Here is a 224602-nt window from a genome sequence, read left to right on the forward strand (position 1 = left end):
GCGAGAGGGTGGATTTGCCGGAACCGCTCTCACCGACCAAACCAAGGCTCTCCCCGGACTCAAGATGGAAAGAGACGTCGTTCACGGCGGTCGTACCACCGAATCGCTTCACCAGGTTGCGCACTGCCAACAGCCTTCCGCCGCGGGTGGCGGCAGGGGCAGGCAGCGGCGGGGCAGCCGGGATCTCGGTCTCCGTCTCGCCGACCAGGCTGGCGACAGTGGAGTCCCGGGTCGGCGAGGCGGCCACGAGGCGCTGCGTATAGGGGTGTTGCGGCGCGCCGAACAGGCGGCGGGGGGCGGCTTCCTCCACCACCTTGCCGCGCTCCATCACCGCGATCCGGCCGCAATATTGCGCGGCGAGGCCAAGATCATGGGTGATGAGGATCATCGCCATGCCGCGCCGGGCCGTGGTTTCGGCCAGCAGATCCATCACCGTCTTCTGGGTGGTGACGTCGAGGCCGGTGGTGGGCTCGTCAGCGATGAGCAGGGCAGGTTCGCAGGCGATCGCCATGGCAATCATCACCCGCTGGCACATGCCGCCGGAGAGCTCATGCGGATAGGCGTCGAGCCGGGCCCGCGGCTCCCGGATGCGGACTGCCTCCAGCAGGGCCAGGGCCCGGGCCCGGGCCTCCTGCGCCGAGAGCGGTTCATGCGCCCGCAGCACATCGGCGATCTGCAGCCCGACCGGGCGGATGGGGTTCAGCGCGGCGCGGGGATTCTGGAAGATCATGGACATCGCTGCGCCACGCAGCGGCTGCAGGATGCGGCGGGAGGCACGGGTGATGTCCTCGCCGCGGAAGGTGATGCGGCCCTTCGTGATCCGCCCGGCGCGGTCCAGCAGCCGCATCACGGCCAGCGAGGTCACGGACTTGCCGGAGCCGCTCTCGCCGACGATGCCAAGGGTCTCGCCGGCGGCGAGGGAGAGGGAGATGCCGCGGATTGCCTCCACCACGCCATGCCGCGTGGCGAAGCTGACATGCAGATCCTCGATGGAGAGCAGCGGCGCGGTCATGTGCGCATCCGCGGGTCGAGGATGTCCCGCAACCCGTCGCCCAGCAGGTTGAAGCAGAGCACGGCGAGCATCAGTGCAAGGCCGGGGAAGGTGACTAGCCACCATTTGCCGGTGGTGATGAAGCGCGCACCCTCCGCGACCAGGATGCCCCATTCCGGCGTCGGCGGTCGCACGCCGAGGCCAAGGAAGGACAGGCCGGCGGCATTCAGGATGGCCCAGCCGAGGTTGAGCGAGATCTGCACCGCCATGGCCGGCAGGATGTTCGGCAGCAGGAAGCGCAGCACCACCTGGGCGTGAGAATTGCCGGAGGCGCGGGCGGCTTCCACCCAGCCGATATTGCGGCGGACATTCACCTCTGCCCGGGCGAAGCGGATGTAGAAGGGCAAGTTGATCACCGCAGTGGCGATGACGATGTTCTCCACCTGGTTGCCGAAGGCGGCGACCATGGCCATGGCGAGCACGAAAAGGGGGAAGGCCATGAGCACATCGACCAGTCGCCCCACCCAGCGATCGAGCTGCCCGCCGACATAGCCGCAGAAGGCGCCGATGGTGGCGCCGGCGGCGAAGGAGAGGGAGACGGCCGATGCGGCGATCAGCAGGTCCAACCTCGTCGCGGCGATGACGCGGCTGAACACGTCCCGGCCGAGCTGGTCGGTGCCAAACCAGTACCGCGCGGATGGCGGCAGCAGCGCGTTCGGCACGTTGGAGGCGACGGGATCATGGGGCACCAGGGAGGGCCCGAAGATGGCGAGTACGATCAGCAGGCTGGCACCGAACCCGGCAACCAGCGTGACGGGATTGCCGCGCAGCACATAGCCAGCATGACGGAGCGTCGCGCTCATCCGACAGTCACCCGTGGATCGGCAAGGCCGTAGAGCACGTCGATGACGAGGTTCACCATGACGAAGATCATCGCCATCAGCAGCACGAAGCCCTGCACCGGCGCATAGTCCGAGGCGAGCAGAGCATCCAGCGCGTAGGAGGCGACGCCGGGCCAGGAGAAGACCTTCTCCACCAGCACATTGGCGCCGAGCATGGTGGAGAAGACGATGCCCATGATGGTGATGACCGGCAGCAACGCATTGCGCAGCGCATAGACCAGCACGACCCGGCGGCGGGAAAGGCCGAGCGCCTCCCCGGTGCGGATGAAATCGCTGGTCAGCACGGCGAGCATGGAGGCGCGCGTCATCCGCGCCAGCGGCGCCAGCACGAAGAGGGCCATGGTGGCGGCCGGCAGCCAGAGCTGAGAAGCGGCGGCTATCCAGGCTTCCCAATCGCCGACGAGCGCCGCGTCGACGAGCAGGAATCCGGTGACCTCCGGCGGGGTGGAGACAAAGACATCCAGCCGCCCCGTCGGGTCCGGAGCCCAGCCCAGCAGGTAGTAGAAGGCGAAGATCAGCAGCAGGCCGGAAACGAAGGTCGGCATGCAGACGCCGAGGGTGCAGAGCAGCCGGACGCCATGGTCGATGAGCGAGTTCGGCCGCAGCGCGGCGAGGATGCCGAGCGGCAGGGCAAGCGACAGCGCCAGGATCAGAGCGCAGAGCGTCAGCTCCAGCGAGGCCGGCAGCCGACGCTCCAGATCCGCTGCGACCGGCTGGCCGGTGGACATGGATCTGCCGAGATTGCCCTGTGCCAGGTCCGCCAGGTAGTTCACGAGCTGCACCGGGATGGGCTTGTCGAGGCCCATCTCCCGCCGGATCTGTTCGATCTCCTCCTGCCCGGCATTGGGGCCGGAGGCGAAGAACACCGCCGGGTCGCCCGGCAGCACCCGCATCAGCAGGAAGGTGAAGACAGCGACCCCGAACAGGGCCGGCAGCGAGGCCAGCAGCCGCTGCCAGAGCCGCCGCCCGATGCTGCGCAGCACTGCCATGCCGTCAGCTCCGGTAGAGGTCGCGGAAGTCGATCTGGCGATAGTACTGGTAGGTGTAGCCTTCGATCTTCGGCGTCATCACCGCCTCGTGATTCGGTTGCCAAAGGAAGATCTCCGGCACCTCGCGGCCGAGAATGCCAACCATCTTGCGGCACATCTCGGCGTATTTGGCCTGGTCCAGCTCGTACTGCGCCGCCTCGGTCAGCTCATTCACCTCCGTGTTGTTGAAGGCGCTGAAGTTCCAGCGCTGGTCGCGGGTGAAGTAGAGCTTGAGGTAGTAATCCGTCTCGGGCAGCCAAGCGGTGGCACCGTCGATAAACATCGGCATGCGCTTTTCGGCCTGGAAGGTGTTGAACTGCGCATCCGGCAGTTTCTGGATCTCGACGGTGATGCCGATCTTCGCCAGCGCTTCCTTCAGCAGCGCACCGACCGGTTCATTCGCCGCGGCCTGGCTGGCGGAGAGCGCAAAGGTGGTGTTGAAGCCGTTGGGGAAGCCGGCCTCCGTCAGCAGCTGCTTCGCCTTGGCCAGGTTAGTGTGCTGCGGCATCGGAATGGGGAAGTCCGCGGTCGGCGGCAGCTCCGTCCAATCGCCGCCATAAAGCCTGGCGCCGCGGCCGAAGATGGAGGCCTGGAACATGTCCTCATAGGGCAGGGCAGCGGCGATGGCCTGGCGGACCTTGACGTTGTCGAAGGGCGCCATCCTGGTGTTCATCGCTATGTGGGTGAAGCCGTTGGCGATGGGCGTGCCGAAGACCTTCACCCGCCCGCGCTGCTGCAGCGCCGGGATGTCGCTGGCCAGCAGGTCGATGGAGAGGTCGGCATCGCCGCGCTCGATCAGATTGGCCCGGGTGGCGGCTTCCGGCACGGTCTGGCTGATGATGCGTCGGAAATAGGGCAGCTTGCCATCCACCCCCTGCGTCCAATTGTCGTTCCGACGTAGCACCACCTGCTCGCCTGGTTTGAAGCTTTCCACCGTATAGGCGCCGCTGCCCGCGGTGTTCTCCTTCATCCAATTCTGAGCCCAAGGGTCGTCCGCCGTGGCGTGCTTCTTTGCCAGAGTGCTGTTGATGATGATGCAGTAGGGCACGCAAAGATTCATCAGGGCGCGGCGGTCGGGCTTCGGCAGCCGCACCTCGATCGTCATCGGGTCCAGCACGGCGAATTGGTCGGGGCTGGTGTAGCTACTGATCTGAAGCTGGCTCTTGGCCAGGGAGTTGGCGGTGACGTGGCGGTCGAGCGACCACTTCACATCCGCCGCCGTCACCGGGCTGCCATCGTGGAATTTGGCATTCCGGCGCAGCTTGAGGGTGATCTTCAGCCCGTCGGGAGAAACGGTGAAGCTCTCCGCCAGCTCGCCGCGGATATTGGTGTGATCGAAGACGAAGCCGCCGGGGACGGGCTTGCGGCCGAAAGCCACCAGCCGGTCATAGGTGTGCATCGCCAGGCCGAAGGATTCCCGGGTGGATCCCGGCATGGTCAGATCCAGCGTATTGATAGCATTGCCCGTCACCTGACGTAGAGTCTCGGCACGGCTCTGCGCCAGGGCAGGCGTGCCGGCAGCGGCAAGGGCGGCTCCGGCGGTGGTGGCGAACAGGTCCCGGCGGGTGAGATGCATGGTCGGCCTCCGTGTTGCGCTGCACCATGCAAGCTGCATGCCGAGCGCCAGGCGGCGGGCGGCGTGCCGGCCGGGCTGACGGCAAGCAGGATGCCGGTCGCGCAGGCTGCCCGCGGTCCGGAAGAGCTTCGCCGGTGGCGCCGCCTTGGGCAGGATGCCCAGGCGCTGCGAGCGGAAGCGGCAGGCTCAGGCGGCCAGCCAGCCGCCATCCACCACCAGCGTGGTGCCGGTGGTGAAACCGGCCGTCGCCAGATGCAGCACCGCTTCGGCCACCTCCTCCGCCTGGCCGAAGCGCTTCATGGCGTGGCGGTTTCGGGACGTCTCCATCGCCGCCGCCGGGTCCGGCCGCCGTTCGAAGCTGCGGCGGAGCAGGGGCGTGTCAATTGCCCCGGGCACCACCGCATTCACCCGGATGCCATCGGCGGCGAAATCCAGTGCCATGGTCCGCGTCAGGCCGAGAATGGCGCCTTTGGCAGCGATATAGGCGCTGTTGCCGGCGCCGCCGGCGAAGGCGAGCTGGGATGAGGTGGTGATGATCGCCCCGCCGCCTTGCCGCTGCATGGCCGGAATCACCGCCCGTGCCCAGAGCCAGGTGCCGCCGACATGCACGCGGAAGACGGCGTCCCAATCCTCGGGCGCGGTCGTCAGCACCGTGCCCCCGACGGAAAACCCCGCCGCAGCGTAGAGCAGGTCAATCCGCCCGAACCGCGCAAGAATCGCCGCCGCATCCACCGCCGCTGCGTCGGGCGCGCCGACATCGGAGCAGCGGGTCATCGCTTCGCCGCCCAAGGCGGCGATCTCGGCCGCCACCGCCTCGGCCGCCGCCGCGTCGCGGTCGACCAGCGCCAGTTTCGCGCCTTCCCGGGCGAAGAGCAGTGCTGTGGCGCGGCCGATGCCCGAGCCGCCGCCGGTGATCACCGCAACCTGTTCCTGCAGCTTCATCGCCCTCTCCTCGAGATGAGATCCTGCTCGAGCGATGCAAGAACGGGGCGAGAAAGGGTTGCAGCTTCTTGCGCCGCCTGGCGCCTACGCCCGCAGGAATTCCAGCAGCGCCGAGATGACTGCCGCAGGCTGTTCCTGCTGCACCCAATGCCCGGCGCCGGGGATCAGGGACACGCGCGCCATCCGCGTGCAGGCCTCACGCTGCATGCGCTCCAGCGCCCCGGGCGTCTGATGGATGCCCCAATCGTTGGCGCCGGCGATGAAGGTGGCGGGGATCTCGATCCGGCACCCGGCGAAAAGTTCGGTCTCGGCCTCAAAGAGGCGGCTGGTGCGGCAGCGATACCAGTTCAGCCCGCCCTGAAAGCCGGTGCGGCCATACTCCGTGGCATAGACCTGCAACTCCGCCTCCGGCAGCCAGGCACAGGCGGCGATCTCGGCCGCCGAGGGCATCTCCGGCGCCACCTGCGCCGCCATGCCGCAATCGAGGTCCATGACGTAATAGCGCGGCAGCTTCACCAGCTCCTCCGCGCTCCAGGCGGCGAGGGGGAAGGGCCGGTTTGGCGCCCAATCGGCGCTCTTCACATGGTAGTAGGCGCGCAGAAAGGCAGGCAGCCCCTGCGGCGCCTGCCACATCTCGGCATTGGCCGGACGAGTGGAATAGTACCATTGATAGTGCTTGCGTCCGAGCGCAGCGAGCGCCGCATGAACATCCGTCGCCGGGGGCGGCGGCGCCTCCCCCAGAGGTAAAGGCGGGATGCCGGTGAAGGGCGCGCTCATCAGCGCCACCCGGTGGAAGATGTCGGGCCGCAGCAGCGCGCACCAGGCCGCGACGGGGGAGCCGAAATCATGCCCGACCACCGCCGCGGCCTTCCGGTGGCCGAGGGCGGCGACCAGCCCCAACACGTCCCGCACCAGGCTGAAGATACGGAAGGGGGCGAGATCGGTGTCGTAATCGGCGCTCCAGCCCAGGGTGCGGCCATAGCCACGTTGGTCCGGCGCCACCACATGGTAGCCGGCCTCGGCCAGGGCCGGCATCACCTTGCGCCAGGAATAGGCCAGTTCCGGAAAGCCGTGCAGCAGCAGCAGAAGCGGGCGGCCGGGTTGCTCGTGCCCCGCTTCCAGCAGGTGCAGGGTCAGGCCGTTGATGCCGGCAATGTGCCGTGCACGGATGCCGGCCGGCAGCAATGCTGCTTCGAGCGGTGTGATCATGGCGTCCTCCTGGTCTCACCATGATGCCTGAGCGGGAAAGCGATGTCGCGGGGCGCGGTGGCCTCCAGGGGCAACCAGCCTTCCGGGCTGCGGCGGAACAGCGGCGTCGCGCAGGCGGCGACGATCGGCATTGCCAGCGGCCAGGTGGCGCGCCAGCGATCCCCCTGCGCCATGGCGACGCAGAAGGCCACCGGCATGCAGCCCGCGCGTGCCAATAGGGCCAGGGCGGCGAGGGCGGAGCGGCCGGTGGAGATCACGTCGTCCACCACCAGCACGCGACGCCCGGCCAATCTCGGCAGAAGGCGCGGGTCGAGCCACATCCGCCGCTCGCCCGGGCTGGTGGAGGAGGCAAGCGGGACGGAGAGCGCCTCCTCATACCACAGCTTGCGGGAATAGCCGGGGGCGACCCAATTCCGGTGGCCCAGCGTTTCCGCCACCAGCGAGCCGAAGACATGGCCGAGGGTGGGCAGCCCCACCACCACCTCCGGCGCGAAGGGCACCGTCGCCTCGGCCATCCATCGGGCCAATTGGCGGGCCACCGGGAAGCTCGCCTGGTTGGCGATGAGGCCGCCGACGGCGATCTCGCCGTAATCCCGCAGTGGCAGGCGCAGCGCGCGGCCGTCCGGCATCCTGGCCAGCATGTCCGCTTGGCGTGGCCCGTCCGGGGCAAGGGCTTCGAATCCCTGCCAGAATTCCATCAGCGGCGGAGGCGGAAGAACGGGGGCGTCGCAGGCATCGGATCGATTCCGTGAAGGCCGAGGCGGCCCGGGGTCATGACACTTTCATCACCTCGGCGGGGTTGGCGCGCGGGTCGCGCCGATCCCAGCGCCCGGCTTCGACCGTCGCGATGAACTCGGCGAGGAAGCGGTTGAAGAGCTCCGGCTCCTCGAGGTTCAAGGTATGGCCGGTTTTCGGGAAGACAGCGAGGCCGGCGCGCGGGACGACCCGCTTCAGATAAAGCGCGGGCTGCAGGCAGTGGTCATCCTCATCGCCGGTCATCACCAGGGTCGGCAAATCCATGGCCCGGAAGCCGGCTTCGAGGTCGTAGAGCGAGGGGCGGCGGGCCTGCACGCCGCGCATGGTGGCGGCTGAGCCGGCGCTGGAATGCTCGCCGAGCTGGGTCGCGAATTCCTGCCAGCCGCGCGGATCCTTGTTCTGGTATTGCACGCGGGAGGCGCCGATGGCGTAGGTCGGCGCAAAGGCCTCGGCGCCCTGGCTTTCGAAGCCCTCGGCGACGGCGAGCGAGACGCCGCGGAAATACTCTTCGAATTGCTTCTCCGCGCCGTAACCGGCGCCGGCCGCCACGATGGAAAGGGCGCGGTCCGCATGGGTCAGGCCGAAATGCAAGGCGCAGAAGCCGCCCATGGAGAGCCCGACGATATGCGCCCTGGCGACGCCGAGCGCGTCCAGCACGGCGAGCGCATCGGCGACGGCGATGGCCTGGCTGTAGCGCTCGATCTCCGCCGGGATATCGGATGGCGGGTAGCCGCGCGCGGCATAGGTGATGCAGCGATGGCGGCGGGCGAAGGCGCGGAGCTGCGGCTCCCAGCTTCGATGGTCGCCGCCGAATTCGTGGATGAAGAGGATCGGAGTGCCGCTGCCGGCTTCCTCGACCCAGAGTTTCACGCCGTCAGGCGCGGTGATGTGGGGCATGGTTGACCTTCAATTGGTGGCCCCGCGAAGGCGAGTGCGGGGTGCCAGGGATATTGCCGTGATGGATAGGATCGCGTCCGGGCGCGCCTAGGAGTGCACGGCAGCCGCCCCTGCACGCTCGATACGACGTCACATCGAGCCTGGCGCCATCGCGCATCTAGATGATGCTCCCGCGGGAGGCGATGCCGCCATCGATGGTGACGATGGTGCCGGTGATGTAGCCGGCACGCGGCGAAGCAAGGAAAAGAATGAGGTCCGCCACCTCCTCTGCCGTCGCCGGCCGCTTGCCCGGGTATTTGTCGAACAGCTCCTGCCAACGTCCTTCCTCGCCATACCAGTCGAGGGCACGCCGCTTCATCAACTTCACCATGCGATCGGTCGCCACAGGCCCGGGATTAACCCCCACCACCCGGACGCCATGGTCCAGTGAGACGGCGCCGAGCGCCTTGGTGAAAGCCATCAGGCTGGCATTACCGGCGGAGCCTGCAATGTAGCGCGCATCGAAATTCTCGCCGGAATTGCCGATATCGTTCACGATGACGCCGTGGCCACGTGTCACCATCCGGCCGTAGTAGACCCGGGTCAGGCTGATATAGCCGAACACCTTCAGATCCCAGCCGCGGCGCCAGGCGGCATCGTCCACCACATCGATAGGGCCGGCCGGGATATCGCCGGCATTGTTCACCAGGATCTCCACCTCGCCAACCGCGGCGGCCAGGGCCTGCATGGCGGCATCGTTCGAGAGATCCATGGCGTGGCAGGTGACGGCGACATCGTACTTCGCCCGGATCGCGCCGCGGGCCGCCTCCAGCAGCTCGGCGGAACGGGCGGCGAGGTGAAGGTGGCAGCCCTCGGCGGCAAAGGCCTCGGCGCAGGCAAGGCCGATGCCCTTGGAGGCGCCGGTGATCAGCACCGTGGCGCCGGCAAGCTTCATGTCCATGGTCGCAAGGTCCCGATCATCGCCAGAACACCACCCGTCGCTCCAGCACGCCGACCGCGCCGAAGAAGGCCAGGCTGAGCAGGGAGGCAAGCAGGATCGCTGCCCAGACGCGGAGGAAATCGATCTGCAACACCGCCTCGTAGATCGTCCAGCCGAGGCCGGACTGGCTGCCGAGCATCTCCGTCACGATCGCCACGATCATGCTGCGCACGGTGGAGACGCGGAGCCCGATCGCGATGTCGGGCAGTGCCGCGGGCAGTCGCAGCCGCCGCATCACGCCGAGCCGGGACGCGCCGAAGCTGCGCAGCAGGGCGATGCCGGCAGGATCCACCCGCAACAGCCCGTCCAGCGTGTTGAGGAAGACGGTGAAGCCGACGACGAAGGCGACCATCACGATCTTGGAGAGCGGCCCGGTGCCAAACCAAAGCAAAGCAAGCGGAGCATAGGCGGCGACCGGGACGGCGTTGACCGCGATGATCACCGGCAGCAGCAGCCGACGCAGCGGGGCTGCCAGCGCCAGCAGCATGGCGAGCAGGATGCCGAGCACGGCGCCGATGGCGTAGCCAGCCAGCGCCTCCTGCCCCGTGGCCAGCATGGCGGGCAGCAGGCTGGCGCGTGCCGCCCAGGTGGTGACGAGAATGCCGCTCGGCGGTGGCAGGATCCAGGGCGGCACGCCGAACAGCCGCACCACCCCCTCCCACAACAGCAGGAAGAGCGCGGCTCCGAGCAGCCCGTCGCGCAGCGCGCCGCTCACAACTCCTCCCGCCAGAAGACCAAAGCGCGCTCGGCCAGCGCCACCAAGGCGAAGAGGGCGCTGCCCACCGCCGCGGCGGCGAGGATAGCGGCCCAGATCGCCACCACCTGCTCGTTGAACAGCGCTGCCAGCAGCATGGCGCCCACCCCCTGGGTCGCGCCGAACCATTCACCGACGATGGCGCCGGCCAGCGCCAGTGGCGCGGACAGGCGGAGCGCGGTGAAGATGCGCGGCAGCGCAGCGGGCAGGCGGAGCTTCCACAGCAATTCGCGCGAGCCGGCGCCGAAGCTGCGCAGCAGCGCCACCTGGCGAGGATCTACCGCCTCGATGCCTGCCAGGGTGTTGACCGTGACGGGGAAGAAGGTGAGGTAGAAGGCGATCGCCGCCTTGGCCGCCAGGGTATTGCCGAACCACAGCACCACGATGGCGCCGAAGGCGATGACCGGCACGGTTTGTGAGACGACGAAGAGCGGCAGCACCATCCGCCGCAGCCGGGGCAGATGCGCAAAGGCGATGCCGCCGGCGATACCGACCAGCGCCCCCATGGCGAAGCCCGCGGTCGCCTCCGCCAAGGTCACCAGGAAAGCCGATTGATAGGCCGGCCAGAGCGCGGCGATGGCCCCCAGCACCTGGCGCAGCGGCGGCAGATAGAATGGGCTGATGCCGAAGCCGAGCACCGCCCCTTCCCAGAGGAGCGCGATCAGCAGCAGCGGCGCGGCCAGTCGGGGCAGGGTGCGCCAGCTCATGGGCCGTTCGCCGCAAAGGCCTTCAGGCTTTCCTCCTCCACCGCCTCCAGCAGCTCGCGCTTGAGGGCCATGAACTCCGGCGCGGTCAGCAGGCTGGGCTGGCGCGGGCGGGGCAGGGGGATAGTGCGGTCGAGCGTGATACGGCCGGGCCGCGCGCTCATCACCGTCACCCGGTCGCCGAGGAAGATCGCCTCGTCGATGTCATGGGTGATGAAGAGGATGGTGCGGCGGTAGCGCGACCAAAGGTCCAGCAGCCAGCGCTGCATCAGCGCCCTGGTCAGCGCGTCCAGCGCGCCGAAGGGCTCGTCCAGCAGCATCACCTCGCGGTCGAAGAGGAAGGTTCGCATCAGCGCCACGCGCTGCCGCATACCCCCGGAAAGCTGCTGCGGATAATGGTTCTCGAAGCCCTTCAGGCCGAATTCGGCGGCCATGCTCCGAGCCAGCTCACGCGCCTCGCGCTTCTTCTGCCCCTGGATCTCGGCGGCGAGGATGGCGTTGTCCAGCACAGTGCGCCAGGGCAGCAGCAGGTCGCGCTGCGGCATGAAGGCGATGCGGCCGAGCAGTGAGCCAGACGGGGCAGGCGCGCCGTCCAGCAGCAGGGTGCCACCTGGATCAGGCTCCAGCAGCCCGGCCAGAATGTTGAAGAGCGTGCTCTTGCCGCAGCCGGAGGGGCCGATGAGGGTAACGAACTCGCCCTCCGCGATGGACAAATCCACCCGGTCCAGCGCCCGCACCGCACCGAAGCTGCGGGCGACGCCATTGAGGCTGAGCTTCACCCGGCCGACGGGCGGCGCGGCGACTGTCAGTTGTGCGTCGAGCCGCTCCGCCGCCCCCGTCATGCAAGCCGCTCGGGCAGGGGGATGGCATCCAGATATTGCGGCTGGAAGGCGGCAGCGAGGTCGATCGGGCCGGCCAGCACCCTGTGCTCGACAAAGAAATCATGCGCCTTCTTCACCGCCGCCGGGTCGATGGCGAAGAGGCCGTGCCGCGCCGCGGCTCCGGCCTGCATAAGTCGCAGCGCTTCCGGCAGCATGGCCTCCTGATGCGCGCGGTCGATCGTCGGCGCGATCTTCATCACGGCTGCCACCGCTGCCTCCGGCTCGGCGGCCGAGGCCTTCCAGCCGCGGATGCTGGCGCGCAGGAAGGCTTCGACGGCACGTGGATTCTGCTGCGCGAAGGCGGTGTTCGCAATGACCGTGTCACGCGGCACGGTGATGCCGTAATCCTCGGCGACGAAGAGCTTCAGCTTCTCCACCCCGCCCAGCCGCGCCTTCAGCACGTTCAGCTCGTTGTACCAGGTGGCGGCGACGACATCGACCTCGCCATTGACGAAGGGCGTGACGGAGACCTGCTGCGGGGTGATGCTGAGCGCATCCCGCGGGATGCCGCGGCTGGCCAGCATGCCGTAGAGCACGAGATGCGCACCGGTGAACCAGGCCGTTGCCTTGCGGCCGCGGAAATCCTCCAACGTCTTCACCGGCCCATCCGCCTTGGCGACGAAAACGAAGGGCGTCACCTGATGCGCCACGCCGATGCAGAGGATGGGCAGCCCCTTCTCGCGTGCCGAGAAGACGCTGTCCATGCCGCCGGAGAGGCCGAATTGCTCATTGCCGGAGGCGACGAGATTCTCCGTCAGCAGGTTCGGCCCGCCCGGGTTGATGGTCAGGTCCAGCCCGGCCTCGCGGTAGTAGCCGCGCTCGGCGGCCAGGTAGAAGCCGGCAAATTGCGTCTGCGGCAGCCATTTCAGCCGCAGCGTCACCTTGGTCAGGCCCTGGGCCTGGCCGAGGCGAGGCAAAGCCAGGGCGGCGCCGGCGGTGGCGAGGAGGTGGCGGCGGGCAAGACGCATCTTGGTCTCCATCGGCTCAGGCCGCATCGGGCAGCATCACCGCCGGGACAGGCCTCTCTCCGGCCAGCGTCGTGCGGTGCATGATGCGGATGTATTTCGCGTCGTCGTAGGGCGTTGCCTGGTGCATGGTGTTGCGGTTGTCCCAGGCCACCAGATCGCCTTCCTGCCAGCGGTGCCGGTAGATGAATTCCGGCCGCACGGCGTGGCTGTTCAGCTCCTCCAGCAGCGCGGCGCTCTCCTCTGGCGGCAGGCCGAGAATCTCCTTCACCACCTCCCGCCCGACATAGAGGGCGCGGCGGCCATTGCCGGGATGCAGGCGGACCAGCGGGTGCACCACGTCCGGCGTTGCCGCCTGCTGCTCCGGCGTCAGCTTCGTGCGGTCGGCGAAGGCGCGGCCGTAATAGGTGGCGTAGCTGTGCACGGCATGCAGCGGCTCGATGCGCGCCTGCATCTCAGGCGAGAGCGCCTCATAGGCCAGGTGCATGCAGGCGAAGAGGGTATCGGCGCCCTCGGGCGGGCAGACGCGGCCATAGAGCAGGGAGCCGACCGCCGGCTCCGCCCGGTAGGACCAGTCGGAATGCCAGTTCAGCCCCTCCTTGTGGTTGCCGATCGGATGGCCGTCGCGGCTCGCATTGGAGAGGACGTAGATCTCGGGAAAGGACGTGGTCAGGAATTGCGTTAGCACATGGATCTGCAGCGGGCCGAAGCGGCGGCTGACAGCGACATGCCCGGCTTCGTCCAACCTTTGGCCGCGGAGGACGACGACGCCCTTGGTGTGGAAGGCGCGCAGCACCGCTTCCCACTCGGCCTCGCTGACCGGGCCGCTGAGGTCGAGCCCACGCACTTCCGTGCCGAAGCCCGAATGGAGGGGGTGGAATTCCAGCGCCATGGCTCCGCTCCGCGTCGTCCCAGGGGCGGAGCAAATGGCGTGCCGGGCAGGGGCCGGGCGATAGGCGGGTCAGGGCAGGACGAGCTGCCGCAAGGCGGCGCCATTCCTGCCCAAGCCTTGGGCAATCACCCCCCAATGCATTCCAGGCCGCGACGGGCAAAGGCCACCGACAATTCGCCCACCTGCGCCGCATCGGCGGCAGCGGCGGTGCCCGCCCGGGCCCGCGCCGCAATGCCTTCGAAGATCACCGCGAAGCGGAACATGGCGAAGGCCAGGTGGAAGGGCTGCAGGCGCGGCGCCGGGGTGCGGCGGCTGGCGTAGTAGTGCGCGACATACTCGTCCTCGGACGGGATGCCGAGGCCGGGCAGGTCCATCCCCCGCATGCCGCCATATTCCTCCGGCGTGCTGCGCCAGGGGATGACGCTGAAGGCAAGGTCAGCCAAAGGGTGACCGATGGTGGAAAGCTCCCAGTCCAGCACCGCCACCACCTGCGGCCCATCCGGGGCGAACAGCACATTGCCCGGCCGGTAATCGCCATGGACGATGGCGGTCTCGCCATCCTCCGGCGGGATATGCCCGCCGACCCATTGCGCCAACCGCGTCAGCTCCGGGATATCGCGGAAGCGCTGCGCCTCCCACTGCTTCGTCCAGCGTCCGACCTGGCGCTCGAAATAGCTGCCGGGGCGGCCGAAGCCGGTCAGCCCCGCCGCCGCCCAATCGACATCATGCAGCTTCGCCAGGGTCTCGGCGAAGGAGAGATACATGGCGCGCCGCTCAGCCTGGCTGGCCCCCGGCAGGTCGGCGCTGGCGAAGACGCGGCCTTCCACCCGTTCCATGACGTAGAAGGGCGTGCCGACCACGTCCGGCTCGGCGTGGAACAGCACCACGGGCGGCACCGGCACGGCGCTCGGCGCCAGGGCCTGCAGCACCCGTGCCTCGCGGTCCACCGCATGGGCGGAGGGCAGGACCTCGCCCGCCGGCTTCTTGCGCAGAACCAGGCGGCGATTGGCATAGGTCACGAAGAAGGTCGGGTTGGACTGGCCGCCGGAGATGCGCGCCAGCGTCATCGGACCCTGCAGCCCGGGGATGGCGGCGCGGAGGAAGACGTCCAGACCAGCCGTATCGAATTCCGCTGCTTCGCTCACCGGCCTCGCCCTTCCTTCCCGACGTCCTGGCGCCAAGATGGCTTCGGCCAGGAGCCACCGCAACAGCGGGGCGGCGAGCGGGCCTCCTCCCGGACAGCGCTCATCCCTCGACGAAGGCGAGAATCTCGGAGAAGAGGCGGTCCGGCGCATCGATCCGCATGGTGTGGCTGCTCTCCTCCAGGATAAGCAGGCGGGAATTGGGGATCAGCGCATGGATTTCCTCGGAGAATTCCGGCGGGCAGATCCAGTCATGCCGGCCGGCCAGGATCAGCGTCGGCGCGGCGATGCGGGACAGTTCCGGCCGCAGGTCGAAGCGGCGGAGGAAGCCATCGGGCCGGAAGGCCCGGTTGAGTGCTTCCGGTGAATGGATGGTGCGCGCGATGCCGGCCTCCGCCGCAGCCGCGTCAAAGCGCCGGGAATAGAGCGGCCCCACTACCCGATAATAGTGCTTCAGCTCGGCCTCATCGGCGAAGCCGCCCTCCCATACCTTCGCGCACAGCGCCTGCTGCTCCGGCGTACCGCGTTCCGCCAGGATCTGCTGCGCCCGTGGGATGAAGCCGCCATGCGCGGCGGTGACCACCAGGATCAGACGCGACAGCGCCTCCGGATAGCGCGCCGCATGCGCCATGGCCACCATGCCGCCATAGGAGGTGCCGATGGAGACTATGCGGCCGCAGCCGAGATGGCGGCGGAGCGCTTCCATATCCTCGACATTTTCATCGAGCGTCCAACGTGTGGGATCGCTGCGGGCGGAGCGGCCCTGGCCACGATGGTCGAAATAGACCACCTGCATTGCCGCGGTCAGGGCGGCGTAGCCCGGCTTGAAGCCGCTATGATCGGAGCCCGGCCCACCATGCACGGCGAAGGCGATGGGCCGTTCCCGCATCTGCGGCCCCTCCGGGATGAGGCCGGCGCCTTCGATGTCGAAATAGATCTCGGTGTGGCGGATCCGGGCATGCATGGGTGCGGCGAGTCCCTGGCAGAGAGCGGCCCTACAGGCCGAGCAGCCGCTTCGCATTGCCCCCGGCGAGCGCCGCCCGGGTCTCGGCGTCGAAGCTTTCCACCGAGCAGATATGGCCGATCGGGTCGCTGTCGGCCATGTCGAAGGGGAAGTCCGTGCCCATGACGATCTGCTCCACGCCATAGACCTTCACCAGGTATTCGAGCTGGTGCGGGGTGAAGACGATGGTGTCGAAATAGATCTTCCGCAGATAATGGCTCGGCGGCTGCGGCAGCTTGCCATGGCTGTCGCTGCGGGCGCCCCAGGCATGGTCGATGCGACCGGAATAGGCGGGCAGGTAACCGCCGCCATGCACCGCCAGAATCCTGAGGTTGGGGTAACGCTCCAGCACCCCGTCAAAGATCAGGTAATGCAGCGCCACCGTGGTATCCAGCGGATTGCCGATGACGTTGTTAAAGTAGTAGCGGGCGAGACGCCGGCCTTCGGTGAAGCCGTTGGGGTGGATCATCACCAGCGCGCCGAGCCGCTCCGCCGCTGCCCAGAAGGGCTCGAAGGCGGGGTCGGAGATCTCCTGGCCGAGGATGTTCGTCAGGATCTGCACGCCCTTAAAGCCGAGCGGGCCCATGCAGCGCTCCAGCTCCCGCACCGCCTCCGCGGCATCCTGCATCGGCACCGTGCCCATGCCGAGGAAGCGGTCCGGCTGCGCGGCGCAGAAGGCGGCGATGCCGTTATTCACCATGCGGTTGGCCACCACCGCATGCTCCAGGGGCAGGGCGTAATAGCTCTGCGGCGGCGCCGGGGCGCAGAGCTGCAGGTCGATCCCCATCGCATCCAGCTCCGCCAGGCGCGGGCCGTGCTGGGTGCCGACGATGCGCCGGTCCACCTCCTGCTTGCGGTTGATGGCCTGGGTGGCGGGGGTGGCGAAGAGGTTGAGCGGGATGGCCTGGGTGTTCAGGTGGGGCGCAGCATAGGCGCCGGCTTCGGGTACGAAGACGTGAGCGTGGATGTCGATGGTGAGGCTCGCCGGCCGGATTTCCCGGCCCGGCTTGCCCTGCGGCCGCGCTGCGGTTGCACCATAATGGTTCGAGTTCTCGGCCATGCCCACCCCCTCCTGCGTCGCGGGCAGGCTAACAGGCCGACGGGAAATGTCGCGCGGAATGGCATGGAGGCGCGTCGCGCCGCAGCCGGTGCCCTGCCCGGAGGTCACTCCGCCGTCGCGCCCGAGGCCCGGATGATCGGAATCCAGAGCGCCAGTTGCGTGTCCCAGAAGGAGGCCAGGACGTCGGCGCCCTCGCCACGGGGCTCAACGCCTGCCTCCTTCAGCCGGCGGCCCTGGCTGCGCACCGCGGCGATCCCGGCGGCCTCCAGTCGGGCGAGCAAGGCCGGGGGCGTGGCGCCGAGGGCGAAGAGGGCATGCCAATTATAGGTCTCGTAATCCTGTAGCCCCGCTTCCAGCGCTGTCGGCACTTCTGGCAGGGCCAAGCTGCGCTCCCGCGTGGTCACCGCGAGCGCCCGCACCTGGCCCGCCCTTATCGCGGGGATGATGCTGGCCATGGTGTCGACCATCATGTCGACCCGGCCGGCGACGAGGTCGGTGAAGGCGGGGCCAGAGCCGCGATAGGGCACATGGGTGGCGGTGGCACCGGCCCGCATCGCCAGCAGATGTGCCGATAGATGCGTGATGGTGCCGGCGCCGGAGGAGGCATAGGTAATCCGTCCCGGCTCCGCGCGCATCAGGGCGATAAGCTCCTGAAGGGTGCGGACGGGGAGGTTGGGGCTCACCATGACGATGTTCGGCAGGGTCCCGATCAGGACCAGTGGCGCGAAGGCGCGCCGCACCTCGAAGGAGAGGTTGCGGTAGAGGCCGGCATTCAGCACCGCCGAGGACAGGCTGTGGAACACGAAGGTGTAGCCGTCCGGTGCAGCGGCGAGGGCCGCCTCGGAGCCGATGACGCCGCCCGAGCCGCCGCGATTCTCCACCACTACCGGCTGGCGAAGCACCTCCTGCATCCCAAGGGCGGTGATCCGGGCGACGACATCGGCGGAGCCGCCCGGGGCGAAAGGGACCACCAGGCGCAATGGCCGGTTGGGGTAGTCGGCCTGGGCCTGGGCCTGGGCCTGGGCGATGCCGGGCATGGCCAGGCTCGCAAGGAAAGCGCGGCGGAACATGGACTGCTCCCTATGGGTCTTGCTGTTTCCCTAAACCGGATTCCCCGCACCGTGCATGGATGAAACAGCTCTGGCTCTTCGTCCGGACGCGTTTTCCGGATGGTGCGGCCTGGCGCCGGGGCGCGGAGTCCGGTCTTCGCCGCCAGGCCTGGGCGGGCCGTCCTGGTGCGGTACGGCTCCGCGGCGGCGGGGAAGCGAGGGGATCGGTCCCGAGGCATACAAACCCCTGTGTCAGGCCAAGGCAGTCGACTCGCCCCTGGGTGTCGCGGCCCCCAGATCGTCAGGCGGAAGCCGCTGGCGGGTTAGCCGAGACCGTTACGGCCATGACGGGACCGCGTCGCAGAGATCGCCCTGCCATCCGCATCCGGCCCGTTCATCGATAAGGCCCTGCTTTAGCTGGAAATTCCGGCCGATTGCCAATGAGTAGCCGGCATGTAGGGTGTTACAAGGGTGTCACGCTTGGGCGTTGAGGCGCTTCCCATCGCGACCGACGGTTTTGCGGCGGCAGCTTCGGCTGTATGAAGACCGTTCGAGGACGGAGACCTGGATGGGCGAGGCTGAGACCCGGCCTGCCGCGGGCGATATCGAAGCCAAATCCTTCGAGGACGCGTTGGCGGAGCTGGAAGAAATCGTGAAAGCGCTGGAGGGCGGGAAGGGCAGCCTCGCCGAAGCCATCGAGAGTTATGCGCGCGGCGACGCCCTGCGGCGGCATTGCGAGCGCCGCCTGGCGGAGGCCGAGGCGAAGCTGCAGGCGGTGGTGGATGCGCCGCCCGGGCTCAGCCTGCGGGATGTGGAGTAGCGCATGGTTGCCGCCACCCTGACGGCTGCCATGGCCCAGGCCGCCTATGAGATCGACGAGGCGCTGCAGATGCTGCTGCCGCCGGAGGAAGGACCGGAGGCACCCCTCTTCGCCGCCATGCGCTACGCCGCCATCGGCGGCGGCAAGCGGTTGCGGGGCTTCTTGGTGCTGGAAGGCGCGCGGCAATTCGGCGTCGCCCGCAGTGCCGCGCTGCGCGTGGCAGCGGCCATCGAGATGGTGCACGCCTATTCTCTGGTCCATGACGACCTGCCGGCGATGGACGATGACGATCTGCGCCGCGGCAAGCCGACGGTGCACAAGGCCTTCGACGAGGCGACCGCCATCCTCGCCGGCGACGCGTTGCAGAGCCATGCCTTCACCGTGCTGGCCGAGGAGGACACGCATAGCGACCCCGGGGTGCGGGCAGAGCTGGTGCGCTGCCTGTCCAAGGCGGCGGGGCCGCGGGGCATGTGCGGCGGGCAGATGCTCGACATGCTGGCGGAAGCCGCCGGCGCACCGCTGGACGAGGTGGCGATCGGCCGGCTGCAGACGCTGAAGACCGGCAAGCTCATCGAATTTTCCGCCGAGGCGGGAGCGGTACTCGGCAAGGCGCCGCTTGCCATGCGGCACGCGCTGCTGGGCTATGGCCGCGACCTGGGTGCCGCCTTCCAGATCGCCGACGACATTCTGGATGCAACGGTCTCGGCCGAGGAAGCTGGCAAGGCGACCGGCAAGGACGCCGCGGCGGGCAAGGCCACGCTCGTCGGCCTGCTGGGGCTGGAGCGTGCGCGGCTGCAGGCGGAGCGGCTGGTGATGCAGGCCAAGAGCCACCTTGACGGTTTCGGTGAGCGCGCCGACCTGTTGCGGATGCTGTCCGATTTCGTGATCGAGCGGAGGAGCTGATGTCCCCCCCACCCTCCACCCCGCTCCTCGACCGTGTGAAATATCCGGCCGATCTGCGCAATTTCTCGGCGGAGCAGCTCAAGCAGCTCGCCGGCGAGCTGCGGGCTGAAACGATCCATGCGGTGAGCCAGACCGGCGGCCATCTCGGTGCCTCTCTCGGTGTCGTCGAGCTGACAGTCGCCGTGCATGCGGTGTTCGATACGCCGAGGGATCGGCTGATCTGGGATGTCGGCCACCAGGCTTATCCGCACAAGATCCTGACCGGACGGCGTGACCGCATCCGTACCTTGCGTCAGGGCGGCGGCCTGTCCGGCTTCACCCGCCGCAGCGAGAGCGAGTACGACCCCTTCGGCGCGGCGCATTCCAGCACCTCCATCTCCGCTGGGCTCGGCATGGCCGTGGCCAGCGATTTGCTGGGGCGGCCGCGCAACGTCATCGCCGTCATCGGCGACGGCGCGATGAGCGCCGGCATGGCCTACGAGGCCATGAACAATGCCGGCGCCAACAAATCGCGGCTGCTGGTGGTGCTGAACGACAACGACATGTCGATCGCGCCGCCCGTCGGGGCGATGAGCGCCTATCTTTCGAAGGTCGTCTCTTCCCGTCCCTTCGTCTCCATCCGGGAGATCATGGCGAAACTCGCCCGCCTCTTCCCCGGGCCGCTGGAGCGGGCGGCAAAGCGGGCCGATGAATACGCCCGCGGCCTGCTGACCGGCGGTACGCTGTTCGAGGAGCTGGGCTTCTACTATGTCGGCCCGATCGACGGGCATGACCTTGACCACTTACTGCCGATCCTGCGCAATTTGCGCGACACGGAAATGCAGGGCCCGATCCTGCTGCATGTGGTGACGCAGAAGGGCAAGGGCTATGCCCCGGCCGAGGCCAGCGCCGACAAATACCATGGCGTGCAGCGCTTCAACGTCATCACCGGTGAGCAGGTGAAGGCGCCGCCCGGGCCGCCGAGCTATACCAAGGTCTTCGCCAATGCGCTGATCGCCGAGGCGGAGGCGGATGAGCGGATCGTCGCGGTCAATGCGGCGATGCCGTCCGGGACCGGGCTGGATGCTTTCGGCAAGCGTTTCCCGAAGCGCACCTTCGATGTCGGTATCGCGGAGCAGCATGCGGTCACCTTCGCGGCCGGCATGGCGACCGAGGGGCTGAAGCCCTTCTGCGCCATCTACTCCACCTTCCTGCAGCGGGCCTATGACCAGGTGGTGCATGACGTGGCGCTGCAATCCTTGCCGGTGCGCTTCGCCATGGACCGCGCCGGGCTGGTCGGCGCCGATGGCGCGACCCATGCCGGCAGCTTCGACATCGCCTATCTTGGCTGTCTGCCGAACATGGTGTTGATGGCCGCCGCGGATGAGGCGGAGCTGATGCATATGGTGGCGACCGCCGCCGCGATCGACGATCGCCCCTCCGGCTTCCGCTATCCGCGCGGCGAGGGCGAGGGCCTCGCCCTGCCGCAGCGCGGCGCGCCGCTCGAGATCGGCCGCGGCCGCATCGTGAAGGAAGGCACGACGGTGGCCATCCTCTCCTACGGCGCGCGGTTGCGCGAATGCCTGAAGGCGGCTGAGGAATTGGGCGCGCGCGGCCTTTCGACCACCGTTGCCGATGCGCGCTTTGCCAAGCCGCTGGACACTGCGCTGGTGGAGCGGCTGGCGCGAGAGCATGCGGTGCTGATCACCATCGAGGAAGGCTCGGTCGGCGGCTTCGGCAGCTTCGTGCTGCAGCACCTGGCCTGGACAGGTTTGCTGGACCGCGGGCTGAAGGTACGGCCGATGGTGCTGCCCGACCGCTACATCGACCACGACAGTCCGCGGAAGCAGTATGATGAGGCGGGGCTGAATGCCGCCAACATCGTCGCCGCTGCGGTCGCGGCGCTGGGCAGCGGGACGGCAGTTCGGCCTGTCCGCGCCTGAGGCTCGGGCCGCGCGCCATGCTTCCTCTTGGCAGCCCTTTCTGTTGAGGTGGCTGGCGGCGAGGGAGCCGGGCTGCAGGGAAGGCGGGACCGAGGGGCCTCACCTCCTTGGGCTTCTGCGTCCCAAGAGGAGGCAGGGCCGGCTGGCTGGGACCGGCGCGGTGCCGGCAGGGTGAACGACAATCACGCTCCTGGTCTCGCGGGACATGGTGCCAAAGGGCAGGACAGCCGGATGCCGAGGAACCGTGCGGACGCGCTGCTGGTGGAGCTTGGCCTGGCCGAGAGCCGGACGCGGGCGCAGGCGCTGATCCTCGCGGGCAAGGTCTATTCGGGCGAGCGGCGCATCGAGAAGCCGGGGCAACTCCTGGCCGAGGGGATGCCGCTCGAAATTCGCGGCCAGGACCATCCCTGGGTCTCACGCGGCGGAGTGAAGCTGGCGCATGGCCTGGCGCATTTCGGCCTCTCGCCGGCGGGCCGGATCTGCCTTGATATCGGGGCCTCCACCGGCGGCTTTACCGATGTCCTGCTGCAGCATGGCGCGGCGAAAGTCTACGCCGTGGATGTCGGCCATGGCCAGCTTGCCTGGAGGCTGCGCAACGATCCCCGGGTCGTGGTGCGGGAAAGGGTGAATGCACGCCATCTGGACGCTTCCCAGGTACCGGAGGCGCCGGGGGTGCTGGTCTGCGACGCCAGCTTCATCGGATTGCAGACCGTGCTTCCGGCGCCTCTCGGGCTTTGCGCCCCCGGCGCCTGGGCCATTGCACTGATCAAGCCGCAATTTGAGGTGGGGCCGGCCGTTGCGAAGGGGGGCGTGGTCCGCGACCCGGCGGTGCATCAGGCGGTGTGCGACCGTATTGCTGCCTGGTGGTCCGACCTGCCTGGCTGGCGCATGCTGGGCGTGGAACCCAGCCCCCTGCTAGGTCCGGAGGGCAACCGGGAGTTCCTGATTGCGGCGCAGCGGGCGGAATGACGCAGCGCAGCAACGCGGCTATATCAGCGGCATGACCGATATCTCGCCCCCCGAAGCCCGGTTTCCCGGGCTGCAGACCGCCACCGTCCCGCCGGCCCTGCAGGCCGAGGGCTGGAAGCCTGTCCCGGCGAAGGACTACCCGGCCATGATCGGCCCCTTCTTCGCCCGCCGTGCTGAGGAGAGCTGGGAGTACGCGTTCCTGCCGGAGCAGCGACATCTCAATATCGGTGGCGTCGTCCATGGCGGCATGTTGATGAGCTTTATGGACGATGTGCTCGGCATGACCGTATGGGAGGCCGTCGGGCGCAAGCCAGTGACGACCGTGCAGCTCAATCATCATTTCATCGCCCCAGGCAAATTGGACGAGCTGGTCATCGGCCGTGGCGAGGTTCTGCGCGTGACGCGGAGCATCGTCTTCATCCGGGGCACGCTGATGTCGGCCGGTCGCGTGCTGGTGCATGGCGATGGCGTATGGAAGATTCTTGGGAGCTGACTGCGCCAAGGATTGCCATGTGCGGTGCCGGCGTGGCAGGGCGTTCGAGGTTATCGCCAATTGTGACGGACGACGATCAACTTACGGTTGTATTGATTGTCGCTCTGTTCCATCAAAATGACGTTTGATTCGAAATTGCAGGCACGAAAGCGCCGTTAAATGACCAGCGATTCGATGTGCCTGAGTTCAATTTTTCGTGTGATTCGTAAAATGGCCTGAAGAGACAAAAAATTACGATGAACCGGATGGGGCGCCTTCTCGGTACGAATCAGAAACATTCGACTCGGACGGACTCCAGGCGGCGGGAGGCGTTACCCGGGAGCATACAGCGGGGGCGCCCCGTTGGCCGTCGGCCTCTGGCACCCTCTCAACATTGTCGGATGTCGCCTATCCCCGCCGCGTGGGGCTCAGACCTTGCCGTCAGCAGCATCGGCCTCCCTGGCGCCCGGGCCGCGCAGGCCGGGGTCGCCATAGCCGCCTCCCCCTGCTGTTTCGATAACGACGCGATCTCCCTTGTTCAACCGGGTGACGATCTTTGAGGGGATCACCTCCTGCTGGCCATCGGCCCGGTGAATGACGCTGACGGCCCGTGCGCCCTCCGCCCCCCCGAACAATCCTGGCGCTGCGCTGAAATGCCGTTCGCTCCGATGGGTGAAGGAGACATCATCCACCAGCGCCTCGTATTCCCGGATGGTGCCCAGGCCACCACGCCAGGTGCCGTCTCCACCGGAGCCCGGACGCAGGGCGACGCGGTTCAGGCGGATGGGCGTTTCCAGTTCGGCCGCCTCGGCCGGCAGATTCATGCAATTCGTCGCATCTGTCTCTATGACGTCCACGCCGTCGCTGCCGCGGGCGGCGCCGCTGCCGCCGGCGATCAGGTCGCCGGTGACGAAGGGCGTGCCATCCGGCTTCCGACCGCCGAAGGCGACGATCACCATCTGCCCGGCGGAAGGCGCCGGGATGCGGTCTGGCAGCACTTGCGCCAAGGCGCCGATTATTGTGCCCGTGATGCGCTTGATCGTCGAGGTCCGGGCATTCACCGGGGCCGGTTCTCGCGGGTTGACCAGCGTGCCTTCCGGCAGATGCAGGGTGATCGGCCGGAAGCAGCCGCCATTGGTCGGGATTTTCGGGTCGGTCAGCGCCCGCACGGCGAAGCAGGCGGCGGCAAGCGACCCCGAAGGCACGCAATTCAGCGGCCCCCGGACCTGGGCGGAGGTGCCGGCGAAGTCGATATGGACGGCATCGCCCGCGATGGTCACGGCCACTTCGATGCGGATCGGCTTCTTCAGCTCCACCCCATCATTGTCCAGCCAATCGACATGACGGTAGGTGCCGTCCGGAATAGCGGCGAGGGCCAGCCGCGTCATCCGCTCTGAGCGGTCGAGCAATTCGTGGAAGATGGTGGTGAGAGCATTGCCGCCCTGTTTCTCCGCCAGCTCCGCGACCCGCCTGGCGCCGACGGCGCAGGCCGAGACCTGGGCGTGCAGGTCGCCCATCACGGTGTCGGGGATGCGGACATTCTGCCGGATCATCGCTTCCAGCGTCGCATTCACCACGCCGCGGTCACGGAATTTCAGGGGCGGGATGCGCAGGCCTTCCTGGAAGATCTCGGTCGCGTTGGTGGGGACGGAGCCGGCCGATAGCCCGCCCATATCCTGGTGATGCGTCATGGCCGCAGCGAAGGCGATGATACGGCCCTGGACGAAGATCGGCTGAATGACGGCGATGTCCGGCAGATGCGTGCCGCCGCAATAGGGGTCGTTCAGCACATAGCTGTCATCCGGCTGCATCGTCGCCGGCGGGAATTGCTGCAGGATCCGGGCGACGGCCGGGATCAGTGTGGCCAGGTGGATCGGAATGGAGCAGCTCTGCGCCAAGGTCTGGCCATCCGCGGTGAACAGCCCCGCCGAGGCATCCAGACCTTCCTTGACGATGGGCGAGAAGGAGGAGCGCAGCAGGGTGGACTGCATCTCATTGGCGATGCCTTCCAGGCGATGCCGCGTCACCTCGACGGTGATGGGGTCGAGTCCGGCCGTGCTGAACCCATTCATGCCCGTGCCTCCTTGCGAATCAGCAGCGCACCGCCGGGGCCGAGCTGCGCCGTCCAGCCCGGCTCGACCAGTATCGTCGTATCCGGCTGCTCGATGATGGCCGGACCGGGGATGCGGTCCTCCGGCCGGATGGCCTCGCGCTGCCAGATCGCGGCGATAACGGGGGTAGCGGACTGCCGCACCCGGATCGGCCGGGTGCCCGGCGGCGCCGCTTCGCCCTGCCGCACGCCGATCCCGCCGGCCACGCTGCCGGCGCGGGAGCGGTGGACGCTGCGCAGATTGACGAATTTGGCCGGCAGCTCCGGCGCATGGCCATAGACCCGGCGGTGCGCGGCGAGGAAGGCCGCATAGGCCTCGCCGATCGGGTCGGCAGCCTCGAGGCGCAGCGGCACGTCCAGCCAGTAGGATTGGCCAATGTAGCAGAGATCGGCGGCATGGCTGATCTCCACCGCCTCCGCTGCGAGCCCTTCCGCTTCAGTCAGGCTGCGGCAGCGCGCATCCAGCCCCGCCAGGGCCGGGCGCAGCAGGGCGGGATCAAGCCCGGCGCAGGCATGCGGGAAGGCCGCGGCGACTTCATGCTCCACCGGCGCGCCGAGCAGCCCCGCAGCCGCCAGGACACCGGGATGCGGCGGGACGATGATGGTGGAAATGCCGAGATCCTCGGCCAGGGCGCAGCCATGCATCGGCCCGCCGCCGCCGAGCGGCAGCAGCGCATAGCCGCGCGGGTCGATCCCTCGCCCGATCGAGACCAGCCGGATCGCTTCCGCCATCTGCGCATTCAGCACGCGGTGGATGCCGAGCGCGGCATCTTCCAGGGCGAGCCTGAGCGGCCGGGCGACGGTGTCTTCCACCGCCTGCCGCGCCAGCTCCGGCTGCAGCCGCAGCATGCCGCCGGCGAAATGCTGCGGATCAACGTAGCCGAGTACGACGGAGGCATCCGTCACTGTCGCGCGCCTGCCGCCCCGGCCATAGCAGGCCGGCCCCGGTTCCGAGCCGGCCGATTCCGGGCCGACCCGGAGCGAGCCCGCCGCGTCGATCCAGGCCAGGCTGCCGCCGCCCGCGCCGATGGCAGTGACATCCACCATCGGCACCCGCACGGTGAAGCCGTCGATCAGGCCCTCCGCCCGGATCAGCGGCATGCCGTCCGAGATCAGCGCGATGTCGCAGGAGGTACCGCCGATATCGACGGTGATGAGGTCGCGGAAGCCGGCATTCAGCCCGACATCGAGGCCACCGACGACGCCGCCCGCCGGGCCGGAGAGGAAGAGCCGCACCGGCCGCTGCCGGGCGATGGCAGAGGACATCAGCCCGCCGCGCGATTGCATCACCTGCAACGTGGCCGGCACGCCGGAAGCGGCCAAGCCGGTTTCCATGTTTTCCAGGTAGTCGGCGACCAGGGGCTTCACATAGGCATCGAAGGCGGTGGCGCAGACACGCTCATATTCGCGGAAGGCGGGATCGACCTCGGAGGAGAGCGAGACGGGAAGGCCCGGCGCGATCGCGGCGATGATCTCCGCAATTCGGCGTTCATGCGCGGGATGCAGGAAGGCGAAGATCAGGCACACGGCAATCGCCTCGACGCCCTGCGCCAGCAGCTCCGTCACGGCCTGCCGGGCGCTCGCTTCGTCCAGCGGCACCAGGACCCGGCCTTGCGCATCCACCCGTTCCCGCACCTCCCGCCGAAAACGCCCTGGCGCGAGGAAGGCTGGCGTTTCCGTGTGCAGCACCAGATCGTACATCTGGTGCCGCATCTGCCTGCCGATCTCGATGACGTCCTTGAAGCCCTCCGTGGCGATCAGCCCGATGCGCGCCCCCTTGCGTTCCAGCACGGCGTTGGTGGCGACGGTGGTGCCATGGGTGAAGCGGCTGATCGCGCCGGCCGGCACCTGCCACTCCGCACCGGCGGTCTCGAGCGCTGCCAGCATGGCCTTGCTCGGATTGCCCCTAGTGGTCGGCACCTTGGTCAGCCGGATGCTGCCATCCGGGGCGCGGCAGACCACGTCGGTGAAGGTGCCGCCGATATCGATGCCGAATTCGTAGCTCGCCATGGCCTCCCCGCCGCCGCATCTGCCGGCGAAGCTAAGCAAGGATCGCGCCGGAGGGGAAATGCGCCGTGGCGGGGGCTTGACCCGGCCCCGCGCCGAGGGCGCAATCCGGCCGGGGGGAAGAGTCCATGGATGATACCGATTATCTTGTGATCGGCGCCGGGTCGGCCGGCTGTGTGGTGGCCAGCCGGCTGAGCGAGACCAAGGCCCGGGTGACTCTGCTGGAAGCGGGGCCGAGCGATTGGTACCCGTGGATCCACATCCCCGCCGGGATGCTGAAGCTGGTGCGCAACCCGCGCGTCAACTGGATGTACGCGACGGAGCCGGAGAAGGGCAGCAATGACCGGGCGATCCACTGGCCGCGCGGCCGCGTGCTCGGCGGCTCCTCCTCTATCAACGGCATGCTCTATGTCCGCGGCAACCCGGCGGATTTCGACCTCTGGGCGCAGATGGGCTGCCGCGGCTGGAGCTTCGACGATGTTCTGCCCTTCTTCCGGAAGTCCGAGCATTACGTGCAGGGCGGGGAGGCGGAGTATCGCGGCCAGGGCGGGAAACTGCGGGTGGAGGATTACCGCACCATCCTGCCGCTGACCCATCGCTTCGTCGAAGCGGCGCAGCAGGCCGGACATGTCTTCCGCAAGGATCTGAATGGGCGGGAGCAGGAGGGTGTCGGCTATTCGCAGATGACGCGGAATGGCCGGTTCCGCGGCTCCACGGCCCGTACCTTTCTGGCCGCGGCCAAGGGGCGGCCGAATCTGCGCATCGAGACCGGGGCGGTCGCCACGAAGCTGCTGTTCGAGGGGCGGCGCTGCATCGGGGCGCGGCTGCGCCAGGGCGGCGTGGAGCGCGATATCCGCACGGCGAAGGAGGTGATCCTTTCCGGCGGCGCGGTGAATTCGCCGCATCTGCTGCAGCTTTCCGGCCTGGGACCGGCAGAACACCTACGCGGGATCGGCGTGGAGGTGCTGCAGGACATGCCCGCAATCGGCGCCAATTTGCAGGACCATTACGTGACCAGGGTGCAGCATCGGGTGAAGGGCGAGATCTCCACCAACCAGCTCGCCCGCGGCTGGCGGCTGTTGCGGGAAGCGCTGCGCTATGCCGTGGATGGGCGCGGCGCCCTGACCTTCGGCGTGACGACCGCGCAGGTCTTCTGCCGGTCCCGCGAGGGGCTGGCGAGCCCCGACCTGCAATTGCTCTTCACCCCCGCGACCTATGAGCGGGATGTGGTCGGCACGCTGGAGAAGGAGCCGGGGATGACCGTCGCGGTCTGCCCGGTGCGGCCGGACAGCCGCGGCACCATCCTGGCCAGGTCGGCCGACCCGCTGGAGAAACCAGCCATCCGGCCGAATTACCTCGGCGCGCCCGGGGACCAGCAGGTAATGGCGGCGGGCATCCGGCTGTCCCGGCAGATCCTCGCCGCCCCGGCCATCGCCCGGCATAGCGCCTTCGAATTGATGCCAGGTCCGGAGGTGACGAGCGATGCCGATCTCCTCGCCTATATGCGGCAATACGGCAGCACCATCTACCACCCAGTGGGTACCTGCCGGATGGGTGAGGATCCGGCCAGCGTGGTGGATAGCCGGCTGCGGGTCCGTGGCGTCGGTGGCCTCCGGGTGATCGATGCTTCGGTGATGCCGACCCTGACCACGGGGAACACCAATGCGCCGACCATCATGATCGGCGAGAAGGGGGCGGCGATGATCCGGGAGGATATGGCCGCCTGAGCCGCCCCGCCCCCCCGGGGGGGGGACGACCACCCGCTTGCCCGGAGGCCCGATCCGCGCCACCCTCCACCCATGGAGCGGTCGTCCGACATCGCCGAGCTCAAGCGGCTGCTGGCCGGGGCGGAGCGTGCCGTGGTGTTCACCGGGGCCGGCATCAGCACCGAATCCGGCATTCCGGATTTCCGCAGCCCGGGCGGCATCTGGACCCAGATGAAGCCCATCATGTTCCAGGATTTCTGCGCCTCCGCCGAGGCGCGGCGAGAGACCTGGCGCCGCCGTTTCGCGTCGGATCCGGTGATGCGCGCCGCTGAGCCCAATCGCGGCCATCGCGCCGTGGCGCGACTGGTGCGGGAGGGCAAGGTTTCCGACGTCATCACCCAGAATATCGATGGGCTGCACCAGGCCTCCGGTATTCCGGACCGGCAGGTAATCGAGCTGCACGGCAATACCACCTATGCCACCTGCCTCGATTGCGCTGAGCGCTACGAGATCCCGGAACTCCGCCAGGCCTTCGAGCGCGACGGCGAGGTGCCGGACTGCCGGGCTTGCGGCGGCTTCGTGAAGCCCGCCACCATCAGCTTCGGCCAGGCCATGCCGGAAGCCGCGATGCTGCGGGCGGAGCAGGCGATGCGGGCGGCCGATCTCTGCCTCGTCCTCGGCTCCTCCCTCGTCGTCTATCCGGCGGCCGGCTTCCCGGAAATGGCGAAGCGCCGCGGGGCGAAGCTTGTCATCGTCAACCGGGAGGAAACGCCGCTCGACCCCTGGGCCGACCTCGTGATCCATGACGGGATCGGCGATGTGATGGGGGACGCCGTCGGGACCAATTAAGGGAGGCTGGACATGCGGTTGGGGGTGATGCTGCCGCTCTCCGATATCGGCGGCGAGCCGGAGGTGGTGCGGGATTTCGCCCTCGCCGCGGAGGAGATCGGCTTCACCAATCTCGGCCTGGCCGACCATGTGCTGGGGGTGAACGTCGCCTCCCGCCTGGATTGGGGGGACCGCAACACCTCCGCCGACCTGTTCCATGATCCTTTCGTCTGCTTCGGCTTTCTCGCCGCCTGCTGCCGGAAGACGACCGAATTCTCCACCCAGGTGCTGATCCTGGCGCAGCGCCAGGCGGCGCTGGTGGCGAAGCAGGCGGCCTGCCTGGATGTGCTGTGCGAGGGGCGCTTCCGCCTTGGCGTCGGGGTGGGCTGGAACCCGGTGGAATTCACCGCCCTGAACGAGAATTTCCACAATCGCGGCCGGCGCAGCGCGGAGCAGGTGCAGGTGATGCAGGCCCTCTGGGCGCAGCCGCATGTCACCTTCGAGGGGCGCTGGCACAGGGTCGAGGATGCCGGGATCAACCCGCTCCCCGTGCATCGCAAGGTGCCGGTCTGGTTCGGCGGCCATGTCGAGCAGACGCTGGAGCGCATCGCCACCCTGGGCGATGGCTGGATCATGAATGCCTACGGTCCGGGCGCCGAGATCGAGGCGGCCTGGGGCCAGATCCATCGCCAGGCGGAAGCAGCGGGCCGCGACCCGGGGCAGATCGGGCTGGAGGTCTGGATCTCCGGCGGTGGGGGTGACGAGACAAGCTGGGCCGAGGAGGCGCGCTACTGGAAGCGCCTCGGTGCCACGCATCTGACCCTGACGAATACCTACAACCGCCGCCGCCACAAGCGCATCCCGGGCCGCTCCGTGGCGGAGCATTTGGCGGCGATGCGCCGTTTCCATGCGGCTGTGGCGGGGTTGCTCTGACCATGGCCCGGCGCATCGCGATTGGCCTGGGGCTGATGGAGTTCCCGTTCTCCGGCGCCGCTGCCTTCTGGCGCTGGGTGGATCTCTGCGAACAAGGCGGGGTGGACAGCCTCTGGCAGACCGACCGGATCGTCAGCCGCCAGCCCATCCTGGAGTGCATGGCGACGCTCGCCGCCCTGGCCGGCCGCACGCGCCGGCTGAAATTCGGCGTCAATGTCGTCTCCCTGGCGATGCGGGAGCCGGTGCTGCTGGCCAAGCAATGCGCCACCATCGACATGCTCTCCGAGGGGCGGCTGTTGCCGGGCTTCGGTATCGGCAGCCCGCTGGCGCCGGAATGGGCGGCGCTGGGGCTGGAGCCGAAGGAGCGCGGCCGGCGGACCGACGAGGCGCTGGAGATCATTGCCCGCCTCTGGCGCGGCGAGACCGTGACCTATGAGGGCCGCCACAACCGGCTGCGCGAGGCGAGCATCTCGCCCCTGCCGGTGCAGCCCGATTTGCCGATGTGGATCGGCGGCGGCTCCGAGGCGGCGATCCGGCGGACGGCGCGCTACGGCACTGGCTGGCAGGGCGGGCCGGAGACGCCCGAGGAGGCCGGCGCGATCGTCACGGCCATCCGCGCGGCGCTGCGCGACACCGGGCGCGAGATCGACGAGGACCATTACGGCGCGGCCTTCGCCTTCCGCTTCGGCGGTGCCGATGACCCCGGCGTGGCCCGGTTCCGCGCGGCCTATGAGCGGCGGACCGGCAAGAGCGCGGATGGGCGGTTCGTCATCGGCGATGCGGCCGCCATCCTGGGGCGGATCGCCGCCTATGTGGAAATGGGCATTTCCAAATTCATCCTGCGCCCCGCGGCCGGGGACGACGCGGAGATGGAGTGGCAGACCCGGCGGTTGATCGAGGAGGTGCTGCCGGAGGTCGCCCGCCTTTGGCCTAGATCCGGCTGAACGACGCCGGTGATCCATCTCGCTCTGGTGCTTCTTCTGCTGGTCTGGCCGAGTGTGGCGCCAGGGGCTCCGGCGGCGAGCCGCACCGAGAACGCCGCCGGGCAAAGCCTGCTGGCGGCGCTGCGCGACGGCGGGCTGGTGCTGTTCTTCCGCCATGCCGATACGCGCGGCGAGCCCTGTGACCGCAGCTTCCGGCTCGGCGACCGCGCCGGGCAACGCAACCTGTCGCCGGCAGGACGCCGACAGGCGCAGGAGATCGGTGCCGGCCTGGCGGCGCTCGGCGTGCCCTTTCACGTCCCCATTCTCGCCGGACCGGTCTTCCGCGCGCGGGACACCGCGGAACTGGCCTTCGGGGCCGACCGGGTAGAGGTGACCGACAGCCTGCTCGCCGATGACTATGCGCGGGACCGGCTGCCCTGGGTGCTCGCCGAGCACCGACGCCTCTTCGCCGCGCCGGTGCCGCCCGGCGGCAACCGCGTGCTGGTCGGCCACCGGACCCCGGCGATCATGGTCGTCGGCGAGGAAATCGGCGGCACCGCCTTTCCGGAAGGGGCGGCGCTGGTGATCCGGCCGGGCGGGGAGGGCTTCACCCTGCTCGGCATCCTGGAACTCGTTCCCCTGCCGGGGGGCGGGTTCCACGGCTGCGGCTGAAGGGGCTTCAGCTATTGCCGATATGGATGTCGATGAGGTCCGTCATCTCGTCACGATAGCCGGGATGGCTCGGGTCCCGGGTCTCGCGGTGCAATCGCGCGCGGTCGATACCGGCGGCGACCAGGGCGTCCTCCACCATCTGCAGCCGCATCTGCAGCATGGCGGCCGGCATCGCCCCGCCGGCGGGATCCGCCTGGCCGATGAGCCGGAGCGGCGCTTCGGCCTGGGCCCTGGCCGCTTCTACGACCCGGGCGACGGATTTCTTCGCCTCATTGTCCAGCAGGGCGGACCAGGGGCTGAAGCTGACCACGATGCCGGTCCCGAGGCCCTGCAGGCGCCGCACGATATTCGGATGGATCGCCCAGGGATGGCTGAAATCCGCCTGGTCGCCGGCATGGTAGCGCCAGAGCGCGTCGACTTCCGCGGATTCCCGGCAGGTGACGATCTCGAAGCTGGTCTCAGGCGGCAGGGTATTGGCCAGCAGGTCGTCGAGGTGGTCCACACCGGCAACCAGCCAGGTGGTGCCTTCGAATTGGGCGAGGATGATGTCGGGCATGTCTCGATATCCTCAACGGGCCGCCGTGGGGACGCTTGCACGATCCTGGCGCGGCAGGAAAGGCCGACCATCTCCCGGCCATAGCCGGGCGGGCCAGGCAGCGCACTTCAGGCGGTGTGCTACTTGATCTTCTCGATCTCGTTGATCAGCCCCTGGGTCTCCTTGCCGAGCGCTTCCAGCTTGCCCCAGGCGGGCTCGATTTCGGGCGCGTTCGGCCATTTGGCGAGCCTGAAATCCGCGCGTCCGGCGCGGACCAAGGCGATCCAGCCATTGAGCAGGGCCTGGGTTTCGCTGATCACGCCCGAGATCTCGTCGATGCGCTTCGGATATTTCCCGAAGCAGTCGGCGAGCTTGTTCAGCGCCTCGCGCATCGCCTTCTGCGACGGGCTTTCCTTGGTGGCCGCCTTGGGGGGGTGGAGGCTGGGCGGCCGGGCCTTCATCCATTTCTGGATGTTCTTGAGGTCGCCGGTGAAGGTGGCGATCAGCTTCTCCGCCGGATCCTGGACCTTGATTGTCCACACCTCGTCCTTGCCACCCTTCTCGGGCAGCTTCGGGGCTTTCGGCCCGGCCAGGGAATCAGCTTCGAGCTTCAGGTCGAGCAATCCGCGGTCGAGCTCCTGGAACACCTTCAGGATCGCCTTGATCTTCGCCATGGTGTCCAGGAACTTCTTCGTCCCGCCTCCCTTCGGGTCGAAGGTCTCCGGCTGCTGCTGATCGGTCCCGCACAGATCGTCGATGGTGGCGTCCAGCAACTTGGTCAGTGTCCGCTTATAGGGCGCCAATTCCTTGTTGATCTGTGTCTGGGCCGGCTTCAGCGCCGAGGGCGGCACGTTGTTCTTCGAGGTGATCTTGTTTTCCTTCAGCACCTCATCGACCACATAGCTGATGGTGCCGAAGATGCCCTGGGCGGCCTTGTCGAAATCCTTTTCGATGTCCTTCAGCGTAATATGATCTTCATCGGTTTTTACCGATTTGTCGTAGGTGAAGGTCGGCAGGTCGAGGAAGCTTTTGACGAGCTGGGGGAATTTGCCTTGGTAGCGCTCAGCGTATTTAACGCTGATCTTGACCTTCAACTCCGCCATAGCCGCCCCCCACGCTCGGTCCGTCATTAACCCTAACCGAAATACACCCGGCTGCGTAGCGGTTCCGCTTCGTGCGGGGAGAATGTCGCGGTGTTACGCTGGTCACTTGCAATCTGCCGTGAGGCGAACGATCCTCCGGCCCGGTGGCCGGGGCGACGCTGCGCCTTTGTCACCTCAGGACAGCGAAAGGGTAGCTGCCATGTGCATGACCTGCCTCGCCACCTTTGTGCGCTGGCTTCGGACATGCCGCTGACCCTCAGCCTGGCCGGGGAGGGCCCGCTCGGTCCGGTGCAGGAAGTGCGATCGCTTGATCGCGGCAGCCTCTCCCTCGGCCGCGGGCCGCAGAATGACTGGGTACTGCAGGATGCCGCCGCGCAGCTTTCCAAGCTGCACTGCACGATTGCCTTCGTCGCCGGCAATTACGTCCTGACAGATGTCAGCACCAACGGCGTGTTCCTGAACGGCGCCCCAGAGCGGATGCCACGTGACAGCCAGGTGGTGCTGCAGGAGGGCGATGAGTTCCGCCTGGGCGACTATGTGGTGCGGGTTTCCACCCAGGGGCCGGGCCCGGCGGCCTTCGCGCCGGTGGCCTCCACGCCCGTTGCCGGCGATCCCTTCGCCGCGGATCTGCTGGAAGACCCGCTGGGCCCGCCGCCGCCCGGCTTCTCCCACCCGCAGCGGATCGAAACGCCGATGCCGCGGGGGATGGACCCCTTCGATATCGCGGAGGAGAGCAGGCCGACCGCGCCGGAGATCGACAAATTCCGCGGCAGGGAGGCCGATCCGTCCTGGAGCGGCGCGGCACAGCGTGACAATGCGGATATCGGCAACCACTTCTACGCCGCGCCGCGCGTGGTGGCGCAGCCGACGCTGAGCGATGCCGATCTGGACGCGCTGCTCGGCGACCTGCCGCTGGGCCCGGGGGCCGGCGGGGCGGCCGCGCCGCCGCCGCCCTTCAACCCGCCGCCCACCCCCTTCGGCGGGCCGCAGATGGGGGGGCTTGCCCCCGTCGCCGGGACGGTGCCGGCGGATATCGACTTCGACGAGTTGCTGGGCGACCTGACGCCCGGGCAAGGCTTCGCGCCGGTGCCGCAGCCGGCGCCGGTCGTGGTGGAGACCCCGGCGGCCCCGCCCGCCCCGGTGTTGCTTGCCCCGGTGGTGGTGGCGGAAGCACCCGCGCTCCTGCCGGTGGTTGTCCCGGCCGCGCCGCCGGTGGTGGCGGAACTGCCGGCGGTGGCGCCCGCGCTGGCCGCCCCCGCGATTGCCCTGGTTCCGTCGGACCCGGCCGCCCCGCCGGCGGGGCGGAGCGAGAATCCCTTCGATGAGCCGGATCGGCCCGGCGTGGCCCTGGCCCTGCCGCCGGCCACCCCGGCGATGGCAGCCGCGCCGCTCCCCGCCCCGCCGGCGCCGGTGCCGGCCGCCACGGCCACCACTTCCACCGCGGATGCAGCACGGCTGATGGCGGCGTTCCTGGAAGGCGCGGGGCAGCCGAAGGTGGATCTCGCCGGCCAGGATCCGGAAGCCTATTTCCGGCTGGTCGGCCAGCTCATGAAGGTCATGGTCGAGAATCTGCGTGACGTTCTGATGTCGCGCGCCGAGGTCAAGCGGGGCTTCGGTATCGAGCAGACCATGCTTCAGGCGCGGAACAACAACGTCCTGAAATTCTCGGTGACGTCGGAGGATGCGGTGGCGGCGATCCTCCAACCCGGACGGCCGGGCTACCTGCCGCCGCTGAAGGCGACCGAGGATGCGTTCCGCGACCTGCGGTCCCACCAATTGGCGGTCATGGCCGGGGTGCAGGCGGCGCTGGTGGCGCTGCTGAAGCGCTTCGACCCGGCGGCGATCGAGGCCCGTATCACCTCGGCCGGGCTGCTTGGCAACCTGCTGCCCGGCAGCCGCAAATCCCGCACCTGGGAGCTGTTCTGCAACACCTATGCGGACATCGCCCGCGAGGCGGAGGAGGATTTCCAGGCGGTCTTCGGGCGTGAATTCGCCCGGGCCTATCAGGACCAGGAAAAGAAGCTGTAGGGCGCCACGGCAGGCCGGCGCGCCCGGCGCCCACGAGCCTCGCCGCTTCACAACTCGCGGCAAGGTGAGATGCCATGGCGGCCGGACCGTTCCACCTCTGGGCGAAGCCGGCGGAGTTAGGATACACTCACGGTGCTGTGGGTGTGGCAACAGGGCGGGCCAAAGCCGCCGGCACCCGTGGTCGTCTTGGGGGATATGCATGGCGCATACGGTGCTTCGCTTTGCCTGGCTGATTGGGCTCCTGGCGGGACTCTCGGCCTGTGCGCCGCCGGCTCCGCCGCCGCCAACCGTGGTGAACCTGACCCTGAAGGCGACCGGGGATGTGAACCCGACGGAAGCCGGCGCGGCGGCGCCGGTGCAGTTGCGCGTCTATCAGCTCACCTCGACCGCCGCCTTCAGTGGGGCCGAGTTCTTCGCCCTGTTGGACCGCGAAGCAGCCACCCTCGGCGATCAGCTCGTGCGGCGGGAGGATTTTCTCCTGGCGCCCGGTGCCACCCTTACCAGCACCCTGAATCCCGAGGCTCGAGTGACGTCGCTCGGGATCTTCATTGGGGTTCGCAGCGTCGATGGCGTGACCTGGCGTGCCACCTGGGCGGTGCCGTCCAACAAGACGAGCGCCGTCACCGTCACCGCCGCCAGATCCGGCCTCACCGTGGCGCCGACCCCGTGACGCGGTGGCCGGCGGCAGCGCGACGGAGCGCCTGACATGGGCTGGGACAACAAGGTCATCTGGAGCGAGGGGCTGTTCCTGCAGCCGCAGCATCTGCAGCAGCAGGACCGCTATGTGGAGCGCCTGGTGCGGGCCAGCACGGCCGGGCTGCGCCCCTTCGCCTGGGGACTCACAACGCTCGACATCGACCGCGACCTACTGGCGCTGGGGAAATTCGCGACCCGTGCCATCTCTGGCATCCTGCCGGACGGCACGCCCTTCGCGGCCCCAGGGGACCTCGACCCGCCGCCGCCGATCGACCTGCCGGAAACGGCGCGCAACTCCATCATCTATCTGGTGCTGCCGGCCCGCCAGCCTGGGGTGACCGAGACGGCGCCGGCCGATGTGACCGAGACCGTGGCCCGCTATGCCGCCGCGGAGCATGAAGCGGTTGACACCAATGCCGGCTACCAGTCCAACGCTACCGTCCCGGTCGGCAAGCTGCGGCTGCGCTACGCGCTGGAGCATGAGGCCCGGCAGGGCATGGCGGAGATCGGGCTGGCCCGCATCGTCGAGGTCCGCTCCGACAAATCCGTGGTGCTGGACGAGAATTACATCCCGCCCGTGCTGCTGAGCAGCGCCTCCTCCGTCCTCGGCGGCTTCGTCACCCAGGTCCAGGGCCTGGTGCACCACCGGGCGGAGGCACTGGCCGGGCGCGTTTCCGAGACGGCCACGCGCGGCGCCGCCGAATTCGCCGATTTCCTGCTGCTGCAGCTTTGCAACCGCAATGAGCCGGTCTTGACGCATATGGCGGCGACGCTCGGCCAGCTCCATCCGGAGACCTTCTACCGCTACGCCGTCGGCCTAGCCGGCGAGCTGGCGACTTTCACCGAAAGCCGCAAGCGGCCGGCCGTCTTCCCGCCCTACCGGCATGAGGATCTGACCGCGACCTTCCGGCCGGTGATGGCGGCGATCCGGCAATCCCTCTCCGCGGTGCTGGAGCAGACCGCGGTGCCGATCCCGCTGCAGGAGCGGAAATTCGGCATCCGCGTAGCGCCGATCGCCGACCATTCGCTGGTCACCAACGCCACCTGGGTGCTGGTGGTCACGGCGCAGATGCCGGCCGAGACGCTGCGCCGGAACCTGCCGAACCAGATCAAGATCGGACCGGTGGAACAGATCCGCGAGCTGATCAACGTGGCGCTGCCGGGCATTGCGGTGCGAGCGCTGCCCGTCGCGCCGCGCCAACTGCCTTACTACTCCGGCGCCTCCTATTTCGAGCTGGACCGCAGCAGCCCCTACTGGGCCGCGCTGTCCCGCTCCGGCGGCGCGGCGCTGCATCTTTCGGGCGAGTTCCCGGGCATCAACATGGAATGCTGGGCGATCAGGGGGTGATGCGCGATGTCCGATGATCCCTTCGCCGAGCCCGAGGACACCGACCGCACGGTCATTCGTCCGCGCCCCGGCGGACGCGCGCCGGCGCCGCCGCCCATGGCGGCCCCGGTGCCCACCATGTCGGCGAGCGCGCCGATCGGGCCGATGATGGCACTGCCCGTCATCGGGGTGAATCCGCTGGCCGCGGCGGCGGCGCCGGTGATGGGCGCCGCCATCCGGCTGCTCGGCCGGTTCCAGCACCCGCAGCCGGACCAGCTCCGCCGCAGCATGGTGGAGGCGGTCCGCGAATTCGAGCGGCGGGCCCTGGCGACCGGCCTCGACACCCAGTCGCTGCGGGCAGCGCGCTACGCGCTCTGCGCCATGATCGACGACATGGTGCTCTCCACCCCCTGGGGCGCCAACAGCCCCTGGTCGCAGCAGAGCCTCACCAGCATCTTCCACAACGAGGTGGCGGGCGGCGAGCGCTTCTTCGAGATCCTGAAGCAGATGGAGGAGGATCCGGCGCGCCACGGCCAGGTGGTGGAGCTGATGTATCTCTGCCTCTCGCTCGGCTTCGTCGGCCGTTACCGGGTGCAGCAGCGGGGCGTCGCCTCGCTCACCGAATTCCGCGACGCGCTCTACCGCGTCATCCGGCAGCGGCGCGGGGAATTCGAGCGCGACCTCTCGGTGCGGTGGCAGGGCATCCCCGCCGGGCACCGGCCGCTGGCGCAGCGTGTGCCGCTCTGGCTGATCGGCACGCTCACCGTCTTCCTGCTGGCCTGCATCTATCTGGGCTTCAATTTCTCCCTGGCCGGCGATGCCGATGCGCTCGCGGCGCGGTACGCGCAACTGCCGCCCTCCGCCCCGCTGCTGCCGCCGCGCCCGCCCGGCGCGCCGCCGCCGCCACCGGCCCAGCCGGCGCCGCCACCGCCGCCTTCTTCCGCCCTGCCGCGGCTGCGTACCTTCCTGGCGCCGGAGATCCAGGCCCGGCTGGTGGATGTGCTGGAGGACAGCCAGACCATCACCATCCGGGTCGCGAACAACAACATGTTCGCCCTGGGTCAGGCGACGCTGAACGCCGGCTCCGTGCCCCTGCTGGAGCGCGTGGCGCGCGCGCTGAACGATGAGTCCGGCGCGATCCTGGTGACCGGCCATACCGACAGCTCGCCGATCCGTACGGCACGCTTCCCGTCGAACTGGCATCTCAGCCAGGCGCGGGCCGAGACCGTGGCCCGGCTGGTCGCCGGGAAGCTGGAGAATCCGAACCGGGTGCGGGCGGAGGGCAAGGCGGATACGCAGCCAGTCGCCTCCAACGACACACGGGAGGGCCAGCAGGCCAACCGGCGGACCGACATCATCCTGGTGAAGGCGGGGGATTCCCAGTGAACCGCTTCCTTTCCATGCTGTTCTCCCGCTGGGTGGTCACCTTCATCGGTGCCCTGCTGATCAGCCTGCTGATCTGGTTCTTCGGCGATCTGGTGGCGTTCGGCGAGTCGCGGCCGCTGGCGCCGGAATTCGCCCGTGTCATCGCGATCATCCTCATCTTCGTGCTGTGGCTGGCGAACAACCTGCTGCGCATGTACCGCCAGCAGAAGCGGGACAAGAAGCTGGTCGAGGAAGTCTCGGCGCCGCCCACTCAGGCGGAGCTGGACGCCGCGGCCACCGCCGATGAGGTGAACCTGCTGGCGACGCGCCTGAAGGAGGCGCAGCAGGCGTTGAAGAAGGCCGGCATGGCCGGGCGGTTCGGCACCGCGCTCTACCAGCAGCCCTGGTACATGTTCATCGGCCCACCCGGCTCGGGCAAGACCACGGCGCTGGTGAATTCCGGGCTGAACTTCCCGCTGGCCGACAAGGGCGCGGTGCACGGCGTCGGCGGCACGCGGAATTGCGACTGGTGGTTCACCGACCAGGCGGTGCTGATCGATACCGCCGGCCGCTATACGACTCAGGACAGCCAGGAAAGCATCGACAGCAAATCCTGGCTCGGCTTCCTCAGCCTGCTGAAGAAGCACCGGCCGCGTCAGCCGATCAACGGTGTCATCCTCGCCATCAGCCTCTCCGACCTCTCCGCCATGAAGGAGAGCGAACAGTCCGACCACGCGCGGACCATCCGCAACCGCATCCGGGAGCTGCATGACCAGCTCGGGGTGCGGATGCCGGTCTATGTCATGTTCACCAAGGCGGACCTCATCGCCGGCTTCGTCGAATTCTTCGACAATCTCGGCAAGGAGGAGCGCGAGCAGGTCTGGGGGATGACCTTCCCCCTGGACAATGGGAAGGACGCGGGCAACGCCGCGGTGACCAGGTTCGGCGCGGAATTCGACGCGCTGCTGCAGCGCCTGACGGACCGCATGCTGGAGCGGGTGCATCAGGAGCCGGACATGCAGCGCCGCGCCCTGATCTATGGCTTCCTGCAGCAGATGGCCTCGCTGCGCGAGACCGCGCAATCCTTCCTGACGGCGATCTTCCAGCCGAGCCGGCTCGAGCTTCCGGCCCTGCTCCGCGGCGTCTACTTCACCTCGGGCACCCAGAACGGCATGCCGATGGACCGGCTGCTGGGAGCCATGGCCAGCAATTTCGGCCTGCAGCGCCAGGCGGTGACGGCCTTCAGCGGCCAGGGGCGCAGCTACTTCCTTACCCGGCTGATGAAGGAGGTGGTGTTCCTTGAGAGCGGCTTGGTCAGCCTCGACCCGCGACTCGAGAAGCGCAACCGCCTGGTCTGGGGCGGCGCCTATGCGGCGGCGGCGGTGGCCCTGCTCGGGATGACCGGCATCTGGTTCTATAGCTGGCTCGGGAACCGGGACCTGATCGCCGCGGCGCAGCTCGGCGTGACCAATTACGAGGCGCAGCTCGCGATCCTGCGGCAGGATCCGGCGCCGGCCACCGATCTTCGGCCCGCCCTGCCGCCGCTGGCCACGCTGCGCACCCTGCCCGGCGGCTATGACCAGCGGGAGATGTCGACGCCGATCGGCCTCACCTTCGGCCTGTGGCAGGGGACGCGGCTGGGGACGCAGGCGCAGCAGGGCTACCGGCATGCACTGAGCATGCTGCTGCTGCCCCGCCTGCTGGCCCGGGTCGAAACGGGGATGCGGGAGAATATCGGCAACCTCGACTACCTCTACACCGCGCTGAAGGTGTACCTGATCCTCGGCCGGCGCGGGCCGCTCGACGCCGATCTTGTGACGAATTGGCTGACCGCCGATATCGACCGCGACCTGCAGGATGACGAGACGGCGCGCGGCGCGGTCCTCGACCACATCACCGCGCTACTCGAGGAGCCGGTGGAGGAGGTCCCGCTCGACAACGTCCTGATCGACCAGGTGCGCAACGTGCTGCGCCAGATGCCGCTGGCGCAGCGGAGCTATCAGCGCCTGCTGACCAGCCAGCAGGTGAAGGCGCTGCCGGATTGGCGGATCGGCGACGCGGCGGGGCCGGCGGCGAACCGGGTCTTCGTGCTGCGGTCCGGCCGGCCGCTCACCACCGGGGTGGACGGCATCTTCACCTATCGCGGCTATCACCGCACCTTCCTCTCGCTGCTGCCGGAAGTGCTGCAGGATGTCAGCGAAGCGAGCTGGGTGCTGGGCGGCCGGGACGAGATCCAGGTCACCGATCTGCGGCGCATTTCCCAGCTACGGCGCGACGTCCAGGCGCTGTACTTCGAGGACTATATTCGCCGTTGGGACGCCATCCTGGCGGATGTGCAGATGCGCCCCTTCCAGACCACTTCCGATGCGCTGGATGTGCTGAACACCTTGTCCGGGCCGGTCTCGCCCTTCCGCAACCTGCTGCAGGCGATCGCGACCGAGACGACCCTGACCAAGGCGGACGACATCGAGGCGGCAGGGGCGCGGGCGACGGATACGGCGAGAGTGGCGGCACAGCGCGAATTGCGCCTCAACCTCTCGGCCCGGCAACGGACGGCGGTGGCGGCCTTGCAGGCGGCCTTCCGCTCCGACGATGCCCGCGCCCCGAACCCGGCGCAGCGAGTGGATGACCATTTCAAGCGGCTGCAGGATTTCGTCGGCACGCCGCAGCGGCCTGGCGAGATGGAGCAGGTCATCGCCAAGATGCTGCAGCTCTACCAGGGCTTCAGCCAGGCGGCGGCAGGCGGCGGCGCCGGGCTGCTGGGCGCCGCGGCCGGAGGTGGCGGTGGCGGCAGTCTGCCATCCCAGCTCCAGACCCTGGCGCGCAGCCTGCCGGCGCCGATCGACAACATGGTGGCCGCGACGGCGCGCAGTAGCGCCAGCGTGACTGCCGCCGGCGCCCGGGCGCAGATCGCCGAGAATTGGCGATCCAACATCGCGCCTTTCTGCGCGACGGCGCTGAACAATCGCTATCCCTTCGTCGCCGGCAGCCCGATCGACGTGCCGATCGACGATTTCACCCGGCTGCTCGGGCCGGGCGGGATGATCGACGGCTTTTTTACCCAGAACCTCAAGGCCTTCGTCGACACGGCGACCAGGCCCTGGCGCTGGCAGGCGGTGGACCAGGCCCAGCTCGGCTTCTCGGCGGACAGCCTGGCGCAGTTCCAGCGCGCGGCGGACATCCGGGAAGGGCTCTTCACCGGCGGCCCGAACATGGTGGTGCGGTTCGAACTGCTGCCGGTCTCGCTCGATCCCTCCTTCGGCCAGGTGAGCATCGATCTCGATGGCCAGGTGCTGACCTATGCGCATGGGCCGCAGCAGCCGGTGCGCGTGCAATGGCCAGGGCCCAGCGGGCGCAACCAGGTGCGGCTGACCCTGACGCCGACCGCGGGCGTCCCGAGCATCACCGAGCGGACGGGACCCTGGGCCCTGTACCGGCTGCTCGATACGGCGCGGGTCGTCTCCGACGGTCAGCCGGACCGCTTCACGGTCACCTTCAACGCGGGTGGCCGCAACGCGGTGTTCCGGCTGACGGCCAGCAGCGTGATGAATCCTTTCACCATGACGGCGCTGCGGCAGTTCCGCTGCCCCGCCGGCCTCTAGGCCGGCGGACGCCCTACTCGGGATTTGGCAAGTATGGTCGATCTGCTCAACCGCCATGTCGAAATCGCGGTCAGCCCGGATCCGGGCTTCAAGCTGTTCTTCGACCGCCTAGTTGGGACGGAGGAATTGGGCCGACCCTTCCGCTATGAGGTGGATCTGGTCAGCACCTCGGTCACCAAGGCCGATCTGCTTGCCGTCATCGGCTCCAAGATGACGGTGAAGATCCTGCTGCCGGATGAAACGAATTACCGCTTCTTCAATGGGGTGATCACCCGCGCCGCCTATCTCGGCCAGGGCAGCGGCTATGACCGCTACCGCTTCGAGCTGCGGCCGATGTTCTGGCTGCTCTCGCAGCAGGTGAAGTGCGTCATCTACCAGCAGAAGACCCTGGTCGACATCATCAAGCAGGCGCTGTCCGATGCCGGGATGGGCGGTCAGTTCGAAACCGCGATCGTCGATGCGGCCTCGCTGCCGGTGCAAGAATTCGTGGTGCAGTACCGCGAGAGCACCTTCGACTTCGTCAGCCGGCTGATGGAAGAGGTCGGCATCTATTACTATCACAAGCACGCGGATGGTGCGCACACCCTGATGCTGACCGACGACGCCTCCTCCCACCAGCCGATTCCGGGCGCGGCGGAGATCGCCTTCTTCGAGCCGGACCACACCTATCGGCGCAAGGACGACCATATCTGGGACTGGCAGACGACGGCGAACATCACGCCGGCGCTCTACGTCCAGCGCGACTATAATTTCGAGACCTCGGGCACCGACCTCACCTCGCAGCTCCGTCTTGCGCCCTCCCACAGCGCCCATAATGCCTATGAGGTCTATGACTACCCGGGCAGCTACGCCACCACTGCGGAGGGCAGCAAGGTTGCGGCGATCCGCATGCAGGAACTGGCCGCGCCGCGCACGATCGCGCAGGGGGAGGGCAATATCCGCCCGCTCAGCACCGGCTATACCTTCACCCTGAAGGATTTCGCCGATGACACCCAGAACATCTCGCACCTGGTCATCGGCGCCAGCTATTTCATGACCGTGGAGGAGACGACCGGGGAGGGCGGGGAAACCCGCGACACCTTCCGGGCGGTCTTCCAGACAGTGCCAGCCACCACCCCCTGGCGGCCGCGGCGGCTGACGCGGCGGCCGGTCATCACCGGGCCGCAGACGGCCAAGGTGGTCGGCCCCGCCGGCAATGACGACATCTATACGGACAAGTACGGCCGGGTGAAGGTCCAGTTCCATTGGGACCGCATCGGCACCAATGACGAGAATTCCTCCTGCTGGATCCGCGTCTCCCAGCCCTGGGCAGGGCTCAGCTATGGTGGCATCATCCTGCCGCGCATCGGGCAGGAGGTGGTGGTCGAATTCCTGGAGGGCGATCCCGACCGGCCGATCATCACCGGCCGCGTCTACAATGATGCGCAGACCGTGCCCTACGCCCTGCCCGGCGAGAAGACCAAATCCACGCTGAAGAGCAAGTCATCGCCGAATGCCGATGGCTTCAACGAGATCCGCTTCGAGGACAAGGCGGGCTCGGAAGAGTTCTTCATGCATGCGCAGAAGGACATGAACATCATCGTCCTGAACGACCAGACCAGCACCATCACGAAGAACCGGACGGTTACCATCAACGATGTCGACGACACGCTGACGGTGAAGACCGGCAAGCGCACCGTCACGATCAAATCCGACCATACGGTGACGGTGCAGAGCGGCAACCAGGCCATCAATGTCGATACCGGCAACCAGACCACGACCATCAAGACCGGCAATCACGAGCTGAAGGTCAGCGCCGGCACCAGCAAGATCGATGCGGCGCAGAGCATCACCCTTGTCGTGGGCGGGACGAAGGCGGTGCTGGATACCAGCTCCATCACCTTGTCGATCGGCGGCAGCACGATGAAGATGGACGCCACGAGCATCAAGCTCACCGCAGGCGCGAGTTCGGTGGAGCTCGGCCCGGCCGGTGCCAAGATGAGCGGGGCGCCGAATGCCGAGGTCTCGGGTGCTGCCATGGCCAGCATTTCCGGCGCGATGGTGAAGATCAATTGATCTCCGCTGGCGGTCACGGGTGAGGGTGAGGCCTGCAACTGGCCCCTGAGCGGCGGTTGCGCGCTGCAGGAACGGTCTGCCGCAGACGGGTGGGTCAAGGGTCAGCGCCGCCGGCATAGGCTCGCAGGCGCGGGCGCCCTGGCCACTCCTGGCTGAATTGGATTCCCGACGTCCCGTCGCCTCGCGTCGTCAGGGGCGGCCTGCCGCATTCCGCGATGGCGTCGCGCGGCTCAGAAATCCGGCAGGACAAGGGAGGGGTTGGGCTGTCCCGGAATGGCGGGCGGCTTGACCGCAGGCGCATCCTTGCCGGGTAGCCCGTTCGGCACCAGGACCGGCCCCATATTCTGCAGCAGCGCCAGGGCATTGAGGCCGGGAATAGAATCCTGGATCGGCAGCTTGTCGGGAATCTTCCAATCGACCTTGGCGATCTCGGACAGGTCGGTGTTCATGATCTCCTCCACCGTTTCCGGCGTCGGCAGCGCCGGCGGCGTGTTAGCCAGGTTGGCGAATTGCTGCGGCCCGATGCAGGAGGGGATGGGCGGGACGTTCAGCCGCAGGATGGCCGCGATATGGGCACGGAAGACCGGCAGGTTCAGCGCGATATCGGCGATCGGCCAGATGGCGTTGATGCGTGCCAGCAGATAGAGATTCGGCAGCAGCGAGGGCATGACGGCCAGTATCGGCAGCCGGACCGAAAGCAGCATGCGGAGCTGCGCCGAGAAATAGGGAATAGTGCCCGGCAGCCGCAGATTGACACCCATCATCTCTGCGATGGAGAACAGCATGCGGACATTGAGCAGATACCGCAGGATGCCCATCAGGTTCGGCAGCATGTAGGGCGGCGGCAGGGGCACGCCGAAGGCCGGCAGGGCCTTCGGCAGATTCTCCTGGATCCGTAGGGTAGCATCGACCTGGGAGGGGCCGATGTTGAGGCGAACCCGGAGCAGGGCGCCGATATTCATCAGCATGTGCAGCCCGCTCAGCGGCCCCCAGGGCATGCGGGCGATCAGGGACAGCGCGCTGAGGTCGAGCTTTTCCATCAACGCCGCCAGAAGCTGCATGGAATGCGGGATGGGAAAGCCGAGCCGGACGGCCACCAGGAAGCGCAGATTGGCCAATACCCCCAGCATCGGCATGCCGTTCAGCAGGGGGATGGGCGGCAGCACCATAGACATCAGCCGCCGCAGCAGGTCGGGGGGCAGCGTCGGGTAGCACCCCGCTGGGACGCCCAGGGCCTGGCCGGAGGGGATCATGCCCAGGCGCTGCTCAAGCGCCGCCATATGCGGCGGGATCGGGGCGTGCAGGGTGGGCAATTGTGTCGCGAGTTTGGCGATATTGCTGATCGCCTGCTGGTCGATGCGGTAGTCCATGCGCGCAATCCGCCCGTTTCTATGCCGCCGTTCCGCAAGCATACTGTCGCGAGGTCGAGGAGTCAGGGCATTCGCCGGCTTTCCGGAACGGAAGCGGTCGGATTAGACTACACCGCTGCGTGAAAAGGAGGGGGCCATGCCGCCAGCGGCGCGAATCGGCGATATGGTGCTGCAGGATGGGCCGCACTGCCACGCCCCCATCCATCCGCCCGCGCCCGTTCCCACGCCCGTGCCGCACCCGCCGATGCCGCTTGCCATCACGGTCGGCGTGCCGACTGTGCTCATCGGCGGCGCACCGGCGGCGACCGTGACGAGCATCACTGCGCCCTGCACCCTGGCGGCCTGCGTTCCCGGCGGTCCGGGCATGGTGGCCATGGGCTCGGCGACTGTCCTGATCGGCGGGCTCCCCGCGGCCCGGGTGGGCGACATGACCTCGCATGCCGCCTGCGTTGCCGTGATCCCGATGCCCACGGGCAAGGTCCTCCCGCCCGGCTGTCCGACGGTGATGATCGGCGGCTGAGCCGGCATGCGCCGCCGCCATTTCGACGCTTTCCGCCCGCTGTGCCCGCATTGCCTGCGCAGCGGTGCGGGGGAGCAGGCCCTGCTGCTGGCCCATGTGGCGGCGGAGGAAAGCGGGGACATCCTCTCCGGCATCCTGCAATGCCCCAACCCCGCCTGCTTGCATGAATACCCGATCCTCGGTGGCGTGCCGCTGATCGTGCCGGAGCTGCGCCGGATGCTCGGCGAAAGGGCGGTGGAGCTGCTGCTGCGGGAGGATCTGGATCCGCTGCTGGAAAGTCTGCTGGGCGATGCGATCGGTCCCGATAGCTGGTTCGACAGCATCCGCCTCACCGCCTCCACCTATGGCTGGGACGGTTATGCCGATCTCGACCCGGCGGAGGAGGACGTACCGCACGGGCCGCGTCCGGGGGCCGTGCGGCGTTGCCTGGCGCGGCTGCTGGACCTCGCGCCGGGCGTCGGGGGCGGGCGGCTGATCGATGCTGGCTGCGGCGCCGGCCGGACCAGCTTCGACCTGGCGGCGCGGCATCCGGAGGCGCTGGTGCTCGGCTGCGACGTCAATCTCGGCGTGCTGCGCCTGGCGCGGCGGGCGTTAGAAGGTCGGATGCGCTATCCGCGTCGCCGCATCGGGTTGGTCTATGACCGGCGGGAATTCGCGTTGCGGCTGTCGGGCGCCGAGCGGGTGGATTTCTGGGCCTGCGATGCCGGCTGCCTGCCCTTTGCGCCCGGCGGGGCGGCGCTGGTGGCGGCGCTCAACCTGTTCGACTGCGTGCCGGATCCGCCGCAATTGCTGGCGGCCCTGGCGGCGCAATTGGCGCCGGGAGGCCATCTCCTGCTGGCCACGCCCTATGACTGGGCCACGCGGGCCACGCCAGTGACGTCCTGGGTCGGCGGCCATTCCCAGCGCGGCACCATGGCCGGCGCAGCCGAGCCGCTGCTGCGCAGCCTGGTCACGGCGCAGCCAGGGCTGGCGATTCAGGGCGAGGATCTGGCCTTCCCCTGGCAGACGCGGCTGCATGACCGTTCGGCCGTGGCCTATCGGGCACATCTCCTGGCGGCATCCAGGCAGGGCTGAGGCCGAGCCGCGACGCCGGCCAGCCGTTGCGGACCATGCGCGGCCGGCGACCGATCACGTGGCGCGGCTCCGGGCAGGCGGCTGCCCAGGAAAGGGGCAAGGTGTTGCGCCGCAGCGAGTCCGGCCTTGCCGGCCGCTGGCACGCCGATTGCGTCACCCGCCGCATGAGCGCACCCCTTCCTTTCCCTGAAGATCGCGGCGGCCCGGCCCAGCCGCTGCTGCGTCTCAACGGCCTGAAGAAGCATTTCCCCATCCGCGGCGGCATGTTCGGCGCCACGGTAGCAACGGTGCGCGCCGTGGACGGTGTTTCCTTCGCCGTCCGCAAGGGTGAGACGCTGGGCATCGTCGGGGAGAGCGGCTGTGGCAAATCCACCACCGCTCGCCTGCTGATGCGGCTGATGGACCCTGATGCCGGCGAGATGGTCTTCGACGGCGAGGGCGTGGGGCAGGACAGCCAGACCGGCGGCATCGCGCTGAAGGATTACCGTCGCCAGGTGCAGATGGTGTTCCAGGACAGCTACGCCTCGCTCAACCCCCGCCTGCCGATCGAGGACAGCATCGCCTTCGCCCCGAAGGTGCATGGTGTATCCGGGCCGGAGGCGCGGCAGCGGGCGCGGGAATTGCTGGCGGCGGTTGGCCTCTCCCCGGCGCAATTCGCCCGGCGCTACCCGCATGAGCTCTCCGGCGGCCAGCGCCAGCGGGTGAACATCGCCCGCGCCCTGGCGCTGCAGCCGCGCCTGGTGCTGCTGGATGAGCCGGTCTCCGCCCTCGACAAATCGGTCGAGGCGCAGGTGCTGAACCTGCTGATGGATCTGAAGGAGAAATTCGGCCTCACCTATGTCTTCATCAGCCATGACCTGAACGTCGTGCAGTACATCTCGGACCGAGTGCTGGTGATGTATCTCGGCCAGGTGGCGGAGCAGGGGCCGGTGGACGCCATCTATGACCGGCCGGCGCATCCCTATACCCAGGCGCTGCTGGCCAGCCGGCCGAGCATGGACCCGACGAAGCGCCGGACCGAGCCGCCCCTGACGGGCGACCCGCCCAACCCGATCAACCCGCCCTCCGGCTGCCGCTTCCGCACCCGCTGCCCCTATGCCGAGGCGGTCTGCGCCGAGCGGGCGCCGGTCGCGGCCGATCTCGGCGCCGGGCATGAGGCGGCCTGTCACATGGCGTTGCCCGGCAGCGGGCACAGCAAGGCCGGGAGGCTGGCGGCATGAGCGAGATACTGGAACGCCCGGTCGTGACCACCGCTGCGGCATCGCCGCTCATTACCATGCGCGACGTGCATGTGCGCTTCGTGACGCGCGACCGCACGGTGCATGCGGTGAATGGCGTGGATCTCGACCTCGCCGCCGGCGAGGTGCTCTGCATTCTCGGCGAAAGCGGCTCCGGCAAATCCGTTACCATGCGGGCGCTGATGAAGCTGCTGCCGCGGACGGCCAAGGTGTCCGGCCGCATCGAGGTGGCGGGCCGCGACGTGACGGCGATGAGCGAGGGCGAGCTGCAGGATTTCCGCGGCAGCGACGTGGCGATGATCTTCCAGGAGCCGATGACGGCGCTGGACCCGGTCTTCACCATCGGCAGGCAGATCGCCGAGACGGTGCAGCGGCATGAGGGGCTTTCCCGCGCCGCGGCCATGGCGCGGGCGTTGGAGCTGCTGGAGCTGGTGCAGATCCCCTCGGCCAGGCGCCGGCTGGAAGCCTATCCGCATGAGCTTTCCGGCGGCTTGCGGCAGCGCGCCATGATCGCCGTGGCGCTGGCCTGCAAGCCTAAGCTGCTGCTGGCGGATGAGCCGACCACGGCGCTGGACGCCACGGTACAGATCCAGGTGCTGTTGCTGCTGCGCAAGCTGCAGGAGCAACTTGGCATGGGCGTCGTCTTCGTCACCCATGATCTGGGCGTGGCGGGCGAGATCGCCGACCGGGTGGCGGTGATGTATGCCGGCAGGGTGGTGGAGGAGGGGCCGGTCGGCGCGCTGATGACCGGCCCGCTGCACCCCTATCCGCGCGGCTTGCTGGGGGCGACGGTGCATGGCGGCATGCGCGGCCAGCGGCTGACCACCATCCCCGGCGCGCCGCCGAGCCTGGAGACCGTGCCGGTGGGTTGCCCCTTCGCGCCGCGCTGCACCGAGGCCGAAGAGGTCTGCACGGTGGGCGAGATCGCGCCGCGGCGCCCGGTGCCGGGCCGTATGGCCCGCTGCGTGCACGTGCCGGCGGAATAGGGCGGCGCCCGGCCTGCCTGGACTCGCTGTGCGTTGGGGGCCGAGCCGGCAGGCAGGCGCCGGCGAGCCCGCCGTCTGGGTGAAGCTGCTTGGCCGGCTCCCGCCGGACTAACGTGCCGCCGGAGAGGCTGGCCGGTGAGGATCCCCCTTCAATTCCAACCCTCCTGCTCTGCTACGCTGCCTCCCAAAGCCAGGGAGGGAGTCCATGCAGGAGATCGGCAGCCGCGCGCGGCGCAACACCATCGGCGATGCCATCCGCCGTTCCGGCGCCCGCTTCGGCGAGCGGCCGGCGCTGCGCTTCGGCGACCGTGCCTGGTCCTTCCGCTCCCTGGACCAGGCGGCCGACCGCGTCGCCCGCTTCCTGCTGGCGCAGGGGCTGCGGCCGGGCGACCGCGTCTGCGCCTTCGGCCGCAATAGCGACGCCTATATCCTGCTGTGGCTGGGCTGCGCCCGGGCCGGGCTTGTCCATGTCCCGGTGAATTACGCCCTCACCACGGCGGAGCTCGACTACATCCTGCGCCAATCCGGCGCCGCGGCGCTCTTCACCCAGCCCGCGCTGGCCGGGACGGCGGAGGCCGCCGGCGGCCCCCTGCTGCGCGGCACGCTGGATGTGGGTGGAGGGGAGGCGGACATCCTCGCCGCCGCCCTCGACGCAGGCTGGGATGCCGGCCCTGCCCCGGGCGAGGCGGTGCGTGAGGAGGATCTGGTCCAGCTTCAATACACTTCCGGCACCACCGGCCTGCCGAAGGGCGCGATGATGACGCATCGCGCGCTGCTGGCGGAATATGCGAGCTGCATCATCGAGTTGGAGATGCGGCGCGACGACCGCTGCCTCGCCGCGCTGCCGCTGTACCACACGGCGCAGATGCATGCCTTCACCATGCCGTCGCTGCTGAACGGCGCCTTCACCCTGCTGATCGAGGCGCCGCACCCCGCCGAGGTGCTGGAGCTGATCGAGCGTGAGCGCATCACCACCTTCTTCGCCCCGCCCACCGTCTGGATCGGCCTGCTGCAGCACCCGGATTTCGCCACCCGCGACCTCTCCAGCCTGGAGAAGGTGCAGTACGGCGCCTCCATCATGCCGGTGCCGGTGCTGCAGGAGCTGCGGCGGCGCCTGCCCCAGGCGCGGCCCTTCAACTGCTACGGCCAGAGCGAGATCGCCCCGCTCGCCACCGTGCTGCGGCCGGAGGAGCATGAGGCCCGCCCCGGCTCGGTCGGCCGCCCGGTGCTGAATGTGGAGACCCGCGTGGTGGATGCCGAGATGCGCGACGTGGCGCCGGGCGAGCGGGGCGAGGTGGTGCATCGCTCGCCGCAGCTTCTCCTCGGCTACTGGAACATGCCGGAGGAGACGGCGAAGGCCTTCGAAGGCGGCTGGTTCCACAGCGGTGATGTCGCCACCATCGACGAGGAGGGCTATCTCGCCATCGTTGACCGTACCAAGGACCTCATCAACACCGGCGGCGTGCTGGTGGCGAGCCGGGAGGTGGAGGAGGCGCTGTTCACCCATCCGGCGGTGGCGGAGGTGGCCGTCATCGCCGTGCCCGATCCGAAGTGGATCGAGGCCGTGGCGGCGGTCGTCGTGCTGCGCGCCGATCCGCCGGCGGCGGTGGAGGCGGCACTGCTCGCCCATGCGCGGGACAGGCTGGCGCCCTACAAGGTGCCGAAGCGGATCATCATTGCGGAGTCCCTGCCGAAGAACACCGCGGGCAAGCTGCTGAAGCGGGAGTTGCGGCAGCTCTATGCCGGCACCACCAGCGGCGCGCTGGGGGCAGGCTGACGGGGCAGCTGAAACGACCTAGGTTCGCCGCGAGGAAAGGAGCCCGACGATGCCGACCAACCTGCCCCTGCCGGAAGCCGATCCCGCGACCAGCGCCACCATCAAGGCGTGGCTGGCCCGCTTCGCGGCCTGCGTACGGGAGGTGGATTACGCCAGCGCCTACCCCTTCTGGCACGACGCCATCGTCATCTTCGGCACCTACCAGGAGCTGGTGAAGAGCCGCCAGCGCTGGACCGACACGCAATGGGACAATGTCTGGCCGCGCACCGCCGACTTCACCTTCGACCTGGAGAACACGATGGTGCTGGCCTCCCCGGACGGTGCCATGGCGGTGGCGGTCACGCCCTGGACCAGCACCGGCTTCCAGCCGGACGGTACGCCCTTCGACCGGCCGGGCCGCGCGACCATCGTGCTGGCGAAGCAGCCGGATGGGCGCTGGGTTGGGGTGCACAGCCATATGTCGCTCGGTCGCGGCGTGCCGCAGGACAGCCATGGGAAGCGCCGGGTGAAGGCGCGGTAACCCAGGGTGGCCGCGGTATCGCCCGGCCGTCTGGCCTTACCCTTCCAGCTCGGTATCCCAGTAGAGATAGTCCCGCCAGCTCTCATGCAGGTAGTTCGGCGGGAAGGCCCGGCCATTCTCCTGCAGTTCCCAGCTCGTCGGCTGGCGCGGCGACTGGCGGGGATGCATGTTGATCTCCCGCGGCAGGCGGTTGCCCTTGCGCAGATTGCAGGGCCCGCAGGCGGTGCAGACATTGTCCCAGCTCGTCCGCCCGCCGCGGCTGCGGGGGATAACGTGGTCGAAGGTCAGATCATGGGTCGGCCGCCCCTCACCGCAATACTGGCATTCGAAGCGGTCGCGCAGGAACACGTTGAACCGGGTGAAGGCCGGGCGCCGCGCCGCCGGGATATATTCCTTCAGCGCGATTACGCTGGGCAGCCGCATGCAGAGCCGCGGCGAATGCACCTCGGCCTCATACTCGTTCAGCACGGAGACGCGGTCGAGGAACACCGCCTTCACCGCATCCTGCCAGGACCAGATGGAGAGCGGAAAATAGGAGAGCGGCCGGAAGTCAGCGTTCAGCACGAGCGCCGGAAAGCCCTGGCCACCGATGAAGCTACCGCCGTCAGGCAAGCACCGCTCCTTTTCCGGTGCGGGGCCAACCAGAAATGGGGCCTGTTCCGGCGAACAGGCCCCATATGCTGTGGCGCCGCCGAATCGTCACCGCATTCTTGCCAGCCCGGCCCAGGCGGCGCAACTGCGGGGTGGCGTGGTTTCACTCCGGTGTCACGCCGAAGGCACTACACAGGGCGGCCTTGCCGGCGGCAATGCCGGCCGCATCGATGCCATGGGCCAGGCCGGGGCGATACAGCGTCTCCACCGGAACGCCCGCGGCCAGCAGCGCCGTGGCAGCACTCCGCGTCGCGGCGACGGGCACGACATCATCGGCGTCTCCATGCACCAGCAGCACCGGGGGGCGGCAGGTGATCTCCGCCGCCAGGCTGGCAGGGGCGAGCAGCGCGCCGGAATAGCCCAGGATGGCGGCCGGGGCGGTGGCGCGCCGCAGCCCGCAGAACAGCGCCATCATGCAGCCCTGGCTGAAGCCGGCGAGGGCGAGGGCCGAGCCCGGCAGGCCGAGCCGGGCCAATTCGGCATCCAGGAAGCTCTGCAGCGCCGGGGCGGCGGCGCGGAGGCCCACCTCCATCCGGGCCGGGTTGCGGTCCTGCAGGCTGAACCATTGCCGTCCCCAGGGCGCCATGTCGCAGGGGGTCGGGGCATCCGGGGCGATGAAGGCGGCATGCGGCAGGGACTCGGCCCATTCCGGGGCGAGGCTGATCAGATCCTGCCCATCCGCGCCCAGCCCGTGCAGCAATACGACCAATTGCTGCGCTGCACCGCCGGCGCGGGGGCCGAGGCGGGGTCCATCCAGGGTGGCCATGCGGCTTGCTCCTCTGCTGCGGCCTCGCTACCCCGCACCTGGTCATGCCGGCAACCATCACCACCCGCTTCGCCCCCAGCCCGACCGGGCTGCTGCATCTGGGCCATGCCTACAGCGCGCTCCGCGCCTGGCGGGCGGCGCGGGAGGCGGGCGGGCGCTTCCTGTTGCGGCTCGAGGATATCGACGCCACACGCTGCCGGCCGGAATTCGCCGCGGCGATCCTGGAGGATCTGGCCTGGCTCGGCCTGGACTGGGACGGGCCGGTCCGGGTGCAATCCGAACATTGGGGGGAGTATCGCCGGGCCCTGGACCGGTTGGCGGCGCGCGGGCTGCTCTACCCCTGCTTCTGCACCCGGGCGGAGATTCTGCGGGAAGTGGCGCAGGCGGGGCAGGCGCCACATGGCCCGGATGGGCCGCTCTACCCGGGCACCTGCCGGCGCCTCAGCCCGCGGGAAAGGGAGGCAAGGCAGGCGGTGGGGGAACCCTTCGCGCTGCGCCTGGACATGGCGGCCGCCCTGGCAGCGATCTCATCCCCGCTTTTCTTTGAGGAAGTCGGCGAGGGACGGATCCGCTGCGACCCAGCGCAATTCGGCGATCCGGTGCTGGCGCGGAAGGAGATGCCGGGGAGCTACCATCTCTGCGTCACCCATGATGATGCGCTGCAGGGCGTGACCCTGGTGACGCGGGGCGAGGATCTGAAGCCGGCGACGCATCTGCACCGGCTGCTCCAGGTCCTGCTGGGCTGGCCGGCCCCCGCCTATGCGCATCATCCCCTGCTACGGGATGCCAGCGGGCGGCGCCTGGCGAAGCGGGACAGGGCGCCGACCCTGCGCGCCCTGCGCGAGGCGGGGCGGAGCTCGGAGGAAGTGCAGGCCCTGGCCGGCGAGGCGCATCCATGATCCGCAGCCGGTCCGACCCGCGCGGCCTGCTGCTGCTGGCTTTCGCCGTCATCGGTTGGGGCGCCAATTGGCCCCCGCTGAAGCTGCTGCTGCAGGAACTGCCCCCCATGGCCGCGCGCGCCTGGGCCGGGCTGGCGGCCGCCCTCATCCTGGCCGTGCTGGTGCGGGCGGCGGGCACGCCGCTCAGCGTCCCGCCGGCCCTCTGGCCGCGGCTCTGGCTGGCGGCGCTGCTCAATTTCAGCGGCTGGATGGGGCTCGCCACCCTCTCGCTGATCTGGCTGGAGGCGGGAGAGGCCTGCATCATCGCCTACACCATGCCGGTCTGGGCCGCCCTGCTCGCCTGGCCGGTGCTGGGCGAGGTGCCGACGCCCCGCCGGCTGGGCGCCCTGGCCTGCGGGCTGCTGGCGCTGCTGGTGGTGGTGGGCGGGAAGGGGATCGATCTCGGCCTGGCCAAGCTGCCGGGGGTGGCGCTGGCGCTGTCCGGCTCCATGCTTTTCGCCCTTGGCACCGTGGTGACCAAGCGCTGGCCGCTGCCCATGCCGGCGCCGGCGGCGGTGGTGTGGCAGGTGGGGCTCGGCTCCCTGCCGCTGGCCGCGGCGACGCTGCTGCTGGAACGGCCGGATTTCGCGGCGCTCTCGCCGCGCAGCTGGGCTTTCCTCGCCTTCATGGCCAGCTTTCCGCTTTGCCTCTGCTACCTCGCCTGGTTCGCGGCGCTACGGCGCCTGCCGGCTTCGCTGGCCACGGTTGGGACGCTGCTGGCGCCGGTCATCGGCGTCATCGGCTCGGCTCTGCTGATCGGCGAGGGCTTCGGGCTGCGGGAGGGGGCGGCGCTGGCGCTGACCCTGGGCGGCGTGCTGCTGGCGGTGCGGGGGTAGCAGTCCCGCGCCGCCGGCGGGCGGTTATTCCCGCTCGTAGATCAGCCGGGCCCGGATGGTGCCGGGCAAAGCGCGCAATTCGGCGAGGATGGCCTCCGCCTGGTCCCGCGCCTCGACGCTTTCCACCACCACGTAACCCAGCTCCGCCTGGGTCTGGTAATACTGCGAGGCGATGTTGAGCCCGCGCCGCCCGAAGGCTTCGTTGATGCGGGAGAGCACGCCAGGCGCGTCGCGATGCACATGGGTCCAGCGGGCGCCGGTGGGGCGGGGCGGGAGCTGGACCTGGGGGAAATTCACCGCGCCCAGGGTCGCGCCGGTATCGCTGTAATCCACCAGCTTGCGCGCCACCTCCTGGCCGATTCGGGCCTGCGCCTCCTCCGTGCTGCCGCCGATATGCGGGGTCAGGATCACGTTCGGCAGGCCCTGCACCGGGCTCTCGAAGCGCTCGCCATTCAGCGCCGGCTCCACCGGGAAGACATCGGCAGCGAAGCCGAGGAGCTGGCGGTCGCGCAGCGCCGCGGCCACCGCCTCCAGATCCACCAGCGTGCCGCGGGCATTGTTGATCAGGATGCTGCCCGGCTTCATCGTGGCGATCTCGGTCGCGCCGATCATGCCGATGGTCTCCGGCGTCTCCGGCACGTGCAGCGTGACGATATCCGCCTCCGCCAGCAGCTCCCCGAGCGAGGCGCAGGGGCGGGCATTGCCATGCGGCAGCTTGGTGGTGTGGTCGAAATAGATCACCCGCATGCCGAAGGCCTCGGCCAGGACCGAGAGCTGGCTGCCGATATTGCCGTAGCCGACGATGCCGAGGGTGCGGCCACGCACCTCGAAGCTGCCCTTGGCCGATTTGTCCCAGCCGCCCTGGTGCGCGGCGCGGGAGCGGTCCGGGATGCCGCGCAGCAGCATCACCACCTCGCCCATCACCAGCTCCGCCACCGAGCGGGTATTGGAGAAGGGCGCGTTGAACACCGGGATGCCACGCAGCCGCGCCGTCTCCAGATCGACCTGGTTGGTGCCGATGCAGAAGCAGCCGACGGTGATCAGCCGGTCGGCAGCCGCCAGCGCCGCAGCGGTGAGCTGGGTGCGGGAGCGGATGCCGAGGATGTGGACGCCTTGCAGCGCCTCCGCCAGCGCCGCGCCTTCCAGCGCCTTGGCGTGGCGGGTGACGGTCTCATAGCCGGCGGCCGCCAGCAGTTCCGCCGCGCTGTCGGCAATGCCTTCCAGCAGCAGGACGCGGATCCGGTCCTTGGGGAGCGAGATGCGATTGGCGTTCATATGACCTTCCGAGGCGGTCCCGCGGGCCGGCCCTGGATTGACGGAACCGGGCCGTTCCGGCCAATCCAGGGCTGGCTGCTCCGCATTGGATGCTGCCGGAGCACGATCCCCGCGCTGACCCGTTCCGGCAGCGCGGGGATCGTGCTCCGGGGCGGCGCTATCTGCGCCCACCGCCCGGCCTTGTCCACCTTGGGCATGCGGCAAGGGCGCCGCTTCACAGGCCCCGTCGGATGTGGCGCGGGTAGCCCTTGGCCATGTGCGTTGCAGTCAGGACGCGGGCGGCAGTGGGCGGAGGCAGGAGCTTCCTTCGCCTGCTGGCCGAAACCCTGTCCGAGCCCGTGCTCCATCTTCGAATGCGCCGCCATACTGGGCGGCGGGGCGCTTCATCCGGTGGCGGGTGGCGGCAGGTCCCTGGTCCGGTAGCGCGCCACCGTCTGGCCCGCCGGCACCTTCTGGAAGACCAGGAAATAGCTGTGGTTCTTCCGCGCATGCACCTGGCGCTTCAGCCGCGCCACGGCGGGGCGGTTGCTGCGCACCAGCACGAAGAGGTCGCGGGTGTAGAAGCCGATCGCCTCCAGCCCGACCACGATCTGTACATGGGTCAGCTCCTGGCGGTTGGCGCTGACCTCGTCCTGGCATTTCACCAGCAGCAGCCCGTGGTCGCGCAACACCCGCCGCGCCTCCCGGCCGGCCTCCAGATAGAGGTCCAGCACCGCCTGGTGCCAGCGCCCGCCACCTGGCGCCTTGCCCTCGCCGCCCGCGGCGTACCAGCCGCGCAGCCCGGCATGGCTGCCCTGGCCGCCCCTGGTCTCGGCCTTTTCCCGCAGCAGCCCCTCCATATAGGGCGGGTCCAGCACCAGCGCGTCCAGCGCGGCATCGGCATAGGGCAAGTCGCGGCAATCGGTACCGGTGGCGAGGTCACTCTTCAGCAGCCGGTAGCGGCCTTCCGGCACGAGGCGCCAGAACACCCCCTGGCCATAGGTGACATCCGCGATCAGCGCGCCCGGCGGCACATGCAGCTCAAGGATCCGCCGGAACAGCTCGGCATTGCCGCCGGCATGGGCGGAAAGCACCACCTCGCTGGTCGCCTTGCCGCCCTGCACGCGCTTGCGCGGTGGCGGCGGTGCTTCCGAGGTGTCGAGGCTCACGCGGCGGGCGGCCGCAGGGCGCGGATGGCGGCTTCGAGTTGCGCAGGCTCGGGGGCCGACAGCCAGCGCGCTGCGGCCAGGATGGCATTGGCCAGGCGCCGCTTGTAGTCGGCGCGGGGAATCTCATGCGCGCCGAATTGGCTGAGATGCTCGGTGAGGAATTGCGCATCCAGCAGCGAGAAGCCGCCGAGGCGCAGCCGTGCCACCAGATGCACCAGCGCGACCTTGGAGGCGTCGCGGGCGCGGCTGAACATGCTCTCTCCGAAAAAGGCGCCGCCCAGCACCACGCCGTAAAGGCCGCCGACCAGCTCCTCCCCCTGCCACACCTCCACCGAATGGGCATGGCCCTGATGGTGCAGGGAGAGGAAGAGATCCTCGATCTCCGGGTTGATCCAGGTGTCCTCCCGCCCTGGCGCCGGGGCGGCGCAGCCGGCGATGGCGCCGGCGAAGTCGAGATCGGCGGTGACGCGGTAGGGGCCGGAGAGCACGGTACGCAGCAGCCGCTTCGGCAAATGGAAGCCGCCATCCAGCGGGATGATGCCGCGCCGCTCCGGATCCAGCCAGTAGAGCCGGTCGCCACGCCGGCTCTCCGCCATGGGGAACAGCCCGGCGCGATAGGCCCGCAGCATCAGCTCCGGCGTGATGTCGATATGCCGGCGGCTCATGCCGGACTCCAGGTCCAGCGCAGTCGCACCGGCATGGAGCGGCGAGAGCTTCGGGTCAGGGCAGCCACCTGGAATTGCGACGCGCGGCGTCCATACCCTTCAGAATAGGCGCTGCGGCAGCCCAAATCCAGGATGTCACTTTGCGTAACGCGGGATTATCGAGCGTATCCGCAACGATTCCCGGTGCGGGCCAGGGGGCTCAGCCGCCGCGCCGGGCGGCCACGAAGCCTTCCAGCCAGTGGATGGTGTAGTCGCCCGCCTGGAATTCGGCATCCTCCATGATGGCGCGATGCAGGGGCAGCGTGGTCTCGATGCCGTCCACCACCATCTCGGCGAGGCTCCGCCGCAGCCGGGCGATCGCCTCCGCCCTTGTCGCGCCATGCACGATGAGCTTCGCCACCAGGCTGTCGTAATGCGGCGGCACCGAATAGCCCGAATAGAGCGCCGAATCGACCCGCACCCCGAGCCCGCCCGGAGCGTGGTAGGTGTGGACGCGGCCGGGGGAGGGGGCGAAACTCTCGGGATGCTCGGCGGTGATCCGGCATTCGATGGCATGGCCGTGGAAGCGGATCTCGGACTGGTCGTAGCCCAGCGCCTCCCCGGCGGCGATGCGGAGCTGCTCCTTCACCAGATCCACGCCGCAGACCATCTCCGTTACCGGATGCTCCACCTGCAGCCTCGTGTTCATCTCGATGAAGGCGAATTGCCCGTCCTGCCAGAGGAATTCCAGCGTGCCGGCATTGCGGTAGCCCAGCTCCCGCAGCGCCTTGGTCACCTGGGCGCCCAGCGCATCCCGCTCCGCCGCCGAGAGGACCGGCGAGCCGGCCTCCTCCACCAGCTTCTGATGGCGGCGCTGCAGGGAGCAGTCGCGCTCGCCGAAATGGACGACGTTGCCATGCGCGTCGGCCAGCACCTGCAGCTCGATATGCCGCGGCCGGTCGAGATATTTCTCCATATAGACGCTGTCATCGCCGAAGGCGGCCTTGGCTTCGGTGCGGGCGACGCGCCAGGCCTCCTCCAGCTCCGCCTCGCTGCGCGCCACCTTCATGCCGCGCCCGCCGCCGCCGGCGGCGGCCTTGATGAGGACGGGGTATTTCACCTCCGCGGCGACGGCGCGGGCTTCCTCCAGCGAGGCCAGCGCCCCGGGCGAGCCCGGCACCAGCGGTACGCCGAGCCGCCGCATCGCGTCCTTGGCCGCGATCTTGTCGCCCATCATGCGGATATGCTCGGGCCGCGGGCCGATGAAGGCGAGGCCATGCGCCTCCACCATTTCGGCGAAATTGGCGTTCTCCGAGAGGAAGCCATAGCCCGGATGCACCGCATCGGCGCCGGTGATGGCGGCGGCGGAGAGGATGGCGGCGACGTTCAGGTAGCTGTCCCGCGCCGGCGGCGGGCCGATGCACACGCTCTCATCCGCCAGCCGGACATGCATGGCGGTGGTGTCCGCGGTGGAATGGACGGCGACGGTGCGGATGCCCATTTCCTGGCAGGCACGATGGATGCGGAGCGCGATTTCCCCTCGATTCGCGATCAGCACCTTGCCGAAGGGCATGCGGCTACTCCAGCACCAGCAGCGGGGCGCCGTATTCCACCGGCTGGCCGTTCTCGATGAGGATGCGGGTGACGGTGCCGGCCTTCGGCGCGCGGATCTGGTTGAAGGTCTTCATCGCCTCGATCAGCAGCAGGGTCTGGCCCTGCGCCACTTTGGCGCCCACCGCGATGAAGGGCGGCTGGCCCGGCTCCGGGAACAGGTAGGCGACGCCGACCATGGGCGAGGAGACGAGGCCAGGATGCTTGAGGTCCGGCGGCGCCTCCGCCGCGGCCGGCGCGACGGCGGCCGGGGCCGGGGCAGCGGGCAGGGCGGCGGCGGGGGGCGCGGCCCAGGCGATGGGCGGCGGCGCCATCACCGCCGGCGCCTGGCGCGCCACGCGGATGCGGCTGTCCTTCTCCACCAGCTCGATTTCCGTCAGGTCAGTGTCCTTCAGGATCTGCGCCAAAGCGCGGATCGCCTCGGGATCGAATTGGATGCCGTTGCTCATGGCAGGTCTTCCGCCTCCGTCGGCGCGAGGAGCTGCGCCATGGCCCGGAGCGCCAGCGCATAGCCCTGCACGCCGAGCCCGGCGACGACCCCGGTCGCGGCCTTGGAGACATAGGAATTGTGGCGGAATTCCTCCCGCCGGTGGATGTTCGTGATGTGCACCTCGATCACCGGCAGCTCGACCGCGATGAGCGCGTCCAGCAGCCCGATGGAGGTGGTGGTGTAGCCGGCCGGGTTGATGATGATGCCGGCGGCGCGGCCGCGGCATTCCTGCACCCAGGTGATCAGCTCGCCTTCCCCGTTCGTCTGGCGGAAATCGATGGCGAGGCCCAGCTCCTCCGCCACCTCGGCGCAGAGCGACTCGACGTCGTCGAGCGTCGCGGTGCCGTATTTCGCCGGTTCGCGGATGCCGAGGAGGTTGAGGTTCGGGCCGTTCAGGACGGCGATCAGGGGCGGAGTCACGGCGGGCGGGGTCCGATCGCTGGCAGGCGGGCCGGCTAGCACGGGGGGGTGAGGGGGGCAAGCCGCGTCTCGCCCCCCGCTGGCGCGCCGGCGGCCCGGCTTCCCGCGGGCGTGAGGCAGGGGGCCACGATATTGACGCCCCCGCCCGACGGGCGCAGCATAGGCCGGACCAAGGGGTGCCCTTGCCACAGGGCTGAGACTCCGCGCCGGACGCGGGGAACCCTTAGAACCTGATCCGGGTCATGCCGGCGAAGGGATGGGTGCAAGGCATCGGCGCGACCCTTCCCTCCGAAACGACTCTAGGGATGAAGCGAGATGCCTGACACCTTGTCAGTGCCCCCCACCGTCATGCTGACCGTCAATGGCGAGGCGCGCAGCGTTCCCGAAGGCACCAGCGTCGCCGGGCTGCTGGCGCAGATCGGCCTGGCCGAGCGCAAGGTGGCGGTGGAGCGCAACCTCGAGATCGTGCCCCGCTCGCGCTATGCCGAGACGCTGCTGGCGGCCGGCGACGCTATCGAGATCGTCCATTTCATCGGAGGAGGCTGAGCCCATGGACGGCACCCCGAACCAGGCCGTGGCGGGCGACGATTCCTGGGAGGTGGCGGGGCTCCGCTTCCGCTCCCGCCTGATCGTCGGCACCGGGCGCTACAAGGACCTGGAGGAGACCGGGGCGGCCATCGCCGCCTCGGGGGCGGAGATCGTCACGGTTGCGGTGCGGCGGGTCAATCTCGGCGATCCCTCGGCGCCGATGCTGCAGGATTACGTAGACCCCAAGCGCTACACCTATTTGCCCAACACCGCCGGCTGCTTCACGGCCCAGGACGCCGTGCGCACCCTGCGCCTGGCGCGGGAGGCGGGGGGCTGGAACCTGGTGAAGCTGGAGGTGCTGGGCCCGCCGCCCTTTCTCTACCCCGATATGCGGGCGACCTTCGAGGCGCTGGAGGCGCTGCTGAAGGACGGCTTCCAGGTGATGGTCTATTGCTCGGACGATCCCATCGCGGCGAAGCGTCTGGAGGAGATGGGGGCGGTGGCGGTGATGCCGCTGGGGGCGCCCATCGGCAGTGGGCTCGGCATCCAGAACCCGGTGATGATCCGGGCCATCATCGAGAACGCCAAGGTGCCGGTGCTGGTCGATGCCGGCGTCGGCACGGCGAGCGACGCGAGCGAGGCGATGGAACTGGGCTGCGACGCGGTGCTGATGAACAGCGCCATCGCCCACGCGAAGAACCCGGTGCTGATGGCGCGTGCGATGAAGGCGGCGGTGGAGGCGGGGCGCCTCGCCTACCTCGCCGGCCGGATGCCGCGGCAATATGCGGCGGATCCGTCGAGCCCGCTGCAGGCAGGGCTGATCGGGCGCTGACGCGCCCGTCGTAACCCGTGCCGCCCGTTGTCCTTCCGCGGCTTTGCCGCGGAAGGCTGTCCGAAGACATCGGGCATTGGGCGATTCCGGGGCCCCCGACGGCGCGTCGCGCGATGTCGGGGGGCGTTCAATGCGCCGGCCCCGCGCCCGCGCCGCGCGGCTTGGCGAGCAGAAAGACCAGCGGCGCCACCAGCAGGAACAGCGCCGCCATCGCCATCAGCACGTCGTTATAGGCCAGCACCAGCGCCTGCTGCTGCACCAGCCCCACCATGCGCTTCAGCGCCGCCAGCTCCGCCTGCTCCGGCTGCATCAGCCGCGTGCCGAGCAGGTCCTGCATATTCTGCATCGCCGCCGTGGCGGAGGGCCGGCCGGAACTCACCCCTTCCGCCAGGTGCAGCCGGTGCGCCGCGCTGCGGTCCGTCGCCATGGTATTGATCATCGCCAGGCCGAAGGCGCCGCCCAGGTTGCGCATCAGGTTGTAGAGGCCGGAGGCGTTCTTCAGCCGCTGCGGCGGCAGGGTGCCGAGCGCCACCGTCGTCGTCGGGATCATGATGAACATCATCCCCACGCCGCGCAGCAGCAGCGGGAACCAGAGCTGCGGCGAGCCGGATTGCACCGTCAGCCCCGCCGTCAGCCATAGCGCGACGCCCGTGGTCGCCAGGCCGATGGCTACCAGCACCCGCAGATCCACCCGCCGCGAAAGCTGGCCGATGATCGGCGAGGCGACGAACATGCCGATGCCGGTCACGAACATCGTCTCGCCGATCTGCAGGCTGTTATAGCCCCGCACCCGGCCGAGGAAGAGCGGCACCAGATAGACCGAGCCATAGAGTCCGATACCCAGGATGAAGGCGAAGAGCGCGCCGATCGCGAAATTCCGGTCGGCATAGGCGCGCAGATCGACGATCGGCTCCGCCGCCGTCAGCACCCGCCAGAAGAAGCCGATCCCGGCCAGCGCCGCCACCACCGCGAAGGTCTTGATGGTGTCGTCCTCCAGCCACTGCCAGCGCGCGCCTTCCTCCAGCACGTAATCCATGCTGCCGAGGAAGACCGCCATCAGCAGCAGCCCCGGCAGGTCGAAGCGGCGCAGCAGGCTGCGGTCCGGCTTGTCGATATCCATGGTCAGCCAGACCGTCACCGCGATCAGCGCGCCGATCGGCACGTTGATGAGGAAGAGCCAGTGCCAGGAGAAGGTCTCGGTCAGCAGCCCGCCGACCGTGGGGCCGATGGTCGGCGCCAGGGTCGCGGTCAGGCCGATCAGCACCGTCGCCTTCACCCGCGCGGCGCCAGGGAAGAGCAGGAAGGAGGTGGCGAAGACGGTCGGGATCATCGCCCCGCCGAGGAAGCCCTGCAGCGTCCGCGCCGCGACCATGGCGGGCAGCGAGGTGGCGAAGGCGCAGGCCAGCGAGAATACCGTGAAGCCGGCGGCGGAGAGGGTGAACAGCACCCGGGTGGAGAGCAGGCGGGAGAGGTAGCCGGAGAGCGGGATCATGACGATCTCCGCGATCAGGTAGCTGGTCTGCACCCAGCTTGCCTCATCCGGGCTGGCGGCCAGCCCCGCCTGGATGTCGGCGATGGAGGCGGAGACGATCTGGATGTCCAGGATCGCCATGAACATGCCGAGCACCATGGCGGCGAAGCCCAGCAGGCGGCGGCCGCCGACCGCGCCCAGGCCGCCGGCGGCGGGGGCCGCGCCCGGCGCCGCCAGGCTCGCACTCATGGCCGCAGGCCGAGGGTCGCGGCCGCCACCGCCCAAACGCCGCGCGGGGCAGCGGGGTCGTCTCGCGTATCCACCTCCGCCACGGCGGAAAGGCCCGGGCGTAGCTGTGCCGCGGCCGCTTCCGGGTCATCGAAGCGGATCTTCACCGGCACGCGCTGCACGATGCGGGTGAAATTCCCCGTCGCATTCTCCGGCGGCAGCAGGCTGAACAGCGCCCCGGTGGCCGGCGAGAGCGAGTCGATATGGGCGTGCAGCTCCGCTCCCGTCACGTCCAGGGTGACGGTGACGGGCTGGCCCGGGCGCATGCGGGCGAGCTGGGTTTCCTTGAAATTCGCCACCAGCCAATGCTGTTCCGGCGGTCGCGCCACGGCGATCAGCGCCTGCCCCGGCCGCACATGCTGGCCGATCTGCGCCGCGCGATTGCCGACGACGCCGTCGAAAGGCGCGCGGATCTCGGTATAGGCGAGGCTGCTTTCGGCCAGCGCCAGCGCGGCCCGGGCGGCCGTCACCTGGGATTCGGCGCCGGCCGCCTGGGCCTCCAGCACCGGCAGGGCGGCACGGGCGGCGGTGAGGTTGGCCTGGGCCGCGGCCAGCGCTGCTTCCGCCTTGCGCTGATCGGCCAGGGCGCGCTCCGCCGCCTGCCGGGCGCCGACGCCGCCGACGGCCAGGGTGTCGTAGCGCACCGCATCCTGGGTGGCCCGCACCCGCTCCGCCTCGGCCTGGCGGATGCTGGCTTCCCCGGCGGCGATGGTGGCGAGCTGCTGCTGGCGCTGCGCCAGGATGGTGGTGTGGGTCGCCTCGGCGGCGGCCAGGCTGGCGGCGGCACTGTCGCGGCGGGCGCGCCAATCCTGCTGCTCCAGCCGGATCAGCACCTGGCCGGCCGTCACCTGCTGGTTATCCGCCACCAGGATCTCCGCGACGTCGCCCTCGATGCGGGCGGCCAGCGGGGCGATGTCGCCGGCGAGATAGGCGTTGTCCGTGCTCTCCTGGAAGCGCCCGACCTTCCACCACCATTCGCCGCCCAAGGCCGCGCCGGCCAGCAGCGCCAGCAGCAGCAGGGGGCGGAGGTGGCGAAGCAGGCGGCGGCGCAAGGGTGGCGGGGCGCCGGCGGGCTGCATCAGCGGGGGCGCGGCGGCGTGGGGGGTCTCGGCATTCATGGCGACTGAACCGTTCAGTTCACTGGCGGGAAGGATGGGAAAGGGTGTGCACTGCGTCAAGAGAAAACTGAACGGTTCAGTTCAGTCGGTGCTTGCAACCGGCCGCCTTCCGCCCCCAGATTGGCGCCATGTCAGAGCACGATGATCAGCCAGGCTGCGAGGCCGCACCGGAGGCCCGCAGCGCCAAGGCGCAAGCCATCATGGAAGCGGCCGCCGAGCTGTTCCTCGCCCAGGGCTATGCGGCGACCAGCATGGAGGCGGTGGCGCGCCGTGCCGGCGTTTCGAAGGCCACGCTCTATGCGCACTTCCCCGGCAAGGACACGCTCTTCCGGGCGGTGGTGGGCGAGCGCTGCAACCGCATGGCGATTGAGGCGGTTGGCGGGCGGAGCCATGACGAGCCCCTGCGGCCGACGCTGGAAAGGCTGGGCACCATCCTGCTGCGCTTCCTCATTGCCCCCGCCACACTGGCCATCTACCGCACCGTGAAGGTGGAGGCGCTGCGGGAGCCGGCGCTGGCGGAGATCTTCTACGCTGCCGGCCCCGCCATGGCCCGCACCCGCCTGGCGGCCTGGATCGCCGAGGCGCAGCGCCGCGGCCGGATCCGCGCCGATGCCGATCCCAGCCGGGCGGCGGTGGATTTCGGCTCCTTGCTGCGGGGCGATTTGTGGCTGCGGGCGACGCTCGGCCTGCCGCCCGCGCCGGATGAGGCGGCGATCGCGGCGGAGGCCAGGGCGGCGGCCGATGTGTTCCTGCGCGCCTATGGGATGCCGGAAGCCGAGCCCCAGGGCTAAGCCGGACCGGTCGTTTCCCGGCGGAGTCGCAGCAAGGCACGCGGATAAGCGCGAGCCCCGCGGAGCTTCCGGAGGAGTTTCCGGTGCCCCGGGGTGGGCACGCGAAAAATCTCCGGCCGGGGCCGAATTTCCGCTTTGCACCCCTGGGCGAGCGGCCTATATGCCGCCGCAGACGCAGTACGCACGTGCCTCTGGCCCCAGGCCCACGGAATCGCGGCGCCCCTCCATCAAGGCGCCAAACTGAAGCGATCACCGCGGCGCAAGGTTTACGCAACGACGTCAAGCGTTCTGGCAACCCCGTTCGGCGCAAGCCGGGCGGTCCCCTTGGTCGCTGGTTCGTTGGACCGTTTCGTTAATCTGGGGCCACCACCCGATGAGGGGGTGGTCCTCATTGTCTGAGGAGGGTGTGCGATGACCCCAAAGGTCGCTCGCTTCCTGCGCGATTCCATGCCGGCGACGCCCTGCCTGGTCCTGGATGTGGACCGGGTGGAGGAGAATTACCGGCGGATGGCCGCGGCCCTGCCGCTGGCCCGCATCTACTATGCGGTGAAGGCCAATCCGGCGGCGCCGATCCTGGAGCGGCTGGTGGGTCTCGGCTCCTCCTTCGATGCCGCGAGCTGGGAGGAGGTTTCCGCCTGCCTGGAGGCTGGCGCCCGGCCGGAGGCCATCAGCTTCGGCAACACCGTGAAAAAGGAAAGCGCCATCCGCGCTGCCCATGCGGCGGGCGTGCGCATGTTCGCCTTCGATTCCGAGGCGGAGCTGCGCAAGCTGGCGCGCAGCGCCCCCGGTGCGCGGGTCTATTGCCGCATCCTGGTCGGCAATGACGGCGCCGAGTGGCCGCTCTCCCGGAAGTTCGGCTGCGAGGTGGCAATGGCGAAGGAGCTGATGGTCCTGGCGGGGGAGCTGGGCCTCGACCCCTATGGCATCTCCTTCCATGTCGGCAGCCAGCAGACCAAGACCGCAGCCTATGAGGCGGCGATCGCCAAGGTCGCCATGCTGTTCACCGACCTGAAGGAGGCCGGGGTGAATGTCCGCATGGTCAATCTCGGCGGCGGCTACCCGGTGCGCTACCGGCAGGAGGTGCCGGAGATCGACGATTTCGGCGCCGCCATCATGGGCGCCATGGCGGAGCATTTCGGCAATGCCCTGCCGGAGATCGTCATCGAGCCGGGCCGCTTCATGGTGGGCGATGCGGGGGTGGTGAGCGCCGAGGTGGTGCTCGTCTCCCGCAAGGGCGCCGAGGATCCGGTGCGCTGGGTCTATCTGGATATCGGCCGCTTCGGGGGGCTGGCGGAGACCGAGGGCGAGGCCATCAAATACGCCTTCCGCACGCCGCATGATGGCGGGGCGGAAGGGCCGGTGACCATCGCCGGCCCCACCTGCGACAGCACCGACACGCTCTACGAGAAGTCCAATTACCGGCTGCCCCTGGCGCTGGAGAGCGGGGACCGGGTGGAGCTGCTGGCGACGGGGGCCTATGTCACCACCTATGCCAGCCAGAAGTTCAACGGCTTCCAGCCGCTGGCCGAGCACTACTTGTAGTTCCCCGCGAAGCCGCTGCGCGACTCTGCGGGGGCCCAGGAGTCGCTGCGGGCCTGAGGCCTTGCACAGCCAGCCGCGGCTGGGCAACGGGCAGGGCGGAGGGAGGCGGGGAGCCGGCAGCCCTGTCGTCGCGCCGGTTGTGATTCCTTCCGTTCACAGCGCTGGCGTCGGCGCTTAAGCTGGCGCCATGGACGAAATCGACCGGAACATCACCGTTGCCCTGCAGCTCGATGGCAGCGCGGGGCTGGCGGAGCTGGCCAAGGTTGCCGGGCTTTCGGTCTCGGCGACCGCCGAGCGGGTGAAGCGGCTGGAGGAGCGTGGGGTGATTCGCGCCTGGCGGGCGGATATCGACCCCGTCGCGGCCGGCTGTCCCCTGCTGGTGCATATCCTCGTCACCGTTGCCCCGGGCAAGGACGAGGCCGCTTTCCGCAAGGCGATGAAGAAGCAGGAGGCGGTGCTGGAGTGCCACGCCATCACCGGCGACTGGACTTATCTGCTGAAGGTGCGCCTGGCCAATCTGGTGGCGCTGGACGCCTTCCTGAATGACGAGCTGCGCGCTCAGGCCGGCGTCCAGCGCGTGGAAACGCTGTTGGCGATCGCCACGGTGAAGGAGACCTCGATCCTGCCGATCGCACCGGCGGACCCGGAGGAATAGACTCAAGGGTTCCAAGGGCCTTTCGGCCCTTGGCGGGCAGGGGTTTGGGGGTTGCGGCACGGCCGCAACCAGAGCCCTCCCCCAATAGCTCAACCGCGCGCGATCCAGGGCATCTTCGCCGCCGCGATGGTCACGAATTGGATGTTCGCGTCCAGCGGCAGATTCGCCATCATCAGGATGGTGCTGCCGACATGCGTCACGTCGAAGGTCGGCTCCACCTTGATCTCGCCATTGGCCTGCTGCACGCCGCGGGCCATGCGCGCCGTCATCGGCGTCGCCGCGTTGCCGATGTCGATTTGGCCGGAGACGATGTCGAAGGCTCGCCCGTCGAGCGCCAGCGTCTTGGTCAGCCCGGTGATGGCGTGCTTCGTCGAAGTATAGGCCACGCTGTTCGGCCGCGGCACATGCGCGCTGATGCTGCCATTGTTGACGATGCGCCCGCCGATGGGGGCCTGGTTCTTCATGATGCGGAAGGCGGCCTGGGCGCAGAGGAAACTGCCCGTCAGGTTCACCTGCACCACCCGCGCCCAATCCTCGTATTTCAGGTCCTCGATCGGGCCGGCCGGGACATTGCCACCCGCATTGTTGAACAGGAAGTCGAGGCGCCCCCACTCGCTCTTCAGCTTGTCGAACAGCGCGTTCACCGAGGCAGGGTCGCCGACATCGGTCGGCACCGGCAGGGCCTTCGGCGCGTTGTTGCCGGCCAGGCTCACCGTCTCCGCCAGCGCATCGGCGCGGCGGCCGGCCAGGGCCACGGTCCAGCCATCGCCCAGCAGGGCCAGGGCGGCGGCGCGGCCGACGCCCGAACCGGCCCCCGTCACCACAGCATATTTGCTCATCTCGATGTCTCCTCAGGAATTCGGGCCGCGGCCCATGCCGATGGGCTGCCAGCGCTGCAGCGTGGTGTTCTGCAGCACGGCGGGATTCACGCAGCTCATCGGCCATTTGCCGGAGAGCACCAGCGCCAGCTCATGCCCCACGCGGCGCTTCCGCGCCTCGTCGAAGCGGGCGGAGGCGCTGGCGACATGGGCGGTGAGGGTGACGTTCTCCATGCGCAGCAGCGGGTTGTTGTGCGAGGGCGGCTCCACCTCCAGCACGTCGAGCGCGGCATGGGCGATCCAGCCTTCCTGCAGCGCCTTGATCAGCGCCGATTCATCCACCGTCGGGCCACGGCCGACATTGACGAAGATGGCGCTCTTCTTCATGCGGCGGAAATGCTCCTCCCGCAGCATATGCGTGCATTCAGGCCGCGCCGGGGCGTGCATGGAGACGAAGTCGGACTGCTCCATCACCTCGTTCAGCGTCGCCGGCATGACACCGTATTCGGACATCAGCATCTCCTCGACGAAGGGGTCGTAGGCGATGAGGCGGAGGCCGAAGGGGGCGGCACGCTTCGCCACCGCGCGGGCGACGCGACCGAAGGAGACGAAGCCGAGAGTCTGGCCCATGAGGCGGGGGAGCTTGAGGAGGGCAGGGCGGCCTTCCTTCCAGCGGCCTTCGCGCACCATGCGGTCCTGCTCCAGCAACCGGCGGAAGCCGGCCAGCAGCAGAGTCATGCAATGGTCGGCGACTTCTTCGATGAAGGTGTCCGGGATGTTCGTTACCGGAATGCCGCGCGCCGTCGCTGCCTTCACATCCACGCTGTCCACGCCGACGCTGCCGAGGCTGATGACCTTACAATTCTCCAGCGCGTCGATGATGGCCTTGGTGATGGGGATACCCTTGGCATAGACCGCGTCGGCGGTTTTCGCCGCGGCGATGAAGCCGGCCTCGTCGGTCGGACCCTCGACGATCTCGGCGTCGAGCCCGGCGAGCGCTTCCGATTCCAGCGCGTAGCCGCCGCCGGCGACGGTGAAGCTGGCGCCGGCGGGCGTCACGATACGGTACTTTGCCATTCTCTCCCCCTCCTCGGTTCGTGGCGCGGCAAGCTGCGCTATTGCGGCGGCCGGGCGCGGATCGCCGCCTCATTCACCTCGACGCCCCAGCCAGGTCCGGTCGGCAGCACCAGCTCGCCCTTCTCGATGGCCGGGGGCGGCGTGAATTCGTCGCGCCAGGAGACGCTGTCGATGTCGATCTCCATCACCCGGAAATTCGGGATGGTGGCGGAGAAATGCGCGCTGATCATGCTGCAGAGGTTGCCGTAGAAATTATGCGGCGCGCAGTTCACCTCATAGACATCGCAGAGCGCGGCGATCTTCAGCGATTCGGCCAGCCCGTTCCAGATCACGTCGATGATGCCGACATCCATCGCGTAATGCTCGAGATAGGGCCGGAATTCGCGGCGGCCATGCAGCGTCTCGGCGCTGGCGATGGGGCAGGGGGCCATGCGCTTGATGCTGGCAAGCGCCGGCGCGTCGTGGATGTCGATCTCCAGCCAGGTGAGGTTGAAGGGCTCGACCGCCCTTGCGACGCGTTGGAAGCCTTCCGTCCGGAAGTGAAAATTGGTGTCGAGATGGATGTTGAAGTCGGGACCCACCGCGTCGCGGATGGTGCCGAGATGCTGCTGCAGGAGCGAGAGGGTCTTGTTGTCCCAATTCAGCTCCGGCCAGCCGGCATGGCGGCCGAAGCCTGGCGAATACTGGAACAGCTTGCCATCCGGCCCGGGGATCAGGATGTTGGTCTTGAGGCCGCGGAAGCCCATCGCCTTCACCTCGGCGGCATGGCGCGCCACCTCCGCCCAGTCCAGGCAGGGGGGCGTGCCCATGTACTTCGAGTTGCGCACGCGGTAGCTGCCGAAATGCGACCAGTAGACCGGGATGCGCTCGCGGATCGGGCCGCCGAACAGGGCATAGACAGGGATGCCGCGGGCGCGGGCGGCGATGTCGAGCAGCGCGTTCTCGATGGCGGCGATGGCCTGCTGGTTCAGCCCGCCGCGGGACTGCCGCGTCATCACATGCAGCCAGGCCGTCACCTCCTCGAAGCGGCGGGGATCGCGGCCGATGATGAGCGGCGTCAGCCCCTCGATCACCGAGGACAGGCCGGTGGAGCCGAAGCTCTCATTGTATTCGGACCAGCCGGTGAGGCCGTCATCCGTGGTGACCTTGAGGAAGGAGAAGAGGCGCCAACCGGCATCGGCGCGCAGGGTTTCGACCCGGGCGATCTTCATGCTGCTCTCCGTTCCTTCCCATGATCTTGCGGCGCCGCCGGCGGGCCGCGGCTGGTGCCGGGGCGGGACATCGCGGGCCGTGCCGGCGGAGCGAAGCACGGCCGCGCCCTGGCCACAAGCCGTTGCGCCGGGCTAGAGCAGATCGCCGGAGGGCGGCATCGCCCGGAAGCGTGAATCTGCTCTACAATCCATAAGCTAGAGCGGTTTCGCGCTGCACAGTCAGCGTGAAACCGCTCTAGTGTCCTGCCCGCGAAGTTCGCTGGATTTCCAGCGAATGCAGCGGGCAAGCAGGCCTCTGAAAACAAGAGCTAGTGGCCCGAGAACGAAGTCCGCAGGACTTCGGAATCGGGCCACTAGCCTCCGGCATCTGGAGAAGGGACCCCATGGGCAGGCTCAGCGGCAAGATCGCCTGGGTGACGGGCGCCGGCAGCGGCATTGGCGAGGCGGTGGCGGAGCGCTTCGGCGCGGAGGGCGTGGTCACCGTCGTCAGCGGCCGGCGGCGGGACCGGCTGCAGGAGGTGGCGGGGCGGATCACCGCCAAGGGCGGCACCGCGCATGTGCAGCCCGCCGACCTGACCGATGCCGCAGCGGTGGAAAAGGTGGCGGGCTGGATCGAGGCGACCTTCGGGCGGCTCGACATCCTGGTGAACAATGCGGGCGTGAATGTCCAGGACCGGAGCTGGGCGCGGCTGGGCCCGAAGGAAATCGACACGCTGATTCAGGGCAATCTTACCTCCGCCTTCTACGTAGTGCAGGCGGTGCTGCCGGTGATGCGCCGGCAGGGCGGCGGGGTGCTGATCCACACCGCCTCCATGGCCGGGCGGAATGTGAGCCCGATGAGCGGGCCGGGCTATGGCGCGGCGAAGCACGGCGTGGTGGCGATGAGCCATAGCATCAACATGGAGGAATGCGTCAACGGCATCCGCAGCACGGTGTTCTGCCCGGGCGAGGTGAATACCGAGATCCTGAAGCAGCGGCCCAACCCGCTGACGGCGGAACAATTGGCGCAGATGCTGCAGCCGGAGGATTGCGCTGACCTCATCGCCTATGCCGCCGCGCTGCCGCCGCATGTGACGATGAACGAGATCTGGCTGACGCCGACGCATAACCGCGGCTATGTCGCGGCGCTGGGGCGGAAGCTGTAGAGAAAAAATCAGGAGGGGCTTTGCCCCTCCCGAACCCTCCCCACCAAGGGCCGAAAGGCCCTTGGAACCTTTGAGTCTGGCTATTCCTTCACCGCGCCTGTGAGCGAGGAGACGTAGTAGTCCACGAAGAAGGAGTAGAAGATCGCCACCGGCAGGGAGCCCAGCAGGCTGCCCGCCATCAGCGCGCCCCATTGATAGACGTCGCCGGAAACCAACTCCGTCAGGATGGCCACCGGCACCGTCTTGCTCTCGCTGCTCTGGATGAAGGCGAGGGCGTAGATGAACTCGTTCCATGAGAGAGTGAAGCTGAAGATGCCGGCGGAGATCAGCCCCGGCACCGCCAGCGGCAGGGTGATCTGCCGCAGGATCTGCAGCCGCGTCGCGCCGTCGATCAGCGCGCATTCCTCCAGCTCATAGGGGATCGACTTGAAATAGCCGATCAGCAGCCAGGTGCAGAAAGGGATGAGGAAGGTCGGGTAGGTCAGGATCAGCGCCAGCGGGCTATCGAACAACCCGAGCTGATAGACCATGGTCGCCAGCGGGATGAAGAGGATCGAAGGCGGCACGAGATAGGCCAGGTAGATCGCCAGCCCCACATACTGGCTGCCCTTGAAACGCAGCCGCTGGATGGCATAGGCGGCCAGGGTGCTCGCCACCAGCGACAGGAAGGTGGAGCAGATCGCCACCGTCATCGTCGTCACCAGCCAGCGCGGATAGGCGGTGTTGAACAGCAGGTGGTAGATGTGGTCCAGGGTCGGCGAGCTGATCCAGAACGGGTTGTAGGTCTTGTAGTCGAACAGCTCGGCATTCGGTTTGAAGGCGGTCAGCGTCATCCAGTAGAAGGGGAAGAGCAGGATGACGACGAAGCAGGCCAGCGGCAGATAGAGCGTCACCATTCGGCGCGCCCGGCTGTCCCAGGCCATGGTTTCCGGCTGGGCGGTGGCGGCGTTGCCGGCCGCCGGCGTTGCGACGGCCTCAGTCATTGCCTTCTCCTTGCTGCCATTTGCGCCGGGCCAGGCCGAAATAGCTGAACAGCGTGGCGAAGACGAGGAAGGGAATCATCGAAACGGCGATCGCCGCGCCTTCCCCGAGCTGGCCGCCCGGGATGCCGCGCTGGAAGGCGAGCGTCGCCAGCAGATGGGTGGAATTCACCGGCCCGCCGCGGGTGATGGCATAGACGAGCTGGAAATCGGTGAAGGTGAAGATGATGCTGAAGGTCATGACGATAGCCAGGATCGGCAGCAGCATCGGGAAGGTGACGTAGCGGAAGCGCTGCCAGGCCGAAGAGCCATCGAGCAGCGCCGCCTCATAGAGCGAGGGCGAGATGGTCTGCAGCCCGGCCAGCAGCGAGATGGCGACGAAGGGAATGCCGCGCCAGATATTGGCCGCGATGAGGGACCAGCGCGCCGGCCAGGCGCTGCCGAGGAAGTCGATATTATGGTCCAGCACCCCCAGCATGTCGTTCAGCAGGAAGGAGATGATGGAGAATTGCGGGTCGTAGATCCACCAGAAGGCAATGGCCGAGAGCACGGTGGGCACGATCCAGGGCAGCAGGATAATGGCGCGCAGCAGCGACTTGAACGGCATGTGGTTGTTCAGCAGCAGCGCCAGCCACAGGCCGAGGCCGAATTTCCCGATGGTCGCGACGCCGGTGTAGAAGACGCTGTAGAACACCGCGTTCCACCACAGCGGGTCTTCCAGCAGATACTCGAAATTCTCCAGCCCCACCCAGATGCCGCGACGGCCGATGGTGGTGTCCGTGAAGGCCAGCCAGATGCCGAGGCCGAGCGGGTAGGTGAGGAAGACGGTCAGCAGCCCCACCGCCGGCAGCAGGCAGGCGACGACGAGGAAGGGCTTCCACTCGAACAGCCGGACCAGCCAGTTCGGCTGCTGGCGGGTCCGGCTCCAGGCGGCGGCGGTGGTGGCGGACATGACAGGGCTCCCCCGAAGGGCGGGCGGCGCCGCATGGGCGCCGCCCCTTCGTTCAGCGGCGGAAGATGCGGCGAGCGCGGCGCTCGGCTTCGCGCGCCGCCTGTTCCGGCGTGGCCTGGCCGGAGGCGACGGCGGCGCACATTTGCACCGTGACGTACTCGGCGTTCGCCTGGCCCGAGGCCTCGGAGATCGGCCCCTTATAGCCGTTCCAGAACTTGTTGTTCATGCTGTCCTTGAAGATCGCGATCTTCGGATCACTGCTCCAGACCGCGCTGGCGCCATAGGCGGCCAGCGGATGCGCCCAGTAGCCGAGGTTGGCGATCAGCCAGGGATCGTACTGCTCCCGCTCCATCATGAATTGCAGGAAGGCCTTGGCGGCGTTCGGGTAGCGGCTGTGCTTGAACACCATGGCGTTCAGCGTCAGCGGCGCGCTCGGCCAGCTCGAAGCCTGTCCCAGCGGCAGGAGGTCGTGCTCGGTATCCTCGGCGATCGGTGCCGTCGCCGGATCGCCCTTCAGGGAGAAATAGAGCGAGACGCCGTTGGAGGTGACCCAGCACTCATTCGCCGCATAGGCGCGGTTGTTGCTGATATCGCCCCAGGAAAGGGTGCCCTGCACGAAGGTGGGATACAGCTCCTTCAGGTAGTTCAGCGCGGCGATGGTCTGCGGGCTGTTGATGGAGACCTTGCCCTCCTCGTCGGTGAGCGATGCGCCATGCGACCAGAGCAGCCAATTGGCGAAGCCGTTGCCGTCACCGACAGCATTGCCCAGCGCGAAGCCAGGCGGCTTGTTCGCCGCCTTCAGCTTCTTGCAGAGATCGAGGAAGCCTGCGTGATCCTGCGGCGGCTTCTCGAACCCCACCTGGTTCACCGCGGATTTACGCCACACCAAGGGCCCGGCGGTGCCGCCGAAGGGCAGCCCGATCCAATTATTGGTGCCGTGGCGCTTGCCGTATTTCTCGCCCACCGCGAGCCAGCCGCCATAGCGCTTGCCGAGATATTCGGCGATGTCGGTGATCTCGATCAGCTTCTCGGCGAAGATATGCGGCGCGTCGCCGAAGCCGATGATGAGGTCCGGGCCGGCGCCGGTATTCGCCGTGACAGCAGTCTGCTGGGTGATGTCCTCCCAGCCGACGAAATCGACGCGCACCTGCACGCCGGTCGCCTGGGTGAAGCGGGCGGCATTGGCGCGGAACACATCCTCATCCGGCTGCACGAAGCGGACCGGGCGCAGCATGCGCAGCGAAGCGCCGGATTCGATCGGCAGGCGCGGCGCCGGCGTATCGGCGGCGGCGATGGGGGCCTGGGCGGAGGCACGGAACGCCGCCAGCGCCGCGGCCCCGATGCCGAGCTGCAGCGCCGTGCGGCGGTGAATGATGTGCATTCTTGGACGCTCCCTTTGGGATCTTCTGCTTGAGGTTCAGGCGGCGACGCGCCGGCCGCTGCCGGCCTCGAAGAGATGCACCAGGCCGAGCTCCGGGCTGATGCCGATGGTGTCCCCCGGCCCGGCGGAAATGCGCTCGCGGAAGGCGCAATTCAGCAGCGTCTCGCCCACGCGGAGGAAGACCTGGGTCTCCGACCCCGTCGGCTCCACGATCTGCACCTTGGCCTGCAGGCCGTTGGGGTCCAGGCGGAAATGCTCCGGCCTTATGCCGTAGGTGCCGACGCCGTTCTTCGCCGCGGGCGGCAGCGGCAGCACGGCGCCGCCCTCCGCCTCGAACCCGCCATTGGCGATGCGGCCGGGCAGCAGGTTCATCGCCGGGCTGCCGATGAAGCCGGCGACGAAGAGATTGGCCGGGTTGTCGTAGAGCTCGAGCGGCGGGCCGACCTGCTCCACATTGCCGCTGTTCATCACGACGATCTTGTCGGCCATGGTCATGGCCTCGATCTGGTCATGGGTGACGTAAACGGTGGTGACCTTCAGCCGCTGGTGCAGCTCCTTGATCTCGGCGCGCATCTGCACCCGCAGCTTGGCGTCGAGATTCGACAGCGGTTCGTCGAACAGGAAGACCTGCGGGTTGCGCACAATGGCGCGGCCCATGGCCACGCGCTGCCGCTGGCCGCCGGAAAGCTGGCGTGGGTAGCGTTGCAGCAGCGCCTCCAGCCCCAGGATCCTGGCGGCGCGCCCCACCTCCTGCTCCATCACCGCGCGCGGCGCCTTGGCCAGCTTCATGGAGAAGGCCATGTTGTCGAACACGGTCATATGCGGGTAGAGCGCGTAATTCTGGAACACCATGGCGATGTCCCGGTCCTTCGGCGGCACCTGGTTCACCACCCGGTTGCCGATGGCGATCTCGCCGGCGGTGATGTTCTCGAGGCCCGCCAGCATGCGCAGCAAGGTGGATTTGCCGCAGCCGGAGGGGCCGACCAGCACGACGAATTCGCCGTCCGCGATGTCGACGCTGACACCATGCAGCACTTCGACCGGCCCGAAGGCCTTGCGGACGTTCCGGATGGATACGGACGCCATCTTACCTCCCCTGGTCGGGCGCTGCTTGCCGCGCGCCCGTATTCAGCCCTGCCTGTCCGGCTCAGGTCTGCATTACAGCCATGTTAGCACGGCTGTGCGCAACAAAATTTGCGTCGAGGCCCGGCCCCGCCCACGCCCCGAGGCGGGATGGGTCGGGCCTCGCCCACCCATCCTGGTCCGGCGCGCTGTTCGGCCACGCGATTCAGGGTCTCGGTGAGGCCGCCGCAACCGATCGCGCTCTAGAGCCGCGAGACCTGAGTCTCCTTGCTGGTGATGAATTCCAGCAGCACCGGGATGCCCGCCTTTGTCTTCTCGATGCCGCGCTTGATGGCGGGGACGATCTCGCTCGGGTCGGTCACCCGCTCGCCATGGCCGCCGAAGGCGCGGGCCATGGCGGCGTAGTCGCCGGAGATGTCGGTGCTGCGGTATTTCTCCGTGCTGACCGGCATCACCTTCAGCTCGATCGCCATGGAGAAATTATTCAGCAGGATGGACATGATGGGGATGCGCTCGCGCACCGCCGTCTCGAAATCCATGCCGGTGAAGCCGATCGCCGCATCGCCCCACACATTCATGCAGAGCTTTTCCGGCGCCGCCAGCTTGGCGCCCATGGCGAGGCCGAGGCCGTAGCCGAGCTGCGTGGTCTTGCCCCAGCCGAGGTAGGAGAGCGGCGTCGTCGCTTTCCAGAAGGGGGAAATCTGGTCGCGCGGGCTGCCGGCATCATGGGTGATGATGCAATTGTCCCGGTCCACCGTGTGCTGCAGATCCCACAGCACCCGGTAGGGGTTCAGCGGCGCGTCCTTGCTGGTGAGCTTCGGCATCCACTCCGCCAGCCAGGGCTCCCGCACCGTCTGGATTTCGACCGCCACCGGCGTCGGATCGCGTGGGCTCGGCACCAGCGTGGCAAGTTCGGCCAGCAGCGCATCCAGCGTCAGCGCCGCATCGCCGATCAACCCAATCTCCGCCCGCACATCCTTGTTCAGATGCATCGGGTCCAGCGTGCCGTGAATGATCTTCGGCCCCTTCGGCATCTTCACGCCGAAATTGGTCTCGGTGAAGGAGCAGCCGATGCCGAAGATGACATCCGCCTTGTCGAGGAAATGCCGCACCGGCTTGGAGATGGCGAGGCCGCCGGAGCCGAGGCTCAGCGGATGCTCCTCATTGAAGGCGCTCTTGCCGCCAAGGCTGCTGGTGACCGGCGCTGCCAGCAATTCGGCCAGCGCCTTCAACTGCGGCCAGGCCCGCGCCCAATGCACGCCCTGGCCGGCATAGATCACCGGCCGCTTCGCCTCCGCCAGCAGCTTCGCCGCGCGCTTCACCTCCGCCGGGTCCGGGCCGTAGCGCGTCGCCATCACCGGCGCGTAGTCCAGCTCGCCGACCTCCTCGTTCCACAGATCGGTCGGCACTTCCACCAGCACCGGGCCGCCGCGGCCGTTGCGCAGCCGGGTGAAGGCGCGGCGCATGATGTTGCCGATCTCGGCCGCCAGCACCACCGGCTCGGCCGATTTCACCACATGGTGCATCGCCTGGGTGGAGTTGAAATTCGGGTCGACATGCGCGATCCGGCGTGGATAGCCCTGCGGCACCACCAGCACCGGCACGCTCTCGCCATAGGCCTGGGCGACGCCGCCATAGGCGTTCTCGGACCCCGGCCCGTGCTGCATGCAGAAGGCGCCGATCTTGCGGCCGGCGGTGACGCGGCTGATGGCATCCGCCATGTGCAGCCCGATGCGTTCCTGCCGCACCATCACCGGGCGGATGTCGCGCGCCGCGGCGAATTCGATGAGGTGGTTGACCGGATAGCCGGTGAGGATCTCGACGCCTTCGCGCCGCATGATCTCGGCAATGGCTTCGCCCAGCTTCATGGCTGCCGCCTCCCTTGCTGCATGGCGCCCGATTGCCGGCGCTGCCCGTTTCTGCCGGTCAGCCTAGACCTGTGGCCGCGCCGGGCGCAACCGGCCGGCCCAGGGGCGCTCCGGGGGCGGTCCGGGGGGGCGGTCCGGGAACCGCCAGGGTGGTTCACGCCGCCGCGCATTGCGCCATACTGCGCCGCAGCACCGGGAGAGGAGAGGGGCGCGATGCCGCCGAAGATCACCGAGGCCGAGTTCGAGGCGCTGCTCGCCCGGGCCGGCCTGACGCTGCCGCAGGCGCAGAAGGCCGCCATCTACGCCGTCTATGGCGGCATCGAGGCCTGGCAGGCGGCCATCCGCACCCCGACGCCGATGCCTGAGGCCGAGCCCGCCACCACCTTCTCCGCGGAGCCCGGCCGATGATCCCGACCATTGCCGAGGCGGCGAAGCTGATCGCCGCGAGAAAACTCTCGCCGCTGGAGCTCGCCCAGGAATGCCTGGCGCGCGCCCACAGGCTGAACGGCACGCTGCACGCCTTCATCCGCTTCACGGAGGAGAGCGCGCTGGCGACCGCGAAAGCGGCCGAGGCACGCATCGCGAGGGAGGGGCCGCGCGGTCCCCTGGACGGCATCCCCTTCGCCCACAAGGACATCTACTGCACCGCCGGCATCCCGACGACCGGCCATTCCCGCGTGCTGCAGGATTACGTCCCCACCGAGGACGCGACCACCGTGCGGAAGCTGGCGGAGGCCGGCATCGTCATGCTGGGCAAGCTGGCGACGCATGAATTCGCCTTTGGCGGCCCCTCCTTCGACCTGCCCTGGCCGCCGGCGCGCAATCCCTGGAATCCGGCGCATTTCACCGCCGGCTCCTCCTCCGGCACCGGCGCCGGCGTGGCGGCGGGGCTGTTCCTCGGCGGGACGGGGTCGGACACCGGCGGCTCCATCCGCGGCCCCGCAGCGCTGTGCGGCATTGCCGGCATCAAGCCGACCTACGGCCTTTGCTCCCGCGCCGGGGTGCTGCCGCTGGCGCAATCGCTGGACCATACCGGGCCGATGGCCTGGACCGTGGAGGATTGCGCCCTCCTCCTCCAGGCCATGGCCGGCTACGACCCGGCCGACCCGGCCAGCGCGAACCGGCCCGTGCCGGATTTCACCGCGGAGCTGGGCCAGGGGGTGAAGGGGCTGCGGATCGGAATCGTCCGCCACTTCCACGAGACGGACATGCCGGTCAGCCCCGCGACGCTCAAGGGCATCAACGACGCCGCCGCCTTCTTCAAGGCCGAGGGCGCGGAGGTGGTGGACGTCACCCTGCCGCCGCTCGCCGAGTACAACGCTCCCGGCTGGATCATCCTGCTGACCGAGGCCTATGCCGTGCACGAGGCCTGGATGCGGCGCGACCCCGGCCTCTATGGCGAGCTGCTGCGGCAGCGCCTGGTGCTGGCCGCCACCCTTTCTGCCGCCGACTACATGCAGGCGCAGCGGAAGCGCCGCGCCCTGATCGCCGCGACGGAAGCGGCGACCGCGGGCGTCGACATCCTGCTCACCGCCGCCCAGCCGGGCGAGGCGGCGAAGATCGAGGAAGTGCCGGGCTGGGCCTTCCTGGAAAAGCCCAATTTCACCATTCCCTTCAACGTCACCGGCTGGCCCGGCCTCACCCTCTGCACCGGCTATGGCGCGGGTGGGCTGCCGGTGGCCATGCAGCTCGTCGGCAAGCCCTTCAGCGAGCCGACGCTGTTCCGCGTCGGCGATTGCTACGAGAAGGCTCACACTTGGCGCGCGAAGCGCCCGGAGATGGTCGCATGACGATGTTGCTCCCCGCCCCCGAGGCCCGGCCCCCCGCCCGCATGGTCGGCGGCCGCCTGCCCATCCTCGACGCCGCGCCCTTCCTGCGTGGCGAATCCGGCGCGCTCGAAGCCCTGGCGGCCGAGCTGCGCTTCGCCCTGGAGAATGTCGGCTTCTACCTGCTGGCCGGCCATGGCATCGAGGATTCGCTGATCGAGCAGACCTATGCCGCCTCGAAGCGCTTCCACCACCGCCCGCTGGAGGACAAGCTCCAGGTCCGGATCAACGAGCATAATCTCGGCTACATGCCGATGCGCGGCTCGCTGAACCGTACCAGCGCCTACAACCCGAACGGCAAGCCGAGCGTCAACGAGGCCTTTTTCCTCCGCCGCCAGCGCACGCCGGACGATCCCGACGTCATCGCCAACAAGCCGCTGCGGGGCCTGAACCAGTGGCCGGAGGGGATGCCCGGCTTCCGCGAGGATTGCCTGGCCTATATGGACCGCATGATGCGCCTGGGGCAGAGCCTGGCGCCGGTCTATGCCCGCGCCCTCGGCCTGGTGCCCGACTACTTCGAGAAGGCCTTCGCCCTGCCGAACACCATCCTCCGCCTGACGCATTACCCGGCGGTGGAAGGCTTCCAGGAGGGCGAGTTCAGCATCGCCCCGCACACCGACAGCGGCTTCATGACGCTGCTGCCGGCCAACCCAGTGGATGGGCTCTCGGTGCACCTGCCGGACGGGGTGTGGTTCGACATCCCCCACGTCCCCGGCACCTACACCGTGAACAGCGGCGATATGCTGCATCGCTGGACCAATGAGGTGTTCCTCTCCACTCCGCACCGGGTCCGCAATGTCAGCCCGGCGGCGCGCTACGCCATCCCCTTCTTCTTCGACCCGCATCCGGACACGATGATCGAGGCGCTGCCGAGCTGCGTCGGCCCGGAACGGCCGGCGAAGCACCCGCCCATCCTGTTCGACGACTACATCATCTGGTTCGCGCGGAAGAACTACGTCCACCAGCAGAAGGAGGCGGCGGCCTGAGCGCTGCCGGCTCGCCCCCGCCGGCTGAACCACGTGCCCCGTCTTGGCCGGGAAGCGGCACGTGACTCTTCCCTCCCCGTGCCGGGGCGTTCTACAGGGCCGGCATGAGCGACGGCGAATGGGAGGCCTGGATGGCGGCGGCGCAGGCGGGGGATGCCCGCGCCTATGACCGGCTGCTGCGCGCCGCCCTGCCCCTGCTGCGCGGCATCGCCCGCCGCCGCATCCGGGACCCGGCGGAGGCTGAGGATGCTGTCCAGGACGCCCTGCTGACCATCCACCGGCTGCGCGAGACCTACGACCCCACCCGGCCGCTGAAACCCTGGCTCATCGCCATTACGGAACGCCGGGCGATCGACCGGCTCCGCCGCACTTCCCGCCGGGCGGGGCGGGAATCGGCCATCGATGATTTCGGCGAAACCTTGCCCGACCCTCTGGCGAATCAAGGGGAGGCGAAGGTGGCGGCGGCGGAGCTCCGCTCGGCCGTGGCCGCCCTGCCGGAGGCGCAGCGGACGGCGCTCGGCCTGGCCAAGCTGCAGGATCTGCCGCTGGCCGAGGCCAGCGCCCGCTCCGGCATGTCGGTCGGGGCGTTGAAGGTGGCGACGCATCGGGCGGTAAGGGCGCTAAGAAAGCGCCTGGGCGTGGAGGAGTAGGGTGCGAAGCGAGGATCTGATCGGCCGGCTGAGCGCCGACCTCACCCCGGTACGGCCCATGGCGGCGCCCGGCTGGCAGGCGCTGCTCTGGCTGGCCCTGGCGGCCGGCGCCATCGGGATCTGCGTCCTCGCCTTCGGCATGCGGCACGATATCGGCGAGCGGATGGGGCTGCCCCATGAGCTGGGGCAATGGCTGGCCTCCATCGCCACCGGCATCTGCGCGGCGCTGGCGGCGGCCATGCTGGCACGGGCGGACCGGCCGGCCAGTTGGGGGCTGCTGCCGCTGCCGCCGCTGGCGCTCTGGCTGGCCAGCCTGGGCTGGGGGTGCCTGGCGGATGTCGTCCGGCTCGGCCCCATCGAGGGGCAGCTTGGCACCTCCTGGGGGTGTCTCCGCTTCACCCTGCTGCTGGGGGCGCCGCTGACCGCGGCGCTGCTGCTGCTGCTGCGCCATGCCGGGCCGGTACGGCCGCGGCCGGTGCTGCTGCTCGGGGCGCTGGCCTCGGCGGCGCTCTGCTCGGCGGGGCTGACGCTGTTCCACCATCTGGACGCGGCGGTGATGGTGCTGCTCTGGCATGGCGGGGCGGCGCTGGTGCTGCTGGGGCTGGCGGCGCTGTTCGGGGACCGGCTGCTGCTGCGGGCGCCGGGTTCGGGATAGGGCAGGGGCTCTGCCCCCAGACCCCGGCAGGAGGTCGTCGCGGGCAGTGTCCGCGACCCTGCACCTCCGCCGGGCGGGGTTGCCGGCACTGCCGGCAACGCTTCCCCCCCGGACTCCGCCGTAAGTCCGCAAGTTCCGCCGCGGGTCTGAAACGCGGACCGGGAGGCCGGCCCGGCGCCCTTCGGCCGCAAGATGCGGCAGGCGATGCAGCCCCGATCCATGCCACATACCCCCATGGATATCGCCGACCGCATTGCCGGCCTGGACTGGCCGCGCCTGACCGAGGAGCTCGACCATTACGGCGCCGCCGCCCTCGGCCCCCTGCTGCGCCCCGCGGAATGCGCCGAACTCGCCGCGCTCTATGGGCGGGAGGAGGGGTTCCGCAGCCGTATCGTCATGGCGCGGCACGGCTTCGGCCGGGGGGAATACAAGTATTTCGCCGCCCCGCTGCCCGGGCTGGTCGCAACGCTGCGGGAGGCGCTCTATCGCCGCCTGGCGCCCCTCGCCAATGCCTGGGCGGGGCGGCTGGGGGAGGCGCGGCGCTACCCGCCGGATCTCGCCGATTTCCTCGCCGAATGCCATGCGGCGGGGCAGTGCCGCCCGACCCCGCTGCTGCTGCGCTACGGCGCCGGCGACTATAATTGCCTGCACCAGGACCTCTACGGCCCGCTGGTCTTCCCGCTGCAGGTGGCGGTGCTGCTCTCCGCCCCGGGCCAGGATTTCGCCGGCGGCGAATTCGTGCTGACAGAGCAGCGCCCACGCATGCAGTCCCGTGCCGAGGTGGTGCCCCTTTCCCAGGGCGAGGCAGTCGCCTTCGCCGTGCATCACCGCCCGGTGCAGGGCACGCGCGGCACCTATCGCGTCACCCTGCGCCACGGCGTCAGCCGCCTCCGCGCCGGCCAGCGCTTCACCCTCGGCCTCATCTTCCATGACGCCGCCTGACCGGCCCGCCACCGTCCGTTGCCCTGGCGCGACCTACCTGCACCCGGCGGTGCGAGGCCTGGCTTACTCGGCGACTTCGTGGGGAGCTAACACCCGGTGATGCGGCCGGAGGCGATGCAGTCCTGGTAGTTCATCACCCGGTGCAGCGCGGGGAAGAGCAGGTACCCGCCGCCCAGCACCACCACAATGACGATGACGGCGATCAACGGCAGCAGGTCACGGCGCGGCGGTGGCGGCATGGCCCCAAGCTGCGGCGGAAGCCGGGCGGCGGCAAGGCCCCTGGCTTCCCCTCCCGCGCCGCCGCCATTAGCCTGCGACCGGCCTGGGCGTGCGCACCGGAAATGGGCGCGCCCGGGCCGTGAATCGCCGGCTCAGGCATGTCCGGAGTCGTGGCGGCGTCGGGCCGCTACGGGTCCAGGGCCGGCGCCAGACAATCAGGGGAACGCCATGCCGGACCACGCCGCGCCAGGCAGCAGCAATGCCACCGTCGCCCTCCGCCTCGCCGAGGCCTTCCGCCGCCATGGCGTCACCCTGACCTTCGGCCAGAGCCTGCCCAGCGCCTTCCACCTGGCCGCGCCGCATGTCGGCATCGAGCAGAAGGTCTATCGGCAGGAGAATGCCGGGGGCTCGATGGCGGATGGCTATGCCCGCATCTCCCGCAAGGTGGGCGTCGTCACCGCCCAGAACGGCCCCGCCGCCACCCTGCTGGTGCCGCCGCTGGCCGAGGCGCTGAAGGCCAGCGTGCCGATCGTGGCCCTGGTGCAGGAGGTGACGCGCGACGCCTTCGACCGCAACGCCTTCCAGGAGTTGGACCACCTGAACATGTTCGCCCCCGTGGCGAAATGGGTGCGGCGGCTGGAGCGGGCGGACCGGCTGGACGATTACGTGGACATGGCTTTCACCGCCGCCGCCTCCGGCCGGCCGGGCCCCGCCGTGCTGCTGGTGCCGGCCGACCTGCTGACCGAGGCCGCCGCGCCGGTCTCCGCCCTGCTGCGACCGCGCCAGCTTTCCCTGGGCGAGGTGCCGCTGGACCGGATGCTGGCCGACCCCGCCGCCATTGCCGCCGCGGCGGAGGCGCTGGCGACGGCGAAGCACCCGCTGGTGGTCGCCGGCGGGGGCGTGCACCTCTCCGGCGCCGCTGCGGAGCTGGCGGCGCTGCAGGAGGCGGCGCACCTGCCCGTCGCCACCACCGTCATGGGCAAGGGTGGCGTGGCGGAAACGCATCCGCTCACCCTCGGCGTCATCGGCTATGTGATGGGCCAGGGGGCCCGCACCCAGGCGCTGCGGCCGATGGTGGACCGCGCCGACCTGGTGCTGCTGGTCGGCAACCGCACCAACCAGAACGGCACGGATAGCTGGAAGCTGTTCCAGCCCGGTACGCGCTTCATCCATCTCGACCTGGACCCGATGGAGGTGGGCCGGAATTACGAGGCGATGCGCCTGGTGGGCGACGCCAAGCTGACCCTGGCGGCCCTGACCGAGGCGCTGAAGGCCCGCGACCTCTCCGCCCGCGCCGCCGCCCGGCCGGCGCTGGAGAAGGAGATCGCCGCCGCCGTCGCCGAGTGGAAGAAAACCATCGCCGGCATCACCACCCGCGACGCGAAGCTGCCGCGGCCGGAGCGGCTGATGGCGGAGCTGGATGCGCTGCTGACGCCGGAGGACATCGTCGTCGCCGATGCCTCCTACTCCTCCATCTGGATCGCGAACTACCTGACGGCGCGGCGGCCGGGCCAGCGTTTCCTGACGCCGCGCGGCATTGCCGGCCTCGGCTGGGGCCTGCCCATGGCGATCGGCGCGCAGATCGCGGCGCCCGGCGCGCGCGTGGTCTGCCTCTGCGGCGATGGCGGCTTCGGCCATAGCTGGGCGGAGCTGGAAACGCTGCGGCGGCTGGAACTGCCGGTGACACTGCTGGTGCTGAACAATGGCATCCTCGGCTACCAGAAGCATGCCGAGGAGGTGAAATTCGGCGAGCACACCATTGCCGTGAACTTCACCGCCGTTGACCATGCTGCCATTGCCCGCGCCTGTGGTGTTGAGGGCGTACGGGTGGAGGCGAGCGGCGCGATCCGCGGGGCGCTGGAGGCGGCGCTCGCCTCGCCGAAGCCGGTGTTGATCGACATGCTCACCGACCCCGATGCCAAGCCGCCCATCTCCTTCTACGCCGGCCACTATCCCGAGCCATTTTAGCAATCCCCATGACGTTGCTGCGGAACGCCGCGGGGACGCCTTATCCCCATGACGTTGCTGCGCAACGCCATGGGACCCCCGGGGGCGCCGGGTGACCGGCGCTTCGGCACAGCCTGCCGTGGCGAAGCCACGGCAGGGCACCAGGCGGTCCGGTTCATTGGTGGGAGACCCAGAATGCTGGCACTGAGAAAAATCCGGTCGGAATTCGGGCTGGAATTCCAGGAGATCCCGGAGGCCCCGCCGCCCGGCCCGGCCGAGGTGGTGGTGCGCGTCGAGGCCGCCGGCATCTGCGGCTCCGACATCCACGCCTATGAGTGGACCGCGGGCTACGAATTCATGGTCCCGCACCTGCCGCTGACCATGGGTCATGAATTCGCCGGCACCATCAGCCGCAACGGCACCGGCTCCGGCTTCGCGGAGGGCGATCGCGTCGCCATCATCCCCTTCATCTTCTGCGGCCACTGCGCTGCCTGCCGCAGCGGCGAAACGCGCAATTGCCTGAAGCGGGAGACCATCGGCCTGACCCGCGATGGCGGCTTCCAGGCGGAAGTCCGCATCCCCTCCCGCTGCTGCGTCGCCCTGCCGCCCCAGCTCGACATGGAAGTGGCGGCGCTGGCCGAACCCCTCGGCGTGGGGGCGGAGGCGGTGCTGACCGGCGAGGTCGGGCTGGGCGACACGGTGCTGGTGCTCGGCCCCGGCACCATCGGCCAGGCCATCGCCCTCTTCACCCGGCTGGCCGGCGCGGCGCGCGTCATCGTCGCCGGCCGCGCCGATGCGCCGCGCTTCGAGGTGCTGAAGGCCCTCGGCTTCACCGATCTGCTGGATGTGGCCGAGGCACCGCTGGCCGAGCAGGTGATGGCGCTCACCGGCGGCCGCGCCGTGGATGTGGTGCTGGAAGCCACCGGCGTGCCCGCGACACTGAACGAGGGCATGTCGGTCCTCAGGAAGGGCGGCGTCATCGTCGCCGCCGGCATCCATGCCGAGGCCCTGACCCTGCCCCTGACCAACTTCGTCCGCATGCGCCACCAGCTTCGGTCGACGCATGGCGCGGAGCGCCGCACCTGGGACCGCGTCCTGGCGCATCTCGGCGCGGCGCCGGAAGCCTTCCGCCCGATGATCACCCACCGCCTGCCCTTGGAGCGCGGGCTGGAAGGCTTCGAACTCGCCCGCCAGCGCGCGGCGAGCAAGGTCATCCTCTCTCCGTCCGCCTAAGCGGCAGAGGCACCTCTCCCTCCCCCGCTTGCGGGGGAGGGCTGGGGTGGGGGCTTTCTCCGCCCGCTCCGCCGCCAACCACCCCCACCCTGACCCTCCCCCGCAAGCGGGGGAGGGGATGAGGAGCGCTCCATGTCCAACCAGGATCGCGTGGCCCTGATCACCGGCGCCGGCCGCGGCATTGGCGCCGGCATCGCCATAAAGCTCGGCGCTCTCGGCCACCCCGTCGTGGTCGCCGATGTGATCGAGGAGCGCGAGGCCACCGCCGCCGCCATCCGCGACGCCGGCGGCGAGGCCCGCGCCATCCCCCTGGACGTCGCGGATGATGCAGCCGTCGCCGCCCTTCCCATCCTGCTCGGCGCGTGGTGGGACCGCCTCGGCATCCTGGTGAACAATGCCGGCATCTCCCCCAAGGGTCCGGACGGCAAGGCCCGAAAGATCCGCGACATGCCGGCCGAGGAATGGCGCCGGGTGCTGGCGGTGAACCTCACCGGCGCCTTCCTCGTCTCCCAGGCCTGCATCCCGCCGCTGCGCGCCCGGCGCTGGGGCCGCATCATCATGCTCACCAGCCAGGCCGCGCGCGCCAAGAGCCAGATCGCCGGCGCCCATTACGCCGCCGCCAAGACCGGCCTCATGGGCTTCGCCCGCAGCCTGGCGACGGAGCTCGGCCCGGACGGAATCACCGTGAACTCCATCGCCCCGGGGCGGATCGACACGCCCATGTCCCGTGGCACCACCGCGGCGGCCAATGCCGCCTTCCTCGCCCAGGTGCCGGTCGGCCGGGTCGGCACGCCGGAGGATGTGGCGGAGGTGGCGGCCTTCCTCGCCTCGGACGCCGCCGCCTACCTCAATGGCGCCGCCATCGATGTCGGCGGCGGCAGCTTCATGCCCTGACGCCGCGTGCCGCGAGGGCGGCCGCCCGAATAAGGGCGATGTCAGCCGCCAGCCACCTCGCCGCCATCTTCCCGCCTGCCACGGCCCGGCTGGCCGCCGGGATGCGCCGCTTCCTTGACTCCCCCCGCCCGAAGGGCTTCAACCCGCTGAATTCAACCCGCGGCGGGCCTCCCCTTGAGCAGCTCCATGGCGAAGAACAAGTCGGGCGGCTGGCTCGAGAGTGTGAAGACCATCCTCTATGCGGGGCTGATCGCCATCGGCATCCGCACCATTGCCTTCGAGCCCTTCAATATCCCCTCGGGCTCGATGATCCCCACCCTGCTGGTCGGGGATTATCTCTTCGTCTCGAAATATTCCTACGGCTATTCCCGCTATTCCATGCCGCTCGGGCCCAACCTGTTCTCCGGGCGCATCCTCGGGCAACTGCCGGAACGCGGCGACGTGGCGGTGTTCAAGCTGCCGCGCGACCCCAGCCAGGACTACATCAAGCGCATCATCGGCCTGCCCGGGGACCGCATCCAGGTCCGCAACGGCATCCTGCATGTGAACGGCCAGCCGGTGAAGCGGGAGCTGGTGGGGAATTCCAACCTCGACCGCTGCTATGGCACGGAGCCGAAGCTCTACCGCGAGACCCTGCCGGAAGGCCGGGTGCATGCCATCCTCGAATGCTCGGACACCAATGGCCGGGCCGACAATACGGATGAATACCGCGTGCCGCAGGGCTATGTCTTCGGCATGGGCGACAACCGGGACAACAGCCAGGACAGCCGCTTCCCCGAGGTGGGCTTCATCCCGCTGGAGAATCTGGTGGGGCGGGCGGAGTTCATCTTCTTCTCCATCGACGGCTCCGCCGCCTGGTGGGAGGTGTGGGGCTGGCCCTTCGCGATCCGCTGGTCGCGGCTGTTTTCCGCCATTCGCTGAACATGGCCCGAAAGAAACAGGCGGAGCCGGCCGCGGCGCCTGATTTCGAGGAGCTGGCCCGCCGCATCGGCCATGAGTTCAGGAATCCCGCTTTGCTGCGCCAGGCGCTGACGCACCGTTCGGCGGGCGACCCGCAGCGGGGGCAGCTCGATTCCAATGAAAGGCTGGAATTCCTCGGCGACCGGGTGCTGGCGCTGCTGATGGCGGAATGGCTGGGGGAGCGCTTCCCGGAGGAACGCGAGGGCACGCTGATGCGCCGCTTCGGCGTGCTGGTGGCCTGGGACACGCTGGCAAGGGTGGCGGAGGCGGAGGAGCTCGGCCGCTACGTCATGGTGGCGCCGGGGGAGGGGCGGTCCGGCCTCGCCACGCGGCAGAATGTGCTGGCGGATGCGCTGGAGGCGGTGCTCGGCGCGCTGTTCCTGGATGGCGGGCTGGACGCGGCCCGGCCCTATTTCCGCCGCGCCTTCGCCGGCGAGATCGAGGCGGGGCCGGAGCGGCCCCAGGCCTCGCCGAAGAGCCGGCTGCAGGAATGGCTGCAGGGCAGGGGGCATGGGCTGCCGGAATACCGGCTGGTTTCCACCGCCGGTCCGCCGCACCAGCCGGTTTTCGTGGTGACGGTGACCGCCGCCGGGCGTTCTGCGGAAGGGGTGGGGGACACCAAGCGCGCGGCGGAGCAGCGGGCGGCGGAGGCCTGGCTGGGCGGGGTTAACGGCGGATGAACGAGGAGGAGACCATCACGGGCGGCGCGGCGGCCACGGGCGGGGATGCAGGCCGGCCGGCCGCCGGCCCCAGCAAGGCCGGCGCGACGGCGTCCGAGAGCGGCGAAGCCCGATCGGCGACCGGTGCCGGGGAGGCTGGTCGGATGGCTGCCAAGGGCAGCGAAGCGCGATCCGCGGCCGACTCCGGAGGGGGCCGTCCGGCGGCGTCCGAGGACAGCGGCACCGAGCCCGGCGCCGGAGGCGCGGCCGCGCCCGCTGCCGGCGGCACCACCTGCGGCCTGGTCGCCGTGGTCGGGGCGCCCAATGCGGGCAAGTCCACCCTGGTCAATGCCCTGGCCGGCACCAAGGTCACCATCGTCTCGCCCAAGCCGCAGACCACGCGCTTCCGCATCCGCGCCGTCGTCATGCACCAGGGGGCGCAGATCGTGCTGGTGGACACGCCCGGCATCTTCGCCCCGCGCCGCCGGCTGGACCGCGCCATGGTCGCCGCCGCCTGGGGTGGGGCGAAGGATGCCGACCTCACCCTGCTGATCGTCGATGCCAGGGCCGGCATCACCGATGCGGTGCGGGCGATCTGCGGGCGCCTGGCCAAGGCCGGCCGCCCGGTCTGGCTGGCGCTGAACAAGGTGGATCTGATCGAGCCGCCGCGGCTGCTGCCGCTCGCCGCCGAGCTGAACGCCCTGCTGCCCATCGCCGAGACCTTCATGATCTCCGCCGAGAAGCGGCGCGGCCTGGACCGGCTGCTGGACAGGCTGGCCGAGGCGATGCCGCCCGGCCCATACCTCTTCCCCGAGGACGAGCTCTCCGACCTGCCCAATCGCATGCTGGCCGCCGAGATCGTGCGGGAGCAGATCCTGCGCCAGACTCACCAGGAAGTGCCGCACCACACCACGGTGGAAACGGAAAGCTGGCAGGAGCGGGAGGATGGCAGCGTCCGCATCGACTGCACCATCTATGTCGGGCGGCCGAGCCAGAAGGCCATCCTGATCGGCGATGCCGGGGCGCGGGTGAAGGCGATCGGCGCCGGGGCGCGGCGGGAACTGACGGCGCTGCTGGAACGTCGGGTGCACCTGTTCCTGAACGTGAAGGACCGCCCGGGCTGGGATGAGGAAACCGGCCGAATCCGGGCGCTGGGGCTGGAGCAGGAAGAGTAGGAGTGGGGGGCTCTGCCGCCGCCGGACCCCGGTCAGTCGGCAGGTTCGACCCACGGGTCCAAAACTCACACCGGGGTCCGGGGCCAGGTCCTGGCGCCGGCGGGGTCCAGGGGCAGAGCCCCTGGTAGGGGTTGGGGCAAAGCCCCAGCCACGGCGTCCCCAGGCCGCCTGCTACGTCTCTAGTTGCGCCAGCTTCGCCTCGGGCACCGCGACTGACAGCCCCGTCCGGGCCGCCTATGCTGGCCGGATGGAATGGCAGGCCCAGGCGATCGTGCTGGCGGCGCGGCCGCATGGCGAAGGCGGGGCGGTGGTCTCCGTCCTGACCGAGGCTTCCGGCCGCCACGCCGGCCTGGCACGCGGCGGCGCCTCCCGCGCCCAGGCGCCGCTATGGCAGCCGGGCAATCTGGTGGAGGCGCGCTGGGTGGCGCGGCTGCCGGACCAGCTCGGCACCCTGTCCGGCGAATTGCTGCACCCCGCCGCCGCCCTGGCGATGGAGGAGCCGCTGGCCCTGGCCCTGCTCGCCGCCGCCTGCGCGGTGGCGGAGGCGGCGCTGCCGGAGCGGGAGGCGCAGCCGCGCGCCTATCACGGGCTGGTGGCGCTGATCGCCCGGCTTGCCGGCGGCGCGGCGCCGCTGCTGCCGGACTATGTGGGCTGGGAGGCGGCGCTGCTCGCCGATCTCGGCTATGGGCTGGATCTGGCGCGCTGCGCCGCGACCGGCGCGCGGGAGGGGTTGCGCTGGGTCTCCCCCCGCACCGGCCGCGCCGTCAGCGAGGCGGCCGGCACCCCCTGGGCGGAAAGGCTGCTGCCCCTGCCGGGCTTCCTGCTGGGCCAGGGCCCGCCGCCCGGCCCGGCGGAATGGCGGGACGGGCTGCGCCTGACCGGGCATTTCCTGGCGCGCGACGTGCTGGGCCACCGCCGCCAGGGCCTGCCCCCGGCGCGGCTGGCCCTGGCCGACCGGGTCGCGGCGCTGGCGGCGTAATTCCCGGGCGGAGCATCCGCGCCTGGCTGGAACGGCGCCCCTGCCGCCCTGGCCGAGGCGGCTCCGGCGCCCCGAGGCTGGCGCGGCCGGCCGCCTTCCGCTAGACCCCGGGCGCACTGGAACGAAGCACGAATCCGAGGCCCGATGCCCGACGACATCAAGGCCCCCCCAGCCCCCGGGCCGGAGGGCGGCGCCACCCGCGACACCCGCCTCGCCGACGCGCTCTCCGAGCGCTACCTGGCCTATGCCATGTCCACCATCATGGCGCGCTCCCTGCCGGATGTGCGGGACGGGCTGAAGCCGGTGCATCGCCGGCTGCTCTGGGCCATGCACCAGTTGAAATTGGACCCGGATGCGGGGTTCAAGAAATGCGCCCGCATCGTCGGCGACGTGATGGGCAAATACCACCCGCATGGCGACGCCGCGATCTACGACGCCATGGTGCGCCTCGCCCAGGATTTCGCCGCCCGCTACCCGCTGGTGGAGGGCCAGGGCAATTTCGGCAATATCGACGGCGATAACGCCGCGGCCATGCGCTACACCGAGGCCCGCCTCACCGAGGTGGCCCAGGCCATGCTGGCCGCCATCGATGAGAACACCGTCGATTTCCGCGCCACCTATGATGGCGAGGAGCAGGAGCCGGTGGTGCTGCCGGCCGCCTTCCCGAACCTGCTGGCCAATGGCGCCAATGGCATCGCGGTGGGCATGGCGACCAGCATCCCGCCGCACAATGCCGGGGAGCTCTGCGCCGCGGCCCTGGCGCAGCTCGGCGTGTTCCGGGAGCGGAAGCTGACGCTGCAAGGCGTGGCGCTGGCCCCGCCCGGCGTCGCGCCCGGGCTGCTGCCCTCCGCCCGCGCCGAATTCCTCGAGGCCTGCCTGGCGCCGATGCTTGCCGTGCTGCCCGGCCCGGATTTCCCCACCGGCGGCGTGCTGGTGGAGCCGCCCGAGGCGATCCGCGAGGCCTACCGCACCGGCCGCGGCGGCTTCCGCGTGCGGGCGAAATGGGCGCAGGAGCCGTTGAAGAACGGCACCTGGCAGATCGTCGTCACCGAAATCCCCTACCAGGTGCAGAAGGCCAAGCTGATCGAGCAGATCGCCGCGCTGCTGGAGGAGCGGAAGCTGCCCCTGCTGGGCGATGTGCGCGACGAGAGCACGGACGTGGTCCGTCTGGTGCTGGAGCCGAAGAGCCGCAACATCGACCCCGCCATGCTGATGGAGACGCTGTTCCGCGCCACTGCGCTGGAAGCCCGCATCCCGCTGAACATGAACGTGCTGGATGCCGAGCGCACGCCGCGCGTCATGGGCCTGCCGGAGGTGATCTGGAGCTGGCTGGAACACCGGCACGAGGTGCTGGTCCGCCGCACCGAGCACCGGCTGGCGGCGATCGCCCGGCGGCTGGAGATCCTCGACGGCTACCTCGTCGTCTATCTCAACCTCGATGAGGTGATCCGCATCGTCCGCGAGGAGGACAAGCCGAAGGAGGCGCTGATGGCCGCCTTCAGCCTGACCGAGCTGCAGGCCAACGCCATCCTCGACATGCGGCTGCGCGCCCTGCGCAAGCTGGAGGAGATGGAGATCCGCAAGGAGCACAAGAAGCTCAGCGCGGAGCAGAAGAGCCTGAAGGGGCTGATGCAGTCCGAGACCAGGCGCTGGGACGCGATCGGCGCCGAGCTGGAAGGCATGCGGGTGAAATTCGGCGCCGGCGCGCTGGTGAAGGGCGTGGCGGAAACGGCGCATCCCTGGGTGCGGGACCCCTATGCGCGACGCACCGGCACCGGCGCGGCGCTGCCCGCGGTGACGGTGGACGAGAACGCCTTCGTCGAGCGCGAGCCCATCACCGTCATCCTCTCCGAGAAGGGCTGGATCCGGGCGCAGAAGGGCCACATCGCCGAGGATGCGGAGCTGCGCTTCAAGGAAGGCGACGGGCTGCATACCTGGGTGCATGCGCAGACCACGGACCGCCTCGTCCTCTTCGCCACCAACGGCAAGGCCTATACGCTGAAGGCCGATGCCGTGCCGCGCGGCCGCGGCGACGGCCAGCCGGTGCGGCTGATGGTGGACCTGACCAATGAGGACGCCGTGCTCTCCCTGCATGTGCACCGGGAGGGGGAGCGCTTCCTCGTCGCCGCGCAGGATGGCAAGGGCTTCGTGGTGAAGGGCGAGGACCTGCTGGCGGAGAAGCGCACCGGCAAGCAGGTGCTGGTGCCGGAGGCGGGCAAGGAAGCCGCGCTCTGCGTCCCGGCGGAAGGCGACACCGTCGCGGTGATCGGCGAGAACCGCAAGCTGCTGCTCTTTCCGCTGGACCAGGTGCCGGAGATGGCGCGCGGGCGCGGCGTGCAGCTGCAATCCTACAAGGAAGGCGGGCTGTCCGACGCCAAGGTGTTCGTGCGCAAGGTGGGGCTGAGCTGGCGGCTCGGCGAACGGGTGCGGGTGGAGACGGAGCTGGCGCCCTGGCGGGGCAACCGCGCCGGGGCGGGCAAGCTGCCGCCGAACGGCTTCCCGCGGAGTAACAAATTCGGGGAGTAGTTGGGGGCGTTGCCCCAAACCCCCAGCAGGAGGGCGTCGCGGGCAGTGCCCGCGACCCTGCACCTCCGCCGGGGGGTGGACCACCCCCCGGACCCCGGTGCGAGTTTGCAGGCTGGACCGTCGGGTCTGAAAACCCACGCCGGGGTTCGGCGCCAGGTCCTGGCCCCGGCGGGGGGGATGCCGGCGCTGCCGCCAACGGGCAACGCCCCCGATCGTCACGCCGCCGCCTGGCCCTCGCGCCGCGCCCGCTCCGCATCCCGCACCGGCGGGAGGCCGAACATCCGGCCATACTCCCGGGTGAATTGCGGCACGCTCTCATACCCCACCAGGAAGGCCGCATGGCTGGCGGAGGCGCCTTCCGCCAGCATCAGCCGCCGCGCCTCCATCAGCCGCAATTGCTTCTGGAATTGCAGCGGCGAAAGCGAGGTGACGGCGCGGAAATGCCGGTGGAAGGAAGACGGGCTCATGCCCGCCGCGCGCGCCAGCCGCTCCACCGGCAGAGGCTGCGCGAATTCTGCCCGCAGCAGCGCCACGGCCCGCGCCACGCGCTGCACCTGGCCTTCTGGCCAGCCCAGCCGGCGGATCGCCGCGCCATGCCGCCCGGCCAGCAGCCAGTAATGCATCTCCCGCAGCCTCAGCCCCAGCAGCACCGCATCCGCCGGCGGCCGGTCCAGCAGCCGCATCAGCCGCAGCGCCGCCTCGGTGACCTCTGCCTCGGTCGGGTCCGCCCGCACCGCCGCGCCCGTCGCCTCCGGCGCCGCCGGCACCTGCCCGCCGAGATCGGCAAGGATGGCCGGGTCCAGCTCCAGCACCAGCGCAAGATAGGGCGCCGCCCGGCTGGCCCGGGTGATGCGGCTGACGGTCGGCACATCCGCCGTGACCAGCAGCGAATCCCCGGCGGCGAAGGTGAAGCTCTCCCGCCCCAGCCGCACCTCCTTCTCCCCCTGCAGCACCAGGCAGATCAGCGGCCGCGGGATCGCGTGCAGCAAGCCGCTCGGCGCGGTCGCACGCACCGTGGCGAGGCCCGGGATCGGGCTCAGCGCCACCCCTTCCGCATTGGCATGGGCGTCCGTGTAGCGGCGGACCAGGTCCCGCAGCGCCTGCCTCATCCCACTACGAGCCTTCCTCCAGCCAGCGATTCACGCGCGTGCCTGCCACGCGCACACCCGGGGCCAAGCATAGGCCAGTGGCCCGATTCCGCAGTCCTGCGGACTTCGTCCTCGGGCCACTGGCTTTTGTTTTCAGTGGCCTGCTTGTCCGCTGCGTTCGCTGGAAATCCAGCGAACGCAGCGGGCAGGACATTAGAGCGGTTTCACCTCGCCTGCGCTCGGCGAACCCGCTCCAGCCCTTTGTTTGATCGCATTTTCCGAGTCGTCCGGCGATTCCGCCGGACTTGAAAATGCTCTAGCCCGTCGTACCCCCCGCCCGCCACGACGCTTTGCGAGGATCAGGCAAGGATCCTCCAGCTTCCGGCAACCCGGCCCCGCCGCCCGGCGCGATAACGCCGCATCCAATGCAGCACGGGAGTCCGGGACAATGAGCATCACCCTCATCACCGGCGGCAGCCGCGGCCTCGGCCGCAACACCGCCCTCAACGTCGCGCACCAGGGCGGCGACGTCGTTATCACCTACCGAAGCCAACGCGAGGAGGCAGACGCGGTGCTGGCCGAGATCGCCGCCATCGGTCGACAGGCCATCGCGCTGCAGCTCGACACCGGCGATGTCGCCGGCTTCCCGGACTTCGTCGCGCGGCTGCGGAATTCGCTGCAGGCCACTTGGCAACGCGAAAGCTTCGACCATCTGGTGAACAATGCCGGTCACGGCGACTACGCCCTGATCGAGCAAACCACCGAGGCGCAGTTCGACAGGCTGGTGAATGTCCATTTCAAGGGCGTGTTCTTCCTCACCCAGGCCCTGCTGCCGCTGCTGGCGGATGGCGGGCGCATCGTCAACCTCTCCACCGGCCTGACGCGCATCTCGGCGCCGGGCTGGGCGGCCTATGCGGCGGTGAAGGGCGCCATCGAAGTGCTCACCGTCTACATGGCCAAGGAGCTCGGCAGCCGCGGCATCGCGGTGAACACGGTGGCGCCGGGCGCGATCGAGACGGATTTCTTCGGCGGCGCGGTGCGCGACACGCCGGAGTTCAACAGGGTCTTCGCCGGGATGACGGCGCTCGGTCGCGTCGGTGTCCCCGATGATATCGGGCCGATGATCGCCGGCCTGCTCTCGCCGGCCAACCGCTGGGTCAATGCGCAGCGGATCGAGGTCTCGGGCGGCCAGGGCATCTGAGCCCGGCCACCCCTGCGTGCCTGGCCCGGCCCGCCGGGCCTTGCCGTCGTGGCGTACCGCGCGGTGGCCTGCCGCCGCGCCGGCGCCATGCCGAGTCTTGTCCAACCCTCCCAGTGTCCCGATTCCGCAGTCCTGCGGACTTCGTTCTCGGGCCACTGGCTTTTGTTTTCAGTGGCCTGCTTGTCCGCTGGGTTCGCTGGAAAGCCAGCGAACTTCGCGGGCAGGACACTGGCCCAACCTTCCTGCCAGGACGGATCCCATGGAACTGAACATCAACGGCACGACCCGCAGCGTGGAGGCCGAGGCCGACACGCCCCTGCTCTGGGTGCTGCGCGACGAGCTCGGCATGACCGGCACGAAATATGGCTGCGGCGTCGCGCAATGCGGCGCCTGCACCGTGCTGGTGGATGGCCAGGCCACCCGGTCCTGCGTCACCCCGGTAGAGAGTGTCGCCGGCATGGCCATCACCACCATCGAGGCGGTCGAGCAGGACCCGGTCGGCCGCCGCGTGGTGGAGGCCTGGGTGGCGGCGCAGGCGCCGCAATGCGGCTACTGCCAGTCCGGCCAGGTGATGGCGGCGACCAGCCTGCTGAAGCAGACGCCGCACCCTTCCGATGAGGACATCGCCGCCGCCATGACCAATCTCTGCCGCTGCGGCACCTACAACGCGATTGCCGCCGCCGTGCGGCAGGCCGCGGCCCAGGGCTGAGGGGGGCGATGATGGACGGTCTCACCCCCGCGCTCTTCTCCGCCGCGCAGCTTCCGGAAGGGCAGCCGGTCAACCTTTCCCGCCGTGGCGTGCTGGGCGCGGCGCTCGGCGCGCTGGTGCTGGGCGTGGCGCTGCCGCGCGGTGCTGCCCGCGCCCAGGCCGCCGCGCCTGCGGTGCAGCCCGGCACCCGCATCCCCGCCTTCCTGGAGATCCGCCAGGACGGTTCGGTGCTGCTGAAGAGCCCCTTCATCGAAGGTGGCCAGGGCGTCGACACCGCCATGGCGCAGATCGTCGGCGAGGAGCTGGACGCCGACCCCGCCCGCTTCGTGGTGGAATGCGCCCCGCCCGGCCCGGACTACGCGCTGGTGAATGGCCGGCGCATCACCGGCGGCAGCTTCTCCGTGCGCAGCGCCTATCCCGCCATGCGCCAGCTCGGCGCCCGGGCGCGGGCGATGCTGGTGCAGGCCGCCGCCACCCGCCTCGGCGTGCCCGCGGCGGAACTGACGACGGAGCCGGGCAAGGTGGTGCATGCCGCCTCCGGCCGCAGCCTGGACTATGGTGCCCTGGCCGCCGAGGCCGCCGCCCTGCCGGTGCCGGAGACCGCGCCGCTACGCGCCGAACGGGATTTCCGCTACATCGGCAAGCCGGTCGCGCGGCTGGACGTGCGCGCGAAATCCACCGGCCGCGCGATGTACTCCATCGACGTGACGGTGGAGGGCATGCTGCAGGCCGCCGTGCAGCATGCGCCGCGCCTCGGCATGGAGCCCGGCGCCTTCGCCAATGAGGCGGAGGTGAAGGCGATGCCGGGCGTGCATTCCATCCAGCGCCTGCCCGGCGCCGTGGCGGTGCTGGCGGACCGCTGGTGGCGCGCCCGCCGCGCGGTGGAGACGCTGCAGGTGGGCTGGACCCCGCCCGCCGCCGATGCGCGCAACGTGATGCCGGCGGATTTCTCCTCCGCCGCGCACCACGCCGTCCTGGCGGCGGCCACCGGCCCCGGCAACCCGGCGGAGGTGGAAGGCGACACCGCCGCCGCCCTGCGCAGCGCCACCCGCACCATCGAGGCGGTGTATGACGCGCCCTTCCTCGCCCATGGCCAGTTGGAGCCGCCCTCCGCGACCGCCCGCTGGAATGCCGATGGCACGCTCGATCTCTGGCTGCCCAACCAGGCGCCGGAGATGTTCCAGGCCGTCGCCGCGCGGGTGGCGGGGATCGCGCCGGAGCAGGTGAAGATCCATTCGCCCCTGCTCGGCGGCTTCTTCGGCCGGCATTTCCTCTACGACTCGGCCAATCCATTCCCCCAGGCCATCCAGCTCGCCAAGGAAGTGGGCCGGCCGGTGAAGCTGATCTGGACGCGGGAGGAGGAATTCCTCCGCGACGCGCTGCGCCCCATGGGGCTGGCGCGCTTCCGTGCCGGCATCGGCCCGGACGGCATGCCGGTGGCGCTGGAGGCCGAGGCGGTGGGCGAAGGCCCGATCGGCCGCTGGTTCGGCACCGCGCCGGGCAAGGCCGATCCCTCTGCGGTGGAGGGCATCGCCGAGAAGCCCTACGCCATCCCCAATCGCCGCGTGGTTCAGGTGCCGCTGCGCCACCCGCCGATCATCAGCTTCTGGCGCTCGGTCGGCCATTCGATGAACGACTTTTTCTACGAAGCCTTCCTCGACGAGGTGGCGGAGGCGGGCGGGCAGGATCCCTACCAGCTCCGGCTGCGCCTGCTGGCGGAAAAGCCCCGCCACAAGGCGCTGCTGGAAGCGGTGGGGGAGCTGTCCGGCGGCTGGAAGCGCGGGCCTTATGATGCGGCGGACGGCACGAAGCGCGCCCGCGGCGTCGCCATGGCCTCGCCCTTCGGCAGCGAGGTGGCGACCATCGCCGAGGTCTCGCTGAAGGACGGCGCGGTGGTGGTGCATGACGTCTGGGTGGCGGTCGATCCCGGCCGCATGGTGAACCCGGCGATCATCGAGGCGCAGGTGAACTCCGCCGTGGCGCTCGGCCTCTCCTCGGCGCTGCTGGAGGAGGTGGTCTATGTCGATGGCGTGCCGCAGGCCCGCAACTTCGACAACTACCCGATCCTGACGCCGGAGCGGATGCCGCGCGTGCATGTGCGCATCGTGGAAAGCGGCGCGCCGATGGGCGGCATCGGGGAGCCGGGCCTGCCCGGGGTGCCGCCGGCGGTGGTGAACGCGGTGGCGGCGCTGACCGGGCAGCGGGTGCGCAGCCTGCCGCTGGCGAAGACGCGGCTGGGTGCGGTGTGAATGGGGGCGTCGCCCCCCAAACCTCCAGCAGGGGCTCTGCCCCTGCACCCCGCCGGACCCCGCCCTGAGTCCGCAGGTTGAACCCTCGGGTCTGAAACTCGGACCGGGGTCCGGGGCCAGGTCCTGGCCCCGGCGGGGGTGCAGGGGGCAGAGCCCCCTGCTGGGGGGCGGGGGGCAGCGCCCCCGATCTTCCTGGCGGCTAAACAGCCGCGCTACAGGGGCGTGAACGCGTAGCCCTCCCCCTCCGCCGCCACGCTGCCGATGCCGGGGAAATCCAGATGCGCCCCGGCGACGCAGCAGCCGGGCCGTGCCGCGCGGGCCAGCATCTCCCGCCTTGCGGCCCGCGCCTGCGCCTGGTCGGCATCGAATTCCCAGGTGAGCTCCGGCCGGCTGAACTGCATGGAGGGCACATGCACGATGTCGCCCCAGATCAGCAGCGTCTCGCCGCCGCTCGTCACCTCGAACGCCGTATGCCCCACCTCATGGCCATGGGCGGCGAGGGCGGTGATGCCCTCGGCCAGCTCGAAGCCCGGCGCGAAGCCGGTGCAGCGCGCGCGGAACCGCGCCAGCCTTCCCGACCGGCGGAAGAGCGGCAGCTCCGCCTCCGGCACCAGCAGGCGCGTCGCCGGCGGGAAGCTCTCCGTTCCATCCGCCGCCACCAGCCCGGCGACATGGTCCAGATGGGTATGGGTGAAGGCGACGGTCCCGATCGCCTCGCGCGCCACCCCGGCCTCTTCCAGGGCGGCGGGCAGCAGGCCCATGCTCGGTTCCCAGGCATTGCCGGCACCGGTGTCGATCAGGATGTGGCGGCCCCTGGCGATGACGAGGAAGGCGTTCACCGAAAGCCGCAGCTTCCCGCCCACCAGTTGCACCGAGGCGGGCAGGTCGGTGCCGAAGGGGCGGTCTCCCTCCTGGCGCAGCCGGCTGGGCGGCATGTCCACATGCCCGTCGCGCAGGGCGAGGATGGTCATCTCGCCCAGGGCGTAGCGGGCGAAATTCACGCCTGATCCGGTTCGTTGCATGGGTCCTCCATTGCCGGGCTGCCTGCCTTGCCGGGAGCCGTGCCGGCGACGCTCCTCCGATCTTCCCGATCCCCGGCCGGATCGCCAGCCCGGCGATGAGGCTCGCAGTGCGGCGCACGCTGGCGGCAACCCGGCCGTCAGCCGCCGCGTGGTGGACCGGCGAGGGAGGCACGGCAACCGCTGACACCAGGACGCCGCGCGAGCCCCTCACACCCCTCCCCGCCAGGAACGGGTCGCGGGCTGCGCGCCGGAAGGGCCATCGCCACAGGGTGACGCCGGGCGCCGGCCGCGCCAGACTGGCGCGGGGGACGGCTCGGGGAGCGGCGATGGCGGTCAGCGAGAGCTTCACGGCTTTCCTCGCCGAGCAGCTCGCCCCTCTGGGCCCGGTCACCATGCGACGCATGTTCGGCGGCGCCGGCGTGTTCTGCCATGGGGTGATGTTCGGCCTGGTGGTGGCGGAGACGCTCTATCTGCGCGGCGACGAGCAGAACCGGGAATGCTTCGCTGCCGCCGGGTCCACGCCCTTCAGCTATGAGCGGCAGGGGCGGGTGGTAGAGCTGGCCTATTGGCGCGTGCCGGACCAGTTGCTGGATGAGGCCGATGAATTGCTCGCCTGGGCCCGCGCCGCCCTGGCGGCGGCGCGGCGGGTGGCGGCGAAGAAGCCGGGCAAGGCGCCAGGGCGCGGCCGGGCACCGCGCGGCAGAGCGTGATCGCCCGGGACCGCGGCCCGTCCGCAGGTCCCGAGAGTCGGGACGTCGCACCGTCGCGCCTGAAACTCGAGGTTTCGAAAGGCCTTTCGGCCTTTGGCGGGGTGAGCCCGGGAGGGGCAGAGCCCCCTCTCGCAGTCGCGCGCGTTCAGCCCGCCGCCGCCTCGATGGTCGCGATGAATCGCGGCGTCATGGCCGCCAGCGAGTATTCCGCCACCGCCCGTGCCCGCCCCGCCTCCCCCATCGCCCGGCGCAGCACGGCATCGCCGGCCAGGCGGTACAGCGCCTCCGCCCATTCCGCGTTGCCATTCGCCAGCAGCCCGGTCTCGCCCGCCCGCATCACCTCGACATTCGCGCCTACCGGGCTGGCCACCGCCGGCAGGCCGCAGGCCATGTATTCGATGATCTTGAAGCCACATTTCCCCCGCGTCTGCGGGTCGTCCGGCAGGGGCATGATGCCGATGTCGAAGCCCTGGATGTCGGCGATCTCGCTTTCCAGCGTCCAGTGGCGGAACTCTGCCTGCACCTCGCCGGTCGGGAAGGGCTCGGCGCCGACGAAGCAATAGTGCAGCCGGGGGTCGCGCCGCGCCGCCTCCGCCAGGCCGGGCCAGATGGCGCGCAGATAGGCGGTGTTGCGCGGCGTGCCGATCCAGCCCACCACCAGCCTGCCATCCGGCGGGCGCGGGGCGGGGCGGAAGCTCTCCGTATCCACCACGGTCGGGATCAGCACCACCCGCTCCGCCGGCGCATGCCGCCGGGCATAGGCGGCCAGGTAGTCGCTGCCCACGACGGTGCGGTTGGCGCGGGCGATCAGCCGCGCCGGCCGCTCGAAATCCCGCAGCCGGTCGATCGGGTTGTCGATGTTGAAGGAGCGTTCCCAGATCGCATCGTCGAAATCGAAGGCAAGCCGGCCGCTCAGCGCCGCCATGGCGCGCTCGAAGATCTCCGGCCCCACCGGGAAAGCCTCCCGCAGCACATAGACGAGGTCAGCACGGCTGGCCCGCACCAGATCCCCCAGCCGTCCCAGCGCGCCGAGCGCGGTGATGCCGAGCTTCGGCGCGAGGCCGGGGCGGTAGGCGAGGGGGGCGAAGCGGGAAGAGAGGAAAGGCCGCAACTCCGCCCTGATCCCCGCCTGGGCCAGCGCCGGCAGGTACTGGTGGATGCGGAAGCGCGTCGAAGGCCCCTCGACCGGATGCGCGGCAATGAAGAGGACGGAGAGGCGCGGCATCGTGACCTTTGCGAAGGGGTAGGGCTGGGGTCGGTCCGGCAGATCGTTTATGTATGGAAGTGAAATGATTGGCGCACCAACGCAACCCGCATCGGCCCTGGCGCCGGTTCTCGCCGCATGAACCTTGGGGCCGCCTTTCGCTTCACCTCCGCTCCGATATGGCCTCGGGCGGCAGCAGCCGGAAGCGAATGGTCGCGAGCCCGGCCGCCCAGGCCAGGGCGGCAACGGCCACCGCCATCCCCGAATGCCGGAGGAGCAGCGCCGTCGCAAGCCCGAGGCCGATGGCTGCCGCCTGCACCGCCAGGACGCGCAGCACGGGGGCCAGCGCGCCCCAGCCCGGCAGCAGCAGGCGCCGCACCAGCCAGAGGCCGAGCCCGGCGCCGAGCGCCTGGCTGCCCGCCAGGGCCAGCGCCGCGCCCCCCGCCCCGAGACGCGGAATGAGCCATAAATTCAGCCCGATCTGCGCCGCCACCACCCCCCCCTGGAGGAGCAGCACCAGCCCCTGCCGGTCCGTCAGCACCAGCGCGCCATTGGCCAGGAGCTGAAGCGCGACCACCGGCAGCGCCATGGCCAGCAGTGCCAGCGATCCCACCGCCATCCCATAGCCCGCCGGATAGAGCAGGTGGATGAGCAGGCCGGAGACCGGCAGGGCGAGCGCTGCCGCCGGCAGCAGCAGCGCGGCGGGCAGGCTCATCTGCCAGCCGAACCAGCGGGCGAAGCCGGGGCGGTCCGCCTGGATCAGCCGCGCCAGGGTCGGGTTGAGCGCGATCTGCACGGCATGGACCAGGAAGAGCGCGGCCTCGAACAGCTTGAAGCCGGCGGTGAAGAGGGCGACTTCCGCCTCGCCTGCCAGAAGGCCGAGCAGCAGCATCTCCATCCGCCCCAGCGCCGCCGCGGCCAGCGCGACGCCGAGATAGGGCAGGGAGTCCCGCAGCACCCGCCAGGCGAAGCCCGGCGCCCATTGCCAGCGGAGCGGGCCGGCGAGGCGCCCGACCCAGCGCCAGAGCAAGGCGAGGTTCAGCAGCCCCGCCAGCACGAAGCCGGCGGCGATGGCCGGCAGCGCGCCGCCGCTGAGCCAGGCGGCGAGCAGGCCGCACAGCGTCTGCAGCGCCGCCGTGGCCAGGGCACCGCGGGCGAGCGCTCGGATGGCGTGCAGCCCCTGGCCTGCATTCTCCAGCAGCAGCCAGAGATTGGCCGCCGGCAGGGCCAGGCCGATGACGGCGATGACCAGCACCACCTCCGCCCCATAGCCCGCCGCCCAGGCCAGCAGCGGCAGCAGCGGCGCGGCGAGCAGGCCGAGGCCGAGCTTCAGCGGCAGCAGGCGGCCGATCCAGGCGGCGGCGCTGGCGGGGTTGCGCGCCACCTCCTTCACCACGCTGCGGGAGAGGCCGGCATCCTGCAGCAGCCCGGCCAGCACCAGGGCGGAAAGGGCGAGGTTCCAGGTGCCGAAAGCCTCGATCGGCAGCAGATGGGCGAGGGCCAGGGTGAAACCCATGCCGATGGCCCGGGCGAGGATCTGGCTGGCAGCCAGTATCGCCGCGCCGCGCGCCACGCGGCGGGCAGCCAGGTGCAGGGGCTCCGCGGCGTGGTCGGGCGGGGACATGAGGCGGGGATGAAGCGCGGCGGAGGGCGGAGGGCAAGGGCGGGGGCTTCGCCCCCGGACCCCTTACCAGGGGCGCAGCCCCTGGACCCCGCCCTGAGTCTGCAGCTTCGACCTGCCGCCTCCCTCCCCCGCTCCGCGGGGGAGGGCCGGGGTGGGGTGCGGCCCCTCAAAGCCGACTACCGGCACCGCCCGCGACGCGCCTCCAAGCCGGGTCTCGGGCGGCCCTAAACCCTGGCGCCGCCGCCCCCCAGCCGCTAGGACCGCCCGATGATGGAGAGGCCCCCTGCCGCCGTGCCCCGGGTGACGGTGGTCATCCCCAATTGGAACGGCGCGCATCTGCTGCCGACCTGCCTGGAGAGCCTGCGCTGCCAGGCCTTCCGCGACTTCGAGGTGGTGGTGGTGGAGAACGGCTCCAGCGATGGCAGCGCCGCCCTGCTGGCGCGCGACTATCCGGAAGTGCGGGTGGTCGCCCTGCCGCGCAACCTCGGCTTCGCCGGCGGGGTGAATGCCGGCATCGCCGCCGCCCGCGGCGCCTGGGTGGCGCTGCTGAACAACGACACGGAAGCCGCGCCCGATTGGCTGGCGGCGGCGATGGCGGAGCTGGACCGCCGCCCGGAGGTCAGCTTCGCCGCCTCCAAGCTGCTGGATTTCCATGACCGCCGCGTCATCGACTGCGTGGCGGATGGCTTCACCTTCTATGGCGTGCCCTGCAAGATCGGCGAGGGGGAGCGCGACGCCGGCCAGTATGAGGCGCCCTTTCCCATCCTCTCCGCCTGCGCCGCCGCCAGCTTCTACCGCCGCGACCTCTTCGCCGAGATCGGTGCGTTCGACGAAGATTTCTTCGCCTATGTGGAGGATGTGGATTTCGCGCTGCGGGCGGTGCTGGCGGGGCATCAGGGCCTCGCCATTCCGGCGGCGCGGGTCTTTCATCTCGGCACGGCGTCCACCGGCGGGGTGCCCACCGGCTTCACGCTGCGGCTTTCGGCGCGGAATTGCTGCTGGGCCTTCTTCAAGGCGATGCCGCTGGCCCTGCTGCCGCTGGCGTTCCCGCTGGCGGTGGCAGGGCAGGCCGGGCTGGTGCTGCAAGGGCTGAGCGGGCGGCGGCCGTGGCTGCGGCGGAATCTCGGCGCCTATTTCGCCGGGGCGGCGGAGGGCTTCGCCGGCCTGCCCGCCATCTGGCACAAGCGCCGGGCCATCCGCCGGCAGGTCGGCGCCTGGCAATTCCTGCTGCTGCTGCTGCGGACGGAACGGCAATGGCGGCTGGCGCGGCAGCGGGCGCGGGCGGTGGCGATGGCGCCCCGCCCGGCCTCCGCCTGACCGGTACGGGTCACTCTGCCTTTGCGCTAGGCAGGCTGGCGCGGCTCCCTGAGGCTTGGCGCCGCGCCACCGAGGCTCAGCCCGCACTGCTTCCTGGCATGACGATTGCTCAAACGGCGCCTGAGGACTCAGGAGCAGGGCTATGGATGTCGGCGTTTTCATTCCCATCAACAATAATGGCTGGCTGACCTCCACCACCTCCCCGCAATACCTGCCGAGCTTCGATCTCAACCGCCGCATCGTGCAGGCGGCGGAAGGCTTCGGCCTCGACTTCGCGCTGTCGATGATCAAGCTGCACGGCTTCGGCGGGCCGAGCCGCTTCTGGGACTACGGCCTGGAAAGCTTCACGCTGATGGCCGGCCTCGCTTCGGTGACGCAGCGGATCAAGCTCTTCGCCTCCATCGCCGTGCTCACCATGCCGCCGCCGATCGCCGCGCGCATGGCGGTGACGATCGACAGCATCGCGCCGGGCCGCTTCGGGGTGAACATCGTCTCCGGCTGGCAGGAGGCGGAGTACAGCCAGATGGGCATCTGGCCGGGCACCGAGCACTTCAACAACCGCTACCAGTACTGCGCCGAATATGTCGACGTCATGCGCGAGCTCTGGGCGCATGGGGAAAGCAATTTCCGCGGCCGCTTCTTCCAGATGGAGGATTGCCAGCTGCTGCCCATGCCCTCCGCCCGCATCCCCATCATCTGCGCGGCGCAGTCGGACAAGGGCACGCAATTCGCCGCCGAATATGGCGATTTCAATTTCTGCGTCGGCTTCGGGGTGAACCAGCCGCAGCGCGTCGCGCCCTCGATCGCCCGGCTGGTGGCGGCGACGGAAAAGACCGGCCGCGACGTCGGCGCGCTGGTGATGCAGATGATCGTCGCCGACGAGACCGACGAGGCGGCGCAGGCCAAGTGGCAGCACTATTGCGACGGCTTCGACGAGGAGGCGATGGCCTGGCGCAACAGCCAGGCCGGCGCCGACAAGACCACCGATCCCTACGCCACCGCCAACCGCCAGAAGCTGCAGGGCGACCGCTACCCGACCAACCAGGGCGTCTTCGTCGGCAGCTACGCCACCGTGGCGAAGCTGCTGGACGAGTTGTCCGAAATCCCCGGGCTGCGCGGTGTCATGCTGACCTTCGACGATTTCGTCATCGGCATGGAGCAATTCGGCACCCGCATCCAGCCCCTGATGAAGAGCCGCCGCCACGTCATGGCAGCGGCCTGAGGAGAGTGACCATGCAGACCACCCGCCGCGCCACGCTCGGCGCGTCCCTGGGCGCGATTGGGACCCTTGCCCTGCCGGCGCCGGGCCGTGCCGCCACGCCGGAGACGAAGAGCTTCGAGATCATCGGCGTGCGCGATCCGCAGCTCGGCGCACAGCTCGCCGTCGCCGACCAGCTCGGCCTGTTCAAGGCGGAGGGCATCGAGCCCGCCATCCGCTGGACGCAATCGGCCGCCGATACGCTGACCATCATGGGCGGCGGCTCGGCCCCCATCGGCGTCGGCGGCAGCTTCACCCAGGTGGTGTTCGGCGGCCAGAAGCTGCCGATCAGGAGCATCACTATGCTCGCCGACATCGCCGAGACCCAGGGCTTCGTCCTCAGCCCGGGCGTGAAGTTGGCGAGCCCGAAGGAGCTGGAGGGCAAGCGCCTCGCCTTCACCCAGGGCAACAGCCAGGTGGTGCTGCTGGCCAAGCTCGCCGACATGTTCGGCTTCGACCAGTCACCAGTCGGAAGGCGTGGTCGCGGCCTCCAAGGGCGACGTCCACGGCCTGCTCGGCTGGCAGCCCAACCTGTTCCGCCTCGTCTCCATGGGTGGCAGCATGTACTGCACCGGCGGCACGCTCTACGTCACCGGCCAGCCGCAGGTGATGCCGGAGGACAACAAGCCGCTCTACAACCACTCCACGCTGATGGCGACGCAGGAGTGGATCGACACGAAGCCGAACACCCTGGCAGCGCTGGTGCGCGCCCTGGTGAAGGCGACGGAGGTCATCAACAACGACCGGCCGCGGGCGATGGCGGCACTGCAGCGGGTGTTGCGCGTGGATGCGGATGCGCTGGCGGTGATGGTCAACGCCAACAAATACGCCATCGGCATCTCCCCGGCGCTGATCGCCAGCCACCGCTTCCAGAGCGAATGGGCGATGAACATCAAGCGCATCCCGGAGCCGCCGAAGCCGGAGGATTGCTTCACCACGAAGATCGTGGAGCTGATCGATCCGACGCTCGCCACCTGGAAGCCGGCGGCCTGAGGGCCGCACGCCGCCTTTACCGGAGCTCCGCCGCATGATCTCCCGCCGCCTCCTCCTCGCCGCCCCCGCCCTCATCATCCCGCCGACGCTGGCCCATGCGGCGCCGGAGGAGAAGGAGTTCGAATTTCTCGGCGTGCGCGATCCGCAGCTCGGCATGCAGCTCGCCGTCGCCGAGCATTTCGGGCTGTTCCGAGAGGAGGGGATCAACCTCACCTTCCGCTGGCAGCCCTCCGGCGGCGACGTGCTGACGGTGATGGGCAGCGGCTTTCCCATCGGCGTCGGCAGCCAGCTCGGCCAGATCGCGCTGGCGGGGCAGAACATGCCGGTGAAGATCCTGACCGGCCTCGCCGACATCTCCGACACCCAGGGCATCGTGCTGGGGCCGAATTGCAGGATCGGCAACCTCAAGGAGCTCGAAGGCAAGCGCGTCGCCTTCACCCAGGGCAACAACAGCCCGCTGATGTTCGTGAAGCTGGCGCAGCGCTTCGGCTTCGACCACACCAAGCTGCAGATGGTGCCGATGGCGCCGAGCGAAGGCGTCATCGCTGCCTCCAAGGGCGATGTGGACATCCTGCTCGCCTGGCAGCCCTTCCTTTATCGCCTGACGACGATGGGCGGCACGCTCTTCGCGACCGGCGGGGCGCATTACTTCACCGGCCAGAAGGTGGTGCTGCCGGAGACGGAGAAGCTGCTCTATTCCCACTCCGTCATCCTGGCCAATCAGAGCTGGATCGACGGCAAGCCGAACACGTTGCAGGCGCTGCTGCGCGCCCTGATCAAGGCGGATGCGCGCTTCAAGGCGGACCGCGCCGCCTGCATGCCGGCGCTGCAGCGGGTGCTGCGCATCGACCCGGAGCCGTTGAAGGTGATGACGGAGGCCAATCGCTACGGCGTGCTGATCGACCGGCCGCTGGTGAACAGCTACCGCTTCACCAATGACTGGGCCGTGGGCATCAAGCGCATCCCCGTCTCGCAGACGCCGGAGAGCGGCATCACCCCGGTGGTGCTGGAGAAGGTCGCCCCCGACAACGTCACCTGGCGGGCCGGGGCATGAGCGCGGAATGGCGCAAGCGGCTGAGCACGGGCGGGATGCGCTGCGTCGCCATCCTGCTCTTCCTCGCCATCTGGTTCGTCGTCTCCATGGGCAACGCCCATTGGTGGAAGTTCTTCAACCCGGTCCTGCTGCCGACGCCGATCGAGGTGGTGAAGGCCGGCATCGCCGCCTGGCAGAGCGGGGAGCTGCAGGACAACATCCTGGCCAGCATGGCGCGGGTGCTCCAGGGCTTTGCGATCGCCGCCATCGCCGGGGTCGTGGTCGGCCTGGCCGTCGGCACCTGGCGGCCGCTGGAGCGGCTGGTGGAGCCGATGATCGAGCTGCTGCGGCCGATCCCGCCGCTCGCCTTCCTGCCGATGATGGTGCTGTGGTTCGGCATCGGCGAGATGTCGAAGATCGCCTTCATCGCCTACGCCGCCTTCTTCCCGGTCTTCACCACCACGGTGGAGGGCATCAAATACGTGGATCCGGTGCTGCTGCGCGCCGCCTCCTCGCTCGGCGCCAGCCGGGCGGACCTGTTCCGCCATGTGGTGCTGCCGGCGGCGACGCCCTCCATCATCACCGGGCTCCGCCTCGGCTTCGGCCTGTCCTTCTTCGTCATCGTGGCGGCGGAGTTCATCGCGGCCGATAGCGGCCTGGGCTACATGATCAATGATGCGCGCACCTTCTTCATGGTGTCGCAGATGCTGCTCGGCGCCGTGGTTATCGGGCTGATCGGCTTCGGGGTGAACATCCTGCTGCGCAGCGTGGAAGGCTGGCTGCTGCGCTGGCGCGTGGCGACAAGGGGATAGGGCCATGGACGCGATGCTTGCGGAGGCGCCTGCCGCCGCCACCGACAGCCGCCGGGTGAAGATCAGCATCCGCGGGGCGGAGAAGCGCTTCGGCGACATGGTGGCGCTGAAGGGCGTGGACCTCGATCTCTACGAGAACAGCTTTACGTGTTTGCTCGGCCCCTCGGGCTGCGGCAAGTCCACCCTGCTGAACATGATTGCCGGTTTCACCCAGCCTTCCGCCGGCCAGGTGCTGGTGGATGGCAGGGCGGTGCAGGGGCCCTCCGCCGACCGTGGCGTGGTGTTCCAGGAATACGCGCTCTTCCCCTGGCGCACCGCGATCGACAACGTCGCCTTCGGCCCGATGCTGAAGGGCATGCCGAAGGCGAAGCAGCGGGAGATCGCCAAGCGCTACCTGGCGATGGTCGGGCTGGCGGGGCATGAGAGCAAGTACCCGGGCAACCTTTCCGGCGGCATGAAGCAGCGCGTGGCCATCGCCCGGGCACTGGCCAATGATCCGTCCGTGCTGCTGATGGACGAGCCCTTCGGCGCCCTCGATGCCCAGACGCGCGAGACTCTGCAGGAGGAGATGCTCCGCATCTGGGAGCATGAGCGGAAGACGGTGGTCTTCGTCACCCATTCGATCAGCGAGGCGATCTTCCTCGCCGACCGCATCGTGGTGATGGCGACCAGGCCCGGCGCCGTGAAGCAGATCTTCGACCTCGACCTGCCGCGGCCGCGCGAACGCTCCGATGCCGACTTCGTCAGGTTGGAGAAGGAGATCAAGCTGCTGGTGCGGGCGGAGGTGCAGAAGCTGGGCGTCATCTAGCTCCCCACGACGTCGCTTCGCGCCGTCGCGGGGGCCCCGGCTTTCGCCCCTGGCGGGCGCTACGCGCCGCCATGGGGCCCGTAGACGGTACAGACGGCGGCGGGTCGCACAGGCCGCCGCGGCAAAGCCGCGCCGGCGCAACAGGCGGCGCAGGTAGCGGTGACCGTCGGCTGACCCGGCACGGGGGTAACCTTCCGGGACCCTGGACCGAACCCCCTCCCGCCCCCATCTTCGGGGCCGAACCAAGGAGGCGGCGATGACGGAACTGGCGACCCTCGGCGGCGGGTGCTTCTGGTGCCTGGATGCCGTCTATCGGGAACTGAACGGCGTCTCCGCCGTGGTCTCCGGCTATGCCGGCGGGCACACGGAAAACCCCAGCTATGAGGAAGTCTGCGGCAAGCAGACCGGCCATGCGGAGGTGGTGCAGATCACCTTCGACCCCACCGTGATCTCCTATGCCGATCTGCTGCGGGTCTTCTTCACCATCCACGACCCCACCACCAAGGACCGCCAGGGCGCCGATGTCGGCCCGCAATACCGTTCCATCATCCTGACCCATTCGGAGGCCCAGGCGGAGACGGCAAAACAGGTTATGGCGGAAATCGAGGCCGCCGGCATCTGGGGCGCCCCGCTGGTGACCCAGGTGGAACCGCTCACCCGCTTCTGGCCGGGCGAGGCGGAGCATCAGGATTATTTCGCCCGCACGCCCTGGAGCGGCTATTGCCGCGTCGTTATCGCCCCCAAGGTGGCGAAATTCCGCAAAACCTTCGCCGAACGCCTGAAGCGGCCGGCGGCGTAAGGACCTCTGGTCATGGCCCTGTTCGGCAAGCAGGCCGCCCCGGCGGCCGACTACCCCGTCACCAAGCCGAAAGCGGAATGGCGGCGGGAGCTTTCCCCCGAAGCCTACCGCGTGCTGCGGGAACACGGCACAGAACGCGCCGGCACCAGCCCGCTGAATGCGGAAAAGCGCCCCGGCACCTTCCTTTGCGCCGGCTGCGGCACGCCGCTGTTTGATGCCGGAACGAAATTCGAAAGCGGCACGGGCTGGCCGAGCTTCTTCGCCCCGATCGAGGGCCATGTCGGCACCAGCACGGACCGCAGCTTCTTCATGACCCGGACGGAGGTGCATTGCGCGCAATGCGGCGGCCATCTGGGCCATGTCTTCCCGGACGGCCCGCCTCCCACCGGCCTGCGCTACTGCATGAACGGCGTTTCCCTGCGCTTCGAACCGGCGGAGGAATAGCCGCCTGGCCCCGCGGAACCGGGAAGCGGCCTGGCCGCTTCCGCTCCGGTGGCAAGGCGGAAGCGTCTGCGGTCCTGCGGCCCCAGGGCAGAGGGCCCCTGTCTTCGGTGCCCGCTTGTCCGCTCCGTCCGCTGAAAGCCCGGCGAACGTCGTGGGCGGGGGATCAGGCCAACACCCGGGCAATGCCTGCCGCCACATAACGGCACTTGCCAATTGCGGGAGCGCGCGGAATCCATGGGGCGGTTACCAGGACAAGAGTCACCCATGCGGCGCGCCCCCCTCGCGCTCCTCCTCGCCGGGCTTCTCCTCCCCAGCCTGGCCAGGGCCGATCTGGTCTATGTGCTGAATTCCGGCGATGCTTCCATCACCGTGCTGGAAAGCACGACGCGCGAGGAGGTGCGCCGCATCCCCGTGCTGCGGGAGGTGCACCACCTGCTGCTCAACCCGGAACGGACCGAGCTCGTCGTCGGCGATTCTATGGCCAATGAGCTGCTTTTCCTGAACCCGGACACGGCCGAGCTGGCCCGGCGGGAGCGGATCAGCAACCCCTACCATCTGGATTACAGCCCGGACGGCCAGTACTTGGTCGTCACCAGCCTGCGCCGGGACCAGGTGGATATCTATGAGGCCGGAACGCGCACCCTGCTGGCCCGGCTGAAGGTGCCGGACAAGCCCAGCCACCTGGCCTTCTCGCCGGATAGCCGCATGGTCTTCGTCACCCTGCAGGGCGCGCGGCGGCTGATGGCGATCGACCTCACCACCCGCCGCCCCGGCTGGGTGACGGAGGTGGGGCCGCAGCCTGCCGGCGTGCTGTGGCACCAGGGCAAGCTGCTGGTCGGCATCATGGGCAGCGACCAGGTGGCGGTGGTGAACCCGGCGGACGGCAAGGTGGAGCGCAGCATCCAGACCGCCCGCGGGGCGCATACGGTGTTCGCGGCGCCGAATGGCGGGCCGCTCTACGCCACCAGCCGGGTGGACAGCCGGCTGACGGTGCTGGACCCGGACACGCTGGAGGTGCGGGCGCGCTGGGAGCTGCCGGGCGGGCCGGATTGCATCGCCTTTGCGCCGGATGGGAAATTATGGGTGACGCTGCGCTGGGTGGCGCGGGTGGCGGTGGTGGACCCGGCGACGGGGGAGGCGGAAACCATCCCGGTCGGGCGGTCGCCGCATGGCATCTTCGTGCAGCCGCGGGAGGAGCCTCTGCCGCCGGCGCCGGTGCCGGTGGTGGAGGCGCCGTCCACCCCGGTGATGGTGCCGGGGGTGGTGCCGGCCGCGTTGCGATGAGGGGTGTCGAGGGAGGCGCTGCCTCCCTCGAGCTCCCTCCGCCAAAGGCCGAAGGGCCTTTGGAAACCGGGAGTCCGGGCGCGACGGTCGAGACGCAAAACTCAAGGGGTCCAGGGGCCTTTCGGCCCTTGGCGGGGGGTTCCAAGGGGGGCAGCGCCCCCCTTGGGCGCCGGGCCCTCCTGGCGGCCCTGGCCGTGCCCACCAGCGTCCCGCCCGTCTATCTCACCATCGACACCGGCTGGGGCCGCGAGGCCGAGGCCATCGCCGCCATCCTCCGCCGCCACCAGATCCGCGCCACCCTGTTCCTGGCGAACGAGCCCAGCTTCACCGGCCAGGACACCCTCTCCGATTCCTGGGCCCCCTTCTGGCGCGCCCGCGCCGCGGAGGGCCACGCCTTCGCCACCCATACCTGGCGCCACTGGTATTTCCGAGGCGACCCCGCCCCCGGCCAGGTCCGCTATGTCTCCCGCCAGGGCCAGGGTGCGGAGACCCTGGACGGCCCCGCCCTCTGCGCCGAGCTCCAGCGCCCCCTGGACCGCCTGCGGGAGATCGCCCCCGCGGCGCAGGTGCTGCCGCTCTGGCGCGCCCCCGGCGGCCGCACCACGCCCAACGCCCTGGCCATGGCCGCCGCCTGCGGCCTGACCCATCAGGGCTGGACCGCCAATGGCTTCTGGGGCGATGAGCTGGATGGCGCCCGCTACCCCAACCCCGTCCTGGCCCGCCACGCCATCAAACGCACCCGCCCCGGCGAGGTGGTGGTGCTGCATTGGGGCGTGCGCAGCCGCCAACCTCCCTTTGCCGCGGTGCTGGAGGAGGTGGTAAGCGGGCTCCTCGCCCGTGGCCTTCGCTTCGCCACGCTGCCGCCTGCAGGGGTCAGATGATCGAGGACACCTACGCCGCCTTCACCGGCTGGCTCTTCGAGCACGCGTTGCAGCCCGTGCTCTACGCCACGGGGATGATGGAATGGGCGGAGGACATCTTCGCCTGGCTGGACTTCGCCCTGCTTGGCCTGTTCGGCATCGCGGTGGTCTATCTCGTCTGCCGGCCGCTGGAGGCCTGGCGGCCGGTGGAGCGGCGGCAGGACGGCGCCGCCATCCGCACCGACATGGTCTATACCTTCCTCAGCCGGCTGGGGATTCTGCCGCTGCTCGCCTTCGTCCTGCTCTCCACCCTGCAATCGCGCTGGGAGGGCTGGCTGACCGAGGTGGGGGTGATGCCCCCGACGCTGGAGGAGCTGATCCCGCCGCTGCGCGACCACCCGCTGCTGGCCCTGGCGGCCTACATCATCGTGCTGGATTTCGGCGAATATTGGCGCCACCGGGCGCAGCACGGCTTCCGCTGGTGGTGGGCGCTGCACGCCATTCACCACAGCCAGCGGCAGATGACCTTCTGGACCGATGACCGCAACCATGTGCTGGACGATGTGCTGGCCGCGCTCTGGTTCGGCGGGCTGGCGCTGCTGATCGGCGTGCCGCCGGGGCAATTCCCGATCATCCTGCTGCTGCTGCGCCTGGCCGAGAGCCTCTCCCACGCCAATGTCCGGCTGAATTACGGGCGCCTGGGGGAAAGGCTGCTGGTCTCGCCGCGCTTCCACCGGCTGCATCACGGGGAGCTTTCGGCGGGGGCGGCGGGAAAGAATTACGCCGTGCTGCTGCCGGTCTGGGACTGGATTTTCGGCACCGCGGATTTCCGCCGCGACCACTACCCGCCGACCGGCGCCGCCGATGCCGGGGAGGCAATGGAACGCGGCGGCTGGCTGCGCCAGCAATGGGCAGGATTCCAGCGGCTGGCCTTGACGATTGCGGGGCGGGCCTAGCTCCCCACAAAACCGCTGCGCGGCTTTGTGGGGGCCCCGGGGGCGCTCTGCTCCCAGCACCGGCACAGCCTTCCGCGGCACAGCCTTCCGCGGGAAAGCCGCGGAAGGGCAGCGGTGGCGGCAGGTTCTGATGGACGCGCTCAGGGCAGGGGCCGCTTCGCCGGTTTGCGCCCTGGCTTCCCCCCAACGACCGGATCCACCAGCAGATCCACCCCCTCCCTAGCCCTCCCCCGCCAGCGGGGGAGGGGACACGCCTCGCCCCTTCCCCCGCCTTGCGGGGGAAGGGGCGGGGTGGTGGTGGGAGACCACGAGAACTCAGGACCACACACCCCATGCCCATTCCCCGTCGCGCCCTTCTTGCCGCGCCGTTCCTCACCCTCCCGGCCCAGGCCCAGCCCGCCCCGCTCGCTGCGCTGGAGGCCCGCCATGGCGGCCGTCTCGGCGTTGCCGCGCTGGACACCGGCAGCGGCCGTGCCCTGGCACATCGCGCCGATGAGCGCTTTCCCCTGACCAGCACCTTCAAATTCCTCGCCGCTGCCCTGGTGCTGGCCCGCGTCGATGCGGGGGAGGAGCGGCTGGATCGCCACCTGGCCTATGGCGAGTCCGCGCTGGTCCCCTATTCCCCCGTCACCGGCCCGGCCGCCGCCCGGGGCGGCCTGACCATGGCGGAGGCCTGCGACGCCGCCGTCACCCTCAGCGACAACACCGCCGGCAACCTCATGCTGGACAGTTTCGGCGGCCCGGCCGGCCTCACCGCCTGGCTGCGCCGCATCGGCGATGCCGAGACGCGGCTGGACCGCCGCGAGACGGAGCTGAACGAGGCGGCGCCTGGCGATAAGCGCGACACCACCACCCCGGCGGCGATGCTCGCCACCATGCGAACCCTGCTGCTGGGCGAGGTGCTCTCCCCCACCTCCCGCGCCCGGCTCCTCGCCTGGCTGGAGGGCTGCCGCACCGGCGACAGGCGGCTGCGCGCCGGCTTCCCCGCCGGCTGGCGCCTCGGCGACAAGACCGGCAGCGGCGGCCGCAATTCCACCAACGACGTCGCCATCGCCTTCCCGCCCGGCCGGGCGCCCCTGCTGGTCGCCGCCTACTACATCGGCGCCGACGTGCCGATGGCGGAGCGGGAGGCGGTGCTGGCGGAGGTCGGGCGGCTCGCGGCGGCTTGACCGGCCCGGCGGCGCCCCCAACATGCGCGCCACCCGCTCCGGAGCCCGCCATGCATCGCCGCCATTTGCTGGCCGCCGCCGCCAGCCTTGCCGCCCCTGCTGCCCTCGCTCAGCAGCACCAGCATCACGGGGCGGCGCTGCGCCCCATCCCGCCGGCCGCGGACCAGTACCACAGCCTGCAGGGCGGCACGCCGCACCACATCACCCCGGACCAGGCGGCGCAGCGGGTGACGGACAGCCCGGCGCCCGCCGGACCGCCCGGCCGCTGGGCCGGCCGCGCCGCCCTGCCCATTCCGCGCAGCGAGATGGCCTGGGCGACCGAGGCCGCCGGCCGCATGCATGTCATCGGCGGCTATGGCGAAGGGCGCGTCGATCGCGGCTACCACCATGTCTATGAGCCGGCGGGGGATCGCTGGTTCGATGCCGCGCCCCTGCCGCGCGGCGCCAACCATGTGGGCGTCGCGACGCTGGAGGGCCGGGTCTATGCCTTCGGCGGCTTCATCGAGCAGAACCGCAACCCCGATGCCAATGCCTATGTCTATGACCTGGCGGGCGACCGCTGGACGGCGCTGCGCCCCATGCCGCGGCCGCGCGGTGCGGTGGGCGTGGTGGCGCTGGGGGGCAGGCTGCATGTCATCGGCGGTGCCGGCGCACCGACCATGGAACGCGCCAGCGTCGGCTGGCATGAGGTGTATGACCCGCAGGCCGACAATTGGGAGATCCGCAAGGCCCTGCCCGGCGCGCGCGACCATGTCGGCATCGTCGCGCATGCCGGGCTGATCCATGTGATCGGCGGGCGCTTCAACACCTTCGAGTACAATACCGGCCTGCACCATGTGTACCTGCCGAACCGCGACACCTGGGAGGAGCGCGCCTCGCTGCCGACGCCGCGTTCCGGCCATGGGCTGGTGCTGTACCGGGAGCGCTTCCTTGCGATGGGCGGCGAGGGCGGCATCCTGGAACGTGGCGTACCGCGCAACGCCAAGGTCTTCGGCCAGATGGAGAGCTACGACCCGAAGACGGATAGCTGGCAGCACCACGCCCCCATGCCGACGCCGCGCCATGCCGTGGCGGCCGTGACGATCGGCGACTGGGTGTACGTGGCTGGCGGCGGCGCAGTATTGGGCGGCTCCGTGCAATCTTCGATCCACGAGGCGTTCACCCTGGGCTGAGGCGGTTCCGCCTGCGGACTCACAGAAATAGATGGGGGGCTCGGGGGGAATACTTTCTCCCCCGTCCTGCTTTTTGATGCTCGATGCGATTGTTCTCGGCGCCGGCGCTGCCGGTCTGATGGCCGCCGCCACTGCTGGCCAACGCGGCCGCAGGGTGCTGCTGCTGGATCATGCGGCGGAGCCGGGGCGGAAGATTCTGATCTCCGGCGGCGGCCGCTGCAACTTCACCAATCTGCAATGCGCGCCGGATCGCTTTCTTTCGGCCAATCCGCATTTCGCCCGTTCGGCGCTGGCCCGTTACACCCAGCAGGATTTCATCGCCCTGGTCCGCCGCCACGGCATTGCCTTTCATGAGAAGACGCTGGGCCAGCTTTTCTGCGACGGCTCCGCGCGGCAGATCCTGGCGATGCTGCTGGCCGAGGCGCAGGCCGGCGGCGTGGAGCTGCGTCTGGGGCATCGCGTCACCGCCGTGACGCGCGCCGACCGCTTCCGGGTCGAGACCGATCACGGCGCCTTCGAGGCGCCGGCCCTGGTGCTGGCGACCGGCGGCCCCTCCATCCCGAAGCTCGGCGCCTCCGGCTTCGCCTATGAGGTGGCGCGGCAATTCGGCCTGCCCCTGGTGCCGCCCCGGCCGGCCCTGGTGCCGCTGACCTTCGAGGGCGAGGCGCTGGCGCTGATGCGCCCGCTTGCCGGCGTGGCGCTGGAGTGCATCGCCCAAATCGGCCGGGCGCGTTTCCGGGAGGCGATGCTGTTCACCCATCGCGGCCTGTCAGGACCGGCGATCCTGCAGGCCTCCTCCTATTGGTTCCCGGGCGGGGAATTGCTGCTGGACCTGCTGCCGGGCGAGGATGCCGCGCCCTGGCTACGCGCCGGCAAGCGCGCCCGGCCGCGCGCCGAGCCCCGCACCCTGCTGGCGGAGAAGCTGCCGCAGCGCCTGGCCGTCGCCCTGGCGCCGCTGCACCTGCTGCCCAAGCCCCTGGCGGAAGTGCCTGATCGCGCGCTCGACGCGATGGCCGCCCTGCTGAAAGCCTGGCGCCTCACCCCCGCCGGCACGGAGGGCTACGCCAAGGCCGAGGTGACGGCCGGAGGGATCGACACCGCCGCCCTCTCCTCCCGCGACATGCAGGCCAGATCGGTGCCCGGGCTGTTCGCGGTGGGCGAGGCGGTGGACGTCACCGGCTGGCTCGGCGGCTATAATTTCCAATGGGCCTGGAGCAGCGGCTGGGCGGCGGGGCAGGCCCTGTAGCGGCGGCGGCTGTGTCGCTCCCGCCCGTTGCGTCGAGCCCGGGCCTGACCCGGGCACCAGCCGTCCCGCCGGCAACGAAGGATCGGACGGCCGGGTCAAGCCCGGCCAGACGGGGCGGAGGACCCGCCGGCCGCAGAACGCCCAGGACGGCGCCGCACGGCCGCGGCAGGGCACCAGGCAGCGTGAACCCGGCCGCCGGCGCTACAGCGCCAGCCGCACCAGCCCCGCCACCGCCACCACGCCGAGCGTCCGCACCACCCCGAGCTTCAGCCGGAACAGGCACAGCGCCGCCAGCACCGCCAGCACCGCCGCCAGCGGATCGAGGCTCGGCAGCACCGGCAGATCCAGCGCCAGCGGCCCGAGCGGCACCCGCACGACCTCGGCGAAGATCACCCGCAGCCCGAACCACAGGGCGAGGTTGCCGATCACCCCCACCACCGCCGCCGTCACCCCGGCCAGCGCGCCCTTCAGCTTCGGCGCGTCATGCAGCCGCTCCACGAAGGGAGCGCCGAGGAAGATGAAGGCGAAGCAGGGCAGGAAGGTCACCCAAAGGGTCAGCGCGGCCCCGGCGATGCCGCCGGCAATGCCCCCCGCCGCATGCCCCGCCAGATAGCCGACGAATTGCAGCACGAGAATGAGCGGCCCTGGCGTGGTCTCGGCCAGGCCCAGCCCGGCCAGCATCTGCTCGGCGGTGAGCCAGCGGTAATGCTCCACCGCCTCCTGCGCCACATAGGCCAGCACGGCATAGGCGCCGCCGAAGGTGACCACCGCCATCTTGGAGAAGAACCAGGCGATGTCGCCCCAGGGGGCCTGATCCAGCAGCAGCGCCACCGGCCAGACCCAGAGCACCAGCGCCACCAGCCCGGCCCGCCGCGCCGCACCGGAAAGCCGGGCGATGCGCCCCGGCTCGGCGGCCAGCAGCGCATCCAGCAGGGTGGGCGGGCCCGCCATGTCCCGGCCACGGCCGCCGCCGGCGAAGCCCGCGGGCAGCGCATAGCCCAGCAGCGCCGCCGCCAGCACCACGATGGGGAAGGGAAGCTGGAAGGCATAAAGCGCGAGGAAGGCCGCCACCGCCACCGCCCAGGGCAGTGCCCCGCGCAGGGCGCGCCGTGCGACGCGCAGCAGCGCTTCCAGCACCAGCACCAGCACGGCGCATTTCAGGCCGAAGAACAGCGCCGCCACCAGCGGCACCTGACCCAGCGTGGCGTAGAGGATGGAGAGCGCCAGCATCACCAGCGCCCCGGGCAGGACGAAGAGCAGCCCCGCCGCCACGCCGCCGGCCACGCCATGCAGCAGCCAGCCGAGATAGGTGGCGAGCTGCATCGCCTCCGGCCCCGGCAGCAGGGTGCAGAAATTCAGCGCGTGCAGGAACCGGGAGTCGGAGACCCAGCGGCGCTCCTCCACCACCACCCGGTGCATCAGGGCGATCTGCCCGGCCGGGCCGCCGAAGGAGAGGCAGCCGATCCGCGCCCAGGCCCGCACCGCCTGCCCCAGGCTGGGAAAGCCGGCGACGTCCCCGGCGGCCGGTGCCGCCCCCGCCTGAACCCCCGCCATGCCGCGCCCCCGCCCTGCCGGCACGCCCTATGCCACAAAGTGGGCGGCGCCGGGATAGGCGGCCGATGGCACCGAAGCCGCGCGGCTTGCGCCGGATCAAGGCGCCGCCGCCCCGCCGGGGTGGAGATTGCCGGCTGCATTCATCAGAATGTCACCAGGAAGGGAGGCGCCTGCCATGACCCTGAACCGCCCGCTCCTCGACGTGGTCCTCCGGCGCCAGCCGGTGACCCTGCCGCCCGAGGCGAAGGTGCAGGAGGCCTGCCGGGCCATGCGCGAGCACCGGATCGGCGCCGTGCTGGTCACCGACCAGGCGGGAAGGCTGCTCGGCATCTTCACCGGGCGCGATGCGGTCTGCCGCATGCTGGCGGAGGGCCATGACCCTGCCGGCACCTGTCTCAAGGACGTGATGACCCCCACCCCGGCGAGCCTCGGCAAGCAGGCGCGGGCGATCGAGGCGCTGCGGCTGATGCAGGACCGGGGCTGCCGGCACGTGCCCATCGTCGAGGGCGGGCGGGTCTGCGGCATCGTCTCCCGCGGCGATTTCCGTGGCGGGGAGCTGGAGCGGCTGGAGGAGGAGACCAACCTGTGGGAAAGGCTGTGACCCGGCGCGATTGACCGCGGCGCCGCCGCTCAGGGAGACTGCCCCCCCGACCCGGAGGCCCGCATGGCGCCGCGCCACCTGCTGCTTTGCCTGTCCCTGCTGCTGGCGGCCTGCGCCGAGGGGGGCGTGGACAAATTCGGCCTGCCCGCCCGGGCCACCGGGCGCGATGGCGATACCGGCGCAGGCGGCGTCCCCGGCACCGCCACGGCGGCGGTGACCGCCTTCCTGCATCTCTGCGGCCGGCTGGAGGGGGCGGAGGTGGAAAGCCGCGCCCGCACCTATGGCTTCGTGCCGCTGGACCCCAGTCGGGTGCCGGCCGCGGCGGCGCCCGTCCCCGGCTCCCGCGTCATGGCCCGGCCGCAGGGGGCGCCGGCGGTGCTGGTCTGGACCGAGGCGGGGCCAGGCTGCGAGCTGGCGGTCGGCGGGGTGGATCCGGCGGCGCTGACCTCGGCCTTCGACACCATGCTGCAGGGGCTGGGCCAGCGGCCGGAGCTGGTGGTGAACAGCAGCCTGCCGCTGCCGCCGGACCAGGGCGGCGAGTTGCGGCTGCAGCGGGCAGCGGTGGTGGCGCCGCGGGCGCTGGTGCCGGCGCCCCCACGGCTGATCTTCCTGCGCACCGCCAGCGGCGGCCGCACCATCCAGGGGGTGCTGACGGTGCGGGTGATGCTGCCTGGGGCGCCCCCGGACGGGGGCTTCGGCGCGCCCGCTACTCCGCCGCCATCGCTGGGGGCGCCGAAGGGCTGAGCACGGCCTGCTCCAGCTCCGCCATGCGGGCGCGGGTGGCGGCGGCATTCCGTGCCTTGACCGGACCATAGCCCTTGATGCCGGCGGCGGCTTCGGCCCAGTCGCAGATCGCCGCATGGGTCGTCGGGGAGAGGGGGACCAGCAGCCGCTCGATGCCGGCGCGGTATTCGGCGATGAGGGCGCGTTCCATGCGGCGTTCCTCGGTGCGGCCGAAGGGGTCCAGCGCGGTGCCGCGCAGCACCTTGCCATGGCGCAGCCAGGAGAGCGCCTTGCCCATCCAGGGGCCGAACACCATTTTGCGCGGCTGGCCGGTGACGGGATCCGGCTTCGCCAGCAGCGGCGGCGCCATGTTGAACTCGATGCGCTGCGTGCCGCTGAAATGGCTGCCGAGGAAGCCCCGCCATTCCGGCAGGGAGTGCAGCCGCGCCACCTCGTACTCGTCCTTGTAGGCCATGAGGCGGTAGAGCTGCGTCGCCACGGCGCGGGTCAGCCGCTCCTGACCCGGGGCGTCGCGCCGCTCCGCCTCCCGCACCTTGGCCACGAAATCGGCGTAGTCCCGGGCATAGGCGGCGTTCTGGTACTCGGTGAGGTCCGCCACGCGGCGGGCGATCAGCGCGTCCAGCGGCAGCTCCTCGGGCCGCACCGGGGCGGGCGGGGCCAGGGCCGCCTGGCGGCCGAGGGCGAAGGCGGCCTTGTTGCGCTCGATCTGGGCGCCGTTCAGCTCCAGGGCGCGGTTGATCGCCTCGGCGGAGAGCGGCACGAGGCCGCGCTGGAAGGCGATGCCGAGCAGCCAGACATTCAGGTAGATCAGATCGCCCAGCGCCTCCTCCACCACCTGCACGCCGGGCACCGTCACCACCTCCCGGCAGGCCGACCGCACGCTGGCCAGCATGCCGTCCCGGTCATAGCGCGTGGCGGGGTTGAGGACGAATTGCGCGGTGGGTTGGAGGTCGTCGTTCAGCACGGCGATGGTGCGCTCGCTGCCGAGCAGCGGGCGGGCGGTGCGGCCCTGCGCCACCACCATATCGGCCGAGAGCAGCAGATCGGCCTGGCCCATGCCGATGCGCGGGCTGTCGATCGTCTCCGGCGCCGCGCCGGCACGGCCGATGCGAAGCTGGGCGAAGACGCCGCCGCCCTTCTGGGCGAGGCCGAGCATGTCCACCGAGCGCGTCGGCCGCCCTTCCAGATGCGCCGCCATGCCGAGGATGGCCGAGAGCGCCGTGACGCCCTGGCCGCCCACCCCGGCGATGAGGATGTTGAAGGCCGGCTCGCCCTCCCGCGGTTCCGGGATGGCCGGGTCCGCCACCGCCTCGCCCAGCTTCGGAACGGGCTTCTTCACCGGCTCCGCGCCGACCAGCGTGACGAAGGAGGGGCAGAACCCCTCGACGCAGGAAAGGTCCTGATTGCAGGCGCTCTGGTCGATCTGCCGCTTGCGGCCGAATTCGGTCTCCAGCGGCTCGACGGCAAGGCAATTCGAGGTGCGGGAGCAATCGCCGCAATCCTCGCAGACCCGCGGGTTGATCGCGACGCGCTTCACCGCCGCCGCCTGGGTGCCGCGCTTGCGCTTGCGGCGGCGCTCCGTCGCGCATTGCTGGTCATAGATCAGCACCGTCACGCCCGGCACTTCGCGGAGCTGGCGCTGCACCGCATCCAGGTCGCGCCGGTGATGGTACTCAATGCCCTTGGGCATGGACTCGTCGCCCTGATGCCTTGCGGGATCCTCGGAGACGAGGACGATCTTCTCCACGCCTTCGGCGGCGACGAGCTGGGCGATCTCCGGCACGCCGAGCTCGCCATCCACCACCTGGCCGCCGGTCATCGCCACGGCGCTGTTGACTAGGACCTTGTAGGTCATGTTGGCGCCGGCAGCGACCGCCTGGCGGATGGCGAGGCTGCCGGAATGGGCAAAGGTGCCGTCGCCGAGATTGACGAACATATGCGGTTCGGAGACGAAGGGCGCCATGCCGAGCCAGGGAATCCCCTCCGCCCCCATATGGGTGAAGAGGTCCGTCTTGCGGTCCATGTAGATCGCCAAAGTGTGGCAGCCGATGCCGGCCATGGCGTGGCTGCCCTCCGGCACCCGCGTGGAGGTGTTGTGCGGGCAGCCCGGGCAGAAATGCGGCGTGCGGTCATGCACCGGCGGCGCCTGCAATTGCGCGATGCGGTCCAGCCGGCGGATGGCGTCGTGGAGCCGCTCGGTCTGCAATTCCTCCGGCAGCCGGGCGGCCAGGGCGCGCAGCACGCCGCCGGCATCCAGCTCCGTCAGGTCGGAGAGCAGGCGGCGGCCCTGCTCATCCCGCTTGCCCACCACGCGCGGGCGCTCCTCCAGCTCATAGAGCGCGTCGCGGAGCTGCGGCTCGATCACCGGGCGGCGATCCTCGACGACCATGATCTCCTCGAGCCCGCGGGCGAAGGCGCGGGCACCCTCGGCATCCAGCGGCCAGGCGAGACCGACCTTCCAAACGCGGAGCCCGGCCATGCGCGCCAGCTCCTCCGTGATGCCGGCATCGTGCAGCGCCTGGCGCAGGGTAGCGTAGCCCTTGCCGCGCGCGGCGATGCCGAAGCGCGCCCGCGGGCTGTCCATGACGATGCGGTTCAGCCCATTGGCCCGGGCGAAGGCCACGGCCGCCGGCAGCTTGAAGTGCCGCAGCCTTTCCTCCTGCGGGATGGCGTGGTCGCGCAGGCGGATATGCACGCCATCCGGCGGGAAGGCGAAATCCGGCGTCACCGCGGCGTAATGCGCCGGGTCCACCATCACGGTGCCGGCGCCATCCATCGTCTCCGCCACGCATTTCATGCCGACCCAGAGGCCGGCGAAACGCGACATGTCGATGGCCTTCAGCCCGTACTCCAGGATCTCATGCACCCCGGCCGGGTCGAGCACCGGCATCTCGACATCCATGAAGGAATATTCGCAGCCGGAGGTGATGGTGGAGGATTTGCAGGAGGGATCGTCGCCGGCCAGCGCCAGCACGCCGCCCTTCGGCGCGGTGCCGGCGCTGTTCGCATGGCGCAGCGCATCGCCGCTGCGATCGACGCCGGGCCCCTTGCCGTACCAGATGCCGAAGACGCCATCGAATTTCTGGTTGCCGTAGAGCGCGACCTGCTGCGTGCCCCAGATGGCGGTCGCCGCCAGATCCTCGTTCAGCCCGGGGCGGACGACGATGTTCGCTGCCTCCAGCCGCGCCTTCTGGCGCTGGAGCTGCATGTCATAGGTGCCGAGCGGGGAGCCGCGATAGCCGCTGACATAGCCGCCGGTGTTCCACCCGAGGGCGCGGTCCAGCTCATGCCGCATCAGCGGCAGGCGGACCAGCGCCTGGATGCCGGTCAGCAGCAGCGCTTCTCCCGACTTCTCCCACCGGTCGTCCAGTGTGGCGTCGGGGCGTTGGATGCTGCCCATGGTTTCGTCTCCAGACCCTTGGACGTAAATGTCGGGCCGGGGTGGAGCAAGGGCAAGCCCCTGGCCCGCCCCGGATTTCCAGAAGGATGGCCCGGGAGCGGCAGGGAATCCTGCCGAATTTCCGTGTGCGCCCGCGAAGAGGCGGAAGATCCTGCTGCGAACCTGGCCGGCAGCCGGCAGGATGTCGCGGCGCGGGACACCGAGAGGGGCAAAGCCCCTCTCGCGGTTGGCCGCAGCGCATCCAACCCTCACCAAAGGCCGAAGGACCTTGGGACCCTTGAGCCTGGGCCTCGCGGGTTGAAACGGCGCTAGCATGGGCCCCATGGATACGCCCCGCCTGGACGCCATCGACCGCCGCATCCTCCGCGCCCTGCACCACAATGCCCGGCTGACCAATGCCGAGCTGGCGGAACAGGTCGGCCTCTCCCCCTCCCCCTGCTGGACCCGGGTGAAGCGGCTGGAACAGGCCGGGCTGATCCAGGGCTATGTGGCGATTCTCGACCAGGCCCAGCTCGGCCTGCCCGACACCGTCATCATCGAGGTGATGATGGAGCGCCACGACGAGGAAAGCCTGAAACGCTTCGAGGCCGCGGTCACCGAAATGCCGGAGGTGATCGAAGCCTGGCTGGTCACCGGCGAATACGACTACGTCATCAAGGCCGCGGTGGGCGGCACTGCGGGGTATGAAAGGCTGCTGCGGGAGAAGCTCTACCGCCTGCCCGGCGTCCGCCACACCCGCACCAGCTTCACCCTGCGCTGCCTGAAGCAGAGCTGGACGCCTTCTCCCTAGTGTCCTGCCCGCCGCGTTCCCTGGAAACCCAGCGAACGCGGCGGGCAGGACACTGAAAACAAACGCTGGTGGCCCGAGAACGAAGTCGGCAGAACTGCGGAATCGGGATACCAGCCTGCGATCGGCCTGAGCGTGCCCATCGGGAGATGTGCATGCTCAGGCCGTGAGGTGCTGGCGCAAAATGTCCAGGCCGCATCGGCCTGGTCAGGCCGATGCGGGTCCAGCCGCTCCACCGGCAGGCCTCAATGCGGCCCTTCAGGCAGTCGCCACCGGCGGCACCTGCCGACGGCGCCCACCGCATGCCCGGCGGAAACGGCCGTCGCCTGGCAGATCCCGCGCCGCGGCTGGGGCCGGTCACATCACCCACACGCCATCGGTCACCCCGCCGGGGGCGCTGGCGGCCCGGCCGAGGGCACCGGCATCGCTCCGCCAGCTCCCCGCCCCGGTCGCGGTGAAGCTCCAGAGACCGTCCGTGTCCTGCGCCGCCTGATGGGCCAGCCCCTCCTGGCTCAGCGCCAGATCCACCGTGAACTGGTCGCGGTCGAGGCCGGAGGCCAGGCGGCCGGTCTGCAAGGCAAGCTCGGCGGCGGACGGGACGCGGCCCAGCAGGGTCTGGAACAGCCCGGTCACGAAATCCGCATCGCTCGTCGCGGCCAGCCGGGCGCCGGCGAGGGAGGCGGCGAGGTCCACCCAGGCCATGCCGGCTTCCGCAGCACCGGCCACGGCACCCAGCGCCGCGCCCTCCTCCACCTGGCCCAGCAGTGCGGCCTGCAGCGCCGCCGCCTTGGCCGCCACGCTGTCCGCGGCGTAATCCACCTGGCCATCGGCCAGCTTCACCTGGGAGAGGCCGGACACCCACACCTCTCCGGCGTCGTTCTGAAGCTGCCGCACAGTGTCGCCATAGGCGTTGTCGGTGGTGACGTCCCGCGCCTCGAAGCCGCCGCGCAGGACGGTGCCGGCGGCGTCCAGGGTGAAGCCGGCCAGGCTCTCGCCGGCCCGCAGCACCGGGATGACGCTGTGCGACTCATCGGTGCGGACGGTGATGTCGAGGGCGAAGGCGGCGCTGTTCAGCCCGTCCGAGACCTGGATGAAGACGGTCCGCACCGGCCCGTCATCCAGGCCGAGGCTGATGCCGTCCCGCAGCTTCAGCGTGTTGCCCACCACCTCGAAGCGCCAGGCGTCTTCCTCGGAGAAGGAGAAGTAGAAGCGGCCGGTGCTGGTGTCCGGATCGGCGACCGCCAGGGTGCCGATGGTGGCGCCGATCGCGCCGGCGGTGACGGCGCCGCCGGTGGCGAAGGCGAGGGCGGTGGGGGCGGTGTCGTCCTGGTCCAGCACGGTCACCTGGTAGCGCTGGGCGAGGTCCTGGGTGGTGTTGTCGGCGAAGACCAGGCGGAGCTGCAGATCGAGCAGCGTGCTGGCGCCGTTGAAGGCTTCGAAATCGAGGGCGGCGGAGGGGGAGATGCTGATCAGCCGGGTCGCCGCGTTCCATTCCGCGCTGAAGAAGAGGCCGTAGCGGCCGGTCACCTCGATGCGGCTGAGGCCGCCGATATCGCCGGAGAGAGCCAGGTTGCCGACCCAGGCATCGGCCAGGGTGTTTTCGGTGATCAGGCTTGGCAGCACTCCGTTTACCGTCACGGCGCGGGGCATGGCAGGTCGTCTCCGGCGTCTAGGCACATGAGACAGGCGAGACCTTAAGGATCCCTTGTGTGCGTATTTTTGAGACGTAAATTCGGAGATGTGGCGGCGGTTTTCAGGACTGGTGGCGTAAAGACGGAATCGATGGCGAATAATCGGGATTGTCGGAATGGCGGAGCGCCGCCCCGGTCGGTGGCGGACCGGACGGCGCGGAGGGGAGGGGTCGGCGGCCGCGGAGTCTCGCGGGACGCCCGCTTCGCGGATGACGGCCCCCCGGCCCGGCGCTACATCCGGGGGTGATGCAGCCCGACCCCGCCATCGCCGGCGCCGCCCCGGATCGCCCCTCGGATTGCCCCCTGGCGCTGACCATGGGCGAGCCCGCTGGCATCGGCTCCGAGATCGCCGTCGGCGCCTGGGCGGCGCTGCGGGGCACCGGCCCGGCCTTCTTCCTCATCGGCGATGCGGCGTGCATCCCGGGCGTCCCGACGCAGCGCATCGCCGCGCCGGAGGAGGCCGCCACCGTCTTCCCCACCGCCCTGCCGGTGCTGCACCGCCCCCTGCCGCGCCCCGTCATCCCCGGCCAGATCGACCCGGCCAACGCCCCGGCGGTGATCGCCTCGATCGACGAGGCGGTGGCGCTGGCCAAAGCCGGCCGTGCCGGCGGCGTGGTGACCAACCCGATCCAGAAATCCGCCCTCTACGCCGCCGGCTTCCGTCACCCCGGCCATACCGAATACCTGGCGGAAATCGCCGGCACCGGCGTGCCGCCCATCATGCTGCTGGCCTGCCCGGAGCTGCGCGTAGTGCCGGTGACGATCCATGAGCCGTTGAAGCAGGCCATCGCCCGCCTCACGCCCGGGCTCATCATCGAGACGGCGCGGCTGACCGCCGCCGGGCTGCGGCGGGATTTCGGCATCGCCGCCCCGCGCCTGGCCATCGCCGGCCTCAACCCGCATGCCGGGGAGGGGGGTACGCTCGGCACCGAGGACCGGGAGATCGTGGCGCCGGCCGTCGCCGCGCTGCGGGCCGAGGGGATCGATGCGCGCGGCCCCGTCCCGCCCGACACCATGTTCACCGCCAAGGCGCGGCCGGGCTACGACGTGGCGCTCGGCCTCTACCACGACCAGGCGCTGATCCCGATCAAGACGCTGGACATGGCGGGCGGGGTGAATGTCACGCTCGGCCTCGCCATCGTCCGTACCAGCCCGGACCATGGCACGGCGCTGGACATTGCCGGCCAGGGCAAGGCCGACCCGGCCAGCCTGATCGCCGCCCTCCGCCTGGCGGCGGAGATTGCGAGGAAAAGATGCGCCTCTCCGTGAATGTCGATCACGTCGCTACCCTGCGGAATGCCCGCGGCGGCGCCCATCCGGACCCGGTGGAGGCGGCGCGCGCCGCCATGGCGGCCGGCGCCGATGGCGTGACCGTGCATCTGCGCGAGGATCGCCGCCATATCCGCGACCGCGACGTGGAGCGCATCAGCGCCGAGGTGGCGACGCGGCTCAACTTCGAGATGGCGGCGACCGAGGAGATGGTGGCGATCTGCTCGCGCCTCCGCCCCCCGGCCTGCTGCCTGGTGCCGGAAAAGCGCACGGAGCTGACCACCGAGGGCGGGCTGGATGTGCTGCGCGCCGGGCCTTATCTCGCGGAAGCCGTGAAACGCCTGGCCGGCAATGGCACCGAGGTCTCCATCTTCATCGAGCCCGATCCGGCGCAGATCGAGGCGGCGGCGAGGCTCGGTGCCCAGGCGATCGAGCTGCATACCGGCAGCTATGCCGATGCGGCGCCGGCGGCACGCGGGCCGATCCTGGAGCGGCTGAAGGCGGGGGCGGCCGTCGCGGCCTCGCTCGGCCTGCATTGCCATGCGGGACATGGCCTGAGCTACGAGACCATCGGCCCGATCGCGGCGATGCCGGAGGTGGCGGAGGTCTCCATCGGCCATTTCATCGTCTCGCAGAGCGTCTTCGAGGGGTTGCCCACGGTGATCGCCCGCTTCAAGGCGTTGATCGCGGCGGCCAGGGGCTGACGCGGCGGGCGGCGCCGGCCTGGCGGGCCGGGAGGAAGGCCCCGGCGGGGCCGCGGTCCCGCTCCGTCGGGAGCCAGCGTCCTGCCCGCTCCGTTCGCCGGGCTTCCGACGAACGGAGCGGACAAGGAGGCCACTGAAGACAAAGCTGGTCGCCTGAGAACGAAGTCCGCAGGACTTCAGAATCGGGACGCTAGAGCGCGATCGGTTGAGGTCGAATCGACCGAAACCGTGAATCACGCGACCGAACAATGAGCTAGAGCGGGGCGGGTGAGCGCAGCTCAACCGATCCCGCTCTAGTAGAGATTTTCCTTGTAGTCCTTGTCCAAGCCCTTCTTCAGCAGCGTCGCAGCGCCCGGCACGGCGAGGGCGGCGCTGGCGAGCCTGGCGCCGAGGCCATTCCCGCGGTTGAGCTTGATGTGCTCGACGAACAGCGCGGCCGGGTCGATGGCCTGGGCCGCGGGCGCGACCGGCCAGAGGCCGGCACGCGCCAGCGCCGGGCTGACCTGGTATTCGATCCCGCTCACCGCCACCCGGATGGCCAGCGACGGCACCTTGCCGCGCACCTCGAACCGGGCGCGGGCGGCCGGCTCGGTGGTGAGGGCGGCCTGCCCCCGCAGGACCGCGAGCTGCGCCGCGCCAGGGATCAGCAAGGCCAACGCGACATCCGGCCGGCCGAGGATGTTGCGCAGGCTGTCGCAGCGGCGATTGCCCGGCCGGTCGGCGAACCAGAGCGTATCCCCGTCGAGCTGCGCCATACAGCCGGCCGGGTCGCCTTTCGGGCTGAGATCGGCGTGCCCCTCCGCGCCGAGCGTCGCCAGCGCCGCGAAGCGGCTGGCGGCGATGAAGCCGGCCGGGTCGCCCGGGACCGCATCCACCGGCTGCGCTGCCCACAGCTCCGAGCGGATCACCGCCTTGGCACAATGGCCGTAGCATTCCTCGACCGAGACCTGGATCTCCTCCGCGCCGGCCTGCTCCACCCTGCCATTGACGCGCAGCGTCTCGCCGATGCCCGGAATCAGGAACAGCGAGCCGAAGGCTGCGCCGGGCCGTGCGAGATCCGGATCGTCGAGCGACGCGGTCGGCATGCGCAAGCTGCGTGCATCGCCGCCGGCGAAGCCCGGCCGTCCGCCGCCAAAGGTGACGCCGAGGCGCGAGGCATCGCCGAACCCGGCGCAGACCAGCGGCGCGGCCGCGATCCAACGCAGGGCCCCTGCGTCCAGGTGATCGATGACCTTGAGGTGCATTGCACCTGGCGTCCTGCCGACGACGCTTTCGAGCGCGTCGATACTGCTGATCTGCTGGCCGTTCACGACAGCCTCCACGCCTTCCGCCGGCCTGGCGCCCGCAGGATCCGGCGCTGCATCGCGCCCCCTGCGTCGCCAGCCCTTCGGCTCATCCCGAGTTGTTGCGAATCACTCGCAACAACCTAACGGGCATGGAAGAGTGGCGGCAAGCCTTTTCGCCTGGCCGTCAGCGGGGCGGGACGGCAATGCGCTTCCTGCGCCTTGCGCCTTGCGTCCGGATCGCCCCGGCGGGCCAGGCTGGCGCCCGTTCGGTTCCCGACCTTACCGCGCTCGATCCGCCTCTCTGCCGCTGCAGCAGCCATGACCGCATTGTCCGCGCCGCGCGGCGGGGGAGGGCGGCGAGCCTCGTCCGAAACCCTCCTTCGCCCCAGCACCCCCGCCGAGGCCGGAGCCGCCGCGCCTCCGTCCGGCCGATACCAATTTCGTTATATCTCTTATAGGCGCATTGGATTGGTCGCGCCCCGCCGCGCCCCCTAACCTCCCCGTCACAATTCTCCCCAGCGGCGAGATCCGACCATGCCCCGCAGCCCCCGCCAGGCGGCCCAGCCGTGAACGCCATCGCGTCCGCCCTCTCGGTCCGCCGCACCGCCGGCGCCCTCGGCGCCGAGATCCACGGCACCGGCCGGCTCAGCGAAGCTTCCGACTCGCTGATCGCCGAGCTTCGCCGCCTCTGGCTGCAGCACAGCGTCCTCTTCTTCCGCGAGCAGCATCTCTCCCCCGCCGAGCTGGTGGGCTTCGCCCGCCGCTTCGGCACGCTGGTGGAATACCCCTATCTGAAGGGCCTGGCCGAGGCGCCGGAGGTGATCGCCATCGTCAAGGAGCCGCATGAGAAGGCCAATTTCGGCGGCACCTGGCACACCGACACCACCTATCTGCCGCAGCCCCCCATGGCGACCATGCTGATCGCCCGGGAAACGCCGCCCCATGGCGGCGACACCGCCTTCGCTTCCTGCACCGCCGCCTATGAGGCGCTCTCCCCCGCCATGCAGCGCATGCTGGAAGGGCTGCGCGGCATCAACAGCTCCGTCATCGCCGACAAATTCCGCACGCGCGAGGATGTGCGGCCCGACCTGCCGCCGAAGCTCTTCGAGGCGGAGCACCCGGTCATCCGTACCCATCCGGAGACCGGGCGCAAGGCGCTCTTCGTCTCCTCCTCCCACACCATCCGCTTCGCCGGCATGACGGAGGCGGAAAGCGCGCCGCTGCTGGCCTTCCTCTTCGCGCATCAGGTGCGGCAGGAATTCACCTGCCGCTTCCGCTGGGAGCCGGGCTCGATCGCCTTCTGGGACAATCGCTGCACCCTGCATGACGCGATCAACGACTACCAGGGCTTCCGCCGCGTCATGCACCGGGTGACCGTCGCCGGCGACACGCCCTTCTGATGAGCGAATTGGCCCTGCCCGATTGCGAGGGTCTGACGCTCCGCCTGGAGGAGGGGGTGCTGACGGTCGTCTTCGACCGGCCGGCCAAGCGCAACGCCATCACCCTGGCGATGTACCGCACCCTGACCGCCATCTTCGCCGCCGCGGCGGAAATGCCGAAGCTGCGCGCCATAGTGCTGCGCGGCGCCGATGGCTGCTTTTCCGCCGGCGCCGATATCGGCGATCTGGCGGAAGGCGAGGGGCGGCGGCTGGCGATGCTGAAGGAGCATCGCCGCATCAGCGACACCGCGGTGGAGGCGTTGGCCGCCTGCCGCAAGCCGAGCGTCGCGCTGATCGAGGGCTATTGCCTCGGCGGCGCCATGGCCTTCGCGATGGCCTGCGATTTCCGCATCGCCGCGCCGGGGGCAAGCCTCGGCATTCCGGCCTCGCATCTCGGCGTGGTCTATTCCTATGGCGATTGCCGGCGGCTGCAATCGCTGGTCGGGCTGCCCATGGCCAAGCGCATCCTCTTCCTCGGCGACCGGATGCAGGCGGAGGAGGCGCTGGCCTGCGGGTTGGTGGATGAGGTGGCGGCGGATGCGCCCGCCGCCGCCGCCGCGCTGGTCGCCGCGCTGCTGCGCCGCGCACCGCTCTCCATCGCCGGCATGAAGCTGGCGCTCGACGTCGCGGCAGCGGGGGAGGGGATGCTGCGCGCCGATGCCGTCACCGCCGCCGCCCATCTCGCCATGGCCAGCCGCGACATGCAGGAGGCAACCGCCGCCTTCCTCGCCAAGCGGCCGCCGCATTTCACCGGAAGCTGAGGGCCCCGCATGATGGACGGCACCGCCTTTCCTGCCCCCGGCGCCCTGGCCGGGCTGACCGTGGTGGATCTCACCAGCCACCTCGCCGGCCCCTATTGCACCATGCTGCTGGGCGATATGGGCGCCGACGTCATCAAGGTGGAGCGGCCCGGCAGCGGCGACGAGGCCCGCGCCATGCCGCCCCAGGTGAATGGCATGGGCGCGCCCTTCGCCCTGTGGAACCGCAACAAGCGCAGCATCGCCCTGGACCCGAAGCTGCCGGAGGACGCCGAGGTGTTGCGGCGCCTCGTCGCTCGCGCTGACATTCTCGTGGAGAATATGCGCCCCGGCGCCCTGGCGCGGATGGGGCTGGACTGGCCGCGTGCCTCGGCGCTGAACGAGCGGCTGATCCTCTGCTCCGTCTCCGGCTTCGGTCAGACCGGGCCGCTCGCCAGCCAGGGCGGCTTCGACCTGATGACCCAGGCGATGGCCGGCCTGATGGCGCTGAACGGCCCGGCGGCGGGCGAGCCGCATCGCCTGCCGATTGCCATCTCCGATGTCGCCGGCGGCATGTTCGCCTGCATCGGCGTGCTGGGCGCGCTGCAGGCGCGGGAGCGGACGGGGCTGGGGCAGTTCGTCGAGGCCTCGCTGTTCGAGAGCGCCATGGCTTTCAGCCTCTATGAGGCGGCGCAGGTGCTGGGCACTGGGCAGCGGCCGCAGCGGCTGGGCCAGGCGCATCGCGGCACCGCGCCCTACCAGGTTTTCCGTACGGCGGATGGCTACATCACGGTCGGCGCCGGGCAGAACGGCTTCTTCCGCAAGCTCTGCGCCCTGCTCGGCCTACCCGGCCTGGCGGAGGAGCCGCGCTTCGCCACGGTCGCCGCCCGGGTGGCGGCGAATGGCGCGCTGATCGCCGCCCTCTCGCCAGCCTTCGCCGCCCGGGACAACGACTCCTGGCTGGCGGCGCTGGCGGAGGCCGGCATCCCCGCCGCGCCGGTGCTGCATTACGACGAGGCGCTGGCGCATCCCCAGGCCGTGGCGCGGGGCCTGGTGGCGGAGGTGCCGGGGATGACGCAGGGGCTTTCGCACGTGCTGGCGCCGGCGGTGAAGCTCGCCGCCACGCCCTCCGCCGTGCGCCGCCCGGCGCCGGCGCTGGACGAGCATGGCGCCGAGATCCGCGAATGGGTGATGCAGCCGGCCCCGGTGGCCTGAAGGGGAGGGAAGCCATGTCCGTCGCACTGCAATCCGCCGCCATGTCCGATGCCGAGTGGCAGGCGCGCTGCGACCTCTCGGCGCTCTACCGCATCGCCGAGCATTTCGGCTGGACCGACATCATCAACACCCATATCTCCGCCCGCGTGCCCGGGGAGCCCGAGACCTTCCTGCTCAACCGCTATGGCGACATGTTCGACGAGGTGACGGCCTCCCGCCTCATCAAGATGGACATGGACGGCAAGGTGATCGGCGAGCAGGGGCCGCACAACGCCGCCGGCTTCACCATCCACAGCGCCGTGTACAAAAGCTGCCCGGAGGCGATGTGCGTGCTGCATACGCACACCCGCGCCGGCGTCGCCTGCGCCCTGGTGAAGGATGGCTTGCGGCCGATCAGCCAGGATGCGCTCTACGTGTATGACGCGCTGGCCTGGCATGAATTCGGCGTGCCGGCGACGCAGGATGAATGCGAGGCACTGGGCGAGAGCTGCCGGCGCGGCAGCGCGGTGGTGCTGCTGAATCACGGGCTGTTGGCCTGGGGCTTCACCATCCCCGGCGCGTTCAAGCACATGTACTATCTGGAGCGCGCCTCGGAGATCGAGGTGGCGGCGCGGATGCAGCAGGTGGCGCCGCACCCGATCGACCCGGAGGTGGTCGCCGCGGTCGGTGCCCGCAACAGGCGGTGGCGGGCCGATCCGAAATACGGCGTCGCGGAGTTCGAGGGGTTGCAGCGCGTGCTGGAACGGAAAGGCGGGCGCTGGAAGCAATAGGGTATCGAGAGGGGCGTCGCGCCGCAGGCGCGCCTTACGGCGCGACCCTTCTCGAGCTCACCCCGCCAAAGGCCGAAGGGCCTTGGAAACCTTGAGTTTGGCGCTTCGACCGTCGGCTCCAAAACTCAAGGGTTCAAAGGGCCTTTCGGCCCTTTGCGTGGGGGAGTTTGAGGGGGAGCAGAGCTCCCCCTCCATCAGTGGGGAAGAAGCCAGGCCACGGCGGCACATACGTCGGAGGCTGATCAATGCGGTTCACCAGACGCTCCCTGCTGCCCTTGGCGGCCTGCGCCTTGGCGCGCCCGGCCCTCGCGCAGGACTTTCCCGGCAACAACCCCGTGCGCATCGTGGTGCCCTTCGCGCCCGGCGGCAGCCTCGACATCCTCGGGCGCTACTACGCCCAGGCGCTCACCCAGCGCCTCGGGTGGCGCGTCTCCGTGGACAATCGCAGCGGCGCCGGCGGCAATATTGGCACCGAGCACGTCGCCCGCTCCAAGCCGGATGGCACCACCATGCTGCTGACGGCGGAGAATGTGGCCGTCGCCCCCGGGCTTTTCCCCGATCTTTCCTTCGATCCGCTGAAGGACCTGGAAGCCCTGGCGCTGACCGCGCGCATCGCCCATGTGCTCTGCGTCCAGCCCTCCTCCCCGCTGAGGAGCTTCTCCGAATTCGCCGCCGCGGCGAAGGCCAGGCCGGGCGATATCAGCGTGGGCAATCCCGGCGTCGGCTCCGCCGGCCATCTCGCCTCCGCGCTGCTGTCCGAGGCGGGCGTGCCGGTGACGCCGGTGGCCTTCCGCGGCGGCGGCCCGCTGTCCCAGGCGCTGACCGCCGGGCAGATCCCCGCCGGCTTCTGTTCCATGCCGGTGGCGCTCTCGCTCTCCCGCAACGGCCAGGTGCGGCCGCTCGCCGTCACCTCGCCGCGCCGCTCGATCTTCATGCCGGAGGTCGAATCCCTGGCGGAAAGCCACCCCGCCGTCGGCATCGACTCCTGGCAGGCCTTCTTCCTGCCCGGCGGCACGCCGCCCGCCATTGCCGGGCTGCTGCACCGGGAGATCAACGCCACGACGAGGCTGGACCCGATCCAGGAATGGCTGAAGGGCCAGGCCTTCGAGCCGGTTCTGGCCCCGCCCACCGAACTCGCCGAGATCATGCAGCGGGAGGTGCCGCGCTGGCGTGCCGTGGCGCAGCGGGTAGATCTGCACACGCTCTGATTCCCCACGACGTTGCTGCGCAACGCCGCGGGGGCCCCGGACGCGCGGCCTCGTGCGGCGCCGCGCCAGGGCAGCGGGCGGTTCGGTTCCGCGGGGACGCGAAAGCGGCCGCGGCGTGGGCATGGCATCGCATTTGCATGCCCTGACATCAATTGCGGTTCAAGGCGTTGCAGTGCCATGAATCGCGCCGCCATGCAGCGCGAGGCGAGGGGCGGGGGGGCATGGATTTCCGGCAGCTCACCACCTTCCTCCACGTCGCGGAGCTCGGCAGCGTCAGCAAGGCGGCACAGCGGCTGCGCATCGCCCAGCCGGCCCTCAGCCGCCAGCTCCGCCTGCTGGAGCAGGAGCTGAAGGTGAGCCTCTTCACCCGCCATGGCCGCGGCATGGTGCTGACCCAGCCCGGCCACCTGCTGCTCGGCCGGGCGCGGGAGATCCTGCAGCGCATGGAGGAGACGCGGGCGGAGCTCGCCCTCTCCGCCGCCGAGGAAGGCGGCCAGCTCGTCTTCGGCCTCATGCCCTCCCTCGGCGGGTTGCTGGCGGCGCGGCTGGTGGAGAATTTCTTGGAGCGCTACCCGGCGATGGGTCTGCGGATCGTCTCCGCCTCCTCCGGCTATCTGCAGGAATGGCTGCATGCCGGGCAGGTGGATCTGGCCGTGGTGCAGGCCACCGCGGCGGTGGAGAATCTGCGCCACACCCCGCTGCTGGATGAGGACCTCTTCCTGCTCACCCCCGGAAGCGGCAAGGCCAGCCCCCTGAAGCTGGCCGAGGCGTTGCGTCAGCGCCTGGTCCTCACCGGCAGGCAGCACGGGCTGCGGCTGCTGATCGACCGCGCGGCGCGGCTGCATGGCGTGACGCTGGATGTGGCGGTGGAAGCGGATTCGCTGGAGGTGCTGAAGGCGCTGGTGCTGCGCGGTGTCGGCGCCACCATCCTGCCGCTGGGCGCGGTGCAGGGGGAGATCGCCGCCGGCAAGCTGATGGCCGCGCCGATCGTGACGCCCGGCCTTTCCCGCCGGCTGGTGCTGGCCCAGCCCCTGGCCGGTCCGGGCTCGGGCGCGGTGCAGCATTTCACCCAGCTCTTGCGGGCGGAGGTGGCGGCGATGCTGCGGGACGGGCTGTGGGTCGGGCAATTGCCGCCGGATGCGCCGGAATAGCGCGACCGCCCCGCCTGCTCCCGCCCGGCCGGTTGACCCCGGGCGCCCGCTTCGCTTCAGTCGGCCCTCGCCCGCCAATCGGGCAGCAGGAAGGGGAGGGGAGCCATGCGCAGCTACCGCATCGCCGCCATGGGCGGCGACGGCATCGGGCCGGAAGTGGTCGCGGCGGGGGTCGAGGCCCTCAAGGCCTGCGCCGAGCGCGATGGCGGCTTCACCCTGGAATTCACCGATTTCGACTGGGGCTCCGACTACTACCGCAAGCACGGCGTGCTGATGCCGGCGGATGGCGTGGCGCAGCTCCGCGCCTATGACGCCATCCTGTTCGGCGCCGTCGGCGCGCCGGATATTCCGGACCATCTGACGCTCTGGGGGCTGCGCCTCGCCATCTGCCAACCGCTGGACCAGTACGCCAATGTCCGGCCGACGCGCATCCTGCCCGGCATCACCAGCCCGCTGCGCAACGTCGCCGGGCCGGAGCTGGACTGGGTGATCGTGCGGGAGAATTCCGAGGGGGAGTATTCCGGCGTCGGCGGCCGGGCGCATCAGGGGTTGCCGATCGAGGTGGCGACGGATGTCTCCGTCATGACCCGGGCGGGCGTGCAGCGCATCATGCGCTACGCCTTCCGCCTGGCGCAGTCCCGGCCGCGGAAATTCCTGACGGTGGTGACGAAAAGCAACGCCCAGCGTCATGCCATGGTGATGTGGGACGAGATCGCCGCCGAGGTCGCCGGGGAATTCCCCGACGTCACCTGGGACAAGATGCTGGTGGACGCCATGACCATGCGCATGGTGCTGCGGCCGCAGACGCTGGACACCATCGTGGCGAGCAATCTGCATGCCGACATCCTGTCCGACCTCGCCGCGGCCTTGGCCGGCTCGCTCGGCATCGCGCCCACCGCCAACATCAACCCGGAACGCGAAGCGCCCTCGATGTTCGAGCCGATCCATGGCTCGGCCTTCGACATCACCGGCAAGGGCATCGCCAACCCCGTCGCCACCTTCTGGACCGCGGCGATGCTGCTGGAGCATCTGGGCGAGAAGCCCGCCGCCGACCGGCTGATGAAGGCGGTGGAGCGGGTGACCGCCGACCCCGCCCTGCACACGCCGGATCTCGGCGGCAAGGCGACGACGCAGCAGGTGACGGAGGCGGTCTGCGCCGCGCTGCGCCAGGCGAATGACTGAACCGGGCGGCCGGGCAGGGCGCCCGGCCGCCGCCGCTCAGCCGCCGAGCTGCCACTCCCGGAATTTCCGCGTGGCGCTGGCGATATTGGCCGACCACCAGGCATCGCTCTTGAGAAAGACCTTGTCCTGCAGCGAGGGGCTGGTCGGCAGCTCATCCAACACCGCCTGCGGCACGAGCTTCAGCGCTTCCGTATTGGGCAGGGCGTAGCGGGTGAGCTGCATATACTCCGCCCCCGCCTCCGGATTGGTCAGCATATAGCTGAGGAAGCGGAACGCCTCCGCCTTCTTCGCCGAGGCCCGGCTGACCGTATAGGGGCTGCCGCTGACCGCGCTGTAGGCCGGGCGGTAATTGAGCTGCGCGCCGGAGCGGTTGGCCAGGATGACGCGGCCGTTGAAGGCCGTGGCGAGTGAGACGGCGCCGGAGGTGAGCTGCTGGATCGGCTCCTGGTTGGTGGTGTGCCAGATGACGTTCTGCCGGCCGAGCCGTTCCAGGCTGCGCAGGGCGCGGTCCACATCCAGCGGGTAGAGCTTGTCCAGCGCCACGCCATCCGCCAGCAGCGCCATTTCCAGCACGCTGCCGTCGACCACGTTGGAATAGAGCGAGCGCTTGCCCTTGAAGCGTTCGGTATCCCAGAATTCCGCCGGCGTTTTCGGCGCCTGCTCATCCGGGATCTGCCGCTTGTCCCAGCACATGGAGAAGAGATAGAGCGAGAGCTTCACCCCATGCGACTGCCGGTAGGCCGCGGGGATGCGGCCATGCGGATCCACCACCGCGTAGTCATAGGGGGCGAGCAAATTCTGCTCCACCGCCGAGGCGTATTCCGAGCCGGACATGACGATGATGTCCCATTGCGCCGGCCCGCCGGAGCTGGCCTGCAGACGCGCCAGGGCGAGGGAAGCGTTGGTGCCGAAATTCACCTTGATGCCGGTCTCGCGCTCGAAGGGCACGCCGAAGGTCTTCATCAGGTATTCGTTGATCACGCCGCCATAGGCCGCGACGTTGATGGTCACCGGCTGCGCCTGGCCGCGCCCCGCCGCCAGCCCGCCCAGCGCCGCCGCGCCGGCGCCGAGCAGGGCCCGCCGCCGCATCGGGATGAAGGTCTTCGCTGCCATCCGCCAAACTCCCCCACAGCTTCGCTGAAGGGGCGTTGCAAATTCCATACCTGGGGCGGGGCGGCGGATGACGGAAACTGACCGCGGCAGTGGCATATCCCTTGCTTTGCCGGCTGCCCAATATGCCCGTCCCGGCCGACATGACCCCCCCGACCCCTCCCGCGGCCTGAGCCATGGCCGCCACACCGCATCGCCTGCCGCTGCTTTGGCTGCTGCTGCCCGCGGGGCTGCTCTATGGCGGCCTCGCCCTCTATCCGCTCGCCGGCATGCTGCAAATGAGCCTCACCGAGGGCTGGGGGCATTACGCCGAGGTGACGCAGGGCCGCCTGCTATGGCGCGCCGCGACCAACACGGTTGCCATCAGCCTCACCACCACCGCCATCGCCCTGCTGCTGGGCTATGTGCTGGCGGCCGGGCTGTGGCGCTGCGGCCCGGCCACCCGCGCCCTGCTGCTGGCCTTCATCATGCTGCCCTTCTGGACGGCGGTGCTGGTGAAGAACTTCGCCTGGGCCGCCCTGCTGCAGGACAACGGCGTGGTGAACGGGCTGCTGCAATGGGCCGGGCTGACCACCGCGCCGGTGACGCTGCTGCACAACCGCCTCGCCGTCATCATCGGCATGGTGCATTACGTGCTGCCCTATGCCGTCTTCCCCATCTACACCGCCATGCGCGGCATCGACCTGCGGGTGGAGCGGGCGGCGCGCAGCCTTGGCGCCGGCACGCTGGCGCTGTTCTGGACGGTGCTGCTGCCGCTGACCATGCCGGGCGTGCTGAGCGCAGGGCTGCTGGCCTTCATCGTCTCGGCCGGCTTCTACGTGACGCCGGTGGTGCTCGGCTCGCCCTCGGACATGATGGTGTCCAACCTCGTCAGCTACTACGTGCATGAGCTGGTGGATTTCAACGCCGCGGCGGCGCTGGCCATGCTGATCCTCGCCGCCATCACGCCGGTGATCGTGCTGCAGCAATTCGCTTCCCGAGGGCAGCATGGCGGAGGCTGAACGCGGCTCCCGTGGCGGGCGGGCGCTGCTGCTGGCGGCGGCAGCACCCATCCTGCTTTTCCTGCTGCTGCCCTCCCTCATCATCGTGCCGATGGCGTTGACGCGCGGGCAATTGCTGCAATTCCCGCCGGAATGGGTCTCGGTGCGGCCCTTCCTCGACTATGTCGGGGACGGGAATTGGACGGCCTCCACCCTGCTCTCGCTGCAGGTCGCGCTGCTCGCCACGCTGGTGGGCGCGGTGTGCGGCACGGCCGCGGCGGTCGGGCTGCATGGCAGGCGCTTCACGGGTCGGGGGCTGCTCATCGGCCTCATCATGTCGCCCATCGTTGTGCCGGTGGTGGTGTTGGCGCTGGGGCAGTATCTGGTCTTCGCCCGGCTGCAATTGCTGGGCAGCCCGCTCTCCATCGGCTTGGCGCATGGGCTGCTGGCCACGCCCTATGTGTTCATCTCGGTGCAGACCAGCCTGGCGGCAAACCTGGACCCGGCGCTGATCCGCTCCGCCCGCAGCCTCGGGGCCCGCTTTCCTTCCGTGCTGCGGCATGTGTACTGGCCGGCAGTACGGCCAGGGCTCGGCGCCGGCGCGCTGCTCGGCTTCGCCGTCTCCTTCGACGAGGTGGTGATCGCCCTGTTCCTGCAAGGGCCGCAGGGCGTGACCCTGCCGGTCCGCATGTTCACCGCCATTCAATTCGAGCTGACGCCGAAGATCGCCGCCGCCGCCTCCGTCTTCATCGCCCTGGCGGTGCTGGGGCTGGTGGTGCAGGCGCTGGGACGGCGAGGGGAAGTGCAGCCGTGACCGTCTCGGGGCGCAGCGTGGAGGTCAGGGGCCTTCACAAGAATTACGGGCCGCACCTGGCGGTGCGGGACGTGTCCTTCCACCTCCAGCCGGGGGAGTTCCTGACGCTGCTCGGCCCCAGCGGCTCCGGCAAGACCACCACGCTGATGATGGTGGCGGGGTTCGAGGCGCCGGATCGCGGCGAGATCCTCGTCGCCGGCCAGGATGTCGCCGGCCTGCCGCCGGAGCGGCGGAATTTCGGCGTGGTGTTCCAGGGCTATGCGCTGTTCCCGCATATGAGCGTGCTGGAGAACGTCGCCTTCCCGCTGCGCATGCGCGGCCTGCCCGGGGCGGAGCAGCGCCGCCGCGCCGGCGAGATGCTGGAGAAGGTCGGCTTGTCTGCCTTCGCCGGGCGCCAGCCACGGCAGCTTTCCGGCGGGCAGCAGCAGCGCGTGGCGCTGGCCCGCGCTTTGGTCTTCGAGCCCGACGCGCTGCTGCTGGACGAGCCGCTGGGGGCGCTCGACCGCAAGCTGCGGGAGAGCCTGCAGCAGGAGATCAAGGCGATTCAGCGGCGGGTTGGCATCTCCATCCTGTTCGTCACGCATGACCAGGATGAGGCGATGGGCATGTCCGACCGCATCGCGGTGATGGCGGAGGGGCGGCTGGTCCAGCTCGGCTCCCCGGCCGAGGTCTATTTGCATCCGCGCACGCCCTTCGTGGCGGGATTCCTCGGCGAGACCAATTTCCTGACCGGCAGCTTCTGCGGGGTGGCGGACGGGCTGGCGGTGCTGCGCTTCGCCGATGGCAGTCTCGGCCGGGCGCGGCTGCCGGATGGGGTTGCGGTGCCGGAGCAGGGCGGCAAGGCGCTGCTCTCCGTGCGGCCGGAGCGGCTGCGGCTGCTGCCGGACGGGCCGGTGGCGGGGGTGGTGGAGTCCTGCACCTTCCTCGGCCGGCATGCGCGCTATGTGGTGCAGGCGCTGGGGCAGAGCCTGGCGCTGAGCACCACCGAATGGTCGCCCGGCGCGGCGCTGCCGGCAGGGGCGGCGGTACGGCTGGGCTGGGCGGCGGAGGATGCGCAATTATTGGATGGGTAGCTGGGGGCTTCGCCCCCCAAACCCTGACCAGGGGCTCTGCCCCTGGACCCCGCCGGGGGGAAGAGCTTCCCCCCGGACCCCGCCGTGAGTTTCAGACCCGAGGGTTGAACCGCCGGGGTCCGGGGGAGGGGCGTTGCCGGCAGTGCCGGCAATCCGGCGGAGGTGCAGGAGGCACGCCTCCTGCCGGGGGGGTGGGGGCGAAGCCCCCATCACCCCGGCGCCAGCCAATTGTACAGCGCCAGCCCGCCATCCACGACGACGCTCGTCCCGGTGACATAGCCCGAGAACCGGTCCGCCAGCAGCGCCACCGCCATCTTCGCTACGTCTTCCGCCTGGCCCAGCCTGCCCATGGCGATGGCGGCCGCCAGCTTCGGGTCCGCCTGGAAGCCGCCGCCGGCAATGGCCCCCGGCGCAATGGCGTTCACCCGGATGCCAGCCGGCCCCAGCGCCCGCGCCAGCTCCTTCATCACCATCGTCATCCCCGCCTTGCTCGCGGAATAGTGCGGCAGGTTGCGCGGCGTCTCCGCATGCAGGGAGGTGATGAAGATCATCCGGCCGGGGATCCTCGCCGCCCGCATATGCCGCCCGATTCCCTGGCCCAGCACGAAGCCGGCGCGGAGGTTGACATTCACCATCCGGTCCCAGGCCTCGGCCGAGACGTCCAGCGCCCGCTCCGCTTCCAGCCGGCGCGGGCTGGCGGCATGGACGAAGAGCGAAAGCCGCGGCGCCTCCGCCAGCACGGTGCGGAGCAGCGCCTCCGCCCCCTCCGGCACCGCCAGGTCGCAGGGCAGGAAGCGGTGCGGTAGGCCGAGCGCCTCGGCAAGCTGCTCTCCCGCCGCGGTATTGTTGTCGGCCAGGATCAATTCGGCGCCCTCGGCGGCCAGGGCGCAGGCGATGGCACGGCCAATGCCGCCCGCGGCGCCGGTGATGAGCGCGATTTCGCCTTGCAGCAGCATGTCCGGGCCCTCTCCCTGGCTCCCCAAGGCTGGCCTTTGCGGCGCCGGGCCGCAAGCCTGGGTTGCCGTCGGCGCCGGACCGGGCCATGCTGCTTGGTCGAACGACCTACCCGGGATGAGGAGACGTAAGATGCATGACCTGGTGATCCGCGGCGGGACCATCGTGGATGGCACCGGCGCCCCCCGCTTCACCGGGGATGTCGCCATCGACGGCGACAAGCTCGCCCAGGTCGGCGGTAAGGCCGGCCCCGGCAAGCGCGAGGTGAATGCTGAAGGCAGGCTGGTGACGCCGGGCTGGGTGGATGTGCACACCCATTACGACGGCCAGGCGACCTGGGATTCGGTGCTCGCCCCCTCCTCCTGGCATGGCGCCACGACCATCATGTTCGGCAATTGCGGCGTGGGCTTCGCGCCGGTGAAGAAGGCGCACCACCAGGCGCTGATCGACCTGATGGAGGGGGTGGAGGACATCCCCGGCATCGCCCTGGCCGAGGGGCTGAAATGGGATTGGGAAAGCTTCCCGGAATATCTGGACGCGCTGGCGCGGCTGCCGCGCACCATCGACGTGGCGGCGCAGGTGGCGCACCACCCGCTGCGCGTCTATGCGATGGGCGAGCGCGCCATCAACCGCGAGATGGCGACGGAAGACGACATCACGCTGATGGCGAGGCTGACGGAGGAAGCGCTGAAGGCCGGCGCCTTCGGCTTCACCACCAGCCGCACGGACCAGCACAAGACGCCCGCCGGCGAGCTGGTGCCCGGCCGCTACGCCGAGCATGAGGAGCTGATCGCGATCGGCCGCGCCATGGGCAGGGCGAAGCGCGGCGCCTTCGGCATGCTGAGCGATTTCGAGGATGAGAGCACCGAGTTCGGCTGGCTCCGGCAGATCGCTAAGGACAGCAACCGCCCGGTGTGGTTCCTGCTGACGGACCGGTCCTACGACCCGCAGCGCTGGCGCCGCCTGATGGACCACATCCGCGCCGCCCGGAAGGACGGGCTGCCGCTCTCCGCCCAGGTGGCGGGGCGGCCGGTGGGGCTGATCCTCGGCCTCACCACCTCGCTCAACCCCTTCGCGCTGCGCGAGGGCTTCGCCGAGCTGGCGCGGCTTTCGCCCGAGGAACAGCTTGTCCGGCTGCGGGACCCGGAGGTGCGGGCGCATATCCTTTCGCAGGAGGCCTCGCCGCGGCTGATGGAGGTGCTGCCGCCGCTGTCGCGCCAGATCGCCACCCGCTGGGACCGCATGTACGACCTCGGCGGCGTGCCGGATTACGAGCCGCCGCCGGAGAAGAGCATCGAGGCGCTGGCGGCGAAGACCAACCAGAGCCCGCAGGAATACTGCTACGACTTCCTGACCGGCGGCGACGGCAAGCGGATGCTGTACTTCCCGGTGACCAACTACGTGCATGGCGATCTGGAAGTGGTGCGGGAGATGATCCAGGACCCGCACACGGTGCTGGGGCTTTCGGATGGCGGCGCGCATTGCGGCGTGATCTGCGACGCTTCGCTCAACACCACCATGCTGACGCATTGGGTGCGCGACCGCACCCGCGGGCCGCGGCTGCCGCTGGAATTCGTGGTTAAGCGGCAGACCAGCGAGACGGCGGATTTCTTCGGCTTCCATGACCGTGGCCGGCTGGAAGCGGGCAAGAAGGCGGATGTCAACATCATCGACTTCGAGGCGCTGAAGGCCCACCACCCGGAGATGATCTACGACCTGCCGGCCGGCGGGCGGCGGCTGGTGCAGCAGGTGGATGGCTACGACATGACCATCTGCGCCGGCACGCCGATCTTCGAGAAGGGCGTGGAGACGGGGGCGCGGCCAGGCAAGCTGGTGCGGGCAGCGTAATCGAGGGAGGCTCTGCCTCCCTCGAACTCCCTCCGCCAAAGGCCGAAGGGCCTTTGGAAACCATGGGTTTCGGGCTCGCTGGTCGAACCTGCGACTCAGGGGTTCAAAGGGTCTTTCGGCCCCTTGCGTGGGGGGTGGACGCACTGCGTCCAAGGAGGGGAGCAGAGCTCCCCCTCAACACCCGGGAGGAAACACAATGCCCGAGACCGCGCCCGCCGAGGCGCAACGCCTCCCCGCCGAGGTGAATGCGCTGCTGCGGTTGAAGACCACCATCATCGGCATGCAGCTCTTCGAGACCGTCGAGGAGATGGAGGCCATCCCCCGCATCCGCCGGCCGAAATCGCGGCACACCACCGACCAGATCGTCAGCATGGCGTCCCGGCTGGGCTGGACGGTGGGCATCACCCAGGCGGATCTGGTGGGCGCGCAATGCGGCGCCGTCATCGGCCTCTCGCCGCGGGATGAGGAATTCCTGCGCGGCGAGCGCTATGTGAACGTATGGCACGGCACCCAGGAGGACGCCGCGGCACGGCAGGCGGCGCTGAGCTGCGTGCCCTTCGGCCGTTACCAGGCCATGGCCGTCAGCCCGCTGGAAAGCGGGCGGTTGCCCTCCCCCGCTATCTGCCTGGTCTACGCGACGCCGGGGCAGATGATCATCCTGATCAACGGGCTGCAGTACCGGAACTACCGCAAATTCGAATGGAGCGTGGTGGGGGAGACGGCCTGCGCCGATAGCTGGGGTCGCGCTCTGGCGACGGGCCAGCCCAGCCTCTCCCTACCTTGCTTCGCCGAGCGGCGCTACGGCGGCGTGCCCGATGAGGAAATGCTGATGGCGCTTTCCCCAGCCGACCTGCGCGTGGCGGTGGAGGGGATGAAGGCGCTGGCGAAGAACGGCCTGCGCTACCCGATCCCGCCCTATGGCATCCAGAACGATCCCTCTGCGGGGATGGGGGCGAGCTATGCCGGGAAGCGGTAATCGGCGGGTGCCTCTTCCCTGGCCAGGCGCGTTGCGCTAGGAAGCCCAAAGGCAAGGACCCGTAGCTCAGCTGGATAGAGCGTTGCCCTCCGAAGGCAGAGGTCGTTGGTTCGAATCCAATCGGGTCCGCCAAATTCTCTACACTAATCAAGGCGCTAGCTGAAGCGTTTTTCGGCCGGCGCGTGCTTCAGGTGCTCACGGAAGCACCACGGAAGCAGTCGGCTGGCGGGGGCGCCGTCCGGCAGGCCGGTCGAAGCAGGCTTGGCGCAGGATTTCCTCGTCTGCCGTGGAGGCCGAATCGCCGTGGCGAGCGCTGCCCCGTAACGGTTCCGCCGCTGACGCGCCTGGAAACACCTCCCGACGAAATGTGATTGCAGCCGGTTTGCCGGCTCGGGCAGTCTGGCAGACGCGACAGGCAATGAGGGCCGGTCCTGCGCGCCGCTGGCGTGCTCCAAGGCCCGTGCGCGACCGGGATCGGGGTCGGCCGGAGGGTCCGGCTGGCTGCGATGGAAAGGAAGCGCGGTTCCGCTCCTGCACGGGGGCATCTCGACGGATCAATCAATCTCCGGGCGCTCCAGCTCGCGACGCAGGTCGAGCGTCACGGCAGCATTCGGCTCGCAGCACGAACGGCGAAGCTGTCACCCGCGGTCGTCAGCCGAAGGATCAAGGGGCTCGAGGACGAACTCGGCGTATCGCTGTTCGAGCGGCGACCGTCGGGAATCAGGACGACCGCTGCGGGTGAACGGTTCCTGCGGGCTGCTCTGCGCATGTTCGCCGAGCTCGAAGGTGCTACCGGCGCGGCACGAGCAGCTGGCTCAGGCCTCGTCGGTCAGCTGGTCGTCGGGACCTATTTCTCGGCGTCGATCGGGCGTTTCCGCGACGCCCTGCTGCAGTTCGTCGGGCGGCATCAAGGTGTGGACCTTTCCGTGATCGAGGGCGACCGTGCGCAGCTTCTGGGCGACCTGCGTCGCGGCCGCGCGGATGTCGCGATCCTCCTCGGGCCGCATGACGAACCGGGCTTGGACCGCCTGGCGCTCTGGCAGGAGGCCGGGATGGTGGCCTTGCCCGAGCGCCATGCGCTTGCCGGCGCTGGCTTGGTTCTCTGGCAGGACCTGGCCGGCGAGACGTTCATCGTCGCCTCCCGCGGCTCTGGACCGGAGGTGCGGGCGACAGTCCAGAGTCTGCTTCCTGAGGGGCACACGGCCCGGTTCGCAGCGCATGACGTCGGCCGGGAGGGCATGTTCAATCTGGTCGGCACCGGCCTCGGTGTCGCAGTCCTCGCAGCGTCCGCCTCCGGCGCATCCTATCCAGGCGTCGTGTTCCGGCCCGTCGGCGACGCGACCGGGCTGACGATGGTTGAGGTTGCTGCGTACTGGGACCCGAAGCGCGACAATCCGGTTCTGCGCCGGTTCCTCGCGCTGCTCCGTGCGTGTCAGGCGGCGGGTTCACGTGGCGGCGGCGCTGGCTGAGGATTCGGCGCGCGCGATCGAGCCGCAGGCCGGCGTGCCGAGCGGAACCCCCGGTCGCTCGCGAGGAAACGCGCCAGCATCGGTGCGACCAGCTTCGTGGGCTCGACCTGCTGCCCTGTCTCGCGCGAGAGCGCGTCCGCGTAGGCGACCAAGTCGCGGTGCAGCTCCGCCGGCAGTTCGACGGTGAGCTTCACAGGCCGGTCGTCAAGGATCGGGCCGAGCTTCAGCTTCGGCATGGGTCAGCCTCCGTAGGGCTCGAGCACAAGGTCACGGTGGACGATGACGCGGACAGGAAAGCCGGGCCGCACGGTCAGCGTCGGCGGGACGGAGAGTTGCCGCCGGACGATCTCCTCGCCGGCGCGGCCGACGGTGTCCTGGCCGCTCTCGCGGATGGCGCGGGCGATGTCGCTTTCGTCGTCGCGGCCGAGTTCCAGGCCGAGGTTGAGCAACGTCGCAAGGCCCGCGGCGAGGAAAAGCCGCCCCCAGTGGTAGTCGACGCCGTCCTCGAGCCCGGCGTAGCCCGCCTCGTCCGCGCCCGGCATGCGTTCCAGCACGATGGAGCGCCCGTTGGGCAGGATCAGCCGGTTCCAGACGAGCAGGATGCGCCGCTGCCCGAAGCTGACGCGGCTGTCATAGGCGCCGATCAGGCGGGCACCCTGCGGGATGAGCAGGTGCCGTCCGGACGGGCTGTCGAAGACGTTGGCGGTGACCTGGGCGGTGATCTGCCCCGGCAGGTCGGAGCGCAGCCCGGTCAGCAGCGCCGCGGGAATGACGCTGCCGGCCTGGATGACGAAGGGGCTGGCGGGCGCCTGGAGCCGATCCTGCGAGGTCGTGCGGCGATCGGCAGGCCCGCTCAGGAAGGCGAGCCGCCGGTCGGTGGCGTCGGGAGCAATCGCCACGGCGCCCGGATCCGCTGCGAGTGGTCCCGCGGACGCAGCACCGCGCGGTTCGCCGCGCGCCTCAACCTGCACGAAGAGCCTGCTCGTGCGCGCCGCCTCGATCTCCTGGAGCCGCCGCTGTTCGGCTGGATCGGCGGTCGTTGGTGCGGCCGGCGGCACGACCGGCTGGCCGCGCTCCTGCGCCCGCACGATCGGTCGGCCCAGATCGCCCGGCAGCGGCGGTCCCAGCTGCGGGATCCCAGCATAGTCGCGCGGCAGGGTGGCCAGGCCGTCGGCCTGCGGGTTCCGGTCAGTGCTGTAGAGTTCCCGCGGCCCCTCGCCGCCGCTGCGGCCCTGCAGGGCGACGATCAGCGCCGCCCCGATGCCGAGCCCGGCCGCGACGCCAAGCCCGACCAGCACGCGGCGCGAGAGCCGCACCACGCGCGGCGGGTCGGGGCGCAGGCGGAGCGCCGCGGCGATGTCGCGTTCGCTCCCGCCCCGTTCCGGCGCCGCCCCGCTCATCTCGCGCGGCCGTCGGTGCGCAGGATGCGCACGCGCTGCTGCCGGTCGCCGAGGCGCAGTTCGGCGGCCGCGAAGAGCCGGTCGACGATCATGAAGTTCTGCCGGACCCGGTAGTTGACGAGCTGCCCCTCGCCCTCCGGCCCGATGACGAAGAGCGGCGGCATCTCGCCCTGTCCGATGCCGCGCGGGAACTCGATGAAGACCTGCCGCCCGTCGTCGAAGGCGCGCAGCGGCCGCCAGGCCGGGCTATCGCCCTCGATCTCATAGCGGAAGCGCAGCCGCGCGAGATCGAGTCCCTGCTCGACAGGGGCCGCGGCGTTCTGCCGGCGCAGGGCGATCAGCGCGTCCTGCGGATACTGCCAGGAGACCGAGGCCATGTAGGTGCGCTCGGTGGAGCGCAGCTCCAGCAGGTAGGTGCGCCGATCGGTGTTGATGATGAGGTTGGTGGTGAGGTCGGGCCGCGTCGGCTTGACGATGATGTGCACGCGGCGCGTGGGCCCCGTGCCGCTCTCGGTGTCGCCGATGATCCAGCGCACCGTGTCGCCGGCGGCGACGGGGCCGTTGCCGACCAGCGTCTCGCCCTCCTGCAGCATAATGGCGGTGACCTGGCCGGGCGCGGTGTAGACCTGATAGAGCGCGCCCGGCGTGAAGGGGTAGACCTGCACGGCATTGATGAAACCCGCGCGCACGGGCTGCACGCGCGCGGCGGCATTGGCCTGGTTGACGCGCACGGTGGGATCGGGCGGCTCCGGCGTGCGCCGCGACGGCGGAATGCGCTGAAGCTGGCCCGGCAGAGGCAGCGGCGTCGGCACCTCGACGATCTCCACGGGCCGTGGCGGCTCGGGGATCTGCGTCGCCTGGATCGGCTCGTCGTCGTAGCGGATCTCGGGCGGGCGGAAGGCGCAGGCGCCGAGGCCGAGCAGGATCAACGCCAGAGTGGGATGTGCGTGCCTCATTGCCCGAGCTCCCGCGACCAGTTGATGGCGTGGACGAAGATGCCGAGGGGGTTCTTCCGAAGGCGTTCGGCGTCGCGCGCGGGCTGGACGACGATGGTGAGAATCGCGGTCCAGCGTTCGGTGCGGGCGAGCTGGCCGTTCTCGTAGGTCCGCTCAGTCCAGGCGACGCGGAAGCTGTCCTCGGAGGCGCGGATGACGCTGGAGACCTCGACGGCGACCTGCTGGCGGCCGACGCGGCCGAAGGGATCGCTGGCGCGCGCGAAGTCGTTCAGCGCCAGCGCGCCGCGATCGGTCGCGAAGTCATAGGCGCGCAGCCAGTTCTGGCGAACGATGATCGGGTCCGCGGCGATGCCGCGCACCTGCTCGATGAAGCGCGCGAGGTGCCAGGCGATCTGCGGGTCGGTCGGCCGGAAGTTGGCGATGGCGGGGGCGACGGCCAGCGCCTCGCCGAGCCGGTCCACCTGTACGACCCAGGGCACGACGGTGCCGCGGGCGGACTGCCAGACCAGCGCCCCAGCGAGGCCGGCGATCAGGGCGAGTTCGCCAAGCGCCATGAGGCGCCAGTTGCGCGCCTGGACGCGGGCGGAGCCGATGCGCTCGTCCCAGGCCTGGGCGGCACGCTGGTAGGGCGTCTCGGGCTCCGGCGTGCGGCCGTAGCGGACGGAGGGACGGCGGAACATCAGCGATCCTCGGAGAGGCGGATGGAGGAGCCCGCGCCGCCACCGTCGCCCGAGCGGATAGCGTGGCCGAGGGTGGTGACGCCGTGGCTCAGCGCTTGGCCGCGGCGCATGCGCCGGGCCCAGGCGGGAGCGCCGGAGGATGGCGGGGGGTCAGCCGGGGGTGATGCGCCGCCACTGATGGCCGCGCTGCCGGCGGCGTGGCTGGCGCGAAGGCTGCCCGTGGCGCTGCGCAGCGGGCTCATGGCGGCCGAGCCCGTGGCCATCACCACGCCGGAAGCTCCCCCGCTGCTGTAGGCCGTGCGTGTGGCGCCGAGCGCGTAGGCCGAGCCCCGCGCACCGGCGCCGATCGCAGAGCCCGCCGCGCCGACCGCCGCGGCACCGGTGCGCACGGCCGCCGCGCCGGCGACCATGGCGCCCCCTGCCGCGAGCCCGGTGCCGACCGCCGCGCCCGCGCCGAGCTGCGGCCCGCCGGAGATCAGCCCGTTGGCGATGCCCGGCCCGAAAATCCCGAGCGCCAGCAGCGCCAGCGCCGCGAGGACGATGGACATCGCCTCGTCGATGGTCGGCTGGTTGGCGCCGAAGCCCGCGGTGAACTGCGCGAAGAGCGTTGAGCCGATCCCGACGATGACGGCGAGCACCAGCACCTTCACACCGGAGGAAACGACGTTGCCGAGCACGCGCTCAGCCAGGAAGGCCGTCTTGCCGAACAGCCCGAAGGGCACGAGCACGAAGCCCGCCAGCGTGGTGAGCTTGAATTCGATCAGCGTGACGAAGAGCTGGATCGCCAGGATGAAGAACGACAGCAGCACGACCGCCCAGGCGAACATCAGGATCGCGATCTGGACGAAGTTCGTGAAGAACGAGATGTAGCCCATAAGCCCGGAGACGGCTTGCAGCAGCGGCCGCCCGGCATCGAGGCCGACCTGCGCGACGCGGCCCGGCTGGAGCAGTTGCTGCGCGGTGATGGCGGAGCCCGAGGCGACCAGGCCGAGGCCGGCGAAGCTGTCGAAGACGACCTGGGCCAGGAAGTTCCAGTTGCCGATGATCCAGGCGAAGACACCCACGAAGAGCGTCTTCTTGATCAGGCGCGCGATGATGTCGTCGTCGGCACCCCAGGCCCAGAAGAGCGCGGCGAGGGTGATGTCGATGACGATGAGCGTCGCGGCGAGGAAGGCCACCTCGCCGCCAAGCAGTCCGAAGCCGCTGTCGATGTAGCGGGTGAAGACGTCGAGGAAGCGGTCGATGACGCCGGTGCCGTTCATGGCACGTCCCGATGTGAGTGCGGATGCGGCGCCACGACCACGGTTCAGCGGCCATGGAACATCTGCGCCGAGCCCGGCTGGTAGCCGACGCCCGGGGCAAGGAAGCGCTCCAGCTGCTCGCGCGCCTGCTCCTCGCCGCTGGCGACGCGCGCGGCCTCCAGCGCCTGGGCGCGGCCCTGCGCGGCGAGGAGCGCAGTGAGGTCGGCGATCTGCTGCGACTGGAGGGCCAGGAGCTGGTTACCTGCCTGCGCCGCCTGAAGCGCGCCGGTCGCACCCTGGCTCTGGCCGATCAGCGCCTCAATCTCGGCGCGCGTGCCGGTCAGGTTGCCGACCACCGTCGCCTGGGTCATCAGCGCGTCCTGGAAGCCGGCCACCGAGGTCTGCCAGCGCTCGCGGGCATTGGCGAACATCTGCTGGCTGGAGCCGAGCGAGGCGGCGCTGCCGTAGCCCTGGGTGAAGGCGCGCTCGATGTCGGTGACCTCGTAGGCGAGGCGCTGGGCGCGGGCGATCAGCTGCTGCGTGCGCGCGAAGGACTGCTGCAGCCGCGTGAGCGAGGAGTACGGCAGGCTCGCGAGGTTGCGCGCCTGGTTGATCAGCATCTGCGCCTCGTTCTGGAGCGAGGCGATCTGGTTGTTGATCTGGTCGAGCGCGCGGGCGGCGGAGAGGATGTTCTGCGCGTAGTTCCACGGATCGAAGACGGTCCACTGCGCTTGGGCGGGCGTGACCGCGACGGGGAGCGGCATGGCGAGGAGGGCCGCGCCGAGCAGCGCGGCGCGGATCGGACGGCGGATCATCGGGCGGTGTCCTCCGGAGGTTCGGGCAGGAGCTCGGCGGCCCAGTCGAGGCCGCGACGCAGCAGCCAGGCGCGCGCGAAGCCGGCGCGGCCATGGGTGGCCAGGGTCTCGGCGATGGCGGCCTGGTCGGTCTTGGAGGAGGCCGCGCAGAAGGCGAGCGCGACCTCCGACAGCCCCAGCTCGAAGAGCCGGTTGCCGCGGCGGGACTGGCAGTAGTAGTCGCGCTTGGGCGTCGCGCGGGCGAGGATCTCTGTCTGTCGGTCGTTCAGCCCGAAGCGCGCGTAGATCGCCGCAATCTGCGGCTCGAGTGCCCGCTCATTCGGCAGGAACACCCGCGTCGGGCAGCTTTCGATGATGGCGGGCGCGATGGCGGAGCCATCGACATCCGCCAGAGACTGCGTCGCGAAGATCACCGAGGCGTTCTTCTTGCGCAGCGTCTTGAGCCATTCGCGCAGCTGCGCGCCGAATGTGGCGTCGTCGAGCGCGAGCCAGCCCTCATCCACGATGATGAGCGTCGGTCGGCCGCCGAGGCGTCGGCCGATGGCGTGAAAGAGATAGGCCAGCACCGCGGGGGCCGCGGCGGTGCCGATCAGCCCCTCGGTCTCGAAGGCGTGGACCTCGGCCTCGCCCAGACGTTCGGCCTCCGCGTCGAGCAGACGTCCCCAGGGACCGGCGAGGGTGTAGGGCTCGAGCGCACGCTTGAGCGCCTGGGACTGCAGCAGCACGGCGAGGCCGGTCAGCGTGCGCTCGTGGATCGGCGCGGAGGCGAGGCTGGTGAGCGCGGACCAGAGATGGTCCTTCACCGCCGGGTCGATCGCGACGCCCTCACGCGCGAGCAGGCCGGCGATCCACTCCGCCGCCCAGGCGCGTTCCTCCGGCGCATCGATGCGCGCCAGCGGCTGGAGTGCGACCGGCTCGGCTCCGTCCTCCGCCAGCGCGCCGCCGAGGTCGTGCCAGTCCCCGCCCATGGCGATCGCGGCGGCGCGGATCGAGCCACCGAAGTCGAAGGCGAAGACCTGCGCGCCCGCGTAGCGGCGGAACTGCAGCGCCATCAGCGCCAGCAGCACCGACTTGCCCGCGCCGGTCGGGCCGATCACCAGCGTGTGCCCGACATCGCCCACATGCAGCGAGAAGCGGAATGGCGTCGCCCCCTCCGTCCGCGCATGGAACAGCGGCGGGCCGCCGAGATGCTCGTTCCGGTCGGGCCCGGCCCAGACAGCCGAGATCGGCACGATATGGGCGAGGTTCAGCGTCGAGATCGGCGGCTGGCGGACATTGGCGTAGAGATGCCCCGGCAGGCTGCCGAGCCAGGCCTCGACGGCGTTCACCCCCTCGCGGATGACCGTGAAGTCGCGGGACTGGATGACTTTCTCGACGAGGCGGAGCTTGTCGTCGGCGGCGCGGGCGTCCTCGTCCCAGACGGTGACGGTTGCCGTGACATAGGCCCAGCCGGCGATGTCCTGGCCGAGCTCCTGCAGCGCCTCATCGGCGTCGGCGGCCTTGTTGGCGGCGTCGCTGTCGAGCAGGACGCTCTGCTCGTTGGTCATCACCTCCTTGAGGATGGCGGCGATCGACTTGCGCTTGGCGAACCACTGCCGGCGGATGCGGGTCAGCAGCTTCTGTGCGTCGGTCCGGTCGAGGCAGATCGCGCGGGTGCACCAGCGATACTCGAAGGCGAGCGCGTTCAGCTCGTCGAGGATCTCGGGGAACGTCGCGCTCGGGAAGCCGATGATGGTGAGTACGCGCAGATGCGCGTCGCCGAGCCGCGGCGCGAGGCCGCCCACCAGCGGCTGGTCCGCCAGCAGCGCGTCGAGATGCATCGGCGTCTCGGGCACGCGGACCAGGTGGCGGCGCGTCGAGACCGTCGAGTGCAGGAAGGTCAGCGTCTCGGCGTCGTCGAGCCAGCGCGCCTCCGGCACGAAGGCCTCGATCTGGTCGAGCACGCGGTCGGTGCGGTCAATGAAGCTGCGCAGCGCCTCGCGGCCAGACGCGGCGTCGATGCCCTCCGTTCCCTCGTAGAGCCAGCCTTCGGCGCGGGCAGCGTCGTCGGCTAGCGGCAGCCAGGCGAAGGTCAGGACGTAGCTGCTCTCGAAATGCGCGCCGGCCTCTTCGAACTGGGCACGGCGCTCGGCGTCCACCAGGGCCGAGACAGGGTCGAGGAAGGTGCTGGCAGGGTATCCCCGCGCCGGGATGCGCTGCGCCTCCGCGAAGACCGCCCAGCCGGAACCGAGGCGGCGCAGTGCGCCGTTCAGGCGCGCGGCTGTCGCGGCGAGCTCGGCCGGCGTGGCGCTGTCGAGGTCCGGGCCCCTGAAGCGCGCGCTGCGCTGGAAGGAGCCGTCCTTGTTCAAGACCACGCCGGGCGCGACCAGCGCGGCCCAGGGGAGGAAGTCCGCGAGGGTCTGGGGCTTCCGGCGGTACTCGGCGAGGTTCAGCATCGCTGCCTCACGCACGCAGCCAGGCCGGGTAGCGCAGGTGCCGGCGCACGACCTCGACGAACTGCGCATCCCGCCGCGCGGCCCAGACGGCGGCGAGGTGGCCGACCAGCCAGATCAGCACGCCTGCCACCCAAAGCCGCAGCCCGAGCCCGATCGCCGCGGCGAGCGTGCCGTTGGCGATGGCGACCGCGCGGGGCGCGCCAGCGAGCAGGATCGGTTCGATCAGCGCGCGGTGCACCGGCGCCGAGAAGCCCGGCACGGGATCGGCCGGCGCGGCCATCAGATCAGCGCCCCGCCGCCGAACTGGAAGAAGGACAGGAAGAAGCTCGACGCCGCGAAGGCGATCGAGATCCCGAAGACGATCTGCACCAGCCGCCGGAATCCGCCCGACGTGTCCCCGAAGGCCAGCGTCAGGCCGGTGACGATGATGATGATCACCGCGATGATCTTGGCGACAGGTCCCTCGATCGATTCCAGCACCTGCTGCAGCGGCTGCTCCCAGGGCATGTTGGAGCCCGCGGCGTGGGCGGGGGCGGCGAGCGCGAGGCAGAGCACGAAGGCGGCCGCGCCGGCGAGGCGCGTGCGCAGCTTGGACGTCATTGGGAGTCTCCTGCTGGGGTGAGGTCGTAGTCGCCGGTCGCGGTCAGGCCGCAGACCTGGGCGAGCTCGGCCAAGCGGCGGTCGGTGCCGCGGCCGGCGAGCACGGCGATGACGTCGATTGTCTCCGCGATCAGCGCGCGCGGGACGGTGACGACGGCTTCCTGGATCAGCTGCTCGAGCCGGCGCAGCGCGCCGAGCGCGGAGCCTGCGTGGATGGTGCCGATGCCGCCGGGATGGCCGGTGCCCCACGCCTTGAGGAGGTCGAGTGCCTCGGCGCCGCGCACCTCGCCGATCGGGATGCGGTCGGGGCGCAGGCGCAGTGCGCGACGGACGAGTTCCGACAGCGAGACGACACCGTCCTTGGTGCGCAGCGCGACCAGGTTCGGTGCGCGGCACTGGAGCTCGCGCGTGTCCTCGATCAGCACGACGCGGCCGCCCTCGCGCGAGACCTCGGCGAGCAGGGCGTTGGTGAGTGTGGTCTTGCCGGTGGAAGTGCCACCAGCGACGAGGATGTTGCGGCGTTCCGCGACGGCGGTGCGCAGTGCGGCGGCCTGCCCGACCGTCATGATGCCGGCGGCGACGTAGTCCTCCAGGGTGAAGACGGCGACAGCGGGCTTGCGGATCGCGAAGGCCGGGGCGGCGACGACGGGCGGCAATAGGCCCTCGAAGCGCTCACCCGTCTCGGGGAGCTCCGCCGAGACGCAAGGGCGGTCCGCATGTACCTCGGCGCCGACATGATGCGCGACGAGGCGAATAATACGTTCGCCGTCGGAGACGGAGAGACAGCGGCCGGTGTCGGCGAGGCCCTCAGCGAGGCGGTCGATCCATAGCCGACCGTCAGGGTTCAGCATCACCTCGACGACGGCAGGGTCCTCGAGCCAGGCGGCGATGCCCGGACCGAAGGCCGTGCGCAGCATGCGCGCGCCGCGCGCGGTCGTCTCGGCCTTGAGCGGATGCAGCGACATTGGGTCCCCGTGCTGGTACCGCGGCGGGGGCGCTGCGGCGGGCGGGGATGATTAGAGAGCGGCAGGGTTTGGCGGGTTCAACGAGCAAGAGGGCTGGGTAGTGTTTTGGCGAAGAAGGGCAGGTGAAAGGAAACCATCGAACTTTCCCGAATTGACCTGCAGAGATACCCCGCCTTGCGGCGGCTTTGCGCCCATGCCTACCCGAGAGGAGTTCGTCTAGAGCCATTTCCGATCAGTCTGGGTCATATCCTGCTGCGGCGAAGTAGTTGGTGCATTCGGTTGGATTGAAGGTGTCGATGATCCTGCCGATGGCGGACCAGAGGCCGTCGATGGTTCGCTCGGCGGCCTTGCGCAGCATGGCCTTGAGCTTGGCGAAGGCGTTCTCGATCGGATTGAAGTCTGGGCTGTAGGGCGGCAGGTAGAGCAGGCTTGCGCCGGCAGCTTCGATCGAGGCGCGGATGCCCGGCCGCTTGTGGCTGCCGAGATTGTCCATGACCACGACATCACCGGGCCGCAGGTCCGGGACCAGCACCTGGTCGACATAGGCCTGGAAGGCGATGCCGTTGATCGGCCCGTCGAGCACCATCGGCGCGACCATGCCGCTATTGCGCAGGCCGGCGACGAAGGTCGTGGTCTTCCAGTGGCCGTGCGGGATGGCGGCGCGCAGGCGCTCGCCGCGTGGTGCCCGGCCGCGGGTGCGGGCCATGTTCGTCGAGGCCCAGGTCTCGTCGATGAACACCAGGCGATCGGGATCGAGGTCGAGCTGACCCTCGAACCATTCCCAGCGCCGCGTCAGGATGTCGGGGCGCTGCTGCCCGGCGGCGTGCGCCGACTTTTTTTCAGAGTGATCCGCCGCCGCGCGAAGAACCGCCACAAGGTGGCGACGCCGACCGGCACGCCGGCATCGGCCAGTTCTGTGCGCAACTCGCTGAGCGTGATGTCCGGCGTTCGCTCCAGCAGTCCAAGGATCAGCGGCGCATGCGCCTCGATCCGCCCCGAGCGGCGATCCCCACCGAGTGGACCTGGCGCCACTGAGCCCGCCGTACGCTTCAAGGAGGCCCAGTGGATCGCGCTCGAGATGCCGACACAAGCGTGCGGCGGCCGCCCGGCACGACGACCCAGCCTCGATCGCCGCCACAACCCGCTCCCGAAGATCCACCGACAGCGCCTTCGACATGCCTGCCGGCCCCCTTCCCGACAGGAAGCTTGAATCAGGTCCGCTCCGCGTCGGGGAAGGACTCTCGCGATTCAATCAGGTCGGAGGCCGCTCTAAGAGTCCTTTTGGAAAATCAGGGATGAGCGCTTCTGCGTAGGAGGATGCTGGCCATGGCGATGAGGATCATTGAACCGCCCCGGGTTTGCCGTGCATCGACACGGTCTGTCTTGCCGAGGACGCCCATGGCGCGGGCGAAGTCGCGCGCCTGGCGTGGGTTCACGCGGGTGAAGGCGACGTCTGCCGCCTCGAGTGTATCGCGCAAGCCTCGGTCATAGCCGCCGCTGGCTTCGAAGATGACCCAGGCACCATCCTTCTTGCATCGAGCTGCAAACGCCCGCAGCGCAGATGAAGTGTTGTCGATTCGGGTTGCTTTGCGGCCAGGCTGGTGAACGTCGACCCAGCCTTTGGCGACATCGACGCCAATGAAGAGTTGCTCCGTCACGATCCTGCTCCTGTCCTGCGGGGTATACGCGAGCATCCCCGATCAACTGTTCAGGCTGACGATCGACGAAGCGGACGGCTCCCAATCCGGCAAACGGGTGCGCTACCCAGGAGGCCCGCGGGCTGCCGTCCGCGAGCGAATGGTACGCGATCTGCGACAGACAGGAGGCCGTTTGGTTTGAGTCACGCTGCCAGGATCAGGTTGTCCTGTGCGGCGTAGTAGAGTGCTTCCGCCTCGGCGGGCGGGATGTTGCCGATCGGCTCCAGCAGGCGCCGATGGTTGAACCAGTCGACCCATTCGAGGGTGGCGAATTCCACGGCCTCGAGCGAGCGCCAGGGGCCGCGCCGGTGAATGACCTCGGCCTTGTAGAGACCGTTGATGCTCTCGGCCAAGGCGTTGATGCTCCTATGTCGGTCAAGGCGCGTCGGGAGTGGCTAGGCTTCGTCGCCTGATCATGGAGAAAACCTCGCGCGCCACGTAGCGTTTGAGGCAGCGCATGATCTCGGGCTTGGTCTTCCCTTCGCTCGTGCGCCGGGCGACGTAGTCGATGGTCGGCCTGTGGCCGCGCATCCGCGTCACGACGATGCGGTGGAGCGCGGCGTTGGCCTGCCGGTTGCCGCCTCGGTTCAGCCTGTGGCGATTTGTCCGGCCGCTGGAGGCTGGGATCGGGCAGGCGCCGCATAGCTTCGCGAAGGCGCCCTCCGAGCGGATGCGCTCCGGGTTGTAGCCCGCGAGGAGCAGGAGTTCGGCGGCGGTCACGTTCGCGACGCCCGGGGCAGCGGTGAGTTGCGGCGCGGTGGCTGAGACGAGGGCGTCGAGCTCGCGATCGTGCTCGGCGATCTCCTGGTAGAGCGCGAGCCAGCGTCGCGCGGTGGCCCTGAGCGCCGCCTTCGCCGACGCAGTGGTCGAGGTGATCGGCCCCGGGCGGAGTGCAGCCCGGTGACGGATGAGCGTGACCCGACCGCCGACGGCCTCGAGCCGCTCGCGCAGATCGGCGGGGGGCGCCGACGATGATGGACTTGATCGTCAGCATGGCCTGGGTCCTGGCCTTGACCGCGGCGTCGCGTACAATCCTGAGGTGGCGGATCATCTCGACAGAGCTGCTGCCGGACTTAGGCTGGGCCGCCGCGTGGCCCGCGAGGACGGCGCGCGCCGCCGCCTCGGCGTCGAGCATGTCGTCCTTGCCGTTGCGCCTGCGCGCGCTGCGGTCGGGCCGATTGACCTCGAGGACGCGGTGCCTGTCCTCGCGCAGAGCGCGGGCGAGGCCTGCGCCGGAGGAGCCGGTCCCCTCGACGCCGAAAGCCGCGACCGTGCCCAGTGAGCGCGCCCAGGCTGCGATGCGCCGAAGTCCCGTGTCGACCCGCAGCCGGGCGTGCTGCGCCATCTCCGCTCCCTGGTCCCAGGTCAGCGAGCGACGCAGCTGCTCGGGCAAGGTGATGATCGTGTATGCGATCGCGTCGCGCACCCTGCTGCGCGGGTTGGAGCGGCTCGGATGCAGCTTCACGCTGCGGGTCGCCGCCTACAACCTCATCAGACTGCCGAAGCTGCTGGCGGCGTCTGCCTGATCGGCGCAAGATGCCGTCCAGAGGCGGGAACTTCCTGCCAACCGTCGCCGAAAACTAAGCGGTTCAGTCCGCCGCGGACCACCTAACCGCCATGCAAGCGAGCTAGGCTCAGGACTCACCCATTGAGCCAGAAGGTGACGGCGGCGGCGAGAGCGATGGCGCTCAAGAAGGTGTGGGCGCAGCGGTCGTAGCGCATGGCGATGCGGCGCCAGTCCTTGAGTCTGCCGAACATGATCTCGATGCGGTGACGCTGGCGGTGGAGCAAAGCGTCGTGCGGGATAGGCCGCTTGCGACTGCGCGGCCTCACTCCCTACGAGTTCATCTGCAAGGCATGGGCAGATCATCCTGATCGCTCCATCACAAATCCGCACCACCAAATGCCGGGACTAAACGCTCGGATGTCCGTCCTTTCAAGGCCAGGGCGTACGTCACCGTTCGCCGCGCAGGCGTTGTTCTGGATGCAGAGGCGTTTGGGTGAGGAGGCAGATGACGAGCGACGGTTGATCCAGCTCTGATGCGCGGGTTGATTACCGCATGACCATGGTCGTCGCGGGGCTGCCTTTGTCTAGAGGCGGGGATCGGTATGTGACCTCCCCATAGTGTTCCCGAGGGTCCCCCTGACCGCTCCACCTCCTCGCCCAAGCGTCTCATCTGTGCCGTCGTTCTCTCCTTTGCTGATCCTGCCGATGCTGTAGCCAAGAGCCTCAAGCAGCCGCAGCAGGCGGCGCGACCATTCGGCTAATAGCCCAGGCGAACCCCACCATCTCGCGCGCAATCGCTGTCACCACCACCTGCGGCCGCTTGCCTGCGGCTTGCAGGCGCCTGTACCTGGCACAAAGACGCACTTGCGCCTTCCAGGCCGTATCGCGCACCTCCCGTGGCAGACCTGCTAAGCGGGGTCTCAGCTGCGCTGACACCCGGGCCGGCAGGCGATAGGTCCAGGCGCCTTCGATCAGCATGCGGCGCGCAAGCGGGCTGCCGGCTTTGGTGATTGCGCCCTGGCGGCGCTTGGCTCCACTGGAATGCTCCGACGGCACAAGGCCGAGATAGGCCATCAGCTGCCGCGGGTTGTCGAACCGCTGCATGTCACCAACCTCGGCCACCAGCGCCGAGGCAACAATCAGCGAGACACCCCGCATGGCCTGCAGCGCCTCGACGACAGGCGCCATGCTCCAACAGGGAACGAGGTCACGGATGCGACCCGTCAGCCGCTCGATGCGCGCCTCGAGCTCGTTGACCGCGTCGAGGTACTCCTGGCAGGCGACCTGCTGGGCGGGATGCGGGAAGGTTTGTTCCATCAGCCACTTCCGATGCGGCCAGGTCCAGCGCTTGCCATCATAGCTCCGCCCGTGCCGGAGTAGAAAACCCATGAGCCTCTGCCGGGCCTTGCGAAGCGCCTCCACCATGTCCGCTCTCGCCCTGACCAGATCGCGCATGGCCTCGTGCTCCGGGTCCGGCACCCAGACCGGCGTCAACTCGCCAGCCCGGTGCAAGCGGGCCAGCGCCGTCGCGTCCCGCCGGTCGGTCTTGATCCGCTCGCCTGGCTTGCGCGGGATCAGGCTCGGCGCAACCACCACACAGTCATGGCCTCGATCCCGGAGGTGCCGGTAGACCCCATACCCGCACGGGCCAGCCTCGTAGACGAAGCGCAGGATCCGATCGCCCCGCCCAAGCCGAGCCACGAGCTTGTTAAGCGCCGCCGGCTCGTTCGGGATTTCCCCTACGAACCGCACCTCGCCATCTCGGCCGGCCTCCGCCACACAAACAGCGATCGTCGCCTTGTGCACGTCCAGCCCGACAAAGCTGATAGTCTCTCCCACGGCCCGTCTCCTGTGCTGAGGCAAGGCGCCGGCCATCCGGCGCAACCCTCGCTAATCCTGCACAGTTCGAGGCGGGCCACCCCCGCCTCAGACGGACATCTGGTCTAAACCAAGCCCGGAGCCACGAATTTCCGCAGCCTGCTAGACCAGGGATTGCCTCGCATGCGCTCCGCCCAGGACCAGCCCAGTCACGGGCGAGGCGCTCCCTCCTGGTCCGCCCCGCCGGCCTCGTACCGCCGACGGCGCGCACCCGCCGTCTGGGCACCAAGGACCAGCGCCTGCGCGATCCGCCCCGTCGTCCCGCCCTCGTCCGGCAGCAGGGCATTCACCCGACGATGAACCGTGCTGCCCCCGCGCTCGCGCATCGTCGCAAGCGGACTCGCAAGGGGCCCGGTTACCCGTCGAGCCGCGCTCCCGACCGGCGCACCACCTCGGCCCATTTCGCGTTCTCGGCGGCGATGAAGCGATCGAACTCGGCCGGGCCCATCGGCCGGGGCTCGGTGCCGATCTCGCGCAGCTTCGCCTGCACGCCGCGCTCGGCCAGCGCCTCGAGGATCGCGCCGGCCAGGCGCTCGACCACCGGCCGGGGCGTGCGCGCCGGCACCTGGGTCGCGAACCAGGCGACCGCCTCGAAGTCGGGGATGCCGCTCTCGGCCACCGTCGGCGTATCGGGCAGCGAGAACCAGCGATTAGCCGAGGTCACGGCGAGCAGCCGCAGCCTCCCGGCGGTCACATGCGGCAGGTAGGAAGGCAGGTTGTCCACCGCGACATGCACGCGCCCGGCGAGCAGTTCGGGGATCACCCCGCCGGTGCCGCGGAAGGTCACGATCTGGAGGTCGATGCCGGCGCGGTTCTTCAGGTATTCGCTCGAGATATGCCCGGAGGTGCCGTTGCCGGGCACGCCGCAGTTCAGCTCCCCGGGCCGGCGCCTGGCCAGGGCGACCAGCTCGGCGAAACTGGCCGCGGGCACCTCCGCGTTGACGAAGACGCCGTTGGCGACCTGGTTGACCAGCGCGACCGCGGCGAGCTCGTCCGGCCGGAACGGCATCCGGGCATAGAGATAGGGGTTGATCGCCGCGGTGCCGATGGTGGCCATCAGCACCGTGTATCCGTCCGGCTCCGACTTCGCGACGTATTCGGCGCCGATATTGCCGCCGGCCCCGGCACGGTTCTCCACCACCACGGGCTGGCCGAGGGTGACGCTCAGCTTTTCGGCAAGCACCCGCGCCGTCACGTCGGTCGCCCCGCCGGCGAGGAATGGGACGACCAGGCGGATTGGCCGGCTGGGTCAGGGGGCCTGGGCGCGGAGCACGGCCGGCGCGGCGAGGATGGGCAGCGCGCTGATGGCGGCGCGGCGGGTGATGGTGTTCATCTTGGACCTCCCATTTTCGTTTTGTTCCACGCTACCGCCGCGCGGCGCGCGAGGGCAAGACGCCCGGTGCGGGCGGTGCCGGGTCAGCCCGCGCTCAACCGGCCTTCGCGCACCAGCCGGCGCCAGTCCTCGATCTCGCGCTGGACGAAGGCGGCCAGGTCCTCGGGCGAGCCAACGCGGTAGCTGCTGCCCTCGGCGGCGATCTGCGCCTGCATGTCCGGCCGGGCGGCGATCTCGCGCATCTTGGCGTTGATCTGCAGGATCACCGGCCGCGGCGTGCCGGCCGGGGCGAACACGGCGACCCAGGACGACACGGCGTAGCTCTCCATCCCCGGCAGGGACGAGACCAGCGGCAGTTCCGGCAGCCCGGGATGCGGCCCTGTTCCCGTGGTGGCCAGGGCGCGCAGGCGTCCCTCCCGCGCATGGACCAGCACCTGCCCGCCATCCACCACCATGAGCTGGACCTCGCCGGCGAGCAGCGCCGTCACGCCCTGCGGCGTCGAGCGGTAGGAGACCTGCGTCATCTTGATCCCGGCCAGGGCCTTGAGCATGGCGCCGCCGGCCATGCTGCCGGTATTGCCGACGGCGTAGTTGAGTCGCCCGGGATGGGCGCGGGCATAGGCGATCAGCTCGGCCATGCTGTGCACCGGCAGCGCGTTGTTCACCACCACGATCAGCGAGGAGTTGGTGACCAGCGCGACCGGGGCGAAATCCGCCACCGGGTCGTAGGGCAGGTTGGGCACCAGCGCGATATTGGCCGCATGGGTGCTGTTGGTGCCGTAGAGCAGCGTGTAGCCGTCGGGCCGCGCGCGCGCCACCGTCTCGGCGGCGATCACGCCATTGCCGCCGGGGCGGTTCTCCACCACCACCGGCTGACCCCAGTCGGCCGACATGTAGTGGCCGAAGGAGCGCGCGCGCAGATCGGTGGAACTGCCGGCGGTGAAGGGCACCACCGCGCGGATCGGGCGCGAGGGGTAGCGTTCCTGCGCGCGCGCGGGCAAGGCGGCAGGCAATCCGGCCAGCGCCGCCACCAGGCGGCGCCGTGCGGTGCTTGTCATGTCCCGGTTCGTCCCATGCCCGCGGCGCTGCCCGGCGCGCCGCCGGGCAGCGCCGGCGCCGGCGCGCGGATCGCCGGCCTTTCACCGTCGAAGGACACCGGCAGGCCGAGCAGGCGGTAATCCTCCCCGGGCACCGGCAGCAGCAGGCCGACGGCCTCGGTCTGCGGCTCGCGCGCCACCTCGGGGATCGTGTTGATCGGCCCGCAGGGCACGCCCGCGCGCTCCAGCCGATCGAGCCAGTCCGCGCGCGAGCGCGTCGCCAGCACGGCGGCGATCTCGCCCAGCAGCGCCTCGCGGTTCTCGAGCCGGCGGCGGTTGGTGGCGAAGCGCGCATCCCCGGCCCAGTCCGGCCGGCCGAGCACCGCGGCGAAGGCGGCGAACAGCCGGTCATTGCCGCAGCACACCATGAGCGGCGCGTCGGCCGCCTGGAACGCCTGGTAGGGCACCATGTTGGGATGCCCGGTGGCGGTGCGCGGCAGCAGCCGTCCCTCGTTCAGCCAGGACGTCAGGCGCTGGCCGGTCCAGACCAGCGCGGTCTCGAACAGCGAGGTGTCCACCACCCCGCCGCGCCCGGTCGCCTCGCGCCGGCGCAGCGCCGACAGCGCGCCGATCACCGTCCACATCGCCGTGCCGTAATCCACCACCGAGGCGCCGATGCGCTGCGGCGGCGCGCCTTCCTCGCCGCTGACCATGCACAGCCCGGCGAAGGCCTGCAGCAGCGGCTCGTAGCCCGGCCGCAGGGCGAGCGGCCCCTTGCGGCCGAAGGCGCTGATCGCGCAGTAGATCAGCCGCGAATGCCGCGCCAGCGTCTCCGCCGGGCCGATGCCGAGCGCCTCCGCCGCGCCGGGGCGCAGGTTGTGCACCAGGATGTCCGCCGGCGCGAGCAACTCGTGCAGCCGCGCGCGGCCGTCCGGCCGCCGCAGGTCGAGCACCACCGAGGCCTTGCCGCGGTTCATCTCGTGGAAGGTGAGGCTGTCGCCGCGGCGGAAATCCGGGCCCATGCCGCGCGAATCGTCGCCGCCCGGCTTCTCCACCTTCACCACCTCGGCGCCGAGATCGGCGAGGATGGCGCCGACGAAGGGGCCGGCGAGCACCTGGCCGAGCTCGACCACCCGCAGCCCGGCGAGCGGGGCGGGCGCGCTCATTGCGGCTCGATCCCGGCCTCGCGGGCGGCCTCGCGCCAGCGCTCCACCTCCTGCGCGACGAAGCCGGCCACGCCTTCGGGCGGCAGCTCGGAGGGGATCGTGCCTTCCTCGGCCATGCGCGCGCGCAGCCCGGGCTCGCGGCCGACCGCGATCACTTCGGCATTGAGCCGGGCGACGATCTCCGCCGGCGTCCCGGCGGGGGCGAAGATCGCGCTCCAGGACGCCACCGCATAGCCGGGAAGGCCCGCCGCGCCGGCGACCGTGGGCACGCCTGGCAGCGCCGGGACCGCGGCATCCACCGTGACCGCGAGCGCGCGGACGCGGCCCTGCCGGATCTGCGGCAGCGCCACGATGGCGTCGCTGAACATCACCTGCGCCGCCCCGGCGATGACGTCGAGGATCGCCTGCGCGTTGGACCGGTAGCTCACATAGGTCATGGATACCCCGGTCCGGGCCTTGAACATCTCCGCCGCGAGATGGGAGGAGGTGTTGCCGCTGGCGTAGTTCAGCGCGCCGGGATGGGCCCGCGCATGGGCGACCAGCCCGGCCATGTCGCGCACCGGCAGGTCGTTGCCGACCACCACCACCAGCGGCGTCCGCCCGATCAGCGCCACCGGCGCGAAATCCGCCACCGGGTCGTAGGGCAGGCGGCGGAACAGCACCGGATTGGCGGCGTGGGTGGTGTTCGAGGTGAACAGCAGCGTGTAGCCGTCGGGCCGCGCGCGCGCCACCGCCTCGGCGGCGAGGATGCCGCTGCCGCCGCCGCGGTTGTCCACCACCACAGGCTGGCCCCAGGCGGCGGCCAGGCGGTCGGCATAGAGCCTGGCGCGCACATCGCTGCCGCTGCCCGGCCCGAAGGCCACGATCAGGCGGATCGGCCGCGCCGGATAGGTCTCGGCCCGCGCCGGGCGCGCCGCCGCGGCAAGCAGCAGCGTCGCCGCCGCCCGCCGGGGCAGCGCCGCCCGCCCTTTCACGGCGTCCCCGCCGGGGCGAAGCGCGGCAGGCTGACCCCGAAATCCGACTGCACCTCGAGGCGCACGCGCATCCCCGCGGCGATGCTGTCGTGCGGGGCGAGGATGTTGGTGATCAGCCGCGGCCCCTCGTCGAGCTCGACGATGGCGACATTGTAGGGCAGGCGGTCGCGGAAGGCGTCGTGGTAGGCGGTGTGATAGACTACCCAGCTGATCACCTGCCCGGTGCCCGCGGCCTTCTCCCAGCCGGCGCCCTCGCGCAGGCAGGCGGGACATTCGCGCCGCGCGGGCAGCCAGCGATGGCCGCAATGCGGGCAGTGCTGGAAGCGCAGCTCCCCGGCGGCGAGGCCGGCCCAGTAGGCTTCGTTCAGCGGGGTGACCTCCGGTGTCGGCAGGGTCATGTCAGCCTCCGAGGATCAGGGTCGCGTGGGTGTGCATGGTGCCGCCCTGGTTGCTCACCAGCGCGTGGCGCACGCCGGGCACCTGCAGCGTGGCGGTGCCGCGGACCTGGCGCACCGCCTCGATCACCAGCTGCAGCCCCGGCATGCCGGTTTCCGACAGCAGGCCCCCGGCGGTGTTGATGGGCAGGTCGCCGCCGTGCTCGATGCGGCCTTCGCGCACGAAGCCCTCGGCCTGGCCGGGCGGGCAGAAGCCGTAATCTTCCAGCGTCATCAGCACGGTGATGGTGAAGCAGTCGTAGATCTGCGCCACCTGGATGTCCGCCGGGGCGAGCCCGGCCATGGCGAAGGCGTCGCGCGCCGCGTCCTTCGCCCGCGTGCTGGTCAGGCAGGGGCGCTGCGTCACCTCCCACGAGGTATGCGCCTGCCCCATGCCGAGGATCGGCACCGCCGCCTTCACCCCGAGCTCGCGCGCCCGGCGCGCCGACATCACCACCAGCGCGGCGGCGCCGTCGGAGATCAGCGCGCAGTCGTCGCGCCGCAGCGGCGCGACCAGCGGCGGGGTGGCGAGGTAGCCGTCGAGCGTCAGCGGCTTGCGGAGCTGCGCGTGGGGGTTGGCCGCGCCGTGCCGCCGCGCCGCCACCGCGACCGCGCCGAAGGCGGCCTCGGGCGTGCCGTGTTCGGCGACATGGCGGCGGTGGATCATGGCGTAGCCGGCGGCGGTCGAGAACCAGCCGAAGGCGGCGTCGTCGCCGCGCGGGCGGGCATAGGTGGCGCGGCTGCCGCTGCGCGGATTGTCGGCGTAGCAGACCAGCGCCACCTCGCACATGCCGGCCTCGATCGCCAAGCAGGCGAAGGCGACGCCCGACATGTTGGCCGCGCCCCCCTGGTCGAGCGCGATGCCGATGCGCGGCTGCAGGCCCAGCGCCTCGGACAGGGTCTGGCCATACAGGATCTCGCGCGCCGAGGTCGGCGTCTTGACGAAGACCCCGTCCACCGCCTGCTTCTCGATGCCGGCGTCCTCGAGCGCGCGGCGGCAGGCCTCCACGTTCAGCGAGACGGTGGACCGTCCCGGCAGGGTGCCGAAGGCGGTGTGGCCGACCCCCGCGATGACGAACTTCCCGCGCATCATGACCTTCCTTCCCCGATCCCGGCGCGCGCCAGCACGTCGCGCCAATAGGCGAGCTGGCGGCCGAGGAAGGCGCCGGCATCGCCCGCGCTGCCCCGCATCGGCACGGCGTTGAAGACGGCGAAGCGCTCGGCCGCCTCGGGGCGCGCCAGCACCTCGCCCATCGCCGCGTTGAGCTTCGCGACCGCCTCGGGCGGCGTGCCCGTCGGGGCGAGCGCGACATACCAGGAGCTGATGTCGAAGCCGGCGAAGCCGGATTCGGCCATGGTCGGCACCTCGGGCATCAGCGGCGAGCGTTCGGGCGTCGCCACCGCCAGCGCGCGCAGCCGGCCCTGCCGCACATGCGGAATGGTCGTGGTGCTGTCGAACATCGCCTGCACCGTGCCGGCGATGAGGTCCGTCACCGCCTCGGCCGAGCCGCGATAGGGCACCACCTCGAACTCCGCCCCGGTGGCGTGGCGGAACAGCTCCGCCGCGACATGGGGCGACTGCCCGGTGCCGGAGGAACCGAAGCTGAAGCGCCCGCCGGCGGCGCGGATCCGGGTGACGAGCTCGGCCGGGGTGCGGGCCGGCATGTCGGCCCGCACGACCAGCGAGACCGGCGCGACCATCAGCATCGAGACCGGGGCGAAGTCGCGCGCGATGTCGTAGCCGGGATTGCGGTAGTAGGACGGGTTGATGCCGACCGAGCCGGTGTTGCCGATGACCAGCGTGTGCCCGTCCGGCGCCGCGCCGGCGACGTAGCGCATGCCGATCTGCCCGCCGGCGCCGGCGCGGTAGTCAAGCACCACCGGCTGGCCGATCAGCGCCGGCATGTGCTGCACCAGCAGCCGCCCGACCACGTCGGTCGGCCCGCCCGGGGCGCCGGGCACGATCATCACCACCGGCCGGCTCGGGAAGGGCGCCTGCGCCCAGGCCGGGGCCGCCAGCCCGGCGGTCAATGCCGGCAGGGCCCGGCGCCGCAGTCGCATCATGACCATCCTCCCCTCTGTTCGAGCCGGCCGGCCGCGGGCCCGCCGCCCATCGTCACCGCGCCTCGCCGATCCCCGCGCGTGCAAGAACCTCGCGCCAATAGGCGAGCTGCCGGCCGACGAAGGCGGCGGCATCCGCCGGGCTGCCCCGCATCGGCACGGCGTTGATCGCGGCCAGGCGCTCGGCCACGTCGGGACGGGCCATCACCGGGTTCATGGCGGCATTGAGCGTGAGTACCGCCTCGGCCGGGGTGCCCGCCGGGGCAAGCGCGACATACCAGGAGCTGACGTCGAAGCCGGCGAAGCCGGCCTCGGCCATGGTCGGCACCTCGGGCATCAGCGGCGAGCGCTCGACATTGGCCACCGCCAGCGCGCGCAGCCGGCCCTGCCGCACGAAGGGCACCGAGCTGGTGCTGTCGAACATCGCCTGCACCGTGCCGGCGAGCATGTCGGTGACCGCCGGCGCCGCGCCGCGATAGGGCACGATCTCGAACTCCACCCCCGCCGCGTGGCGGAACAGCTCGGCCGCGACATGGGGCGACTGCCCGGTGCCGGAGGAGCCGAAGGTGAAGCGCCCGCCGGCGGCGCGGATATGCGCGACCAGCTCGGCCGGGGTGCGGACCGGCAGGTCGGCCGGCACGACCAGCGAGACCGGCGCGATCATCAGCATCGAGACCGGGGTGAAGTCGCGCGCGATGTCGTAGCCGGGATCGCGGTAGTAGGACGGGTTGATGCCGACCGATCCGGTATTGCCGATCACCAGCGTGTGCCCGTCCGGCGCTGCGGTCGCGACATGGCGCATGCCGATCTGCCCGGCGGCGCCGCTGCGGTTCTCGAGCACCACCGGCTGGCCGATCAGCGCGGGCATGTATTGCACCAGCACCCGGCCGGCGACGTCGGTCGGCCCGCCCGGCGCGGCCGGGGCGATCATCACCACCGGCCGGCTCGGGAAGGGCGCCTGCGCCCGTGCCGGGGCCGCCAGCCCGGCGGCCAGCGCCGGCAGGGACCGTCGCATCAATCGGATCATGGGCTTTTCCCTCCCCCGGGCTGCGGCACCAGCGCCTGGTCGGCGCCGAGCGGGCGGCTCGGCCAGCGCAGGCCGCGCTCGATGCCCTCGAAGCACAGCGCGCTGGTCGGCACGGTCATCGCGCCGAACTGCGGATGCTCGATGTCGAGCAGCGCGCGGCGTTCGTGCAGGTGGCGGTCGGCCACCACCTCGGCCAGCTCGCGCACCGGCGCGCAGGGCACGCCGGCCGCGGCCAGGCCCTGGAAGATCTCCTCCTTCGGCAGCGCCGCCGTCCAGGAGGCGACCATGCCGTCGAGCAGGTCCATGTTCGCCACCCGGTCGGTCATCCGCAGGAAGCGCGGGTCGTCGATCAGCTCGGCATGGCCGAAATAGCGCGCGGCGGCGCGCCAATGGCCGTCATGGTTGCAGATGATGGCGACATGCCCGTCCGCCGCCGGATAGACGTTGTAGGGACAGACCGACAGCCCGCCATGGCGGTTGCCGGTGCGGCCGGGGAAGGCGCTGCCCTTGTCGGCCAGCAGGGCGAGGTTGGAGGTCAGCGAGGGATAGACCGCCTCCACCATCGCCACCTCCACCGCGCGGGCCGGCCCGCCGCGCTCGCGCTCGAACAGCGCGGTGACGATGGCGCCATAGAGGTGGATGCCGGCGAAGAAGTCGCACAGCGCCGGCCCGGCCTTGAGCGGCGGGCCGCCGGCCTCGCCGGTGATGCTCATCACCCCGCTCATCGCCTGCACCACCAGGTCCATCGCCGGGTAGTCGCGATAGGGGCCGCTGCCGCCATAGCCCGAGCCGGAGGCGCAGATCAGCCGCGGATTGACCCCGCGCAGCACGTCCCGCGACAGGCCGAGCCGGTCCATCACCCCGGGGCGGTAGTTCTCGACCAGCACATCCGCCCCGGCGGCCATCCGCAGCAGCGCCGCGCGGTCCTCCTCGGCCTTCAGGTCGAGCACGACGCAATTCTTGCCCGAATTGAGCATGGCGAAGGGCAGCGTGGCCCCGCCATCGCCGTGCCGGCGGCGCAGCTGCTCGCCGCCGGGGGGCTCGATCTTGATCACCTCGGCCCCGGCCATGGCCATCAGGAAGGTGGCATAGGGGCCGTTGTAGATCTGCGTCAGATCGAGAACGGTGACGCCGGCGAGCGGTCCTGCCGACATTCAGCGTCCCTCGAAGCGCGGCGGCCGCTTCTCGGCGAAGGCGGCGCGGCCTTCCTTCACGTCCTCGCTGCCCTGCAGGATGCGGCTGACCATCTGCTCGAGCCGCAGCCCGTCGGCGAGCGGCATGTCGCGCGAGCGCAGCCCGAGCTCCTTCGCCGCCTGCACCGCGAGCGGGGCATTCGCCGCGATGCGGCGGGCGAAGGCGCGCGCGGCGGGCATCAGTTCCTCGGGCGGGACCACGGCATTGACCAGGCCCCAGCGTTCCGCCCGCGCCGCGTCGATCGCATCGCCGGTCAGCAGCATCTCCATCGCGATCGCGTGGGGCAGCTGGCGCATCACCCGCTGGGTGCCGCCATTGCCGGCGATGACGCCGCGCTTGACCTCGCTGAGGCCGAAGGTGGCGTGCGGGACGGCGATGCGGATGTCGGTGGCCAGCAGCAGGGTCATGCCGCCGCCCACGCAGAAGCCGTTGACCGCGGCGATCACCGGCTTCCACACCTCAAGGCCGCGGTTCAGCAGCTGCCCCTTCTGCGTCAGCCAGTGGTCCGACAGTTCCTGCCGGCGGCCGATGAAGTCCTTGATGTCGGCGCCGGCCGAGAAGGACTTGTCCCCCGCGCCGGTGACGATCGCGCAGCGCACCGCCGGGTCGTCGCGCACGCGCATCCAGGCGTCGGTCAGCCCGGCGTAGTGCGCGGCATCGAGCGCGTTGCGCCGCTCCGGCCGGTTGATGGTGATGGTGGCGATGCCCTCGGCATCGATGTCGAGGTCGATGGACATCAGCGCCGCCCCTTCCCGCCGAGCAGGGTGCGGGCGAGCACCATGCGGTGCACCTCGGACGGCCCCTCGCCGATGCGCTTGATCCGCATCTCGCGGTACCAGCGTTCGAGCGGCATCTCCTGCGCGACGCCGAGGCCGCCGAAGATCTGCACGCAGCGGTCCACAACGCGCCCCGCCGTCTCGGTCGCCACCACCTTGGCGACCGAGGCATCGGTCTTGAGGTCGCCGCCGAGTGCTGCGGTCCAGGCCGCCTGCCACACCAGCAGGCGGGCGGCGCGCAGCTCCATCTCGCTGTCGGCGATCATCCACTGGATCGCCTGCTTGTCCGCCAGCTTCGAGCCGAAGGCCTCGCGCTGCCGGGCCCAGTCCATGGCGAGTTCGAGCGCCGCCTGGGCGATGCCGACGCAGGCGGCGGCATAGGGCACGCGGCCCTCGACCAGCCATTTCTCGCACAGCTGGAAGCCCTGGCCTTCCTCGCCGAGGCGGTTCTCGACCGGCACCTCGACATCCTCGAGGTGCAGCTCATAGGGCGACCAGGCGCGGATCACGCCGATCCGCCGCTTGGTCAGGCCCTTGGGGTTGCCGTCGATGATGAAGCAGGTGATGCCGCCGCGTTCGCCCTGCGCGCCGGTGCGGGCGAACAGCAGGCCCCAATCGGCGCTGCCCGCGCCCGAGATCCACATCTTGCTGCCGTTGAGCACGTAGCGGCCGCCGCGGTGCTCGGCGCGGGTGCGGATGCCGCGCGCCGGGTCGGCGCCGCCCGAGGGCTCGCTGATGGCGACGAAGACCTTCTGGCCGCGCTCGACCGCGGGGATGCCGAAGCGCTCGATCTGGTCGCGGTTGCCGAGCCAGATGGCATTGGGCGGATCGGCCCCGAAGGCGCCGCAGGCCGGGATATAGGCGCCCATGCGGCACTTCGACGCCTCCTCGGCGATCACCGCCTGGCCGAGCAGGTCGAGCCCGGCGCCGCCATATTCGGTCGGCGTGCGGTAGCACCACAGGCCAAGGTCGCGCGCCTTCTTCTGCAGCGGGGCCAGATCCGCCACGGGCAGTTCGCAGGCGTCGTGTGGCGCGCGATCCTCGGCCGGCTTGACGTCGTTCTGCATGAAGCGCCGCGCGGTATCGCGCAGCATCTTCAATTCCTCGGGCAGGGCCCAGGCGCCGTTGCTCACGTCCTCATCACCTCCGGATGCCGGACCGGACGCGGTGCGTGGATGCGGAGGCGGCCATGCCGCGATGCGATGGCGCCCCGGCCTTGGCCGGGCGCGCCGGATGCTTCCTCCGTCTCCTCGGCCGCGCCGGCCGGGCTTTCTTGCTCAACGGGAGGAAGTGTTGTGCCGGTGCGGAGGCGCGTCTAACACTTTAGCGGCAAGGCGCCGATGCCGCGGCGGCATCGAGACGGCCAGGGAGGGTGGAAGCGCGTGGAACTGCGCCAGCTCCGCTATTTCGCCGCCGTCGCGCGGGAACGGCATTTCGGCCAGGCCGCGCGCGCGCTGCGGATCGCCCAGCCCGCGGTCAGCCGGCAGATCCAGCAGCTCGAGGCGGAACTCGGCGTGCGGCTGTTCGACCGCCGGCCGCGCGGGGCGGTGCTGACCGCCGAAGGGCTCGCGCTGCTCGACCGCGCCGAGCGGCTGCTCGGCGAGGCGGATGCGATGCGCCGCGACGCGCGCGGCCAGGCCGACCGGCCGCGCGGGGCGGTGACGATCGGCCTGTCGCCCGGCGTGTCGGACATCATCGGCGCCGCCTTCGCCACCCGCGCCGCGCGGCAGTTCCCCGAGATCCGGCTGCGGCTCGCCATCGGCTTCATGCACGACCTTGAGAAGCAGCTCGAGGAAGGGGCGATCGACGCCGCCATGCTGAACGGGCCCGGCGCCTCGGCGCGGCTGGCGGCGGAGCCGCTGCTCGCCGAGCCGCTGTGCCTGATCTGCGCCGCCGCGGACCGCCGCTTCGAGGGGGCGGCGGTGCCGCTGCGCGCGCTGGCGGGCGTGCCGCTGGTGCTCGCCGGCCGGCCCGACAGCTGGGTGCGCCGCGCGCTGCGCGACGCGCTGGGCCAGGAGGCGCTCGGCATCGAGGTGGCGGCCGAGGCGGATACCGTCGCCCTCGCCAAGCGGCTCGTGCTCGACGGGCTCGGGCCGATGGTCGATGTCGCCTCGATGGTGCGCGCCGAGATCCTGGAGGGGCGGCTGCGCGCGGTGCCGCTCGGCGCGCTCGCTATCACCCGGCTGCTGGTCATGCCCCGCGGGCGGGAACCGTCGCCGGCGGCGGTCGCGGCCGCCGGCCTGCTGCGCGACTGCGCGCGCGAGATGCTGGCCAGCGGGCTGTGGCTGGGCGCGCGGGCGCCGGCGGCCTCAGCCGGTCCCTGACGCCCGGCGGTGCCGGGAATGGCCCCGCGCGCGCCGCGCCGTCACCCCTCCCAGGCCAGGCGCAACGCCGCCGCCGCCTGGCCGAGCGTCACGGCGGAAGCCGGGATCGCCTTGCCCAGGGTGAGGAAGCCGTGGATCTGGTCGGAGACGTGCAGGTGGCTGACCGGCACGCCCTCGGCCTCGAGCCGCCGGGCATAGGCGATGCCTTCGTCGCTCAGCGGGTCGTGGCCGGCGGTCATCACGAAGGCCGGCGGCAGGCCAGAAAGGCTGCCCGCCCGCGCGGGCGAGGCGCGCCAATCGGCCCGCGCCGCCGGGTCCGGCACATAATGGCCGATGAACCAGCGCATCGAGGCGGCGTTCAGCACATAGCCCTCGATGAAGCGGCCATAGGCCGGCGATTCCGCCGCGAGGTCGGTGACCGGGTAGAACAGCATCTGGAACATCGGCATCGGCGCCTGGCCGTCGCGCGCCATCAGGCACAGCGCGGCGGCGAGGTTGCCGCCCGCGCTGTCGCCGCCCACCGCGATGCGCGCCGCGTCGATGCCGAGCGCCCCTGCCTGCCCGGCCACGAAGCGCAACGCGGCGGCGGCGTCCTCGGCCGCCGCCGGGAAGGGGTGTTCGGGGGCCAGGCGATAATCCACCGCGACCACCACCGCGGCCAGCCGGTTCGCCAGTTCGCGGCAGAGCTGGTCATGGCTGTCGAGGTCGCCGACCACCCAGCCGCCGCCATGCAGGAACAGCAGGCAGGGCTGCGGCCCGGTGCCGGCGCCGAGCCCGCGATAAAACCGCAGCGGCACCGCCCCGCCGGGGCCGGGGCAGGACAGGTCGCGGCATTCGGCGACCGCCGGCGGCTCGGGCTGCAGCGCCTGCCGCGCGGCGGCATAGGCCACGCGCGCCTCGGCGGGCGTCATCGCCTCGAAGGGCGGCCGGAGTCGCGGATCAGGTCGAGCACCCGGCGGGCGCTGGGATGCAGGCTGGTCATGCGGGCGCTCCCTTGGCGGATTGATGCGATGCCGCCGCCTGGATTCAGCCGGCCTGCCCCAGCGTGCCGGCGGCGCGCAGCGCGGCGATCTCGGCCTCGGGCAGCCAGCCGGCCAGCGCCGCCTCGGCCCCGGCGGGATCGGCGGGCTGCGGCGGCAGGCTCAGCTCCGGCACGGTGCGGCTGAAGCGCGGCGCCGGGGCGGGCTGCGCCACGCCGTCGAACTCGACGAAGGTGCGCCGCGCGGCCATGTGCTTGTGGCGCAGCGCCTCGGCCGGGGTCAGCACCGGGGCGAAGCAGGAATCGGTGCCTTCCAGCAGCTCGCACCAGGCATCGCGCGGGCGCTGGCGGAAGATCTCGGCCAGGCGGCGCTTCGCCTCGGGCCAGCGGGCGCGGTCCGACTGCTTGGGGAAATCGGCCGGGTCGATGCCGATCCGGCGCAGCAATTCCTGGAAGAAGCGGCCTTCGATCGGCGCAACCGAGACATAGCGCCCATCGGCGCATTCGTAGCAGTCGTAATAGGGGGCGCCGCCGTCGATCACGCCCTCGCCGCGGCCCTCGGGCAGCAGGCCGGCGCCGAACAGACCGAACATGCCGGTCATCAGATGCGCCACGCCGTCCACGATCGCCGCGTCCACCACCTGGCCGCGGCCCGAGCCGCGCGCCTCGAGCACCGCGCAGACGAGGCCGAAGGCGAGGTAGAGCGCGCCGCCGCCATAATCGCCGACGAGGTTGAGCGGCGCCGTCGGCGGCTGGCCCTGGCGGCCGATATGGTGCAGCGCCCCCGTCAGCGCGATGTAGTTGAGATCGTGCCCCGCCGCCGGGGCGAGCGGCCCGTCCTGCCCCCAGCCGGTCATGCGCCCATAGGCGAGGCGCGGATTGCGCGCGAGGCAGTCGTCGGGGCCGAGGCCGAGGCGTTCGGCGACGCCGGGGCGGAAGCCCTCGATCAGCGCATCCGCCCCGTCCACCAGCCGCAGCGCCAGTTCGCGCGCGGCGGGCTGCTTGAGGTCGAGGGCGAGGGTGCGGCGCCCGCGCAGGGTGAGGTTGTATTTCAGCGGCCGGCTCATGCCGAGCTCGGGCGGGTCCGGCCGGTCGATGCGAAGCACCGTCGCGCCCATGTCGGCGAGCAGCATCGCCGCCATCGGCCCCGGGCCGATGCCCGCGAGTTCCACCACCTTCAAACCGGCCAACGGCCCCATCTGTTTCCTCCTGCGTTTGTCGCAACGCCCGCCGGCCGGCAGCCGGCTTTCCGAACGCCGTTCGGGACCACCCGACACGGCGGCGGGCGCGCCGTCAAGCCGCCGTGTTGACAGCCTGCCCGAACGACGTTCAGCATGTCGAACAAGGCGCCGGTCCAAGGCGCACCCGAGCGGGACGATTCCGCGTCCGGGAACGATCGAGGAGGAAACGGGCGTGTCCTTTGCCCTGACCGAGGAGCAGATCCAGGTCCGCGACCTGGTGCGCCGGGTGGCGCGCGAGAAGGTGGCGCCGCGCGCCGCCGAGATCGACGCCAGCGGCGAATACCCGCAGGACATGTTCGAGCTGCTGCGCGAACTCGGCCTGTTCACCCTGCCCTTCCCGGCCGAATATGGCGGCTCGGGCAGCACCCTGGCCGGCTGCCTCGCGGTCGAGGAGCTGGGCCGAGTCTGCTACAATACCGGTTACCTGCTGGTGGTGCAGTGGGTGCCGCTCGGCACCATCCTCGCCGGCGGCACGCCCGAGCAGAAGGCGCGGCTGCTGCCCGGCCTCGCCTCGGGCCAGCTGCGCGCCGCCTTCTCGCTGACCGAGCCGCAATCGGGCTCTGACGTCGCCGGCATCCGCACCCGCGCGCGGCCCGATGGGGACGGGTTCGTGCTCAATGGCGGCAAGATCTGGTGCACCAACGCCGCGGTGTCGGATTTCGTGCTGGTCGGCGCGCGGCTCGAACGCGGCGACGGCCCGGGCGAGGTGAACTTCTTCATCGTCGAGCGCGACCGCCCCGGCTTCCGCGTCGGCCGCAAGGAGGAGAAGATGGGCGCCCGCGGCGTCCCCTCCTCGGCGCTGTTCTTCGACGATGTGCGGCTGCCGAAGGAGAACCTGCTCGGCGGCGGGGCGGGCGGCTTCCGCTCGGTGATGGAGGCGCTGAACAAGTCGCGCCCGATCGTCGCCGCGCGCGCCGTCGGCCTGGCGCAGGGGGCGATGGACCACGCGATCGAGTTCGCCCGCGGCCGCCGCGCCTTCGGCGAGACGGTGGCGAACTACCAGGGCATCCGCTGGATGATCGCCGACATGGCGATCCAGATCGAGGCGGCGCGGCAGCTGACCTACGCCGCCGCGGCGGCGGTGGATGCCGGCACCACCGGCGCCGCGATGGCGAGCCTCGCCGCCTCGGCCAAGTGCTTCGCCAGCGACATGGCGATGAAGGTGGCGACCGACGCGGTGCAGATCTTCGGCGCCTCCGGCATCTCGAACGAGTTCCCGATCAACCGCTACTTCCGCGACGCGAAGGTGGTGCAGATCATCGAGGGAACAAACCAGATCCAGCGCAACATCGTGGCGCGCAACCTGATCGGCAAGGCGGAGTGACGGGCATGGCGAAGGAAACGGGCGGGCTGCCCTATGTGGGTCTGGGCCTTTATTTCGAGGACCTGACCATGGGGCGGGCCTTCCGCACCATCGGCCGCACGGTGACCGAGGCGGACATCGTCAACTTCATCAATACGACCGGCATGGCCGAGGTGCTGTTCATGAACCTCGACTTCCTCGAGAAGGAGAGCGACATCAGGGGCCGCGTCGCCCCCGGCGCGCTCGGCTACACCTTCGCCGAGGGGCTGCTGGTGCAGGCGACCATGCAGCACACCGGCTTCGCCTTCCTCGGCATGGAGCTGAAGATCGAGAACCCGCTTTTCGCCGGCGACACCATCCATGCCGAGGTCGAGGTGATCGAGGCGCGGCTGTCGCAGAGCCGGCCCGGCCGCGGCCTGGTCCGCACCCGCAACCGCGTCGTCAAGCAGGACGGCACGGTGGTGCTGACCTATACGCCGCTGCGGATGGTCAAGTGCCGAAGCGCCGGCGGGCCCGAGGCGTGAGCCAGGCCGGCGGCGGGCCGCTCGCTGGGGTCAGGGTGATCGACCTGACCAGCGCGGTGCTCGGCCCGGTGGCGACGCAGATTCTCGGCGACATGGGCGCCGACGTCATCAAGGTGGAGCCGCCGCAGGGCGACACCATGCGCCAGGTCGGCCCGACGCGCGGGCCCGACATGGCGGTGATGTTCCTCAACATCAACCGCAACAAGCGCTCGGTGGTGCTCGACCTGAAGCAGCCGGCGGCGCGCGCCGCGCTGCTGCGGCTGATCGAGGGCGCGGACGTGCTGGTGCACAACATGCGCCTCGGCGCCGCCGAGCGGCTGGGGCTGTCATACGCCGCGCTGGCGACGCGCAACCCGCGCCTGATCCATGCCAGCGCCACCGGCTTCCGCAAGGATGGCCGCCACCGCGACCGCCCGGCCTTCGACGACGTGATCCAGGGCATGAGCGGCCTTGCCGCGCTGAACGCCATGCGCGACGACGGCGAGCCGCGCTACGTGCCGAGCGCCATCGCCGACAAGTTCTGCGGCCATGTCCTCGCCTCCGCCGTCGCCATGGCGCTGTACCGGCGCGAGCGCACCGGGCGCGGGCAGGAGGTGCATGTGCCGATGCTCGAAACCATGCTCTCCTTCAACCTCGGCGAGCATCTGTGGGGCGGGGTACTCGACGATCCCTCGCTGGGGCTCGGCTATGGGCGCATGTTCACGCCCTATCGCCGGCCCTTCCCGACCAGCGACGGGCATCTGTGCCTGATGGCCAATTCCGACGACCAGTGGCAGCGGCTGCTGGGCGCGCTCGGCCGGCCCGACCTCGCCGAGGATCCGCGCTTCGCCCGCCTCGCGCAGCGCGCGGTCAACATCGGCGCGCTCTATGCCATCGTCGAGGAGGTGATGCGAACGCGCAGCACCGCCGAATGGCAGGCGCGGCTCGATGCCGCGGACGTGCCGAACGGGCCGGTGCTCGGCCTCGCCGACATGCTGGAGGACGACTACCTGGCCGAGACCGGCTTCTTCCAGCGCGTCGAGCATCCCTCGGAAGGGCGGATGCTGGTCACCGCGGTGCCGGTCGAGTTCTCCGAGGCGCCGGGCGCGGTGCGGCGCCTGCCGCCGCGCCTGGGCGAGCACACCGCCGAGGTGCTGCGCGAGGCCGGGCTGGCGGAGGCCGAGATCGCGGAACTCGCCGGCGGCTGAGCCGCCGCCGGCCTATGAAGCGCCCGCCGCCGCGGCGGAACGGGCGCGGCAACAGGGAGGAGGATCGCATGCGGCGACGCGGTTTGATGGCCGGCGGGCTCGCCCTTGCCGGGATGGCCGGCGCGGCGCGGGCGCAGGACCGCTTCCCCGACCGTCCGCTGCGGCTGGTGGTGGGCTTCGCGCCCGGCGGGCCGACCGACATCGTCGGCCGCCGCTTCGCCGAGCGGCTCGGCGCGGTGCTCGGCCAGCCGGTGGTGGTGGAGAACCGCTCCGGCGCCAGCGGGTCGGTCGCCGCGATCGAGGTCGCACGCGCGCGCCCCGATGGCTACACGCTGCTGCTCACCACGCCCTCGGCCCATGCGATATTCCCGCAGATCGCGGTGCGGCCGGGCTATGACGCGCTGGCCGATTCCAGCCCCATTGGCCTCGTCGCCATCGCCCCGGTGGTGTTCGCCGCGCATCCCTCCTTCCCGGCGCGCGACCTGCCCGGGATGATGGATCTGGTGCGCGCCCGGCCCGGCGCCTTCAGCTTCGGCTCGGGCGGCGCCGGCACCATCACGCATTTCGGCATGGAGCTGTTCATGCGCCAAGCCGGCGGGCTGCGGCTCGAGCATGTGCCCTATCGCGGCGCCGGGCCGGCGGTGCAGGATTGCGTCGCGGGCCACATCCCCCTGGTGGTGGACACCTTCGCGCCGATGATTGAGCACCATCGGGCGGGGCGGCTGCGCGTCCTCGCCGTGCTCGCCGAGCAGCGCTCCGCCGTCGCGCCCGACGTGCCCACCGCGGTCGAGCACGGCGTCGCGGGCGCCGTCGCCAACACGTACAACGCGCTGCTCGGCCCGGCGGGCATGGCCGAGGCGAGCGTCACGGCGCTCAGCCACGCCACCCGGCAGGCGACCGAGAACGACGAATTCCGTGCCTTCCTGCGCGCCATCTCCGCCGAGCCGGTGAGCGGCATGACGCCGGAGCGCACCGCCGCCTACATCCGCGGCGAATACGCCAAATGGACCCCGATCATCCAGGCGTCCGGATTGAGGATCGAATGATGACCGGTACGACGGGACCGCGTCGCCCGCTCGCCCGGCGCCGGCTGCTTGGCGGCGGCGCCACCGCGATTGCCGCCGGCGCCCTGCCGCTGGCCAAGGGGCGGGCCGCCGGCTTCCCCGAACGGCCGGTCCGCCTGCTGGTCGGCTTCACGCCGGGCGGCCAGACCGACATCTTCGCCCGCGGCCTGGCCGAGCGCCTGGGCGCGGAACTCGGCCAGCCGGTGGTGATCGAGAACCGCCCCGGCGCCGGCAGCTCGGTGGCGGTGAGCGAGGTGGCGCGGGCGCACCCCGACGGTTACACGCTGATGTTCATCAACCCCTCGGGCTTCGCCATCCATCCGCAGGTGGCGGCGCGGCCGAGCTACGACCCGCTCAAGGACTTGGCACCCGTCGCCCTGGTCGCCAACACGCCGGTCACGGTCGTCGCCGGCCCCGGCTTCGCCGGCGGCGACGTGGCCGGGCTGATCGCGCAGGCGCGGGCCAATCCCGGCGGCCTGACCTACGGCTCGGCGGGCGCGGGGACGGTGACGCAGCTCGGCATGGAGCTGTTCCTGCAGAAGGCGGGCGGGCTGCAGATCGTGCATGTGCCCTATCGCGGCGCGGCGCTGGTCGCGCAGGACCTCCTCGCCGGACGCATCCCGCTGATGGTGGATGCCTTCGCCACCATGGTCGAACAGCATCGCAGCGGCACCGTGCGGATGCTATGCGTGCTGGCGCGGGAACGCGCCGCGGCGGCGCCCGATGTGCCGACGGCGATCGAGAGCGGCGTGCCCGACGCCATCGCCGATGTCTACAACGCCGTCGTCGCCCCGGCGGCCACCCCCGCCCCAGGGATCGAGACCTTGAACGCCGCGATCCGCCGCATCACCGCCTCGGACTCCTATCGCGCCTTCCTCGCCAATTACGGCGCGGCGGCGGGCGGGCCGATGACGGCGGCCGAGCTGACGACCTACCTGCACAATGATTTCCGCCGCTGGACCCCGGTGATCCGCGCCACCGGGCTGAGGATCGAATGATGGCGGGCACGGCGTCGGGCGCCGGGGCGGGGCGGCGCGGCGTGCTGCGCCTCGCGGCGCTGGCGGCCGGCGCCGTGCCCTTCGGGGGCGCGCGGGCCGCCGCCTTCCCCGAGCGGCCGATCCGCGTGGTGGTGGGCTATGCCGCCGGCGGGCCGACCGACCTCTATGCACGGCGGCTCGCCGAGGGGCTCGGCGCCGCGCTCGGCCAGCCGGTGGTGGTGGAGAACCGCCCCGGCGCCAGCGGCACCGTCGCCGGGGCCGATGTGGCGCGGGCGCGGCCCGACGGCTACACGCTGCTGGTCACCGCCTCCTCGGCCCATGCGGTCTATCCGCAGCTGGTGGCGCGGCCGCCCTATGACCCGGTGGCGGATTTCACCGGCATCGGCGTCATCACCGTCTCCCCCACGGTGATCGCCGTGCACCGCGCCGTGCCGGCGGACAGCCTGGTGGCGCTGCTGACGATGGTGCGCGCAGCGCCGGGCCGCTTCGCCTATGGCACCGGCGGGGCGGGCAGCGTCATGCAACTCGGCATGGAGCTGCTGCTGCGCGAGGCGGGCGGGCTGCGGATGGAACACATCCCCTATCGCGGCGCCGGCCCGGCGGTTCAGGACTGCATCGCCGGCCATGTGCCGGTGGTGGTGGACACCTTCGCGCCCATGCTCGCCCATCATCGCGACGGGCGGCTGCGGATCCGGTGCGTGATGTCCGAAGGGCGCTCGGCGATGGCGCCGGAAGTGCCGACCGCCATCGAGGCCGGCGTGCCCGGCGCGGTCGCCAACACCTATGCCGCCTTCCTCGCCCCCGCCGGCACGCCGGCGGATGTGCTGGCGCGCCTCAACGGCGCGATGCGCGCGGTGACGCAGACCGAGGAATTCCGCGCCTTCCTGCGCGGCCTCTCGGCGGAGCCGGTGCCCGACCCGGCGCCGGAGGCGACCATGGCGTTCATCCGTTCGGAATACGACAAGTGGACGCCCGTCATCCGCGCGCTCGGCCTGCGGATCGAGTGACGCGGCGCAACAGAGGACCGGGGAGCAAGGTGATGAACCGCCGCAACGTGCTGGGACTGCCCCTTGCCTTCGCCACGGCCGGGCTGCCCCTGCCAGTGCGGGCGCAGGCGGCCTTTCCCGACCGACCCATGCGCATGCTGATCGGCTTCGCCGCCGGGGGGCCGACCGACATCGTCGGCCGCCGCTTCGCCGACCGGCTCGGCGCCGTGCTCGGCCAGCCCGTGGTGGTGGAGAACCGCTCCGGCGCGAGCGGCGCGATCGCCTCGGTCGAGGCGGCGCGCGCGCGGCCGGACGGCTACACGCTGATGCTCGCCACCTCCTCGAGCCACGCCATCTATGCCAGCTTGGCGGTGCGACCCGGCTTCGACCCGGCGACCGACTACGCGCCGCTGGCGCTCATCGGCGTGGTGCCGATGGTGATCGGCGCCCATCCCACCTTCGCGGCCGATCTGCCCGAGGCGCTCGGCCGGATCCGCGCCGCCAGCGGGGGGATCGCGATTGCCACCTCCGGCAATGGCGGCATCGCGCATTTCGCGGCCGAGCTGCTGCTGCGCCAGGCGGGCGGGCTACGCGCCAACTTGGTGCATTTCCGCGGCGGCGGCCCCGCGGTGCAGGATGCCATTGCCGGGCATGTGCCGGCGGTGGTCGAAACCTTCGCCACCACGCTCGAGCACCACAGCGCCGGACGTCTCCGCATCCTTGCCGCCTTCACCGAACAGCGCTCGGCCGCCGCGCCCGAGGTGCCGACCGCGATCGAGCAGGGCGTGCCCGGCATGCTCGCCAACACCTACAACGCCCTGCTGGCACCCGCGGGCACGCCCGCGCCGGTGGTCGCGCGGCTTGCCGAAGCCTCCGCCGAAGCGGCGGCGGAACCCGAATTCCAAGCCTTCCTCCGCAGCGTCTCGGTTGAGCCGGTGCCCGGCAGCACGCCGGCGCGCACAGCCGACTTCATCCGCAGTGAGCGTGCCAAATGGGAACCCATCATCCGCGCCACCGGGCTGCGGATCGAATAGGCAAGGTGCCCGCCGCGCGCGCCCATGGTCGCGAAGCCGCCGAGGAGGCAGCTCCCCCGCGCGCGCTCGGCCGCACGCTCGGCATCTTCGCCGCCGTCGCGGCGGCGCCGGATGGGCTGCCGCTGGCGGAACTCAGCGCCGCGCTCGGCAGCCCGAAAAGCAGCCTGCTCGCGCTGCTGCGTCCCCTCGCCGAGGAAGGCTTCCTGCTGCATGGCGCGGGGCGCTACCGGCTGGGGCCGGGGGCCTTCCGCCTCGCCGCGGCGATGCTCGCGGCACGGCGGCTGCCCGAGCAGCTGCGCGCGGCGATGGAATGGCTTGCCGAGCGCAGCGGCGAGACGGTGATCCTCACCTCCATCGACCGCGCGGCCGGGCTGGTGGTCTATGCCGAATGCATCGACAGCCGCCAGCCGGTCCGCTACGTGGTGCCGGCTGGCTCGACGCGGCCGCTGCATTGCTCGGCGGCGGGCCGCCTGCTGCTCGCCTTCCAGGACGAGGCGTTCCGCGAGCACTACCTGGAAACGACGCCGCTGCGCCCGCTGACGCCGCTGACCGTGACCGACCGGGCGGCGCTGCGGGGCATCCTCGAACGGACGCGGCGGGACGGCATCAGCGTGACCGTGGGCGAAACCGTGCGCGGGGCGGCCGGCTGCGCCGCGCCGGTCTTCGACGCCGATGGCGGGGTCTCGCGCGCGCTGCTGCTCGGCGCCCCGGCCGACCGCTTCGGGCACGAGATGCCGCGGCTGGCCGCGCTGCTGCGCGAGGCGGCGGCGCGCGCCTCGGAACGCGGCGCCGGCCCGCCCGCCGCCCTCATGCCTTGCCGGCGCAGGCCGGCCAACCAGGTCAAGGGAGCAAGATCGTCATGACCCATCGCCGCAGCCTGCTGCTCGCCGCCGCGGGCAGCCTCGCCGCGCCCGGCCTGCGCGCCCAGGGCGCCGAATGGCCCTCGCGCACCGTGCGCGTCATCGTCGGCTTCCCACCGGGCGGATCGGTGGACGTGCTGACGCGCATCCTCGCCGAACGCATGCAGGCGCGCACCGGGCAGGCCTGGGTGGTGGAGAACCGGCCCGGCGCGGGCGGCAACATCAGCGCCGAGGCGCTCGCGCGATCGGCGCCGGACGGGCACACCATCGCGATGCTGCCGATCAGCATCTACGCCATCAACCGCTTCCTCTATGCCCGGCTGCCCTTCGACCCGGACCGCGACCTGATCCCGGCGAGCCTGGTGTGGGATTTCCCCAACGTCGCCGTGGTGCCGGCGCAGCATGTGCCGGCGCGCGACATCGCCTCCTTCGTCGCCTGGGCGAAGGCGCGGCCCGGCGGCATTTCCTACGGCTCCTCGGGCGTCGGCACGACGATCCACCTGTCCGGGGCGCTATTCGCCGCGCGCAACGGGATCGCGGCCACCCATGTGCCCTTCCGCGGTGCCGCGCAGACCATCCCGGCGATGCTCGCGGGCGACATCCACTTCGCCACCGACGGGCTCGCCTCCTACATGCCGCTGATCCAGGAGGGCAAGGTGCGCGCGCTCGCCATCACCTCCGACCGGCGCTGGTCCACCCTGCCCGATGTGCCGACCATGGCCGAGGCCGGCATGCCGGATTTCGTCATCATGCCCTGGAGCACCTGGAGCTTCCCCGCCGGCACGCCGCCGCGCATCGTCGCGCGCCTGGCCGAGCTGGTGCGCGAGCTGACGGCAGGCCCCGAGATGGAACGCCGCGCGATCGAGGTGGGGGCGCGCTGGCGCGCCATCACGCCGGAGGAAACGCGCGCCTTCATCCAGAGCGAATTGCCGCGCTGGCAGGAGATGGTCCGCATCTCGGGCGCAAGGGTCGAATGAGGAACACAGGCATGGAAACTTCCGCCACATCACGACGCTACGGCTTCAACGACGCGGAGCTGCTGGCGCAGCCGACGGTGTTCCGTCCGGGGCTGTTCGCCGGGCAGACGGTGCTGGTTTCGGGCGCCGGCAGCGGGCTCGGCAAGGCGGTGGCGGCGCTGTTCGCGCGGCTCGGCGCGCGGCTGGCGATCTGCGGGCGCGATCCGGCGCGGCTGGGGGCGGCCGCGGCGCTGCTGCGCGGCCTCGGCGCCGAGGTGATCGCGGTGCCGATGAGCATCCGCGACCCCGACCAGGTGCAGGCGCTGATCGAGCGCGTCTGGGCCGAGGCGGGCGGGCTCGACCTGCTGGTGAACAATGCCGGCGGGCAGTTCCCGCAGGCCGCGCTCGACTACACCGCGAAGGGCTGGAACGCGGTCATCGACACCAACCTCAACGGCACCTGGTACATGATGCAGGCGGCCGCGCGCGCCTGGGTGGCGGCCAAGCGGCCCGGCGCCATCGTCAACATCGTCGCCGACATCTGGCGCGGCATGCCCGGCATCGCCCATACCTGCGCCGCGCGCGCGGGCGTGGTCTATGTCTCGAAAAGCGTCGCGGTGGAATGGGCGCCGCACCGCATCCGGGTGAACTGCGTCGCGCCCGGCTGCGTCGAGACCACGGCCTTCAGCCTCTATCCGCCGGAAGGCAGCGCGACCTTCTACGAAGCCAACCCGATGCTGCGCGCCGGCGACGCGCAGGACATCGCCGAGGCGTGCTGCTACCTCGCCGCGCCATCGGGCAAGTTCGTCACCGGCGAGGTGGTCACGGTGGATGGCGGGCAGCAGCTCTGGGGCGACCCCTGGCCGATCGGCCGGCCCGACTATTTCAGGATCCCGCATGGCGCCGCCCCGGCGCCGAAGGAGTGAGAGCGTGGACGACAAGGACCCGATACTGTTCGATGTGGATGCGGCGAGCGGGGTGGCGACGCTCACCCTCAACCGCCCCGAACGCTTCAACGCCTTCAACCGGCCGATGCTGCTGCGCTGGCGCGAATGCCTCGACCGCGTCGAGCGCGACGGCACCATCCGCGCCCTGGTGGTGACCGGGGCGGGCCGCGCCTTCTGCGCCGGCGGCGAGATGGACGAGCTGGAATCCTTCCTCGATGCCTCCTCGGAGGAACGCAAGGGCTTCCTGTGGGACAGCGTGCACCCGATCGCGCTGACGCTCGAGCGCATCGACCGCCCGGTGATCGCCGCGCTCAACGGCACGGCGCGCGGCGCCGGGCTCGACATGGCGCTGATGTGCGACATCAGGATCGCCGATCGCGGCGTGCTGCTGGCCGAAAGCTACATCGCCATGGGGCTGATGCCGGGCGATGGCGGCAGCTGGTTCCTGCCGCGCCTGGTCGGCGTGCCGAAGGCGCTGGAACTGCTGTGGACCGGCGATGCCATCACCGGGGAGGAGGCGGAGCGCATCGGCCTGGTCAACCGCGCCGTGGCCGACGGGCAGGCGCTGGCCGAGGCGCGCGAACTCGCCGCGCGCATCGCCCGCCAGCCCGCCGCCGCCATCCGCTTCACCAAGCGCGCGGTGCAGCAGGGGATGCGGATGGAGCTGCGCGCGCATCTCGACATGGTGTCCTCGCACATGGCGGTGCTCGAGGACATGCCCGACTTCGCCGATCGCGTGCGCGCCTTCAAGGCGCGCCGGCAGGCGCCGCGAGGCGGGTGACGCCGGCCTCGGCGAGGGCGGCGATCTCCTCCTCCGTGTAGCCGAGCTCGGCGAGCAGCTCCGCGCTGTGCTCGCCGAGGCGCGGCGCGTGACGGCAGATCGCGGGCGGGCTCGCGCTCCAGTTGGCGGCGGGCGGGCGCATGGCGCGCACGCGCCCCTCGCTCGGGTGGTCGGTCCAGCGGAACATGCCGACCTGCCTGAGGTGCGGGTCCTCGAGCAGCGTCTCGAGCGTGTTGAGCGGCGTCGCCGGGATGTCGGCGCGCTCGAAGGCGGCCAGCCACTCGGCGGTGCTGCGGTGGCGCAGCTCATCCTCGAGCATGGCGTGGATCTCGCGCGCATGGATGGTGCGGCTGGTCAGGCTGGCGAAGCGCGGGTCGCGCTCCATCACCTCGGGCCGGCCGACCAGCTCGAAGAAGCTGCGCCAGTGGCGGTCGGTATAGACCATGGCGCAGACAAAGCCGTCGGTCGTCGCGTAGGGGTGGCGCTCGGGCGCGAGGGAACGCGGATAGCCCGGCGGGCCCGCCGGCGGGTCGTAGGCGAGGCCGCCCATGTGGTCGCCGAGCACGAGCTGGGTGACGGTCTCGAACATCGGCACCTCGATCGCCTGGCCTTCGCCGGTGCGGCCGCGATGCACGAGGGCGCCGAGCGCGGCATTGGCGACGGTGGCGCCGACATGGCGGTCCATGATGGCGAGCGGGATGTAGCGCGGCACGCCATCCCCCGCCTGCGCGATCAGCGAGGGGACCGAGGCGATGCCCTGGATCAGGTCGTCGAAGGCCGGGCGCGCGGCATAGGGGCCGTCCTGGCCGAAGCCGACGGCGGCGACGTAGATGAGGCGCGGATTGGCCGCGCGCACCGCCTCGGCGCCGAGGCCGAGCCGCGCCATCGCCGCGGGGCGGATGTTGGTGATCAGCACGTCGGCGCGCCCGGCGAGACGCAGCAGCGCGGCCCGGCCTTCCGCGCGCTTGAGGTCGAGCACGAGGCTGCGCTTGTTGCGGTTGGCGTTGAGGAAGAGCGGCCCCATGCCGGGATTCCGCATCGGCCCGATGCCGCGCACGGAATCGCCTTCGGGCGGCTCGACCTTGATCACGTCGGCGCCCATGTCGCCGAGGATCTGCGCGGCGACAGGCCCCATCAGGACCGAGGAGAGATCGAGCACGCGAATACCGTCGAGCGCCGCAACGGCCATGGAGTCTTCCTTCCCCTGATGCAGGCCGGCGGCGACGCTGGACGCGCGCGCGCCGGCTTCCGTAGTGTGCAGGCGCGGCGCGCGACGCGCCAGCCAATGCGGAGAGGAAACCTGCCATGCACCCGTCGCGACGCGCGATCCTGCTGTCCATGCCCGGCCTTGCCGCGGCGCGCGCCGGCCTCGCGCAGACGGCCGCCGCCTATCCCGCGCGCGCGGTGCGCGTGGTCATTCCCTCGGCGCCCGGGGGGCTGACCGACGGCTTCGTGCGGCTGGTCGGCGACGCGATGCAGCAGGCCTGGGGGCAGCCCTTCGTGATGGACCACAGGCCGGGCGCGGGCGGCATCGTCGGCACCGAGCATGTGGCGCGCGCGGCGCCGGACGGACACACGCTGCTGATGGGCAATATCGGCCCGCTGGGCATCAATCCCGGCCTCTATCCGCGCCTGCCCTACGACGCCGCGCGCGACCTCGCGCCGGTCTCGCTGGTCGCCGTCTATCCGAACGTGCTGGTGGTCAACCCCGCGGTGCCGGCGCGCAACGTCGCCGAGCTGGTGGCGCTGGCCAAGGCGCGGCCCGGCGCGCTGCGCTTCGCCTCGGCGGGGATCGGGCAGTCGCAGCATCTCTCGGGCGAGATGTTCAACGTGACCGCCGGGGTGCAGATGACTCATGTGCCCTATCGCGGCACCGGTCCGGCGCTGTCGGACGTGATAGGCGGCCATGTCGAGATGATGTTCAGCAACCTGCCGCCGGCGGTGGAGGCGATCCGTGCCGGGCGGCTGCGCGCCCTCGGCGTCACCGGCACCGCGCGCAGCGCGGTGCTGCCCGAGGTGCCGACCATCGCCGAGGCCGGCGTGCCCGGCTATGAGGTGTTCTCCTGGATCGCGCTGGTCGGCCCCGCCGGCATGCCCGGCGAGATCGTCGCCAGGCTGCACGCCGAGACCGCGCGGGTGGCGCGGACCGAGGAGGCGGGCCGCTACTACCTCTCCCTCGGCGCCGAGCCGCGCACGGAGCTGAGCCCGGAGCAGGCCGGCGCCTACATGCAGCGCGAGCGCGAGCGCTGGGCGGAGCTGATCCGCCGCGCCGACATCCGCCCGGAATAGCCGCCGCCGCGCCCCTTGCCGCGTGCCGGGGCGCATGCGATCCTGATTGCTCCAATGATTGACCGCGGCGCCCATGGCGGCGCCGCGGCGTGATGGGTGGACGTCGATGCGGCTGACCGAAGTCAAGACGCAGCGCGCCTTCGAGGCGATATCGAGCCAGATCACCGAACGGATCCGCCGCGGTGAACTGCGCGCGGGCGACCGCCTGCCCAATGAGCGCGAACTCGCCGACGCCTTCGCGGTCAGCCGCCATGCGGTGCGCGAGGCGCTGCGCTCGATGGAATCGGTCGGGCTGCTGCATCTCCGCAAAGGGGCGACCGGGGGCGCCTTCGTCTCGGGCGGGCGGCCCGAGGCGGTGGCCGAGGCGATGCGCGGCATGTTCTATGTCGGCGGCATCTCGCTGGCGGAACTGACCGAGGCGCGGCTCGAGATCGAGACGGCAGTGCTGCGGCTCGTCTGCGGCAGACTCGACGAGGCCGGGCTCGCGCTGCTCGAGGACAACGTCGCCGCCGCCGAGCGCGCCACCGAGGCGGGCGACAACGCCGCCAAGGTGACGCTGAACATCCGCTTCCACGAATTGCTCGCCACCCTGACCGGCAACACGGTGCTGGTGGTGATGATGAAGGCGCTGCTCGACATCCTGCGCGAATTCGCCCAGCGCGTCGGGCCGGTGACGCAGATGGACGTCATCGCCTCCCGCCGGCGGCTGCTGCGCCACCTGCGCGCCGGGCGGCAGGACAGCGCCGTGGCCGAGCTGGTCCGCTGCCTGCGCGCGGTGCACCGTCACTACCTCGGCGCGCTGAAGGGGCGCGGGGCCGCCGCGCCGGGGATGCCGGGGCGATGAGCGCGCCCGCCGCCGCGTCCGGCCCGCTGGCGGGGATGCGGATCCTCGACCTCAGCACGCTGATCGTCGGGCCCTATGCGACGCAGATCCTCGGCGACTACGGCGCCGACATCATCAAGGTCGAGGCGCCGGACGGCGACATCATGCGAAACTCCGGGCCGGGGCGCGGGGCGGGGATGGGGCACATGTTCCTCCATGCCAACCGTAACAAGCGCTCGGTGGTGCTCGACCTCAAGCGGGAGGAAGGGCGGCAGGCGGTGCTCGCGCTCGCGCGCGGGGCGGATGCGCTGATCTACAACCTTCGGCCGGCGGCGATGGACAGGCTCGGGCTCGGGCACGACGCGGTGGCCGCGGTCAATCCCGGCATCGTCTATGCGGGCGCCTTCGGCTTCAGCCAGCGCGGCCCCTATGCCGACCGGCCGGCCTATGACGACCTGATCCAGGGCATGGCGGGCATCGCCTCGCTGTCGGCGATCGCGGCGGGGGAGCCGCGCTACGCGCCGCTGGTGCTGGCCGACCGGGTGGTGGCGCTGCAACTGGCCAATGCGGTGCTCGGCGCGCTGCTGCACCGGGCGCGGACCGGGCGCGGCCAGCGGGTGGACGTGCCGATGTTCGAGGGGCTGCTCGAACTCGTGCTGGGGGAGCATCTCGCCGGCCTTGCCTTCCGCCCGGCGGAGGGGCCCTTCGGCCATGCCCGCAGCCTGTCGCGGGAGCGGCGGCCCTTCCGCACCGCCGACGGCCATGTCTGCCTGCTGCTCTACAACGACGCGCAGTGGCGCCGCTTCCTCGGCTGCATCGGCCGGTCCGAACTGATGGAGGATGCGCGCTTCGCCACCTATGCCGAGCGGATGCGGCATGTGGACGTGGTCTATGGCTTTCTCGCCGAGACGCTGGCCGCGCGCTCGACCGAGGAATGGCTGGCGCTGCTGGCCGAGGCCGACGTGCCGGTGGCGCGCATGGCCGCCATCCCCGACCTGCTCGAGGACGAGCACCTGCGCGCGATCGGCTATTTCCGTGAGATGGAGCATCCGAGCGAGGGCGCCATCCTCGGCCTCGCGGTGCCGTCGGAATGGTCGGATTCGCCGCCCTCCATCCGCCGCCACGCGCCGCTTCTCGGCGAGCATACCGAGGAAGTGCTGCGCGAGGCCGGGCTCGATGCCGAGGCGATCGCCCGGCTTTGCAAACCCACCGAGAAGATCTGAGGGACATGGACCGCGACACGCTCGCCGAACGCATCGTCAGGGCGCCCTTCCATCGCTGGCTCGGCCTTGAGGTCGCGTCGGCGGACGCGACCGGCGTCGAGCTCGTCATGCCCTGGCGCGAGGAGATCATCAGCCGCGCCGATCCGCCCATCATGCATGGCGGGGTGGTGGCGGCGCTGATCGACACCGCAGGGCTCTATGCCGTGCTGGCGGCGGGCGGCAGCGCCATCGGCACCGCCTACATGCATGTGGACTACCATCGCCCGGTGGTCAGCGGCACGGTGCGGGTGCGCGCCCGCGCGCTCAAGCTCGGGCGCCGCATCTCGGTGGCCGAGGCGATGGTCTATGGCGAGGGGCCGGAGCCGCTGGCCAGCGGCCGCGGCGGCTATTTCCCGCCATGAACGACGGACGGAAGGACGCATGACGACGATGATGGGACTTGCCGGCACGCTGGCGGGCATCCGGGTGCTCGATCTCAGCCAGGGCATCGCGGGGCCGCATGGCGCCTGCCTGCTCGGCGACCTCGGCGCCGATGTGGTGAAGGTCGAGCCCCCCGAGGGCGACTGGGGCCGGCGTCTCGGCGCCGCGCCGGGGGAGGTCGGGCCCACCTTCCACAGCTTCAACCGCGGCAAGCGCAGCATCGTGCTCGACCTGCGGCAGGAGAGCGCGCGCGAGACGGCGCGTGCGCTCGCCGCGCGCGCCGATGTGGTGATCGAGAGCAACCGCCCCGGCGTGGCGCGGCGGCTCGGCCTCGACCATGCCACGCTGTCGGCCGGGCGGCCGGAGCTGATCTACGTGGCGGTCAGCGGCTTCGGCCAGGACGGCCCCTATGCCGAGCGGCCGGCGACCGATTCCATCGTGCAGGCCTTCACCGGCCTGCCGCACGGCGCCAGCACCACCGGCGAGCCGCTGCGGATCCGCTTCGGCATCGTCGATGTCGGCGCCGGCGTCTATGCCAGCCAGGCGGTGCTGGCGGCGCTGCTGCTGCGCGCCCGCACCGGGCGGGGCGGGCTGCTCGACATCAACCTCACCCATGTCTCCGCCGCGCTGCAGGCCTACAAGCTGGCCGAGGCGGCGGGCCCCGCGGGCAGCGAGCCGCGCGAGCTGGTCGCGGGCATCGGCACATATGCCACCGCCGATGGCCACCTGGTGGTGGCCGGCGTGCAGGAGCGGCATTTCGGCATCCTGCTCGACGTCGTCGGCCGCGCCGACCTGCGGAGCGATCCGCGCTTCGCCGAGCCCGGAGCGCGGCTGGCCAACCAGGCGGCGCTGCGCGGCCTGATCGCCGAGGCGATCCGCCTGCGGCCCACCGCGCATTGGGTGGCGGCGATGGGCGCGGCGGGGCTGCCCTGCCAGGAATTGCTGACCTATGGCCGCTTCCGGCAGGACCCGCATGTGCGTGCGGTGAACCTCGTGGAAGATGTTGCCTATGCGGGGCAATGGCCCCTGCCATCCGTGCGTTGCCCCGGCCTTCCGCAAACGGAGTTCGCGGCCCGCCGCGCCCCCGCGCTCGGCGAGCATACGCGCGAGATCCTGGCCGAGGCGGGGCTCGGCCACATGTCCGACTGCGAAACCCAGCGCCAAGAGGCCATGCGATGACTGCGAAACTCAAGGAACAGCTCGGCTACGACGCGCCGATCTTCGCCTTCAACCATTGCCGCGACGTGGTCGTGGAATGCACCCGGGCCGGCGGCTTCGGGGTGCTGGGCAGCAGCCTCTTCTCGCCCGAGGAGCTCGACCAGGAGCTGAACTGGATCGACCGCCATGTCGGCGACCGCAGCTATGGCGTCGATATCCTGATGACCTCCAACTACGACGAATCGACGCAGAAGGTGGCCGGGCCGCTGGCCGATTCGCTGCCCGAGGCGCAGCTGCGCTTCGTCGATGAGGTCCTGGCGCGCGAGGGCGTGGCCCCGCTGCCCAAGGAGGTCGAGCGCGAGCGCCGCGCCACCATGGCCGCCCGCGAGCGCTACATCACCCGCGAGGGCGTGCGCGCCCTGGTCGATGTGGTCTGGCGCCATCCCAAGGTGAAGCTGCTGGTCAGCGCGCTCGGCGTGCCGCCGGCCGACATCATCGCCAAGGCGCATGAGCGCGGCATGCTGGTGGGCGCCGTCTGCGGCGCGCCCGAACATGCCGAGCGGCAATGCGCGGCGGGCGTGGACGTACTGGTCGCGCAGGGCAGCGAGGCGGGCGGGCATACCGGCACGATCTCGACCATGGTGCTGGTGCCGCAGGTGGTGGATGTGGCGAAGGGCCGCGCCGCGGTGCTCGCCGCCGGCGGCATCGCCCGCGGCAGCCAGATGGCGGCGTCGATGGCGCTCGGCGCGGATGGCGTGTGGTGCGGCTCGGTCTGGCTGGTGACGCGGGAGAGCGACCTGCTGCCCAACCACAAGGCGGTGCTGCTGAAGTGCCGCAGCCAGGACACCCTCCAGAGCCGCAGCATGACCGGCAAGCCGGTGCGGATGAACCGCAGCCGCTACACCGATGCGTGGTCGGCCGCGGGCGCCCCGGCGACGCTGGCGCCGCCGATGCAGAAGGTGCTCTACGAATACGCCCGCAGCCGCATCGACCGCGCCCAGCGCGACGACCTCTATTCCTATCCGGTCGGTCAGGTGATCGGCATGGTGCGGGAGGAGACCACGGTGCGCGAGGTGATGCTGCGGATGCAGACCGAGTATCTCGAGACGCTTGAGCGCATGGGACGGCAGACGGAATCAGCCTGACGCCGGCCGGCCGGCGCATGGCGCGCCGGCCGCCGGACATCGGGACAAACGGGAGGACGGAAGATGACCATCAACAGGCGCGCCCTGATCGCGGGCGCTGGCGCGGCGATCGCCCCGGCATGGGCGCCGGCGGCCCTTGCCCAGGCCTATCCGGCGCGTCCGGTGCGCCTGATCGCGCCGATCCTGCCCGGCGGGGTGACCGACATCCTGGCACGGCTGTTCGCGCTGCGGCTGACCGAGCGCATGGGCCAGCCGGTGGTGGTCGAGAACAGGCCCGGCGCCGGGCTGATCATCGGCATGGAGCATGTCGCGCGCTCGGCGCCGGACGGCTACACCATCATCATCGCCAGCCAGGGCGCGATGGCGGTGAATGCCTCGCTGTTCGCCCGCCTGCCCTACGACACGCTGCGCGACTTCGCGCCGATCACCCAGGTGGTCGAGTTCCCGGTGATGCTGGTGGTCAGGCCGGATTTCCCGGCCGCCGACATCAACGCCTTCCTGGCCATGGCGCGGGCGCAGCCCGGCGCGCTGACCTTCGGGTCGGCCGGCATCGGCACCATCTCCCATCTCGGGATGGAACTGCTGAAGGCGCAGGGGAATGTCGACCTGACCCATGTGCCCTTCAACGGCGAGGCGCCGCCGCTGCAGGAGGTGATCGCCGGGCGCGTCTCGGCGCTGCTCGCGACCTTCGCGGTCGGCATGCCGGCGGTGCGCGGCGGGCAGGTGCGCGCGATCGGCATCGCCTCGCGCCGGCGCTCGGCGCTGGCGCCGGAGATCCCGACCCTGGCCGAGACCGGCTTCACGGATTTCTCCGTCACCGGCTGGTTCGGCATGCTGGCGCCCGCCGGCACGCCGTCGGCGGTGGTCGAGCGCCTGCACGGCGAATTCGTCGCCGTCCTGAACGAACCGCAGAGCCGCGAGCGGCTGCTCGCCCTCGGCGTCGAGCCGCAGGGATTGGAATCGCCCGCCGCCTTCGGCCGCTTCATCGCCGAGGAGACCGCCCGCTGGCGGGAGGTGGTGACGCGCGCCGGCGTCCGTGCCGGCTGAAACCCGCCCCCGCCCCGCCACAGGAGGAAACAACGAGATGAACGCAGCCGAAGCCACCCCAACCCTGGTGCGGACCGAGCGGCGCGGCGGGGTGATGGTCATCACCCTCGACGACCCGCCGACGCGCAATTCCCTGACCAACCCGCTGCGCGCCCAGCTCGGCGCGGCGGTGGCCGAGGCCGAGGCCGACCGCTCGGTGCGCGCGGTGCTGGTCAATGCCCAGGGCCCGACCTTCTGCGCGGGCGGCAACCTCGAATCCATCCGCGACGACTGCGCGCCATGGAACGTGCACCAGCGCTTCCGCCGCTTCACCCAATGGCTGTTCCCGCTGATCTGGCTCGACCGCCCGGTGGTGATGGCGGTGCAGGGCCAGGCGGTGGGCGGCGGGCTCGGCCTCGCGCTCACCGGCGACCTGCTGGTGGCCGGCGAGAGCGCGGTGTTCATGGCCGGCTTCTTCCGCCTCGGCGTCATCCCCGACATCGGCGTGATGTATCACCTGCCGCGGCTGATCGGCATGGCGCGCGCCAAGCGTTTCCTGTTCGAGAACGCCACCATGACGGCGCGCGAGGCGCATGAGATCGGCCTCGTCGCCCATGTCGTGCCCGACGCGCAATTGCAGGAGGAGGCCTTCGCCCGCGCCGAGCGCCTGGCCGCCGGGCCGACCGCGGCGATGGGCCTGGGCAAGCAGTTCATGGCCCGCAGCTTCGAGACCAGCCTGCTCGACATGTTCGGCTATGAGGGGCTCGGCCAGATCCTCGCCATGACGCATCCCGAGTTCCGCGAGGGCATCGGCGCGATGATCGACAAGCGCAAGCCAGATTTCCCCGGTGCGGCGCAGGGGGGCTGAGCCGGCATGGACGACACCGAGGTGGGCTACGTGCCCGGCCCCCGCGCGCTGTTCGGCCAGGCCGAGCTGCGCCGCATGATGCACCCGCGCTCGGTCGCCGTGGTCGGCGCCTCGGAGACCCCGGGGTCGTTCGGGCGGCGCACCATCGAGAATCTCGACATCGGCTTCCCCGGCCGCATCCTGCCGGTCAACCCGCGCTACCGAGAGATGTTCGGCCGGCCCTGCTACGCCTCGCTCGAGGACCTGCCCGAGCCGCCGGACTGCGTCATCCTCACCGTCCCGCGCGAGCATGTCGAGCCGCTGGTCGAGCGCGCCGCGGCGATCGGCGCCGGCGGCGTGATGCTCTACAGCTCGGGCTATGCCGAGGTCGGGCGGCCGGAGCGCGTCGCCGCGCAGCGCCGCCTGGCCGAGATCGCCGCGCGCACCGGCCTGCGGATCCTCGGTCCTAATTGCGCCGGCATCGCCAACCTGACGCTGCCGGCCGGCCTGACCTTCATGCCGAAATTCTTCGAGATGCGGCGGGTCTGCGGCCCGGTCGGGCTGGTCTCGCAGAGCGGCGCGCTCGGCTATGTCGTGCTGCAGGCGATGGAGCGCGGCATCGGCTTCTCGCACTACCTCACCGCCGGCAATTCCTGTGACGTCGATGTCTGCGACCTGGTGAACTACCTGGTCGAGGAGGAGCAGACGCGGGTCATCGCCTGCATGCTCGAAGGCGTGCGCGACGGGGCGCGGCTGCTCGGCGCGGCGCAGGCGGCGCTGCGGGCGGGCAAGCCGCTGGTGGTCTACAAGCTCGGCGGCAGCGAGATCAGCCGGCAGACCGCGATGTCGCACACCGGCACGCTGGTCGGCGCCGACGAGGCCTATCGCGCCGCGCTGCGCCGCGCCGGGGCGGTGATCGTGGACCATTGGGAGGAGGTGCTGGAGACCGCCACCCTGTTCGCCCGCGCCGGCGCCCCGCGCTGCCCGGGCGTGGGCGTCATGGCGCCTTCGGGCGGGGCGGCGGTGATGGCGGCCGACGAGGCCGAGCGCGTCGGCCTGTCGCTGCCGCCGCCGCAGGCGCAGACCTCGGCGAAGCTCGAGGCGGTGATCCCGGAATTCGGATCGAGCGCCAACCCGAGCGACATCACCGCCGAATCGGTCAAGGACGTGACGATGTACGGCACCTGCATCCGCGCCTTCGCCGAGGATCCCGGCTATGGCGCGGTGGTGGTGCCGATGATGTCGGTGCACCTGCCCGGCGCGGTGGAGCGCGCGCACTACATGGCGAAGCTGGCGCCGGAACTGCCGGTGCCGCTGTGCGTGGTGTGGCTGAACGAGTGGCTGCAGGGGCCGGGCAGCGAGATCTACGATGGCTGCGAGAACCTGCCGACCTTCCGGACCATGGCCCGCTGCATCACGGCGCTGGCGCGCTGGAATGCCTATCATGCCGGGCGGGCGGAATTGCTGCGCGAGGACGCGCCGGCCGCCGCCCCGCCCGGCGCCGCGGCGGCGGCCCGCTCCGTGCTGGCCGCCGCCCCGCCGGGGCGGACCCTGGGCGAGCGCCTGTCGAAGGAGGTGCTCGCGGCCTACGGCATCCCGGTGACGCGCGAGGTGCTGGCGCGCGATGTCGAGGCGGCGGTCGCCGCGGCGCGCGGGATCGGCTTCCCGGTCGCGCTCAAGGCCGATTCGCCCGACATCCCGCACAAGACCGAGGCCGGCGTGATCCGCCTGGGCATCGCCGACGAGGCCGCGCTGAGGGCCGCCCATGCGGCGATCCTGGCGGCGGCGGCGCGCGTGCCCGGGGCGCGGGTCGATGGCGTGCTGGTGCAGCAGATGGCGCGGCCGGGGGCGGAGATGATGGTCGGCGCGCGGCTCGACGCGCAGTTCGGCCCGCTGATCACCTGCGGCTTCGGCGGCGTGGCGGTGGAGGTGACGCGCGACGTCGCCACCGCCCTCGCCCCGGTCGGCGCGCGCGAGGCGGGGGCGATGATCGCCTCGCTGCGCGGCCACCGGCTGCTGACCGGCTACCGCAACCTGCCCGCCGCCGATACCGGGGCGCTGGCGGAGATCGTCGGGCGGCTGTCGCGGCTCGCTTGCGACCTCGCGGACGAGATCGAGGAGATCGACGTGAACCCTGTCATCCTCGGCCCCGGCGGGGCGCTGGCGGTGGACGCGCTGGTGGTGCGCCGCGCCGCGGCGGGCGCGCCATGATCGGCGCCGCGCTGCCCGACGAGGCCACCGCGCGGGGCTGGCGCGAGGCCGGCTGGTGGGCCGGGGTCACCATCCTCGACGCGCTGGCCGAGGCGGTGCGCCGGACGCCGGGCAAGACCGCCGTGGTCGCCCCCGGCGGGGTAAGCATGACCTATGCCGAGCTCGACGCCGAGGCGGGGCGCCTCGCGGCGGGGCTGGCGGCGCTGGGGGTGGGGCCGGGCGACGTGGTGGCGCTGCAGCTGCCCAATTGCGCCGAGTTCGTCTGCCTGCACCTCGCCATCAGCCGGCTGGGCGCGGTGACCAACCCGCTGCTGCCGAACTACCGGGCGAAGGAGCTGGGCTACATCCTGCGCCATGGCGGGGCGAAGGTGGCGGTGATCCCGGCACGGCACCGCGGCTTCGACTATCCGCCGATGTATGCCGCGCTGGCGGCCGGGCTGCCGGGGCTGCGCGCGGTCGTGGTGATGGGCGGCGAGGCGCCGGGCATGGTCGGCTTCGCCGATCTGCGCGCCGGGGCGGCGGCCCCGCCGCCGGCGCGGGTGGACAGCGGCGAGATCACCGCGCTGATCTTCACCTCGGGCACCGAATCCACGCCCAAGGGCGTGATGCACAGCCACGACACGACGATGTACGCCACCCGCACCATGGCGCGGCTGATCGGCCTCGGCGCCGATGACGTGGTCTGGATGCCCTCGCCGATCGCGCATGGCAACGGCTTCCTGTGGGGCATGCGCCAGGCGCTGACCATCGGCGGCACGCTGGTGCTGCAGGACGCCTGGGACCCGGAGGAGGCGCTGCGCCTGATCGAGACGCATCGCTGCACCTTCACCCTCTGCGCCACGCCCTTCGCGGCGATGCTGGTCGAGCAGCCCTCGGCGGCCAGCCGCGACCTTGCCTGCTTCCGCATCTTCGCCACCGCCGGGGCGCCGATCCCGCGCCACCTCGGGCCGCTGGCGCGCGAGCGCATCGGCTGCACGCTGATCGGCATGTGGGGCATGACCGAATGCTTCGTCGGCACCGCCTCCCCCCCCGATGACCCGGATGAGCGGCTGTGGGGAACCGATGGGCGGGCGATGCCGGGCACCGAGGTCGCCATCTTCGACGAGGACCGCCAGCGCATCCTGCCGCCGGGCGAGGTGGGGGAACTGGCGACCCGCGGCCCGCATGTCGCGCTCGGCTACCTCAACGACCCGGAGCGGACGCGGCAGACCTTCACCCCCGGGGGCTGGCTGTTCACCGGCGACCTCGCGACCCTCGACGCGGCGGGCTGCATCCGCATCGCCGGGCGGCGCAAGGACATCATCAACCGCGGCGGGCTGAAGGTCAGCGCCAGCGAGGTGGAGGAGATGCTGCTGCTGCACCCTGCCGTGCGCGAGGTGGCGGTGGTCGGCGTGCCCGATGACCGGCTCGGCGAGAAGGGCTGCGCCTTCGTGGTGCCGCGCGGCGATGCCGCGCCCGACCTCGCGGAGCTGGTGCGCCACCTGGAGGCGCGCGGGGTGGCGAAATACAAGTTGCCCGAGTATGTCAGGATGGTGCCGGGACTGCCGATGACGCCGAGCGGCAAGGTGCAGAAGTTCATGCTGCGCGAGAGTTTCATGCGCGAGCATGGGCAGGCGGGCGGATCGGCCTGATCCCCGCCGGGCACCGCGAAACAGGTGCGAGGCGGGGGGCGCGGGACCGGCGCAGAATGACTGCAACCAGAGGAACGGACAGGAAACAACCATGACCATAGACCGGCGCAGCCTTCTCAAGACCGCGGCGGCGGCCAGCACCGCGGGCGCCCTGCCGTGGCGCAGCGCGAAGGCGCAGGCGGCGAACACCATCAAGCTCGGCCTCATCATCGACATGTCGGGCACCTACCGCGACATCACCGGTCCGACCTCGATCGCCGCCACGCGGCTCGCCATGCAGGAATTCGCCGGCCGCGGGATCAATGTCGAACTGGTCTATGGCGACCACCAGAACAAGCCCGATGTCGGCGTGGCGCTGGCGCGGCAGTGGCTGGACCGCGACGGCGTGGACGCGCTGATCGATGTCGGCACCTCCTCGGTGGCGCTGGCGGTCAACGAGGTCTGCCGCGAGAAGAACAAGGTCCATCTCAACAGCTCGGCGGCGAGCACCGACCTCACCGGGGCGCGCTGCTCGCCCAACACCGTGCACTGGACCTACGACACCTGGATGCTCGCCAATTCCACCGGCGGGGCCATGGTGCGCGCGGGCGGCGACAGCTGGTTCTTCATCACCGCCGACTACGCCTTCGGCCATACGCTGGAACAGCAGACCGGCGGCTTCGTGCGCGCCGCGGGTGGGCGCGTCCTCGGTTCGGTCCGCACGCCCTTCCCCGGCACCACGGATTTCTCCTCCTTCCTGGTGCAGGCGCAGGCCTCGCGCGCCAAGGTGATCGGGCTGGCGAACGCCGGCGCGGACACGATCAACTGCATCAAGCAGGCGGCCGAGTTCGGCATCACCCGGCGCGGCACCAAGCTCGCCTCGCTGCTGATGTTCATCTCCGATGTCCATGCGCTCAGCCTGCAGGCGGCCCAGGGCCTGGTGCTGACCGAGACCTACTACTGGGATCTCAACGACCGCACGCGCCGCTTCGCCGAGAAGGTGCGCGCGATCACCCCCACCAACCTCCCCGGCATGGGCCATGCGGGCTGCTATTCCGCCGCGCTCCACTACCTCAAGGCGGCATCCGACATGGGCGTGGCGGCGGCCAAGGCGAGCGGCGCGGCGGCGGTGGCGCGGATGAAGGCGATGCCGACCGACGACGACTGCTTCGGCCCCGGCTCGATCCGCGCCGACGGGCGGAAGCTGCACCCGGCCTATCTGTTCGAGGTGAAGAAGCCGGAGGAAAGCCGCGGCGCCTGGGACTACTACAAGCTGCTGCAGACCACCGCGGCGGACCAGGCGTTCCGGCCGCTGGCCGAGGGCGGCTGCACGCTGGCTTAGCTGGCCTGCCAGGAGAATCGCGGTGCGGCGGCCAGCGACCCCGGCCGCCGCACCGGATGCCCCGATGGCGGGCACGCCCCGGGGCAGGCACTGAGAGCGGAAACAAGAAGGACTGACTGCTATGAATCACATTGCGCCCGGTTCAGGCGCCGGAACACCGGCCCATGGCGGCGATTTCGACGCGATCGTCATCGGCGCCGGCTTCTCCGGCATGTATCTGCTGCACCGCCTGCGCGACCAGCTCGGGCTGTCGGTGCGGGTGCTGGAGGCCGCGGACGGCGTCGGCGGCACCTGGCACTGGAACCGCTACCCCGGCGCGCGCTGCGATTCCGAGAGCCATTCTTACTGCTACTACTTCTCGAAGGAACTGCTCGAGGAATGGGAGTGGTCGGAACGCTACCCCACCCAGCCCGAGATCCTGCGCTACCTCAACCACGTCGCCGACCGCTTCGATCTGCGGCGCGACATCGCGCTCAACACCCGCGTCAGCGCGGCCCGCTTCGACGAGGCGGCGAACCTGTGGCAGGTGACGACCGCCGAGGGCCGGACGCTCAGCGCGCCCTTCCTCATCACCGCGGTCGGCTGCCTGTCGGCCGCCAATGTGCCGAAGATCCCGGGCCTCGAGGATTTCGCCGGCCAATGGTACCACACCGGCGAATGGCCGCAGGAAGGCGTGGACTTCGCCGGCAAGCGCGTGGGCCAGATCGGAACCGGCTCCACCGGCATCCAGGCGGTGCCCGTGATCGCTGAGACCGCGGGCCATCTGTGGGTGTTCCAGCGCACCGCCAACTACAGCGTGCCCGCCCACAACGCCCCGCTGTCACCCGAGGCCAAACGCTGGATCCGCGAGCACCGCGAGGATATCCGGGAGGTGATGACCACCAACACCAACGGTCATCCCTTCCATATCGAGGACCGCTCGGCGCTCGCGGTGAGCGAGGAGGAGCGCCAGCGCCTGTATGAGCAGGCCTGGGCCAAGGGCGGGCTGCAGTTCCGCGCCACCTTCCGCGACCTGCTGACGGACAAGGCGGCGAACGACACCGCCTCGGAGTTCCTGCGCGCCAAGATCCGCTCGATCGTGAAGGACCCGAAGACCGCGGCGATCCTGTCGAACATCGACCACCCCTATGCGACCAAGCGCCCGCCGATCGACAGCGGCTATTTCGAGGCCTTCAACCGCGACAACGTCACCCTGGTCGATCTGCGCGCCGCGCCGATCGAACGCATCACGCCGCGCGGCATCAAGACGAAGGATGCGGAATATCCGCTCGACATCATCGTCTTCGCCACCGGCTTCGACGCGCTGACCGGGCCGCTGCTGCGGATCGACATCCGCGGCCGCGACGGCCGCACCCTGCGCGATGCCTGGGAGGCCGGGCCGGTCAACTATCTCGGCCTGCAGGTGCCGGGCTTCCCCAACATGTTCACCATGACCGGGCCGGGCAGCCCCTCGGTGCTGTGTAACATGCCGGTGGCGATCGAGCAGCACGCCAACTGGATCGCCGATTGCATCGCGGGGATGCGCGCGAAGGGACTGAGGCGGATCGAGGCGCGGCCCGAAGCGGCGCAGACCTGGGTGCGCGACGTGAACGCCGCGGCCGAATCGACGCTGCTCCCCGAGGCCGGCAGTTCCTGGTATCTCGGCGCCAACGTGCCGGGCAAGCCGCGCGTCTTCATGCCCTATGCCGGCGGCATGGCGCAGTACCGCGCGATCTGCGACGAGGTCGCGCGCAAGGACTACGAGGGCTTCGCCCTGTCCGCCTGACGGCAGGCCGGGCGGCGGGCGCGTCCCGCCCGCCGCCCGCGCCCCCGGTTCAGGTCGGCTCCATTCCGGCCTTGGCCATCAGTTCGCGGTTGACCGCCAGTTCGCGGCGGATCCGCTCGACCAGCGGCGCCTCGCCGATCTCGGGCGGCGCCATGCCCTGGGTGGCCATGAAGGCCCGCACCGCCGGATCGGCGAAATGCTCCGTCAGGGCGCCGCGGATGCGCTCGATGATCGGCGCCGGGGTGCGCGCCGGGGCCTCCACCGAATACCAAGTGGTCGAGATGAAGCCGGGGAAGCCCTTCTCGATGAAGGTCGGCACATCGGGCAGTTGCTCGGTCCGCGCGGCTGTGGGCACCGCCAGGGGGCGCAGCCGCCCGGCCTCGATATGCCCCTTGCAGGCACCGAGCAGGGCGAACATGCAGTCGGTGCGCCCGGCGATGGTGTCGGTCATCGCCGGCGGCGAACCCGCATAGGGGACGTGCAGCATCTCGATGCCGGCGCGATTGCAGAGGTCGAGCATCGCCATGTGCGCGGTGGTGCCGACGCCCCAGGTGGCATAGGAGATCGACTCGGGCCGCGCGCGCGCCGCCGCCAGCAATTCCTCAAGGCTGTTCCAGCGCGGATTGGCGACCAGCAGATAGAGGCTGTCGCAGACCTGGGTGATGTGGGTGAAGTCGGTGATCGGGTCGTAGCCTGGGTTGCGCAGCGCCAGCGGCGTCAGCGTGAAGGTGGAGATGGTGCCGAGCAGCAGCGTCAGCCCGTCCGGCCGCGCGCGGGCGACGTAGCGCGCCCCGATCGAGGTCGAGGCGCCGGGCTTGTGGTCCATGATGAAACTGCCGCCCAGGCGCGCCTGCAGCCCGTCGGTCACGATGCGCCCGATCACGTCGGAGGCGCCGCCCGGCGCATAGGTCACCACCAGCGCGACCGACTGCCCGGCCGGATAGGGCGCCTGCGCCTGGGCGGCCGGGGCGGCAAGGCTTGCCGCCGCGCCCGTCAGCGCGCCGCGGCGCGTGATGTTCGTCTGTCGCATGGTCATGCTCTCGCTTCCTCATCCGATCGTTCGGAGCCGGCGGCCCGCAGCGCCCGCGGCTCATGCCGGCTCGACGCCGGCGCGGACCATCAGCTCCCGGTGCAGCGCCAGTTCGCGCCGGATGCGGGCGAGCAGCGGGCCCTCGCCGATCTCCGGCGGCAGCATCCCCTGGGCCGCCATGAAGGCCTGCACCGCGGGATCGGCGAAGTGCTGGGCGAGCGCGTCGCGGATGCGCACCACGATCAACGCCGGCATGCCTGGCGGCCCCTGCACCGAATACCAGACGGCCGAGACGAAGTCGGCAAAGCCCTTCTCGATGAAGGTCGGCACGTCGGGCAGTTGCGGCGGCCGCGTCGCGGTCGGCACGGCGAGCCCGCGCAGCCGCCCGGCCTCCATGTGCCCCTTGCAGGCGGCGAGCAGCGCCGGCAAGCAGTCGGTGCGCCCGGCGATGGTGTCAGTCATCGCCGGCGGCGAGCCCGCATAGGGGACGTGCAGCATCCGCACGCCCGCGCGGCGGCACAGATCCTCCATCCACAGATGCGAAGTGGTGCCGATCCCCCAGGTCGCGTAGGAGATCGACTCCGGCCGCGCCCGCGCTGCGTCGAGCAGCGCCTCAAGGCTCGGCCAGCGCGGATTGGCCGCGAGCAGGAACAGGCTCTCGCAGGCCTGGGTGATGTGGGTGAAGTCGTTGATCGGGTCATAGCCCGGGTTCCGCATGGTCAGCGGCGTCAGCGCGAAGGTCGAGACGCTGCCGAGGAACAGCGTGCTGCCGTCCGACCGCGCACGCGCGACATAGCGCGCGGCGATCGAGGTCGAGCCGCCGGTTCGGTGCTCGAGGAAGAAGGTGCCGCCGAGCCGCTCCTGCAGCCCCTGTGTGACGATCCGCCCGATGACGTCCGAGGCGCCGCCCGGCGCTAGCGCCACCACCAGGGCGACGGACTGGCCGGCGGGGTAGGGCGCCTGCGCGCGCACCGACGGGGCGGCGAGGCTCGCGCCGGAGGTGAGAACCGCGCGGCGGCGGGTGATGGTCCCATATGCCATGACGGCTTCCTCCTCCCTTGCTTGCGGCGCGAGAGCGCCGGACCCCGTGCCGCCGGCCTCAGCCCTGGCGGGCGGCGATGCGGGCGAGGATCGGCCGCCAGCGCTCCGCCTCGACCTGCATGAACGCGCTGAATTCAGCCGGCGTGCTGCCGGCGAGGAATTGCGCCTCGTCGGTCAGGCGCCGCTCGATCCTCTGGTCGCGCAGCGCCTCCACCGTGGCGCCGTGCAGGCGGTCGATCACCGGCTGCCGCGTGCGCGCCGGCGCCACCAGGCCGAACCAGCTCTGCGCCACCAGGCCCGGCGTCACCTCGCCGAAGGTCGGGATCTCCGACGTCGTGGGCACGCGCCGCTCGCTGGTCCAGCCGAGCAGCCGCCCCTGCCGGTTGTGATAGACCGGCAGCGCGGTGCTGCCGGCGACCACCATCAGGTCGAGGTTGCGCGCAAGGAAGTCGTTGAGCTGCCCGGCATCGCCGCGATAGGTCACGTCCTGCATCTGCAGGCCGAGCCGTTCGAGCACCATCAGCATCGCCATGTTGGTCAGCGTGGTCGGGCCGTTGGTGCCGTAGGTGATCTGCCCCGGGCGCGCCCGCGCCGCCGCCACCATGGCGGCGATGTCGGCCGGCCCGTCATGCTGGGCGATGATCGCGAAGGGGAAGGTCGAGACCAGCGAGATCGGCGCGAAATCCGCCACCGCATAAGGCAGGTTCGGCACGATCACGGGATTGATGGTCAGCGTGGTGCCGGCGGCCATCAGCAGCGTCTGGCCGTCCGGCCTGGCGCGGGCGACCGATTCGGCGCCGATCACGGTATTGCCGCCGGGACGGTTCTCGACCAGCACGGTCTGGCCGAGCAGCTGGCCCATGCGCTCAGCCAGCAGGCGCGTGACGACATCGGTGCTGCCGCCGGCGGCGAAGGGCACGACGATGGTGACCGGCCGCTGCGCGCCGCCCTGCTGGGCCAGCGCCGTGCGGCCCAGGCCCGGGCCTGCCGCCAACGCACCCATGCCGGCGGCAAGACGGCGGCGCGTAAAGGACAACGAACCCATCTGCTTCCTCCCCATTTTTCCTTGTTCTTCTTTGCCCTGGGTGCGGGTCCGGCCGTACCGCCATCGCCCCGCCCCGCGGCGCATCATCGCGCTTCCGGCCGGCGACGGCCGGCGCGCAGCAGGCTAGGCGCCAACCGTCTCCGCCACCTCCAGCCGCGCGAGCAACTGCCGCGGCCGCACCTGCTCGCCTTCCGCGACACGCAGCTCGACAACCTTGCCGGCGGCCGCCGCGGTGACCGCGAGGTGCATCTTCATCGCCTCGAGCACCAGCAGGGCCGCGCCCTTCTCCACCTGCTCCCCCGCCGTGACCTTCACCGCTACGACGCGCCCGCTCATCGGCGCCAGCACCTCGCCGCCCGCCGCCCCGTCCTGCAGCCGCGCATCCGACAGCGGCGCCGGCTCGAAGCGCAGCACCCGCCCGCCGAGGTCGAGCAGCAGCGCCTCGCCGTCGAAGGCGTGGCGGGCCGTCGCCTGCACGGGGCCGATGCGGAAGCGCAGCCGGTCGCCCTCGCGCGGCAGCAGCGCCACCGCCAGCCCCAGCGCGTCATCGCCCGGCGGGGCGGCGCCCTCGCCCAGGCTGACCGCGAGATGGCCCTCGGTGCGCGCGATGCGGGCATGGCGCAGCGTCTCGCCATGGCGCAGCCGCAGCGGCCGGCGCATCCGCCCCGCGCTCCACCAGCCCTGCCCGGCGCCCTCGCGCCCTTCCAGCAGCACCGCCGCCAGCGCCCAGGCCGCGTCGTCCGGCGCCGGGGCCGGCGGCATGGCCAGGCGATGGTCCACCCAGTCGGTGGTCGCCTGCCCCCCGGCGAAGACTGGGTCGCGCAGGATGCCGAGCAGGAAGTCGCGGTTGGTGGTCGGCCCCAGCAGCGCCAGTTCCTCGAGCGCGCGCACCAGCCGCCGCCGTGCCTCCTCGCGGTCGCGGCCATGGGCGATGACCTTGGCGAGCATCGGGTCGTAGAAGGCCGTCACCTCCTGCCCCGCCAGGATGCCGGCATCCACGCGCAGCCCCGGCCCCGCCGGCGGGTCGAAGACCAGCACCGGGCCGGTCTGCGGCAGGAAGCCCTGGCGCGGATCCTCGGCATAGAGCCGCGCCTCGATGGCGTGGCCGCGCAGCGCCACCTCATCCTGCGCGAGCGGCAGGCGCGCCCCTGCGGCGACCTCGATCTGCAACGCCACCAGGTCGAGGCCGGTGACGCATTCGGTGACCGGGTGCTCGACCTGCAGGCGCGTGTTCATCTCGAGGAACCAGAAGGCGCCCTCGGCGTCGAGCAGGAACTCCACCGTGCCGGCCCCGACATAGCCGACAGCATGGGCGAGGCGCACCGCCGCCTGCCCCATCGCCGCGCGCAGCGCCGGGTCCACCGCGGGGGAGGGCGCCTCCTCGATGATCTTCTGGTGGCGACGCTGCACCGAGCAGTCGCGCTCGCCCAGATGCAGGCAGTTGCCATGGGTGTCGGCGAAGACCTGCACCTCGACATGGCGGCCCGACAGCACGGCGCGTTCAAGGATCAGTTCGCCGTCACCGAAGGCGGATTGCGCCTCGGCCGCCGCGAGGGCGAGGGCGGGGGCGAGGTCGGCCTCGCGCTCGACGAAGCGCAGCCCGCGCCCGCCGCCGCCGGCCGCCGCCTTGACCATCAGCGGCAGGCCGAGACCGCGCGCCACCGCGAGGATGCCGGCCTGGTCGAGGCCGCGGCATTCGAGCCCGGGCAGGCAGGGCACGCCCGCCGCCGCCGCCCGTTCCTTGGCCTCGCGCTTGTTGCCCATGGCCTGGATCGCGGCCGGGGGCGGGCCGATGAAGGTCAGCCCCGCGGCGATGCAGGCGGCGGCGAATTCCGCGTTCTCGGCCAGGAAGCCGTAGCCCGGATGCAGCGCGTCGGCGCCGGTCAGCGCCGCCGCCTCAAGCAGCCGCGGCACCGAGAGGTAGGATTCGCCCACCGGCGCGGGGCCGATCTCCACCGCCTCGTCGGCCAGGGCGACATGCGGCGCGCCGGCATCGGCGGCGCTGTGCACCGCCACCGTGCGATAGCCCAGCGCGCGCGCGCTGCGGATGATGCGCGCGGCGATCTCGCCGCGATTGGCCACCAGGATCTTGGAGAAACCCGCCACCGGCGCCCCCTATGCCTCGCCGGCCCAGGCCGGGCGGCGTTTTTCCAGGAAGGACCTTGTGCCCTCGATGCCTTCCTCGGTGGTGACGCAATCGGCGAAGACCTCGGCGGCGAATTCGATCATCGCCGCGTCGTCGAGCAGCGATGCGGCGTTGAGCACCCGCTTGGTGCCCGCCAGCGCCCCCGGCCCGCAGCGCCGCACAGCGCGCTCGATCTCGGCGAGGCGCGCCTCGATCGCCGCATCGTCCTCGCACAGGTGATGCGCGAGGCCGAGCGACGCCGCCTCCCGCCCGTCGATCCGCGCGGCGGTGAGCGCGAGCCGGCGCGCCTGCGACAGGCCGAGCCGCCGCACCACATAGGGGGCGATCTGCGCCGGGGCGACGCCGATGCTCGCCTCCGGCATGGCGAATTGCGCGTCGGGCCGGGTGAGGGTGATGTCGGCCGCGCAGGCAAGGCCGAAGCCCCCGCCCATCGCCGCCCCCTCGACCACCGCGACGACCACCTGCGGCGCGTGGTTGACGGCGCGGAACAGCTCCCCGCCCAGGCGGTTGCGCTCGCGCGCCGCGACGCGCGGATCCGCGGCCTGGTCGTGCAGGCTCTGGTCGCGCTCGCGCATGTCGCCGCCCGAGCAGAACCAGCCGCCGGCGCCGCGCAGCACCACCAGCCGCACCGAGCGGTCATCGGCCAGCGCCGCGAACAGCGCGCGCATCTCCCGGTTCAGCGCGGCGCTCATGGCGTTGCGGCGTTCCGGCCGGGTGAACAGCACGTCGAGCCGCATGCCGCGGCGGGCAAGCGCCAGCGCCTCATGCTGACCGGTGGCGATCTCCATCTCTCGTCTCTCCGTCGTCACAGCCGCGCCGCGCCGAAGGTGATCGGGCTCAGCGGCCGCAGCGCGCCCTCGCGGCAGATCGACAGGCACAGCCCGAGCACCCGGCGCGTGTCGCGCGGGTCGATGATGCCGTCGTCCCACAGCCGCGCCGTGGCATAGAGCGCGGTGGAGACGCGGTCGTATTTCTCGATGATCTCGCGGCGCAGGGTGGCGATCCGCTCCTCGTCCACCGGCTTGCCGGCGCGCTGCAGCTTCGCCTCGGTCACGGTGCACAGCACGCCCGCCGCCTGCTCGCCGCCCATCACCGCGATGCGCGAATTGGGCCAGGAGAACAGGAAGCGAGGGTCGAAGCTGCGCCCGCACATGCCGTAGTTGCCGGCGCCGAAACTGCCGCCGACGATGACGGTGATCTGCGGCACGGTGGCGTTGGTGACCGCCTGGATCATCTTCGAGCCGTGCTTGACGATGCCCTCGGTCTCGGCCTCCCGCCCCACCATGTAGCCGGTGGTGTTCTGCAGGTAGATGATCGGGATGCCCGACTGGCAGCACAGCTGGATGAACTGCGCCGCCTTGACCGCGCCGCGCTGCGTGATCGGGCCGTTGTTGCCGATCAGCCCGCAGGGATGGCCCTCGATCCGGCCGCGGCCGCAGATGGTGTAGGGGTCGAAGGCGGCCTTGAACTCCAGGTAGTCGGAATCGTCGAGGATGCGCGCGAGGATCTCGCGCATGTCGTAGGGCGTCTGGTGGCGGGGCGGCACCAGGCCGAGCAGCTCCTCGGCCGCATGGCGCGGCGGGCGGGCCGGCGGCACCTCGATCTTCGGCCGGCGGTCGTTCCAGTAGAGCTTCTCCACCACCTCGCGCGCCAGGGCGATCGCGTCGGCGTCGTCCTCGGCGAGGTATTCGGTGGTGCCCGGCCCGGTCGCGTGCATGTCGGCGCCGCCGAGCTCCTCGTCGTCGGCGATCTCGCCGGTGGCGGCGCGCAGCAGCGGCGGGCCGGCGAGGAAGACGCGCGCGCGCCGCCGCACCATGATGACATGGTCCGACATGCCGGGCACATAGGCGCCGCCGGCGGTCGAGCTGCCATGCACCACCGTCACCTGCGGGATGCCGGCGGCCGACAGCCGCGCCTGGTTGAAGAACTTGCGGCCGCCGCGGACGAAGGTCTCCTCCTGGCGGAACAGGTTGCCGCCGCCGCTCTCGACCAGCTGGATCAGCGGCAGCTTCTCGCGCAGGGCGATGTCCTGCGCGCGCAGCGCCTTCTCGGTGCCCATCGGCACCGTGGTGCCGCCCTTGATGGCGCTGTCATTGGCGATGACCATGACGCGCGTGCCCGCGACCTGGCCGATGCCCACGATCAGCCCGCCGCCGAACACCTCCTCCACCCCGTCATCGTCATGCATGCCGAGCCCGGCGAGGGTCGAGAGGGCAAGGAAGGGCGCCCCGGGGTCGAGCAGCAGCTCGACCCTCTCGCGCGGCAGCAGCTGGCCGCGGCGGCGGAAGCGTTCGCGCTCGCGCTCCGAACGCTGCCGCACCTTGTCCTCGAGCGCGCGGAAGCGGGCGATCTCCGCCAGCATCCGCTCCCGGTTGTCGTGAAAGGCGGGCGCTGCGGTGTCGAGCCGCGATTCGATCACCGGCATCGCCGGACCTCCCGCCGCCTCAATGCCGCTTCCGCTGCCGGTGCGACAGGCCCATGTCCTTGGCGATGATCTGCAGCATCACCTCATTGGCCCCGCCGCCGATCGAGCTGATGCGCGAATCGCGGTAGATGCGCGAGACCGGGTTCTCCCACATGAAGCCCTGGCCGCCCCAGAACTGCAGGCAGCCGCTCGGGATCACCTGCAGCAGCTGGCCCGCCTTGAGCTTCGCCATCGAGGCCAGCCGCGTGACGTTGCCGCCATTCACATAGATCTCGACCGCGCGGTAGATCAGCGAGCGCAGCGCCTCGATCTCGGTCTGCCATTCGGCCAGCTTGAACTGGATCCACTGGTTGTCGAGCAGGGCCTGCCCGAAGGCCTGGCGCTGGCCGGTGTATTCGGCCGTCATCGCCACCGCGTCCTCGAGCTGCGTGATGCTGCGCGTCGCCCCGTAGAGGCGTTCCTCCTGGAACTGCTCCATCTGGTAGATGAAGCCCTTGCCTTCCTCGCCGATGCGGTTGCGGACCGGCACGCGCACCTCGTCGAAGAAGATCTGCGCGGTGTCCGAGCAGCGCAGGCCGAGCTTGTCCAGCACCCGCGCCACCGTCACGCCCTTGGTCTTCATCGGCACCACGATGAGCGACTTGTTGCGGTGCGGCGCGCCTTCCTCGCCGGTGTTGCACAGCAGGCAGATCCAGTCGGCCTGGGCGCCGTTGGTGATCCACATCTTGCCGCCGTTGATGACGTAGTCGTCGCCGTCGCGCCGCGCATGGGTGCGGATGCTCGCCACGTCCGATCCCGCGCCTTCCTCGCTGACGCCGATCGCGCCGACCATGTCGCCGGCGATCAGCGGCACCAGGAACTCGCGGCGCAGCTCGTCCGAGCCATGCTTGGCCAGCGCCGGGCAGCACATGTTGGTCTGCACGCCGATCGAGGTGGACACGCCCTGCGCCGCGACATGGCCGAGCTCCTCGGCCATCACCGTCTCGTAGGAATAGTCGAGGCCGAGGCCGCCGAAGGAGGGCGGGCGGGTGATGCCGAGCAGCCCGGCCTTGCCGAGGATCTTCATCACCTGGTGGGCGGGGTAGCGGCCAGCCTTCTCCCACTCATCGACATGGGGGTTGATCTCCTCCTTCACGATGCGGGCGATCGTGCGGCGGATGGCCTCGTGTTCCTCGGTGAACAGCATGCGCGTCTCCTCGTTCGTTGTGTCGGTCAGAGCGTCTGGATCAGGGCGTCCACGGCGACGCCGCCGCGCCCGCGCGGGTGCAGGATGAAGGGGTTGACGTCCACGCCGAGCAGCCGGTCGCGGTGGCGGTCGGCGAAGACCGACAGCCGCGCGAGTGCGGCGGCCAGCGCCTCGACATCGGCCGGCGGCGCCCCGCGCGCGCCTTCGAGCAGCGGCCAGGCGCGCAGCTCGCGCAGCATCCGCATCGCCTCGGCCTCGCTGAAGGGCGCCACGCGGAAGCTGACATCGCCGAGTGCCTCGACATGGATGCCGCCGAGCCCGGCCATCACCACCGGGCCGAAGACCGGGTCGCGGTGGACGCCGAGGATCATCTCGGTGCCCCGCCCGACCATGGGGGAGACGATCACGCCCTCGATGCGCGCGCCCGGCGCCTTCTCGCGCGCCGAGGCGCCGATGCGCGCGAAGGCGTCGCGCACCGCCGCGGCGGAGGCGAGGCCGAGCGCCACGCCGCCCACCTCGGTCTTGTGGGCGATGTCGGGCGAGAGGATCTTCATCGCCACCGGGAAGCCCAGCGCCTCGGCCGCCGCCGCCGCCTCCTCGGCCGTGCGGGCGATGCGGTCGGGGACCATCGGGATGCCGGCGCCGGCGAGGATCGCCTTGGCCGCGCGCTCATCGAGCGGGCCGGCCGGCAGGTCCGGCTGCGGCGGCAGCACCGGCGGCGCCTCGGCCGCGCCGCGCTCGGCGAAGGCGCGCCCGAAGCGCACCAGCGCGGCGATGGCGCGCGTCGCCTCCACCGGGTCGCGATAGACCAGCATGCCGCGTTCCTCGAGGCTGCGGCGGACCTCCGGCGCGGCATCCATGGCCAACGCGAAGACGCGGTCCGAGAACTCGGCCGACAGCGCCTCGAAGATCGGGCGCAGGCGCTCGACGAAAACGGGGTTGCGGCCGAGATGCGCCATGAACAGCACCGCCGTCGGGCAGCCGCCCTGCTGCATGAGGATCCGCAGCGACTTCGGCCACAGCGAGAAATCATGCAGCGCCGCGCCGGTCAGGTCCACCGGGTTGCGAAGCCCGCCCGCCGGCACCAGCGCGCGCAGCTCCTCCCGCGCCGGGGCCGGCAGTTCCGGCACGTCCAGCCCCTCGCGCCGCGCGGTGTCGGCGGTCAGCACGCCCGCCCCGCCCGAGATGGTCAGCACGCCGAGCGCCGGCGTGGTCGGGAAGCGCCCGAGGTTGCAGGCGTAGCCGATCGAGAGGAACTCCTCGAGCGAGCGGGCGCGGTGCACGTCGTACTGGCGGAACAGCGCGTCATAGACCTCGTCCGCGCCGGCCAGCGAGGCGGTGTGCGAGGCCGCCGCCGCGGCGCCGACATCCGAGGCGCCGACCTTCATCATCACCACCGGCTTGCCCAGCGCGCGGGCGCGTTCCAGCGCGCCCACCAGCGCCTGCGGCCGGCCGCAGCCCTCGATATAGGCGAGCACGACGCGCGTCTCGGGATCCTCGAGCGCATAGGCCAGGGTGTCGGTGAAATCCACATCCGCCTGGTTGCCCGTGGTGGCCCAGAGGTTGAGGCCGATCCCCTGGTCGCGCGCGAGGCCGAGGCAATAGGAGCCGAAGGCGCCAGACTGGCTGACGATGCTGACCCCGCCCGGCTTCGGCCAATTGCCCGAGACGATATAGGTGAAGGAGGCGATGAGCCGCCGGCGCACATTGATCGTGCCCATGCAGTTCGGCCCCATCAGCCGCATGCCGTGCCGGCGCGCCAGCGCGACCAGGCTGTCCTGCGCCTGCCGTCCCGCCTCGTCCACCTCGGCGAAGCCGGCGCTGAACACCACCGCGGCGCGCACGCCCTTGGCCGCGCAGGCCTCGATCGCGCCATGCACGTCGCGCGTCGGCACCGAGACGATGGCGAGATCGACCTCGCCCGGCACATCGGCGATGGAGCGGTAGGCGGGCAGGCCCTGCACCGTCGGGTAGTTCGGGTTGACGGGCAGGATGCGGCCCTCGAAGCCGGCCTCGATCAGGCCGGCGACGGGGCGGCCGCCGATCTTGAGCGGGTCGGCCGAGGCGCCGATCACCGCCACCGAACGGGCATTGAAGAAGGGCGCGACCGTGGCGGCCGCCGGCCAGGAAGCGAGGGTCACGGGCGCCGCGCCCACCGGCGCGAAGCGCCCCGCATGGCGCGCCGCGATACGCGGCCCGCGCCGTCGTGCCGCAGCGCGGCCCGCAAGCGAGTCGTCATCCTGAACTTCCCCACCCATGACCGCGGCTGCGTCGCGCCGCGTGCCTCGTTCTCGTGGTCCAATCATTGACGGCCGGAACAGGGCTGTCAAGGATGCCGGGACGGCTGGCGCGATACCGCCCTCGTGCCGCAAGATGGCGCGGCGGGCGCAACGCGCCGGCGCAAATGGGGAGGAGGCCAGGACGCATGTCCGATCTGCCGAAGCGCGTCGAGTTCCACGAGGAAGGCCCGCGCGAGGGCTTCCAGATCGAGCCGCGGGTCTATCCGCTCGAACAGCGCGCCGCGCTGGTCGAGGCGCTGGCCGAGACCGGCCTCAAGGCGGTGCAGGTCGCCTCCTTCGTCTCGCCCAAGGCGGTGCCGCAGATGGCGGATTCCGAGGCGCTCTTCGCCGCCATCCGCCGCCGCCCCGGCGTGCGCTACGAGGCGGTCTGGTTGAACGAGCAGGGCTTCGAGCGCGCCCGCGCCACGCCCGGCGTCGATCTCGCCGGCAAGATCAGCCTCTATGCCTCCGACGCCTTCGCGCGGCGCAACAACAACTGCTCGGCCGAGGAGATGCGCGGGCGCGTGCTGCGCTGGCTCGACCTCTATGCCGAGGCGGGGCTGAAGGTCGAGCGCGCGCTGGTCATGGCCGCCTTCGGCTGCAACTTCGAGGGCGAGATCCCGCCGGCCCGCGCGGTGGACGAGCTGGTCTGGGCGCACCGCACCTGCGCCGAGCGCGGCATCGTGCTGCCGAAGGTCTATCTCGCCGACACCATGGGCTGGGCCAATCCGCAATCGGTCCGCCGGCTGGTGGGCATGCTGCGCGAGGCGCTGCCCGCCACCCGCATCGGGCTGCACCTGCACGACACGCGCGGGCTCGGCGCGGCGAATGTGCTGGCGGCGCTCGAGATGGGCGTCGATCTGTTCGACAGCTCGATCGCCGGGCTCGGCGGCTGCCCATTCGCGGGGCATGGCGACAGCCGCGGCGCGGGCAACATCTGCACCGAGGACACGGTGTTCCTCTGCCACGAGATGGGCATCGAGACCGGCCTCGACCTCGAGAAGCTGATCGAGGCGGCGCGCCTCGCCGAGCGCATCATCGGCCGTCCGCTCGGCGGGCATGTCATGCATGCCGGCTCGCTCGCCAAATACCGCGCGCGGGCGGGCGCCGCCGCCGGCCACGGCTGATCGCGACCAGGGGCGGGACATCCGCGAGGGAACCACGAATGAGCTTCATACCGACCGAGGAGCAGCAGGCGATCTCCGACGCCGCGCGCCGCTTCGCCGCCAGCCGGCTCGCGCCCGGCTACCGCGCGCGCGAACAGGCCGGCGCGCTCGATCGCGCGCTGCTGCGCGAGATGGGCGGCCTCGGCCTGATCGCGCCCGAGATGCCCGAGAGCCATGGCGGCCTCGGCCAGTCCTGCGTGACGGCGGGGCTGGTGGTCGAGGCGGTGGCCCATGCCGACATCAATGTCAGCTACGTCCAGCTGCTCGGCTCGCTGATGGGCAGCATCATCCTGCGCCACGCGGCGGCGCCGCTGGCGCAGGACTGGGTGCGGCGCATCGTCGGCGGGGAGGCGATCGTCGCCATCGGCCTGACCGAGCCGCGCGGCGGGTCGGATGCGGCCAACCTCGCGCTGCGCGCCGAGCGCGCCGGCAATGGCTGGGTGCTGTCGGGCGAGAAGACCTCGATCAGCTGCGCCGACCAGGCCGAGGGGATCGTCGTCTTCGCCCGCAGCGGCCGCCCCGAGGACGGCGCGCGCGGCGTCAGCGCCTTCCTCGTGCCGCTCGACGCGCCGGGCATCTCGCGCTCGCGCTTCGACGATTTCGGCACCTGCGCGGTGGGCCGCGGCTCGGTCTTCTTCGACGGCGTGAAGGTGCCGGCCGACCACATGCTCGGCGAGGAGAACCGCGGCTTCGTGCAGGTCATGCAGGGCTTCGACTACAGCCGCGCGCTGATCGGGCTGCAATGCATCGCCGCCGCGCAGGCCTCGCTCGACGAGAGCTGGGCCTACATCCAGGAACGCCGGACCTTCGGCGCGCCGCTGGCGCAATACCAGGGCGTGACCTTCCCCCTCGCCGAGGGGGAGACCATGCTCGCCGCGGCGCGGATGCTCTGCTACCAGACCCTGGCGCTGCGCGACCACGGCCTGCCGCACACCTCGGAAGCGGCGATGTGCAAGTGGCTCGCCCCCAAGACGGCGGTGGAGGTGATCCACCAATGCCTGCTGACCCACGGCCATGCCGGCTATTCGAAGGACCTGCCGCACCAGCAGCGGCTGCGCGACGTCATGGGACTCGAGATCGGCGACGGCACCGCGCAGATCATGAAGCTGGTGATCGCGCGCGAGAAGATCGGCCGCGTCGCGGTGCAATACGCGCGGCAGGGCTGATGCCCTGCCGCTGCTCGGGCGTCAGGCTCTTGGCCCGCTCGCGCAGCTGGAACTTCTGGATCTTGCCCGAGGGCGTCTTGGGCATCTGCTCCACCACTTCGAGCCGTTCAGGCAGATACTGCTTGGCGATCCGCTCGCGCAGCAGGAAGGCGTTGAGTTCGGCGAGGCTCGGCGCGCCGGCGCTGGGGCGCGGCACGACGAAGGCGCAGGCCCGCTCGCCGAGCCGCGCATCCGGCATGGCGACCACTGCCGCCTCCTGCACGGCGGGGTGGCGGTAGATCAGGCCCTCCACCTCGACGACGGGAATGTTCTCGCCGCCGCGGATGATGATGTCCTTGGCGCGGCCGGTGATGCGGACATAGCCGTCCGCATCCAAGCGCGCGAGGTCGCCGGTCTCGAACCAGCCCTCGGCGTCCGTGGCGAACCATTCCGGCCGGCGCAGATAGCCGACGAAATTGCTGGCGCTGCGGATCTGCAGCCGGCCCTCCTGATCGGCCGGCAGCGGCTGGCCTTCCGCATCCACCACCCGCAGCTCGACGCCGGGCAGCGGGCAGCCATCGGTCTCGAAGGCCTTCTCGGGCGGGTCGTCCGGCCGGGTGGTGGTGGCGGCGCCGTTCTCGGTCATGCCCCAGGCGGAGATGATGGTGGCGCCGAGCGACTCGGCGGCGCGCCGCGCCAGCACGCGCGGGATCGGCGCCCCGGCCGAAAGGAACATCCGCAGGCTGCGGACCGAGGCGGGCCGGCGCGCGCCCACCTCCGCGAGATCCGACAGGAAGGGCGTCGAGGCCATGGTGAAGGTGACGCCCTCGGCCTCGATCAGGTCGGCCGCCTCCTCCGGCTGCCAGATGTCCTGCAGCACCACCTTGGCGCCGAGCAGGATCGGCGCCATCAGCCCGTACATGAAGCCGGTCTGGTGCGCCATGGGCGAGGACATCATCAGCACATCCGCCGCCCCGAGGCCGATGCGCCCGATATAGCCGCGGACATTGCTGAACAGCGTGTTGGAGGTGTGCATCACCCCCTTCGGTTCCCCGGTGGTGCCGGAGGTGAAGAGGATCTGCACCACATCGTCGGCCGCCGGCCGGCCGGCGGCGAAGATCGCGCGCGCATCGGCCCCGGGCTGCGGCGCCAGGAGCTGGTCGAAATCCTCCTCGCCCTCGCCGCCGACCACCAGCAGCCGGGCGAGCCGCGGCAGGCGCGGGCGCAGCGTCCGCGCCATCGCCGCGTGATCGAAGCCGCGATACAGCCGCGGCACGATGAACACCTTGCTCTCGGCCAGGGCGAGCATGAAGCCGAGCTCGCGCTCGCGGAAGATCGGCATCAGCGGGTTGGTCACCGCGCCGATCCTCAGGCACGCCAGGTGCAGGGCGGTGAACTGCCACCAGTTGGGCAGCTGGAAGGAGACCACGTCGCCGCGCCCCACCCCCATCCGCGACAGGCCGAGCGCGATGCGTTCCGCCCGCGCGGCGAGCTCGGCATAGGTCAGCGAGGCGCGCTCGCCGGTCAGGCTGTTGCGGCCGACGATGGCGGTCGCGCCCGGTTGCGCGGCGACCGCCGCATCCAGGCTGTCGGTCAGCAGATGGTCGCCCCACAGCCCCGCCGCGCGCATGGCGCGGATGCGGGATTCGGGCAGGATCGGGTCGAACTGCATGGACGTTGCCTCCGTTGATTGGGGGCCCGCCCTGTCAGTCGCGCCGGGCGAAACTCCGGCCGATCAGCTGGCGGTGCACCTGGTTCGTACCTTCCCATATCTGGGTGATCTTGGCGTCACGGAAAAGGCGCTCGACCCGGTAGTCCTGGATGTAGCCGTAGCCGCCATGCATCTGGATCGCGTCGGTGGCGATCCGCATGGCGAGGTCGGAGGCGCGCATCTTCGCCATCGAGGATTCGAGGCCGTAGCCCTCCTCGCCGTCCTCCATCACGCCGCACAGGTAGTCGAGCCACGCCTCGGCCATGGCGAGGTCGGTCGCGGCATCGGCGATGGTGAACTGGTTGGCCTGGAAATCCACGATCCGCCGGCCGGAGGAGCGGCGGTCATTGGCATAGGAGACCATGTCGCGGAAGGCCGCCCGCGCGATGCCGAGCGCATGCGCCGCCACCGAGGGGCGCGAGCGGTTGAGCGCGGCGAACAGCAGCTTCAGCCCCTCCCCCGGCGCGCCGATCAGGTTGGCGCGCGGCACGCGGCAGCCCTCGAAGGCGAGCGCGGCGGTGGAGGATGCGCGGTGGCCGAGCTTCTCCTCCAGCCGCAGCACCTTGTAGCCCTGCACCGCCTGCCGCTCGATCACCAGCAGGCTGATCGCGCCCTTGGGGTCGGCGATGCCCTCCCACTTGCCGAAAAGAAGCAGGAAATCGGCCACGTCGCCGCTGGTGATGAAGACCTTGCCGCCATCGACCACGATCTCGTCGCCCTCGGGGCGGAAGCGCGTGGTCATGGCGGTGGCGTCGGAGCCGCCGACCGCCTCGGTGATGGCGAGCGCGCCGAGCGCGCCCTCGGCGATGCGCGGCAGCACGCGCGCCTTCAGCTCCTCGGAGCCGAAATCCATCAGCGGCCCGAGCGCATGGTAGTTGGTGGCATAGATGATGGCGGTGGAGGCGCAGGCCTCGGCGAGGATCTTGACCACCTCGAGATAGGTGCGGAAGCGCAGCCCCACCCCGCCATGGGCCTCGGGCAGGAAGATACGGTTGAGGCCGAGCTCGTTGATGCGGCGGATATTGTCCCAGGGGAATTCGCCGCTGCGGTCGTGATGGGCCGCGCGCGGGGCGATGTGCTCGGCGCAGAGCCGGCGCACCTGGTCGAGCAGCAGCGTCTCCTCGGCGGTCCAGCCGCGGCGGCGTTCGAGGCGTTCGAAGATGGGGTTCATGGGTTCCTGCCTTTCCTGCGCTGGCGCCGCCCGGTCATGCCGGCCGCATGCCGGAACGGCGGACGACATCGCCCCAGCGCTCGATCTCGCGGGTGATGAAGGCTGCGATCTCCGGCGGCGACATGGGCTCGCCCGGATTGGCGCCGAGTTCGGCGAAGCGCGCGCGCAGCGCCGGTTCGGCCAGCGCGGCGATGATGGCCTCGTTCAGCCGCGCCACCGCCTCGGGCGGCGTGCGCGCGGGCGCGAGCGCCGCGTTCCAGGTGCGGCAGTCGAAGCCCGCGACGCCCGCTTCCTCGAGCGTGGGCACGCCGGGGAAGACCGGCGAAGGGGTGCGGGTGCTGATCGCGAGGGCCCGCACGCTGCCCGAACGCACCAGCGCCGAGGCGGTGGAGACCGGGTCGAACGTGAACTGGATCTGTCCCGCCACCAGATCCTGCAGCGCCGGGCCGTTGCCGCGATAGGCGACGTGCAGGATGTCCACCCCGGCCAGCAGCCGCAGCAGCTCGCCCGCCAGGTGCGGCGTGCTGCCCACCCCGGCCGAGCCATAGGTGAAGGCGCCCGGCCGCGCGCGCAGCAGCGCCAGGAAGGCGCGCGCATCCGCCGCCGGCACCGCCGGGTGGACGATCAGCGCCATCGGCACCTCGCTGAACATGGCCACCGGGGCGAAGTCGCGCTCGGTGTCGTAGGGCAGGGAGGGCAGCAGCGTCGGGTTGACCGTGTGGCTGGTGGTCGCCACCAGCAGCGTGTAGCCGTCGGGCGCCGCGCGCGCGACGAATTCCGAGCCGCCGACGACCCCTCCGCCGGTGCGGTTCTCGACCACCACGGGCTGGCCGAGCCGGGCGGTGATCGCCTGCGCCACGAGGCGGGAGACGACATCGGTGCCCCCGCCCGCGGCATAGGGCACGACAAGACGCACCGGACGGTCGGGAAACGCCGCCGATGCGGGCGCCGCCAGCGCCACGCCGCCCATCCCGGCCATCAGCGACCGGCGCGAGATGCCAGGATTGTGCTTGTTGTTCATCGCCGCCGCCTCCCTGCCTTGTGGCAGGCGCGGGCGGCGATCCGCCCGCGCCCGTGATGGTCCGGTTCCCCGCGCCCCTCGCTCAGCGGAAGGGCGAGAAGTCCGGCTTGCGCTTCTCGACGAAGGCGCGCTTGCCTTCCATCGCTTCCTCGGTGTGGCCGAAGCCGTCGAGCGCGGCCATCGCCATCTTGGTGGTGCCGTAGGCATGGGCCGAATCGGCGTTGAAGGAATACTTCAGGAACTTGATGGCGGTCGGGCTCAGCGCCGCGATCTCCGCCGCCCAGCCCTTGGCCTCGGTCATCAGCTGGGCCTGCGGCACGATCTTGTTGACGAGGCCCATCTCCTTCGCTTCCTCCGCCGTGTACTGGCGGCAGAGGAACCAGATCTCGCGCGCCTTCTTCTCGCCGACGATGCGCGTCAGCAGCGCCGTGCCCCAGCCGGCGTCGAAGGAGCCGACGCGTGGCCCGGCCTGGCCGAAGCGGGCATTGTCGGATGCGATGGTCAGGTCGCACAGCACATGCAGCACATGGCCGCCGCCGATGGCGAAGCCGTTCACCGCCGCGATCACCGGCTTGGGGATGTCGCGGATGGTGTTCTGCAGCGTCTCGACCTCCCACAGCCCGTTGGCGCTGGTGCCGTAGCCGCCGGTCTCGACGTATTCCTTCTGGTCGCCGCCGGTGCAGAAGGCCTTGCTGCCCGCGCCGGTCAGGATCACGCAGGCGACCTTCTGGTCCACCCAGGCGCGCTGGAGGGCGTTGATGAGTTCCTCCACCGTGCGGCCGCGGAAGGAATTGTAGCGGTCGGGCCGGTTGATGGTGATGATCGCCGTGGAATCCTCCACGGCATAGAGGATGTCGGTGTAGTCCATCGGTGTGTTCTCCTGGAGATGGGCGAGAAGGGAAGGCGCGGGGCGCGGCGGCCCCGCACCCGTCACGACATGGTCAGCCCGCCCGAGACGCTGAGCGTCTGGCCGGTGATGTAGCGCGAGCGGTCGGAGGCGAAGAACAGGATCGCGTCGGCGATCTCCTCGGGCTTCGCCACGCGCTTGAGCGGGATGGCTCGGGCCAGCGCCTCGCGCATCCGCTCGGGCTGGGCGGCGAAGAGCGGCGTGTCGGTCGGCCCCGGGCAGACCACGTTGCAGGTGATCTCGTGGCGCGCCATCTCGCGCGCCAGCGACTTGGTGAAGGCGATGACGCCGCCCTTGGCGCCGGCATAGACCGTCTCGCCCATGCTGCCGACGCGCCCGGCGTCGCTCGCCACCGTCACCACCCTGCCGCCGCCGCCTTCCATCATCGGGTCGAGGAAGGCGCGCACGAAGCGCACGCAGCCGAGGTAGTTGATCTGCACGATCTGTTCCCAGAACTCGGGCGGATTCTTCACGAAGGGCTCGATGCGGTCCCACCCGGCGGTGCTGATCACCGCATCGGCGCGCTTGACCTTCGCATGCACCGCGGCGGCGAAGGCGGCGACCGCCTCGGGCTTGGTGACGTCGAGCGGCAGCGCCTCGGCCTGGCCGCCGGCGGCGGCGATGCGCGCGGCGGTCTCGCGCCCGCCATCGAGGTTGAGGTCGCCGATGAAGACGCGCGCGCCGGCCTGCGCCAGCGCCAGGCAGGTGGCGCGCCCGATGCCGGAGGCGCCGCCGCTCACCACGGCGACCTTGTCGTTGAGTTTCATCTCTCGCTCCTACTTTCGTCTGCTTTCGAGGAAGGCCGAGACGCGCTTGCGCGCCTCCTCCGTGGTCATCAGCCGCCGCGTCGCGTCGTGCTCCATCGCGTAGCCGTCCGGGGCGCGGTCGGTCGAGGCGCGGATGCACGCCTTGCAGGCGGCCAGCGCCGGCCCCGCGAGGCCGGCCACCTGGTCGGCCAGCGCGCGCGCGCGCGCCGGCAATTCGGCGCCCGGCACCGCCCACTGGACGATGCCAAGGCGCTCGGCGGTGGCGCCGTCCACCGCCTCGGCGGCGAGGATGATGCGCGCCGCGACGCCCGGCCCGCACAGCCGGGTCAGCCGCTGCGTGCCGCCGGCGCCGGGGATCAGGCCGATGCCGGCTTCCGGCAGCCCGATCCGCGCCTCCTGCGCGGCGATCCGCAGGTCGCACGACAGCGCCAGTTCCAGCCCGCCGCCGAGCGCCGGGCCGTTGATCTCGGCGATGGTGACGAGCGGCAGCCGCTCGATACGGTCATAGAGGTGATGGAAGGCGGCGACATGGCGCAGCATGTCGCGCACCCCATCCTCGGCGCCGAACCGCCCGCCGATCTCCTTGAGATCGGCGCCGGCCGAGAAGAACCGCAGCGCGCTGCGGATGTGCAGCGCGCGCGGCAGGCCCTCGCGCTCGATCCCGTCGAGCACGCGGTTGAAGCCGGCGAGGAACTCCTCGCTGATGGCATTGGCGGGCGCGCGGTTCATCGTCACCACGACGACGCCTTCGCGCCGCTCGACCTCGAACATCCTGATTCCTTCCTTCCCTTCTGCGGGCGCCTCAGCCCATCCGGCAGGCCGCCGATGGCGGCGGCGTCGCCTCGGCGGCCGGCACCGTCATCTCGATCGCGCGGTGCACGCGCCCGCCGTCGCGCACCACGCGGCCCATCAGGTTCGGCATCACCAGCTGGTGGTCCTCGGCGCGCATCCGCACCATGCCGAAGGGCGATTCGAACTCCAGGCCGTTCATCGCCTGCGCCACCTTGTCCGCATCGGTGCTGCCGGCCTTGCGGACGCCCTCGAAGATCAGGCGCATGCCGGTATAGGTCTCGGCCTCGTATTCGCCGGGGTCCTGGTTGAAGCGGCGGCGCCAGGCCTCGACGAAGCGGCGGTTCTGCGGCGTGTCGAGGGAGGCGTCGTAGTTGATGACGCCATAGGAGCCGACCACGTCCTCGCCCGCCGCGCGCAGCGTCGTCGGCACGATATAGGCGTGCCCGACGATCGTCAGCTCCGCCGCCAGGCCGAACTGCCGCGCCTGCTTGGCGAAGTTGATCGCGTCCCCGCCCGAGAGCACCACCCACACCCCCTGCAGCCCGGCCGCCTTGAGCTGCGAGATGTAGGGCGCGTAGTCGCGGGTGCCGAGCGGCGGGAAGACGCTGAGCGCGACCTCCTTGCCGGTTTCCTGCGCCGCGCGGGTGAAGCCGGCCGCCGAATCGCGGCCCCAGACGTAGTCCGCCGCGCAGATGCCCCATTTGCGTTCCGGCCGGCCGCGCAGCCACGGCCCCACCACCATCAGGTCCATCGCATCCGAATGGTTGGCGCGGAACAGCCGCCGCCCGCAGGCTTCGCCCGTCAGCCGGTCGGCCTTGTTGACCGTCGAGACGTAGAGCGCGTTCCACCGATCGAGCTGGCCCGCGATGGCAAGCCCGCTCGCCGAGGAGATGGCGCCGATCAGCAGCCCGTGGCCGCCCAGCGCGAGGCGCTCGGCGGCGCGGCGCGCGGCGTCGGGGTTGCTCTGCTCGTCGCCAATGCGGAACTCCACCTGGCGGCCGTCGATGCCGCCGGCGGCATTGGCCTCATCCACCGCGAACTGCACGCCGCGGATCACCTCCTCGCCCAGCACGGCATAGGCGCCGGTCTGCGAGGTGGGCACGCCGACGCGGATCGGCTCGCGCCGCGCCTGGGCGCGCGCCGCCCCGGCAAGCCCGGCGGCGGAAGCGCCGAAGGCGGTGGCGCCGATGATCGCTTCTCTCCTGCTTCGCATGACGTTCCTCCTGTTCCCTTGGTTGACGCTAGACGCCCAGATGCTCGTGCAACACCGCCTCGTCGAGGCCGGCAACCGGCCCCGAGGCGACGATCCTGCCCTTCGCCATCGCGTGGAACTGCCGCGCGGCGCGGCGGATCAGCCCCAGATGCTGCTCGATCAGCAGCAGCGCCGTGCCTTCGCGCGTCGCCAGGCGGTCGAGCGCCTCGCCGAGCTCGTCCACCACCACCGGCGCCAGCCCCTCGCTCGGCTCATCGAGGATGAGCAGGTCCGGATTGGCCATCAGCGCGCGCCCGATGGCGAGCATCTGCTGCTGCCCGCCCGACAGCGCGGTGCCCGGCGTCGCCGCGCGCTCGGCGAGGATGGGGAACATCGCGCAGACCGAGGCGAGCGTCCATGGCCCCGGCCGCCGCACCGCGGCGCCGAGCAGGAGGTTCTCGCGCACCGTCAGGTTGGGCAGGATGCGCCGGCCCTGCACCACCACCGCGATGCCCGCCCGCGCCGCCCGGTAGGGCCGCAGCGGCAGCGTCTGCGCCGCCCCGTGGAAGCGCACCGCGCCCGCCCGCACCCGCGCCAGCCCGAGCACGGCATTGACCGTGGTGGTCTTGCCCACGCCGTTGCGCCCGACCAGCGCCACGCGCTCCCCCTCGGCCACCGCCAGGCTGACGCCGTGCAGGATATGCGCCTCGCCGTAGAAGGCGTGCACGCCGTCGAGTTCGAGGATCATGCCGCCGCGCTCCCGAGATAGGCGCGCACCACCTCGGGGTGGCGGCGGATCTCCTGCGGCGTGCCCTCGGCGAGGATGGCCCCGAGTTCGAGCACGGTGATGCGCTCGCAGATGCGGAACACCACCTCCATGTCGTGCTCGACCAGCAGCACCGTCACGCCCCGCGCGCGGGCGAGCTCGCGCAGCCGGTCCGCCAGCGCGAGGGATTCCTCGGCCGTCAGCCCCGCCGCCGGTTCATCGAGCAGCAGCACGCGCGGCGGGCCGACCAGCGCGAGGGCGAGATCGAGCCGCCGCTGGTCGCCATAGGCGGTCTGCTCGGCCGGCACCGCG

Annotated in this window: 203 protein-coding genes, 1 tRNA gene, 7 pseudogenes and 1 riboswitch (2 of these 212 running past the window's edge); of the genes and pseudogenes, 110 read left to right on the forward strand and 101 right to left on the reverse strand. The window is 70.6% G+C overall.

What is annotated here, in order from left to right:
• The 18 genes from nikE to E5N76_RS05310 all read right to left on the reverse strand — a co-directional run.
• Positions 1 to 1012, reverse strand: partial view of a nickel ABC transporter ATP-binding protein NikE gene (nikE, locus tag E5N76_RS31235; RefSeq protein WP_149536245.1) — the 5' portion only. The gene continues 650 nt to the left of window position 1, outside the view; only the first 1012 of its 1662 coding nucleotides appear in the window; it begins with the start codon at positions 1010 to 1012; its stop codon lies off the left edge, out of view.
• A complete protein-coding gene (locus E5N76_RS05230) occupies positions 1009 to 1854 on the reverse strand; it encodes an ABC transporter permease (protein ID WP_149536246.1) in 846 nt (281 codons plus the stop codon). Before E5N76_RS05230 ends, nikE begins: the two co-directional genes overlap by 4 nt.
• Complete coding sequence (locus tag E5N76_RS05235) at positions 1851 to 2882, reverse strand: ABC transporter permease (RefSeq protein WP_149536247.1); 1032 nt, start codon at positions 2880 to 2882, stop codon at positions 1851 to 1853. The genes E5N76_RS05230 and E5N76_RS05235 overlap by 4 nt, the downstream gene beginning before the upstream one ends.
• A gap of 4 nt (positions 2883 to 2886) precedes the next feature.
• Positions 2887 to 4497, reverse strand: a complete 1611-nt coding sequence (locus tag E5N76_RS05240; protein WP_149536248.1) for an ABC transporter substrate-binding protein — start codon at positions 4495 to 4497, stop codon at positions 2887 to 2889.
• Positions 4498 to 4683: 186 nt separating this feature from the next.
• Positions 4684 to 5439 carry an SDR family oxidoreductase gene (locus tag E5N76_RS05245; RefSeq protein ID WP_149536249.1) on the reverse strand — a complete coding sequence of 252 codons (756 nt, stop codon included), beginning with the start codon at positions 5437 to 5439 and terminating at the stop codon, positions 4684 to 4686.
• Positions 5440 to 5523: 84 nt separating this feature from the next.
• Entirely contained in the window at positions 5524 to 6648 is a 1125-nt protein-coding gene (locus tag E5N76_RS05250) for an alpha/beta fold hydrolase (RefSeq protein WP_149536250.1), read from the reverse strand.
• A complete protein-coding gene (locus tag E5N76_RS05255; RefSeq protein WP_149536251.1) occupies positions 6645 to 7346 on the reverse strand; it encodes a phosphoribosyltransferase in 702 nt (233 codons plus the stop codon). The genes E5N76_RS05250 and E5N76_RS05255 overlap by 4 nt, the downstream gene beginning before the upstream one ends.
• Positions 7347 to 7419: 73 nt before the next feature.
• Positions 7420 to 8301 carry an alpha/beta fold hydrolase gene (locus E5N76_RS05260; RefSeq protein ID WP_149536252.1) on the reverse strand — a complete coding sequence of 294 codons (882 nt, stop codon included), beginning with the start codon at positions 8299 to 8301 and terminating at the stop codon, positions 7420 to 7422.
• A gap of 157 nt (positions 8302 to 8458) precedes the next feature.
• Entirely contained in the window at positions 8459 to 9241 is a 783-nt protein-coding gene (locus E5N76_RS05265; RefSeq protein ID WP_149536253.1) for an SDR family oxidoreductase, read from the reverse strand.
• Between the two features lie 16 nt (positions 9242 to 9257).
• Positions 9258 to 9995: an ABC transporter permease gene (locus E5N76_RS05270; protein WP_207791865.1), complete on the reverse strand. Its 738-nt coding sequence runs from the start codon at positions 9993 to 9995 to the stop codon at positions 9258 to 9260.
• A complete protein-coding gene (locus E5N76_RS30035) occupies positions 9992 to 10741 on the reverse strand; it encodes an ABC transporter permease (protein WP_149536254.1) in 750 nt (249 codons plus the stop codon). Before E5N76_RS30035 ends, E5N76_RS05270 begins: the two co-directional genes overlap by 4 nt.
• Complete coding sequence (locus tag E5N76_RS05280) at positions 10738 to 11580, reverse strand: ABC transporter ATP-binding protein (protein WP_149536255.1); 843 nt, start codon at positions 11578 to 11580, stop codon at positions 10738 to 10740. The genes E5N76_RS30035 and E5N76_RS05280 overlap by 4 nt, the downstream gene beginning before the upstream one ends.
• On the reverse strand, positions 11577 to 12587 hold the full coding sequence (locus E5N76_RS05285; protein WP_149536256.1) for an ABC transporter substrate-binding protein: 1011 nt from the start codon (positions 12585 to 12587) through the stop codon (positions 11577 to 11579). Before E5N76_RS05285 ends, E5N76_RS05280 begins: the two co-directional genes overlap by 4 nt.
• A gap of 16 nt (positions 12588 to 12603) precedes the next feature.
• Entirely contained in the window at positions 12604 to 13476 is an 873-nt protein-coding gene (locus E5N76_RS05290; protein ID WP_149536257.1) for a TauD/TfdA dioxygenase family protein, read from the reverse strand.
• Positions 13477 to 13601: 125 nt separating this feature from the next.
• Entirely contained in the window at positions 13602 to 14621 is a 1020-nt protein-coding gene (locus E5N76_RS05295; RefSeq protein WP_235907577.1) for a phosphotransferase family protein, read from the reverse strand.
• Positions 14622 to 14721: 100 nt separating this feature from the next.
• Entirely contained in the window at positions 14722 to 15582 is an 861-nt protein-coding gene (locus E5N76_RS05300) for an alpha/beta fold hydrolase (protein WP_149536258.1), read from the reverse strand.
• Positions 15583 to 15613: 31 nt separating this feature from the next.
• Positions 15614 to 16681 carry an amidohydrolase family protein gene (locus E5N76_RS05305; RefSeq protein WP_149536259.1) on the reverse strand — a complete coding sequence of 356 codons (1068 nt, stop codon included), beginning with the start codon at positions 16679 to 16681 and terminating at the stop codon, positions 15614 to 15616.
• A 104-nt stretch (positions 16682 to 16785) separates the two neighbouring features.
• Complete coding sequence (locus tag E5N76_RS05310; protein WP_149536260.1) at positions 16786 to 17751, reverse strand: Bug family tripartite tricarboxylate transporter substrate binding protein; 966 nt, start codon at positions 17749 to 17751, stop codon at positions 16786 to 16788.
• Between the two features lie 547 nt (positions 17752 to 18298).
• Here E5N76_RS05310 and E5N76_RS05315 point away from each other — a divergent pair.
• From E5N76_RS05315 to E5N76_RS05335, 5 genes are all read left to right on the forward strand, one after another.
• The gene (locus E5N76_RS05315; protein ID WP_149536261.1) at positions 18299 to 18550 is read left to right on the forward strand and encodes an exodeoxyribonuclease VII small subunit; all 252 of its coding nucleotides are present in this window, start codon (positions 18299 to 18301) and stop codon (positions 18548 to 18550) included.
• Between the two features lie 3 nt (positions 18551 to 18553).
• Positions 18554 to 19453, forward strand: coding sequence for a polyprenyl synthetase family protein (locus tag E5N76_RS05320; protein WP_149536262.1), 900 nt, complete (start codon positions 18554 to 18556; stop codon positions 19451 to 19453).
• Positions 19453 to 21375: a 1-deoxy-D-xylulose-5-phosphate synthase gene (dxs, locus tag E5N76_RS05325; RefSeq protein WP_149536263.1), complete on the forward strand. Its 1923-nt coding sequence runs from the start codon at positions 19453 to 19455 to the stop codon at positions 21373 to 21375. Before E5N76_RS05320 ends, dxs begins: the two co-directional genes overlap by 1 nt.
• A 231-nt stretch (positions 21376 to 21606) precedes the next feature.
• Positions 21607 to 22344 (forward strand): TlyA family RNA methyltransferase, encoded by a 738-nt coding sequence (locus E5N76_RS05330; protein ID WP_149536264.1) that lies wholly within the window; start codon positions 21607 to 21609, stop codon positions 22342 to 22344.
• A 31-nt stretch (positions 22345 to 22375) separates the two neighbouring features.
• Positions 22376 to 22837 carry a PaaI family thioesterase gene (locus E5N76_RS05335; protein WP_149536265.1) on the forward strand — a complete coding sequence of 154 codons (462 nt, stop codon included), beginning with the start codon at positions 22376 to 22378 and terminating at the stop codon, positions 22835 to 22837.
• Between the two features lie 407 nt (positions 22838 to 23244).
• On the opposite strand, the gene E5N76_RS05340 is transcribed toward E5N76_RS05335, so the two are convergent.
• Together E5N76_RS05340 and E5N76_RS05345 are read right to left on the reverse strand one after the other, a co-directional pair.
• Positions 23245 to 24888, reverse strand: coding sequence for a hydantoinase B/oxoprolinase family protein (locus tag E5N76_RS05340; protein ID WP_149536266.1), 1644 nt, complete (start codon positions 24886 to 24888; stop codon positions 23245 to 23247).
• Positions 24885 to 26936 (reverse strand): hydantoinase/oxoprolinase family protein, encoded by a 2052-nt coding sequence (locus E5N76_RS05345; protein ID WP_149536267.1) that lies wholly within the window; start codon positions 26934 to 26936, stop codon positions 24885 to 24887. Before E5N76_RS05345 ends, E5N76_RS05340 begins: the two co-directional genes overlap by 4 nt.
• Positions 26937 to 27061: 125 nt before the next feature.
• On the opposite strand from E5N76_RS05345, the gene E5N76_RS05350 reads away from it, so the two are divergent.
• The 5 genes from E5N76_RS05350 to E5N76_RS05370 all read left to right on the forward strand — a co-directional run bounded on the left by E5N76_RS05350 (position 27062) and on the right by E5N76_RS05370 (position 31995).
• Entirely contained in the window at positions 27062 to 28660 is a 1599-nt protein-coding gene (locus E5N76_RS05350) for a GMC family oxidoreductase (RefSeq protein WP_149536268.1), read from the forward strand.
• 72 nt (positions 28661 to 28732) lie between these two features.
• Positions 28733 to 29488, forward strand: coding sequence for an SIR2 family NAD-dependent protein deacylase (locus E5N76_RS05355; protein WP_149536269.1), 756 nt, complete (start codon positions 28733 to 28735; stop codon positions 29486 to 29488).
• A gap of 12 nt (positions 29489 to 29500) precedes the next feature.
• Entirely contained in the window at positions 29501 to 30400 is a 900-nt protein-coding gene (locus E5N76_RS05360; RefSeq protein WP_149536270.1) for an LLM class F420-dependent oxidoreductase, read from the forward strand.
• Between the two features lie 2 nt (positions 30401 to 30402).
• Positions 30403 to 31344, forward strand: coding sequence for an LLM class flavin-dependent oxidoreductase (locus E5N76_RS05365; protein ID WP_149536271.1), 942 nt, complete (start codon positions 30403 to 30405; stop codon positions 31342 to 31344).
• Between the two features lie 9 nt (positions 31345 to 31353).
• Positions 31354 to 31995, forward strand: a complete 642-nt coding sequence (locus E5N76_RS05370) for a histidine phosphatase family protein (protein ID WP_149536272.1) — start codon at positions 31354 to 31356, stop codon at positions 31993 to 31995.
• Between the two features lie 7 nt (positions 31996 to 32002).
• Here E5N76_RS05370 and E5N76_RS05375 read toward each other — a convergent pair whose 3' ends face one another.
• Together E5N76_RS05375 and E5N76_RS05380 are read right to left on the reverse strand one after the other, a co-directional pair.
• A complete protein-coding gene (locus tag E5N76_RS05375) occupies positions 32003 to 32551 on the reverse strand; it encodes an OmpA family protein (protein ID WP_149536273.1) in 549 nt (182 codons plus the stop codon).
• 119 nt (positions 32552 to 32670) lie between these two features.
• Positions 32671 to 33633, reverse strand: coding sequence for a hypothetical protein (locus E5N76_RS05380; RefSeq protein WP_149536274.1), 963 nt, complete (start codon positions 33631 to 33633; stop codon positions 32671 to 32673).
• Positions 33634 to 33876: 243 nt separating this feature from the next.
• Between E5N76_RS05380 and tagH the strand changes: the two genes are divergently transcribed.
• The 6 genes from tagH (at position 33877) to E5N76_RS05410 (ending at position 44706) form a co-directional block, all read left to right on the forward strand.
• A complete protein-coding gene (gene tagH, locus E5N76_RS05385) occupies positions 33877 to 35661 on the forward strand; it encodes a type VI secretion system-associated FHA domain protein TagH (RefSeq protein ID WP_149536275.1) in 1785 nt (594 codons plus the stop codon).
• Between the two features lie 199 nt (positions 35662 to 35860).
• Positions 35861 to 36331, forward strand: a complete 471-nt coding sequence (gene tssJ, locus E5N76_RS29350) for a type VI secretion system lipoprotein TssJ (protein ID WP_187829990.1) — start codon at positions 35861 to 35863, stop codon at positions 36329 to 36331.
• Between the two features lie 36 nt (positions 36332 to 36367).
• Positions 36368 to 37705 carry a type VI secretion system baseplate subunit TssK gene (tssK, locus tag E5N76_RS05395; protein WP_149536277.1) on the forward strand — a complete coding sequence of 446 codons (1338 nt, stop codon included), beginning with the start codon at positions 36368 to 36370 and terminating at the stop codon, positions 37703 to 37705.
• Positions 37706 to 37711: 6 nt separating this feature from the next.
• On the forward strand, positions 37712 to 39070 hold the full coding sequence (gene icmH / locus E5N76_RS05400) for a type IVB secretion system protein IcmH/DotU (RefSeq protein WP_149536278.1): 1359 nt from the start codon (positions 37712 to 37714) through the stop codon (positions 39068 to 39070).
• Positions 39067 to 42651: a type VI secretion system membrane subunit TssM gene (tssM, locus tag E5N76_RS05405; protein ID WP_149536279.1), complete on the forward strand. Its 3585-nt coding sequence runs from the start codon at positions 39067 to 39069 to the stop codon at positions 42649 to 42651. Before icmH ends, tssM begins: the two co-directional genes overlap by 4 nt.
• Before the next feature lie 33 nt (positions 42652 to 42684).
• Complete coding sequence (locus tag E5N76_RS05410; RefSeq protein WP_149536280.1) at positions 42685 to 44706, forward strand: type VI secretion system Vgr family protein; 2022 nt, start codon at positions 42685 to 42687, stop codon at positions 44704 to 44706.
• Between the two features lie 230 nt (positions 44707 to 44936).
• Here E5N76_RS05410 and E5N76_RS05415 read toward each other — a convergent pair whose 3' ends face one another.
• The gene (locus tag E5N76_RS05415) at positions 44937 to 46076 is read right to left on the reverse strand and encodes a hypothetical protein (RefSeq protein ID WP_149536281.1); all 1140 of its coding nucleotides are present in this window, start codon (positions 46074 to 46076) and stop codon (positions 44937 to 44939) included.
• Positions 46077 to 46212: 136 nt separating this feature from the next.
• Between E5N76_RS05415 and E5N76_RS05420 the strand changes: the two genes are divergently transcribed.
• From E5N76_RS05420 to E5N76_RS05445, 6 genes are all read left to right on the forward strand, one after another.
• A complete protein-coding gene (locus E5N76_RS05420) occupies positions 46213 to 46596 on the forward strand; it encodes a PAAR domain-containing protein (protein WP_149536282.1) in 384 nt (127 codons plus the stop codon).
• Between the two features lie 6 nt (positions 46597 to 46602).
• Positions 46603 to 47670, forward strand: coding sequence for a class I SAM-dependent methyltransferase (locus E5N76_RS05425; RefSeq protein WP_149536283.1), 1068 nt, complete (start codon positions 46603 to 46605; stop codon positions 47668 to 47670).
• 101 nt (positions 47671 to 47771) lie between these two features.
• Complete coding sequence (locus E5N76_RS05430) at positions 47772 to 48890, forward strand: ABC transporter ATP-binding protein (protein WP_328593054.1); 1119 nt, start codon at positions 47772 to 47774, stop codon at positions 48888 to 48890.
• Complete coding sequence (locus tag E5N76_RS05435; RefSeq protein WP_149536285.1) at positions 48887 to 49894, forward strand: ABC transporter ATP-binding protein; 1008 nt, start codon at positions 48887 to 48889, stop codon at positions 49892 to 49894. Before E5N76_RS05430 ends, E5N76_RS05435 begins: the two co-directional genes overlap by 4 nt.
• Positions 49895 to 50099: 205 nt before the next feature.
• The gene (locus tag E5N76_RS05440) at positions 50100 to 51671 is read left to right on the forward strand and encodes a fatty acyl-CoA synthetase (protein WP_149536286.1); all 1572 of its coding nucleotides are present in this window, start codon (positions 50100 to 50102) and stop codon (positions 51669 to 51671) included.
• 49 nt (positions 51672 to 51720) lie between these two features.
• Positions 51721 to 52191: a YybH family protein gene (locus E5N76_RS05445; RefSeq protein ID WP_149536287.1), complete on the forward strand. Its 471-nt coding sequence runs from the start codon at positions 51721 to 51723 to the stop codon at positions 52189 to 52191.
• A gap of 36 nt (positions 52192 to 52227) precedes the next feature.
• On the opposite strand, the gene E5N76_RS05450 is transcribed toward E5N76_RS05445, so the two are convergent.
• Together E5N76_RS05450 and E5N76_RS05455 are read right to left on the reverse strand one after the other, a co-directional pair.
• Entirely contained in the window at positions 52228 to 52803 is a 576-nt protein-coding gene (locus E5N76_RS05450; protein ID WP_187829991.1) for an HNH endonuclease, read from the reverse strand.
• Between the two features lie 142 nt (positions 52804 to 52945).
• Positions 52946 to 53608 (reverse strand): alpha/beta hydrolase, encoded by a 663-nt coding sequence (locus E5N76_RS05455; protein WP_149536288.1) that lies wholly within the window; start codon positions 53606 to 53608, stop codon positions 52946 to 52948.
• A 44-nt stretch (positions 53609 to 53652) separates the two neighbouring features.
• On the opposite strand from E5N76_RS05455, the gene gluQRS reads away from it, so the two are divergent.
• Complete coding sequence (gene gluQRS, locus E5N76_RS05460) at positions 53653 to 54507, forward strand: tRNA glutamyl-Q(34) synthetase GluQRS (RefSeq protein WP_149536289.1); 855 nt, start codon at positions 53653 to 53655, stop codon at positions 54505 to 54507.
• Positions 54504 to 55382: a DMT family transporter gene (locus tag E5N76_RS05465; RefSeq protein ID WP_149536290.1), complete on the forward strand. Its 879-nt coding sequence runs from the start codon at positions 54504 to 54506 to the stop codon at positions 55380 to 55382. The genes gluQRS and E5N76_RS05465 overlap by 4 nt, the downstream gene beginning before the upstream one ends.
• A 24-nt stretch (positions 55383 to 55406) precedes the next feature.
• Here the strand turns inward: E5N76_RS05465 and serA are convergent, their stop codons facing one another.
• From serA to aroQ, 6 genes are all read right to left on the reverse strand, one after another.
• A complete protein-coding gene (gene serA, locus E5N76_RS05470) occupies positions 55407 to 56657 on the reverse strand; it encodes a phosphoglycerate dehydrogenase (RefSeq protein ID WP_149536291.1) in 1251 nt (416 codons plus the stop codon).
• 383 nt (positions 56658 to 57040) lie between these two features.
• On the reverse strand, positions 57041 to 57805 hold the full coding sequence (locus tag E5N76_RS05475; protein ID WP_149536292.1) for a TRM11 family methyltransferase: 765 nt from the start codon (positions 57803 to 57805) through the stop codon (positions 57041 to 57043).
• On the reverse strand, positions 57802 to 58470 hold the full coding sequence (gene aat / locus E5N76_RS05480; RefSeq protein WP_149536293.1) for a leucyl/phenylalanyl-tRNA--protein transferase: 669 nt from the start codon (positions 58468 to 58470) through the stop codon (positions 57802 to 57804). The genes E5N76_RS05475 and aat overlap by 4 nt, the downstream gene beginning before the upstream one ends.
• A 199-nt stretch (positions 58471 to 58669) precedes the next feature.
• Positions 58670 to 60022, reverse strand: coding sequence for an acetyl-CoA carboxylase biotin carboxylase subunit (gene accC, locus E5N76_RS05485; protein WP_149536294.1), 1353 nt, complete (start codon positions 60020 to 60022; stop codon positions 58670 to 58672).
• Positions 60023 to 60026: 4 nt separating this feature from the next.
• A complete protein-coding gene (gene accB, locus E5N76_RS05490; protein ID WP_149536295.1) occupies positions 60027 to 60509 on the reverse strand; it encodes an acetyl-CoA carboxylase biotin carboxyl carrier protein in 483 nt (160 codons plus the stop codon).
• Positions 60506 to 60970, reverse strand: coding sequence for a type II 3-dehydroquinate dehydratase (gene aroQ / locus E5N76_RS05495; RefSeq protein ID WP_149536296.1), 465 nt, complete (start codon positions 60968 to 60970; stop codon positions 60506 to 60508). The genes accB and aroQ overlap by 4 nt, the downstream gene beginning before the upstream one ends.
• 162 nt (positions 60971 to 61132) lie before the next feature.
• Positions 61133 to 61244, forward strand: a riboswitch (TPP riboswitch).
• 41 nt (positions 61245 to 61285) lie between these two features.
• On the opposite strand from aroQ, the gene thiS reads away from it, so the two are divergent.
• Together thiS and E5N76_RS05505 are read left to right on the forward strand one after the other, a co-directional pair.
• Positions 61286 to 61516 (forward strand): sulfur carrier protein ThiS, encoded by a 231-nt coding sequence (thiS, locus tag E5N76_RS31555; protein WP_149536297.1) that lies wholly within the window; start codon positions 61286 to 61288, stop codon positions 61514 to 61516.
• Between the two features lie 4 nt (positions 61517 to 61520).
• Entirely contained in the window at positions 61521 to 62330 is an 810-nt protein-coding gene (locus E5N76_RS05505) for a HisA/HisF-related TIM barrel protein (RefSeq protein ID WP_149536298.1), read from the forward strand.
• 127 nt (positions 62331 to 62457) lie between these two features.
• Here E5N76_RS05505 and E5N76_RS05510 read toward each other — a convergent pair whose 3' ends face one another.
• Together E5N76_RS05510 and E5N76_RS05515 are read right to left on the reverse strand one after the other, a co-directional pair.
• Positions 62458 to 64050 (reverse strand): DHA2 family efflux MFS transporter permease subunit, encoded by a 1593-nt coding sequence (locus E5N76_RS05510; protein ID WP_149536299.1) that lies wholly within the window; start codon positions 64048 to 64050, stop codon positions 62458 to 62460.
• Entirely contained in the window at positions 64047 to 65207 is a 1161-nt protein-coding gene (locus tag E5N76_RS05515) for an HlyD family secretion protein (RefSeq protein ID WP_149536300.1), read from the reverse strand. The genes E5N76_RS05510 and E5N76_RS05515 overlap by 4 nt, the downstream gene beginning before the upstream one ends.
• 128 nt (positions 65208 to 65335) lie before the next feature.
• Here E5N76_RS05515 and E5N76_RS05520 point away from each other — a divergent pair, with 128 nt between their 5' ends.
• The 3 genes from E5N76_RS05520 to E5N76_RS05530 all read left to right on the forward strand — a co-directional run bounded on the left by E5N76_RS05520 (position 65336) and on the right by E5N76_RS05530 (position 68195).
• Positions 65336 to 65998, forward strand: coding sequence for a TetR/AcrR family transcriptional regulator (locus E5N76_RS05520; RefSeq protein ID WP_149536301.1), 663 nt, complete (start codon positions 65336 to 65338; stop codon positions 65996 to 65998).
• 411 nt (positions 65999 to 66409) lie between these two features.
• Positions 66410 to 67540 (forward strand): type III PLP-dependent enzyme, encoded by a 1131-nt coding sequence (locus tag E5N76_RS05525; RefSeq protein WP_149536302.1) that lies wholly within the window; start codon positions 66410 to 66412, stop codon positions 67538 to 67540.
• A gap of 187 nt (positions 67541 to 67727) precedes the next feature.
• On the forward strand, positions 67728 to 68195 hold the full coding sequence (locus E5N76_RS05530) for an Lrp/AsnC family transcriptional regulator (protein ID WP_149536303.1): 468 nt from the start codon (positions 67728 to 67730) through the stop codon (positions 68193 to 68195).
• 89 nt (positions 68196 to 68284) lie between these two features.
• Here E5N76_RS05530 and E5N76_RS05535 read toward each other — a convergent pair whose 3' ends face one another.
• From E5N76_RS05535 to E5N76_RS05545, 3 genes are read right to left on the reverse strand one after another with little or no spacing between them, the layout of a single operon-like run.
• Positions 68285 to 69034, reverse strand: a complete 750-nt coding sequence (locus tag E5N76_RS05535; protein WP_149536304.1) for an SDR family oxidoreductase — start codon at positions 69032 to 69034, stop codon at positions 68285 to 68287.
• A gap of 12 nt (positions 69035 to 69046) precedes the next feature.
• Positions 69047 to 70090, reverse strand: a complete 1044-nt coding sequence (locus E5N76_RS05540; protein WP_149536305.1) for a C-terminal binding protein — start codon at positions 70088 to 70090, stop codon at positions 69047 to 69049.
• 38 nt (positions 70091 to 70128) lie between these two features.
• Positions 70129 to 71301 (reverse strand): mandelate racemase/muconate lactonizing enzyme family protein, encoded by a 1173-nt coding sequence (locus tag E5N76_RS05545; protein WP_149536306.1) that lies wholly within the window; start codon positions 71299 to 71301, stop codon positions 70129 to 70131.
• Between the two features lie 383 nt (positions 71302 to 71684).
• Here E5N76_RS05545 and E5N76_RS05550 point away from each other — a divergent pair, with 383 nt between their 5' ends.
• On the forward strand, positions 71685 to 72446 hold the full coding sequence (locus tag E5N76_RS05550) for an SDR family oxidoreductase (protein WP_187829992.1): 762 nt from the start codon (positions 71685 to 71687) through the stop codon (positions 72444 to 72446).
• 80 nt (positions 72447 to 72526) lie between these two features.
• Here the strand turns inward: E5N76_RS05550 and E5N76_RS05555 are convergent, their stop codons facing one another.
• The 5 genes from E5N76_RS05555 to E5N76_RS05575 all read right to left on the reverse strand — a co-directional run bounded on the left by E5N76_RS05555 (position 72527) and on the right by E5N76_RS05575 (position 78743).
• Positions 72527 to 73429, reverse strand: coding sequence for a carbohydrate ABC transporter permease (locus E5N76_RS05555; RefSeq protein ID WP_149536307.1), 903 nt, complete (start codon positions 73427 to 73429; stop codon positions 72527 to 72529).
• Positions 73422 to 74378, reverse strand: coding sequence for a carbohydrate ABC transporter permease (locus tag E5N76_RS05560; RefSeq protein ID WP_149536308.1), 957 nt, complete (start codon positions 74376 to 74378; stop codon positions 73422 to 73424). Before E5N76_RS05560 ends, E5N76_RS05555 begins: the two co-directional genes overlap by 8 nt.
• 52 nt (positions 74379 to 74430) lie before the next feature.
• Positions 74431 to 75759, reverse strand: a complete 1329-nt coding sequence (locus E5N76_RS05565; RefSeq protein ID WP_149536309.1) for an ABC transporter substrate-binding protein — start codon at positions 75757 to 75759, stop codon at positions 74431 to 74433.
• A 36-nt stretch (positions 75760 to 75795) separates the two neighbouring features.
• The gene (locus E5N76_RS05570; protein WP_149536310.1) at positions 75796 to 76845 is read right to left on the reverse strand and encodes an ABC transporter ATP-binding protein; all 1050 of its coding nucleotides are present in this window, start codon (positions 76843 to 76845) and stop codon (positions 75796 to 75798) included.
• Positions 76846 to 77084: 239 nt separating this feature from the next.
• Positions 77085 to 78743, reverse strand: a complete 1659-nt coding sequence (locus E5N76_RS05575; RefSeq protein WP_268921288.1) for a thiamine pyrophosphate-requiring protein — start codon at positions 78741 to 78743, stop codon at positions 77085 to 77087.
• Between the two features lie 180 nt (positions 78744 to 78923).
• Here E5N76_RS05575 and E5N76_RS05580 point away from each other — a divergent pair, with 180 nt between their 5' ends.
• From E5N76_RS05580 to E5N76_RS05605, 6 genes are all read left to right on the forward strand, one after another.
• Entirely contained in the window at positions 78924 to 79118 is a 195-nt protein-coding gene (locus E5N76_RS05580) for a hypothetical protein (protein ID WP_149536312.1), read from the forward strand.
• On the forward strand, positions 79115 to 80500 hold the full coding sequence (locus tag E5N76_RS05585) for an amidase (protein ID WP_149536313.1): 1386 nt from the start codon (positions 79115 to 79117) through the stop codon (positions 80498 to 80500). The genes E5N76_RS05580 and E5N76_RS05585 overlap by 4 nt, the downstream gene beginning before the upstream one ends.
• A complete protein-coding gene (locus tag E5N76_RS05590) occupies positions 80497 to 81522 on the forward strand; it encodes an isopenicillin N synthase family dioxygenase (RefSeq protein WP_149536314.1) in 1026 nt (341 codons plus the stop codon). The genes E5N76_RS05585 and E5N76_RS05590 overlap by 4 nt, the downstream gene beginning before the upstream one ends.
• Positions 81523 to 81626: 104 nt before the next feature.
• Positions 81627 to 82172 carry an RNA polymerase sigma factor gene (locus tag E5N76_RS05595; RefSeq protein ID WP_149536315.1) on the forward strand — a complete coding sequence of 182 codons (546 nt, stop codon included), beginning with the start codon at positions 81627 to 81629 and terminating at the stop codon, positions 82170 to 82172.
• A gap of 1 nt (position 82173) precedes the next feature.
• Positions 82174 to 82827 (forward strand): NrsF family protein, encoded by a 654-nt coding sequence (locus E5N76_RS05600; protein ID WP_149536316.1) that lies wholly within the window; start codon positions 82174 to 82176, stop codon positions 82825 to 82827.
• Positions 82828 to 83046: 219 nt separating this feature from the next.
• Positions 83047 to 83769 (forward strand): 2OG-Fe(II) oxygenase, encoded by a 723-nt coding sequence (locus E5N76_RS05605; RefSeq protein ID WP_235907578.1) that lies wholly within the window; start codon positions 83047 to 83049, stop codon positions 83767 to 83769.
• A gap of 86 nt (positions 83770 to 83855) precedes the next feature.
• On the opposite strand, the gene E5N76_RS29355 is transcribed toward E5N76_RS05605, so the two are convergent.
• On the reverse strand, positions 83856 to 84008 hold the full coding sequence (locus E5N76_RS29355) for a hypothetical protein (RefSeq protein ID WP_187829993.1): 153 nt from the start codon (positions 84006 to 84008) through the stop codon (positions 83856 to 83858).
• Between the two features lie 208 nt (positions 84009 to 84216).
• Between E5N76_RS29355 and E5N76_RS05610 the strand changes: the two genes are divergently transcribed.
• From E5N76_RS05610 to E5N76_RS05645, 8 genes are all read left to right on the forward strand, one after another.
• The gene (locus tag E5N76_RS05610; RefSeq protein ID WP_149536318.1) at positions 84217 to 85956 is read left to right on the forward strand and encodes an acetolactate synthase catalytic subunit; all 1740 of its coding nucleotides are present in this window, start codon (positions 84217 to 84219) and stop codon (positions 85954 to 85956) included.
• 174 nt (positions 85957 to 86130) lie between these two features.
• Positions 86131 to 87168, forward strand: a complete 1038-nt coding sequence (locus tag E5N76_RS05615) for a zinc-dependent alcohol dehydrogenase (RefSeq protein ID WP_187829994.1) — start codon at positions 86131 to 86133, stop codon at positions 87166 to 87168.
• Positions 87169 to 87300: 132 nt separating this feature from the next.
• Complete coding sequence (locus tag E5N76_RS05620) at positions 87301 to 88062, forward strand: SDR family oxidoreductase (RefSeq protein ID WP_149536320.1); 762 nt, start codon at positions 87301 to 87303, stop codon at positions 88060 to 88062.
• A 186-nt stretch (positions 88063 to 88248) separates the two neighbouring features.
• Positions 88249 to 88983, forward strand: a complete 735-nt coding sequence (gene lepB / locus E5N76_RS05625) for a signal peptidase I (protein WP_149536321.1) — start codon at positions 88249 to 88251, stop codon at positions 88981 to 88983.
• A 2-nt stretch (positions 88984 to 88985) separates the two neighbouring features.
• Complete coding sequence (gene rnc / locus E5N76_RS05630) at positions 88986 to 89702, forward strand: ribonuclease III (RefSeq protein WP_149536322.1); 717 nt, start codon at positions 88986 to 88988, stop codon at positions 89700 to 89702.
• 143 nt (positions 89703 to 89845) lie between these two features.
• Positions 89846 to 90856, forward strand: a complete 1011-nt coding sequence (era, locus tag E5N76_RS05635; protein WP_149536323.1) for a GTPase Era — start codon at positions 89846 to 89848, stop codon at positions 90854 to 90856.
• 247 nt (positions 90857 to 91103) lie between these two features.
• A complete protein-coding gene (recO, locus tag E5N76_RS05640; RefSeq protein WP_149536324.1) occupies positions 91104 to 91835 on the forward strand; it encodes a DNA repair protein RecO in 732 nt (243 codons plus the stop codon).
• A 144-nt stretch (positions 91836 to 91979) separates the two neighbouring features.
• Positions 91980 to 94361: a DNA topoisomerase IV subunit A gene (locus E5N76_RS05645; RefSeq protein ID WP_149536325.1), complete on the forward strand. Its 2382-nt coding sequence runs from the start codon at positions 91980 to 91982 to the stop codon at positions 94359 to 94361.
• Positions 94362 to 94576: 215 nt separating this feature from the next.
• On the opposite strand, the gene E5N76_RS05650 is transcribed toward E5N76_RS05645, so the two are convergent.
• Positions 94577 to 95470 (reverse strand): AraC family transcriptional regulator, encoded by an 894-nt coding sequence (locus tag E5N76_RS05650; protein ID WP_149536326.1) that lies wholly within the window; start codon positions 95468 to 95470, stop codon positions 94577 to 94579.
• Between the two features lie 427 nt (positions 95471 to 95897).
• Here E5N76_RS05650 and E5N76_RS05655 point away from each other — a divergent pair, with 427 nt between their 5' ends.
• From E5N76_RS05655 to E5N76_RS05665, 3 genes are all read left to right on the forward strand, one after another.
• A complete protein-coding gene (locus tag E5N76_RS05655) occupies positions 95898 to 96650 on the forward strand; it encodes an SDR family NAD(P)-dependent oxidoreductase (protein ID WP_149536327.1) in 753 nt (250 codons plus the stop codon).
• A 259-nt stretch (positions 96651 to 96909) separates the two neighbouring features.
• Positions 96910 to 97359, forward strand: a complete 450-nt coding sequence (locus E5N76_RS05660; protein WP_149536328.1) for a (2Fe-2S)-binding protein — start codon at positions 96910 to 96912, stop codon at positions 97357 to 97359.
• 11 nt (positions 97360 to 97370) lie between these two features.
• Complete coding sequence (locus E5N76_RS05665) at positions 97371 to 99608, forward strand: xanthine dehydrogenase family protein molybdopterin-binding subunit (protein WP_149536329.1); 2238 nt, start codon at positions 97371 to 97373, stop codon at positions 99606 to 99608.
• 212 nt (positions 99609 to 99820) lie between these two features.
• On the opposite strand, the gene E5N76_RS05670 is transcribed toward E5N76_RS05665, so the two are convergent.
• Positions 99821 to 100630: an MBL fold metallo-hydrolase gene (locus tag E5N76_RS05670; protein ID WP_149536330.1), complete on the reverse strand. Its 810-nt coding sequence runs from the start codon at positions 100628 to 100630 to the stop codon at positions 99821 to 99823.
• 326 nt (positions 100631 to 100956) lie between these two features.
• Here E5N76_RS05670 and E5N76_RS05675 point away from each other — a divergent pair, with 326 nt between their 5' ends.
• Positions 100957 to 101340 (forward strand): TfoX/Sxy family protein, encoded by a 384-nt coding sequence (locus tag E5N76_RS05675; RefSeq protein WP_149536331.1) that lies wholly within the window; start codon positions 100957 to 100959, stop codon positions 101338 to 101340.
• 145 nt (positions 101341 to 101485) lie between these two features.
• On the opposite strand, the gene E5N76_RS05680 is transcribed toward E5N76_RS05675, so the two are convergent.
• A complete protein-coding gene (locus E5N76_RS05680; RefSeq protein ID WP_149536332.1) occupies positions 101486 to 102565 on the reverse strand; it encodes a glycosyltransferase family 4 protein in 1080 nt (359 codons plus the stop codon).
• Between the two features lie 142 nt (positions 102566 to 102707).
• The gene (locus E5N76_RS05685; protein ID WP_149536333.1) at positions 102708 to 104168 is read right to left on the reverse strand and encodes an oligosaccharide flippase family protein; all 1461 of its coding nucleotides are present in this window, start codon (positions 104166 to 104168) and stop codon (positions 102708 to 102710) included.
• A 270-nt stretch (positions 104169 to 104438) separates the two neighbouring features.
• Here E5N76_RS05685 and E5N76_RS05690 point away from each other — a divergent pair, with 270 nt between their 5' ends.
• The 15 genes and pseudogenes from E5N76_RS05690 to E5N76_RS05755 all read left to right on the forward strand — a co-directional run bounded on the left by E5N76_RS05690 (position 104439) and on the right by E5N76_RS05755 (position 118319).
• Positions 104439 to 105485, forward strand: a complete 1047-nt coding sequence (locus E5N76_RS05690; protein ID WP_187829995.1) for a glycosyltransferase family 2 protein — start codon at positions 104439 to 104441, stop codon at positions 105483 to 105485.
• 142 nt (positions 105486 to 105627) lie between these two features.
• Positions 105628 to 106707 carry a pyrimidine utilization protein A gene (rutA, locus tag E5N76_RS05695; protein ID WP_149536335.1) on the forward strand — a complete coding sequence of 360 codons (1080 nt, stop codon included), beginning with the start codon at positions 105628 to 105630 and terminating at the stop codon, positions 106705 to 106707.
• An 11-nt stretch (positions 106708 to 106718) separates the two neighbouring features.
• Positions 106719 to 107147, forward strand: a pseudogene (locus tag E5N76_RS31345) (ABC transporter substrate-binding protein); the annotation flags it as partial.
• A 73-nt stretch (positions 107148 to 107220) separates the two neighbouring features.
• Complete coding sequence (locus E5N76_RS30295) at positions 107221 to 107736, forward strand: substrate-binding domain-containing protein (RefSeq protein ID WP_235907580.1); 516 nt, start codon at positions 107221 to 107223, stop codon at positions 107734 to 107736.
• Positions 107737 to 107770: 34 nt separating this feature from the next.
• Positions 107771 to 108790 carry an ABC transporter substrate-binding protein gene (locus tag E5N76_RS05705; protein WP_149536337.1) on the forward strand — a complete coding sequence of 340 codons (1020 nt, stop codon included), beginning with the start codon at positions 107771 to 107773 and terminating at the stop codon, positions 108788 to 108790.
• Positions 108787 to 109581, forward strand: coding sequence for an ABC transporter permease (locus E5N76_RS05710; protein ID WP_149536338.1), 795 nt, complete (start codon positions 108787 to 108789; stop codon positions 109579 to 109581). Before E5N76_RS05705 ends, E5N76_RS05710 begins: the two co-directional genes overlap by 4 nt.
• A 4-nt stretch (positions 109582 to 109585) precedes the next feature.
• Positions 109586 to 110389: an ABC transporter ATP-binding protein gene (locus E5N76_RS05715; protein WP_235907581.1), complete on the forward strand. Its 804-nt coding sequence runs from the start codon at positions 109586 to 109588 to the stop codon at positions 110387 to 110389.
• A 256-nt stretch (positions 110390 to 110645) separates the two neighbouring features.
• The gene (gene msrA, locus E5N76_RS05720; protein WP_149536339.1) at positions 110646 to 111188 is read left to right on the forward strand and encodes a peptide-methionine (S)-S-oxide reductase MsrA; all 543 of its coding nucleotides are present in this window, start codon (positions 110646 to 110648) and stop codon (positions 111186 to 111188) included.
• A gap of 12 nt (positions 111189 to 111200) precedes the next feature.
• Entirely contained in the window at positions 111201 to 111632 is a 432-nt protein-coding gene (gene msrB / locus E5N76_RS05725) for a peptide-methionine (R)-S-oxide reductase MsrB (protein ID WP_149536340.1), read from the forward strand.
• A gap of 264 nt (positions 111633 to 111896) precedes the next feature.
• On the forward strand, positions 111897 to 112916 hold the full coding sequence (locus E5N76_RS30950) for a YncE family protein (protein WP_149536341.1): 1020 nt from the start codon (positions 111897 to 111899) through the stop codon (positions 112914 to 112916).
• A 194-nt stretch (positions 112917 to 113110) separates the two neighbouring features.
• Entirely contained in the window at positions 113111 to 113797 is a 687-nt protein-coding gene (locus E5N76_RS05735) for a polysaccharide deacetylase family protein (RefSeq protein WP_235907597.1), read from the forward strand.
• The gene (locus E5N76_RS05740; RefSeq protein WP_149536343.1) at positions 113794 to 114732 is read left to right on the forward strand and encodes a sterol desaturase family protein; all 939 of its coding nucleotides are present in this window, start codon (positions 113794 to 113796) and stop codon (positions 114730 to 114732) included. The genes E5N76_RS05735 and E5N76_RS05740 overlap by 4 nt, the downstream gene beginning before the upstream one ends.
• Positions 114733 to 115064: 332 nt before the next feature.
• On the forward strand, positions 115065 to 115901 hold the full coding sequence (bla, locus tag E5N76_RS05745) for a class A beta-lactamase (RefSeq protein WP_149536344.1): 837 nt from the start codon (positions 115065 to 115067) through the stop codon (positions 115899 to 115901).
• A 50-nt stretch (positions 115902 to 115951) separates the two neighbouring features.
• Positions 115952 to 117073, forward strand: coding sequence for a Kelch repeat-containing protein (locus tag E5N76_RS05750; protein ID WP_149536345.1), 1122 nt, complete (start codon positions 115952 to 115954; stop codon positions 117071 to 117073).
• Positions 117074 to 117149: 76 nt separating this feature from the next.
• The gene (locus E5N76_RS05755; protein WP_149536346.1) at positions 117150 to 118319 is read left to right on the forward strand and encodes a BaiN/RdsA family NAD(P)/FAD-dependent oxidoreductase; all 1170 of its coding nucleotides are present in this window, start codon (positions 117150 to 117152) and stop codon (positions 118317 to 118319) included.
• Positions 118320 to 118520: 201 nt separating this feature from the next.
• Here E5N76_RS05755 and chrA read toward each other — a convergent pair whose 3' ends face one another.
• Entirely contained in the window at positions 118521 to 119873 is a 1353-nt protein-coding gene (gene chrA, locus E5N76_RS05760; RefSeq protein WP_149536347.1) for a chromate efflux transporter, read from the reverse strand.
• Between the two features lie 175 nt (positions 119874 to 120048).
• Here chrA and E5N76_RS05765 point away from each other — a divergent pair, with 175 nt between their 5' ends.
• Together E5N76_RS05765 and E5N76_RS05770 are read left to right on the forward strand one after the other, a co-directional pair.
• Positions 120049 to 120474, forward strand: coding sequence for a CBS domain-containing protein (locus E5N76_RS05765; protein ID WP_149536348.1), 426 nt, complete (start codon positions 120049 to 120051; stop codon positions 120472 to 120474).
• Positions 120475 to 120537: 63 nt separating this feature from the next.
• On the forward strand, positions 120538 to 121218 hold the full coding sequence (locus tag E5N76_RS05770) for a hypothetical protein (RefSeq protein WP_149536349.1): 681 nt from the start codon (positions 120538 to 120540) through the stop codon (positions 121216 to 121218).
• Here E5N76_RS05770 and E5N76_RS05775 read toward each other — a convergent pair.
• Positions 121181 to 124618: an indolepyruvate ferredoxin oxidoreductase family protein gene (locus E5N76_RS05775; RefSeq protein ID WP_149536350.1), complete on the reverse strand. Its 3438-nt coding sequence runs from the start codon at positions 124616 to 124618 to the stop codon at positions 121181 to 121183. The two genes, E5N76_RS05770 and E5N76_RS05775, sit on opposite strands and share 38 nt — an antisense overlap.
• A 322-nt stretch (positions 124619 to 124940) precedes the next feature.
• Between E5N76_RS05775 and E5N76_RS05780 the strand changes: the two genes are divergently transcribed.
• A complete protein-coding gene (locus E5N76_RS05780) occupies positions 124941 to 125408 on the forward strand; it encodes an Lrp/AsnC family transcriptional regulator (RefSeq protein WP_149536351.1) in 468 nt (155 codons plus the stop codon).
• A 354-nt stretch (positions 125409 to 125762) separates the two neighbouring features.
• Here E5N76_RS05780 and E5N76_RS05785 read toward each other — a convergent pair whose 3' ends face one another.
• Positions 125763 to 127055, reverse strand: a complete 1293-nt coding sequence (locus E5N76_RS05785; protein ID WP_149536352.1) for a DUF4214 domain-containing protein — start codon at positions 127053 to 127055, stop codon at positions 125763 to 125765.
• Between the two features lie 287 nt (positions 127056 to 127342).
• Between E5N76_RS05785 and pdxA the strand changes: the two genes are divergently transcribed.
• A complete protein-coding gene (gene pdxA / locus E5N76_RS05790; RefSeq protein ID WP_149536353.1) occupies positions 127343 to 128365 on the forward strand; it encodes a 4-hydroxythreonine-4-phosphate dehydrogenase PdxA in 1023 nt (340 codons plus the stop codon).
• A complete protein-coding gene (locus E5N76_RS05795) occupies positions 128350 to 129069 on the forward strand; it encodes a pyridoxine 5'-phosphate synthase (protein ID WP_149536354.1) in 720 nt (239 codons plus the stop codon). Before pdxA ends, E5N76_RS05795 begins: the two co-directional genes overlap by 16 nt.
• Before the next feature lie 293 nt (positions 129070 to 129362).
• Here the strand turns inward: E5N76_RS05795 and E5N76_RS05800 are convergent, their stop codons facing one another.
• Entirely contained in the window at positions 129363 to 130379 is a 1017-nt protein-coding gene (locus tag E5N76_RS05800; RefSeq protein ID WP_149536355.1) for a pyridoxamine 5'-phosphate oxidase family protein, read from the reverse strand.
• A gap of 542 nt (positions 130380 to 130921) precedes the next feature.
• Here E5N76_RS05800 and E5N76_RS05805 point away from each other — a divergent pair.
• The 7 genes from E5N76_RS05805 to E5N76_RS05835 all read left to right on the forward strand — a co-directional run bounded on the left by E5N76_RS05805 (position 130922) and on the right by E5N76_RS05835 (position 138057).
• Entirely contained in the window at positions 130922 to 131755 is an 834-nt protein-coding gene (locus tag E5N76_RS05805) for a TauD/TfdA dioxygenase family protein (RefSeq protein WP_207791867.1), read from the forward strand.
• Positions 131755 to 132555, forward strand: a complete 801-nt coding sequence (locus E5N76_RS05810; protein WP_149536356.1) for an enoyl-CoA hydratase/isomerase family protein — start codon at positions 131755 to 131757, stop codon at positions 132553 to 132555. The genes E5N76_RS05805 and E5N76_RS05810 overlap by 1 nt, the downstream gene beginning before the upstream one ends.
• A 9-nt stretch (positions 132556 to 132564) precedes the next feature.
• On the forward strand, positions 132565 to 133746 hold the full coding sequence (locus E5N76_RS05815) for a CaiB/BaiF CoA transferase family protein (RefSeq protein ID WP_149536357.1): 1182 nt from the start codon (positions 132565 to 132567) through the stop codon (positions 133744 to 133746).
• A 14-nt stretch (positions 133747 to 133760) separates the two neighbouring features.
• The gene (locus tag E5N76_RS05820) at positions 133761 to 134516 is read left to right on the forward strand and encodes a class II aldolase/adducin family protein (RefSeq protein WP_187829996.1); all 756 of its coding nucleotides are present in this window, start codon (positions 133761 to 133763) and stop codon (positions 134514 to 134516) included.
• 245 nt (positions 134517 to 134761) lie between these two features.
• Positions 134762 to 135724 (forward strand): Bug family tripartite tricarboxylate transporter substrate binding protein, encoded by a 963-nt coding sequence (locus E5N76_RS05825; protein WP_149536359.1) that lies wholly within the window; start codon positions 134762 to 134764, stop codon positions 135722 to 135724.
• A 221-nt stretch (positions 135725 to 135945) separates the two neighbouring features.
• Positions 135946 to 136875: a LysR family transcriptional regulator gene (locus tag E5N76_RS05830; RefSeq protein ID WP_149536360.1), complete on the forward strand. Its 930-nt coding sequence runs from the start codon at positions 135946 to 135948 to the stop codon at positions 136873 to 136875.
• Positions 136876 to 136980: 105 nt separating this feature from the next.
• Complete coding sequence (locus E5N76_RS05835; protein ID WP_149536361.1) at positions 136981 to 138057, forward strand: tartrate dehydrogenase; 1077 nt, start codon at positions 136981 to 136983, stop codon at positions 138055 to 138057.
• A 36-nt stretch (positions 138058 to 138093) separates the two neighbouring features.
• Here E5N76_RS05835 and E5N76_RS05840 read toward each other — a convergent pair whose 3' ends face one another.
• Positions 138094 to 139170, reverse strand: coding sequence for an extracellular solute-binding protein (locus tag E5N76_RS05840; protein ID WP_187829997.1), 1077 nt, complete (start codon positions 139168 to 139170; stop codon positions 138094 to 138096).
• A gap of 173 nt (positions 139171 to 139343) precedes the next feature.
• On the opposite strand from E5N76_RS05840, the gene E5N76_RS05845 reads away from it, so the two are divergent.
• From E5N76_RS05845 to E5N76_RS05855, 3 genes are read left to right on the forward strand one after another with little or no spacing between them, the layout of a single operon-like run.
• Entirely contained in the window at positions 139344 to 140168 is an 825-nt protein-coding gene (locus E5N76_RS05845; RefSeq protein ID WP_207791868.1) for an ABC transporter permease, read from the forward strand.
• Positions 140155 to 140961 (forward strand): ABC transporter permease, encoded by an 807-nt coding sequence (locus E5N76_RS05850; protein WP_149536363.1) that lies wholly within the window; start codon positions 140155 to 140157, stop codon positions 140959 to 140961. The genes E5N76_RS05845 and E5N76_RS05850 overlap by 14 nt, the downstream gene beginning before the upstream one ends.
• Positions 140958 to 142034 (forward strand): ABC transporter ATP-binding protein, encoded by a 1077-nt coding sequence (locus tag E5N76_RS05855; RefSeq protein WP_149536364.1) that lies wholly within the window; start codon positions 140958 to 140960, stop codon positions 142032 to 142034. Before E5N76_RS05850 ends, E5N76_RS05855 begins: the two co-directional genes overlap by 4 nt.
• Before the next feature lie 209 nt (positions 142035 to 142243).
• On the opposite strand, the gene E5N76_RS05860 is transcribed toward E5N76_RS05855, so the two are convergent.
• Positions 142244 to 142990 (reverse strand): SDR family NAD(P)-dependent oxidoreductase, encoded by a 747-nt coding sequence (locus tag E5N76_RS05860; RefSeq protein WP_149536365.1) that lies wholly within the window; start codon positions 142988 to 142990, stop codon positions 142244 to 142246.
• A 130-nt stretch (positions 142991 to 143120) separates the two neighbouring features.
• Here E5N76_RS05860 and E5N76_RS05865 point away from each other — a divergent pair, with 130 nt between their 5' ends.
• From E5N76_RS05865 to E5N76_RS05880, 4 genes are all read left to right on the forward strand, one after another.
• On the forward strand, positions 143121 to 144836 hold the full coding sequence (locus E5N76_RS05865; protein WP_149536366.1) for an N-acyl-D-amino-acid deacylase family protein: 1716 nt from the start codon (positions 143121 to 143123) through the stop codon (positions 144834 to 144836).
• 196 nt (positions 144837 to 145032) lie between these two features.
• Entirely contained in the window at positions 145033 to 145812 is a 780-nt protein-coding gene (locus E5N76_RS05870) for a DUF169 domain-containing protein (RefSeq protein WP_149536367.1), read from the forward strand.
• A gap of 55 nt (positions 145813 to 145867) precedes the next feature.
• Positions 145868 to 145944, forward strand: a tRNA-Arg gene (locus E5N76_RS05875).
• A gap of 374 nt (positions 145945 to 146318) precedes the next feature.
• Entirely contained in the window at positions 146319 to 147281 is a 963-nt protein-coding gene (locus E5N76_RS05880; protein WP_149536368.1) for a LysR family transcriptional regulator, read from the forward strand.
• Here the strand turns inward: E5N76_RS05880 and E5N76_RS05885 are convergent.
• The 16 genes and pseudogenes from E5N76_RS05885 to E5N76_RS05955 all read right to left on the reverse strand — a co-directional run.
• Positions 147245 to 147517 carry a DUF2274 domain-containing protein gene (locus tag E5N76_RS05885; RefSeq protein WP_149536369.1) on the reverse strand — a complete coding sequence of 91 codons (273 nt, stop codon included), beginning with the start codon at positions 147515 to 147517 and terminating at the stop codon, positions 147245 to 147247. The genes E5N76_RS05880 and E5N76_RS05885 overlap by 37 nt on opposite strands.
• A gap of 3 nt (positions 147518 to 147520) precedes the next feature.
• Positions 147521 to 148681 carry a TraB/TrbI/VirB10 family type IV secretion system protein gene (locus E5N76_RS05890; RefSeq protein ID WP_149536370.1) on the reverse strand — a complete coding sequence of 387 codons (1161 nt, stop codon included), beginning with the start codon at positions 148679 to 148681 and terminating at the stop codon, positions 147521 to 147523.
• On the reverse strand, positions 148678 to 149637 hold the full coding sequence (trbG, locus tag E5N76_RS05895) for a P-type conjugative transfer protein TrbG (RefSeq protein ID WP_149536371.1): 960 nt from the start codon (positions 149635 to 149637) through the stop codon (positions 148678 to 148680). Before trbG ends, E5N76_RS05890 begins: the two co-directional genes overlap by 4 nt.
• Positions 149634 to 150317, reverse strand: coding sequence for a conjugal transfer protein TrbF (gene trbF / locus E5N76_RS05900; protein WP_149536372.1), 684 nt, complete (start codon positions 150315 to 150317; stop codon positions 149634 to 149636). The genes trbG and trbF overlap by 4 nt, the downstream gene beginning before the upstream one ends.
• The gene (gene trbL / locus E5N76_RS05905) at positions 150317 to 151579 is read right to left on the reverse strand and encodes a P-type conjugative transfer protein TrbL (protein WP_149536373.1); all 1263 of its coding nucleotides are present in this window, start codon (positions 151577 to 151579) and stop codon (positions 150317 to 150319) included. The genes trbF and trbL overlap by 1 nt, the downstream gene beginning before the upstream one ends.
• 44 nt (positions 151580 to 151623) lie before the next feature.
• Complete coding sequence (trbJ, locus tag E5N76_RS05910) at positions 151624 to 152373, reverse strand: P-type conjugative transfer protein TrbJ (RefSeq protein ID WP_149536374.1); 750 nt, start codon at positions 152371 to 152373, stop codon at positions 151624 to 151626.
• On the reverse strand, positions 152370 to 154808 hold the full coding sequence (gene trbE / locus E5N76_RS05915) for a conjugal transfer protein TrbE (protein WP_149536518.1): 2439 nt from the start codon (positions 154806 to 154808) through the stop codon (positions 152370 to 152372). The genes trbJ and trbE overlap by 4 nt, the downstream gene beginning before the upstream one ends.
• A gap of 7 nt (positions 154809 to 154815) precedes the next feature.
• Entirely contained in the window at positions 154816 to 155088 is a 273-nt protein-coding gene (locus E5N76_RS05920; protein WP_149536375.1) for a VirB3 family type IV secretion system protein, read from the reverse strand.
• On the reverse strand, positions 155088 to 155408 hold the full coding sequence (locus E5N76_RS05925) for a TrbC/VirB2 family type IV secretion system protein (protein WP_149536376.1): 321 nt from the start codon (positions 155406 to 155408) through the stop codon (positions 155088 to 155090). The genes E5N76_RS05920 and E5N76_RS05925 overlap by 1 nt, the downstream gene beginning before the upstream one ends.
• Positions 155405 to 156373, reverse strand: coding sequence for a P-type conjugative transfer ATPase TrbB (gene trbB, locus E5N76_RS05930; RefSeq protein ID WP_149536377.1), 969 nt, complete (start codon positions 156371 to 156373; stop codon positions 155405 to 155407). The genes E5N76_RS05925 and trbB overlap by 4 nt, the downstream gene beginning before the upstream one ends.
• Before the next feature lie 232 nt (positions 156374 to 156605).
• Positions 156606 to 157550 carry an IS630 family transposase gene (locus E5N76_RS05935; protein WP_235907582.1) on the reverse strand — a complete coding sequence of 315 codons (945 nt, stop codon included), beginning with the start codon at positions 157548 to 157550 and terminating at the stop codon, positions 156606 to 156608.
• Positions 157551 to 157734: 184 nt separating this feature from the next.
• Positions 157735 to 158067, reverse strand: a pseudogene (locus tag E5N76_RS05940) (IS110 family transposase); the annotation flags it as partial.
• 146 nt (positions 158068 to 158213) lie between these two features.
• Positions 158214 to 158429, reverse strand: a pseudogene (locus E5N76_RS05945) (integrase core domain-containing protein); the annotation flags it as partial.
• A 16-nt stretch (positions 158430 to 158445) separates the two neighbouring features.
• On the reverse strand, positions 158446 to 159021 hold the full coding sequence (locus tag E5N76_RS31560; protein WP_149536519.1) for a transposase: 576 nt from the start codon (positions 159019 to 159021) through the stop codon (positions 158446 to 158448).
• A gap of 82 nt (positions 159022 to 159103) precedes the next feature.
• Positions 159104 to 159397 (reverse strand): annotated as a pseudogene (locus E5N76_RS31350) (IS110 family transposase); the annotation flags it as partial.
• Positions 159374 to 159496, reverse strand: a pseudogene (locus E5N76_RS05955) (IS30 family transposase); the annotation flags it as partial. The pseudogenes E5N76_RS05955 and E5N76_RS31350, both read right to left, overlap by 24 nt.
• Between E5N76_RS05955 and E5N76_RS30955 the strand changes: the two are divergent.
• Positions 159468 to 159596 carry a hypothetical protein gene (locus E5N76_RS30955; RefSeq protein ID WP_268921290.1) on the forward strand — a complete coding sequence of 43 codons (129 nt, stop codon included), beginning with the start codon at positions 159468 to 159470 and terminating at the stop codon, positions 159594 to 159596. The pseudogene E5N76_RS05955 and the gene E5N76_RS30955 overlap by 29 nt on opposite strands.
• 115 nt (positions 159597 to 159711) lie before the next feature.
• Here E5N76_RS30955 and E5N76_RS05960 read toward each other — a convergent pair.
• Positions 159712 to 159894, reverse strand: a pseudogene (locus E5N76_RS05960) (transposase); the annotation flags it as partial.
• On the opposite strand from E5N76_RS05960, the pseudogene E5N76_RS31355 reads away from it, so the two are divergent.
• Positions 159890 to 159988 (forward strand): annotated as a pseudogene (locus E5N76_RS31355) (IS481 family transposase); the annotation flags it as partial. The pseudogenes E5N76_RS05960 and E5N76_RS31355 overlap by 5 nt on opposite strands.
• Positions 159989 to 160300: 312 nt before the next feature.
• Here E5N76_RS31355 and E5N76_RS05970 read toward each other — a convergent pair.
• The 12 genes from E5N76_RS05970 to E5N76_RS06025 all read right to left on the reverse strand — a co-directional run bounded on the left by E5N76_RS05970 (position 160301) and on the right by E5N76_RS06025 (position 172590).
• Positions 160301 to 161416, reverse strand: coding sequence for an IS110 family RNA-guided transposase (locus tag E5N76_RS05970; RefSeq protein WP_235907583.1), 1116 nt, complete (start codon positions 161414 to 161416; stop codon positions 160301 to 160303).
• Between the two features lie 394 nt (positions 161417 to 161810).
• Entirely contained in the window at positions 161811 to 162650 is an 840-nt protein-coding gene (locus E5N76_RS05975; RefSeq protein WP_235907584.1) for a Bug family tripartite tricarboxylate transporter substrate binding protein, read from the reverse strand.
• Between the two features lie 221 nt (positions 162651 to 162871).
• Complete coding sequence (locus E5N76_RS05980) at positions 162872 to 163846, reverse strand: Bug family tripartite tricarboxylate transporter substrate binding protein (protein WP_149536380.1); 975 nt, start codon at positions 163844 to 163846, stop codon at positions 162872 to 162874.
• Positions 163843 to 164991, reverse strand: coding sequence for a CaiB/BaiF CoA transferase family protein (locus E5N76_RS05985; protein ID WP_149536381.1), 1149 nt, complete (start codon positions 164989 to 164991; stop codon positions 163843 to 163845). The genes E5N76_RS05980 and E5N76_RS05985 overlap by 4 nt, the downstream gene beginning before the upstream one ends.
• Positions 164988 to 165965 carry a Bug family tripartite tricarboxylate transporter substrate binding protein gene (locus E5N76_RS05990; RefSeq protein WP_149536382.1) on the reverse strand — a complete coding sequence of 326 codons (978 nt, stop codon included), beginning with the start codon at positions 165963 to 165965 and terminating at the stop codon, positions 164988 to 164990. Before E5N76_RS05990 ends, E5N76_RS05985 begins: the two co-directional genes overlap by 4 nt.
• Positions 165962 to 166363, reverse strand: a complete 402-nt coding sequence (locus E5N76_RS05995; RefSeq protein WP_149536383.1) for a Zn-ribbon domain-containing OB-fold protein — start codon at positions 166361 to 166363, stop codon at positions 165962 to 165964. Before E5N76_RS05995 ends, E5N76_RS05990 begins: the two co-directional genes overlap by 4 nt.
• Position 166364: 1 nt before the next feature.
• Positions 166365 to 167489, reverse strand: a complete 1125-nt coding sequence (locus E5N76_RS06000) for a thiolase family protein (protein WP_149536384.1) — start codon at positions 167487 to 167489, stop codon at positions 166365 to 166367.
• On the reverse strand, positions 167489 to 168460 hold the full coding sequence (locus tag E5N76_RS06005; RefSeq protein ID WP_207791870.1) for a Bug family tripartite tricarboxylate transporter substrate binding protein: 972 nt from the start codon (positions 168458 to 168460) through the stop codon (positions 167489 to 167491). Before E5N76_RS06005 ends, E5N76_RS06000 begins: the two co-directional genes overlap by 1 nt.
• 55 nt (positions 168461 to 168515) lie before the next feature.
• Positions 168516 to 169487 (reverse strand): Bug family tripartite tricarboxylate transporter substrate binding protein, encoded by a 972-nt coding sequence (locus E5N76_RS06010; RefSeq protein WP_149536386.1) that lies wholly within the window; start codon positions 169485 to 169487, stop codon positions 168516 to 168518.
• Positions 169484 to 170641: a CaiB/BaiF CoA transferase family protein gene (locus tag E5N76_RS06015; protein ID WP_149536387.1), complete on the reverse strand. Its 1158-nt coding sequence runs from the start codon at positions 170639 to 170641 to the stop codon at positions 169484 to 169486. The genes E5N76_RS06010 and E5N76_RS06015 overlap by 4 nt, the downstream gene beginning before the upstream one ends.
• Entirely contained in the window at positions 170642 to 171418 is a 777-nt protein-coding gene (locus E5N76_RS06020) for an enoyl-CoA hydratase/isomerase family protein (protein WP_099096070.1), read from the reverse strand.
• Positions 171418 to 172590: an acyl-CoA dehydrogenase family protein gene (locus tag E5N76_RS06025; protein WP_149536388.1), complete on the reverse strand. Its 1173-nt coding sequence runs from the start codon at positions 172588 to 172590 to the stop codon at positions 171418 to 171420. Before E5N76_RS06025 ends, E5N76_RS06020 begins: the two co-directional genes overlap by 1 nt.
• A gap of 249 nt (positions 172591 to 172839) precedes the next feature.
• Between E5N76_RS06025 and E5N76_RS06030 the strand changes: the two genes are divergently transcribed.
• Complete coding sequence (locus E5N76_RS06030) at positions 172840 to 173781, forward strand: LysR family transcriptional regulator (RefSeq protein ID WP_187830001.1); 942 nt, start codon at positions 172840 to 172842, stop codon at positions 173779 to 173781.
• Positions 173782 to 173822: 41 nt separating this feature from the next.
• Here E5N76_RS06030 and E5N76_RS06035 read toward each other — a convergent pair whose 3' ends face one another.
• Both E5N76_RS06035 and E5N76_RS06040 read right to left on the reverse strand, forming a co-directional pair.
• Entirely contained in the window at positions 173823 to 174692 is an 870-nt protein-coding gene (locus tag E5N76_RS06035) for an alpha/beta hydrolase (protein ID WP_235907585.1), read from the reverse strand.
• A 115-nt stretch (positions 174693 to 174807) separates the two neighbouring features.
• The gene (locus tag E5N76_RS06040) at positions 174808 to 175950 is read right to left on the reverse strand and encodes a CaiB/BaiF CoA transferase family protein (RefSeq protein ID WP_457852673.1); all 1143 of its coding nucleotides are present in this window, start codon (positions 175948 to 175950) and stop codon (positions 174808 to 174810) included.
• 223 nt (positions 175951 to 176173) lie between these two features.
• Here E5N76_RS06040 and E5N76_RS06045 point away from each other — a divergent pair, with 223 nt between their 5' ends.
• The 11 genes from E5N76_RS06045 (at position 176174) to E5N76_RS06095 (ending at position 186641) form a co-directional block, all read left to right on the forward strand.
• Positions 176174 to 177325, forward strand: a complete 1152-nt coding sequence (locus tag E5N76_RS06045) for an acyl-CoA dehydrogenase family protein (RefSeq protein WP_099096075.1) — start codon at positions 176174 to 176176, stop codon at positions 177323 to 177325.
• Positions 177326 to 177330: 5 nt separating this feature from the next.
• Entirely contained in the window at positions 177331 to 177828 is a 498-nt protein-coding gene (locus E5N76_RS06050) for an FAS1-like dehydratase domain-containing protein (protein WP_149536392.1), read from the forward strand.
• Complete coding sequence (locus E5N76_RS06055) at positions 177825 to 179015, forward strand: CaiB/BaiF CoA transferase family protein (protein ID WP_090664829.1); 1191 nt, start codon at positions 177825 to 177827, stop codon at positions 179013 to 179015. Before E5N76_RS06050 ends, E5N76_RS06055 begins: the two co-directional genes overlap by 4 nt.
• A 68-nt stretch (positions 179016 to 179083) precedes the next feature.
• A complete protein-coding gene (locus E5N76_RS06060) occupies positions 179084 to 180061 on the forward strand; it encodes a Bug family tripartite tricarboxylate transporter substrate binding protein (protein WP_187830002.1) in 978 nt (325 codons plus the stop codon).
• Positions 180061 to 181077 carry a Bug family tripartite tricarboxylate transporter substrate binding protein gene (locus tag E5N76_RS06065; RefSeq protein ID WP_187830003.1) on the forward strand — a complete coding sequence of 339 codons (1017 nt, stop codon included), beginning with the start codon at positions 180061 to 180063 and terminating at the stop codon, positions 181075 to 181077. Before E5N76_RS06060 ends, E5N76_RS06065 begins: the two co-directional genes overlap by 1 nt.
• Entirely contained in the window at positions 181077 to 182084 is a 1008-nt protein-coding gene (locus E5N76_RS06070; protein WP_187830004.1) for a Bug family tripartite tricarboxylate transporter substrate binding protein, read from the forward strand. The genes E5N76_RS06065 and E5N76_RS06070 overlap by 1 nt, the downstream gene beginning before the upstream one ends.
• Before the next feature lie 32 nt (positions 182085 to 182116).
• Positions 182117 to 183097, forward strand: a complete 981-nt coding sequence (locus E5N76_RS06075) for a Bug family tripartite tricarboxylate transporter substrate binding protein (RefSeq protein WP_149536396.1) — start codon at positions 182117 to 182119, stop codon at positions 183095 to 183097.
• A gap of 5 nt (positions 183098 to 183102) precedes the next feature.
• Entirely contained in the window at positions 183103 to 183960 is an 858-nt protein-coding gene (locus tag E5N76_RS06080) for an IclR family transcriptional regulator (protein WP_207791871.1), read from the forward strand.
• The gene (locus tag E5N76_RS06085) at positions 183957 to 184934 is read left to right on the forward strand and encodes a Bug family tripartite tricarboxylate transporter substrate binding protein (RefSeq protein WP_149536398.1); all 978 of its coding nucleotides are present in this window, start codon (positions 183957 to 183959) and stop codon (positions 184932 to 184934) included. The genes E5N76_RS06080 and E5N76_RS06085 overlap by 4 nt, the downstream gene beginning before the upstream one ends.
• An 11-nt stretch (positions 184935 to 184945) precedes the next feature.
• Positions 184946 to 185839: an SDR family oxidoreductase gene (locus E5N76_RS06090; protein ID WP_149536399.1), complete on the forward strand. Its 894-nt coding sequence runs from the start codon at positions 184946 to 184948 to the stop codon at positions 185837 to 185839.
• 4 nt (positions 185840 to 185843) lie between these two features.
• Positions 185844 to 186641: an enoyl-CoA hydratase/isomerase family protein gene (locus E5N76_RS06095; RefSeq protein ID WP_207791872.1), complete on the forward strand. Its 798-nt coding sequence runs from the start codon at positions 185844 to 185846 to the stop codon at positions 186639 to 186641.
• On the opposite strand, the gene E5N76_RS06100 is transcribed toward E5N76_RS06095, so the two are convergent.
• On the reverse strand, positions 186607 to 187830 hold the full coding sequence (locus E5N76_RS06100) for a CaiB/BaiF CoA transferase family protein (RefSeq protein WP_149536401.1): 1224 nt from the start codon (positions 187828 to 187830) through the stop codon (positions 186607 to 186609). The two genes, E5N76_RS06095 and E5N76_RS06100, sit on opposite strands and share 35 nt — an antisense overlap.
• A gap of 116 nt (positions 187831 to 187946) precedes the next feature.
• Here E5N76_RS06100 and E5N76_RS06105 point away from each other — a divergent pair, with 116 nt between their 5' ends.
• The 12 genes from E5N76_RS06105 to E5N76_RS06160 all read left to right on the forward strand — a co-directional run bounded on the left by E5N76_RS06105 (position 187947) and on the right by E5N76_RS06160 (position 202500).
• Positions 187947 to 188930: a Bug family tripartite tricarboxylate transporter substrate binding protein gene (locus tag E5N76_RS06105; RefSeq protein WP_149536402.1), complete on the forward strand. Its 984-nt coding sequence runs from the start codon at positions 187947 to 187949 to the stop codon at positions 188928 to 188930.
• A 73-nt stretch (positions 188931 to 189003) separates the two neighbouring features.
• Positions 189004 to 189774 (forward strand): FadR/GntR family transcriptional regulator, encoded by a 771-nt coding sequence (locus E5N76_RS06110; protein ID WP_149536403.1) that lies wholly within the window; start codon positions 189004 to 189006, stop codon positions 189772 to 189774.
• Positions 189771 to 190976, forward strand: a complete 1206-nt coding sequence (locus E5N76_RS06115) for a CaiB/BaiF CoA transferase family protein (RefSeq protein ID WP_149536404.1) — start codon at positions 189771 to 189773, stop codon at positions 190974 to 190976. The genes E5N76_RS06110 and E5N76_RS06115 overlap by 4 nt, the downstream gene beginning before the upstream one ends.
• A 5-nt stretch (positions 190977 to 190981) precedes the next feature.
• Positions 190982 to 191377: a PaaI family thioesterase gene (locus E5N76_RS06120; protein WP_149536405.1), complete on the forward strand. Its 396-nt coding sequence runs from the start codon at positions 190982 to 190984 to the stop codon at positions 191375 to 191377.
• A gap of 19 nt (positions 191378 to 191396) precedes the next feature.
• On the forward strand, positions 191397 to 192575 hold the full coding sequence (locus tag E5N76_RS06125; protein WP_187830005.1) for a CaiB/BaiF CoA transferase family protein: 1179 nt from the start codon (positions 191397 to 191399) through the stop codon (positions 192573 to 192575).
• Entirely contained in the window at positions 192572 to 193699 is a 1128-nt protein-coding gene (locus E5N76_RS06130; protein WP_149536407.1) for an NAD(P)H-dependent flavin oxidoreductase, read from the forward strand. The genes E5N76_RS06125 and E5N76_RS06130 overlap by 4 nt, the downstream gene beginning before the upstream one ends.
• Before the next feature lie 63 nt (positions 193700 to 193762).
• Positions 193763 to 194746 (forward strand): tripartite tricarboxylate transporter substrate binding protein, encoded by a 984-nt coding sequence (locus E5N76_RS06135; protein ID WP_149536408.1) that lies wholly within the window; start codon positions 193763 to 193765, stop codon positions 194744 to 194746.
• A 37-nt stretch (positions 194747 to 194783) separates the two neighbouring features.
• Positions 194784 to 195593: an enoyl-CoA hydratase/isomerase family protein gene (locus E5N76_RS06140; RefSeq protein ID WP_149536409.1), complete on the forward strand. Its 810-nt coding sequence runs from the start codon at positions 194784 to 194786 to the stop codon at positions 195591 to 195593.
• A 6-nt stretch (positions 195594 to 195599) separates the two neighbouring features.
• The gene (locus tag E5N76_RS06145) at positions 195600 to 197783 is read left to right on the forward strand and encodes an acetate--CoA ligase family protein (protein WP_149536410.1); all 2184 of its coding nucleotides are present in this window, start codon (positions 195600 to 195602) and stop codon (positions 197781 to 197783) included.
• Positions 197780 to 199414 (forward strand): AMP-binding protein, encoded by a 1635-nt coding sequence (locus tag E5N76_RS06150; RefSeq protein ID WP_149536411.1) that lies wholly within the window; start codon positions 197780 to 197782, stop codon positions 199412 to 199414. Before E5N76_RS06145 ends, E5N76_RS06150 begins: the two co-directional genes overlap by 4 nt.
• A 91-nt stretch (positions 199415 to 199505) precedes the next feature.
• On the forward strand, positions 199506 to 200735 hold the full coding sequence (locus E5N76_RS06155; RefSeq protein ID WP_149536412.1) for an ABC transporter substrate-binding protein: 1230 nt from the start codon (positions 199506 to 199508) through the stop codon (positions 200733 to 200735).
• A gap of 121 nt (positions 200736 to 200856) precedes the next feature.
• On the forward strand, positions 200857 to 202500 hold the full coding sequence (locus tag E5N76_RS06160) for a flavin-containing monooxygenase (protein WP_149536413.1): 1644 nt from the start codon (positions 200857 to 200859) through the stop codon (positions 202498 to 202500).
• Positions 202501 to 202549: 49 nt separating this feature from the next.
• On the opposite strand, the gene E5N76_RS06165 is transcribed toward E5N76_RS06160, so the two are convergent.
• The 8 genes from E5N76_RS06165 to E5N76_RS06200 form a co-directional block, all read right to left on the reverse strand.
• A complete protein-coding gene (locus E5N76_RS06165; RefSeq protein WP_149536414.1) occupies positions 202550 to 203536 on the reverse strand; it encodes a Bug family tripartite tricarboxylate transporter substrate binding protein in 987 nt (328 codons plus the stop codon).
• A gap of 54 nt (positions 203537 to 203590) precedes the next feature.
• On the reverse strand, positions 203591 to 204571 hold the full coding sequence (locus tag E5N76_RS06170) for a Bug family tripartite tricarboxylate transporter substrate binding protein (protein WP_149536415.1): 981 nt from the start codon (positions 204569 to 204571) through the stop codon (positions 203591 to 203593).
• A 58-nt stretch (positions 204572 to 204629) separates the two neighbouring features.
• The gene (locus tag E5N76_RS06175; RefSeq protein WP_207791873.1) at positions 204630 to 205565 is read right to left on the reverse strand and encodes a Bug family tripartite tricarboxylate transporter substrate binding protein; all 936 of its coding nucleotides are present in this window, start codon (positions 205563 to 205565) and stop codon (positions 204630 to 204632) included.
• Between the two features lie 174 nt (positions 205566 to 205739).
• The gene (locus E5N76_RS06180; RefSeq protein WP_149536417.1) at positions 205740 to 207722 is read right to left on the reverse strand and encodes an acetyl/propionyl/methylcrotonyl-CoA carboxylase subunit alpha; all 1983 of its coding nucleotides are present in this window, start codon (positions 207720 to 207722) and stop codon (positions 205740 to 205742) included.
• Between the two features lie 9 nt (positions 207723 to 207731).
• Complete coding sequence (locus E5N76_RS06185) at positions 207732 to 208550, reverse strand: enoyl-CoA hydratase/isomerase family protein (protein WP_149536418.1); 819 nt, start codon at positions 208548 to 208550, stop codon at positions 207732 to 207734.
• 17 nt (positions 208551 to 208567) lie between these two features.
• Positions 208568 to 210187 (reverse strand): acyl-CoA carboxylase subunit beta, encoded by a 1620-nt coding sequence (locus tag E5N76_RS06190; protein ID WP_099096103.1) that lies wholly within the window; start codon positions 210185 to 210187, stop codon positions 208568 to 208570.
• Between the two features lie 19 nt (positions 210188 to 210206).
• Positions 210207 to 211373, reverse strand: a complete 1167-nt coding sequence (locus E5N76_RS06195; RefSeq protein WP_090571750.1) for an acyl-CoA dehydrogenase family protein — start codon at positions 211371 to 211373, stop codon at positions 210207 to 210209.
• A 26-nt stretch (positions 211374 to 211399) separates the two neighbouring features.
• Positions 211400 to 213514 carry an acetate--CoA ligase family protein gene (locus E5N76_RS06200; RefSeq protein WP_207791874.1) on the reverse strand — a complete coding sequence of 705 codons (2115 nt, stop codon included), beginning with the start codon at positions 213512 to 213514 and terminating at the stop codon, positions 211400 to 211402.
• A 284-nt stretch (positions 213515 to 213798) separates the two neighbouring features.
• On the opposite strand from E5N76_RS06200, the gene E5N76_RS06205 reads away from it, so the two are divergent.
• Entirely contained in the window at positions 213799 to 214779 is a 981-nt protein-coding gene (locus E5N76_RS06205) for a hydroxymethylglutaryl-CoA lyase (RefSeq protein WP_149536420.1), read from the forward strand.
• A gap of 38 nt (positions 214780 to 214817) precedes the next feature.
• Positions 214818 to 215984 carry a cyclohexanecarboxyl-CoA dehydrogenase gene (aliB, locus tag E5N76_RS06210; protein ID WP_149536421.1) on the forward strand — a complete coding sequence of 389 codons (1167 nt, stop codon included), beginning with the start codon at positions 214818 to 214820 and terminating at the stop codon, positions 215982 to 215984.
• On the opposite strand, the gene E5N76_RS06215 is transcribed toward aliB, so the two are convergent.
• The 9 genes from E5N76_RS06215 to E5N76_RS06255 all read right to left on the reverse strand — a co-directional run.
• Entirely contained in the window at positions 215917 to 217635 is a 1719-nt protein-coding gene (locus E5N76_RS06215) for a cyclohexanecarboxylate-CoA ligase (protein WP_149536422.1), read from the reverse strand. The genes aliB and E5N76_RS06215 overlap by 68 nt on opposite strands.
• 34 nt (positions 217636 to 217669) lie before the next feature.
• On the reverse strand, positions 217670 to 218845 hold the full coding sequence (locus E5N76_RS06220; protein WP_149536423.1) for an acyl-CoA dehydrogenase family protein: 1176 nt from the start codon (positions 218843 to 218845) through the stop codon (positions 217670 to 217672).
• 34 nt (positions 218846 to 218879) lie between these two features.
• Positions 218880 to 219866 (reverse strand): Bug family tripartite tricarboxylate transporter substrate binding protein, encoded by a 987-nt coding sequence (locus tag E5N76_RS06225; RefSeq protein ID WP_149536424.1) that lies wholly within the window; start codon positions 219864 to 219866, stop codon positions 218880 to 218882.
• Positions 219867 to 219948: 82 nt separating this feature from the next.
• Entirely contained in the window at positions 219949 to 220734 is a 786-nt protein-coding gene (locus tag E5N76_RS06230) for an enoyl-CoA hydratase-related protein (RefSeq protein WP_090664798.1), read from the reverse strand.
• A gap of 62 nt (positions 220735 to 220796) precedes the next feature.
• A complete protein-coding gene (locus E5N76_RS06235) occupies positions 220797 to 221540 on the reverse strand; it encodes an SDR family NAD(P)-dependent oxidoreductase (protein WP_149536425.1) in 744 nt (247 codons plus the stop codon).
• Positions 221541 to 221549: 9 nt separating this feature from the next.
• Entirely contained in the window at positions 221550 to 222311 is a 762-nt protein-coding gene (locus E5N76_RS06240; protein ID WP_149536426.1) for an enoyl-CoA hydratase/isomerase family protein, read from the reverse strand.
• A 31-nt stretch (positions 222312 to 222342) separates the two neighbouring features.
• Positions 222343 to 223545 (reverse strand): ABC transporter substrate-binding protein, encoded by a 1203-nt coding sequence (locus E5N76_RS06245; RefSeq protein WP_149536427.1) that lies wholly within the window; start codon positions 223543 to 223545, stop codon positions 222343 to 222345.
• A 28-nt stretch (positions 223546 to 223573) separates the two neighbouring features.
• Positions 223574 to 224272: an ABC transporter ATP-binding protein gene (locus E5N76_RS06250; RefSeq protein ID WP_149536428.1), complete on the reverse strand. Its 699-nt coding sequence runs from the start codon at positions 224270 to 224272 to the stop codon at positions 223574 to 223576.
• Positions 224269 to 224602, reverse strand: the 3' portion of a protein-coding gene (locus E5N76_RS06255) for an ABC transporter ATP-binding protein (protein ID WP_090664794.1). It continues 377 nt past the right edge of the window; the window shows 334 of its 711 coding nt (coding positions 378-711); its start codon lies beyond the right edge, outside the window — the gene reads right to left on this strand; the stop codon is at positions 224269 to 224271. The genes E5N76_RS06250 and E5N76_RS06255 overlap by 4 nt, the downstream gene beginning before the upstream one ends.

Origin of the sequence: Siccirubricoccus phaeus (assembly GCF_008360935.1) — a bacterium.
Taxonomy (GTDB): Bacteria; Pseudomonadota; Alphaproteobacteria; order Acetobacterales; family Acetobacteraceae; genus Siccirubricoccus; species Siccirubricoccus phaeus.

What these genes read in the sequence shown, in the direction of transcription:
- trbJ (WP_149536374.1), bottom strand. Translation starts at nt 152,373, where the DNA reads ATGATCCGCCGTCCGATCCGCGCCGCGCTGCTCGGCGCGGCCCTCCTC.
- E5N76_RS05235 (WP_149536247.1), bottom strand. Translation starts at nt 2,882, where the DNA reads ATGGCAGTGCTGCGCAGCATCGGGCGGCGGCTCTGGCAGCGGCTGCTG.
- E5N76_RS05410 (WP_149536280.1), top strand. Translation starts at nt 42,685, where the DNA reads ATGGTCGATCTGCTCAACCGCCATGTCGAAATCGCGGTCAGCCCGGAT.
- aliB (WP_149536421.1), top strand. Translation starts at nt 214,818, where the DNA reads ATGAGCTTCATACCGACCGAGGAGCAGCAGGCGATCTCCGACGCCGCG.
- E5N76_RS06160 (WP_149536413.1), top strand. Translation starts at nt 200,857, where the DNA reads ATGAATCACATTGCGCCCGGTTCAGGCGCCGGAACACCGGCCCATGGC.
- E5N76_RS06035 (WP_235907585.1), bottom strand. Translation starts at nt 174,692, where the DNA reads ATGACGCCCGCCGAGGCGCGCGTGGCCTATGCCGCCGCGCGGCAGGCG.
- E5N76_RS05335 (WP_149536265.1), top strand. Translation starts at nt 22,376, where the DNA reads ATGACCGATATCTCGCCCCCCGAAGCCCGGTTTCCCGGGCTGCAGACC.
- E5N76_RS05290 (WP_149536257.1), bottom strand. Translation starts at nt 13,476, where the DNA reads ATGGCGCTGGAATTCCACCCCCTCCATTCGGGCTTCGGCACGGAAGTG.
- E5N76_RS05265 (WP_149536253.1), bottom strand. Translation starts at nt 9,241, where the DNA reads ATGGACATGAAGCTTGCCGGCGCCACGGTGCTGATCACCGGCGCCTCC.
- E5N76_RS06075 (WP_149536396.1), top strand. Translation starts at nt 182,117, where the DNA reads ATGAACCGCCGCAACGTGCTGGGACTGCCCCTTGCCTTCGCCACGGCC.
- E5N76_RS30955 (WP_268921290.1), top strand. Translation starts at nt 159,468, where the DNA reads ATGATCGTGTATGCGATCGCGTCGCGCACCCTGCTGCGCGGGTTGGAG.
- E5N76_RS06220 (WP_149536423.1), bottom strand. Translation starts at nt 218,845, where the DNA reads ATGAACCCCATCTTCGAACGCCTCGAACGCCGCCGCGGCTGGACCGCC.
- E5N76_RS06170 (WP_149536415.1), bottom strand. Translation starts at nt 204,571, where the DNA reads ATGGCATATGGGACCATCACCCGCCGCCGCGCGGTTCTCACCTCCGGC.
- E5N76_RS06000 (WP_149536384.1), bottom strand. Translation starts at nt 167,489, where the DNA reads ATGCGCGGGAAGTTCGTCATCGCGGGGGTCGGCCACACCGCCTTCGGC.
- E5N76_RS06100 (WP_149536401.1), bottom strand. Translation starts at nt 187,830, where the DNA reads ATGGCCGTTGCGGCGCTCGACGGTATTCGCGTGCTCGATCTCTCCTCG.
- E5N76_RS05510 (WP_149536299.1), bottom strand. Translation starts at nt 64,050, where the DNA reads ATGAGTGCGAGCCTGGCGGCGCCGGGCGCGGCCCCCGCCGCCGGCGGC.
- E5N76_RS05850 (WP_149536363.1), top strand. Translation starts at nt 140,155, where the DNA reads ATGGCGGAGGCTGAACGCGGCTCCCGTGGCGGGCGGGCGCTGCTGCTG.
- E5N76_RS06070 (WP_187830004.1), top strand. Translation starts at nt 181,077, where the DNA reads ATGGCGGGCACGGCGTCGGGCGCCGGGGCGGGGCGGCGCGGCGTGCTG.
- E5N76_RS05230 (WP_149536246.1), bottom strand. Translation starts at nt 1,854, where the DNA reads ATGAGCGCGACGCTCCGTCATGCTGGCTATGTGCTGCGCGGCAATCCC.
- msrB (WP_149536340.1), top strand. Translation starts at nt 111,201, where the DNA reads ATGGCCCTGTTCGGCAAGCAGGCCGCCCCGGCGGCCGACTACCCCGTC.
- E5N76_RS05585 (WP_149536313.1), top strand. Translation starts at nt 79,115, where the DNA reads ATGATCCCGACCATTGCCGAGGCGGCGAAGCTGATCGCCGCGAGAAAA.
- accB (WP_149536295.1), bottom strand. Translation starts at nt 60,509, where the DNA reads ATGAGCAACGGCATCCAATTCGATCCCGAGGCGATCCGCGCTTTGGCG.
- lepB (WP_149536321.1), top strand. Translation starts at nt 88,249, where the DNA reads ATGGCGAAGAACAAGTCGGGCGGCTGGCTCGAGAGTGTGAAGACCATC.
- gluQRS (WP_149536289.1), top strand. Translation starts at nt 53,653, where the DNA reads ATGCCGGCAACCATCACCACCCGCTTCGCCCCCAGCCCGACCGGGCTG.
- E5N76_RS06110 (WP_149536403.1), top strand. Translation starts at nt 189,004, where the DNA reads ATGGCGGCGCCGCGGCGTGATGGGTGGACGTCGATGCGGCTGACCGAA.
- E5N76_RS06145 (WP_149536410.1), top strand. Translation starts at nt 195,600, where the DNA reads ATGGACGACACCGAGGTGGGCTACGTGCCCGGCCCCCGCGCGCTGTTC.
- E5N76_RS05360 (WP_149536270.1), top strand. Translation starts at nt 29,501, where the DNA reads ATGCGGTTGGGGGTGATGCTGCCGCTCTCCGATATCGGCGGCGAGCCG.
- E5N76_RS05995 (WP_149536383.1), bottom strand. Translation starts at nt 166,363, where the DNA reads ATGACCCTGCCGACACCGGAGGTCACCCCGCTGAACGAAGCCTACTGG.
- E5N76_RS06165 (WP_149536414.1), bottom strand. Translation starts at nt 203,536, where the DNA reads ATGACCATGCGACAGACGAACATCACGCGCCGCGGCGCGCTGACGGGC.
- E5N76_RS05595 (WP_149536315.1), top strand. Translation starts at nt 81,627, where the DNA reads ATGAGCGACGGCGAATGGGAGGCCTGGATGGCGGCGGCGCAGGCGGGG.
- E5N76_RS05240 (WP_149536248.1), bottom strand. Translation starts at nt 4,497, where the DNA reads ATGCATCTCACCCGCCGGGACCTGTTCGCCACCACCGCCGGAGCCGCC.
- E5N76_RS06020 (WP_099096070.1), bottom strand. Translation starts at nt 171,418, where the DNA reads ATGTCCATCGACCTCGACATCGATGCCGAGGGCATCGCCACCATCACC.
- E5N76_RS05350 (WP_149536268.1), top strand. Translation starts at nt 27,062, where the DNA reads ATGGATGATACCGATTATCTTGTGATCGGCGCCGGGTCGGCCGGCTGT.
- E5N76_RS06245 (WP_149536427.1), bottom strand. Translation starts at nt 223,545, where the DNA reads ATGCGAAGCAGGAGAGAAGCGATCATCGGCGCCACCGCCTTCGGCGCT.
- E5N76_RS05980 (WP_149536380.1), bottom strand. Translation starts at nt 163,846, where the DNA reads ATGACAAGCACCGCACGGCGCCGCCTGGTGGCGGCGCTGGCCGGATTG.
- E5N76_RS06050 (WP_149536392.1), top strand. Translation starts at nt 177,331, where the DNA reads ATGGCGAAGGAAACGGGCGGGCTGCCCTATGTGGGTCTGGGCCTTTAT.
- E5N76_RS05440 (WP_149536286.1), top strand. Translation starts at nt 50,100, where the DNA reads ATGCAGGAGATCGGCAGCCGCGCGCGGCGCAACACCATCGGCGATGCC.
- E5N76_RS05305 (WP_149536259.1), bottom strand. Translation starts at nt 16,681, where the DNA reads ATGGCCGAGAACTCGAACCATTATGGTGCAACCGCAGCGCGGCCGCAG.
- E5N76_RS05315 (WP_149536261.1), top strand. Translation starts at nt 18,299, where the DNA reads ATGGGCGAGGCTGAGACCCGGCCTGCCGCGGGCGATATCGAAGCCAAA.
- tssJ (WP_187829990.1), top strand. Translation starts at nt 35,861, where the DNA reads ATGGCGCATACGGTGCTTCGCTTTGCCTGGCTGATTGGGCTCCTGGCG.
- E5N76_RS05610 (WP_149536318.1), top strand. Translation starts at nt 84,217, where the DNA reads ATGCCGGACCACGCCGCGCCAGGCAGCAGCAATGCCACCGTCGCCCTC.
- E5N76_RS06240 (WP_149536426.1), bottom strand. Translation starts at nt 222,311, where the DNA reads ATGTTCGAGGTCGAGCGGCGCGAAGGCGTCGTCGTGGTGACGATGAAC.
- E5N76_RS05845 (WP_207791868.1), top strand. Translation starts at nt 139,344, where the DNA reads ATGGCCGCCACACCGCATCGCCTGCCGCTGCTTTGGCTGCTGCTGCCC.
- E5N76_RS05615 (WP_187829994.1), top strand. Translation starts at nt 86,131, where the DNA reads ATGCTGGCACTGAGAAAAATCCGGTCGGAATTCGGGCTGGAATTCCAG.
- E5N76_RS06135 (WP_149536408.1), top strand. Translation starts at nt 193,763, where the DNA reads ATGACCATCAACAGGCGCGCCCTGATCGCGGGCGCTGGCGCGGCGATC.
- recO (WP_149536324.1), top strand. Translation starts at nt 91,104, where the DNA reads ATGGAATGGCAGGCCCAGGCGATCGTGCTGGCGGCGCGGCCGCATGGC.
- E5N76_RS05985 (WP_149536381.1), bottom strand. Translation starts at nt 164,991, where the DNA reads ATGAGCGCGCCCGCCCCGCTCGCCGGGCTGCGGGTGGTCGAGCTCGGC.
- E5N76_RS05515 (WP_149536300.1), bottom strand. Translation starts at nt 65,207, where the DNA reads ATGAATGCCGAGACCCCCCACGCCGCCGCGCCCCCGCTGATGCAGCCC.
- E5N76_RS05340 (WP_149536266.1), bottom strand. Translation starts at nt 24,888, where the DNA reads ATGAATGGGTTCAGCACGGCCGGACTCGACCCCATCACCGTCGAGGTG.
- dxs (WP_149536263.1), top strand. Translation starts at nt 19,453, where the DNA reads ATGTCCCCCCCACCCTCCACCCCGCTCCTCGACCGTGTGAAATATCCG.
- serA (WP_149536291.1), bottom strand. Translation starts at nt 56,657, where the DNA reads ATGAACGCCAATCGCATCTCGCTCCCCAAGGACCGGATCCGCGTCCTG.
- E5N76_RS05560 (WP_149536308.1), bottom strand. Translation starts at nt 74,378, where the DNA reads ATGTCCGCCACCACCGCCGCCGCCTGGAGCCGGACCCGCCAGCAGCCG.
- E5N76_RS05365 (WP_149536271.1), top strand. Translation starts at nt 30,403, where the DNA reads ATGGCCCGGCGCATCGCGATTGGCCTGGGGCTGATGGAGTTCCCGTTC.
- E5N76_RS05525 (WP_149536302.1), top strand. Translation starts at nt 66,410, where the DNA reads ATGACCCCAAAGGTCGCTCGCTTCCTGCGCGATTCCATGCCGGCGACG.
- E5N76_RS05870 (WP_149536367.1), top strand. Translation starts at nt 145,033, where the DNA reads ATGCCCGAGACCGCGCCCGCCGAGGCGCAACGCCTCCCCGCCGAGGTG.
- aat (WP_149536293.1), bottom strand. Translation starts at nt 58,470, where the DNA reads ATGAGCCGCCGGCATATCGACATCACGCCGGAGCTGATGCTGCGGGCC.
- E5N76_RS05885 (WP_149536369.1), bottom strand. Translation starts at nt 147,517, where the DNA reads ATGCCGAAGCTGAAGCTCGGCCCGATCCTTGACGACCGGCCTGTGAAG.
- E5N76_RS06085 (WP_149536398.1), top strand. Translation starts at nt 183,957, where the DNA reads ATGACCCATCGCCGCAGCCTGCTGCTCGCCGCCGCGGGCAGCCTCGCC.
- E5N76_RS05645 (WP_149536325.1), top strand. Translation starts at nt 91,980, where the DNA reads ATGCCCGACGACATCAAGGCCCCCCCAGCCCCCGGGCCGGAGGGCGGC.
- E5N76_RS05570 (WP_149536310.1), bottom strand. Translation starts at nt 76,845, where the DNA reads ATGGCGTCCGTATCCATCCGGAACGTCCGCAAGGCCTTCGGGCCGGTC.
- E5N76_RS05710 (WP_149536338.1), top strand. Translation starts at nt 108,787, where the DNA reads ATGAGCGCGGAATGGCGCAAGCGGCTGAGCACGGGCGGGATGCGCTGC.
- E5N76_RS05750 (WP_149536345.1), top strand. Translation starts at nt 115,952, where the DNA reads ATGCATCGCCGCCATTTGCTGGCCGCCGCCGCCAGCCTTGCCGCCCCT.
- E5N76_RS06115 (WP_149536404.1), top strand. Translation starts at nt 189,771, where the DNA reads ATGAGCGCGCCCGCCGCCGCGTCCGGCCCGCTGGCGGGGATGCGGATC.
- E5N76_RS06215 (WP_149536422.1), bottom strand. Translation starts at nt 217,635, where the DNA reads ATGCAGTTCGACCCGATCCTGCCCGAATCCCGCATCCGCGCCATGCGC.
- E5N76_RS05260 (WP_149536252.1), bottom strand. Translation starts at nt 8,301, where the DNA reads ATGCCCCACATCACCGCGCCTGACGGCGTGAAACTCTGGGTCGAGGAA.
- E5N76_RS05740 (WP_149536343.1), top strand. Translation starts at nt 113,794, where the DNA reads ATGATCGAGGACACCTACGCCGCCTTCACCGGCTGGCTCTTCGAGCAC.
- icmH (WP_149536278.1), top strand. Translation starts at nt 37,712, where the DNA reads ATGTCCGATGATCCCTTCGCCGAGCCCGAGGACACCGACCGCACGGTC.
- E5N76_RS05685 (WP_149536333.1), bottom strand. Translation starts at nt 104,168, where the DNA reads ATGTCCCCGCCCGACCACGCCGCGGAGCCCCTGCACCTGGCTGCCCGC.
- E5N76_RS05680 (WP_149536332.1), bottom strand. Translation starts at nt 102,565, where the DNA reads ATGCCGCGCCTCTCCGTCCTCTTCATTGCCGCGCATCCGGTCGAGGGG.
- E5N76_RS05505 (WP_149536298.1), top strand. Translation starts at nt 61,521, where the DNA reads ATGGACGGCACCCCGAACCAGGCCGTGGCGGGCGACGATTCCTGGGAG.
- E5N76_RS06235 (WP_149536425.1), bottom strand. Translation starts at nt 221,540, where the DNA reads ATGAAACTCAACGACAAGGTCGCCGTGGTGAGCGGCGGCGCCTCCGGC.
- E5N76_RS05355 (WP_149536269.1), top strand. Translation starts at nt 28,733, where the DNA reads ATGGAGCGGTCGTCCGACATCGCCGAGCTCAAGCGGCTGCTGGCCGGG.
- E5N76_RS06150 (WP_149536411.1), top strand. Translation starts at nt 197,780, where the DNA reads ATGATCGGCGCCGCGCTGCCCGACGAGGCCACCGCGCGGGGCTGGCGC.
- E5N76_RS05590 (WP_149536314.1), top strand. Translation starts at nt 80,497, where the DNA reads ATGACGATGTTGCTCCCCGCCCCCGAGGCCCGGCCCCCCGCCCGCATG.
- E5N76_RS06125 (WP_187830005.1), top strand. Translation starts at nt 191,397, where the DNA reads ATGACGACGATGATGGGACTTGCCGGCACGCTGGCGGGCATCCGGGTG.
- E5N76_RS05705 (WP_149536337.1), top strand. Translation starts at nt 107,771, where the DNA reads ATGATCTCCCGCCGCCTCCTCCTCGCCGCCCCCGCCCTCATCATCCCG.
- E5N76_RS05255 (WP_149536251.1), bottom strand. Translation starts at nt 7,346, where the DNA reads ATGGAATTCTGGCAGGGATTCGAAGCCCTTGCCCCGGACGGGCCACGC.
- E5N76_RS05675 (WP_149536331.1), top strand. Translation starts at nt 100,957, where the DNA reads ATGGCGGTCAGCGAGAGCTTCACGGCTTTCCTCGCCGAGCAGCTCGCC.
- E5N76_RS05375 (WP_149536273.1), bottom strand. Translation starts at nt 32,551, where the DNA reads ATGCCCGACATCATCCTCGCCCAATTCGAAGGCACCACCTGGCTGGTT.
- E5N76_RS05650 (WP_149536326.1), bottom strand. Translation starts at nt 95,470, where the DNA reads ATGAGGCAGGCGCTGCGGGACCTGGTCCGCCGCTACACGGACGCCCAT.
- E5N76_RS05435 (WP_149536285.1), top strand. Translation starts at nt 48,887, where the DNA reads ATGAGCGAGATACTGGAACGCCCGGTCGTGACCACCGCTGCGGCATCG.
- trbE (WP_149536518.1), bottom strand. Translation starts at nt 154,808, where the DNA reads ATGCTGAACCTCGCCGAGTACCGCCGGAAGCCCCAGACCCTCGCGGAC.
- E5N76_RS06105 (WP_149536402.1), top strand. Translation starts at nt 187,947, where the DNA reads ATGCACCCGTCGCGACGCGCGATCCTGCTGTCCATGCCCGGCCTTGCC.
- E5N76_RS05840 (WP_187829997.1), bottom strand. Translation starts at nt 139,170, where the DNA reads ATGGCAGCGAAGACCTTCATCCCGATGCGGCGGCGGGCCCTGCTCGGC.
- E5N76_RS05665 (WP_149536329.1), top strand. Translation starts at nt 97,371, where the DNA reads ATGGACGGTCTCACCCCCGCGCTCTTCTCCGCCGCGCAGCTTCCGGAA.
- E5N76_RS05785 (WP_149536352.1), bottom strand. Translation starts at nt 127,055, where the DNA reads ATGCCCCGCGCCGTGACGGTAAACGGAGTGCTGCCAAGCCTGATCACC.
- trbG (WP_149536371.1), bottom strand. Translation starts at nt 149,637, where the DNA reads ATGAGGCACGCACATCCCACTCTGGCGTTGATCCTGCTCGGCCTCGGC.
- E5N76_RS05545 (WP_149536306.1), bottom strand. Translation starts at nt 71,301, where the DNA reads ATGAAGATCGCCCGGGTCGAAACCCTGCGCGCCGATGCCGGTTGGCGC.
- E5N76_RS05820 (WP_187829996.1), top strand. Translation starts at nt 133,761, where the DNA reads ATGTCCGTCGCACTGCAATCCGCCGCCATGTCCGATGCCGAGTGGCAG.
- E5N76_RS05245 (WP_149536249.1), bottom strand. Translation starts at nt 5,439, where the DNA reads ATGAAGCTGCAGGAACAGGTTGCGGTGATCACCGGCGGCGGCTCGGGC.
- E5N76_RS05660 (WP_149536328.1), top strand. Translation starts at nt 96,910, where the DNA reads ATGGAACTGAACATCAACGGCACGACCCGCAGCGTGGAGGCCGAGGCC.
- E5N76_RS29355 (WP_187829993.1), bottom strand. Translation starts at nt 84,008, where the DNA reads ATGCCGCCACCGCCGCGCCGTGACCTGCTGCCGTTGATCGCCGTCATC.
- msrA (WP_149536339.1), top strand. Translation starts at nt 110,646, where the DNA reads ATGACGGAACTGGCGACCCTCGGCGGCGGGTGCTTCTGGTGCCTGGAT.
- E5N76_RS05935 (WP_235907582.1), bottom strand. Translation starts at nt 157,550, where the DNA reads ATGTCGAAGGCGCTGTCGGTGGATCTTCGGGAGCGGGTTGTGGCGGCG.
- pdxA (WP_149536353.1), top strand. Translation starts at nt 127,343, where the DNA reads ATGCAGCCCGACCCCGCCATCGCCGGCGCCGCCCCGGATCGCCCCTCG.
- E5N76_RS06250 (WP_149536428.1), bottom strand. Translation starts at nt 224,272, where the DNA reads ATGATCCTCGAACTCGACGGCGTGCACGCCTTCTACGGCGAGGCGCAT.
- E5N76_RS05565 (WP_149536309.1), bottom strand. Translation starts at nt 75,759, where the DNA reads ATGCACATCATTCACCGCCGCACGGCGCTGCAGCTCGGCATCGGGGCC.
- E5N76_RS05775 (WP_149536350.1), bottom strand. Translation starts at nt 124,618, where the DNA reads ATGGGCAGCATCCAACGCCCCGACGCCACACTGGACGACCGGTGGGAG.
- E5N76_RS05540 (WP_149536305.1), bottom strand. Translation starts at nt 70,090, where the DNA reads ATGGCAAAGTACCGTATCGTGACGCCCGCCGGCGCCAGCTTCACCGTC.
- E5N76_RS05655 (WP_149536327.1), top strand. Translation starts at nt 95,898, where the DNA reads ATGAGCATCACCCTCATCACCGGCGGCAGCCGCGGCCTCGGCCGCAAC.
- E5N76_RS06015 (WP_149536387.1), bottom strand. Translation starts at nt 170,641, where the DNA reads ATGTCGGCAGGACCGCTCGCCGGCGTCACCGTTCTCGATCTGACGCAG.
- E5N76_RS06190 (WP_099096103.1), bottom strand. Translation starts at nt 210,187, where the DNA reads ATGCCGGTGATCGAATCGCGGCTCGACACCGCAGCGCCCGCCTTTCAC.
- E5N76_RS06090 (WP_149536399.1), top strand. Translation starts at nt 184,946, where the DNA reads ATGGAAACTTCCGCCACATCACGACGCTACGGCTTCAACGACGCGGAG.
- E5N76_RS05320 (WP_149536262.1), top strand. Translation starts at nt 18,554, where the DNA reads ATGGTTGCCGCCACCCTGACGGCTGCCATGGCCCAGGCCGCCTATGAG.
- E5N76_RS05715 (WP_235907581.1), top strand. Translation starts at nt 109,586, where the DNA reads ATGGACGCGATGCTTGCGGAGGCGCCTGCCGCCGCCACCGACAGCCGC.
- E5N76_RS05380 (WP_149536274.1), bottom strand. Translation starts at nt 33,633, where the DNA reads ATGGCGGAGTTGAAGGTCAAGATCAGCGTTAAATACGCTGAGCGCTAC.
- E5N76_RS05755 (WP_149536346.1), top strand. Translation starts at nt 117,150, where the DNA reads ATGCTCGATGCGATTGTTCTCGGCGCCGGCGCTGCCGGTCTGATGGCC.
- E5N76_RS05425 (WP_149536283.1), top strand. Translation starts at nt 46,603, where the DNA reads ATGCGCCGCCGCCATTTCGACGCTTTCCGCCCGCTGTGCCCGCATTGC.
- E5N76_RS30035 (WP_149536254.1), bottom strand. Translation starts at nt 10,741, where the DNA reads ATGAGCTGGCGCACCCTGCCCCGACTGGCCGCGCCGCTGCTGCTGATC.
- E5N76_RS06120 (WP_149536405.1), top strand. Translation starts at nt 190,982, where the DNA reads ATGGACCGCGACACGCTCGCCGAACGCATCGTCAGGGCGCCCTTCCAT.
- E5N76_RS05690 (WP_187829995.1), top strand. Translation starts at nt 104,439, where the DNA reads ATGGAGAGGCCCCCTGCCGCCGTGCCCCGGGTGACGGTGGTCATCCCC.
- E5N76_RS05780 (WP_149536351.1), top strand. Translation starts at nt 124,941, where the DNA reads ATGGATACGCCCCGCCTGGACGCCATCGACCGCCGCATCCTCCGCGCC.
- E5N76_RS06155 (WP_149536412.1), top strand. Translation starts at nt 199,506, where the DNA reads ATGACCATAGACCGGCGCAGCCTTCTCAAGACCGCGGCGGCGGCCAGC.
- E5N76_RS05860 (WP_149536365.1), bottom strand. Translation starts at nt 142,990, where the DNA reads ATGCTGCTGCAAGGCGAAATCGCGCTCATCACCGGCGCCGCGGGCGGC.
- E5N76_RS05835 (WP_149536361.1), top strand. Translation starts at nt 136,981, where the DNA reads ATGCGCAGCTACCGCATCGCCGCCATGGGCGGCGACGGCATCGGGCCG.
- E5N76_RS05925 (WP_149536376.1), bottom strand. Translation starts at nt 155,408, where the DNA reads ATGACGTCCAAGCTGCGCACGCGCCTCGCCGGCGCGGCCGCCTTCGTG.
- bla (WP_149536344.1), top strand. Translation starts at nt 115,065, where the DNA reads ATGCCCATTCCCCGTCGCGCCCTTCTTGCCGCGCCGTTCCTCACCCTC.
- E5N76_RS05825 (WP_149536359.1), top strand. Translation starts at nt 134,762, where the DNA reads ATGCGGTTCACCAGACGCTCCCTGCTGCCCTTGGCGGCCTGCGCCTTG.
- E5N76_RS05555 (WP_149536307.1), bottom strand. Translation starts at nt 73,429, where the DNA reads ATGACTGAGGCCGTCGCAACGCCGGCGGCCGGCAACGCCGCCACCGCC.
- E5N76_RS06195 (WP_090571750.1), bottom strand. Translation starts at nt 211,373, where the DNA reads ATGCTGTTCACCGAGGAACACGAGGCCATCCGCCGCACGATCGCCCGC.
- trbF (WP_149536372.1), bottom strand. Translation starts at nt 150,317, where the DNA reads ATGTTCCGCCGTCCCTCCGTCCGCTACGGCCGCACGCCGGAGCCCGAG.
- accC (WP_149536294.1), bottom strand. Translation starts at nt 60,022, where the DNA reads ATGCCCTTCGGCAAGGTGCTGATCGCGAATCGAGGGGAAATCGCGCTC.
- E5N76_RS06065 (WP_187830003.1), top strand. Translation starts at nt 180,061, where the DNA reads ATGACCGGTACGACGGGACCGCGTCGCCCGCTCGCCCGGCGCCGGCTG.
- E5N76_RS05465 (WP_149536290.1), top strand. Translation starts at nt 54,504, where the DNA reads ATGATCCGCAGCCGGTCCGACCCGCGCGGCCTGCTGCTGCTGGCTTTC.
- E5N76_RS06230 (WP_090664798.1), bottom strand. Translation starts at nt 220,734, where the DNA reads ATGGACTACACCGACATCCTCTATGCCGTGGAGGATTCCACGGCGATC.
- E5N76_RS05920 (WP_149536375.1), bottom strand. Translation starts at nt 155,088, where the DNA reads ATGGCCGCGCCGGCCGATCCCGTGCCGGGCTTCTCGGCGCCGGTGCAC.
- E5N76_RS05455 (WP_149536288.1), bottom strand. Translation starts at nt 53,608, where the DNA reads ATGGCCACCCTGGATGGACCCCGCCTCGGCCCCCGCGCCGGCGGTGCA.
- E5N76_RS05880 (WP_149536368.1), top strand. Translation starts at nt 146,319, where the DNA reads ATGGAAAGGAAGCGCGGTTCCGCTCCTGCACGGGGGCATCTCGACGGA.
- tssK (WP_149536277.1), top strand. Translation starts at nt 36,368, where the DNA reads ATGGGCTGGGACAACAAGGTCATCTGGAGCGAGGGGCTGTTCCTGCAG.
- E5N76_RS05890 (WP_149536370.1), bottom strand. Translation starts at nt 148,681, where the DNA reads ATGAGCGGGGCGGCGCCGGAACGGGGCGGGAGCGAACGCGACATCGCC.
- E5N76_RS05620 (WP_149536320.1), top strand. Translation starts at nt 87,301, where the DNA reads ATGTCCAACCAGGATCGCGTGGCCCTGATCACCGGCGCCGGCCGCGGC.
- E5N76_RS05530 (WP_149536303.1), top strand. Translation starts at nt 67,728, where the DNA reads ATGGACGAAATCGACCGGAACATCACCGTTGCCCTGCAGCTCGATGGC.
- E5N76_RS06010 (WP_149536386.1), bottom strand. Translation starts at nt 169,487, where the DNA reads ATGATCCGATTGATGCGACGGTCCCTGCCGGCGCTGGCCGCCGGGCTG.
- E5N76_RS30950 (WP_149536341.1), top strand. Translation starts at nt 111,897, where the DNA reads ATGCGGCGCGCCCCCCTCGCGCTCCTCCTCGCCGGGCTTCTCCTCCCC.
- E5N76_RS05280 (WP_149536255.1), bottom strand. Translation starts at nt 11,580, where the DNA reads ATGACGGGGGCGGCGGAGCGGCTCGACGCACAACTGACAGTCGCCGCG.
- E5N76_RS05300 (WP_149536258.1), bottom strand. Translation starts at nt 15,582, where the DNA reads ATGCATGCCCGGATCCGCCACACCGAGATCTATTTCGACATCGAAGGC.
- E5N76_RS05580 (WP_149536312.1), top strand. Translation starts at nt 78,924, where the DNA reads ATGCCGCCGAAGATCACCGAGGCCGAGTTCGAGGCGCTGCTCGCCCGG.
- E5N76_RS05795 (WP_149536354.1), top strand. Translation starts at nt 128,350, where the DNA reads ATGCGCCTCTCCGTGAATGTCGATCACGTCGCTACCCTGCGGAATGCC.
- trbB (WP_149536377.1), bottom strand. Translation starts at nt 156,373, where the DNA reads ATGTCGCTGCATCCGCTCAAGGCCGAGACGACCGCGCGCGGCGCGCGC.
- E5N76_RS05810 (WP_149536356.1), top strand. Translation starts at nt 131,755, where the DNA reads ATGAGCGAATTGGCCCTGCCCGATTGCGAGGGTCTGACGCTCCGCCTG.
- E5N76_RS06225 (WP_149536424.1), bottom strand. Translation starts at nt 219,866, where the DNA reads ATGAACAACAAGCACAATCCTGGCATCTCGCGCCGGTCGCTGATGGCC.
- E5N76_RS05865 (WP_149536366.1), top strand. Translation starts at nt 143,121, where the DNA reads ATGCATGACCTGGTGATCCGCGGCGGGACCATCGTGGATGGCACCGGC.
- E5N76_RS06205 (WP_149536420.1), top strand. Translation starts at nt 213,799, where the DNA reads ATGTCCGATCTGCCGAAGCGCGTCGAGTTCCACGAGGAAGGCCCGCGC.
- E5N76_RS05770 (WP_149536349.1), top strand. Translation starts at nt 120,538, where the DNA reads ATGGCGCCGCGCCACCTGCTGCTTTGCCTGTCCCTGCTGCTGGCGGCC.
- E5N76_RS05345 (WP_149536267.1), bottom strand. Translation starts at nt 26,936, where the DNA reads ATGGCGAGCTACGAATTCGGCATCGATATCGGCGGCACCTTCACCGAC.
- E5N76_RS06185 (WP_149536418.1), bottom strand. Translation starts at nt 208,550, where the DNA reads ATGGAGATCGCCACCGGTCAGCATGAGGCGCTGGCGCTTGCCCGCCGC.
- E5N76_RS05520 (WP_149536301.1), top strand. Translation starts at nt 65,336, where the DNA reads ATGTCAGAGCACGATGATCAGCCAGGCTGCGAGGCCGCACCGGAGGCC.
- E5N76_RS05415 (WP_149536281.1), bottom strand. Translation starts at nt 46,076, where the DNA reads ATGGACTACCGCATCGACCAGCAGGCGATCAGCAATATCGCCAAACTC.
- chrA (WP_149536347.1), bottom strand. Translation starts at nt 119,873, where the DNA reads ATGGCGGGGGTTCAGGCGGGGGCGGCACCGGCCGCCGGGGACGTCGCC.
- E5N76_RS05670 (WP_149536330.1), bottom strand. Translation starts at nt 100,630, where the DNA reads ATGCAACGAACCGGATCAGGCGTGAATTTCGCCCGCTACGCCCTGGGC.
- E5N76_RS05310 (WP_149536260.1), bottom strand. Translation starts at nt 17,751, where the DNA reads ATGTTCCGCCGCGCTTTCCTTGCGAGCCTGGCCATGCCCGGCATCGCC.
- tagH (WP_149536275.1), top strand. Translation starts at nt 33,877, where the DNA reads ATGCCGCTGACCCTCAGCCTGGCCGGGGAGGGCCCGCTCGGTCCGGTG.
- era (WP_149536323.1), top strand. Translation starts at nt 89,846, where the DNA reads ATGGCTGCCAAGGGCAGCGAAGCGCGATCCGCGGCCGACTCCGGAGGG.
- E5N76_RS05550 (WP_187829992.1), top strand. Translation starts at nt 71,685, where the DNA reads ATGGGCAGGCTCAGCGGCAAGATCGCCTGGGTGACGGGCGCCGGCAGC.
- E5N76_RS06140 (WP_149536409.1), top strand. Translation starts at nt 194,784, where the DNA reads ATGAACGCAGCCGAAGCCACCCCAACCCTGGTGCGGACCGAGCGGCGC.
- E5N76_RS05330 (WP_149536264.1), top strand. Translation starts at nt 21,607, where the DNA reads ATGCCGAGGAACCGTGCGGACGCGCTGCTGGTGGAGCTTGGCCTGGCC.
- thiS (WP_149536297.1), top strand. Translation starts at nt 61,286, where the DNA reads ATGCCTGACACCTTGTCAGTGCCCCCCACCGTCATGCTGACCGTCAAT.
- E5N76_RS05420 (WP_149536282.1), top strand. Translation starts at nt 46,213, where the DNA reads ATGCCGCCAGCGGCGCGAATCGGCGATATGGTGCTGCAGGATGGGCCG.
- E5N76_RS05765 (WP_149536348.1), top strand. Translation starts at nt 120,049, where the DNA reads ATGACCCTGAACCGCCCGCTCCTCGACGTGGTCCTCCGGCGCCAGCCG.
- E5N76_RS06130 (WP_149536407.1), top strand. Translation starts at nt 192,572, where the DNA reads ATGACTGCGAAACTCAAGGAACAGCTCGGCTACGACGCGCCGATCTTC.
- E5N76_RS05285 (WP_149536256.1), bottom strand. Translation starts at nt 12,587, where the DNA reads ATGCGTCTTGCCCGCCGCCACCTCCTCGCCACCGCCGGCGCCGCCCTG.
- E5N76_RS06005 (WP_207791870.1), bottom strand. Translation starts at nt 168,460, where the DNA reads ATGCGACTGCGGCGCCGGGCCCTGCCGGCATTGACCGCCGGGCTGGCG.
- E5N76_RS05815 (WP_149536357.1), top strand. Translation starts at nt 132,565, where the DNA reads ATGATGGACGGCACCGCCTTTCCTGCCCCCGGCGCCCTGGCCGGGCTG.
- E5N76_RS05830 (WP_149536360.1), top strand. Translation starts at nt 135,946, where the DNA reads ATGGATTTCCGGCAGCTCACCACCTTCCTCCACGTCGCGGAGCTCGGC.
- E5N76_RS05535 (WP_149536304.1), bottom strand. Translation starts at nt 69,034, where the DNA reads ATGAGCAAATATGCTGTGGTGACGGGGGCCGGTTCGGGCGTCGGCCGC.
- E5N76_RS05250 (WP_149536250.1), bottom strand. Translation starts at nt 6,648, where the DNA reads ATGATCACACCGCTCGAAGCAGCATTGCTGCCGGCCGGCATCCGTGCA.
- trbL (WP_149536373.1), bottom strand. Translation starts at nt 151,579, where the DNA reads ATGAACGGCACCGGCGTCATCGACCGCTTCCTCGACGTCTTCACCCGC.
- rutA (WP_149536335.1), top strand. Translation starts at nt 105,628, where the DNA reads ATGGATGTCGGCGTTTTCATTCCCATCAACAATAATGGCTGGCTGACC.
- E5N76_RS05605 (WP_235907578.1), top strand. Translation starts at nt 83,047, where the DNA reads ATGCCACATACCCCCATGGATATCGCCGACCGCATTGCCGGCCTGGAC.
- rnc (WP_149536322.1), top strand. Translation starts at nt 88,986, where the DNA reads ATGGCCCGAAAGAAACAGGCGGAGCCGGCCGCGGCGCCTGATTTCGAG.
- E5N76_RS05445 (WP_149536287.1), top strand. Translation starts at nt 51,721, where the DNA reads ATGCCGACCAACCTGCCCCTGCCGGAAGCCGATCCCGCGACCAGCGCC.
- E5N76_RS06060 (WP_187830002.1), top strand. Translation starts at nt 179,084, where the DNA reads ATGCGGCGACGCGGTTTGATGGCCGGCGGGCTCGCCCTTGCCGGGATG.